The sequence below is a fragment of the Ralstonia sp. 25C genome (assembly GCF_051904805.1).
GTDB lineage: Bacteria > Pseudomonadota > Gammaproteobacteria > Burkholderiales > Burkholderiaceae > Ralstonia.
In genome coordinates this window covers 1,149,249-1,379,934 of sequence record NZ_CP196738.1, presented here as the reverse complement: position 1 = coordinate 1,379,934, position 230,686 = coordinate 1,149,249, and the positions used below count along the sequence as shown (strand labels likewise).

Annotated in this window: 193 protein-coding genes and 5 pseudogenes (2 of these 198 only partly in view); 87 read left to right on the top strand and 111 right to left on the bottom strand. The window is 62.0% G+C overall.

Annotation, left to right across the window (positions count from 1 at the left end; genetic code table 11):
• Positions 1-31 carry the start of a DUF6881 domain-containing protein gene (locus tag ACS7SF_RS24610; protein WP_439893095.1) on the bottom strand. The gene continues 278 nt to the left of window position 1, outside the view, so the window shows 31 of its 309 coding nt (coding positions 1-31); its start codon is at positions 29-31; its stop codon lies beyond the left edge, outside the window.
• 85 nt (positions 32-116) lie between these two features.
• Between ACS7SF_RS24610 and ACS7SF_RS24605 the strand changes: the two genes are divergently transcribed.
• The 4 genes from ACS7SF_RS24605 to ACS7SF_RS24590 all read left to right on the top strand — a co-directional run bounded on the left by ACS7SF_RS24605 (position 117) and on the right by ACS7SF_RS24590 (position 1,985).
• Entirely contained in the window at positions 117-344 is a 228-nt protein-coding gene (locus ACS7SF_RS24605; protein ID WP_439893094.1) for a hypothetical protein, read from the top strand.
• A gap of 94 nt (positions 345-438) precedes the next feature.
• Complete coding sequence (locus ACS7SF_RS24600; RefSeq protein ID WP_439893093.1) at positions 439-978, top strand: hypothetical protein; 540 nt, start codon at positions 439-441, stop codon at positions 976-978.
• Positions 979-1,014: 36 nt separating this feature from the next.
• Positions 1,015-1,569 (top strand): isochorismatase family protein, encoded by a 555-nt coding sequence (locus ACS7SF_RS24595; RefSeq protein WP_439893092.1) that lies wholly within the window; start codon positions 1,015-1,017, stop codon positions 1,567-1,569.
• Between the two features lie 86 nt (positions 1,570-1,655).
• Complete coding sequence (locus ACS7SF_RS24590) at positions 1,656-1,985, top strand: hypothetical protein (protein ID WP_439893091.1); 330 nt, start codon at positions 1,656-1,658, stop codon at positions 1,983-1,985.
• 48 nt (positions 1,986-2,033) lie between these two features.
• Here ACS7SF_RS24590 and ACS7SF_RS24585 read toward each other — a convergent pair whose 3' ends face one another.
• From ACS7SF_RS24585 to ACS7SF_RS24560, 6 genes are all read right to left on the bottom strand, one after another.
• Entirely contained in the window at positions 2,034-3,194 is a 1,161-nt protein-coding gene (locus ACS7SF_RS24585; protein ID WP_439893089.1) for an IS30 family transposase, read from the bottom strand.
• A 114-nt stretch (positions 3,195-3,308) separates the two neighbouring features.
• On the bottom strand, positions 3,309-3,668 hold the full coding sequence (locus ACS7SF_RS24580; protein WP_439893090.1) for a hypothetical protein: 360 nt from the start codon (positions 3,666-3,668) through the stop codon (positions 3,309-3,311).
• A gap of 79 nt (positions 3,669-3,747) precedes the next feature.
• Complete coding sequence (locus tag ACS7SF_RS24575) at positions 3,748-4,086, bottom strand: immunity protein Imm33 domain-containing protein (RefSeq protein ID WP_439894477.1); 339 nt, start codon at positions 4,084-4,086, stop codon at positions 3,748-3,750.
• Positions 4,087-4,156: 70 nt separating this feature from the next.
• Positions 4,157-5,317 carry an IS30 family transposase gene (locus tag ACS7SF_RS24570; RefSeq protein ID WP_439893089.1) on the bottom strand — a complete coding sequence of 387 codons (1,161 nt, stop codon included), beginning with the start codon at positions 5,315-5,317 and terminating at the stop codon, positions 4,157-4,159.
• Positions 5,318-5,485: 168 nt separating this feature from the next.
• Complete coding sequence (gene lspA, locus ACS7SF_RS24565) at positions 5,486-5,995, bottom strand: signal peptidase II (protein WP_439893088.1); 510 nt, start codon at positions 5,993-5,995, stop codon at positions 5,486-5,488.
• 155 nt (positions 5,996-6,150) lie between these two features.
• Positions 6,151-6,576: a hypothetical protein gene (locus tag ACS7SF_RS24560; protein ID WP_439893087.1), complete on the bottom strand. Its 426-nt coding sequence runs from the start codon at positions 6,574-6,576 to the stop codon at positions 6,151-6,153.
• A gap of 401 nt (positions 6,577-6,977) precedes the next feature.
• On the opposite strand from ACS7SF_RS24560, the gene ACS7SF_RS24555 reads away from it, so the two are divergent.
• A complete protein-coding gene (locus tag ACS7SF_RS24555; protein WP_439893086.1) occupies positions 6,978-7,439 on the top strand; it encodes a WapI family immunity protein in 462 nt (153 codons plus the stop codon).
• A 287-nt stretch (positions 7,440-7,726) separates the two neighbouring features.
• Here ACS7SF_RS24555 and ACS7SF_RS24550 read toward each other — a convergent pair whose 3' ends face one another.
• Positions 7,727-8,359 carry a TetR/AcrR family transcriptional regulator gene (locus ACS7SF_RS24550; RefSeq protein WP_439893085.1) on the bottom strand — a complete coding sequence of 211 codons (633 nt, stop codon included), beginning with the start codon at positions 8,357-8,359 and terminating at the stop codon, positions 7,727-7,729.
• A 146-nt stretch (positions 8,360-8,505) separates the two neighbouring features.
• On the opposite strand from ACS7SF_RS24550, the gene ACS7SF_RS24545 reads away from it, so the two are divergent.
• Positions 8,506-9,399 (top strand): NAD(P)/FAD-dependent oxidoreductase, encoded by an 894-nt coding sequence (locus ACS7SF_RS24545; protein WP_439893084.1) that lies wholly within the window; start codon positions 8,506-8,508, stop codon positions 9,397-9,399.
• A 96-nt stretch (positions 9,400-9,495) separates the two neighbouring features.
• Positions 9,496-10,359, top strand: coding sequence for a class I SAM-dependent methyltransferase (locus ACS7SF_RS24540; protein ID WP_439893083.1), 864 nt, complete (start codon positions 9,496-9,498; stop codon positions 10,357-10,359).
• A gap of 338 nt (positions 10,360-10,697) precedes the next feature.
• Here ACS7SF_RS24540 and ACS7SF_RS24535 read toward each other — a convergent pair whose 3' ends face one another.
• The 5 genes from ACS7SF_RS24535 to ACS7SF_RS24515 form a co-directional block, all read right to left on the bottom strand.
• Positions 10,698-11,699 carry a transketolase family protein gene (locus tag ACS7SF_RS24535; protein ID WP_439893082.1) on the bottom strand — a complete coding sequence of 334 codons (1,002 nt, stop codon included), beginning with the start codon at positions 11,697-11,699 and terminating at the stop codon, positions 10,698-10,700.
• Positions 11,696-12,547, bottom strand: a complete 852-nt coding sequence (locus ACS7SF_RS24530; RefSeq protein WP_439891148.1) for a transketolase — start codon at positions 12,545-12,547, stop codon at positions 11,696-11,698. The genes ACS7SF_RS24535 and ACS7SF_RS24530 overlap by 4 nt, the downstream gene beginning before the upstream one ends.
• 50 nt (positions 12,548-12,597) lie before the next feature.
• On the bottom strand, positions 12,598-13,923 hold the full coding sequence (locus ACS7SF_RS24525; RefSeq protein WP_439893081.1) for an MFS transporter: 1,326 nt from the start codon (positions 13,921-13,923) through the stop codon (positions 12,598-12,600).
• Between the two features lie 97 nt (positions 13,924-14,020).
• Complete coding sequence (locus ACS7SF_RS24520; RefSeq protein ID WP_439893080.1) at positions 14,021-14,770, bottom strand: SDR family NAD(P)-dependent oxidoreductase; 750 nt, start codon at positions 14,768-14,770, stop codon at positions 14,021-14,023.
• A 149-nt stretch (positions 14,771-14,919) separates the two neighbouring features.
• A complete protein-coding gene (locus ACS7SF_RS24515; protein ID WP_439893079.1) occupies positions 14,920-15,813 on the bottom strand; it encodes a LysR substrate-binding domain-containing protein in 894 nt (297 codons plus the stop codon).
• Between the two features lie 364 nt (positions 15,814-16,177).
• Between ACS7SF_RS24515 and ACS7SF_RS24510 the strand changes: the two genes are divergently transcribed.
• The 6 genes and pseudogenes from ACS7SF_RS24510 to ACS7SF_RS24485 all read left to right on the top strand — a co-directional run bounded on the left by ACS7SF_RS24510 (position 16,178) and on the right by ACS7SF_RS24485 (position 26,444).
• Positions 16,178-17,431, top strand: coding sequence for an Hsp70 family protein (locus tag ACS7SF_RS24510; protein WP_439893078.1), 1,254 nt, complete (start codon positions 16,178-16,180; stop codon positions 17,429-17,431).
• 130 nt (positions 17,432-17,561) lie between these two features.
• A pseudogene (locus ACS7SF_RS24505) lies at positions 17,562-17,675 on the top strand (IS30 family transposase); the annotation flags it as partial.
• A gap of 529 nt (positions 17,676-18,204) precedes the next feature.
• Positions 18,205-18,333, top strand: a complete 129-nt coding sequence (locus tag ACS7SF_RS24500; protein WP_439893077.1) for a hypothetical protein — start codon at positions 18,205-18,207, stop codon at positions 18,331-18,333.
• A 72-nt stretch (positions 18,334-18,405) separates the two neighbouring features.
• Positions 18,406-21,912 (top strand): Dyp-type peroxidase, encoded by a 3,507-nt coding sequence (locus ACS7SF_RS24495; protein ID WP_439893076.1) that lies wholly within the window; start codon positions 18,406-18,408, stop codon positions 21,910-21,912.
• A gap of 95 nt (positions 21,913-22,007) precedes the next feature.
• Complete coding sequence (locus tag ACS7SF_RS24490; protein ID WP_439893075.1) at positions 22,008-24,152, top strand: multicopper oxidase family protein; 2,145 nt, start codon at positions 22,008-22,010, stop codon at positions 24,150-24,152.
• A gap of 492 nt (positions 24,153-24,644) precedes the next feature.
• Positions 24,645-26,444: a hypothetical protein gene (locus ACS7SF_RS24485; RefSeq protein ID WP_439893074.1), complete on the top strand. Its 1,800-nt coding sequence runs from the start codon at positions 24,645-24,647 to the stop codon at positions 26,442-26,444.
• A gap of 117 nt (positions 26,445-26,561) precedes the next feature.
• Here ACS7SF_RS24485 and ACS7SF_RS24480 read toward each other — a convergent pair whose 3' ends face one another.
• The 15 genes from ACS7SF_RS24480 to ACS7SF_RS24410 all read right to left on the bottom strand — a co-directional run bounded on the left by ACS7SF_RS24480 (position 26,562) and on the right by ACS7SF_RS24410 (position 49,130).
• Positions 26,562-27,488 carry a carbohydrate kinase family protein gene (locus ACS7SF_RS24480; protein ID WP_439893073.1) on the bottom strand — a complete coding sequence of 309 codons (927 nt, stop codon included), beginning with the start codon at positions 27,486-27,488 and terminating at the stop codon, positions 26,562-26,564.
• Positions 27,489-27,492: 4 nt separating this feature from the next.
• Entirely contained in the window at positions 27,493-28,440 is a 948-nt protein-coding gene (locus ACS7SF_RS24475) for an ABC transporter substrate-binding protein (RefSeq protein WP_439893072.1), read from the bottom strand.
• 88 nt (positions 28,441-28,528) lie between these two features.
• Entirely contained in the window at positions 28,529-29,563 is a 1,035-nt protein-coding gene (locus tag ACS7SF_RS24470) for an ABC transporter permease subunit (RefSeq protein ID WP_439893071.1), read from the bottom strand.
• 40 nt (positions 29,564-29,603) lie between these two features.
• Entirely contained in the window at positions 29,604-31,157 is a 1,554-nt protein-coding gene (locus tag ACS7SF_RS24465; RefSeq protein WP_439893070.1) for a sugar ABC transporter ATP-binding protein, read from the bottom strand.
• Complete coding sequence (locus tag ACS7SF_RS24460) at positions 31,144-32,394, bottom strand: ROK family protein (protein ID WP_439893069.1); 1,251 nt, start codon at positions 32,392-32,394, stop codon at positions 31,144-31,146. Before ACS7SF_RS24460 ends, ACS7SF_RS24465 begins: the two co-directional genes overlap by 14 nt.
• Positions 32,395-32,577: 183 nt before the next feature.
• A complete protein-coding gene (locus tag ACS7SF_RS24455; RefSeq protein WP_439893068.1) occupies positions 32,578-33,486 on the bottom strand; it encodes a carbohydrate kinase family protein in 909 nt (302 codons plus the stop codon).
• A 24-nt stretch (positions 33,487-33,510) separates the two neighbouring features.
• The gene (gene pgi, locus ACS7SF_RS24450; RefSeq protein WP_439894476.1) at positions 33,511-35,109 is read right to left on the bottom strand and encodes a glucose-6-phosphate isomerase; all 1,599 of its coding nucleotides are present in this window, start codon (positions 35,107-35,109) and stop codon (positions 33,511-33,513) included.
• A 40-nt stretch (positions 35,110-35,149) separates the two neighbouring features.
• Positions 35,150-36,625 (bottom strand): glucose-6-phosphate dehydrogenase, encoded by a 1,476-nt coding sequence (zwf, locus tag ACS7SF_RS24445; protein ID WP_439893067.1) that lies wholly within the window; start codon positions 36,623-36,625, stop codon positions 35,150-35,152.
• Positions 36,626-36,660: 35 nt separating this feature from the next.
• Positions 36,661-39,222 carry a phosphoenolpyruvate--protein phosphotransferase gene (gene ptsP, locus ACS7SF_RS24440; protein ID WP_439893066.1) on the bottom strand — a complete coding sequence of 854 codons (2,562 nt, stop codon included), beginning with the start codon at positions 39,220-39,222 and terminating at the stop codon, positions 36,661-36,663.
• An 85-nt stretch (positions 39,223-39,307) separates the two neighbouring features.
• The gene (locus ACS7SF_RS24435; protein ID WP_439893065.1) at positions 39,308-40,555 is read right to left on the bottom strand and encodes a carbohydrate porin; all 1,248 of its coding nucleotides are present in this window, start codon (positions 40,553-40,555) and stop codon (positions 39,308-39,310) included.
• 58 nt (positions 40,556-40,613) lie between these two features.
• On the bottom strand, positions 40,614-42,044 hold the full coding sequence (locus ACS7SF_RS24430) for a glycoside hydrolase family 32 protein (RefSeq protein ID WP_439893064.1): 1,431 nt from the start codon (positions 42,042-42,044) through the stop codon (positions 40,614-40,616).
• A complete protein-coding gene (locus ACS7SF_RS24425) occupies positions 42,037-43,443 on the bottom strand; it encodes a sucrose-specific PTS transporter subunit IIBC (RefSeq protein ID WP_439893063.1) in 1,407 nt (468 codons plus the stop codon). The genes ACS7SF_RS24430 and ACS7SF_RS24425 overlap by 8 nt, the downstream gene beginning before the upstream one ends.
• Before the next feature lie 113 nt (positions 43,444-43,556).
• Positions 43,557-44,576: a LacI family DNA-binding transcriptional regulator gene (locus ACS7SF_RS24420; RefSeq protein WP_439893062.1), complete on the bottom strand. Its 1,020-nt coding sequence runs from the start codon at positions 44,574-44,576 to the stop codon at positions 43,557-43,559.
• A 262-nt stretch (positions 44,577-44,838) separates the two neighbouring features.
• Positions 44,839-45,615 carry a hypothetical protein gene (locus ACS7SF_RS24415; protein ID WP_439893061.1) on the bottom strand — a complete coding sequence of 259 codons (777 nt, stop codon included), beginning with the start codon at positions 45,613-45,615 and terminating at the stop codon, positions 44,839-44,841.
• A gap of 434 nt (positions 45,616-46,049) precedes the next feature.
• Complete coding sequence (locus tag ACS7SF_RS24410; protein WP_439893060.1) at positions 46,050-49,130, bottom strand: autotransporter outer membrane beta-barrel domain-containing protein; 3,081 nt, start codon at positions 49,128-49,130, stop codon at positions 46,050-46,052.
• Positions 49,131-49,675: 545 nt separating this feature from the next.
• Here ACS7SF_RS24410 and ACS7SF_RS24405 point away from each other — a divergent pair.
• Together ACS7SF_RS24405 and ACS7SF_RS24400 are read left to right on the top strand one after the other, a co-directional pair.
• Positions 49,676-50,857 (top strand): glycosyltransferase, encoded by a 1,182-nt coding sequence (locus ACS7SF_RS24405; protein ID WP_439893059.1) that lies wholly within the window; start codon positions 49,676-49,678, stop codon positions 50,855-50,857.
• Positions 50,858-50,999: 142 nt separating this feature from the next.
• Positions 51,000-52,061 (top strand): AraC family transcriptional regulator, encoded by a 1,062-nt coding sequence (locus ACS7SF_RS24400; RefSeq protein WP_439893058.1) that lies wholly within the window; start codon positions 51,000-51,002, stop codon positions 52,059-52,061.
• Between the two features lie 23 nt (positions 52,062-52,084).
• Here ACS7SF_RS24400 and ACS7SF_RS24395 read toward each other — a convergent pair whose 3' ends face one another.
• From ACS7SF_RS24395 to ACS7SF_RS24370, 6 genes are all read right to left on the bottom strand, one after another.
• Positions 52,085-53,374 carry an MFS transporter gene (locus ACS7SF_RS24395; protein WP_439893057.1) on the bottom strand — a complete coding sequence of 430 codons (1,290 nt, stop codon included), beginning with the start codon at positions 53,372-53,374 and terminating at the stop codon, positions 52,085-52,087.
• 569 nt (positions 53,375-53,943) lie between these two features.
• Positions 53,944-54,669: an OmpW/AlkL family protein gene (locus ACS7SF_RS24390; RefSeq protein ID WP_439893056.1), complete on the bottom strand. Its 726-nt coding sequence runs from the start codon at positions 54,667-54,669 to the stop codon at positions 53,944-53,946.
• A 149-nt stretch (positions 54,670-54,818) separates the two neighbouring features.
• Complete coding sequence (locus ACS7SF_RS24385; RefSeq protein WP_439893055.1) at positions 54,819-56,759, bottom strand: acyl-CoA synthetase; 1,941 nt, start codon at positions 56,757-56,759, stop codon at positions 54,819-54,821.
• 5 nt (positions 56,760-56,764) lie between these two features.
• Positions 56,765-57,718, bottom strand: a complete 954-nt coding sequence (locus ACS7SF_RS24380; protein WP_439893054.1) for a fumarylacetoacetate hydrolase family protein — start codon at positions 57,716-57,718, stop codon at positions 56,765-56,767.
• A gap of 48 nt (positions 57,719-57,766) precedes the next feature.
• Positions 57,767-58,837 carry a VOC family protein gene (locus ACS7SF_RS24375; protein ID WP_439893053.1) on the bottom strand — a complete coding sequence of 357 codons (1,071 nt, stop codon included), beginning with the start codon at positions 58,835-58,837 and terminating at the stop codon, positions 57,767-57,769.
• Between the two features lie 10 nt (positions 58,838-58,847).
• Positions 58,848-60,536: a bifunctional 3-(3-hydroxy-phenyl)propionate/3-hydroxycinnamic acid hydroxylase gene (locus tag ACS7SF_RS24370; RefSeq protein ID WP_439893052.1), complete on the bottom strand. Its 1,689-nt coding sequence runs from the start codon at positions 60,534-60,536 to the stop codon at positions 58,848-58,850.
• 135 nt (positions 60,537-60,671) lie between these two features.
• Here ACS7SF_RS24370 and ACS7SF_RS24365 point away from each other — a divergent pair, with 135 nt between their 5' ends.
• Positions 60,672-61,427, top strand: a complete 756-nt coding sequence (locus ACS7SF_RS24365) for a TetR/AcrR family transcriptional regulator (RefSeq protein WP_439893051.1) — start codon at positions 60,672-60,674, stop codon at positions 61,425-61,427.
• A 40-nt stretch (positions 61,428-61,467) separates the two neighbouring features.
• On the opposite strand, the gene ACS7SF_RS24360 is transcribed toward ACS7SF_RS24365, so the two are convergent.
• The 6 genes from ACS7SF_RS24360 to ACS7SF_RS24335 all read right to left on the bottom strand — a co-directional run bounded on the left by ACS7SF_RS24360 (position 61,468) and on the right by ACS7SF_RS24335 (position 70,946).
• Positions 61,468-62,118 carry a PqiC family protein gene (locus ACS7SF_RS24360; RefSeq protein ID WP_439893050.1) on the bottom strand — a complete coding sequence of 217 codons (651 nt, stop codon included), beginning with the start codon at positions 62,116-62,118 and terminating at the stop codon, positions 61,468-61,470.
• Between the two features lie 2 nt (positions 62,119-62,120).
• Positions 62,121-63,716: an intermembrane transport protein PqiB gene (locus ACS7SF_RS24355; RefSeq protein WP_439893049.1), complete on the bottom strand. Its 1,596-nt coding sequence runs from the start codon at positions 63,714-63,716 to the stop codon at positions 62,121-62,123.
• Positions 63,717-63,763: 47 nt separating this feature from the next.
• Positions 63,764-65,062, bottom strand: a complete 1,299-nt coding sequence (locus tag ACS7SF_RS24350) for a paraquat-inducible protein A (RefSeq protein WP_439893048.1) — start codon at positions 65,060-65,062, stop codon at positions 63,764-63,766.
• A gap of 87 nt (positions 65,063-65,149) precedes the next feature.
• The gene (locus ACS7SF_RS24345) at positions 65,150-66,613 is read right to left on the bottom strand and encodes an efflux transporter outer membrane subunit (protein WP_439893047.1); all 1,464 of its coding nucleotides are present in this window, start codon (positions 66,611-66,613) and stop codon (positions 65,150-65,152) included.
• A gap of 2 nt (positions 66,614-66,615) precedes the next feature.
• Positions 66,616-69,783, bottom strand: coding sequence for an efflux RND transporter permease subunit (locus ACS7SF_RS24340; protein ID WP_439893046.1), 3,168 nt, complete (start codon positions 69,781-69,783; stop codon positions 66,616-66,618).
• Positions 69,780-70,946, bottom strand: coding sequence for an efflux RND transporter periplasmic adaptor subunit (locus tag ACS7SF_RS24335; RefSeq protein ID WP_439893045.1), 1,167 nt, complete (start codon positions 70,944-70,946; stop codon positions 69,780-69,782). The genes ACS7SF_RS24340 and ACS7SF_RS24335 overlap by 4 nt, the downstream gene beginning before the upstream one ends.
• A 361-nt stretch (positions 70,947-71,307) precedes the next feature.
• Between ACS7SF_RS24335 and ACS7SF_RS24330 the strand changes: the two genes are divergently transcribed.
• The gene (locus tag ACS7SF_RS24330) at positions 71,308-72,018 is read left to right on the top strand and encodes a TetR/AcrR family transcriptional regulator (RefSeq protein ID WP_439893044.1); all 711 of its coding nucleotides are present in this window, start codon (positions 71,308-71,310) and stop codon (positions 72,016-72,018) included.
• Positions 72,019-72,051: 33 nt separating this feature from the next.
• On the opposite strand, the gene ACS7SF_RS24325 is transcribed toward ACS7SF_RS24330, so the two are convergent.
• Positions 72,052-73,110: an AI-2E family transporter gene (locus ACS7SF_RS24325; RefSeq protein WP_439893043.1), complete on the bottom strand. Its 1,059-nt coding sequence runs from the start codon at positions 73,108-73,110 to the stop codon at positions 72,052-72,054.
• Positions 73,111-73,204: 94 nt separating this feature from the next.
• Entirely contained in the window at positions 73,205-74,101 is an 897-nt protein-coding gene (locus ACS7SF_RS24320) for a LysR family transcriptional regulator (protein WP_439893042.1), read from the bottom strand.
• 477 nt (positions 74,102-74,578) lie between these two features.
• Here ACS7SF_RS24320 and ACS7SF_RS24315 point away from each other — a divergent pair.
• Positions 74,579-78,744, top strand: a pseudogene (locus tag ACS7SF_RS24315) (CheR family methyltransferase).
• Between the two features lie 232 nt (positions 78,745-78,976).
• Complete coding sequence (locus ACS7SF_RS24310; protein ID WP_439893041.1) at positions 78,977-79,966, top strand: chemotaxis protein CheB; 990 nt, start codon at positions 78,977-78,979, stop codon at positions 79,964-79,966.
• A 68-nt stretch (positions 79,967-80,034) separates the two neighbouring features.
• Here the strand turns inward: ACS7SF_RS24310 and amaB are convergent, their stop codons facing one another.
• The 8 genes from amaB to ACS7SF_RS24270 all read right to left on the bottom strand — a co-directional run bounded on the left by amaB (position 80,035) and on the right by ACS7SF_RS24270 (position 88,309).
• A complete protein-coding gene (gene amaB / locus ACS7SF_RS24305) occupies positions 80,035-81,549 on the bottom strand; it encodes an L-piperidine-6-carboxylate dehydrogenase (RefSeq protein ID WP_439894475.1) in 1,515 nt (504 codons plus the stop codon).
• Between the two features lie 68 nt (positions 81,550-81,617).
• Positions 81,618-82,685: an extracellular solute-binding protein gene (locus ACS7SF_RS24300; RefSeq protein ID WP_439893040.1), complete on the bottom strand. Its 1,068-nt coding sequence runs from the start codon at positions 82,683-82,685 to the stop codon at positions 81,618-81,620.
• 11 nt (positions 82,686-82,696) lie between these two features.
• Entirely contained in the window at positions 82,697-83,857 is a 1,161-nt protein-coding gene (locus ACS7SF_RS24295; protein ID WP_439893039.1) for an NAD(P)/FAD-dependent oxidoreductase, read from the bottom strand.
• The gene (locus ACS7SF_RS24290) at positions 83,854-85,230 is read right to left on the bottom strand and encodes an FAD-dependent oxidoreductase (RefSeq protein ID WP_439893038.1); all 1,377 of its coding nucleotides are present in this window, start codon (positions 85,228-85,230) and stop codon (positions 83,854-83,856) included. The genes ACS7SF_RS24295 and ACS7SF_RS24290 overlap by 4 nt, the downstream gene beginning before the upstream one ends.
• Entirely contained in the window at positions 85,227-85,550 is a 324-nt protein-coding gene (locus tag ACS7SF_RS24285) for a (2Fe-2S)-binding protein (RefSeq protein WP_439893037.1), read from the bottom strand. Before ACS7SF_RS24285 ends, ACS7SF_RS24290 begins: the two co-directional genes overlap by 4 nt.
• Positions 85,547-86,341, bottom strand: a complete 795-nt coding sequence (locus ACS7SF_RS24280; protein WP_439893036.1) for an ABC transporter permease — start codon at positions 86,339-86,341, stop codon at positions 85,547-85,549. The genes ACS7SF_RS24285 and ACS7SF_RS24280 overlap by 4 nt, the downstream gene beginning before the upstream one ends.
• Before the next feature lie 10 nt (positions 86,342-86,351).
• The gene (locus ACS7SF_RS24275; protein WP_439893035.1) at positions 86,352-87,218 is read right to left on the bottom strand and encodes an ABC transporter permease; all 867 of its coding nucleotides are present in this window, start codon (positions 87,216-87,218) and stop codon (positions 86,352-86,354) included.
• A complete protein-coding gene (locus tag ACS7SF_RS24270) occupies positions 87,215-88,309 on the bottom strand; it encodes an ABC transporter ATP-binding protein (protein WP_439893034.1) in 1,095 nt (364 codons plus the stop codon). The genes ACS7SF_RS24275 and ACS7SF_RS24270 overlap by 4 nt, the downstream gene beginning before the upstream one ends.
• A 318-nt stretch (positions 88,310-88,627) precedes the next feature.
• Between ACS7SF_RS24270 and ACS7SF_RS24265 the strand changes: the two genes are divergently transcribed.
• Positions 88,628-89,440 (top strand): IclR family transcriptional regulator, encoded by an 813-nt coding sequence (locus ACS7SF_RS24265; protein ID WP_439893033.1) that lies wholly within the window; start codon positions 88,628-88,630, stop codon positions 89,438-89,440.
• 16 nt (positions 89,441-89,456) lie between these two features.
• Here ACS7SF_RS24265 and ACS7SF_RS24260 read toward each other — a convergent pair whose 3' ends face one another.
• From ACS7SF_RS24260 to ACS7SF_RS24245, 4 genes are all read right to left on the bottom strand, one after another.
• Complete coding sequence (locus ACS7SF_RS24260) at positions 89,457-90,053, bottom strand: nucleotidyltransferase family protein (RefSeq protein ID WP_439893032.1); 597 nt, start codon at positions 90,051-90,053, stop codon at positions 89,457-89,459.
• Positions 90,053-90,487: an organic hydroperoxide resistance protein gene (locus tag ACS7SF_RS24255; protein ID WP_439893031.1), complete on the bottom strand. Its 435-nt coding sequence runs from the start codon at positions 90,485-90,487 to the stop codon at positions 90,053-90,055. The genes ACS7SF_RS24260 and ACS7SF_RS24255 overlap by 1 nt, the downstream gene beginning before the upstream one ends.
• 134 nt (positions 90,488-90,621) lie before the next feature.
• The gene (locus ACS7SF_RS24250; protein ID WP_439893030.1) at positions 90,622-92,865 is read right to left on the bottom strand and encodes a molybdopterin cofactor-binding domain-containing protein; all 2,244 of its coding nucleotides are present in this window, start codon (positions 92,863-92,865) and stop codon (positions 90,622-90,624) included.
• 20 nt (positions 92,866-92,885) lie between these two features.
• Positions 92,886-93,344 carry a (2Fe-2S)-binding protein gene (locus tag ACS7SF_RS24245; protein ID WP_366170553.1) on the bottom strand — a complete coding sequence of 153 codons (459 nt, stop codon included), beginning with the start codon at positions 93,342-93,344 and terminating at the stop codon, positions 92,886-92,888.
• 579 nt (positions 93,345-93,923) lie between these two features.
• Between ACS7SF_RS24245 and leuA the strand changes: the two genes are divergently transcribed.
• From leuA to ACS7SF_RS24225, 4 genes are all read left to right on the top strand, one after another.
• Complete coding sequence (gene leuA / locus ACS7SF_RS24240) at positions 93,924-95,636, top strand: 2-isopropylmalate synthase (RefSeq protein WP_439893029.1); 1,713 nt, start codon at positions 93,924-93,926, stop codon at positions 95,634-95,636.
• A gap of 137 nt (positions 95,637-95,773) precedes the next feature.
• Entirely contained in the window at positions 95,774-96,160 is a 387-nt protein-coding gene (locus tag ACS7SF_RS24235; protein ID WP_439893028.1) for a four-helix bundle copper-binding protein, read from the top strand.
• Positions 96,161-96,176: 16 nt separating this feature from the next.
• Positions 96,177-96,653, top strand: coding sequence for a Cd(II)/Pb(II)-responsive transcriptional regulator (gene cadR / locus ACS7SF_RS24230; RefSeq protein WP_439893027.1), 477 nt, complete (start codon positions 96,177-96,179; stop codon positions 96,651-96,653).
• A gap of 116 nt (positions 96,654-96,769) precedes the next feature.
• Entirely contained in the window at positions 96,770-98,374 is a 1,605-nt protein-coding gene (locus ACS7SF_RS24225; protein WP_439893026.1) for a DUF4139 domain-containing protein, read from the top strand.
• Positions 98,375-98,405: 31 nt separating this feature from the next.
• On the opposite strand, the gene ACS7SF_RS24220 is transcribed toward ACS7SF_RS24225, so the two are convergent.
• Positions 98,406-100,766: a heavy metal translocating P-type ATPase gene (locus ACS7SF_RS24220; protein WP_439893025.1), complete on the bottom strand. Its 2,361-nt coding sequence runs from the start codon at positions 100,764-100,766 to the stop codon at positions 98,406-98,408.
• A 187-nt stretch (positions 100,767-100,953) separates the two neighbouring features.
• Here ACS7SF_RS24220 and ACS7SF_RS24215 point away from each other — a divergent pair, with 187 nt between their 5' ends.
• The 8 genes from ACS7SF_RS24215 (at position 100,954) to ACS7SF_RS24180 (ending at position 107,483) form a co-directional block, all read left to right on the top strand.
• Positions 100,954-102,252, top strand: coding sequence for a CitMHS family transporter (locus ACS7SF_RS24215; RefSeq protein WP_439893024.1), 1,299 nt, complete (start codon positions 100,954-100,956; stop codon positions 102,250-102,252).
• Between the two features lie 16 nt (positions 102,253-102,268).
• Positions 102,269-103,624 (top strand): acyclic terpene utilization AtuA family protein, encoded by a 1,356-nt coding sequence (locus ACS7SF_RS24210; protein WP_439894474.1) that lies wholly within the window; start codon positions 102,269-102,271, stop codon positions 103,622-103,624.
• Between the two features lies 1 nt (position 103,625).
• Complete coding sequence (locus ACS7SF_RS24205) at positions 103,626-103,946, top strand: AtuA-related protein (protein WP_439893023.1); 321 nt, start codon at positions 103,626-103,628, stop codon at positions 103,944-103,946.
• A 30-nt stretch (positions 103,947-103,976) separates the two neighbouring features.
• Positions 103,977-104,366 (top strand): VOC family protein, encoded by a 390-nt coding sequence (locus ACS7SF_RS24200; protein WP_439893022.1) that lies wholly within the window; start codon positions 103,977-103,979, stop codon positions 104,364-104,366.
• Between the two features lie 24 nt (positions 104,367-104,390).
• Entirely contained in the window at positions 104,391-105,284 is an 894-nt protein-coding gene (locus ACS7SF_RS24195; protein WP_439893021.1) for a LysR family transcriptional regulator, read from the top strand.
• A 114-nt stretch (positions 105,285-105,398) separates the two neighbouring features.
• Positions 105,399-105,866: a universal stress protein gene (locus ACS7SF_RS24190; protein WP_439893020.1), complete on the top strand. Its 468-nt coding sequence runs from the start codon at positions 105,399-105,401 to the stop codon at positions 105,864-105,866.
• Positions 105,867-105,978: 112 nt separating this feature from the next.
• Positions 105,979-106,422 (top strand): nuclear transport factor 2 family protein, encoded by a 444-nt coding sequence (locus ACS7SF_RS24185; RefSeq protein WP_439893019.1) that lies wholly within the window; start codon positions 105,979-105,981, stop codon positions 106,420-106,422.
• Between the two features lie 56 nt (positions 106,423-106,478).
• Positions 106,479-107,483 (top strand): NAD(P)H-dependent flavin oxidoreductase, encoded by a 1,005-nt coding sequence (locus ACS7SF_RS24180; RefSeq protein ID WP_439893018.1) that lies wholly within the window; start codon positions 106,479-106,481, stop codon positions 107,481-107,483.
• Between the two features lie 13 nt (positions 107,484-107,496).
• Here the strand turns inward: ACS7SF_RS24180 and ACS7SF_RS24175 are convergent, their stop codons facing one another.
• Positions 107,497-108,033, bottom strand: a complete 537-nt coding sequence (locus ACS7SF_RS24175; RefSeq protein WP_439893017.1) for a PadR family transcriptional regulator — start codon at positions 108,031-108,033, stop codon at positions 107,497-107,499.
• 91 nt (positions 108,034-108,124) lie between these two features.
• Positions 108,125-109,387 carry a serine hydrolase domain-containing protein gene (locus ACS7SF_RS24170; protein WP_439893016.1) on the bottom strand — a complete coding sequence of 421 codons (1,263 nt, stop codon included), beginning with the start codon at positions 109,385-109,387 and terminating at the stop codon, positions 108,125-108,127.
• A 170-nt stretch (positions 109,388-109,557) separates the two neighbouring features.
• Between ACS7SF_RS24170 and ACS7SF_RS24165 the strand changes: the two genes are divergently transcribed.
• A complete protein-coding gene (locus tag ACS7SF_RS24165; protein ID WP_439893015.1) occupies positions 109,558-110,475 on the top strand; it encodes a LysR family transcriptional regulator in 918 nt (305 codons plus the stop codon).
• Between the two features lie 134 nt (positions 110,476-110,609).
• On the opposite strand, the gene ACS7SF_RS24160 is transcribed toward ACS7SF_RS24165, so the two are convergent.
• Positions 110,610-111,680, bottom strand: coding sequence for an NAD(P)H-dependent flavin oxidoreductase (locus ACS7SF_RS24160; protein WP_439893014.1), 1,071 nt, complete (start codon positions 111,678-111,680; stop codon positions 110,610-110,612).
• A 147-nt stretch (positions 111,681-111,827) separates the two neighbouring features.
• On the opposite strand from ACS7SF_RS24160, the gene ACS7SF_RS24155 reads away from it, so the two are divergent.
• Both ACS7SF_RS24155 and ACS7SF_RS24150 read left to right on the top strand, forming a co-directional pair.
• Positions 111,828-112,397 (top strand): CGNR zinc finger domain-containing protein, encoded by a 570-nt coding sequence (locus ACS7SF_RS24155; protein ID WP_439893013.1) that lies wholly within the window; start codon positions 111,828-111,830, stop codon positions 112,395-112,397.
• Between the two features lie 123 nt (positions 112,398-112,520).
• On the top strand, positions 112,521-113,285 hold the full coding sequence (locus ACS7SF_RS24150) for an SDR family NAD(P)-dependent oxidoreductase (protein ID WP_439893012.1): 765 nt from the start codon (positions 112,521-112,523) through the stop codon (positions 113,283-113,285).
• Positions 113,286-113,724: 439 nt separating this feature from the next.
• Here the strand turns inward: ACS7SF_RS24150 and ACS7SF_RS24145 are convergent, their stop codons facing one another.
• The 6 genes from ACS7SF_RS24145 to ACS7SF_RS24120 form a co-directional block, all read right to left on the bottom strand.
• The gene (locus tag ACS7SF_RS24145) at positions 113,725-115,161 is read right to left on the bottom strand and encodes a M20/M25/M40 family metallo-hydrolase (protein WP_439893011.1); all 1,437 of its coding nucleotides are present in this window, start codon (positions 115,159-115,161) and stop codon (positions 113,725-113,727) included.
• A 127-nt stretch (positions 115,162-115,288) separates the two neighbouring features.
• On the bottom strand, positions 115,289-116,833 hold the full coding sequence (locus ACS7SF_RS24140) for a methyl-accepting chemotaxis protein (RefSeq protein WP_439893010.1): 1,545 nt from the start codon (positions 116,831-116,833) through the stop codon (positions 115,289-115,291).
• 142 nt (positions 116,834-116,975) lie between these two features.
• Positions 116,976-117,443, bottom strand: a complete 468-nt coding sequence (locus ACS7SF_RS24135; RefSeq protein ID WP_439894473.1) for a GNAT family N-acetyltransferase — start codon at positions 117,441-117,443, stop codon at positions 116,976-116,978.
• A gap of 23 nt (positions 117,444-117,466) precedes the next feature.
• On the bottom strand, positions 117,467-117,805 hold the full coding sequence (locus tag ACS7SF_RS24130; protein WP_439894472.1) for a hypothetical protein: 339 nt from the start codon (positions 117,803-117,805) through the stop codon (positions 117,467-117,469).
• A 182-nt stretch (positions 117,806-117,987) separates the two neighbouring features.
• On the bottom strand, positions 117,988-119,289 hold the full coding sequence (locus tag ACS7SF_RS24125; protein ID WP_439893009.1) for an alkaline phosphatase family protein: 1,302 nt from the start codon (positions 119,287-119,289) through the stop codon (positions 117,988-117,990).
• Positions 119,290-119,370: 81 nt separating this feature from the next.
• Positions 119,371-120,630, bottom strand: coding sequence for an MFS transporter (locus ACS7SF_RS24120; protein WP_439893008.1), 1,260 nt, complete (start codon positions 120,628-120,630; stop codon positions 119,371-119,373).
• An 89-nt stretch (positions 120,631-120,719) separates the two neighbouring features.
• On the opposite strand from ACS7SF_RS24120, the gene ACS7SF_RS24115 reads away from it, so the two are divergent.
• From ACS7SF_RS24115 to ACS7SF_RS24105, 3 genes are all read left to right on the top strand, one after another.
• Entirely contained in the window at positions 120,720-121,682 is a 963-nt protein-coding gene (locus ACS7SF_RS24115) for a GlxA family transcriptional regulator (RefSeq protein ID WP_439893007.1), read from the top strand.
• A gap of 68 nt (positions 121,683-121,750) precedes the next feature.
• Positions 121,751-122,416: a glutathione S-transferase gene (locus ACS7SF_RS24110; protein ID WP_439893006.1), complete on the top strand. Its 666-nt coding sequence runs from the start codon at positions 121,751-121,753 to the stop codon at positions 122,414-122,416.
• A 15-nt stretch (positions 122,417-122,431) separates the two neighbouring features.
• On the top strand, positions 122,432-123,292 hold the full coding sequence (locus ACS7SF_RS24105) for a class I SAM-dependent methyltransferase (protein ID WP_439893005.1): 861 nt from the start codon (positions 122,432-122,434) through the stop codon (positions 123,290-123,292).
• A 30-nt stretch (positions 123,293-123,322) separates the two neighbouring features.
• Here ACS7SF_RS24105 and ACS7SF_RS24100 read toward each other — a convergent pair whose 3' ends face one another.
• The 3 genes from ACS7SF_RS24100 to ACS7SF_RS24090 form a co-directional block, all read right to left on the bottom strand.
• Positions 123,323-124,753: a HEAT repeat domain-containing protein gene (locus ACS7SF_RS24100; RefSeq protein ID WP_439893004.1), complete on the bottom strand. Its 1,431-nt coding sequence runs from the start codon at positions 124,751-124,753 to the stop codon at positions 123,323-123,325.
• Between the two features lie 5 nt (positions 124,754-124,758).
• Positions 124,759-125,133, bottom strand: coding sequence for a hypothetical protein (locus ACS7SF_RS24095; protein WP_439893003.1), 375 nt, complete (start codon positions 125,131-125,133; stop codon positions 124,759-124,761).
• Positions 125,134-125,354: 221 nt separating this feature from the next.
• Positions 125,355-125,687, bottom strand: a complete 333-nt coding sequence (locus tag ACS7SF_RS24090; protein WP_426399225.1) for a hypothetical protein — start codon at positions 125,685-125,687, stop codon at positions 125,355-125,357.
• 143 nt (positions 125,688-125,830) lie between these two features.
• On the opposite strand from ACS7SF_RS24090, the gene ACS7SF_RS24085 reads away from it, so the two are divergent.
• On the top strand, positions 125,831-126,223 hold the full coding sequence (locus ACS7SF_RS24085) for a DUF1801 domain-containing protein (protein ID WP_439893002.1): 393 nt from the start codon (positions 125,831-125,833) through the stop codon (positions 126,221-126,223).
• 66 nt (positions 126,224-126,289) lie between these two features.
• On the top strand, positions 126,290-126,622 hold the full coding sequence (locus tag ACS7SF_RS24080; RefSeq protein WP_439893001.1) for a DUF2322 family protein: 333 nt from the start codon (positions 126,290-126,292) through the stop codon (positions 126,620-126,622).
• A gap of 106 nt (positions 126,623-126,728) precedes the next feature.
• Here ACS7SF_RS24080 and ACS7SF_RS24075 read toward each other — a convergent pair whose 3' ends face one another.
• Together ACS7SF_RS24075 and ACS7SF_RS24070 are read right to left on the bottom strand one after the other, a co-directional pair.
• Entirely contained in the window at positions 126,729-127,277 is a 549-nt protein-coding gene (locus ACS7SF_RS24075; RefSeq protein ID WP_439893000.1) for a GNAT family N-acetyltransferase, read from the bottom strand.
• Between the two features lie 109 nt (positions 127,278-127,386).
• Positions 127,387-128,622, bottom strand: a complete 1,236-nt coding sequence (locus tag ACS7SF_RS24070; protein ID WP_439892999.1) for an NADH:flavin oxidoreductase/NADH oxidase family protein — start codon at positions 128,620-128,622, stop codon at positions 127,387-127,389.
• 77 nt (positions 128,623-128,699) lie between these two features.
• On the opposite strand from ACS7SF_RS24070, the gene ACS7SF_RS24065 reads away from it, so the two are divergent.
• Complete coding sequence (locus tag ACS7SF_RS24065; protein WP_439892998.1) at positions 128,700-129,158, top strand: MerR family transcriptional regulator; 459 nt, start codon at positions 128,700-128,702, stop codon at positions 129,156-129,158.
• 89 nt (positions 129,159-129,247) lie between these two features.
• Entirely contained in the window at positions 129,248-134,173 is a 4,926-nt protein-coding gene (locus ACS7SF_RS24060; protein ID WP_439892997.1) for an NAD-glutamate dehydrogenase, read from the top strand.
• Between the two features lie 14 nt (positions 134,174-134,187).
• Here the strand turns inward: ACS7SF_RS24060 and ACS7SF_RS24055 are convergent, their stop codons facing one another.
• Together ACS7SF_RS24055 and ACS7SF_RS24050 are read right to left on the bottom strand one after the other, a co-directional pair.
• Complete coding sequence (locus tag ACS7SF_RS24055) at positions 134,188-135,438, bottom strand: phosphatidylserine decarboxylase family protein (RefSeq protein ID WP_439892996.1); 1,251 nt, start codon at positions 135,436-135,438, stop codon at positions 134,188-134,190.
• A gap of 43 nt (positions 135,439-135,481) precedes the next feature.
• Entirely contained in the window at positions 135,482-136,444 is a 963-nt protein-coding gene (locus tag ACS7SF_RS24050) for an SDR family oxidoreductase (protein ID WP_439894471.1), read from the bottom strand.
• A gap of 175 nt (positions 136,445-136,619) precedes the next feature.
• Here ACS7SF_RS24050 and ACS7SF_RS24045 point away from each other — a divergent pair, with 175 nt between their 5' ends.
• Positions 136,620-136,799, top strand: a complete 180-nt coding sequence (locus ACS7SF_RS24045) for a hypothetical protein (RefSeq protein ID WP_439892995.1) — start codon at positions 136,620-136,622, stop codon at positions 136,797-136,799.
• 101 nt (positions 136,800-136,900) lie between these two features.
• Complete coding sequence (locus tag ACS7SF_RS24040; RefSeq protein ID WP_439892994.1) at positions 136,901-137,212, top strand: hypothetical protein; 312 nt, start codon at positions 136,901-136,903, stop codon at positions 137,210-137,212.
• Positions 137,213-137,447: 235 nt separating this feature from the next.
• Here ACS7SF_RS24040 and ACS7SF_RS24035 read toward each other — a convergent pair whose 3' ends face one another.
• The 9 genes from ACS7SF_RS24035 to kbl all read right to left on the bottom strand — a co-directional run bounded on the left by ACS7SF_RS24035 (position 137,448) and on the right by kbl (position 149,242).
• Positions 137,448-137,678 (bottom strand): hypothetical protein, encoded by a 231-nt coding sequence (locus ACS7SF_RS24035; RefSeq protein ID WP_426399235.1) that lies wholly within the window; start codon positions 137,676-137,678, stop codon positions 137,448-137,450.
• A 424-nt stretch (positions 137,679-138,102) separates the two neighbouring features.
• Entirely contained in the window at positions 138,103-139,092 is a 990-nt protein-coding gene (locus ACS7SF_RS24030) for a poly-beta-1,6-N-acetyl-D-glucosamine biosynthesis protein PgaD (RefSeq protein ID WP_439892993.1), read from the bottom strand.
• Complete coding sequence (pgaC, locus tag ACS7SF_RS24025; protein ID WP_439892992.1) at positions 139,089-140,366, bottom strand: poly-beta-1,6-N-acetyl-D-glucosamine synthase; 1,278 nt, start codon at positions 140,364-140,366, stop codon at positions 139,089-139,091. The genes ACS7SF_RS24030 and pgaC overlap by 4 nt, the downstream gene beginning before the upstream one ends.
• Before the next feature lies 1 nt (position 140,367).
• Positions 140,368-142,536 carry a poly-beta-1,6-N-acetyl-D-glucosamine N-deacetylase PgaB gene (gene pgaB, locus ACS7SF_RS24020; RefSeq protein ID WP_439894470.1) on the bottom strand — a complete coding sequence of 723 codons (2,169 nt, stop codon included), beginning with the start codon at positions 142,534-142,536 and terminating at the stop codon, positions 140,368-140,370.
• A 50-nt stretch (positions 142,537-142,586) separates the two neighbouring features.
• Positions 142,587-145,040, bottom strand: a complete 2,454-nt coding sequence (pgaA, locus tag ACS7SF_RS24015) for a poly-beta-1,6 N-acetyl-D-glucosamine export porin PgaA (protein WP_439892991.1) — start codon at positions 145,038-145,040, stop codon at positions 142,587-142,589.
• 72 nt (positions 145,041-145,112) lie between these two features.
• Positions 145,113-146,048, bottom strand: a complete 936-nt coding sequence (locus ACS7SF_RS24010) for a LuxR C-terminal-related transcriptional regulator (RefSeq protein ID WP_439892990.1) — start codon at positions 146,046-146,048, stop codon at positions 145,113-145,115.
• 580 nt (positions 146,049-146,628) lie between these two features.
• Positions 146,629-146,922, bottom strand: coding sequence for a hypothetical protein (locus tag ACS7SF_RS24005; protein WP_439892989.1), 294 nt, complete (start codon positions 146,920-146,922; stop codon positions 146,629-146,631).
• Between the two features lie 101 nt (positions 146,923-147,023).
• A complete protein-coding gene (locus tag ACS7SF_RS24000; protein WP_439892988.1) occupies positions 147,024-148,025 on the bottom strand; it encodes an NAD-dependent epimerase/dehydratase family protein in 1,002 nt (333 codons plus the stop codon).
• Positions 148,022-149,242, bottom strand: coding sequence for a glycine C-acetyltransferase (kbl, locus tag ACS7SF_RS23995; RefSeq protein ID WP_439892987.1), 1,221 nt, complete (start codon positions 149,240-149,242; stop codon positions 148,022-148,024). Before kbl ends, ACS7SF_RS24000 begins: the two co-directional genes overlap by 4 nt.
• Before the next feature lie 87 nt (positions 149,243-149,329).
• Between kbl and ACS7SF_RS23990 the strand changes: the two genes are divergently transcribed.
• Positions 149,330-149,938, top strand: a complete 609-nt coding sequence (locus ACS7SF_RS23990; protein WP_439892986.1) for a helix-turn-helix domain-containing protein — start codon at positions 149,330-149,332, stop codon at positions 149,936-149,938.
• A gap of 6 nt (positions 149,939-149,944) precedes the next feature.
• Here the strand turns inward: ACS7SF_RS23990 and ACS7SF_RS23985 are convergent, their stop codons facing one another.
• The gene (locus ACS7SF_RS23985) at positions 149,945-151,300 is read right to left on the bottom strand and encodes an MATE family efflux transporter (RefSeq protein WP_439892985.1); all 1,356 of its coding nucleotides are present in this window, start codon (positions 151,298-151,300) and stop codon (positions 149,945-149,947) included.
• Between the two features lie 362 nt (positions 151,301-151,662).
• Between ACS7SF_RS23985 and ACS7SF_RS23980 the strand changes: the two genes are divergently transcribed.
• The 4 genes from ACS7SF_RS23980 (at position 151,663) to ACS7SF_RS23965 (ending at position 156,227) form a co-directional block, all read left to right on the top strand.
• The gene (locus ACS7SF_RS23980; protein WP_439892984.1) at positions 151,663-153,306 is read left to right on the top strand and encodes an APC family permease; all 1,644 of its coding nucleotides are present in this window, start codon (positions 151,663-151,665) and stop codon (positions 153,304-153,306) included.
• 142 nt (positions 153,307-153,448) lie between these two features.
• On the top strand, positions 153,449-154,282 hold the full coding sequence (locus ACS7SF_RS23975) for a DUF4349 domain-containing protein (protein WP_439892983.1): 834 nt from the start codon (positions 153,449-153,451) through the stop codon (positions 154,280-154,282).
• Positions 154,283-154,421: 139 nt separating this feature from the next.
• A complete protein-coding gene (locus tag ACS7SF_RS23970) occupies positions 154,422-155,387 on the top strand; it encodes a dienelactone hydrolase family protein (RefSeq protein ID WP_439892982.1) in 966 nt (321 codons plus the stop codon).
• Positions 155,388-155,441: 54 nt separating this feature from the next.
• Positions 155,442-156,227 carry an alpha/beta fold hydrolase gene (locus tag ACS7SF_RS23965; protein WP_439892981.1) on the top strand — a complete coding sequence of 262 codons (786 nt, stop codon included), beginning with the start codon at positions 155,442-155,444 and terminating at the stop codon, positions 156,225-156,227.
• A gap of 114 nt (positions 156,228-156,341) precedes the next feature.
• On the opposite strand, the gene ACS7SF_RS23960 is transcribed toward ACS7SF_RS23965, so the two are convergent.
• The 5 genes from ACS7SF_RS23960 to ACS7SF_RS23940 form a co-directional block, all read right to left on the bottom strand.
• A complete protein-coding gene (locus ACS7SF_RS23960) occupies positions 156,342-156,986 on the bottom strand; it encodes a hypothetical protein (protein WP_439892980.1) in 645 nt (214 codons plus the stop codon).
• An 86-nt stretch (positions 156,987-157,072) separates the two neighbouring features.
• Entirely contained in the window at positions 157,073-157,411 is a 339-nt protein-coding gene (locus ACS7SF_RS23955; RefSeq protein ID WP_439892979.1) for a TetR family transcriptional regulator, read from the bottom strand.
• A 79-nt stretch (positions 157,412-157,490) separates the two neighbouring features.
• Positions 157,491-159,368: a tyrosine-type recombinase/integrase gene (locus ACS7SF_RS23950; RefSeq protein ID WP_439892978.1), complete on the bottom strand. Its 1,878-nt coding sequence runs from the start codon at positions 159,366-159,368 to the stop codon at positions 157,491-157,493.
• Positions 159,361-160,980, bottom strand: coding sequence for a hypothetical protein (locus ACS7SF_RS23945; RefSeq protein WP_439892977.1), 1,620 nt, complete (start codon positions 160,978-160,980; stop codon positions 159,361-159,363). Before ACS7SF_RS23945 ends, ACS7SF_RS23950 begins: the two co-directional genes overlap by 8 nt.
• The gene (locus ACS7SF_RS23940; RefSeq protein ID WP_439892976.1) at positions 160,977-162,146 is read right to left on the bottom strand and encodes a tyrosine-type recombinase/integrase; all 1,170 of its coding nucleotides are present in this window, start codon (positions 162,144-162,146) and stop codon (positions 160,977-160,979) included. The genes ACS7SF_RS23945 and ACS7SF_RS23940 overlap by 4 nt, the downstream gene beginning before the upstream one ends.
• A gap of 751 nt (positions 162,147-162,897) precedes the next feature.
• On the opposite strand from ACS7SF_RS23940, the gene ACS7SF_RS23935 reads away from it, so the two are divergent.
• Together ACS7SF_RS23935 and ACS7SF_RS23930 are read left to right on the top strand one after the other, a co-directional pair.
• Complete coding sequence (locus ACS7SF_RS23935) at positions 162,898-163,482, top strand: hypothetical protein (RefSeq protein WP_439892975.1); 585 nt, start codon at positions 162,898-162,900, stop codon at positions 163,480-163,482.
• A complete protein-coding gene (locus ACS7SF_RS23930) occupies positions 163,460-163,768 on the top strand; it encodes a hypothetical protein (RefSeq protein WP_439892974.1) in 309 nt (102 codons plus the stop codon). Before ACS7SF_RS23935 ends, ACS7SF_RS23930 begins: the two co-directional genes overlap by 23 nt.
• Before the next feature lie 44 nt (positions 163,769-163,812).
• Here ACS7SF_RS23930 and ACS7SF_RS23925 read toward each other — a convergent pair whose 3' ends face one another.
• Together ACS7SF_RS23925 and ACS7SF_RS23920 are read right to left on the bottom strand one after the other, a co-directional pair.
• On the bottom strand, positions 163,813-165,234 hold the full coding sequence (locus ACS7SF_RS23925) for a hypothetical protein (protein WP_439892973.1): 1,422 nt from the start codon (positions 165,232-165,234) through the stop codon (positions 163,813-163,815).
• A 289-nt stretch (positions 165,235-165,523) separates the two neighbouring features.
• On the bottom strand, positions 165,524-166,864 hold the full coding sequence (locus ACS7SF_RS23920; RefSeq protein ID WP_439892972.1) for a DnaB-like helicase C-terminal domain-containing protein: 1,341 nt from the start codon (positions 166,862-166,864) through the stop codon (positions 165,524-165,526).
• Positions 166,865-167,158: 294 nt separating this feature from the next.
• Between ACS7SF_RS23920 and ACS7SF_RS23915 the strand changes: the two genes are divergently transcribed.
• Both ACS7SF_RS23915 and ACS7SF_RS23910 read left to right on the top strand, forming a co-directional pair.
• Positions 167,159-168,547 (top strand): pentapeptide repeat-containing protein, encoded by a 1,389-nt coding sequence (locus ACS7SF_RS23915; protein ID WP_439892971.1) that lies wholly within the window; start codon positions 167,159-167,161, stop codon positions 168,545-168,547.
• Positions 168,548-168,649: 102 nt separating this feature from the next.
• Positions 168,650-169,471 (top strand): hypothetical protein, encoded by an 822-nt coding sequence (locus tag ACS7SF_RS23910; RefSeq protein ID WP_439892970.1) that lies wholly within the window; start codon positions 168,650-168,652, stop codon positions 169,469-169,471.
• Between the two features lie 147 nt (positions 169,472-169,618).
• Here the strand turns inward: ACS7SF_RS23910 and ACS7SF_RS23905 are convergent, their stop codons facing one another.
• Positions 169,619-170,008 carry a hypothetical protein gene (locus tag ACS7SF_RS23905; RefSeq protein ID WP_439892969.1) on the bottom strand — a complete coding sequence of 130 codons (390 nt, stop codon included), beginning with the start codon at positions 170,006-170,008 and terminating at the stop codon, positions 169,619-169,621.
• Positions 170,009-170,560: 552 nt separating this feature from the next.
• Positions 170,561-172,309 (bottom strand): biosynthetic-type acetolactate synthase large subunit, encoded by a 1,749-nt coding sequence (gene ilvB, locus ACS7SF_RS23900; protein WP_439894469.1) that lies wholly within the window; start codon positions 172,307-172,309, stop codon positions 170,561-170,563.
• 460 nt (positions 172,310-172,769) lie between these two features.
• Here ilvB and ACS7SF_RS23895 point away from each other — a divergent pair, with 460 nt between their 5' ends.
• On the top strand, positions 172,770-174,248 hold the full coding sequence (locus ACS7SF_RS23895; protein ID WP_439892968.1) for a hypothetical protein: 1,479 nt from the start codon (positions 172,770-172,772) through the stop codon (positions 174,246-174,248).
• A 267-nt stretch (positions 174,249-174,515) separates the two neighbouring features.
• Here ACS7SF_RS23895 and ACS7SF_RS23890 read toward each other — a convergent pair whose 3' ends face one another.
• The 4 genes from ACS7SF_RS23890 to ACS7SF_RS23875 all read right to left on the bottom strand — a co-directional run bounded on the left by ACS7SF_RS23890 (position 174,516) and on the right by ACS7SF_RS23875 (position 177,913).
• A complete protein-coding gene (locus ACS7SF_RS23890; protein ID WP_439892967.1) occupies positions 174,516-175,208 on the bottom strand; it encodes a helix-turn-helix transcriptional regulator in 693 nt (230 codons plus the stop codon).
• Between the two features lie 111 nt (positions 175,209-175,319).
• Complete coding sequence (locus ACS7SF_RS23885; protein ID WP_439892966.1) at positions 175,320-176,429, bottom strand: epoxide hydrolase family protein; 1,110 nt, start codon at positions 176,427-176,429, stop codon at positions 175,320-175,322.
• 391 nt (positions 176,430-176,820) lie between these two features.
• The gene (locus tag ACS7SF_RS23880; RefSeq protein ID WP_439892965.1) at positions 176,821-177,444 is read right to left on the bottom strand and encodes a YbhB/YbcL family Raf kinase inhibitor-like protein; all 624 of its coding nucleotides are present in this window, start codon (positions 177,442-177,444) and stop codon (positions 176,821-176,823) included.
• 145 nt (positions 177,445-177,589) lie between these two features.
• A complete protein-coding gene (locus ACS7SF_RS23875) occupies positions 177,590-177,913 on the bottom strand; it encodes a putative quinol monooxygenase (RefSeq protein WP_439892964.1) in 324 nt (107 codons plus the stop codon).
• 113 nt (positions 177,914-178,026) lie between these two features.
• Here ACS7SF_RS23875 and ACS7SF_RS23870 point away from each other — a divergent pair, with 113 nt between their 5' ends.
• Positions 178,027-179,016, top strand: a complete 990-nt coding sequence (locus tag ACS7SF_RS23870) for a GlxA family transcriptional regulator (protein WP_439892963.1) — start codon at positions 178,027-178,029, stop codon at positions 179,014-179,016.
• Positions 179,017-179,165: 149 nt separating this feature from the next.
• On the opposite strand, the gene ACS7SF_RS23865 is transcribed toward ACS7SF_RS23870, so the two are convergent.
• Complete coding sequence (locus ACS7SF_RS23865) at positions 179,166-179,897, bottom strand: SDR family NAD(P)-dependent oxidoreductase (RefSeq protein WP_439892962.1); 732 nt, start codon at positions 179,895-179,897, stop codon at positions 179,166-179,168.
• A gap of 20 nt (positions 179,898-179,917) precedes the next feature.
• The gene (locus ACS7SF_RS23860; protein WP_439892961.1) at positions 179,918-180,271 is read right to left on the bottom strand and encodes a putative quinol monooxygenase; all 354 of its coding nucleotides are present in this window, start codon (positions 180,269-180,271) and stop codon (positions 179,918-179,920) included.
• Between the two features lie 193 nt (positions 180,272-180,464).
• Here ACS7SF_RS23860 and ACS7SF_RS23855 point away from each other — a divergent pair, with 193 nt between their 5' ends.
• Both ACS7SF_RS23855 and ACS7SF_RS23850 read left to right on the top strand, forming a co-directional pair.
• Entirely contained in the window at positions 180,465-181,676 is a 1,212-nt protein-coding gene (locus ACS7SF_RS23855; RefSeq protein WP_439892960.1) for an MFS transporter, read from the top strand.
• A gap of 232 nt (positions 181,677-181,908) precedes the next feature.
• A complete protein-coding gene (locus tag ACS7SF_RS23850; protein WP_439892959.1) occupies positions 181,909-182,439 on the top strand; it encodes a TetR/AcrR family transcriptional regulator in 531 nt (176 codons plus the stop codon).
• 129 nt (positions 182,440-182,568) lie between these two features.
• On the opposite strand, the gene ACS7SF_RS23845 is transcribed toward ACS7SF_RS23850, so the two are convergent.
• A complete protein-coding gene (locus ACS7SF_RS23845) occupies positions 182,569-183,936 on the bottom strand; it encodes a sigma-54 interaction domain-containing protein (RefSeq protein ID WP_439892958.1) in 1,368 nt (455 codons plus the stop codon).
• Positions 183,937-184,188: 252 nt separating this feature from the next.
• Here ACS7SF_RS23845 and ACS7SF_RS23840 point away from each other — a divergent pair, with 252 nt between their 5' ends.
• From ACS7SF_RS23840 to ACS7SF_RS23775, 14 genes are all read left to right on the top strand, one after another.
• Positions 184,189-184,980 (top strand): alpha/beta fold hydrolase, encoded by a 792-nt coding sequence (locus tag ACS7SF_RS23840; protein WP_439892957.1) that lies wholly within the window; start codon positions 184,189-184,191, stop codon positions 184,978-184,980.
• Between the two features lie 27 nt (positions 184,981-185,007).
• On the top strand, positions 185,008-186,630 hold the full coding sequence (locus ACS7SF_RS23835) for an MFS transporter (RefSeq protein WP_439892956.1): 1,623 nt from the start codon (positions 185,008-185,010) through the stop codon (positions 186,628-186,630).
• Between the two features lie 40 nt (positions 186,631-186,670).
• The gene (locus ACS7SF_RS23830) at positions 186,671-187,672 is read left to right on the top strand and encodes a CobW family GTP-binding protein (RefSeq protein WP_439892955.1); all 1,002 of its coding nucleotides are present in this window, start codon (positions 186,671-186,673) and stop codon (positions 187,670-187,672) included.
• A gap of 23 nt (positions 187,673-187,695) precedes the next feature.
• Positions 187,696-188,448 (top strand): nitrile hydratase subunit beta, encoded by a 753-nt coding sequence (gene nthB, locus ACS7SF_RS23825; protein ID WP_439892954.1) that lies wholly within the window; start codon positions 187,696-187,698, stop codon positions 188,446-188,448.
• Positions 188,448-189,086: a nitrile hydratase subunit alpha gene (gene nthA / locus ACS7SF_RS23820; protein ID WP_439892953.1), complete on the top strand. Its 639-nt coding sequence runs from the start codon at positions 188,448-188,450 to the stop codon at positions 189,084-189,086. The genes nthB and nthA overlap by 1 nt, the downstream gene beginning before the upstream one ends.
• 9 nt (positions 189,087-189,095) lie before the next feature.
• Positions 189,096-189,416: a nitrile hydratase accessory protein gene (locus tag ACS7SF_RS23815; RefSeq protein WP_439892952.1), complete on the top strand. Its 321-nt coding sequence runs from the start codon at positions 189,096-189,098 to the stop codon at positions 189,414-189,416.
• Complete coding sequence (locus tag ACS7SF_RS23810; protein WP_439892951.1) at positions 189,391-190,995, top strand: methyl-accepting chemotaxis protein; 1,605 nt, start codon at positions 189,391-189,393, stop codon at positions 190,993-190,995. The genes ACS7SF_RS23815 and ACS7SF_RS23810 overlap by 26 nt, the downstream gene beginning before the upstream one ends.
• Before the next feature lie 34 nt (positions 190,996-191,029).
• Entirely contained in the window at positions 191,030-192,091 is a 1,062-nt protein-coding gene (locus ACS7SF_RS23805; protein ID WP_439894468.1) for a HoxN/HupN/NixA family nickel/cobalt transporter, read from the top strand.
• Positions 192,092-192,588: 497 nt separating this feature from the next.
• The gene (locus ACS7SF_RS23800) at positions 192,589-193,605 is read left to right on the top strand and encodes an amino acid ABC transporter substrate-binding protein (protein ID WP_439892950.1); all 1,017 of its coding nucleotides are present in this window, start codon (positions 192,589-192,591) and stop codon (positions 193,603-193,605) included.
• An 82-nt stretch (positions 193,606-193,687) separates the two neighbouring features.
• Positions 193,688-194,860: an amino acid ABC transporter permease gene (locus ACS7SF_RS23795; protein WP_439894467.1), complete on the top strand. Its 1,173-nt coding sequence runs from the start codon at positions 193,688-193,690 to the stop codon at positions 194,858-194,860.
• A 2-nt stretch (positions 194,861-194,862) separates the two neighbouring features.
• Positions 194,863-195,978: an amino acid ABC transporter permease gene (locus ACS7SF_RS23790; RefSeq protein WP_439892949.1), complete on the top strand. Its 1,116-nt coding sequence runs from the start codon at positions 194,863-194,865 to the stop codon at positions 195,976-195,978.
• A gap of 36 nt (positions 195,979-196,014) precedes the next feature.
• Positions 196,015-196,755 (top strand): amino acid ABC transporter ATP-binding protein, encoded by a 741-nt coding sequence (locus tag ACS7SF_RS23785; protein ID WP_439892948.1) that lies wholly within the window; start codon positions 196,015-196,017, stop codon positions 196,753-196,755.
• 60 nt (positions 196,756-196,815) lie between these two features.
• On the top strand, positions 196,816-198,021 hold the full coding sequence (locus ACS7SF_RS23780) for a trans-sulfuration enzyme family protein (RefSeq protein WP_439892947.1): 1,206 nt from the start codon (positions 196,816-196,818) through the stop codon (positions 198,019-198,021).
• A 46-nt stretch (positions 198,022-198,067) separates the two neighbouring features.
• The gene (locus ACS7SF_RS23775) at positions 198,068-199,873 is read left to right on the top strand and encodes a methyl-accepting chemotaxis protein (protein ID WP_439892946.1); all 1,806 of its coding nucleotides are present in this window, start codon (positions 198,068-198,070) and stop codon (positions 199,871-199,873) included.
• 3 nt (positions 199,874-199,876) lie between these two features.
• On the opposite strand, the gene ACS7SF_RS23770 is transcribed toward ACS7SF_RS23775, so the two are convergent.
• Positions 199,877-200,815, bottom strand: coding sequence for a LysR family transcriptional regulator (locus ACS7SF_RS23770; RefSeq protein ID WP_439892945.1), 939 nt, complete (start codon positions 200,813-200,815; stop codon positions 199,877-199,879).
• Positions 200,816-200,999: 184 nt separating this feature from the next.
• Here ACS7SF_RS23770 and ACS7SF_RS23765 point away from each other — a divergent pair, with 184 nt between their 5' ends.
• The 6 genes from ACS7SF_RS23765 (at position 201,000) to ACS7SF_RS23740 (ending at position 205,901) form a co-directional block, all read left to right on the top strand.
• Positions 201,000-201,476 (top strand): Lrp/AsnC family transcriptional regulator, encoded by a 477-nt coding sequence (locus tag ACS7SF_RS23765; protein ID WP_439892944.1) that lies wholly within the window; start codon positions 201,000-201,002, stop codon positions 201,474-201,476.
• A 154-nt stretch (positions 201,477-201,630) separates the two neighbouring features.
• Positions 201,631-202,191 (top strand): helix-turn-helix domain-containing protein, encoded by a 561-nt coding sequence (locus tag ACS7SF_RS23760; protein WP_439892943.1) that lies wholly within the window; start codon positions 201,631-201,633, stop codon positions 202,189-202,191.
• Between the two features lie 289 nt (positions 202,192-202,480).
• The gene (locus tag ACS7SF_RS23755; RefSeq protein ID WP_439892942.1) at positions 202,481-203,260 is read left to right on the top strand and encodes an aldolase; all 780 of its coding nucleotides are present in this window, start codon (positions 202,481-202,483) and stop codon (positions 203,258-203,260) included.
• 38 nt (positions 203,261-203,298) lie between these two features.
• Positions 203,299-204,624, top strand: a complete 1,326-nt coding sequence (locus tag ACS7SF_RS23750) for an MFS transporter (RefSeq protein ID WP_439892941.1) — start codon at positions 203,299-203,301, stop codon at positions 204,622-204,624.
• Positions 204,621-205,223: a 2-hydroxychromene-2-carboxylate isomerase gene (locus tag ACS7SF_RS23745; protein WP_439892940.1), complete on the top strand. Its 603-nt coding sequence runs from the start codon at positions 204,621-204,623 to the stop codon at positions 205,221-205,223. The genes ACS7SF_RS23750 and ACS7SF_RS23745 overlap by 4 nt, the downstream gene beginning before the upstream one ends.
• A gap of 246 nt (positions 205,224-205,469) precedes the next feature.
• Positions 205,470-205,901 carry a hypothetical protein gene (locus tag ACS7SF_RS23740; protein ID WP_439892939.1) on the top strand — a complete coding sequence of 144 codons (432 nt, stop codon included), beginning with the start codon at positions 205,470-205,472 and terminating at the stop codon, positions 205,899-205,901.
• A gap of 254 nt (positions 205,902-206,155) precedes the next feature.
• Here ACS7SF_RS23740 and lpdA read toward each other — a convergent pair whose 3' ends face one another.
• The 4 genes and pseudogenes from lpdA to ACS7SF_RS23720 form a co-directional block, all read right to left on the bottom strand.
• Positions 206,156-207,913 (bottom strand): dihydrolipoyl dehydrogenase, encoded by a 1,758-nt coding sequence (gene lpdA, locus ACS7SF_RS23735; RefSeq protein WP_439892938.1) that lies wholly within the window; start codon positions 207,911-207,913, stop codon positions 206,156-206,158.
• 9 nt (positions 207,914-207,922) lie between these two features.
• The gene (gene aceF / locus ACS7SF_RS23730; protein WP_439892937.1) at positions 207,923-209,236 is read right to left on the bottom strand and encodes a dihydrolipoyllysine-residue acetyltransferase; all 1,314 of its coding nucleotides are present in this window, start codon (positions 209,234-209,236) and stop codon (positions 207,923-207,925) included.
• A gap of 99 nt (positions 209,237-209,335) precedes the next feature.
• Positions 209,336-212,032: an alpha-ketoglutarate dehydrogenase gene (gene mdeB, locus ACS7SF_RS23725; protein ID WP_439892936.1), complete on the bottom strand. Its 2,697-nt coding sequence runs from the start codon at positions 212,030-212,032 to the stop codon at positions 209,336-209,338.
• Between the two features lie 235 nt (positions 212,033-212,267).
• Positions 212,268-212,393: pseudogene (locus ACS7SF_RS23720) on the bottom strand (LysR family transcriptional regulator); the annotation flags it as partial.
• Between the two features lie 104 nt (positions 212,394-212,497).
• Between ACS7SF_RS23720 and ACS7SF_RS23715 the strand changes: the two are divergent.
• The 4 genes and pseudogenes from ACS7SF_RS23715 to ACS7SF_RS23700 all read left to right on the top strand — a co-directional run bounded on the left by ACS7SF_RS23715 (position 212,498) and on the right by ACS7SF_RS23700 (position 214,838).
• A pseudogene (locus ACS7SF_RS23715) lies at positions 212,498-213,071 on the top strand (LysE/ArgO family amino acid transporter).
• 15 nt (positions 213,072-213,086) lie between these two features.
• Entirely contained in the window at positions 213,087-213,782 is a 696-nt protein-coding gene (locus ACS7SF_RS23710; protein ID WP_439892935.1) for a B3/B4 domain-containing protein, read from the top strand.
• Between the two features lie 46 nt (positions 213,783-213,828).
• Entirely contained in the window at positions 213,829-214,470 is a 642-nt protein-coding gene (locus ACS7SF_RS23705) for a glutathione S-transferase family protein (RefSeq protein ID WP_439894466.1), read from the top strand.
• A gap of 41 nt (positions 214,471-214,511) precedes the next feature.
• On the top strand, positions 214,512-214,838 hold the full coding sequence (locus ACS7SF_RS23700) for an antibiotic biosynthesis monooxygenase family protein (protein ID WP_439892934.1): 327 nt from the start codon (positions 214,512-214,514) through the stop codon (positions 214,836-214,838).
• A 47-nt stretch (positions 214,839-214,885) separates the two neighbouring features.
• On the opposite strand, the gene ACS7SF_RS23695 is transcribed toward ACS7SF_RS23700, so the two are convergent.
• Positions 214,886-215,506 carry a LysE family translocator gene (locus ACS7SF_RS23695; RefSeq protein WP_439892933.1) on the bottom strand — a complete coding sequence of 207 codons (621 nt, stop codon included), beginning with the start codon at positions 215,504-215,506 and terminating at the stop codon, positions 214,886-214,888.
• Positions 215,507-215,635: 129 nt separating this feature from the next.
• On the opposite strand from ACS7SF_RS23695, the gene ACS7SF_RS23690 reads away from it, so the two are divergent.
• Positions 215,636-216,586, top strand: a complete 951-nt coding sequence (locus ACS7SF_RS23690; RefSeq protein WP_439892932.1) for a LysR family transcriptional regulator — start codon at positions 215,636-215,638, stop codon at positions 216,584-216,586.
• A 61-nt stretch (positions 216,587-216,647) separates the two neighbouring features.
• Here the strand turns inward: ACS7SF_RS23690 and ACS7SF_RS23685 are convergent, their stop codons facing one another.
• A complete protein-coding gene (locus tag ACS7SF_RS23685) occupies positions 216,648-217,439 on the bottom strand; it encodes an aldolase (RefSeq protein WP_439892931.1) in 792 nt (263 codons plus the stop codon).
• Positions 217,440-218,158: 719 nt separating this feature from the next.
• Positions 218,159-218,662 (bottom strand): HAD domain-containing protein, encoded by a 504-nt coding sequence (locus ACS7SF_RS23680; protein WP_439892930.1) that lies wholly within the window; start codon positions 218,660-218,662, stop codon positions 218,159-218,161.
• Between the two features lie 455 nt (positions 218,663-219,117).
• Between ACS7SF_RS23680 and ACS7SF_RS23675 the strand changes: the two genes are divergently transcribed.
• Positions 219,118-219,378 carry a helix-turn-helix domain-containing protein gene (locus ACS7SF_RS23675; protein ID WP_439892929.1) on the top strand — a complete coding sequence of 87 codons (261 nt, stop codon included), beginning with the start codon at positions 219,118-219,120 and terminating at the stop codon, positions 219,376-219,378.
• Between the two features lie 386 nt (positions 219,379-219,764).
• Here ACS7SF_RS23675 and ACS7SF_RS23670 read toward each other — a convergent pair.
• Positions 219,765-220,148 (bottom strand): annotated as a pseudogene (locus ACS7SF_RS23670) (MerR family transcriptional regulator); the annotation flags it as partial.
• 217 nt (positions 220,149-220,365) lie between these two features.
• On the opposite strand from ACS7SF_RS23670, the gene ACS7SF_RS23665 reads away from it, so the two are divergent.
• The gene (locus tag ACS7SF_RS23665) at positions 220,366-222,174 is read left to right on the top strand and encodes an EAL domain-containing protein (RefSeq protein WP_439892928.1); all 1,809 of its coding nucleotides are present in this window, start codon (positions 220,366-220,368) and stop codon (positions 222,172-222,174) included.
• Between the two features lie 7 nt (positions 222,175-222,181).
• On the opposite strand, the gene ACS7SF_RS23660 is transcribed toward ACS7SF_RS23665, so the two are convergent.
• Positions 222,182-222,934: an autoinducer binding domain-containing protein gene (locus ACS7SF_RS23660; protein ID WP_439892927.1), complete on the bottom strand. Its 753-nt coding sequence runs from the start codon at positions 222,932-222,934 to the stop codon at positions 222,182-222,184.
• A 951-nt stretch (positions 222,935-223,885) separates the two neighbouring features.
• Between ACS7SF_RS23660 and ACS7SF_RS23655 the strand changes: the two genes are divergently transcribed.
• Positions 223,886-225,316: a discoidin domain-containing protein gene (locus tag ACS7SF_RS23655; RefSeq protein ID WP_439892926.1), complete on the top strand. Its 1,431-nt coding sequence runs from the start codon at positions 223,886-223,888 to the stop codon at positions 225,314-225,316.
• 102 nt (positions 225,317-225,418) lie between these two features.
• Here ACS7SF_RS23655 and ACS7SF_RS23650 read toward each other — a convergent pair whose 3' ends face one another.
• On the bottom strand, positions 225,419-226,870 hold the full coding sequence (locus tag ACS7SF_RS23650) for a sensor domain-containing diguanylate cyclase (protein ID WP_439892925.1): 1,452 nt from the start codon (positions 226,868-226,870) through the stop codon (positions 225,419-225,421).
• 232 nt (positions 226,871-227,102) lie between these two features.
• On the opposite strand from ACS7SF_RS23650, the gene ACS7SF_RS23645 reads away from it, so the two are divergent.
• Together ACS7SF_RS23645 and ACS7SF_RS23640 are read left to right on the top strand one after the other, a co-directional pair.
• Positions 227,103-228,122 (top strand): 2-dehydropantoate 2-reductase, encoded by a 1,020-nt coding sequence (locus ACS7SF_RS23645; RefSeq protein ID WP_439892924.1) that lies wholly within the window; start codon positions 227,103-227,105, stop codon positions 228,120-228,122.
• Between the two features lie 104 nt (positions 228,123-228,226).
• The gene (locus tag ACS7SF_RS23640) at positions 228,227-228,940 is read left to right on the top strand and encodes a tetratricopeptide repeat protein (RefSeq protein ID WP_439892923.1); all 714 of its coding nucleotides are present in this window, start codon (positions 228,227-228,229) and stop codon (positions 228,938-228,940) included.
• A gap of 27 nt (positions 228,941-228,967) precedes the next feature.
• Here the strand turns inward: ACS7SF_RS23640 and ACS7SF_RS23635 are convergent, their stop codons facing one another.
• The 3 genes in view from ACS7SF_RS23635 to treA are tightly spaced (at most 48 nt apart) and all read right to left on the bottom strand, a layout consistent with a single transcriptional unit that may run on beyond the window.
• Positions 228,968-229,342: a 2OG-Fe(II) oxygenase gene (locus tag ACS7SF_RS23635; RefSeq protein WP_439892922.1), complete on the bottom strand. Its 375-nt coding sequence runs from the start codon at positions 229,340-229,342 to the stop codon at positions 228,968-228,970.
• A gap of 48 nt (positions 229,343-229,390) precedes the next feature.
• Complete coding sequence (locus tag ACS7SF_RS23630) at positions 229,391-229,654, bottom strand: DUF2164 domain-containing protein (protein WP_439892921.1); 264 nt, start codon at positions 229,652-229,654, stop codon at positions 229,391-229,393.
• 35 nt (positions 229,655-229,689) lie between these two features.
• A protein-coding gene (gene treA, locus ACS7SF_RS23625) for an alpha,alpha-trehalase TreA (protein ID WP_439892920.1) crosses the window boundary here: on the bottom strand, positions 229,690-230,686 show its 3' portion. Its footprint extends 617 nt past the window's final position; only the last 997 of its 1,614 coding nucleotides appear in the window; the start codon falls outside the window, past its right edge; the stop codon is at positions 229,690-229,692.

Sequence of the window (230,686 nt, the reverse complement as noted above, 5' to 3'; positions counted from 1 at the left end):
GCCATTGAACGTCAATGTATTCGGGCCGCATAGCAGTCTGTGTAGGTAATCGTCGGGGCTGCAGAGCTCGGAGCCTTATCATAGGGCAAATCGATACGGTGAACCGAGGGGAGAAGATGAGGCAATACCATCGGCTCATGCGGCGGCGGAGTGCGAACGACTATACAGACCGCGAGCAGGCCGAGCTCTTTCAGCTCCTGGAATCAGCCCCGGGCATACGCGACGTCGAGATCATCGAAAAGCACCCGAAAGGTGGCTATCGAACTCGCTTCGATCTCGCGCCGGACGTCGTCGACGACTTCTTAGCCTATTTGGGAGACTACGACTGGATGTCGGTAATGTAGCGGCCTGAGGGCGCGTTCATGGCCGAACACAGCCGTTGGAACTCGTCGCAATCCTGCTGCCTTTCAGCAATACCCGTCCGCCTGAACACACGAAATGCTTGCGCGACACAAAGCAATCCTGGGCCTGTCCCTGCTGTTCCTTTTGTTGCTGTCTATCTACCCGGCGTTCTTCTTTGCGCGCGATTGCTACGCTCCGTCCCTGTTTCCAAGGTTCTATATCGCCTTGGCCGGAGGTGTGATTGTCGCAACGCTGTTCGCCGTACTCGATTTTCCAACGACGGACACCTCGTCAAAGCGCAAGATCGGGCCAGTGGGGCAATTTGTTTGCTTTGCGCTGTACGGGGCCTTCACGACGTGGACCTGGGCAACTGCAATTCCCCGCTTCACTGCAGATCGCGTGGCCACCAGCCAAGCTGCATTTGAGAAAGTCCGGGCCACAAAAAGCTGCCACAGCGCCGTCCAGTTTGTCGACCCTGGCGGCGCCGGCACCATCAAGACGTGCGCATCCCTGTGGAACCTACCGTCTCTGCCGGAACGCGGCGCGATCAGCGTTACCGAAAAGGTAAGCGCGCTAGGGGTCTACCTGATCAAGATTGAACTCGTCGCTCCACCGGCTTCAACGGAGCGCCAATAGGCATAACATGCCGCTTTCCTCGAGAGAAATTTTCCTATGACAACGCTGGCCGACCGTCCCAACACTGCGCTTCTGGTTATCGACCTCCAGAACGACGTCGTAGCTGGCGCGTATCAACGTGATGAAATACTCGCCGTCGTCAGCACGCTGATCATGCGGGCGCGCGGTGCCCGCGTGCCGGTCGTGTGGGTTCGGCATTCCGATGAATCGCTAAAAGCTGGAAGCGAAGCGTGGCAGATCGTTGCTGAACTGACACCGGCGCCCGAAGAGATCATTGTCGAAAAATGCTATCGCGATGCATTCGAGGACACCAACCTGGAGCAGGTGTTATCGAGCCTGCGCGTTGGCAAACTCATCGTCACAGGCGCCCAGACGGACATGTGCATTCGATCGACGCTGCATGGCGCCTTGGTGCGCGGCTATGATGCGACGCTGGTCGGCGATGCGCATACGACAGAGGACCGGACTAGCATCGGCGCACCACCACCGGATGCCGTGATACGGCACACCAACATGTACTGGGCCAATCAAAGGGCGCCCAGCCGTTGGGGCGGCATCGTCAAGAGTGGCGACGTCGATTTTTCGCTCTAGCCACGCACTGTGAAGAACGCGTACGTTTGAGCTGCAAGACGGTGATGAGGCTCGGCCTGGGCTGATCGACTATTCCAAGGTTGCACGTGAATCGCGCTGAAACACAATTCGCACTACAACGCTTCTTTGATCGCGTCGCATGCGCGACTGTTGCAGATGTCACGCTGGCCGAATCATACGTTGAGGCACTTCGTGGCTATCTGAGTAAGCTGGAGGCAGATTTTGAGCCGATTGATCCTTGGTCTGTCGGCGAGTACGAACGCGTTCGCGAATTCGTCAAAAATAACTTTGAATGGATTGCCAACCCCTCTTTTGCATCCGGGGCGCTGGCCGACGCGAACGAGCTTTTGAATGCGCACAAAGCCTTCTTGGAAGCGAATGGCCTTTTGCCAGCCTACTTGATGCAAAGGCCCTAGCCTTCAATCCGACGGGCGGTTACCGAAGGACCGCTTCTGGCTGCGGATTCAACCGGTCGATGCAACGTATTGATGGAATCGTTCCGCTGGCGTGTCGAAGTTTAGAGTCTTGCGCGGACGCTCGTTGAGCCGTCTGGCGACAGCATTGAGCTTAGCCTGTGAATGCACGGAGAGATCAGTCCCTTTCGGGAAGTACTGTCTCAGGAGGCCATTCGTGTTCTCGTTCGAGCCGCGTTGCCAGGGATGATGAGGATCACAGAAGTAGACCTTGATGTCCGTAGCAACGGTGAAGCGCTTGTGTTGTGCCATCTCTGGCCCGCGATCCCAGGTGAGCGATTTATAGAGTTCCTGCGGCAGTTTGCGCGCATGCTTTACGAGCGCGTTGACGACTGTCGCGCTGTCCTTGCTGTCGATCTTGACCAGCATGAGATAGCGCGTTTGGCGTTCCACAAGGGTCACGATCTGGGTGCCGCCGCTACCACACAGCATGTCGCCCTCCCAATGACCGGGCACCGCACGGTCGTCCGCCGTAGCAGGCCGCTCGCTGATCGGCAGCGTGTCGCAGATCCGACCATGGTCGTCCGTCTTCTGCGTATGGTGCCGCGAACGACGCATGGCTCTTTCACGCCGCAGGTGTTCGAGCAGCTCCTTCTTAAGCGCACCGCGGGCCTGTATGTACAGGCTGCGATAGATCGTCTCGTGTGACACCAGGTAGTCCTTGTTGACGGCATATGCGTGCTTGAGCCAGCCGGCAATTTGCTCAGGGGACCACTGTAGCCGCAGCTTGGCTGCCACGACCTGAGCCAGCGTCCGGTTTCTGACGAGCTTACATGTCTTGGGTCGGCGTGCTCGAGCCCAGGCAAGCTCGTCGGCCTGATTCGCACGATAGCTATGGCTTCCGCCATTTCGCCGGAGTTCGCGGCTAATTGTGGACGGAGCTCGCCCTAGCCGGAAGGCGATCGAACGTATCGAGAGCCCCGCCACAACCGAGCGGGAGATTTCTTCTCGCTCGGCAAGCGTCAACGCTAGTCTGGAGCGGTGTCGTTGCGCTGGCTGGATACCACCAGTCTGCGCGAGAATCCGTTGTACAGAAGAATGGTTCCGATCGAACAGTTGGGCAATGTGCTGGAGAGAGTCGCCCTTACGCCAGCGCTCCCACATGAGTGCCTTCTGACTCTCGGTGTAGTAGATCCGGCGCCGTTGTTTCATTTGCAACACCTCCACTGCTCACGCAGTCTCTAGTGTGTTGCATCGACCGGTTGAATCCGCAGCCGATAGCGGTCGTCCAGCTTGCCTAGCTACATCACGAGGCAGGCCAGATTGCTAGTTCCAGAGCTTCCAAAATGGCTTACGCGGCGGGGTAGCTACGGTGGCTGGCTTCGGATACTTGAAGCTCGCGCTGAATTTCCATCTCCCCTCGACTCGCCGGAAATCGATTTCTGATTCTAGCCAAGCCTCACCGTTCTTCATGAAGGCTCCCCAGTATTCTTCACACAGCCGGGCGAGCTCGTTTGAGATGACCGCCTTATCTTTTGCTTCCACATTTTTGAGCCTGTAGTCGATGCGGTGGCCATCACACTGAATTGTCAATCGACCGGCCTCCCACGATTCAGGCGAGCACCGAATGGCTTCGTTGACCAGCGCAGTCAGCGCTTCGTTGTAGCCATCGAATTTGTCAGTCATTTGCAGGTGCGTATGCGTTCAGTTGTGTTGCGCCATTCTATCGGCGGAACGGCCGTTGTTGGCCGGAAGCGGACGGCGGCTATGGGGTCTGGAGCAAAGATGGGGCCGCCCATACATCCTCGTACCGTTCAGAGACAAGGAACCGCCACCCTGGCGGCAGCCCTAAATATGGGATGGCCAGCGGAGCCCAATCCAGCAAATGCGAAACATGTAGAGGCCCGAAGAAATCGGGGGACTCAGAGAATTGCTCTCCCGCCCAGATGTACCAGCCCGACGTTTCGCCCTCTGGCTTTAGCCGCAAGCCGTTTAGGGGGCGCAGTCCCTCCCTGACGTTGCGCGAGATGCCGACCTTCAGCATCTGGTCGCATCCGAAATACTGGGTATGGAAACGCTGGCAGACCGCCAATTGCGCATTCACGTAATCTGCATCCACTATTGCCTCGTAGAAATCGGTCGGGGTATCGGAATGCCCGCTATTGGCTGCGGATTCAACCGGTCGATGCAACGTATTGATGGAATCGTTCCGCTGGCGTGTCGAAGTTTAGAGTCTTGCGCGGACGCTCGTTGAGCCGTCTGGCGACAGCATTGAGCTTAGCCTGTGAATGCACGGAGAGATCAGTCCCTTTCGGGAAGTACTGTCTCAGGAGGCCATTCGTGTTCTCGTTCGAGCCGCGTTGCCAGGGATGATGAGGATCACAGAAGTAGACCTTGATGTCCGTAGCAACGGTGAAGCGCTTGTGTTGTGCCATCTCTGGCCCGCGATCCCAGGTGAGCGATTTATAGAGTTCCTGCGGCAGTTTGCGCGCATGCTTTACGAGCGCGTTGACGACTGTCGCGCTGTCCTTGCTGTCGATCTTGACCAGCATGAGATAGCGCGTTTGGCGTTCCACAAGGGTCACGATCTGGGTGCCGCCGCTACCACACAGCATGTCGCCCTCCCAATGACCGGGCACCGCACGGTCGTCCGCCGTAGCAGGCCGCTCGCTGATCGGCAGCGTGTCGCAGATCCGACCATGGTCGTCCGTCTTCTGCGTATGGTGCCGCGAACGACGCATGGCTCTTTCACGCCGCAGGTGTTCGAGCAGCTCCTTCTTAAGCGCACCGCGGGCCTGTATGTACAGGCTGCGATAGATCGTCTCGTGTGACACCAGGTAGTCCTTGTTGACGGCATATGCGTGCTTGAGCCAGCCGGCAATTTGCTCAGGGGACCACTGTAGCCGCAGCTTGGCTGCCACGACCTGAGCCAGCGTCCGGTTTCTGACGAGCTTACATGTCTTGGGTCGGCGTGCTCGAGCCCAGGCAAGCTCGTCGGCCTGATTCGCACGATAGCTATGGCTTCCGCCATTTCGCCGGAGTTCGCGGCTAATTGTGGACGGAGCTCGCCCTAGCCGGAAGGCGATCGAACGTATCGAGAGCCCCGCCACAACCGAGCGGGAGATTTCTTCTCGCTCGGCAAGCGTCAACGCTAGTCTGGAGCGGTGTCGTTGCGCTGGCTGGATACCACCAGTCTGCGCGAGAATCCGTTGTACAGAAGAATGGTTCCGATCGAACAGTTGGGCAATGTGCTGGAGAGAGTCGCCCTTACGCCAGCGCTCCCACATGAGTGCCTTCTGACTCTCGGTGTAGTAGATCCGGCGCCGTTGTTTCATTTGCAACACCTCCACTGCTCACGCAGTCTCTAGTGTGTTGCATCGACCGGTTGAATCCGCAGCCGGGAGCGGCCTCTCGCGAGCAAATGGCAACGGCCGCTTCCACCCCCAGTCGGACTACCGACAGCATCCAAGGAAGTCATCAGCCATGCTCAGGGCTTTCATTCCTCAGGCCGCCGAGGACCCAGGCAACGTGGATCCGCGTTTTACACCACGCAAGAGAATGAGCGCCACGCCGAGCATAATTCCAACGTCTGCCACGTTGAATACACCCGTTCGCAACTGCCCGATGCCTATGTTCAGAAAATCAAAAACCCTACCGTCGTAGACACAACGATCGAAAAGGTTGCTGAGCCCCCCACCCAGAATGCTGGATATTGCAATGACCTCGGTACGGCCGAGCTTGGGCGACCGCAGCAGCCAACCGAACAGGCAGACCAGAATCGCCAGGACGCCATATATGAAAACGATATTGCGAGTCGCATCAGACATTTCCGCCCCGAGGCTTAGGAACGCACCGTGGTTATAGGTGGGAAGAACCAGAAGGCTTCCTGAAAGAAATGACACGACTTCGCCGGACGTCAATATTTGTTTGAATAAAGCCTTCGTCGACTGGTCGATGATGATCCAGGCGAGCGCGCCAAGCAGCGCAGTGGCAACTCTTTGTTTCGTCGTCATTCGAGAGGTCATCCTTAGGTAGGATCACATTCTAGCCAGGGGTAGATTCCAGGAACGGGTGCCGGGCATTGTCAACGACTGAACTGACGATATCGACCGGCCGTTACTGGTCGAACGCGGTCGCTCAGTCGTTGGCTCGCGGAGAAGAATTGGCGCTAGTTGAGCCACCATGTCGAGGTCGCTCGCTCGATGGTCTTCCTGTCAGTTACTACTCCGTGAACAACGGTAACGAGTTCGTATCGCATGAGCATGAACTCCTCACCGAGATGCCAACCACTGTTCCTTTTAACCAAAGGAATCGTGAGCTTGCCAGAAAACCAGTATGCCCTTTGAGGCGAGGAAGCACCGGGGATTACCGCCTCCAGGGGCGCCTCGCTCGGCTCATGGCATCGCGAGCCAAGCTTGACCAAGTACAGTGCGCCGTCACGTATCTGCCACGTCCCAATGTAACCTCGCCAATTGGCGGTTGAACACCAACCATCCAGAGCGGCGCGGAGATTGTCGGAAATCTTCTTCTGTTCCAGCAACGGCGCAAGTGGTTCTGCCAACGGCGCGGTCGGCTCGTCGTTGACGGTGATCACCTCCGCCACCTGGGGCGTGCGGATTCAACCGGTCGCTACCTGCCTCATCTGCAGCGACATTCTTCCGGCCCCCTGCCGTGCATCCCTCGCGTCAACTCCTCACGGATAACATATTCCATCACCCCACGCTTGCCGACGGCCACGCAGTTGCTAATGCACGCCTCTTTGGGGCTAGGGAAGCGGCTACAGATGTATGCGGCAATGAGACTCACGCCAATGAAGGCCGCGAAGGCTGCTGCAACAATCAACCTAACGGGGATGTTGCGTTTGTTCGTAGTCATCACTACTGCCCTCCGCTTGAGGCACTGGTCCAGCTTTTCACAGCAAGGCGCAGTGCCACAGACTAGCCTATATGATTCGCACCGGCACCATGTTCACCCGCAACAACCGAATCCGATTAAATGTCCGAGCAACCTCACGTGAATTTGGATGAACCCAGCCTGCAGATTGGGGGGTTGAAACTCTGGGTCCACGGTCGTCAATTTCCATTGGCGCAAGATTACTGGGATGGAAACTGGCTGCAAGTGACCGCGCGATGCGACTCCGCTAGGTCAACCGTTTCGACGGCCGGCCCCATTGTGCACCTGAGTGAGTTGGTGAAACTCCTCGATGAATGCGAGCGTCTCTACGAGTCCCTATCGGGCGCTGCGAAGCTTGACTGCGTGGAGCCAAACCTCGGCGTCACCTTGACGGCCAAGACAAGCGGGCACATCGATGTGCGGATTCACATCACGCCCAACAACATATTGGAGACGCATGAGTTCAATGAATCGTTTGACCAGACGTTCTTACCGTCAATCATCTCGCAGTGCCGCGAGATTCTCATAGAATACCCGCTGCGCAAGCCGAAAAACGGGAACTGATTAAGTCAAACCGATTCACGTGCTGGCGCGAACCGGTGCCGCCAACCTAGCGCCCCGCTCGAAAGCGGCCCCTTGTGAACGTCCACGATTGGCCGATAGCGGTCGTTGATGCCTTACCTATGAACGTCCGCTTTCGTGTGTAAAGCGGCCTCTGCCTGCCCGCTCGGGCGGCTTTTGCGCTCGTGCAATGGCCACGCCCATCAGTCGTCCACGCATCATCCATAGGTTGCTCAGCGAACAGCGCATGCAATCGCTGCGTGTTCTTCATCGGCCGTAATAGCGCACCTTTAGATGCCACCGTGCGCGGCGATGAACATAGCGACGGCCGACCGGCAATAGGATTCGATTTCGTTGTCGTCCTCTGCTCTCGCCTCATCGAAGCGCGCGATCAGCAGGAGATCGGCCCCTTTGAAAAGGGCGGCAAACAAGCGGGCGGACAGGTGCGCATCGGTTACGTTCAGCATCCCTTTCTCGTGCAACTGACGCAACACGGCCTCGATGTGGGCGATGACATGGGCCGGCCCGGCTTCGTAATGAAGCTTGCTTAACGACTTTTGATTCGTCTTGTCGGCCAACACCATGGCTTCGACACTGCGGACGTCCGGGCTCAACAGCGTGCGAAGCAGGGAGGACCCGACCGCCACGAGCTGGTCTTCGGCCGAACCGTCGCCCCCTTCAGAAAGGGCCTGCGGTGCAAATTGATCGCAGCGGGCCACCATGGCCGCGCTGAACAGCGCCTCCTTGTTCTCGAAGTGCCGATAGATGCTCAGCTTGGATATCTTCGCCCGCTGCGCGACCTTGTCCATGGTCGTCGCTTGAAAACCCAATTCCACAAAGAGTTCGCAGGCGGCGTCGACGATCGTTTGGCGAAGCGCCTCGTTGGCGGGCCGGCCGCGCCGGCCCTGACTGTTTTCGCTCACGGCAATTCCGGTACTTGACAGTATTAAAATTGATTAATACGATACCACTCAGTATCGCAATATGCAAGCCAAGGGCAGGTTTCAACCGGTTGTGCAGATCAGGTGTCCCCGGCCCACCCCTCATCCACAACACGGAGCCCATCACCATGAATGACGTCATCATCATCGGCGGCAGCTTTGCCGGCCTCGCCGCCGCCCTGCAGCTTGGCCGTGCCCGCCGCAAGGTCACCGTTCTCGATACCGGCCGGCCGCGCAACCGCTTTGCCGGCCACTCGCATGGCCTGCTCGGCCATGATCACAAGCCGCCGTTGGACATCCTGGTCGAGGCGCGGCAGCAGCTCGCGCGCTATCCAACGATCAGCCTCGTCAACGCCCGGGCCGAGAGCGTGTCTGGCGCCATCGACGATTTCTGCGTCGTCACTGACGATCACGAAAGCCTGAGGGCGCGCCGCCTGATCCTGAGCTATGGCGTCGCCGATCAGATGCCTGATGTGCCGGGCTTTGCCGAAAGCTGGGGCACGTCCATCGTGCCCTGCCCCTATTGCGACGGCTTTGAAGTCGCTGGCCAGCATTGGGGCCTCGTCTGGTCCAGCCCGCAGTCGTACCAGTCTGCCAGGTTGTTCCGCGATTGGACTGACAAGTTGACTGTCTTCGCCGATGGTCATGAGATTGCGCCCGACACCCAGGCTGATCTGGCGCGCCGCAATATACCTGTCGTCGATGGCCGGATCGTCGAGATCGCCCATCACAAGGGCCGTATCGCCACCGTCAATCTCGATACCGGCCGCAACGTCGCGGTCTACATCCTGTTCGCCAATCCGCGTAACAAGCCGTCCGCAAGCCTGCATGAATCACTGGACCTCGCCACGCTCGATACGCCCACCGGCATGGTCCTCAACGTCGACGACCGCCGCCAAACCAGCATGCCCGGCATCTACGCCGCTGGCGACCTCGCCACGCCCTTCTTGCCCTCGGTCACCCAGGCATCCTCGCAGGGCGCAATGGCCGGCATCTTCGCCCAGCAGTCGATGGTGGTTTGAGAGCACAGATTCCCCTCTCTCGTTGCGTCGTCGCCTTCGAAAAGGTTGGCGTAGATCGGCGCGGTGAGAGGCGGATCGTCGAGTCAAGGAGATGACATGGCAAAGCAAAGTGCGGATCAGGTGGGTGACTGGAATGGTCAAAGCGGGGAGCGCTGGGTCGCCAACCAGGCCCGGCTCGACGCTCTGGTGGCGGTGTTCGGCCAGGCCGCGATAGAAGCCGCCGCGCCCGCGACGGGCGAGCGCGTGCTGGACATCGGCTGCGGCGCTGGCGCATCGAGCCTGGCTTTGGCTGCCCGCGTCGGCGCCGGGGGCCAAGTGCTGGGCGTGGACATATCCGAACCGCTGATCGAGCGAGCGCGCGCGCTTGCGCGACCGGATACGCCGGCCCTGTTTCAGGTGGCCGACGCCAGCAGCGCCGAGCTGCCCGAGGGCGCGTTCGACATCCTGTTCTCGCGTTTCGGGGTGATGTTCTTCGACGATCCGACAGCGGCGTTCACCCATATGCGACGGGCACTCCGGCCGGGCGGCCGGGTCGCTTTCGTCTGCTGGCGCGGTGCGGCCGAGAATGATTGGATGCGCCTGCCGGTGGGCGCGCTCAAGGGCATTCTCCCCCCGAGCGCGCTGCCCGATCCCGAAGCGCCCGGCCCGTTTTCGTTCGGCGACCGGGAGCGCGTGGCACGCATCCTGACAGCGGCCGGCTTTACCGATATCGCTATCGCGCCCTTCGACGCGGCCGTGCCGTTCGGCGAGGGCGAAACGCGGGATGCCGCGCTCGACGACGCAGTGAAGATGACGCTTGAGGTCGGCCCGCTGTCGCGTGTGCTCGCTGATCAGCCCGACGACATCCGCGCCCGCGCCTCGGCCGCCGTTCGTGCCGCCTTCGCGAGCCTCCCCGGCGAACGGTCGGTGATGATCAACGGCGCGGCGTGGATCGTCATGGCACGCAACCCGGCAAGCTGACAGGGATTAACTGAGGAGACGCCCCTGCTTGCTGGAGCGTGGCGTCTTAGGGCGATCTCATCGATGTCCCTTCTGGCTTGGAAGCCGCCACTAGTGAGCCAGAAGTTTTGATGGCGGGGCAATGCGTTTGCACGGCAGTCGAAAACGCTGGTGCACGTGCTTAGGGAACTTATCGCCTTTGCACCAGATCTCCCGCTCGGCAACAAGCGGGAGATTGGGTTGATCAACGCGGCTACCCTCAGCATCATTCGACGGTGGCAGGCCGCGAATCAGTCGACACTGCCTCACCCCAGAGAGCCTGAATGTGTCTCTGCCGCTGAAGCCAGAGGGACACTCTTTCAATCCAGCCAACCGCGAAGGGTCGATGCCATGACGTTCGTGGAAATCCCATAGCGATCGTGCAGGGTGGGAAGTGCGCCGGCATCGAGAAATGCGTCCGGTAGCCCGACCTGGCGGAACGGCACACCGACGCCGGCACGCATCAGGGTACCGGCAACGGCCTCGCCCAAACCGCCGATCACGGTGTGGTTCTCTGCCACCACTACGAGCCGGCCCGAGCGTCGTGCCTCACGCAGGATCGTCTCGGTATCGAGCGGCTTGATCGTCGGCACGTGCAGCACGCCCACGCCAATGCCATCGCCTTCCAACGCCTTGGCCACTTCCAGCGCGCGCATCGTCATGATCCCGGACGAAATGACGAGCACCTCGGCGCCGTCGCGCAGCAGCTTGGCCTTGCCCAGCTCGAACTGGTAGCCGTATTCGTCGAGCACCACCGGCACGTTGCCGCGCAGCAGGCGCGCATAGACGGGGCCGGCATGGGCGGCAATAGCCGGCACCATCTGCTCGATCTCCAGCGCGTCGCACGGATCGATGACGGTCATGTTCGGCATTGCACGCATCAGCGCCAAGTCTTCTGCAGCCTGGTGGCTCGGCCCGTAGCCGGTGGTCAGGCCGGGCAGTGCGCAGACGATCTTCACGTCGAGGTTGTCTTCAGCAATCGTCTGATGCATGAAGTCGTAGGCGCGACGCGTCGCGAAAACGGCATAGGTCGTCACGAAGGGCTGCGCACCCTCGTTGGCCAGCCCGGCGGCAGCGCCCATGAGCAATTGCTCGGCCATACCCATCTGGTAGTAGCGGTCGGGAAATTCCTTCGCGAAGATGTGCAGATCGGTGTACTTGCCCAGGTCTGCTGTCATGCCGACGACGTTCTGCTTCACGCGTGCCAACTCGGCCAGCGCGTGGCCGAACGGCGCGGGGCGGGTTGCCTGGCCCTCGCCCGCGATAGAGGCGATCATCGCCGAGGTCTTCAGCTTGGGCTTGTTGATGACGGTGCTGCTCATGCGGTCCTCCCGGCTTCCAGTGCTTGCAGCGCGAGCTGCCATTCGTGCGCGTCAACGCGGATGAAGTGATTCTTTTCGCGCTGCTCCAAGAACGGAACACCGCAACCCATGCGGGTATCGCAGATGATCATGCGCGGCTGCGCGCCCTTGTGCGTGCGTGCTGCGTCAAACGCCGCCTTAACTGCATCGATGTCGTTGCCGTCCACGCGCTGCGTGAACCAGCCGAACGCTTCGAGCTTGGGCAGCAGGGGCTCGAACGCCATGATCTGCGTCGACGGGCCGTCGGCCTGCTGATTGTTCACGTCAACCACGGCGATGAGGTTGTCCAGCTTCCAGTGCGCAGCGGACAGCAGCCCCTCCCACACGGCGCCTTCGTCCAGCTCGCCATCTGAGAACAGCGTGTAGACGAACGCGTCGGAGCCCTTGCGTTTGAGGCCGAGGCAGCGGCCGACGGCAATCGTGAGCCCCTGGCCGAGCGAGCCGCCGGACATCTCCATGCCGGGCGTATAGCTGGCCATGCCCGACATGGGCAAGCGACTGTCGTCACTGCCGTACGTCTCCAGTTCCTCGGCGGGCAGGATGCCGGCTTCGAGCAACGCGGCGTAGAGCGCGATCGCATAGTGGCCGTTGGAGAGCAGGAAGCGGTCACGGCCTTCCCAGTTGGGGTCTTCGGGCCGATAGCGCATCGCGCCGAAGTAGGCGACGGCCAGCACGTCGGCAATGTCGAGCGCCTGCCCGATATAGCCCTGGCCCTGCACTTCGCCCATCAGCAGGGCGTTGCGGCGGATTCGGTAAGCGCGCTCGGCCAGGGGCACAGCGTCGGTTGGGGGCAATGATGTGGAAGTCATGATGGTTCCTGTGATGAAGCGGGAAGCACGGGGCAGAGACAGTCACCGACTCAACGGTTGACGGTCTTCGCTGGCACGAAGAACACCAGCACGGCACCAAGCACGATGGCCGAGGAGATGAAGATCAGGCCAGCCGTTGATTTACCCGTCAGGTCGTTAAGCCACCCGACGATGGCCGGCGAAAAGAACCCAGCAAGATTGGCGAAGCAGTTGACCGCAGCAATGCCCGCAGCGGCCGACATGCCGCCCAGCATGGCCGTGGGCAACGACCAGAACTGCGACGACGAAGACAGGATCCCGGCGGCAGCAATGCTCAGGCATACCAGCGCAGCGCCCACGTTGCCAATCAGCGGCAGCGCAGCGAACCCGGCCGCAGCCACCAGCATCGGCACGGCAAGATGTAGGCGGCGCTCGCGGCGGCGGTCTGCGCTCATGCCGATCAGCGGCAGCGCGACGATGGCGCAGATGTACGGCACCGCGGTGAACACGCCAACCCAAAGCGGATCGGCCACGCCGGCCTTTCGAATCAAGGTAGGCAGCCAGAACGTCAGCCCGTATTGGCCGAGCACGACACAGAAGTAGATGGCAGCCAGCAGCCACAGGCGGCGGTCTGCGAGGAACGCACCCACGGAGCCATGCGCGGTCTTCTGCGCGTTGTCACCGGCGACGTTGCGCTCAAGCAGAGCCTTTTCTGCGTCGCTCAGCCACTTGGCCTGGGCGATCCCGTTATCCAGGTAGAACAGGATGGCGATACCCAGCACCAGCGACGGCAAGGCTTCGATCAGGAACAGCCACTTCCACCCAGCCAACCCCGCCACATCGTGAAAGGTGTGCAGGATGTAGCCCGACAGCGGCCCGCCGACGATGCCTGCTAGCGGAATCGCCATGAAGAACATCGACAGTGCCTTGGCCCGGCGCTGCGACGGGAACCAGTACGTCATGTACAGGATGACGCCGGGCGCGAAGCCGGCTTCGGCCACCCCGAGCAGAAAGCGCAGCACGTAGAACGACGTCGGTGTGCTCACGAAGGCAAAGCCTGCCGAGATGACGGCCCAAGTCAGCATGATGCGTGCGAGCCAGTTGCGCGCGCCGACCTTGTGCAGGATCACATTGCTCGGCACTTCAAACAGGAAGTAGCCGAGAAAGAAGACGCCGGCACCTAGGCCATACACCGTCTCGCTGAAACGCAGGTCGTTCAGCATCTGTAGCTTGGCGAAGCCCACATTGACGCGGTCCAGGTAGGCGCCCAGATAGCAGATCATCAGGAATGGAATGAGCCGGCGCGCGACCTTGGCGTAGGTGCGGGACTCGAACGTGGCCGCATCGGCGCGCGCCACCTCATCGCCCGGCAAGGGCGAAGCAAGCTTCGTGGTCATGGTGTCTCCTACCATGTGCCCCGGGTGGGCCCGGATGCATGTGTCTCGAAGAAGTCCACGGCCGGTGTGTGTGCCGTGGTGGTGCAGGTTGGATCGTTCAGTGAATCAGCATGCCGCCGTTCACGTCGAGCGTGATGCCTGTCATGTAAGCAGACAGATCACTCACCAGGAACAGGCACGCGTTGGCAACGTCGGCCGCATCGCCGAGCCGGCCAAGCGGGATGCCCTTGATGATCTCGGCGCGCATGTCGGGCGTGAGCTTGTCACCGGTGATGTCCGTTTGGATGAGCCCTGGCGTGATGGAATTGACGCGGACATTGTCGCCGCCAAATTCTCGTGCCATGGCCTTGGCAAGGCCCAGCACGCCCGCTTTTGCAGCGCTGTAGTGCGGACCACCGAAGATGCCGCCGCCGCGCTGTGCGGACACGGACGACATGCAGACGATACTTCCGCCCTTGTGCGCCTTCATGTGCGGCAACACGGCTTGCGACATGTACAGCGTGCCGCGCAGGTTCACGTCCAGCACCGCATCGAAATTGCCCGCTTGAATGTCGAGCGTGCGAAGCGGCTGCGTGATACCGGCGTTATTGATGAGACCGTCAATTCGGTCATATTTAGTGAGAACTGCCTGTACAGCGGCATCGCACGCGCTGCGATCGGTCACATCGCAAGCGAGGCCGAGGTGTCCTTCACCCAGATCACGTGCAGCTTGCTCCGCATCTTCAAGCCGCAGATCCAGCACCACGACCCGTGCACCGTGTGCGGCAAGCGCCTTTGCCGTCGCCTTGCCAATACCGCGCGGCGAAGCCGCACCGGTCACGATCACCACCTTGTTCTCGAGCAACATCGTTGTCTCCTGCCTGTTGAAATCTTGTTGGCTGCAGTGTTGTTCCAGCAGGCAATTCGATCAACGCAGTTGGATTCAACTATGGCTGAGAAATTTTCAGATGAGGCGGGGTATGCCGCTGGTGCGGTGCACCATGCTGCCCTGGCAAGCTAGGCGCGCGGTGTTGCTTTGAGCTGCCGGTCAACCCAGGCAAGAAAGCGCGCCACGCGCGGCAGTTCGGCGTTCTGGGGCGGGAACACGATATGGTGGCCCGCCACCTCCAGCGCGTGGTCCTTGCCCAATACCGGCACGAGCCGGCCCTGGTCGATCAGGACCGATGCGAGCAGCGTGCTCTCCAGCGCCACGCCCAGGCCGAGCGCCGCGGTCTCGAGCGACATGTACGAACGGTCGAAGGCGAAGTCGAACGACACGTGCATGTGCTCGACGCCAACGCGTGCAAACCACTGCTGCCACTGCACGATCGGCGTCTCCGACCGAATGAGCCGATGCGCGAGCAAGTCTTGCGGCGACTGCACCGGGTGCCGTTCGAGGTATGCCGGTGAAGCCAGCGGAGCGATGTGCTCGGTGCGCAGCGTCCTGATCTGCACGTCGCGCCAATGCGCGTGTCCGTAACGGATGTCGAGGTCGTAGAAGCCGCTGGTGAACGACACGTCTTCATACGAACACGAGACGTTCAACCGAATGTCGCTGTGATCTTCCTGGAAAGCCGCGAGCCGGGGCAACAGCCACATCAGGCCGAAGCTGGGGCTGGAGTGCACGCGAAGGATCTCGACATCGGTACGGCTGGAGGCACGTTCAGTGGCGCGATTGAGGTCCGCCAGCGCTCCCGTCACCTCGCGCAGGTATTGCTCACCAACCGGCGTCAGGACCAGACCGCGGCCTTGCCGGAAAAAGAGCGGCTGGCCGATCGCCGCCTCCAGGTTGCTGATCTGATGGCTGACAGCCGAGGCCGTTAGCCCCAGCTCTTCGGAAGCGCGGTTCACGCTCTTGGTCCGCGCGACGGACTCGAACGCGATGATCGCCTTCATTGGGGGAATACGCATTTCTCGCGTGGCCGATGTCGGCGGGCAGGTAGGAACCTTCGGAGCCTACCCCCTTTTTTTGCATGGCAAGGAAAGACTAACCTTCTTCACATACCAACGTCGTGCTTGCCCCTAGCCTTTCACTTAGGAACGCGGAGCCCAGCATCGAGCTGAGCTCTGCTTTTCATTTCGCGGTCCTGCCTCTCTTTGCCCCACTGGCATCACAGGTCGCGAGCCCGCTGACGCATGACGGCGCGTAACAGCGGCCACCGTGAGGGATCCGTCGCACAAAGCCACTACAATAGCGGCCCTTCGCCGGTGGCGCCCGCTCCTGATATCCCGTGCAGGCGCGTGCCTCCCGCTGCACTCAAGAAGCCACACTCCTATGATGTCAAACGCTTGCGGCGTCGATTTCGGCACGTCCAACTCCACCGTCGGCTGGCTAAGATCGGACGCACCCACCCTGCTGCCGCTCGAAGACGGCAAGGTTACGCTGCCCTCCGTCATCTTCTTTCACGCAGAAGACCCGCTGGTCAGCTACGGCCGTGCCGCGCTGGCCGACTATCTTGCCGGCTACGAGGGCCGCCTGATGCGCTCGCTCAAGAGCCTGCTCGGCACGTCGATGATGGACGACAGCACCGAGGTCATGGGCCAGGCCATGCCCTTCCGCAAGCTGCTGGCGCATTTCATCGGCGAACTCAAGAGCCGCGCCGAGCGCGCCGCCGGCCATGAATTCCGCCGCGCCGTGCTGGGCCGCCCGGTGTTCTTCATCGACGAAGATCCCAAGGCCGACCAGCTCGCCGAAGACACGCTGTCGGAAATCGCGCGCGACGCCGGCTTCGACGAGATCGCCTTCCAGTACGAGCCCATCGCCGCCGCGTTCGACTACGAGGCGGGCATCAGCGGTGAAGAACTTGTGCTGGTGGCGGACATTGGCGGCGGTACGTCGGACTTCTCGCTGGTGCGCCTGTCGCCCGACCGCGCGAAACGCCTTGACCGCCGCGAGGACATCCTCGCCAACGGCGGCGTTCACATCGGTGGCACCGACTTCGACCGCGCCCTGAGCCTAGCCAGCGTGATGCCGCTACTGGGCCTGAACAGCACGCTGCGCAACGGTAAGGCGATGCCGTCCGGCCAGTATTTCGACCTGGCAAGCTGGCACACCATCAACCACGTGTACACGCGCAAGGCGTGGGCGATGGTGATGGACAACTACCGGGATGTCGCCGACACCGAAAAACTCGACCGCCTAATCCGCCTGATCCGCGAGCGCGCCGGCCACTGGCTGGCCATCCAGGTGGAAGCCGCGAAGATCACGCTGTCGGACGTCCCGGTGGCGGAGATCGACCTGCACCGCATCGCGCCCGAGTTGAAGCAGCCCGTCACGCGCGAGGACTTCGACCAGTCGATTGGGAAGCTGGTCGGCAAGACGGTCTCGACGGTGCAGGCGATGTTGAAGACGGCGGGCGTCGCAGCGGAAGCGGTCGATACCATTCTCTTCGCCGGCGGCTCCAGCGGGGTGCCGTTGCTGCGCGAGCAACTGGCGCAAGTGCTGCCGTCGGCGCGGCGCGTCGAGGGCGACCTGTTCGGCGGGATCGGTTCTGGCCTGGCGCGCGATGCGGCGCGCAAGTTTGGCTGACGGTCTGAAAGGCTAAGGGGCGGCGGGACGTTTCGAGCGTATCGAACCATCCGGGCTGGGATATTGCTGTCGTCGGAGACGAGGACCACGCCATGCTAGAGGCGATCCAACTCAAAGCGACGGACCCAGTTCGCAGGCTCAGCTCAATGCCGTCGCCGGACGGCTCAACGAACGTCCGCGCAAGACTCTAAACTTCGATACGCCAGCGGAACGATTCCATCAATACGTTGCATCGACCGGTTGAATCCGTAGCCGAAAGCCGACGCTGCCTTGCCTCTGACAAATAAAGGCAGCGGTCGTCGCCATGCAAACCTTCGACCGCATCGCCGCGCACTAGCCACGTAGCGCGAGCTCTGTCACCTCTGCGCCGACTGTAGCTGGCCCGCTGGGAACACCTCTCGAACACCTCCAATGGGCTCGATCACGCTCCCCCGAGACCGCCATCTCGCTGCTGCGGCACCATCACCGGCAGTGATCCAGTCGTGCATGCACCGAACAATCCGGAACATCAGATTTCGATATTTTTCATCGAGATTCGCAAAGAATTCCCGATAGCATGTCTGGCAATTAAAAGCATGCAGCCGGTCTCTAGATAACCTCGTCCCACGAGGCTTCCGACAACGCCTTCCGACCTTTTTAGAACCTGCTTCGGCGAAGCGGCTTAAAGCGCTGTTGTCCGTTCAAGATGCATCGCATCACCCTGCAGATCAACAGAACCAATAGAACGAGAAGGCGCAGCACAACCCAATGCGCAAACAGGAGGAGACGCGAGTATGGATCACCAACTCGACGCCATCGAGCACGTCGTGGTGCTCATGCTCGAAAACCGCTCGTTCGACCCTGTGCTGGGCTTCTGTACACCGCCCGGCCGCCGAGCGACGGGCAGCCATTCGATGGCCTGACCGGTCACGAATTCAACGTGGATAGCCGTGGTCAACAGATCAAGGTGTCGTGGTACTCGCGAGGAACCCCAAATGTTTGCTGATATCGTCAAAGGCGCGCAGCGTGGCTTGCTGCTGCGGCCGCTGTTCGGTCTGATGACCACGCTGGAGTTACGCAACCACGATGCCGACACGCAGCGCGCGGTGTTGGCGCTGGTGCGCACCCTGAACCAGGCCGTGGAAAATGCGCCGCAACCCAGCGGACTCGTCGCGGCGTTCTCGCCCGAACTATGGGGCCGCTGGCACAACCGGGAGATCCCGGTGAGCCGCCGCGTGCTGGAGCATTCGCCCAAGCTGCGCAACACCGGTGGTGATGTGTTCCTCTTCCTGAAAACGCCGGATGCGCAGACCGCCGAACAATTGATGAGCGATTTCCGCGCCGAGCTGACCGCGCTTTCCAGCCGGATGGATGAGGTTCCGGTAGGCAAGCGCACAGACGGGCGCGTGATCGGCGGGCGTTATCTCGACGGCATCACCAACCCCAATGATCCGGTCAGCCTAGCGGAAGACATTCTGGTGGATGGCCCTTACGCGGGCGCGGCATTCGGTTTCACTCAGAAGTTCTTGTTCGACTGGACGGGCATCGCCGCCATGGCGCCCGATACCGAAGACGCGATGATCGGTCGGGATACGACGGGCGCCATCCTGCCGCAGAACGCCACCGATGCCCACATCCACCGCGCCCACGCCCTCGATGCCAACGGCGACAACCGCAAGCTGCTACGCCAAGCATTGCCTTTCGGCGAACAGGCCGGCCACGCGGCGCGCGAGGAAGGATTGATGTTCGTGGCGTTCTGCAACGAGCAGGAACGCTTCGAGACCATCTTGCACCGCCTGATGGGCGACATGCCCGACCGACCGGCCGACCGTCTCATGAGCGTGGTACAGGGTGTGGCTGGCGCTTACTGGTATGTGCCAGCCGCAGCGGAACTGGGCGTGCCCAGCGTGGCAAGTCTGTCGGAAGCCGCCGAAGATCCCCACTGGCAGGTGCGCAGCAGCAACGGATATCTGTTCTACAACTCGCAGGACTATCTGCACCAAATGGCCGAAGGCCGCTATGCACCCGGCGACCCGCCAAGCCCACGCTTGCTGGCCTTGCTGGGGCGGACGTTCTCCCACTGGAGCGATGGGTGGCTGCGTCGCAAGCCGTTCCCGCGCTTGCCGCATCTCTCCACGCTGGTGACGCCACAAGACGCCGATGTGATGCAGCGCTCGGCACAACTGCGCAAGGGGCTGGCCAACAAGAAGACGTTGGCTGACCTGCTATCCGCGCCAGCGTCGCCGATTGCGCGGGATACCCAACTGCTGCGCATCTATCCGGAAGAGCTGATCGTCGGCGTGATACCCGACTTCACGCTGGGGCGTGGCAAGGAGGTCGTACCGTATCTGAGCGAAGACGAAACGGTTGCAGCCTGGCTCAAAGGCGAACTGAACGAGTGGTCTGCCATGGGCCACGTGGTGCCGGATTACCAAACGCTCGTGGCGCAGGGGATCGGTAACTTGCTGACGGATCTCCGCCACCAGCAGGCGCAAACGGGACTGTCTGCCCAACAGGCCGATTTCTTTCAGTCGGCAATCTGGTCGCTTGAAGGCGTGCAGGCTTATCTGCAGAACTGGGCCATCCTGGCCGACCAGGCTGCCGCCCGCGCGCAGCAGCCAGACGACGCACGGAACATGCGGGATGTGGCGGCTCGCTTGCGGCGCCTGACCACGGACAAGCCGGCAGACTTCCACGATGGCGTGCAACTGATCTATTCGTTCCACTGTTGCCTGCACCTCGTGGGCGAGTTGACTTCGTTTGGCCGGCTCGATCAGATTCTGTGGCCGCTCTTGCAGCAAGCACCCATCGATGACGCGCGCGCGCAGGACATCATCGACTGCCTGTGGCTCAAGATCGGCGAGAACGCCTTCGTCAACCGCGCCAACATCACCGACTACGTCAACTACGGCACCACCGCCGTCTGCGGCTTGGGCGGCAACTTCCCCCAAGGCGGCGGCATCAACCAGTGGGTCCAGCAGATCACGGTGGGCGGCTACCTGGCCAATGACGATGCCACGCCCACAGGCGGCGTGAACCCCGTCACCATGCTGTGTCTCAAGGCCGCGCGTCGGATTCCCGTCAACGCCCCGACGTTGTCGCTGCGCGTGTACAAAGACATGCCGCAGGCCGTGCTCGATGCAGCGGTGCAGTCGCTGCTCGCCGGCGGGGCGCATCCCATCCTGTATCAGGACGACAAGCTGTGTGAGGCGCTTCATCGTTCGGGCAGCGCGGTCCCTCTGCGCTGGGCGCGCGACTATGCCGCCGATGGCTGCTATGAGCCGATGTTCGCCGGTGCCACGGAGTTTGCGTTTGCCAACGTCACGCCGATGCTGGCGCTCGAGCAGGCGCTGAACCAGGGCGCAACCTATGGCGCGGCGGGACCCGTCTATCTGCGCGGGCTCAAGCAAACCTTCCGGTCCCCGCCCGTGCGGGAGATCGATAGTTTCGAGAAGCTGCAAGCGCAGTTCCTGCACCAGCTCGAATGGTTGGTGATCCAGACCTACAACGTCATCCTTGGCGCTTACGGCAACCTCGCCGGCATCTGCCCGAGCCCGCTGCTGTCGGTGCTGATCGATGGCTGCGCAGCGTCAGGGCGTGACCTGACGAGCGCCGGCGCACGCTTTCACGTCATCGCACCGCTCTGCGTGGGTGTGTCGAACACCATCGACTCGCTCTATGCCATCAAGAAGCTCGTGTTCGAGCGCGACAGCGCCATCGCCACCTTGCCTGAGCTGGTGGACTGCCTGATCAACGACTGGGGTGCCAACCTGGTCGAGCCCTATCAGAACAGCTTGATGGGCCCAGCGGCGGCCGGCGAACGCACACGCCGCTACCAGGAGTGGCGCGAAGCCGCATTGCGACTGCCCAAATGGGGCAGCGGCCACGCCGAAGTGGACGCGCTGGGTGCCTGGTTGATGGACCATCTGGTGCGGCTGTGCGTGGACGTCGTCCGGCGGCCACACCCGGCACTGCAGCCCGCGCTCGACAACATCACCAAGACGTACGGTGCGTTCGAATTCGTCGTCACGCCGGGTATCGGGACCTTCGAAGGTTATGTCGGCGACGGCCAAGGTTGCGGTGCATCGGCAGACGGCCGGCGCAACGGCATGCCGATCGCATCCGACCTGTCGCCAGCGCCAGCACCACAGGATCTGCCGGCCAGCCCGGCTTTCCGCAACATCTACCAGTCGCTCAACAGCTGGAAGGTGGATGCCATCGACTACGGCTTGTCGAATGCGTCGCCGGTGGACATGAACATCCCGGAGAGCTTTGCGCTCGACGATCTCAAGCGCTTCCTGCGCGTCTATGCGGACGGCGGGACCGGCTCGAACCTGATCACGCTCACCTGCGCGGATCTCGCTACCTATCAGGCGGCCAGCAACGATCCGGAACGCTATGACCTGCTGCGGGTACGCATGGGCGGGTGGACGGAGTTTTACGCCGTCATGTTCCCGATGCATCAGGAACAGCACCAACGGCGCCAGTACTTTACGCCGTAGGCGTCTGCGCGCATCAGCATCAACCGGAGGGGTGGTACGGGACCGCTACAGGTCGCCTTGCAGCAAATCGCCATAGACAAAAAAGGGGGTGGACGATGCAATGCAGCACACCGGAAGTCGACCAAGGCCAGGCAAGCCGCCCGGCGAATCCAGCGGGCCGAACTGCTGGCGGCAAGACGTTGCGCACCGCCGCGCTGGGTGCCTTTTTTCTGAGCGGGTTGGCATGGCAGCCCGCAGTTGCGCAGGCGGTGGACAACCTCTTCGCCAACCCGCCGTCCTTGCCGCAAGTGGCGCCCGCCCAGGAGGCCCTTACCACGCCGGGCGTGCCGCGTGCCATGTCGGCACTCAGTCTGGCCACCACGGCACAGCCGCACGCCGGCAGGGAGCGTGCCTTCGATCTGCATATCGACTACAAGGACGGGACGCTGTATGACCCCGGCCAGCAGCGCTACCAGAAGGTGAGGCTACGCGGCTATATCGGGACCGGCGTGACGTCGGACGCGTTCGTCGCCCCGCAGATCGACGTGACGCCGGGCGATACCGTCCGCATCACCCTGCACAACGACCTGAAGGGCAACGACGGCTGTACTGGCGACACTGCTCCAGACAAGCCGCACTGCTTCAACGGCACCAACCTGCATTCGCATGGCCTGTGGGTCAGTCCGACCGGCAATAGCGACAACGTGCTGCTGTCGCTCAACCCGCAGACCAGCTTCCAGTACGAGTACAACATCCCGGCCGACCATCCGGCCGGGACTTTCTGGTATCACCCGCACCGCCACGGCTCGACGGCGCTGCAGGTAGCCAGCGGCATGTCGGGTGCCCTGGTCATCCACGGCGACCGTAAGCCCACGCCCAGAGTTAATGGCGACCTGGACACCCTGCTCGTGGATGGGAACGGTCAGCCGTTCAAGGATCGCACGCTACTGCTTCAGCAGATCCAGTACTACTGCCTCGACGGCACGCAGCAGACGTGGGACTGCAAGCCCAACCAGACCGGCATCATCGAGTCTTATGACTACATGGGACCCGACACCTGGGCCGATTCGGGCCGCTGGACGAGCATCAACGGCAAGGTCATGCCAACCTTCGCCGATGCGCGGGCGGGCCAGGTGGAGCGCTGGCGCCTCATCCATGCCGGCATCCGCGAAACCATCACGGTGCAATTCCGCAAGATGGCGAGTACCGCGACGTCCAACGCGCGTCCAACAAAAGCTGGCATGGCGCAATTTCTGGATAGCGTCTGCACGGGGCCTGTCGTGCCCTACCAGGTCGTGGCCGCCGATGGCCTGACCATGGGCAACACGCTGACCAGCGATACCGTGACGCTGCAGCCGGGCTACCGCTATGACCTGCTGGTCGTCTTCCCGGAAGCGGGCAACTACTGCGTCACCGAAGTGACAAAATCCGGCGCCGCCACCGTCAGCCGAGCGGCGACGCCGCCCGGCATGCTGGGTGTGGTGACCGTGCGCGGCGGGACGCCCACGCACGACCCGACCGGCACGCTGGTCCACCAGTTGGTCGATTCAGCACGCCGCCACATGCCGGCCGACGTGCGTGACGCCATCATCCGTGACCTGATGGCGAAGGACAGCGCCGGCAAGCGGGCCGTGCGCCTGACCCGCTTCGTGCCGCATCCGACCATCACCGACCAGGAGATCGGAAACACCCCGCAGCAGGAGATGGTGTTCTACCTGGGTACCGGTATCGATCCGCAGCCTGCCGCGTTCAAGTTCACTGTGGGCAACAGCTTCGAGGTTGTGCAAGGCTCCACCGGCCAATGGGTACCGAAGGGCGCATCGGCCTACGACCCCGCCCGTGTCAACCGGCCCCTGATCCTCGGCAAGGCCCAGCAATGGGAACTGCGGTCATACAGTGTCAGCCACCCTTTCCACATCCACGTCAATCCGTTCCAGATCGTTGCCGTGCTGGACCCGAAGGGCAACGACGTCAGCGTGCCGGGTTATGTCGAGGCGGATGGCGACAACCAGTTCGCCGGGCTCAAGGGCGTATGGAAGGATACGCTGTGGGTCAAGACCGATCTGAGGCCCACCGACAAGCTCACCAACCCGCCGCAGAAGAAGTACTACCGCCTGATCGTGCGCACGCGCTATGAGCGCTACATCGGTGAGTTTGTACTGCACTGCCACATCCTTGACCACGAGGACCAGGGCATGATGCAAAACGTGGCGATCGGTCTGAGCGATGGCGCGGGCGGCCTGGCGCACGCGCATCACTGATCGAAGCCGCAGCGGGACATGCGGGAGCAGGCAAACCCCGCTGCCTCATGGTCCCGCTTCTTCCGAGTCTTGCGTGACCACCATGAGTGCGTCGACTGCTGATCGGAAGCACGCAAAGCCGCCATCTGGCGGCTTCATCAAGACGCCGACTCAATCAATACCGGCGCATTGGATCCGCTTATACAGATCGCCAATGACGCAATGATGGTGAAGCTGTCTAGAAGGGGCGCCATATCGCGCTGACTCCCGTCTGCATTCGTGCCTTGCCGGTATATCAGATAGAGAAAAATTTCATTGGCAGGATGCGCATGGCCGACCAAACCTTCTGATTGGGATCCGGCTGCGTAATAGGCATCGCGATCACTGGCTTGCGAAGTTCCAGTGTGAAGCGGTCACGGCTGGTTGCGTGCGTAGTCCGTCAGACGATATTGCCCGCGAGCCAATGAAGCAGGCATATCCATTCAAACAATGACAACAACGGGAGACATCAGGATGACCACGCCCATTGCGACCACCCGGGTGGTCCGTGAGAGGTTCTTCGGTGCGGTGGTTCGCATCGGCCGTCGCGGCACGCTGGCTTGGTTTCGGCTGGCTCTGGCGGTGGCGTTAGCCGCCTTCGCGCTCGTACTTGCGTCCACTGCGCCCGCGCAGACGAAAAAGCCAAACGGAATTGATTATTCGATGTACTACGTGGCGGACGTGCGTGATAACGAGCACTGCAAAATGACCGTCGACAAAAACGGCAAGTGGTCTGTCGATGAGCGCATCAGCAATCCCGCGATGACTTGCCCCGACATGACGTCTTGGCGGCTGTTCGCCACGGCGGTGCGTGACCGCTTCTGGCGCGATTGGGCCGACGAAGACCAGAACTGGCCGCAACAGCCGTGGCCACTCTGCACGGCCACCACCGGCCACAACTGCTGCGACCCCCATTCTTCAAAGAACGACCCGCAGCACTGTCCGATCTTCCCCGGCGATATGCGCGAGCACGGTGCGATGTTGCTGAAGTCAGGCGCCCCCGCGCTCCGGATCGGCCGCCCTGCCATCACGCAGCACCTGCAGGAAATGGCCACGCCGGTCGATCTGGACAAGACCGTGACAGAGTTCAACACGATACGGGCGCTAAGCGCCCAGGCGCCCGACATGCCGCAGTGCTCAGACTCGGTGGTGGACAAGCTGGTGCCCAAGAGCTACGAAAGCATCGGTCGGGTGATTCGCCAGACCAATTCCGAAGTCACCATCCGCAACCGGGCTTTCCACAACTACCTGTTTGAAAACAATCTCTACAACAGTAACGGGGTGGCCGCCGTATTTGCGGCGAACGATGAGAACCAGCGGAAAAACGCGCCATATGCGCTGGACAGTCGTTCTGCAAGCCAAGGCCAAGCCGCGAAGCTGGGCAAAATCGACTTCCCGCCAGATGCCATCATGATCAAGAGCAACTGGTTGTATGAGGGCATCGCCAAGAAGCTCGGCATCGCCAACACGCGCGAGAAGCCTTTCATCACCCAGAAAATGACCACGGTGGTCAAGTACAACGAGGGCACCACGTCCGTGAGCTGCAAGCTGACCGGTGTGCACTACCTGATGGCGTTCCACGTTTCATCCAAGGACGTCCCCAACTGGGTCTGGACGACATTCGAGCACATTGCCATGCCCGGTCGATGCGACTTCATCGGTTGCAACGACGCTTACGGCTACAAGTCCACCGACCCGCTGCCCAGTGGCGTGGCCCGCAACTACATGGCGCCGCACGTCAAGTCAGACGGGCTCGTGATGTCACCATCTACCGTCTTCGATCACGACAAGCTGTATCCGGTGGAAGCGATCAACGCCGGGCTCGACCAAGTCTTTAAGAACCTTGGCATCGGCACGGCCATGAGCACGAACAGCGAGCAGGCTTCGATCTCCGACCTGGGCTGGCGCAGTTATCGGCTGAAGGGTTCCCAGGTCGAGTTCACGAACTCCATGGGCCGCAAGACCGTGCTGGGCAATTCCATCACAGAGGCTGGCTTCATGAACAATTCAAGCTGCATGACCTGCCACGCCCGAGCCGGCATCCATGTGGAACGCGACAAGGCAAACTTCTTCCGGTTGAGTGTGTTCAACAAGGATCAGTCCGATTACGGCTACGCATTGAGCTATCACGGCATCCCGAATCCCGCGTGGTTCCACAACGACAACAACAGCGGCACGCTCGACGTGATGCAGGTCGACTTCGTTTGGGGCTTCCTTAACGCCAACGCTGTGGCTGCTCCGACAGCGAGGGAAGGTGGTCCACGGGCACCTTGAGCCTGTCCCGAGCATCTGATTGGGTGAACGCCCGGCGGTGATCTCGCCGGGCATTTTTTTGTTCGCGCCCGAGAATCGACGATTCACCGCAAAGGACGAAGCTGACAGCGTTGCGCCTCACTCGACACATCGCTCGTATCGCCCAGGGAGCAGTGACGCCACCTCGGCAGCAGTGGGCGCGTATGCGCCGGGATGCCCGCAGACGACCGCCGCGCACGCGGCCGCGTAGCGCAGATGGTCGACCGCAGGAGCCTCCGGGTGCGTAAGCAGACTCGCCATCCAGCCGCCGACGCTTGCGTCGCCGCAGCCCACCGTGTCGGCAACCACGGTCTGAAATGCCGGCTGGAACAGCACGTTGCCGCCTTCAAAAAGCGTCATGCCCGACGCGCCGCACGTCAGAAGTACGGCTGCATCCGGCGCCCATTCGCGGAGTTGCGCGAGCGCGGCAGCTTCGTCGAGGTCGGGAAAGAGGCCACCCAGATCCTCGTCCGAAACCTTGATGTAGCTGGCTAGGCCAGCCATGCGCCGTAGCGTGGTGCGATACGCCGGCTCGGCCATTGGTGCGCGGAAGTTCGGGTCGAAGGAGATCCGCTTGCCTGCCGCACGCGCGCTCTGCGCAACCTCGATCAGGCGTGAGGCAAGCGGCTCGCGCACCAGGCCGAGCGAGCCGAAGTGCACGATTTCGGCCGCATTGAGCGCGCCTGCAGGCAGCTCGGACGGATCGAACACCAGGTCGGCACTGTGTTCGCCGATAAAGAAATACCGGGGCGGCTGCTTCGACACCACCATTGCGAGAAGCGGTGGGCGGTTGACCTGCCGCATGAAGCGCAGGTCGAGGCCGGCCTCGGCGCTCTTTTGCATCAGTTCATCACCGAACACGTCGTCGCTCACGGTCCCGGCAAAGCCGGTGGGCACGCCGAGCCGCGCGCCCACGCGCGCGACGTTCCAGCACGAGCCGCCGGCAAGGCTGCGCCAATGATTGGCGTCGTCGCGGATAAAGTCGGTCAGCGCTTCGCCGAAGACGAGCAGTCGGGGCAGGTTCATTGACTTAGTGCGCGCTCCAGCCCTTGTAGCTCTTCACGTTGTCGCGCGTGACCAGCTGCGGATCCAGCAGGACCATCGGGTCGGCAGGCTTCTTGCCGTTCATGACGCCGTAGCCGATCTCAACGGCCTTCTGCGCCATGGCCCACGGATCCTGGCTCGCCGAGGCCTGCACGAGCGTATTGCTTTGCAGCGCGGTCTCGATGTCCGGCGCACCGTCGACCGACGTGATGACGATGTTGCTGCGGTTGAGCTGCTTGGCGGCGAGATCGCTGCCAATGGCCTGCGGATCGTTGATCGTGAATACGCCATCCAGCTTGGGGAAGCGTGTCAGATAGCCCTGCATTGCGCTCATGCCACCTTCGCGCGAGCCCTTGCCGTCCTGGTCGGAGGACAAGATCTTGATGCCCGGGTTCTTGGCAAGCACCGTCTTGCAGCCGTTCACTCGATCAATCACGGCGGACACCTGCGGGCCGTTCTCGATGATCACGTTGCCCTTGCCGCCGAGCTTCTTCGCCAGGTAGTCGCACGCCAGCTCGCCGGCCTTCACGTTATTCGTCTGCACGGTCGCGTCGGCACCGGCGGCCGCCACGTCGACCGCGATGACCGGGATGCCCGCTGCCTGCGCCTTCTTGAGCGCCGGCTCGATCGCCTTCGCATCGGCTGCGTTCAATAGGATCAGGTCGACGTGTGCGGAAATGAAGTTGTCGATCTGCGTGAACTGCTTGTTCAAATCGTAGTCCGCAGAGACGGCGGTGACTTTCGCGTTCGGGTTGATTGCCTTCGCACGCGCCTCGGCGCCCTTGACCACGGTGACGAAGTACGGGTTGCCGAGCGAGCCGACCGTTACGCCGATCGATTTCAGCGGCTTGTCTGCCGCATGCGCGGCGATCCCCGCAAACGCCATCGCGCATGCCATGCCGGCTTGCATCGCCTTGATCTTGAATGTGTGCATATCGTCGTCTCCAGATGGCCCATGACTAAGACGCGCACGTGGACCTGCGTGTGCGCCGGTATTGAGGTATTGAATAGATTGGGATAGGTCAGGTGCGGGCCGATTCGCGCCGACGGTAGCGGTCCAGCGTGACGGCGCCAATGATGACCAGGCCCTTGATGATGTATTGCCAGATGTCGGATACACCCAGCAGCACCAAGCCGTTCGAAAGCACTGCGATGATCAGAGCGCCGACCAGCGTGCCCACAATCGAGCCAACACCGCCGACGAAGCTCGTGCCGCCGAGGATCACTGCAGCGATCGCATCGAGCTCATACGACTGGCCGAGCTGCAGGCCGTTTGCCGCATAGAGGCGCGCAGCCGACATCAGCGCACCGAGTCCGGCGAGCAGACCTGACGTCGCGTAGACGAAGAGTTCGATCGCCCGCACGTTGATGCCCGCCAGGCGCGCTGCTTCCGGGTTGCCGCCCACCGAGTAGATGCGCATGCCCAGCACGGTGCGGCGCAGGATGAACCACGAGCCCGCAACCACCGCGATGGCGATCACGACAAGCCACGGCACACCCAGAATCGAGCCATTGCCAATGAACGCGAACGGCAGCTGCGGGTTAAAGAGGGTTGTGTCGTTGCCCATCAGACGGGCGATGCCGCGTACGGCGGTCAACGCGCCAAGGGTGACGATGAACGGCGGCAGACGCAGGAACGCAACCAGCGCGCCGTTGACGAGCCCGAACCCGAGTCCGACGAGCAGCGCAGCCGGCACCCCAAGGCCGCCCCAACCGGGGATGTTCGACGCGATGAGCGCAGCAACCGCCGCGGCGGAGAGAACCGAACCGACGGAGAGGTCGATGCCGCCCGTCAGGATCACAAACGTCATGCCAGCGGCAAGCACGATATTGATCGACGCCTGCTGCGTGACGATCGACAGGTTCTGCACCGTGAAGAATCCATCCGTCATAACGCCGAAGCCGATGCAGAGAAGCATCAGCACAGGCAGCATGCCGGCCGTTCGCATCAGTGACTGCATGCGAGCCCGATGACTGACAAGGCGCGCTTGCAACGCACGGTGGGGGGCCACAGAGGCTTGCGCGGACGCGAGGTCGCGCTGCTTGATCTGATTCATATCGTTCACCTGTAGGTGGAATAGCGCTTCGCGGCGCAACTCAGTGCGCTTGCGCCAACGCTGTTTGCGAGCCGGTGGCGAGTGCGATGATGGCCTCTTGCGTGATCGGCTGGCCGGTATCGCCACCGAGTTCGCCGGCAATCGTGCCTTCACGCATCACGAGCACGCGATCGGCGATGCCGATCAACTCGGGCAACTCGCTGGAGATCACGATCACGCCGACCCCGCTGCGCGCGAGTTCGTTGATGATTCGATAGATTTCCGATTTGGCGCCAATGTCCACGCCGCGCGTCGGCTCATCAAGGATCAGCACGCGCGGCTTGGTTTCCAGCAAGCGCGACAGCAGCACCTTTTGCTGATTGCCGCCTGACAACGCGCCAGCGTTCACATTCGCATGCGGTACACGGATCGACAGTGAGGAGATCGCGTCGCGTGCACGCTTTGCCCCGCGCACGAGGTCGAGTACGCCGCCTTGCGCATCGCGGTTGGCAACGGAAATATTGATGTTGTCGCGCACACTCATATCGAGGAACAGGCCCTGCCGCTTGCGGTCTTCCGTCAAGTAAGCGAGGCCCGCATCGATTGCATCGCGTGGCGAATGTGCACCGAACGCTCTGTCGCCTAGCGTCACCTCGCCGCGCGTGCGCGGTTGCGCGCCGAAGATCAGGTGCGCAAGCTCCGTACGGCCCGCGCCGACCAGGCCCGCGATGCCCAGCACCTCGCCGGCATGCAAGTCGAGGCTACAACCACGCACGCGGGCGCCGTCGGCAACGTCGCGCACGGAAAGCAGCAGGTGACCGCGATCGTACGGCGCGTGTTCCTTCTTGTAGAAGCCGGAGATGTCGCGGCCGACCATCATGGAAACGAGCCGCTCGGCCGACAGCGACGCGCGGTCCAGCGAGCCAACGTAGGCGCCGTCGCGCAGCACCGACACGCGGTCGGATAACGCGTAGATCTCATCCATCCGATGGCTGATGTAGATGATGGCGAGGCCTTCGGCACGCAATTGACGGATGAGTGCGAACAGGTGCTCCGTCTCGCGCGACGATAGCGGCGTCGTGGGCTCGTCCATCACCAGCACACGCGCCTTTGTGTGCACCGCGCGCGCGATCTCGACCAACTGCTGCTCGGCGATCGACAGCGTACCGACCAGCGTTTCGGGCCCGAAGCTCGCACCCAGGCGTTTGAGTACATCCACGCAGCCACGCGCCATTGCGGGGCGGTCGATCATGCCCCAACGGCGGTTGCCGCGACGCAGTTCGCGGCCAACATAGATGTTCTCCGCCACGGTGAGGTTCGGTGCGAGGCAGAGCTCCTGGTAAATCACCGCGATACCAGCGTCGCGCGCGGCGAGCGGGCTGTCGACGACGAGCCGCTTGCCGTCGATCATGATTTCGCCACCCGGATCCGCTTGGTAGGCGCCCGAGAGGATCTTCATCAGGGTCGACTTGCCGGCGCCGTTCTCGCCCATCAGCGAATGCACTTCACCGGGGTAGACCGCCAAGCTGACGTTGTTGAGTGCGCGTACGCCGGGGAACGTCTTGCTGATTCTCTGCATTTCGAGCAGCGGACGCGACGTCTCAGAACGCAACATAGCTGACCTCCTGCGTTCGCACGCTGGCACCTTTGAGGATGCCGGTGCGCGGCGAGAAGTTGAAGAACATCGGCAGCGTTGCGGCGCCAATTGCGCCGGCGTCCGGGCCGAACGAACCGCGCACGAACGTCGGCAAGCCGCGCGCCTCCGGCGTGATCTCGGCAAGCGCGTTGGACAGGCGCCGTATCAGCGTATCGATCAGGCCCGCGTCGGTGTCGGCATCAAACACGATGGCCGACGCATCCAGCACCGACAGCACCGAGCGCAGTGCGGGGGCCAGCGCGTCAACGCAGTCGTCGACCCATTCGTCGACAGCCCGCGTGCCACGCGCAATGCACGCTTCCAGATCCGCGCGCGTCTCGACGGTCTCGCCGCAATAGCGCAAATGGCGGATCAGCGCGCTCAGCGAGGTGCGGGTGAGCAGGATGTCCCATGCGCCGGTTGGCGCGGGAGCGGATGGCAGGCGGCTCGGCAGCACGGGCATCACCGCAAAGTCCCCGGCGTTGCCGGTGCGTCCGCGCAGGCAATCGCCGTCGACCGCAATGCCGCCGCCGATGACTGGCCCAAGGAACAGATAGACGAAGTTGTCGTGCTGGCGCCCGCAACCGTAGAACAGCTCCGCGATCGCGGCGGCATTGCAGTCGTTCTCGCTGAACACTGGCAACGCAATCGCGCGGCCAAGCTCGGCGGCAAAGTCGACCTCGGCCCAAGCGCGAAACGCGTCGGCCGGCAGGCCGATCTCGCGCAGCCAGCTGCCCAGGTTGTACGGCTGCCCGACACCGACGCCAGCGAGCCGCTGGCGCTCGCTAGCGGACAGCAGTTGCTGTATGGCGTCGATGTCCTGCCGCACGATTTCGAGCACGGCGGCGGGCGGCGGGAGCAGCGTATCGTGCGAGCGGCGCCCGAGCACTTCGCCCACGAAGTTGACAAGAACCGTCTCGATCCGCATCCGGTCCAGCCGGACACCGATGCCAAACGCGCCGCGCGGATCAAGGCGGATCAGCGACGCAGGCTGGCCGCGCTGGCCTTCGACGCGGCGGCCGGTGAATTCGATGAGCTTCGCGTCAGCCAGTGACGTGATGATGCTGCCGACCGCAGTCCCGGTGAGGTTGGCGAGGCGCGCGAGTTCGGCCTTCGACGCGCTGCCCGCGCGCCGCAGTGCCTTGAGGAGTAGGCGCTCGTTGTAGCGGCGCACGTTGGCCGAATTGCTGCCCTGGCCGATGTGCGGACTTCTCATGTTGTCTCCGGGCCGCGCCGTTTTCCGGCGTCATTAATTAAATCAACGTGATTTAGTTAATAACATGTCGTCACAGATGTCAGCCTAGGGAAATCCCGGTGTCGTCTCGGCGTCGGCCTAGGTGAGAAAACTCTGAAGTAGCGAGGGCGACTGGAAGATGTCGGGCGCGGTGGTGGTAAGGCACTATCGACGCTCGACGAGCGCCGAGACTTCCGCCATCGTCGGCGCATACGCCCCGCGATGTGTGCAGACCACCGCCGCGCACGCCGCTGCATGGCGCACATGCTCGATCGCGGATGCGTCGGGACGGGCAAGCAAGCTTGCCATCCAGCCGCCGACGCTCGCATCGCCACAGCCGACGGCATCGACCACCGCGGCCGGAAACGCCGGCTGCTCGAACACGTCATCACCGTGCAGCAGTCGCATGCCGAAGGCGCCGCGCGTCACCAGCACGGCGGCCGTGGGCGCCCACGCACGCAACTGCGCGAGTGCCGCGGCCTCGTCGAGATCAGGAAATAAACCGCACAGGTCTTCGTCAGACACCTTGATGTAGTTGGCCAGGCCCGCCATTTTGCGCAGCGTCACACGGTATGACGAATCGGCCATTGGCGCACGGAAGTTCGGATCGAATGAAATGCGTTTGCCTGCATCGCGCACGGCCTGCGCAACCTCGATCAGGCGCGAAGCCAGCGGTTCGCGCACCATCCCGAGCGAACCCACATGGACAATCTCCACGGCATCAAGCCAGCCGTCTGGCAAGCTGGCCGGATCGAATGCGAGATCGGCGCTGTTCTCGCCAACAAAAAAGTACTGCGGCGGCTGTTTCGACACGACCATCGCCAGCAACGGCGCGCGGTCGACTTGCCGCATGAAGCGCATGTCGAGCCCGGCCTCCGCACTCAGGGCCATCAACTCGTCACCCAACATGTCACGGCTCACCGTGCCGGCAAAACCGGTTGGCACGCCGAGCCGTGCGGCGACACGCGCGACGTTCCAGCATGAGCCGCCTGCAACGCTGCGCCAGTGGCCCGCGTCCTCGCGAATGAAATCCGTCAGCGCTTCACCAAATACGACCAGTCGTGGGAGGTTCATCGTCTTCTCGCGTGTTCGCATGCGTCAGGCGGCCACGCCACGCCGCGCTTTGTATCGGCCAATCAATTGGTTGGTGGAACCGTCGTGCGACGGCTCGGCATCCGGCGCGGCAAGCTGCGCTTCGATGACGACGGCAAGCCGCTTTCCGAACTCGACACCCCATTGGTCAAAGGAGTTGATGCCCCACACCACGCCCTGCACGAATACCTTGTGCTCGTAGAGTGCAATCAGCGCGCCAAGCGATGCCGGGTCGAGCGTGTCCAGACAAATCGTGGTGGTGGGGCGGTTACCGTCGAAATTGCGGTGCGGCGCATCGGCATTACACCAGCCGTTCATCAAGGCTTCAGATTGCGCGAAACAATTGGCGACGAGGATGTCATGATGCTCAGCATGCCCGTGATGCGGCCGCATGCAGACGATCATGTCCGCTGGGATCGTAGCCGTGCCTTGATGCAGCAACTGGAAGAACGCGTGTTGGCCGTTGGTGCCGGGCTCACCCCAGATCACGGGACCGGTCGCATAGCCGACGCGCTGGCCGTCCAGCGTGACCGACTTGCCATTGCTCTCCATGTCGAGTTGCTGCAGATACGCGGGCAAACGATGCAGCCGATTGTCATACGGCGCGATCAATTGGCTCGTCGTACCGCGAAAATTCCGATGCCAGATACCGATCAGCGCGAGCAACACGGGCAGGTTGCACGCAAGCGGCGCCTCGGCAAAGTGTCGGTCCATCGCGTAAGCGCCGCCGAGCAACGCCTCGAACGCGTCCATGCCGGCCATGAGCGCAATCGGCAACCCGATCGCCGACCATAGCGAATAGCGTCCACCGACCCAGTCCCAAAATTCGAACATGTTCGCTGGGTCGATGCCAAATGCGGCCACCGCATCCGCATGGGTGGAAACCGCAACGAAATGCTTCGCGACCGCCGATTCCGCCGCACCGCTTGCCAGCAGCCATGCGCGCGCGGTACGGGCATTGACGAGTGTTTCGCGCGTCGTGAATGTCTTGGATGACACCACGAACAGCGTCGTTTCCGGCACGACCCGACTGAGCACCTCGGCAATGTCTGCGCCGTCGACATTCGATACGAAGTGCATCGACAGCCGTTCATGCGCGTATGGCTTGAGCGCTTCGCAAACCATGTTCGGCCCCAGGTCCGACCCGCCGATGCCGATATTGACAATGTCGGTGATCGGCAGGCCCGTATGGCCGCGCCAGGCCCCTTCTCGAACGGCATGGCTGAAGCGGCGCATCTTGTCGAACACCGCTGCAACTTGTGTCGTCACATCCGTGCCATCGACCCAGCGCGGCTTGCCTGATCGATCACGCAGCGCGACGTGCAGCACGGGGCGGTTCTCGGTGCGGTTGATCCGCTCGCCCGCGAACATCGCATCCCGCCGCGCCTCGACCTCCGTGGCCTGCGCAAGCGCCACAAGTCGATCGCGTGTTGCTTCGGTGACAGGATGCTTCGAGAAATCGACGAAGAGTCCCGCCGCTTCCAACGAGAACCGCGCCGCGCGTTCGGCATCGCGCGCGAACAGATCGCGGATCGATACATCGGTCATCGCATCGCGATGGGCGATCAATGCGCGCCACGCAGGTGTCTGGGTTAAACAGGTCATCATCAGGTCGTCGATCAATGGCAGCCCGTGCGCTGCAAACTCAAGCCTCTTCGGCCCACAGCATGCCTTCGCGCGCCATGAGCGCCGAAGATGCTGCCGGACCATAGGTCCCTGCGGTGTAGCTGCGCGGCTTGTCACCCAGCGCCTTCCATCCGTCGAGGATCGGCTCGACCCACGTCCAGGCGGCTTCGAGTTCGTCACAGCGCATGAAATGCGTCAAGCGTCCACGAATCACATCGACCAGCAGACGCTCGTAAGCCTCGGCTCGGCGCCCTGCAATCGCCTGCTTCAAATCGAGATTCAGGCTCACTGGCTGCACGTGCAGTCCGCTGCCGGGCTCCTTCGCCAGCATCTGCAACTGAATCGACTCTTCCGGCTGAAGCTGGATCACGAGCCGGTTGGCGCTGTTGTGCGGCCCGTTTGGAATAATCGAGAACGGCATGTCCGCAAACTCGATGACGATCTCCGAGCGCCGCCGGTGCATACGCTTGCCCGTGCGCAGAAAGAACGGCACGTTCGCCCAGCGCCAGTTGTTGATCTGCGCGCGTAGCGCCACAAAGGTTTCGGTACCGCTGCCGTTGGGCACATCGGTTTCGTCCAGATAGCCCCTGACCGGCTCTCCGTCTACCGCGCCGGCGGCGTATTGGCCTCGAACCGTGTCGCGGGCGATCATCTCCCTGGACATCGGACGCAGGGAGCGCAACACCTTCAGCTTTTCATCGCGCACCGCATCGGGATCCAGCGACACCGGCGGCTCCATGGCGACGATGCACAGCAGTTGCAGCAAATGATTCTGAATCATGTCGCGCATCGCACCGGTATGGTCATAAAAGCCCGCGCGGCTACCGACCCCAACCGACTCCGCAACCGTGATCTGCACGCTCTTGATGTACGGCGCTTGCCACAACGTCCCGAAAATCGCATTGCGCAAGCGCAGCACCATCAGGTTCTGCACCGTTTCCTTACCGAGATAGTGGTCGATCCGGTAAATCCGCTCTTCTGGAAAATGGCGTCCGACCGAGGCGTTGATCTCCTTGGCAGAAGCAAGGTCGTGGCCCAGCGGCTTCTCCAGCACGACACGCGCGTGGCTGTCGACCAACCCGCATGCCGCCAGGTTGCTGCAGATGGTGCTGAACAGATTCGGCGAGGTCGCGAGATAGAACACGCGCAACGCGTCGCCACAGGTTTTTTCGGCCAGATGGGCGTAGTCATCTGGCGCACCAAAATCGACGCAGGCGTAGTCCAACAGCGCAAGAAACCGCTCCCAGGCGCCGGCATCTAGCGCATGTGCGTCGACAAATGGCCGCGAGAGCTCTTCCACGAAGGCCAGATATTGCTCACGCGACCACGCACTGCGACCCACCGCGATGATGCGCGTTTGCCGGGGCAGGCTGCCATGCAGATGTGCCATGTAAAGCGCGGGCAGCAGCTTGCGTACGGACAGATCGCCTGCCCCGCCGAAGATCACCATGTCGAGTGACTGGTCGGTCGGGCTTGAGGGTACGTGCGTCGTCATGATTGTGGGATGCGTGGTCGTGGCGAGATCAGGGGTTATTGGCCGGCGGCAATCGCCTGGCGCACCTGCGCGGCGCTGCCCAGCTTGATCACGCGCTGCGCCAGTGCCCGGCAGGCTTCGAAATCGAGCGAGGCCAGTTCGGCCTTGATCGCAGCGATGGCCGGCACACTCACCGACAACTCATCGACGCCAAGCCCCACCAGAATCGCCGTCGCCGCCGGATCGGAGGCCATCGCACCACACACCCCCACCCATTTGCCGTGCGCATGCGCGCCGGCCACCGTCAGTTCGATCATCTTGAGCACGGCCGGATGCAGCGCATCGACTTGCGCGGCAAGCCTTGCGTGACCGCGATCGATCGCCAGTGTGTATTGCGCGAGATCATTGGTGCCGATCGAGAAGAAGTCGACCTCCTTGGCAAGCGCTTCGGCCATCGCGACGGCGGCGGGCACCTCGATCATCAGGCCAATCTTGACCGGATGCGGATAGCGCTCCTGCGCTTCACGCACCATGCGCTTGGCCGCCAGCACCTCGTCCAGGCTGCTGACCATCGGGAACATGATGTGCAGGTCACCGTGCGGTGCCGCGCGCAGCATCGCGTGCAATTGCGTACGGAACAAATCCGGATAGGCGAGGCTGACGCGAATGCCGCGCAGGCCGAGGAACGGGTTATCCTCCTTGGGCAGTGGCAGGTAGCGCAGCGGCTTGTCGCCACCGACGTCGAGTGTGCGCACGATCAGCTTTCGGGCCGCTCCCAACTCGGTCGCCACGGCCTGATACGCAGCCGCCTGCTCATCCTCGCTGGGCGCATCCACGCGATCCTCGAAAAGAAATTCCGAACGCAGCAGCCCAACGCCTTCGGCCCCCGAGGCGATGGCCTCTTGCGCGTCGGCCGCGTCCCGCACGTTGGCGACCACCTCCACGCGATGGCCGTCACGCGTGCAGCCAAGCCGATGTGCGACTTGCGCATTTGCCCGCCGCTGGGCGGCCGCGGCCTCCATGCGGCGTGTCACGTCGGCCAGCAGTTCGGCATTCGGGTCGATACGCAGCAGGCCCGCCGAGCCGTCGAGTACCGCAGGCGTACCGTCGCCAAGAGACAGCGCGGCGGGATCCATGCCGCAGATCGCGGGAATCCCCATCGATCTGGCGATGATGGCCACGTGGCTGGTGGGTCCGCCCGACACCGTGCACAAGCCGGCGACCTTGCTGCGATCGAGCGACACCGTGTCCGACGGCGTCAGATCTTCGGCCAGGACGATGGATCGCTCGGCCAGTACCGGCGTTGCGCGCCGCACCCCCGTCAGCAGAGACAGCACACGCGTGCCGATATCGCGCACGTCGGTGGAACGTTCGCGAAGTTGCGGGCTGGGATGCTGCGCCAAGCGCTGCGCCACTGACTGACAGGCGCGGTGCCACGCAGTCGGTGCACTGGTGCCTGTGCGCAGGCTCGCCTCCGCTGCCTCAGTCAATGCCGGATCTTCGAGTAGCGCCAGATGCGCTTCCATGATGTCGGCCTGGCAACCACCCTCGCCGCCGGCAACCGACAACGACTGGATCTGCTCACCCGCGATCCGCAGCGCGTTGGACAGACGGCCACGCTCTTCGTCGTAGGCACCGCCAAATTCATCGAATTGGAATTCGACACCCTGCCATTGCACGATCTGGCCAATCGCAAGCCCTGGCGACGCGCAAACGCCAGCGAACGCGCCGGACAGTGCCGTGTCGCTTGCCACGCCATTTGCCACGCCGTTTGCCATGTTGGCAGCCGACGGCATGGCATGGGCGAGCCCGGCCACATGGGCACGGTCAACACGTTCACCACATCCTTCACGCAGCAGGCGCTCCAGGTGCTCCAGCGCCTGCGCAGCATCGGCACCGCATCCGCTCAAGCGCACGCGATCGCCCTGGCGCGTCGCCAATGCCATGATGTCGACCACCGATTTGGCATCCGCGTCGAGGGCACCACACGACAGACCGATGCGCGCGGAAAACTGGCGCGCTGCCTTGGCCAGCATCGCGGCAGGCCGCGCATGCAGGCCCGCCGGGTTCGGCAGCTCGATGAACGGCGAATGCAGCCATTCGCCGTCGGACTCCGTGGACAGCGCAATACCGTGCGCGGTCTGCACAGCAAGATGCAGCGTGAGCAGCACGCTCTTGCCCGCTTCGACGGTGCCCGAGGCCTTGTCCATCTGCACGAGGCATTCGCCATTGACGACCACGATCTCGGTCAACACGCTGGCAGCATTCGCGGCCACGTGCACGAGGTCAAAGCGCAGCAGCGGCTGCCCGGCACGCACCGTATCGCCCTTCTTGACCAGCGCGTCGAAACCCTTGCCATCGAGCATGACGGTGTCGATGCCGACGTGCACCATGATCCGAACGCCCGATGGTGCCTCGATCACGACCGCGTGCCGCGAAGCGTGCAAGTCGATCACCTGGCCGTCGATCGGCGCCAGCACGAGATTGGTTGCCGGATCGATTGACAAACCATCGCCCACCATCTTCTGGGCGAACGCCGGATCCGGCACGTCTTCGATGGGGACAATGCGCCCCGATAACGGGGCCAGCACGTTCACTGGAGATTGCTTGGCCAACATGTGGGTGGCTCCTGAAAACCGGCACGAGAACCGGAGGATTGGAAACGATGGGATGCGAATTGAGGGCGGCCAAGGCCGCTGGGCGTCACCACCAGCTCTCAAGCTGGGCGCCGATCATATTGGTGGAGCGGCGACCGGCCGACCACGCGCCCCATCCTGCGCCCTGGGCGTCGAGCGCCGCCTGGTTCCACGCCACGTGCGTGGCGTACAAGCGCAGTTCGGGGCGTGCCAGGAGTTCCGGCCCCTTGCTGAAGGCAATGGCCGCGGTGTATTTGTCTAGCCGCTGCAGCGGGCCGCCGTTGGCACGCAAGCGCGTCCAACCACATTCGGTCAGCAGCTTGACGTTGTGAGTCAGACCGTATGAGAGACGGCCGCCGAACGAGTTGCCGGTGCTGCTGCCGCCGCCCTGCTCGTCCTTATTACGCTGGTAGACCGCCAGCGCCTGACCGCCAAAGCGGCCAGCCTGCCAATTCACCGAATCGATCAGGCGCACACTGCGCGTGCCGGTTGGGCTGTTAAGCGGGCCGAACCCGGTTTCGAGCGAAGAATAGCCGGTGCTGGTCTGCAACCAAACCGAGTTGGTGACGTTCGGCAGCAGGAAATTGGCCTGATCGTATTTGAATGTCAGGGCCTTGCCACCGTCACCACCCTTGAAATCGCCGAACACCATGGAGCCGATCACGCGCAGCTTGCCGCCTTCGGTGACGGGAATGTCGTACAAATCGACGCTGGCGCGAGTGGCATCCTTCCTGCCGTCGGTCGGGTTGAAACGCTGCTGGCTGCGTAGTATGGCGAGCCCCAGCTTGGCGGATTCTGCGACCGGGATATTGTTCGCACCGGCGCCCAGGTCGATCGTCGGTCCCCCAACGCTATAGAAGTAGTGGTCGACGATATGCACGTCTTCGCGCTCGACATAGCGCTTGCCCGCCCAGAACACGGTGGATGGCGAGAACGCGTAGCCGGTGGTGGTGACATAGGCTTCCTTGGCGGCGTAGGCGCCATCGCTACCCAAGCCCCGCAGGTTGGCCAGACCGTTCCAGTAGGTGCCGGTATAGGCGGCGGTCCAGCTCACGCCGCTATCAAGATGGAATGTTTTCTTGAGCCCAAGCTCGGCGTAGGTATCGCCCTCGTTGCCCAGACGGAAGAGCTCTGCGCCGTTGCCCAGCGCGTATTTGTTGGCGCCGCCCTTGTCGGTCTGGTGTTCGGATACCACGCCAGCACGGATATAGCCGACCACTTCCCAACCGTCGCCAAGATCCATGGCCATGGCTTGCACGCCCGTACAGAACAAGGCTGCCGCCACCAGGGGTTTTAGTTTGCCCTTCAATTGCATGTCTCCTCTACTGCTTTTTTTGTTGTGCTCGAAGTTCTCGAGTTGGGAAATGCCGCAGCTACCTGGGCTGCGGTTGTAATGGCCATAGACGGAGATCGCGCAGCACCAGCGGGTGCGTAGTGACCCAGCGCGGCGGCATCGGCTCGGATGCGGGGTAGCAGCGCGTGGTGAAGACCTCCGCGCCGTCATTGACAAAGATCTCAACCGAGCTGCGGTCGACGAACACCTGCACGCGCGTGACGGCGGTGTCGATTTCGCAATCCTTGCGCTCATCGAACTGCCCGGCTGCCGGACAGTTGCGGATCAGCGCAAGCCGGCCGTGGCTGCCTTCGCAGACCAAGCGCAGCGACTGCTCGCGGCTGTCGAACAGGTGCAGCACCCAATCGGCGCAATCGGCGCCAGCGGGCGCATCGATCAAGACGTCCAGCTCCCACGCCCCACCGGGCACCTGCGGCAACGAAACAGCTGCCCCCGCTTGCAGCGCGGTATCGGGCATCCGGATCACCTCGCCGCGCAAGCGCGCGAGTTCGCGCAATGGCCGTTGCAGCAGACGGCCGTCTTCCAGGGCCAACTCGCGCGGCATCGTCAAACAATGCGTCCAGCCGGATGCAACGGTGGGGGTCTCCGGCTGCGTCGGCAGCCCCATCCAACCAATCAGCAGCCGGCGGCCGCTAGCGTCGAGCAGCGTCTGTGGTGCGTAGAAATCGAAGCCACGATCGAGCGGACGGAAGCCCGTATGCGCGAGGCGGGCAGCCACCAAGTTGACCTCGCCCACCAGATAGCCGGCGGTGTCTGCGCGGCGGATGCCATCGGCACGGACCTCTGCCGTTTGCTGGCAGCAAATCAGCACCGCGTGCTCATCCAGCCTGAACAGGTCGGGACATTCGACCATGTAGGAAAACGGCGCCGGCTCGATCAGCTCGCCAATCAGTTGCCACGCAACCAGGTCCGGGCTTTTCGCAAGCACCACCGTTCCAGCCAGATCGTCGCGCTGCGCCCCAATGACGGCGTACCACGCCTGTCCTTCCCGCCAGACCTTCGGATCACGGAAATGACCGGTGTAGCCCTCGGGCGCGCCATCAATGACCGGGCCAAGCTTCTCAAAACGCACGCCATCGCGCGAACGTGCAAGGCACTGGTAACTCGAACGGCCACCCACCGCATCACGCACGTTGCCCGTGTACATCAGAAACAGTTGGCCATCGACGTCCATCGCGCAGCCCGAATAGCAGCCCTGCGCGTCGTAGGGCCGATCGGGCGCCAGGGCGAAGGGAAGCCACTCCCAGTGCAGCAGGTCCGTGCTGCGCACATGCGCCCAATGCTTGTTCTGGTGATCGCAGCCGCTCGGGTTCCATTGGTAGAAGACGTGGTAGGCCCCCTGCCAGAAGATCAGCCCATTGGGGTCGTTGATCAGGCCATGTGGGGGGCACAGATGAAACGTTTGCCGCCACGAATCGACAATCACGTCCAGCGCGCTCAGGTCAGACACCCGTGGCCTCCCCATACGGCGTCTTGACCTTCAGATAGCGCAACCAGGTGCCAGCAAACGCGACCGAGAACGCAATCACACCGCCAATCAGATAGTTGAGCAGGCTGTCAGGCCGCACGATGGCCAGCCCCGGCAAACCGGTCAGGCCGATGCCCGTCATGCCGACATGCGTGGCCACCACCCAGCCGCCCGCCACGGCACCGCCAACCGCCGCAGAGACGAACGGCCAGAAGAAGCGCAGGTTCACACCAAACAACGCCGCTTCAGTAATGCCCATCAGGCAGGACAATGCCGCCGGCAGCGCGATCTGCCGGGTCTTCTCGTCACGCGACATGAAGAACACGGCCAGCGCCGAGCCGCCCTGCGCAATGTTTGCCATCGACCAGATCGGCAGCAGAAAGTTGACGCCGATAGCGGGATTGGCAAGCAGCCCCGCTTCAATGGCGTGGAAGCTGTGATGGATGCCCGTGACGACGATCAGCGAATAGAGGCCGCCGAACACCAGGCCGGCCAGCTCGCCACCCGTGTGGTAAATCGCTTGCAGGCCGAACGACAACCCATCGCCGAGCGCGCGCCCGATGGGGCCCACCACGGCCAGCGCGATCGCGCCCGAGATCAGCAGCGTCAAGAACGGGGTGAAGATCAGATCGACCGCATTCGGCATGAAGCGCTTCACGCCGCGCTCGATCCAAGACATCATCCAAACGGCAAGCAGAATCGGCAGCACGGTGCCTTGATAACCGACCTTCGCGACCTGCAGGCCGAACAGGTTCCAGTATTCGTGAACACCGCCGCCGAGCGTCCATGCGTTCTGCAACGCGGGGTGGATCATGATTCCGGCCAGCGCTGCTGCCAGAAATGGCGAGACCTTGAAATCGCGGGCCGCCGAAAACGCAATCAGGATCGGCAGGAACACGAACGCGGTGCTGGAGAACACATCCAGGATCTGGAACACGGCGCTATTGCCGCTCGTCCAGCCCAGGCTCTTGAGCATGCCCAGCAGCCCCATCAGCAGGCCGGATGCCACGATCACAGGAATGATCGGCACGAAGATGTTCGACAGCGTGCGCGCCAGCCTCTGTGCCGCGTTCTGCCGCGAGACCACCTCTTCCTTCACTTCGTCCAGCGAGCCGGCGGCCGAATTGCCGGAATCGCCGAGCTGCGCCTCCATCGCGTCGTGGACGTGGTTGACGATCCCCGGGCCGATGATGATCTGCACCTGCCCCGCGCCACTGAACGACCCCTTGACGAGATCGAGCGCGCCAATCGCGGCATGATCGACTTTCGACTCATCGTGTACGACGAGCCGCAGGCGGGTCGCGCAATGGGCCAGCCGAGCGATGTTTTTGGGGCCGCCAACGAGGGGCAGCAGCGCTTTCGCGGTGTCACTTTCCGTCATGTTCTCCTCAATTCTTTTGGATATGGTATCGATACCACATTGAAATCTTTGACGATTACTTGTGCTTCACTTGCTACATCAATCCGTTGCGACGGCCGCGTCCGTACTCGGTGTCAGGTACTGCGACGCAGCGCCAGCCGATAAGGCATCACTGTGCGCGAGGTGGCGCCATCCTTAGACTCCCGAATGGCCAACATCAGGCGAGCGGCCTCCGCTCCTGTCTCGGCGTAGTCATAGTGCACGGTCAACAATGCCGGCCGCACCATCCAGGCCATGTCGCTGTCTCCCATGCCGGCCACCGCCATTTCGTCGGGCACGCGAATGCCGTGGTCATGCAGGCACGCCATCACCCCAACCGCCAAGCGATCGGTCACCGCCAGGATCGCCGTACACCGTGCGCTGCCCGTGGCGCGTAGCAGCTGTTCAGCGGCCTCCTCGCCCGCGCCAGCCCGGAAACTCGCGCGCACGATCAGCGCCGGATCGACCGCCAAACCACGCGCCTGCAACGCTTCAACGTAGCCAGCCGTTCTTTCTCCGCCGACCTGGATGTCCTCTTCGCCGACCGTCACCAAGCCGATCCGCGAGTGTCCGCGGCTGAGTAGATGCTCGGTCAATTGGCGCGCCGCGGCGCGCTCGTTCTGGATCACGCTCGTCACACCCAGATGGCTGGCGTCCTGACCAATCATGACCACCGGCAGACCCGCTTCCCGGATCGCGCTAATGAGGTTGTCGTTCACGGTCGTTGCCGAGTGCAACACGCCCGCGACCCGCTGCCTGCGAAACAAATCGTAGGCGGCCTCCTCTTCGGCAACCGAATTCGCGGTGTTCGCCAGCAGCATCTGGTAACCCAGCGGCTCCAGCGTCGATGAAATGCCCGCCACGATCTCGCTTGTCGTATACGAGTTGATCTTCGGGATGATGACCCCGATGAGCCCCGACCGATGCGACTTCAACTGCTTTGCCAGTTCCGACGGCGTGTAATGTGTTTCCGAAATGACCGCTTCGATTCGCTCCCGCACCTCGACCTTCACATAGCCGGAGTTGTTGAGCACGCGCGACACAGTCGATGTCGACACCCCCGCCAAGGCGGCAATGTCCCGAATCGTGATGCGTTTTTGTGGAATCGATACCATGCCCGGAACGATAAGCACCTCAAGCCCCCCTGTAAACAAGGGGAAACACGGAGAAATGCCACGTCAGACCGGGTTAGCCCTGAGATGAGGCCAGAAGATCACATTCCCTCCGGGCGCTTAGAGCCCGAAACCGGGCCCGGAGAACGGCGTCGGGGCGACGTCCATAGCGTAGGTCCATGGCGCAGTGTCAAGCCTCCGCTTCTGGCCGCGAACGGACATCCATGAGCGCTGCCCCACAGATTCCGAACAAACCTCTGCTCGGTTAGCCCGACCGATCTTCTTCTTGGATCATGGACTCCAGCAGCAAGTCGAATGGGGCGCTGGACACCTTGAAGAGGCCTTGATACGGATGGGTCAATTCCAGTATCAGAAAATTGGCGCTCGCGATGGCGACGGCGCCCAATAGCAGAAAGAATATTCCAATGATATTGCCGCCGCTAAGACTTCCGTAAAGGAAGAACAAAAGACAGGCCCAGCCAAACACAATGACAAGAAGTAGTGCCGGCACCTGGCTTGAAAGACTCCTGACGATATTCGACTGAATGGCAATAAAGTTGCTGGAGAATTGGCGGATAGCGTTAAGATCGTCGCGAGTGATTTTCTCAATCCCCTCGGAGATCTTGTTGATTTCCAGCACTGTCTCGACATCTTCGGAAAGTTGGCCGTAACTGACCTCGCTACCCTGTTTCTTACCCTGGACGGGCCAATATCGTCGCAGCAAGCGAACGACCATCCGCCGCAGCATCAGTCTTGGTCTATCAGACACGTCAGGGAATTGCTTCAGCAGGAGATCGATATTAGCGACTGCGTTGATCAGCGAATTAAAATCGGCCTGATGACTGTTGAATGTGGTGTAAGAGGAAGAGACAAGCAAACCTAGAACGATGGCAAAGAGCGTGCCGATCAAACCGGAGACGGATCTGATGATATCTGCCGATAGATTGAGGTCATTGTGGAACAACTTGTGCACATAGACACCGGCAATTGCACAAGCAAAAGTAGCAATGAAAATTGCAATGCAGCGACCAAGTATGCTCATTCAGGATGTCCGGCAAAGTTGGCTTCACGAAGTCCGCGTCCGCCACGCCTCAGAGGTGCGTTTTCACTGTCGCGACAACAAAGTCCCCCTGCAGCTACGCGGGCTGAGAGGGATTGCTCTTTACGCAAACAATTCATATCGTCAATACTGACAATTGTATCAGATATGACCAATGTTGAGACGCTTCGCCTCTGCAGGATGCCGCCCGCCTGACGGGCCGTTGTGCCCGTTCCCGCAAGAGTGAAAGCGGTCATCGAACGGACGCTGAGTTCTTTGAGGCATGTGGAGTGGATGGACGGGCGTTTCCCCCGGAAGCTAGGTGCATCCATCGCGACAAACTTTGGGCGGCGCCTCTACCCCCCTATCAAGCAATAAGCGCGCTCTCTCTTTCGGGAGGCGCGCTCATCGGTCCATCACTTCAAGTTGCTAGAACGTTAGAACAGCTGACGCAGTTGCAGGCTGCCGGCATGTGACACGTATCCGCTACCCACTTGCAGCGAGTAGCGCGCGCTGATGCTCAGGTTGTTCGCACGCAGCAACTTGACACCGGCAGAGAGCACCGCCAAATCCGTCACCGGGCTGGCACCCAACGACGTGAAGCTGGTCTGGCCCGTCGGGTCTGCCGCAAAGCTGGCCTGCGTTTGCGTGCGCGTGTTGTTGTACTCATGGCGCCATGCCACCTGCAGTTCCGGCACGAGCGTGCCGTACGAGGTTGCGAGCTCGCGCGAGAACTTCACGCCAAGGTCGCTGGTGACCGACGTCGTGTGCGACGCGCCCACCGACAGCGCTGCACCATTGCCGCCCGACTCGGTATAGCCGTTCTGGTGCAGGTAGCCATACGTCAGGCTTGCCAGCGGCGTGACCGTGGCCACGGCCGTGGCGAACGGGTAGCCGGCTTCGGCGCGGGCCACGTACTGCGTGCCGCTGAAGCTACCGTCGGCATTGCCCGAGAAGCCGGCAAAGTTGACAGCGCGGGTGGTGTCGTAGTGCTGCTGCACGGCACCTGCCGACAGGTTTGCGTACCACGGGCTGCCCGTGTAGCTGGCGTAGCCCATCAGGCCGAACGAGTTCACCCGCGTCGAGTTGCCGTCGGTGTCGCCCGTGTTGCTGATCTTGGCGTTGCTGTAGCTGAACACACCGCCTGCGCGCCATGCATCGCTGACCGCGTGATCGACGCCGAACAGCAGGCCGCCGAAGTTGGCGCTGTAGCCGTCCACCTGATCGCGCTGGCCCTGATGTGCGTGGCCGCCAAATGCCTGGCCCCACACGCCCCATGCCGGACCGGCTTCACCGGTCGAGACACCGCTCAGGCCACCGGCCTGGGCAAGGCGCACATTGTCGGCATGCGTGGAGATGATGTTGAGCACATCCAGCGTCGGTGCCAGCGCTGCCTGAGCCGTTGACCCCTGCGACACCGGGTTCAGCTGCTTGCCGGCGTGGTTGGCGGCGTCGCTGCCGCCTAGGTTCAGCGCCATCGAGGCGTTGTACAGGTTCAGCAGGCCCGGATCGCTGATGCCCGTGTACTGCGACAGACCCGTGAGCGCCGCTTGAGCGTTCGGTACGGTCGCCGGGTTGGGGACCGGTGCAGGCGCGGGAGCCGGTGCCGGGGTGGGTGCCGGCGTGGGGCTCGTGGTCGGGATGAGATCTGCGCTGACCACGGTCACCACCAGATCGCTGCGGCCGTTGGCCGTAACGTTGGCGCCGGTCAGGACGCTGTTGTAGCCGCGAATCCCATACCGCAGCGTGCCTTCGTTGTAGTTGGTGCCGGTGCTCGACGCATCGACGATCACATAACGCTGGCCTGCCGCAAACGGATACGGGTTGACCTGCGCAAACGAAACGGCCGAGCCCGCAGCAAGGTTCACTGCACCCGACACCACCAGTCGGCCGTAGCCGCTGTCGCCGGTGAGCGAGCCGTTGGTCACCGCACCGGTGTTCACGCCAATCTGCAGCGTACCGGCGGCACTCTGGTTGTAAGTGCCGAAGATGTTGATCGCGTTGTTGACTTGCAGGACTGCGCCCGTGTTGCTCACTGCCACCGCGCCGGTGGGGGACGGGGCAGCAGAGGCAATGCGAACGCTGGCCAGGTTAAGGGGGGGCACCGCGACACCAATGTTGTCGTTCAGCACCAGGTTGCCCGCGCCGAATACGACGCCCGCGTTGGGGCTGACAATGGTGCCGATCGTTCCGCCAAAGCCGGTCAACGCACCGAACGTCGTGCCCGTTCCGCCATTGATGGTCAGGGCTTGAGTGGCCCCGTTCGTAATGTTGCCGGCGATCACACCTGAATTGGTGATCGGGCCGATCGACCCGGTGCTGTTGATGGCACTGCCAGCGCCGGTGATGGTGCCGCTGTTATCCAGCGCGCCGATCGTTCCGAGGTTGAGAATGCCGGCCACAAAGGGCATCGTGCCCACGGTGCCGCCGCTGATCGTTCCGCGGTTGACGAGCGTGCCGATCGTGCTGGTGTTGTAGAGACCTGGAACGCGGCCGCTGATCACACCGCTGTTGGTCAGCGAGTTGATCGTTCCCTGGTTGGTGATACCGACGCCGCCGCCACTGATGCTGCCGCTATTGGTGAGCGTGCCGATCGAGCTGCCATTGAAAACGCCGGCATTCTGCGGACCGGTGCCCGAGGGCAGGCCAAGGATGGTGCCGCTGTTGCTCAGCGTCTGGATCCCGCCTAGGTTGTTGATACCTGCGACGCTACCTTGGATGGTGCCGCTCGCAGCGTTATTCAGCGTGGTGATCGCGCCGCTGTTGGTGATACCAAAGCCCACAATGCTGCCCGAGCCGCTGCCACCGAATCCGCTGATGGTGCCGGTGTTGCTGAGCGAGACGATGGTCCCTTGGTTCTGAATGCCGATGCCGTTGCCGCCTTGACCCTGGGTTCCGGCCACGCTGCCGGCGCCGCCAGCGCCACCGTTGCCACCCTGGCCAAGGATGGTGCCGCCGTTGTTCAGCGCGGTGATCAACGCGGGGTTGAGCAGGCCAACGCCGTTGCCGCCCGCGCCGCCAGCGCCTCCCGACATGCCCCCGAAACCCGCGCCGCCGTTACCGCCGTTGCCACCAATGCCAGTGATCGCGCCATTGTTGTTCAGCGTCGTGATGCTGCTTGCCTCCATGCCAAACACTCTGTCGCCCGCACCCCCTGCCATGGCGGGGAGGACCACTGGAAACAGCCCCGGCATCAGGATGCCATTCGCACCGTTGGGCCCCGCGTGGCCAATAGCACCGATGATGCCGCCGGCCGCGTTGTTCAGCGTATCGATTGAGCCGCCGTAAGAGCCGATCCCGAAATAGCGCCCGGTGATCGTGCCGCTGTTGGAGAGCGTGCCGACGGTGCCCTGGGTCATCAGCGCCGTGTTGGAAGTGGCGATGGTTCCAGTGCTGGTCACCGTGTAGTTGCCATTGCTCCAGAACTGCTGGGTGGTGAGCGCGGTGCTGACAGTCGTATCGGCCCCAGCGATGGCCGGGACCATGCTGGACAGCGCTGCCGCGATTGCCAGCGTCAAGGTGCTCTGTTTAGGAAGCTGATTGCGTTGAGCCATTGTTTTTGTACCTGAGATAGGCGGTTGAAGGGCCATTCCGAGCGGCGCCCCGGCACACGTGTTGAGGCTCAAGGTCTGCCTGTCGGCTTCCCCCGAGCCTCAACACCGCGCGGTTTGCTTGCGTCGAACGACTTCCCCGTTTCGCAATCCGGTACGTTCCCGGCAAATGGCGCTGTTATGTTCTGCGCGCCTCTGCAAGCTACGTTCTTGGATCAGGCAAACCTGCCGGCTGGCTCTGTTTTGATGCGGCACCGAATGCCGCAAGCGAGCGTTTGACCGACAGCCCTGAGCCGCTACCGACTCCCCCCGGACTGCTGACACATGTGTGTCGGGCCCGATAGTGACGATGTTTTTTGGGGCCGTCTTGACCGTGCGTCTCAGTTTTTGGAAAGTTCCGCGCGAAGAGGAAATTTCTATAAGATCCGTGCGCTACCTCAACACCACACGCTGCACCCAGGAATGCTTCGCACGCGCCATCGGGCTGACCACACCGCGCACCAGGACCGTGCATGAGCCGAATCGTTTTTGCGTGGGAGCTAGGTGAGAACCACGGGCATCTGTGGCGCCTGCTGCCGATTGCCCTGGCACTGCAAGCGCGTGGCCACGAGGTGGTGTTCGGGTTGAGATCGATGGCCTCGGCCCAGCGCTATCTGGCACCTCACGGCATCCGCTGGGTTGCCTGCCCAACGCCGACAAACGTCACAGCGCTGGGCCGCGAGATTGCGACCTACGCCGACATCCTCGCCACCTATGGCGCCACGCAGCCCGATCTGCTGGGGGGCATGGTGCAAGCTTGGCAGCATCTGTATGCCGCGCTCCAACCGGATCTCGTCGTGATCGACCACGCACCGCTTGCGCTCTTGGCCGCCAAGCGCGCGGGCGTCGGCACGGTCCAGGTCGGCACCGGCTTTACCATCCCGCCCACGCTCTCTCCGGCACCGTGCTTTCGCCCGTGGGAAGCACACGACGCCGAGGCACGCGCGCAAACGCAGGCCGCGGTCGAGCGCAACATCCAGGCGTTGTTCGATTCATCGCAACCGCTCACGACGTTACTCGCCGCCGATCACACCCGGCTATTGACGCTGCCGGAGCTGGACCACTACGCGCCGTTGCGGCCGCCCGGCACCCTCTTTCTGGGCCCGGTGCCCGAGCCTGACACCGGTCAAATCGTGCCATGGCAGCAACCCGATAAGCCGCACGTCTTCGTGTATCTGCAAGCGCAGCCCTGGCTGGATGCCGTGCTGACAACGCTAGAAGCCTCCGGCGCCGAAGTGATTGCGGTCATCCCCGACCTCAGTGAGGAGACGGCAAACCGCCACCGCGGCCTGCGGCTCTATCGGCAGCCCGTACGGCTGCGCCCCTTGCTGCCCGGCTGCACCCTGGCCATCACCCATGCGGGCCACGGCACGGCGTTGAACTGCTTGCTGGCCGGCGTGCCGATGCTGCTGCTGCCGCAGCATATCGAGCAACTCATGGTCACCGAGCGGGTAGCCGCCATGGGCGCGGGCCTCGGCATCCTGCCGGCGTATGTGGAGAGCGGATTCCGCGCGGTGCTCCACGACCTGTTGGGCAATCCAAGATACCGTGACGCGGCACGCACCATTGCGGGGCACTACCACGGCTTACCGCGCGATCGTGCTCTGGAACAGGTCACCGGGCTGATCGAGGCAGCGCTGAAGCAACGCCGTTAGGTGCTGCGAAGTGTTGGTCCCGTGCCTCACCCTGTGGTGGGGGGCGCCGCGCTTCACGCGGTTTCTTCGATACAGTCCCGGCTATAAGAAGCCGTATATAAAAGCAGCACCACAGAATACTCACGGGGCGGAATTCTCTTGCATGGAACAGTGCACGTTCACAGCTGGCGTTCGCTCGCCGGGTGAACCTTCCATCGTTCACAGCCACTTCGACGTGCGAACGCAAACGCATCAGCAGCCACTGCTGGCGTGGCGAGAGCGGGTCGGCCACATCATCGATGTCCTGCCGTCGCGCGCCGATCTGGAGAGGCCGTTTCACGCTGCCATTGATCGCTACAAGGTCGACGATCTGATGTTCACCGACTGCCGGGCCGATGCCATGGCGCTGGACCGTTCGCTCGCGCGCATCTCGACCGACCCGATCCGCGACTACGCCTTCCACGTGTTTCTGGAGGGTGGTGTCACGGATGTCGCCGTGCGTTCGTCTTCGTCACGCAACAACACGCCGGCTGCCGGCAGCATCCTCGCACTGCACATGGGCCAGCCTGTGCGCATGCAGCGCAGCGCTTGCCGGGTCGCCACCATCTTTGTGCCGGGCGCACTGGTCGGAGAGACCTTCCCCGACCCCGAAGCCATCCACGGTCGCTTGATCGCGAACACGACACCGCTCACGCAGTTGATCGTCGAACAGGTGACCGCGCTCGGCCAGGACATTGCAGAGATGAGTGCACACGCGGCGGGCAGCGCCATTCGCGCGAGCACGCAACTCATGGTCTCTGCGTTCGGCAAGCAAGCCCAGCTGAGCGGCAACGCGCGCGCAGCGGCGCGGGCTGCCATGTTCGGCCGCGTGCGGCGCTACATTCAAGCCCATCTGCGTCAGGAAGACCTTTCGCCAGAGAGCGTGCTGCAGGCGCTACAACTGCCTCGCCAGACGTTGTATCGCCTGTTTCAGCACGAGGGCGGACTGGGCGCCTACATCCGCCACCTGCGTCTGCGCGCGGCGGCAGACGAACTGGTTCGGCACCCCAACCAGACCGTGACAGACATTGCGTTCGGGCTGGGCTTCAAGAGTTCTTCCGATTTCACGCGGGCGTTCCGCCGTGCATACGACATGGCACCGCAAGACTTTCGGGCGCTGTCCAGCAAAACGTCTGGCGCGCGGCCAAAGGCTTTGCGCAACGAGCCGATTGCAATCGGCGCATAGGCAGCGGGTTCAGGCCAGTGGTTTCAGGCGACTGTGCGGTGCTCCTTGAACGCGAGCACGGCAACGAAGCTCACCAGGCATGCGGGTGCCACGTACCAGGCAGCGGATACCGGGTCGCCCGTCCACTTGATCAGCCCGGTGATGATGAATTGCGCGGTGCCGCCAAACAGCGTAATACCCAGGGCATGCGAAATTGCAAAGCCGCTGGCACGTACCCGCGCCGGAAACGCTTCAAGAACAAGCAACGCGCCGATACTGGTGCCAAGCGCCAGCAAGACGCTGATCACCGCGGACCCGAGCACGACGGCAAGCGGGCTCTGTGTACGCGTCATCATCGCGAAGACGGGGTACACCAGAACCGCCGTCGTGCCCGCTGTCATGAGCACCATGGGCTTGCGGCGCGGCAACCGGTCTGCCAGCAGGCCAGACAGCGGCGACACCACCACCAGCAGCAACGTCGATAACGTCGACGACATGAACCCGATGATGGGCGGCATGTGCAACACCCGCGTCACGTAGCTGGGCATATACGTAATGACCGCGTAGACCGGCACCGTGCTCCAGATTTTCCCCAATGTGGCCAGCACCAGCGTGCCGCCGTGCTCCCGGCACAGTTCGACGAACGGGATGGACGTGCTGCGATCGGAGGCGCCACGCACCGGGCCATCGACCAGCCGACGACGCATGTATAGGCCCGCCGGCACGATCGACAGCCCGACCAGGAAAGGGATGCGCCAACCCCACTGCGTCAGGCTTGCCGGCGACAGTGTGCTGGTCAGCAGCATGCCGAACACTGCCCCCAGCAATGCGGCCGCCGCCTGACTGGCATATTGCGAACTGACCAGTATTCCGCGTTGCGGGGGTGGCGCGGCTTCCATCGCGAAAGTCACTGCCGCCCCCACCTCGCCGCCGGCAGCGAAGCCTTGCAGCAAACGACCGACGATGATGATGACCGGCGCCGCCAAGCTAATAACGGCAAATGGCGGACATAGGGCAATCGCGGCCGTGCCGGCTGCGGTCAGCCAGATGGTGATCGTCATGGCGGCTCGGCGGCCGACCCGGTCGGCGTAAGCGCCGATCACCATGGCGCCCAACGGCCGCATGAAGAAGCCCACACCAAACGTGCCGACTGCCAGCAACAGCGACGTCATCGGATCCGTGGCCGGAAAGAACTGGTCTCCGATCATCACCGCGAAGTAGCTGAACACCGTGAAGTCGAACAGCTCAAGACACGTGACCAGCGACGTCGCAATGACAACCTTGAGCATCTCGCGGCGGGAGTTAGCGTGTATGGCGCGCAGATCGCGTGTCATGGGTGGAAGGCGCCATCCATATGGTTGTTCTCGGTTCCGCTCGCGCGAGACGTTTTGCTGGCGCGTTGGGCTCCACCGGTCGAGTTCACCGCGGCAGGGAGCACGCTTCGATCTCACGAGGCTGGGGGCGACCTCGCTGTTCCGCTGGCAACGCGCACTTCTAGGACACCGTTGTCAGTTGTTGAGATTCAACGCGAGTCACGCCATCACCAGAGAACCACATATCACCGCAGATTCGCAAAGAGTGCTGCCCCCTACACGTAGGGAAGTGTTTACCTTACGCCGCCCGCAGGACGACCGACGCGCCAAAGGGGCCGATGTTGCAAGCCCCCCGGCAGCTCTGCCCGCAAACCGGAGACAACCTTGAAACGCAGTGAGGCAGCACATCCGGAAACGTCTTCAAGTGCCTCAAAAAGCATCCTGGTGGCCACCGTATCCGAGACGAATCCATACCTTACACGCCACCACTGCAGACGCAAAGCATCCATTCTCTGGCCCTGTCGAGGTAACGCTGCGCAACGTCCAAAGCCACTGGACAGGCCAGTATGCGGAACGATCGAACGCCCTAGCTAGAACTGATAGCCCACTGACAGAAAGCTCGCCAACGGGTTGATCCGCACCTTCGATGTCGTTGTCACGGTGCCAACCGGGGCCTGCGTCGTCAGCGTCGCCGTGGTGGATAGCCACATGTACGACACCGACACACCAATCGACCAATGGGCGTCAATGTTGTACGTCAGGCCTGCATTGACAATCGGCGCCCATGACTTGCTGAGCGATGCCGTGGTCGGGCCGACCAACATGGAGCCGGTGGTTGGCGAGGCAAGAATCTGCCCGGTTGCCAGCGGCCGGCTCAACTCAATATCGCGATACCAGACATAGGCCAGCCCGGCGCCGAGATACGGTCTGACTCGCGCGGTCGGCTCGCCAAAGTGGTACTGCACTTGCGCAGCCGGACTCCATGCCCGCGCGGTGCCCATCTCCCCGACGGAGGCCAGCGATCCGGTCCCGCTCAGGTGCAGCTTGGGTGGAACGCCGAGCACGGTTTCGAGGGCCACATGGTCAGTGACGAAATACCGTGTGGTGAGCGCAAAGGTATTGGCGTTGGCCAGCGTTGATCCGCTGCCGGGCACCACGGTGGATTGCCCGAGTGCATTCACCGTCAGCGGTTGGCTGGAATCTTGAGGGGCGAGATGCATCCAGCCTGCGTTGACGACCCACTGCCCTGCTGACTGCGCATGGGCGAGCGAGGTCGCCGCGATCGACAAGAGCATTGCCGCGCGTGTGGTCTTCATGTTGTCTCCGATTTTTCTAATGTAGGAACTGCAACTGCAGGAATGCGCCGTGATGCGGCGCGGGGCACTTCGCCCGCTCACGCGGTGGTGGGCAGGCGAGGAATTCCTCCTTCGATCGGGGGCGTCAGAACGCTCGACTCACCCGCGTTTCAATTGACGGAAAAGGGAAATGGAAAGCGGCCAAGCACTTCACGCGCGGCGGCAATCGATGCGGACGCGTCGAGCTTGACCGACGCGACGAGGCCTCTGCTCTTGTCATCGGCAACCTCCAGCGCATCAAACGCGATACCTGCATCGCTGAGTGCCGCAGACAGGGCTTCACGCGTTTCACGGTGCTTGAGTGCGGGCTTGAAGATCTTGCCCACCGCAGTCAGGGGCATCGTTTCGATGATGTTGACCTGCTTCGGCAGCGCCGCGCGTTCGGCAATCTCCGCCTTCAGGAAGGCCAGCAAATCGGCTTCCGTGGCGGACGCTCCGGCACGCAGTTGCACGTACGCGACCGGCAGCTCGCCCGCATGCACGTCCGGACGCCCGACGGCAGCAGCAATCTGCACTGCCGGGTGACGATGCAGCGGCGCTTCGATGGTGAGCGGATCGATGTTGTGGCCGCCCCGGATGATCAGCTCCTTCTTGCGGCCTGTAAGCCAGAAGTAGCCTTGTTCGTCCTGCCGAGCCAGATCACCGGTATTGAGCCACCGCTGGCCATCGCCCGTATCGACCCAGAGCCCCTCGTTCTGCTCTGCCTGGCGGTAGCCCGCAAAGACATTCGGCCCTGACACCACGAGCACGCCGACTTCCTCTGCAACGCAATCCCGCAGGTACTCGCCGCCCTCGCCCAACACGACGGCCTTCATCTGCTGCGTGGGAACGCGCAGGCCGATGGAGCCAAGACGGCGCTCGCCCATTGGCGGGTTGACGCTGCTCACGCACGTCGCCTCGGTGAGCCCATAGCCCTCGAGGATCTTGATACCTGTCTGCTCCTGAAAGCGGCGGAACACTTCGATGGGCATCGGCGCGGCGCCGCATAGACCGTATTCGAGCGAGCCCACATCCCGCCCGCCAACGGGCACCTGAAGCAGGGAGGCGTAGAGCGTCGGCACGCCGCTGAAGAAGTTCACGCGATGATGCTCGACGATCTCCCAGAAGCGCTGGATCACGCCGTCACCGCGATAGCCCTGCGGCGTGCCAAGCACGACATGCGCGCCTTTGGAGAACGGCAGCAACCCCGTCACCAACACACCATTGACGTGGAACAACGGCAAGCCGCAAAACACCACCTTGCCGGGGCCGATGCCGTCGCCCAGCACCTGCGCCGTGCTCCACGCGTTAGCCACTTCATTGCCGTGGGTGCGCATCGCGATCTTCGGCAAGCCGGTGGTGCCGCCCGTACAGAAGTACGAAGACGCATCTTGCGCAGCAATGCGCCGCCGGCTGTTCAAACCGTCCGCATTTTGTGCCTGCACCGCGCTGTTGAAATCGTGGATGCGCACAGACATCGGGACTGCGCCATGCACGCCCTGCGGACCGAGCAGCCGCAGCACTTCGTTCTTTTGCACTTGCGCCGCACACTGCATCGCGCCATGCACGCGGTCAGCCAGATTCACCAGCACCAAGTGCTGCAGGCTCTTGATGGCCGGCAAATGCGGCTGCAGCTTGGCCCAGGTATCGGTGCCCGGAAACGGTGCCAGCGTGACCAACACCGATGCCCCCGCGGCATTGAGCAACTCGGCAAGCGCGGGCCCTTCGAGCAACGGATTGAACGCCGCGACGATGCCCGCCGCCTGCCCACCCCAGATCACGAAATGCGTTTCCGGGAGGTTGGGCAGCACAAACGCAATCACGCTGTCTTTCTTGACCCCAATGCTGTCGAAGAAATTGGCCGTCTGCGTGATGCGCGCAAGAAGCTCCGCGTAGCTCCACGTCTGCGGGGTGCGGTGGTCATTGACGCTCAAAAAGAAGGTCAATGCCGGCGCCTTCGGGTTCAGGCTGGCGCCACGGCGAATCATCTCGTATGTGCTCTGCGGAAGATCGGGCGGAAGACCGTGCGCCTCTGCGGCTTCCACATCCTGCAGGCTGGAAAAACCAGACATGGCGCTTACTCCTCGGCAACGATGCGATTGCGCTGCGTGCCCAGATCGATCCGCCCGTCGGACGAGTGGATCCGTGCCTCCACCACATCGCCCGGCTTCAGGTATTGAGGGCGTGCAGCCTGCACTTTCAGGAACATCTCCCACTTCGCCTTCTCGGGCAGCATCGCGGCCATCTTCTGCTTGGTGGGTGAAGGGATCGACAACGCACAGCCAGCGGGCGTGCCCGTAGCCAGCAAATCGCCCGGCTCAAGGTCGTGCACGCGAGACAGCTCGCTCAGCGTCTCGGCCGGGCCGTAGACGAGGTTGGCCGTCGTGTCGTTCTGCCGGAGCTTGTCGTTGACGGTCAGCTTGAGTTGCAGGCTTCTGAGCACCGAAAAATCGCGCGGCTCCAACAGCGTGAGCCACGGGCCCACCGGCCCGAACGTGCGGAACGACTTGCCCTTGTAGAACTGCATCTGCGGGATCTGGACGTCGCGCGCGGAATAGTCGTTCACGATCACGGCGCCCGCCACGTATTCGTGCAGGTTGTCTTCCGTGACGTTGACTGGCCCTTGAATCGCCTTGCGCATCACCAACCCAAGCTCGATCTCGTAATCGAGAAACTGCACGCGCTTCGGTTTGATCACGTCGCTGTCGGCCGGGACGATGCAGCTCGATGCCTTGGTGAAGATCATGTTGTAGGTCTTCACGTCCGGGTCCATGCCGGACTCGATCATGTGCTGCCGATAGTTGGCCCCCTGGCAGATGAACTGCTGATTACGTGTGACCGGAGACAGCAGCTTCACGGCGGACACCGCGAGCGTTTCACCGTCCAGCGCGGCAAGCTGGGCCAGCGTTGTATTACGGACGAAGTCGCCCGTCGTGGCATAGGTGCCTGGCACGGGCGTGATACGTGTGTCGCGGATCACGCCCCACTGGAGCTGACCCTGATATTCAAAGCGAACGATATTGATCGACATGGCAAAAGATGCGTTGGGTAAATGACGGCAGACGGCGCTTGCGCTGCCTCAGGCAAAGATCCGAGCGAGCGTTACCAGCTTGCGAAACGTCAGGTCGGGGCTGCGGCGTAGGTTGCGAATAAGCGCCGCAATGGCGGCCGGTGTCAGCTTCGGCTTGGTGAACGTGGGGGGCATCGACTGGCCCCACTGCGACATGGCCTCGCGGCTGACCGGGTGGACGCCGGTGGGTTGATCGACGGTGAACAGGTCGCCGTCGCAGTAGTGCTCGTGCTTGTCGCCCCACGGGTCTTGCCAGTAGTCGAAGATCTGGCTGCCGAGGATGTGCCGGCCCAGCCCCCAGGCGTGCTTCCACCCCTGCTCGCGCAGCATGCGATGCCCCATGCCGACGGCATCGGCATCGATCAGCTCGAAGGCGCTGTGGCTGTACTTCGACACAAAACCCTGAGCGAGCGCGAGCGTGTGGTGATCGGCCGGCGTGTCGCCCAAATCCAGCCGCATGAAGGCAACCGCAGGCGAGCCATCCGGCAGCACCTGGACATCGCTTGGAATGAACCCGAAGTGCTGCGTGTACCAGGCACACGTCGCCTGAAAATCGGCAAGCTCCAACACGACATGCCCGAGGCGAATCACCTCCGGCGCACCCACGGGTGGTCGTTGGGTTTCGTTGATGCGCAAGGGGGCATCCGCTGAGTTCAGCGGCAACGGTGCGCGGTGCGGCAACTCGGCTGTCGGCGCCTGATCAGCAATGGCATCGACGCGGAACCCCGACGGATCGACAAGACGCACGCGATAGCCACCACCCGGCCACCCCGACGATTCCACGGTCGATGCCCCAGGCAGTTTCGCCAAGGCATCCAACGCTGCACGGCCAGCGACCTGCAAACCGAAGCCGGCAAACGCGGCCTTTGGCGCCTTGCGCACGACATAGCAAAACGGCGCCGCACCCGTTCCGCGCAAGAGCAATGTCGCCTCGTCGCGCTGAACCGTCACGAGACCAAAGTCGTTGAGGAACCGCTCGGCCTGTTCAAGATCGGGCCGATCGAACATCAGGTAGGCAAGCGCCAACGCCTTCGTCGTCGGCTGCGGATGGCGTGCGGGCTGTGCTGTGGTGAGTTTCATGGCAGGACACTCAAGCGGATTGAACAGCGGCGGCAGCGGCGGGGACTGGCTCAGGTTCGCTACCCAGCAGCGCCAGGCTTTCGCGAACGAGGCGGTCTGCCTCGGCGGCCGGCCCGTCGTGGACCACCGTGCGATCTGGGCGCACGACGGCCGCCCAGCCAACGGGTACCGCATCGGGAAGAAACGTGCCGTTGATGTCTTCCCAGACGCTGGACACGTCGTGATGCAGACGCTGCCCCCGATGCGCGATCTGGACGAACGCACCGCCCAGACGCTCAAACGCGGCTGCCGTTGCAGGTTGGAGCGCCGTGCTGGCGTCACCGCCAAAACTGACGAGCGTGTAGCCGTGGCCGAGCACGTCGTCGCTCAGGCACGTGCGCCCTTCCGCGTTCCTGATCCAGCCCTGTGGGATCACGCCGCCGCGCGTCAGCTTGGTCGACGAGCAGCCTTTGACGAACAGTCCGGTCTTGAACGCGTTTTTCGGCTTGATGCGCAGCTCTTCAAACTGCGACCGCAGGCCAGGCACGAGCCGGGTCAAGCGCATCAGGCCGTGCGTCAACAGCGCGATCGGGGCACTGCGCGGCATCACCAGCTTGCCCATGAACCGCGCGAGATTGATCATGGCTTTCGCATGCGGGCGGCGTTCCTCGTCGTAGCTGTCGAGAATCCGCGCATCTGCCCGCCCTTGCAGCACCCAGGCGAGCTTCCAGCTCAAGTTGGCAGCATCTCGCAGCCCCGCGACCAGCCCTTGGCCGACAAACGGCGGCGTAATGTGCGCGGCGTCCCCGACAAGAAACACGCGGCCCACGCTGAACCGGTCGACGGTTCGGGCATGAAAGCGATAGACCGCCTTGCGCTCGATCGTGATGCTGTCAACGTCCGTCCACGGTGCCAGCAACGCGCGGATACGGCTGTCCGACTCCATGTCTTCGCGGCGCTCGCCCGGCTGGAGCATGAACTCCCAACGTTCGCGCGCGCCTGGCGCGACCATGTGCGGCGTGGGACGCCGGTGATCGCAGAGAAACTCAACATGGTCGATCGGCTTGGGAACATGACACGCATCGACGATAAGCCAGTCCTCCGCGTACGTCGTACCGCGGAATTCCTGGCCGATCAGGTGGCGCACGAGCGAACTTGCGCCGTCAGCCCCCACCACGTAGCGCGCGCGGACCCGGTGTACCTGACCTTGCCCGACATCGAGTGAGGCCAACACGCAATCCGGCAGATTGGTGACGCTGAGCAGCGTGGTGCCCAGCGCGATATGTACGCCCTCGTGCGCTGCCAGGCGTGCCCGCAGGCAGCGCTCCAGATCGGGTTGATAGAACGTGACGAGCTTCGGATGGCCATCCAGGCTGCCCAGCGTATTGACCCGACCGAACTCGCCGAGCCAGGGCGAATGCATGCGGACATGCGGAATGGCCACCGTTTCGAAATCGCCCTCGCCGATCCCTGCCTGTTGCAGGATGCGCAGGGCTTCGTTATCCAGCGCAATGGCACGCGGGGCTAGGTAGATGTCGGGCGCCTTGTCGATCGCCATCACGCTCACGCCATGACGCGCCAGCAGATTGGCCACCATGGCGCCAACGGGGCCAAGCCCCACAACAAGGATGTCTATTTGAGATGGCAACTCACCGGCCCCGTGGGGGCGTGCGCCATCCCCGACGCGTGAACTGGCACGCGCATATGCATTTGTCTCCACCGCTACTCCGTGTCTTTGTCTACGTCTTTACCAGGCTTCGCTCGCCTTTTTTGACATTAAAGTCATCACTGATGATTTTGTCAATATCGACATTCGAATCTATAATTCCAGCCACAACAAGGACTGCAGACCACCATGGCCACCACCGAGACTCGCCGAACCCCGAAGCGCGCCACAACAAAGACGCCCACGCCTCCGGCACCCGCCGTTGAGGAACGCGAACCCCGTGGTGCACGGCGCAAGCGGGAAACACGCGCACGGCTGCTGGATGCCGCACTCCGGCTCATGGCCGATCGCGGCATGGAAGGTGTGGCCATCAACGAAATTACCGAGGCGGCGGACGTCGGTTTCGGCTCGTTCTACAACCACTTCGAATCGAAGGAAGCCATCTACGCCGCGCTGGTGAGCTCGGTGTTTGAAGAGTTCGCCGATTCGCTCGACAAGGTGACGGAGGGACTCGCCGACCCGGCGGAAATCATTTCCGTGTCGGTACGGCATACGCTGGTTCGGGCGCGGCGCGAGCCGGTGTGGGGGCGGTTTCTCATCCGTGAGGGCTTCTCGGCGCGCGTGCTGACGCACGGCCTCGGCCAGCGCTTGCGGCGCGATATCGAGCGCGGTATCGCGGCGAAACGGTTTGTCGTGGCGGATCCGCTCATCGGCTTCCTATCGGTCGGCGGCACGGTGCTCACCGCCATCTCGGCAGAGCTCAACTTTCTAGCGCCCGGTGCGCCGGCTGCCGACGTCCTCAAGGAGCTGGGTTTCACGGGGGAGCATTTCCCCGAGCGCACGGCAGCGGTGCTGCTCCAAACGCTGGGGCTCAAGCGCGCCGAGGCCGAGAAGGTGGCCGCCCGGCCGCTGCCCGTTGTGGAGATTGCAGACAGCGCAAGCTGATCGGATCAGCGGCGCTGCGGCGCCCGCTGATCGACCCACCTCACTTGGCCAACATACTGGCTGACGAATTCACGCAACTTGGCATCGGCCGCACCGGCTCTGACGGTGCGGCAGCGTAAGCCAGTAGAGGCTCCGCTATCTGCGAAGCCAGCGCGTTCACGGCGCGCCGCTGGCCCTGCACCACGCCGTCAATGCCTGCGACCACGTCTTCGCGAACGACACTGCGGCACGTCAGCATTGGGCGATCTTCGGCCGTGCGAATCGTCCAGACGGCGTCGATCAAGACATACGAGCCGGGCCACGCATCAAACCGTTGTACATCCACGGCCACGCGGTATACCGGGCGCTTTCCACCATAGGGAAGGCCGTGCAGGTCCATCGCGCCGGTCCGCAACGCCAGCCCCGACGACAGCGCCGCACGAATCTCATCGGCCAAGGGCGACGCCCAGCGGTCCATCTCCAGCACGTCGACCTGGCCTGAACTGCGCTGCACTACCAACCGCCTGCCCGCTACCGACGGCGGAACACGAACTGGCAGCACGTCAACAAGCAACGCCGATACGGGTGCTGCCACCGCAACCTCATCGTCCGCAGCCAAGCGATGGAAACGCGCCGGAGGCGAGCTACACGCCGCCAGCGTGACACCGGCAACGACGCCGGCAAGTACGCGGCAAATTGGGAACCAGGACACACTCACCGCGCATCTCCTTTCTTGCCGAACAGCAGCGATTCCGGATGGCGCTCCAGATAGTCCGTCAGCGCATTGAGCGATTGAAGCGTGCGCGTCAGCTCCTGCATCGCCTCGTGCACATCCGACTGGAGCGGCGAGTCCTGTCGCAAGGTCGCCTGTGCAGCGTTGAAGGTCTGCTGTGCGGATGCCAGCGTGTCCCGCGCCTGCGGCACCACTTCCGTATCCAGATGGCCGAATAGGCGGTTTGCATTGTCGAGCGCGCCGTTCAGGTTGTTGCCGATCTTGTCGAAGGGCACCTGGTTGAGCTTCTTCGCGATGTCGGCAAGCTGCACCTGCAATTCGTCCAGCGAATTCGGAACGGTCGGCAACTCCACCGGAGAGCGATGGACATCAACCGTTGCATGCGGCGCCTTGGGGAACATGTCGAGCGCCACGTACAGCTGGCCCGTCAGCAGGTTGCCCATGCGAAGCTGCCCGCGCAGCCCCTGCATGACCAAGTGCTGCAGCAGTTCATGCCCGCCCGGCGTATCAGGTGCCGGAAGCGATGTGTTGCTGCGCCGGCTGAGCCGCGACGGATACAGCGCCATCATGACCCGCATGCTGAATGTTTTGCCCGTCTCGTCGTATTCGATGCCGATGTCGGTGACGTTGCCCAGCGCAATGCCGCGCAAATCCACCGGCGCGCCGACAGACAACCCACGCAGCGACTGGTTGAATCGCATGACCACCGTCAGCGGCGCACCGTCGGGCTCGCGCATGGCGTCGGCTTCATCGGATGCCAACTGGAACACGGTGCTATCGGGCGGCGGAGGCCCATCAGCCTGGCCCTGCGGCGACTGAAACGCCAGGCCGCCGACGATGACGGTGGCAAGCGACTGCGTATTCAGCTTCAACCCGCTGGAATCGAGCCGCAGATCCACCCCGCTGGCGTGCCACCACCGCGTATTGGTGCCGACGTACTTGTCGTAGGGCGCATTCACGAACACCTTCACCTGCACGCCCCCGCCTTGCCTGTCCAACGCAAAGCCCACCACCTGCCCCACTTGCAGATGGCGATAGAAAACGGGCGCACCAATATCGACGGACCCGAGCGAATCGCCGTGCAGCGAGAACTGACGCCCTTGCTGATCAGTGGTGACAGAGGGCGGGCTCTCCAGCCCCACGAACTGGGTCTGGCTGTCTTTTGAACGACCGATATCCACGCCGATGTACGCACCCGAAAGCAACGTGCCCAGCCCGGAAATGCCGCTCGCGCCCACACGTGGCCGGACCACCCAGAACCGGGTGTCCTTGGTCGCAAAACGTTCGGCTTCGCGCGCCAGCTGGATTTTCACCATCACGCGCTTGAGATCCGGGGTCAGTGAGATGGCTTGAATCGTGCCGATCTCGACGTCCTTGTACTTCACCTTCGTCTTGCCGGCCTCAAGGCCTTCGGCATTGGCAAAGGTGACGGTCACGGCCGGGCCTTTCTCGGCGATGGTCTTGGCGACCAGCGCGAGCCCGATCAAGGCCGCAATCAGCGGTACCAGCCAGACCATGGAGGGAAGCCAGCGCCGCCGGGGCGTGATCTCGGGAAGGGGTAGATCGATAGGACGCATTGCGTGAAAAGAGAATGTGGCGGACGAGTGTTGTGCGCGGAATCCGTTCAGGAATCGTCTTGCGCGGATTCGGCGTCGTCGGGGATGGAGTCCCAGATCAGCCGGGGGTCAAACTGCATGGAGGCGATCATGGTGAGGATCACCACAGCGCCAAAGGCCAGTGCGCCCGGGCCAGCGGTGATGACGGCGAAGGAGCCGAAGTGCACCAGGGCAACCGTGAGCGCCACCACGAACACATCGAGCATCGACCACCGGCCGATGCGCTCGACCAGGCGATAGAGCCGTGTCCTTTCGTGCGGGCGCCAGGCGGAGCGCCGATGTGCCGCGAATACCAGCAGCGCCAGAATGGCAAGCTTGAGCATCGGCACCACCACGCTGGCAATAAAGACGACGGCAGCGAGGCCCCAATCGCCCGAGGTCCAGAAGTACGCCACCCCGCTCAGGATGGTGTCGTCTTCTGAACGGCCGAGTGAAGTGCTGTGCATCACCGGCAACAGATTGGCGGGGATGTAAAGCAGCGCGGCAGCCAGAAGCAACGCGGCTGTCCGCGAAACGCTGGCCGGACGGCGTTCGTGCAGGACCGTATGGCAACGACTGCACCTTTGGTGTGCTTCGCCATCGTGAAGCGGTTGCACGCTGCCGCAGGTGTGGCAGACAACCAGCCCGGCCTGTTTTGCGGAGACGGCCTTCACTGCGTCCGCTCGCAATTCGGCAGATGGCGTCGCACCGTCCGGTGCCTCGATCTCGTCGCAGGCGTGCCAGAGCCTGTGCGGATCGAACCGCGAAACCAGCGCAAGCAGCACCGTCAATGCGCCGAATGCAAACAGGCCGGCGCCAGGAATCACCCGCGCCAAGCTGACCATCTTTACCGTCGTGACGAGCACACCGAGCATGAAGACTTCGATCATTCCCCAAGGCCGAAGCCATTGAAGAAACCGGATGACGTGGCGAAAGCCTGGAGGCACACTGCCCGCGCGCAAGGGAAGCAACACGTAAAGCAACGCGAGCAATTCCATCGTTGGGAACAGCGTGGTCGTAAAGAACACGACCGCAGCCACGATATGCATCTGCCCTGCCCATAGGGAAGACACCGCGTCAAGCAACGTGGCTTGCGACGCCATGCCCTGCGCTTTGAGCGCAATGATCGGGAAGCATTGCGCGATCGCCAGCGCAATGAGCGCCGCAACCGCCATGGCGCAGGTGAAGTCGAGTGTCGGGCGGGCGTGATGGGCACCGCTCAGGTCGTTCGCACAGCGCGAGCATCGAACATGCAAGCCATCCGACAGTGGCGGCCGCCGAAACACGCGGTCGCATTCATGACAGGCAATCAGGTGGGCGGATTCCATAGGAGTGGCCTAAGCCAATCGGCATTGCAGGCGAAGCGCGGCTCCCCACGCTTGTGGCGTAGGAGCCGAGCCCGTGCAAAGGCAATGTCAGTCTTTGGCGATCGTCTGATCGGTGTTGGCGGGCAGTTCACCCATGGCCTGCAGCAACGCAGCCGTGTCGCTCATGCGCCGGCTGGTCGCGCGCACGGTGTCGAGCTGCGCATTCAGATATTGCTGCTCGCTCGATTGCTCAGCGGATGCGGGCAAGGCGCCCAAGCGGTGGCGCGATGCGGTCTCCTTGAACGCTGTACGCGCTGCCGTCGATGCCACTTCTGCGGAAGCAAGCGTCTGCGCATCGTTCTCCAGTGCGGCGAGCGTATCGGCAACGTTTTCAAATGCCGACAGGACGGCCGACTTGTACTGCAGCACCGTTGCGTCATACAGCTCGAGCGTGGCCCGGCGGTGCGCCATCAATGCGCCACCGTGGAAGATCGGCTGCGACAGCCCCGCGCCCACGGCCCACAACCCGCCCGCACCTGAGAGCAATGCCGGCCAGCTCAACCCGCCACGACCGAGCGAGGCCGTGAGCGACAGGCTCGGAAAGAGCTGTGCGGTGGCCTCGCCCGCATCTGCTGACGCCGCCTTGACCGCAGCGGCAGCGGCGCGGATATCCGGGCGAGCACGCAGCAGATCCGACGGCACGGCGACAGGCACCTGGCTCGGCAGCGACAGGCTGCTGAACTCCGGCACTGCTGGCGCTGCATCCGGGGTGCGGCCCAGCAACACCGCCAGTGCGTGGATGGACACCGCACGCTGTTGACGCAACTGCGGCAGCGTCGCCGCCAGCGATGCGGCGCTTTGCGTCGAAGCCAGCGCCTGCGCATGCGACAGCGCCCCCAGCTCATACCGCCGCTGGCTATCGCGCGCCGTCGCGTCTGCCACCACAACGAGGCGTTCCGTCAGTGCGATCTGCTGATCCAGCGCTGCTGCGTTGATCACAGTGCCGACAATATTCGCGGCGAGCGCACGCCGTGCCGCCTCCAGTTCGCAGCCGCGCACGTCCACCCGCGCCGCGCTCGCGGCATTGGCATAGCGCGTCGCACCAAACAGGTCGAACGTGTAATGCGCCTGCAATTGCCCAACGAACACGTTGTAACGCAGCGCCTCGGGCCCCACGCCCGTCAGGTTTGGCGTGCGTTGGCGCGCGACCTGCGCCCCGGCATCGAGGGACGGCAGCGTCGATGCACCTACCTGTGCACGCAGTTCCTCCTGCGCGGCGGATAGGGTCTTTTGCGTTGCGGCCAGCGTGGGGTTGTTGCGCAGCCCCTCCTCCACCAACGCGTTCAATGCATCGGAACGATAGAGCTTCCACCATTGCGGCACAGGCGCAGCCCCCACATCAAACTGCTGGGCAACGCCTGCCGCTTCCACCGTCTTTGCAGGCGGCGTGACCAGGCCATAGTGCTCCGGCGAGGGCACCGCAGGCGGCGTGCTGGTAGGCGCCAAGGAGCATGCCGTGAGTGCGAGCACCGACGTAGCGGCAAGTGCGCACGTCATACGAGAGAGTTTCATGATCAATGCTCCAGGGCTGCAGTGCCGGCCGCAGGCAGTTCCCGTTCGTCGGGGCGGACCTTGAAGCACGCGGCATACAGCGCCGGCAGGAAGAAGATGGTCAGGACCGTGGCGATGGTGATACCGCCCATCAGCGCGGTGGCCATTGGCCCGAAGAAGCCCGAGCGCAGCAGTGGAATCAGCGCCAGCACGGCGGCAGCAGCGGTCAGCATGATGGGGCGGAAGCGCCGTACCGTCGCGCCGATGATGGCGTCGAAGCGTTTTTGGCCCGCCGCGATGTCCTGGTCGATCTGGTCCACCAGAATCACGGAGTTGCGCATGATGATCCCGAACATGGCAATCACCCCGAGCAGCGCCACGAACCCGAACGGCTTGCCGAACAGCAGCAGTGCAGTCACCACGCCAATCAGCCCCAGCGGTGCGGTCAACACGACAATGAACGTGCGCGAGAAGCTCTTGAGCTGGATCATCAGCAGCGTCAACACGGCAATGATCATCAGCGGCATCTCGGCATTGATCGACGTCTGGCCCTTCACGCTCTCTTCCACCGCCCCGCCGATCTGGATGCGATAGCCCACCGGCAGCTTGGCGCGTTCAGCGGCCAGCGCCTGATCGATGTCACGCGTCACGCCAATGCCTTGCGCGTTGCCGCGCACGTCGGCCTGCACCGTGATGGTGGGCTGGCGATCGCGTTCCCAGATCACGCCGTACTCGAGCTTGTTCTGCACATGCCCAAGCGCGCCGAGCGGAACCGGGCCATTGGGCGTGGGCATTGCCAGGCCAGCGAGCTTTGCGGGGTCGACGCGTTCCGTCTTCGGTGCGCGCAGATCGACGTTGATGAGCTTGTCGCGCTCGCGATACTGCGTGACCGTGTAGCCGGACAGCGTCATGGCCAGGAAGTTGGAGACATCCTCCGACGTCACGCCGAGTTGGCGCGCCTTGATCTGGTCGATCTCGAACGACATCGAACGTTCGGCCGGTTCATCCCAATCGAACTGCACGTTCTGCGTGCGGGCATCGGCACGCACCTTCTCGGCCACCTTGTCGGCGATGTTGCGTACGGTCGCAATGTCGTCGCCGCTCACACGGAACTTGATCGGGAAGCCAACGGGCGGACCGTTCTCAAGCTGAGCCACACGGGTGCGGACACCGGAGAAATCCTTCTCCAGCGTGGCGTTAAGCCAGCGCGAGAGCGCATCGCGTTCTTCCACGTTCTTGGCCGTGATCACGAACTGTGCGAAGTTCGGCTGTTGGAGTTGCTGGTCCAGCGGCAGATAGAAGCGCGGGGCACCGGTGCCGACGTAGTCGACAAAGTGTTCGATCTCTTTTCGGCCATCCAGCGCTTTCTCCAGACGCTTTGCCTCGCGCAGCGTGGCATCAAACGAAGCGCCTTCCGGCAAGCGAATATCCACCAGCAACTCGGGCCGCTCGGAATTCGGGAAGAACTGTTGCGGCACACGGGTGAACGCTGCCATGCCCAGTGCGAATAGCACAGCCGTCACACCCAGAATCACCCAGCGACGCTCGATGCAGAACGAGATCCAGCCGGACAGACGCTGATAGAAGCCGGTGTTGTAGATATCGTGCTCATGACCATGTTCCGAGACGCCGTTCTTGTGCTCCGGCAGCATGTGATAGCCCAGCAGCGGCACCAGGACCACGGCGGCAAACCACGACACGATCAGCGAGATGGCGGACACCTCAAAGATCGAGCGCGTGTACTCGCCCGTGCTCGACTTGGCCAGCGCGATCGGCAGGAAGCCGGACACCGTCACCAGCGTCCCGGTCAGCATCGGGAATGCCGTGCTGGAGTACGCAAAGGCGGCGGCGCGCATGCGGCTCCATCCCTGCTCCAGCTTCACAGCCATCATCTCGACGGCAATGATGGCGTCATCCACCAGCAGCCCGAGCGCCAGCACCAGCGTACCCAGTGAAACCTTGTCCAGCCCGATGCCGAACATGTGCATGCACAACGCCGTGATGGCCAGCACGATCGGGATGGAGATCACGACCACCATGCCGGTGCGCAAGCCCAGCGATACCAGGCTCACCACCAGCACAATCGCCACGGCTTCGCCGACCGAGCGTACAAACTCGTCCACAGAGTGCTTGACGGCATGCGGCATGCTCGAAATCGCAGACAGCTTCAGCCCTGCCGGCAGCGTCGCCTGCAGTTCGCCCGCCGTGGCGTCGAGCGCCTTGCCGAGGTCGATCACATCACCGCCCTTCTGCATCGTCACGCCGATGCCCAGCACGGCATGGCCGTTCGTGCGCATCTGCGTGACGGGCGGATCGTCGTAGCCGCGCGTGATCTTGGCGATATCGCCCAACCGGAACGAACGCTTGTTCACGGTGATCAGCATGTCGGCCAGCGCCTGCACATCCTTGAACGCGCCGGTGGGCCGCACGAACACGCGGTCATCGGCAGTCGTGATCGTGCCGACCGGCGCCACGGTGTTCTGTGCGTCGATGGCCTGCGCGATCTGCTGCGGTGTGATGGCGAGCCGCGTCAGCTGCGCGTTGGAAATTTCGATGAAGACGTGTTCAGCCGGATCACCAAAGTAGTCCACCTTCGCAACGCCGGGCACGCGCAGCAGCACAGTACGCAGCTTGTCCGCATAGTCGTGCAGTTGCGCTGGCGAGAAGCCGTCACCTTCCAGGGCGTAGATGTTCGTATAGACGTCACCGAACTCGTCATTGAAGAACGGCCCGACCGTGCCCTTGGGCAAGTTCGCGCGGATGTCGCCCACTTTCTTTCGCACCTGATACCAGGTCTCCGGCACGTCCTTGACGGGGGCGGAATCCTTCATGGCGAAGAAGATCATCGACTCGCCAGGGCGCGAGTAGCTCTTGATGTTATCGACATACGGCGCGGCCTGGAGCTGGCGCCCGATGCGGTCGGTGATCTGCTCCTGCACTTCGCGCGCGGTGGCGCCCGGCCAGTACGTCTGGATCACCATCGTCCGGAATGTGAACGGCGGATCTTCTGACTGCGCAAGATGCGTGTAGCCAATGACGCCAAACAGCGTCGCCAGCCCGATCAGGAAGATCACCAGTTGCTGGTGGCGCAGGGCCCATGCCGACAGGTTGAAGCCGCCTTCGTCCGCCGGGGATGCAGGCGTCGCCACCTGCTCGGTGCCCTGCACGATTTCGCGATCACCCGCACTCATGATGCAAAGTCCTCAGGGTGCAGGGGCGCAACCACTTGCACGTGTTGCCCGGCATTGACGGCATGCACGCCCTGCATCACCACGCGGTCACCGTCGCGCAAGCCGGAAGCGACCAGCACGCTGCGTTCGTCGTAACGCGCGATGGTGACCGGGCGCAGCTCCAAGATATCTGTGTTCGCGCGCACCACCCAGACCGCAGGCTCTTCGCCGCGGTGGAACAGTGCGGTGACCGGCAGCTTGAACGGATGCGCAGCCACCGCGTCGCCCTTGGCGTCGAAAGCGATATTGGCAGTCATGCCCATGCGCACCGCGGCGTTCGGCGCCGCGAGCGACAGCTTGACGCGCCACGTACGGCTCTGCGGATCGGCCGCGGGCGATACCTCACGCACGCGCGCCTCAAAGGTTTGCGAGGGCACAGCCGGCAGGCTTACGTGCGCCGTGCTTCCGACGGTCAGGGAGGACAGCGCGCGCTCCGGTGCATCGCAAACGATGTTGACGTCGCCCGTCCAATCGAGGTGATAGATCGATTGGCCAGCCTGGACGTTCTGGCCGGTGTCGGCATCCTCTGACGTGATGACGCCGTCGTGGTCTGCCACCAGCGTCGCGTAGCGCAGGCGGTCGCCAACCAGGGTGGCTTGCGCACGAGCGGAATCGCGTTGCGCTAGCGCGGAGGCGTAGGCGTCCTGCGTCTGCTCCATCTGCGCCGGCGCAATCAGGTTCGCCTGCGACTGCGCACGGTCACGGTCAAGCTGTTGCTTGGCATAGACCAGCCGATGTTCTGCGGCTTCCAGTTGCGCGCGGGCATTGGCCAGATCGTTGCGCAGATCTGCCTGATCCAGCATCGCCAGCACCTGCCCTTCCTTGACGGTATCGCCGATGCGCACGCGGCGCTCGACCACTTTGCCGCCAACACGGAACGACAGCGGCGTCGAGTACCGCGCCTGCACCTGCCCGGGCAATGTATTCGCGACGGCGTTGCCGTCCGGATGCAGCGTCAGCGCAACGACCGGCTTGGGTGCTGCGACCAGGGTTTCACTGTGGTGACAGCCCGCCAGCAACACAGCGCAGCAGGCGGCAATGACAACAGGCGCGCGTTTGGAACGCCCGACGACGGACAGTTGGGGGCGCGCTGTCGTTCGCGCTTGACGACCGGGATATTTCACGATGTTTCCAAGCAAGTGATGGCCTAACGAACAATGGGTCACGCGCATTCCGGAGCCGCGCCTCTTCTGCGCGATCAGCCCTCGGGTAACACGTAACGGAACTCGGATGTCGGGTACGCGAGTCGCCTGTCTCCACGGCGTTCAGGAACCACTTCTCGGCAAATGGGCTGCATTCAGCTGGCACGCCATGGCGGACGGCTCTCTGGCCTTTGTCGCCGGGCGCTTGCCCCATCACCGCGTCCTACTCAGGGCAATTCACCCTGATCGACCCTACGAACGACATTAAACTCATAACTGATGATATTGTCAACTATGACGCAAGCCACTATCATCACCATTGAAAAAACCAATCCAGATCCCTATGCGCAACCTCATGAATCGCGTGACCGAAGGCCGCCACCAGCGGCGCGGTGCGCGGCGCAAACAAGAAACACGGGCGCGCCTGCTTCACGCGGCGTTAGCGCTGCTGTCGGAAAAAAGCATCGAGTGCGTCTCGATCAGCGAGATCACCGAAGCCGCCGATGTGGGCTTCGGCTCGTTCTATAACCACTTCGAATCGAAGGAAGGGCTCTTCGCCGCCCTCATCGACTGGGCGTTTGAAGACTTCGCCGACCGGTTGGATGGGGTTGCGTATGGTTTGACGGATCCGGCCGAGATCATCGCCATCTCGGTCCGTCACACCTTGCTGCGGGCGCAGCGCGAACCGGTTTGGGGCCGGCTGCTGATGCGGGAGGGCATCTCTACACGTGCCCTGACGCGCGGCCTCGGCTTGCGCCTGCTACGCGACAGCAAACGTGGGCTTGCCACCAAGCGCTTTGTGGTGGCGGACCCGCTGACAAGCGTGCTTTCCGTGATTGGGACCGTGCTTGCCGGCGTTGCCGCGGAGCTGCACTTTTCAACAGCCGCGGCCGCTGCAGGGCGCGGCCACCCAGCGGCGGCGGTTCGGGTGGAGCGTCTGGCAGAGCGTGCGGCCGTCTTTGTACTTCAGGCGCTGGGAGTGAAAGGAGCGGAAGCGGAACGCATTGCACAACTGCCGCTGCCAACGGTCACGGACGTCAGCACCCCAGCCTAAGCCCTCGCGGCACACGGCGAGGGTGTGCATCAATCAGGCTTGATAGAGTTCGCTTGCGAGATAGCGGTGACGCAACGCCCGTAGCGCCGCCGCAAGAATGGCGCTGGCAGGCAACGCCAGCAGCACCCCAAAGAATCCGAACAGGTGGCCAAATGCCAGCAGCGCAAAGATCACGGCCAACGGGTGCAAGCCAATGCGCTCGCCAATCAGGCGCGGCGTAAGGAAGACGTTCTCAAGGATCTGACCCAGGCCATACACCACAGCAACAGCGCCAATGCCATACAGATCGCCAAACTGCAGCACGGCGGCCAACATGGCGAGCGCCAGGCCGGCGGCAAATCCCACATAAGGGATGAACACCGCCAAGCCAGTGAACAAGCCCAGCGGCAAGGCAATGTCGAAGCCAGCCAGCGTCAAGGCGATGGGGTAGAACGCGGCCAGCACAACCATCACCAGAAGCTGCCCGCGCAGGTACTGCGACAGCATCCGGTCAATGTCGATGACGAACGCCCGCGTCCTGGCAAGCCACCGCCGAGGGACCAGGCTTTCCATGCGCTGAAACATCTGGTGCCGGTCGTAGAGCAGATAGAACAGCACCAGCGGCACCAGCACCACGTTACCCACCACGGTCAACATCGCGTTGCCGCTGGTGCGCAGGTATTGCCAGACGGCGAGGACAGCGTTGCCATCGCCACCAGAGTGCGGCGCGGACAGCAGATCGCGCAGATGCGCCAAATCCAGGTCGACGCCAAGCCCCAGAATGGCAAGCTTTGGCTGCAACCAGGCATTCAGGTTGGCAAGCAGCACGGGAATTTTTTCCTGGAGTTGCGGCCCTTCGGTCTGGACGACGGCGAACATGAGCGTGACGAGCAGCGCCGCCAGCGCCGCAAAGCAGAGGATCATCGCCAGCGCAGCGAGCCAGCGAGGCACGCGGTGCCGCGCCAGCCACTCCACCCCCGGCTGCAGCATGTAGGCGATGAGTGCGCCCAGGAGGAACGGCGTCAGCACCGGCCGCAGCGCCCACATGAGTCCACCGATTGCCAGCGCAACAAGTCCCCATAGCCAGGCCTGGCGGCGTATCAGGGTGGACATCAGCGTTTTCGAACCGCGCGCGCTACCTTGATGATGGACATTGCACCGTTCGCAATCGGCAATGGTGCTCGCCCGAGAAGACGGTCCCCGCATCTCACCGCTCCTCGAAGTACGCGACGGCATGGTCAATGAAAGCCCTGACTTTGGCGGGCACCAGCGTTCGGCTCATGTAGGCGAGGCGAACCTCCGCTGCGGTATCCAGGATGTCGTGTTCACCCACCAACCGGACGAGGCGCCCTTCGCGCAGATCGTCTTCCACCAGTGCCAAGGGCAGCAGCCCCATGCCAAGTCCAGCCAGTACGACTTCACGATTGAATGCGGCGTTGTTCGAGGCAATTTCGTACCGCAGCGGAACGACCAGCGGCGCCCCATCCGTGCGGAACGTCACGATGGGCTTGTGCACGGAAGGCGGTACGGTAACGAACACATGGTCAGCCAGATCGGCCGGGTGACACGGGCGCCCACGCGCGTCCAGGTAGTGCGGTGTCGCCACGACCGCCAATGGCAAGCGATGCAGCAGCCGCGTCACAGCCAAGTCGGTGGCCAGCATGAAGGGCAATACCAGGCCGATGTCGTAGCCCTCGGTTGCCAGATCGACGGTGCCCTCCACCAAGGTCACCTCAACCATGACGTTCGGGTTCTTGCGCTTGAACGACGCCACCAGTGGCGCAAGCCAGCCCGACGTTGCGGTCGTATGCGCAACGAGCCGCAAGACGCCAACCGGCAGATGCCCCTGGCTGCGCGCATCGGATTCCAGGCAATCCAGATCGTCGAGCACACGGCAGCATCCGTCGTAGAAGCGGTGCGCCGCGTCCGTCAACGAGAACTGCTTGGTGGATCGGTGGAAGAGGCGCGCGCCGAGCCGCTCTTCCAAAGACGTCATCGCCCGCGATACGACTGACGGCGATACCCCGAACATCTGCCCCGCGCGCCTGAAGTTTTTGACTTCGACGATCGTACGAAAGAGCCGCAAGCTCTCGAAATGGTCCATAAGCACCTCAAACAAGGCCCGCAGGTGCAGTCGCAGATTGACGCGGCAACTAAACCGCGCGCGATCCGCCTTTTTTGACTGCGTAGCAACAGCCCGTTGTTGGTGCCAGTTCCGCCGCGAGCAAGCGGAATTTAGTCATAACTGATATCTTTGTCAACTATGACAAACACAATTCAAAACGAAGTGATGCTCGCGAGGACTGTGTGGCTAGAAAATGGATGACATGAAGGTCGCTCTCCCCACCCACAGGTGCTTCGCGATGGAAGCCATGGGGTCGTCCCTGCTATCACCGGCATTGGATCGCCCATGCAAGCGCGATGATTGGCATGCCTTTTGTTGCGCCATAACTGCGTTGGAAGACGGGTGACCCGTGACCCTACAATACGCACTTCAACGGGTCGATAGAACGTCCCTCAAGCGGGAGCTCGCGAAAGGCCGTCGGTGCCTGTTCGCGCAAACAAGACGAGGAGCAATGCAATGTCACGGCAGAAGTCCGTAGCCCCGGAAGTGACCGGTTCCAATCCCACGGTAAAAAGCGACCTGCACTTTCCGGTGGTTGGGATCGGCGCATCGGCTGGCGGCGTCACCGCTCTGAAGACGTTTTTCGAGAACGCTCCCACCTCCATGGAAATGGCGTTTGTGGTGATCGTGCATCTGGCCCCAGAGCACGCAAGTCACTTCGGCGACATTCTGCAGCGCACGACCGGCATGCCGGTGCACCAAGTAACGGGCACGGTGCCGATTCAGAAGAACCACATTTACGTGATCGCGCCCGGCAAGCGGCTGGAAATGTCCGATGGCTGCCTACGTGCGCCCGAACAGGAATTGCCGTCGGGCCAGGCGTTCCCCATCGATCATTTTTTCCGCACGCTTGCCGACGCACACGAGCGGTATGCCATTGGTATCGTGCTCTCCGGCGCCGGGTCCGACGGCGCGGCCGGACTGAGCCGCATCAAAGAGGCGGGCGGCATCACACTGGCCCAGACCCCCTCTGATGCCGAACACACGGAGATGCCGCAGCATGCGATCGCCACGAACCAGGTCGACATTGTCCTGCCGGCCGCAGAAATGCCGCAGCGGCTTCTGGAGCTCTGGAGCAACGCGCAGCGCATCCAGATGGACGATATCGAGGCAACGGAAGCGCCCCAGGACACGGCAAAAGTGCTCGCCAACGACCCGGAACGGGCGCTGTCCGACATCCTCATGCACCTCCGTGTGCGCACTGGCCACGACTTCCGGCTATACAAGCGGGCCACGATCCTCCGGCGCATTGAACGTCGCATGCAGGTCAACGGCCAGCGTGATCTGATCGGCTACCGCGATTTCCTGCGCGCAACGCCCGACGAGGCGCATGCCTTGCTCAGCGACATGCTGATCGGTGTCACCCAGTTCTTCCGGGATCCGGACGCGTTTGACTATCTCGGCCGCGAAGTCATTACGACGTTGTTTTCTGAACAGCCCTCGGACGCGCAGGTGCGCGTGTGGGTTGCCGGCTGTGCGACTGGCGAAGAAGCCTATTCCATCTCGCTGCAATTGGCGCAGGCGCGCGACAAGGCTGGGGCCGGCCGGCCGATTCAGGTGTTCGCCACCGATATCGACGAAGCGGCGATCGGCCGCGCGCGTACCGGGTCGTATCCGCTCTCCATCGCAAGCGATGTACCCGCTCCGCTGCTGCAGCGCTATTTCATGCGGGAGGGTGCACATTATCAGGTGGCCAAGGCTGTGCGCGAGCGCATTCTGTTTGCGCCGCACAGCCTGCTGCGCGATCCGCCGTTCTCGCATCTCGACCTGGTTTCATGCCGCAACGTTTTGATCTATCTGGAGCGCTCGGTACAGCGGCAGATTCTCGAACTGTTCCACTTCGCGCTGCGCCCCAACGGATACCTGTTCCTGGGCACGGCGGAGTCGGCGGATGCAGCAGACGATCTCTTTGCCGTGGTGGACAAGAAGTGGCGCATCTACCGTGCGCGAGTGGTGACGCATCGGGCCAAGCCTGCGATGGGCTTCCCGCCGCTGCTCCAGGGAGAGCCGACCGGCACTGATGAGCGGACAGCTCCCCCGCTTCTGCGGCCGCCCGCCAGTCCGGCACAGCGCAATTTCTCCTATTCGGAGCTTCATCAGCGCGCGCTCGAAACGTATTCGCCGCCGAGCGTGATCATCGACCGCGAATCGAATGTCGTGCATCTGTCCGACAACGCGGGACGCTTCCTGCGTCACGTCGGCGGCGAGCTCTCCAGCAACATCATGACGCTGGTGCTGCCCGACCTCAGGCTCGACTTGCGCACCGCGATTTTCCGCGCGCTGCAAACGGGCACGAGCGTCGAATCGCGCCGGGTCAAATGGGTGCACGAAGGCCGCGTCTCGTGGATCAACATGACCGTGCGGCCGTTTCACGACACCGTGGCAAGTGCTGAATTCCTCCTGATCGTGTTCGACGAAGTTGCCGGTCACATGACCGACGAAGAGCAGGCCGAAGCCACGGGCCAGGATCCGGTACTCGCCCAGCTTGAACAGGAGTTGCAGCACAGCCGCGAGCAACTGGCGACGATCATCGAACAGTACGAGACGTCGGTAGAAGAGCTGAAGGCCTCGAATGAAGAGCTGCAAGCCATTAACGAAGAACTACGCTCCACCAGCGAAGAACTCGAAAGCAGCAAGGAAGAGCTGCAGTCGGTCAACGAAGAGCTGACTACCGCCAACGCGGAAATGCAGGCGCGGATCGAAGACACGGCCAAGGCTAACGACGATCTGCACAACATCATCGCATCGAGCGAGATCGCCACGGTCTTCGTCGACAAGGAAATCCGCGTCAAGCGCTTCACGCCCAACGCGACGGCCATCTTCAACCTGATCGACTCGGACCTCGGTCGCTCGCTCTTTCACATCACGCACTCGCTGCGCTACCCGACGCTTGCCGACGACGTACGGCAGTCGTTCCAGTCGCTCCGGCTGACCGAGCGTGAGATCCAGAGCGAGGCCGGGCGCTGGTATCTGATGCGGCTGTTGCCCTATCGCACCGCCGACGATCACATCGATGGCGCAGTCATCACCTTGATCGACATCACGGACCGCCACGAGGCCGAAGAAAAGGCGCGGGCGGGCGAACGGCGCTTGCGCCTTGTCGCGCAGTCCACCAAGGACTACGCGATCGTCATCCAGGATTCCACCGGTTCGATCGTGAGCTGGAACGCCGGTGCGGAACGCATCTTCGGCTACTCCGAGGCGGAAGTGCTAGGCCAGAACATCGAGCTGATCTACGAGCACAACGACCGGCAAGCGCTGGTGCCTGCACATGAGCGCGACGCGGCGGCCAAGGAAGGCCGTGCCGACGACGAGCGCTGGCACCGTACCAAAGATGGACGGCGAATCTTCTGCAGCGGTGTGGTCACACCGATTACCGATACGTCGTTCAACGGCTTCGCCAAGATCCTGCGAGACCTGACGGCCCGCAAGCAACGCGAGGATGCCAGCCGCGAAGCGCTTGCCCGCGAGCAGGCCGCACGTGAGCAGGCCCTTAGCGCGAACCAGCTGAAGGACGAGTTCATCGCCGTGCTGTCGCACGAGCTGAAGCACCCGCTCAACCTGATCGGTGTGAAAGCGGAGATGCTGCCCCGCCTGCCGGAGGTGCGCCATGTCGCTGCGGTCCGGGAAGCGGCGGCGGCGATCCGGCATGCGGTGCGCAGCCAAGCGCAAATCATTGACGACCTGCTCGACCTCTCGCGCATCCAGACCGGCAAGCTCGCGCTCGAAGTCTCGCGTGTCGATCTGGCGGCCATGCTCACTAGCATTGCCGACACCTGTGAGGAGGACGCGCACGCCCGGCGCATCCCCTGCGGATCGAGGTGCCGGATACGCCCGCGATAACGCTGGCCGATCCCGTCCGTTGTGAGCAGATCCTCTGGAACCTGATCTCGAACGCACTGAAGTTCACGGATTCCGGCGGGCATATCGTGGTTCGTCTATCGCGCGACGGCCGGATGCTGCGCCTGGAGGTGAACGACGACGGCCAGGGCATCGACGCGGCAACCTTGCCGTATATCTTCGATATGTTCCATCAGGCACCGCGTAGCCGCGCCCGGGGTGGTCTCGGCATCGGCCTCGCGCTTGTCAGGCAACTCGTCGAGATGCACGGCGGCCGGATCCGCGCGGAATCGGGCGGACCGGGCCATGGCGCCCGCATGACGGTGTGGCTCCCGGCGGTGGAGGACGAGAGCAGCCCATTGCAGGACACCACGGGAAAGAGCCGGACAATTGCCGGCGTGCGCGTCCTACTGGTGGAAGATCATGCGGAAACGGCGGCTTCATTGACCGTGCTGCTCGAACTCGAAGGCGCCCGCGTCAAAGCTGCCGGCGACGGCCGGACCGCACTTCAGATGCTGGCAGCCGAACCGTTCGATGCCGTCGTGTCGGACATCGGCATGCCGTCCATGGATGGCCATGAGCTGATGCGCACAATCCGCGCCAACCCTGCCTTGCGCGGCGTTCGCGCAATCGCCCTGACCGGACAGAGCCGGCAGGAGGAGATTCAGGCAACGCACGACGCCGGGTTCGATGCACATCTGGCCAAGCCGCTCGACTTCCAGCGATTGCTACACGAACTGAGCGCGCTGACGCCGGAGGAGCGAGCCAAAGCCAAGACCTGACGCTCATCAGATCCACCGGTGATGCCGCAACCGCTTTGCGCGGTCAGCGGCGCCCGGCAAGTCACACTGAGCCGGTGGCTGGTGGCGCCATTGGCTCAGCTCCTTTCCGCCTGCCTCTCCGCTTGTTCGCGTAACCGCACATCACCGGCTTTCCTGACGCGCTCGGTGCCTTCCTCGGCCGGTGAGTACGCGGCGGGCGTGCAACTTGCGCGCCTACTCAGCAGGAGGCCATATGGGACATCGCGACATTGTTGTGATCGGGGCATCGCGCGGCGCGTTCACGGTGCTCAGAAAACTGGTGGCAGGTCTTGCCCCGGATCTCGATGCAACCGTTTGCATCGTCCTGCACATCGGCCGGCATCGCAGCATGCTGCCCGAGCTGCTTTCGCGCTGGGGACCGCTCAAGGCGAGCTATCCAGCGCATGGAGAGCGCATCCAGCGCGGCCGGATTTACGTGGCGCCGCCGGATCAACACCTGGTGCTGCGTAGCGGCAGCTTGCGGCTACTCGATACGGCGCCGGAGAATTTTGCACGGCCGGCCGCCGACCCGCTTTTCCGCTCTGCCGCCGCGGAATATCAGAAACGCGTGGTGGGCGTGGTACTCAGCGGCGATCTGGACGACGGCGCGGCCGGGCTTGCCGCAATTCGTGCACGCGGCGGATACGCGGTAGTACAAGACCCCGACGACTGTGAAGCCCCTTCGATGCCGCGAAGCGCGATGGCCGCGGCGGGCGCCGACGCGGTTGCCAAGCAGGAGGAACTGTCCCACACCGTTCATGCTGCCGTCCTCGGAGCGGCACGGCGCGAGGCGCCTCCCATCACAAATCGGCCTGATCTCGATCGAGAGGCGCAGCTCGCGGAAAATGGGCTCGTGGGGCCCGAAGTGCTCGACGAGATCGGTGAGCGTTCAGCGTTGACGTGCCCGACTTGTCACGGCGCCCTCTGGCGACTGCACGACGACCGGCCTCTGCGCTACCGATGCCACACGGGACACGCGTTTTCATCACGCTCTCTGGAAGAAGCGAGCGAGGAGAGCGTGGGCGAGGCGGTCTGGAGCGCCCTGCGCGCCGTGCATGAACGCATCATCTTTGCGCGAGAGCGACGGCGCTGGGCCGAACACGCAGGCAATGGAGCCGACATGGCCCTTGAGCAGGCGCGCATCGACGAGAACGAGAAACTGGCCGAGATCCTGTTTTCAGCGGCTCGGATGAAGGCGTCGTAACAGCGATTCCATGCCCGACCTGTGTACCGATCCCAATCTGCAATATGACGAATGGGGAACCCCAATGGTCACACGTCAAACCGCACGCCCTGGGCAAGCTGCAGCGTGTTGCTGTAGTTGATCGTGTTGGTGGCGCGGCGCATGTAGCCCTTCCACGCATCCGAGCCGGATTCACGCCCGCCGCCGGTCTCTTTCTCGCCGCCGAAGGCGCCACCGATCTCCGCGCCAGAGGTGCCAATATTGACGTTCGCAATGCCGCAGTCGCTGCCCGCTGCACTGAGGAAGGTTTCCGCCTCCTGCAGGTCACGCGTGAAGATGGCGGACGACAAGCCTTGCGGCACGCCGTTCTGTAGCGCAACCGCCTCGTCAAAATTCCGATAGGTCAGCACATACAGGATGGGGGCGAACGTCTCGTGCTGCATGACGGCAGTCTGCGCTGGCATGCGCACCAGCGCCGGGGTAACGTAGAACGCCTGATCGCCCAATTCCCCTCGCACGCGTGTACCCCCGAAGACCTCGCCACCTTCGACACGTGCCTGGGCCAACGCCGATTGCATCGCTTCAAAAGCCGCACCGTCGATAAGCGGCCCGACCAGCGTATCGGCTTCCAGCGGGTTCCCGACCGCAACCGATGCATAGATGCGTTGCAGGCGGTCCACCAGTGTGTCCGCCACGCTCTCGTGCACGATCAAGCGACGCAGCGTCGTGCAGCGCTGGCCTGCGGTGCCCACGGCGGCAAAGGTGATGGCGCGCACCGCGAGTTCCAGATCGGCGCTAGGCGCGACGATCATGGCGTTGTTGCCACCCAGCTCCAGGATGGCGCGGCCAAAGCGGCCGGCCACCAGTTGGCCGACTGTACGGCCCATGCGCGTGCTGCCCGTGGCGCTGACCACCGGCACTTTCTCAGAACGGGCCAAGATCTCGCCAACCTCACGGCCTCCGATCAGCAGCTCATGCAAACCCGCTGGCGCCACACCAGGGTGCGTGCGCTCGAACGCTGCAATGGCCTGCTGCAGCAGCGCATGGCACGCCATGGCCGTCAGCGGCGTCTTTTCCGACGGCTTCCAGATCACGCTGTCGCCGCACACCAGCGCCAGCGCGCTGTTCCACGCCCACACCGCCACCGGAAAGTTGAATGCAGAGATCACCCCCACCGGGCCAGCCGGATGCCACGTCTCCATCATGCGGTGGCCAGCGCGCTCCGAGGCGATGGTCAAACCGTACAGCTGGCGCGACAGCCCGACCGCAAAGTCGCAGATGTCGATCATCTCCTGCACCTCACCCAGCCCCTCCGAGAGGATCTTGCCCGCCTCCAACGTAACGAGCCGCCCAAGCGTCTCCTTGTGCTCGCGCAACTGCACGCCCAGCAGGCGCACCAGCTCACCGCGTACGGGCGCCGGCACCATACGCCATTTGAGGAACGCCGCATGGGCCCGGTCGATGGCGGCAGTGGCGTCATGCTCGCTGACAAACGCCACGGTTCCGATCACCGAACCGTCGATCGGCGAGGTGACCGCATGGCCTTGCGCCACGTTGGCCCGTGCATGGATGGAAAGCGAAGTGAGCAGGTCGGAAGTGTTCATGATGCCGATGAGGTGGTTGCAGCTCGCCCACATCAACGCGGCGAGCCGGAGTTTCCAGCGTAGTGGATTCAGCGCTCGACCGTCTTGTTCCAGCGCGTACTCCATGCCGGGCGCTGCGCGTTGATGACGTCCCAATCCATGACCACCGCCGTACGCGCGTAGTCGACTGCGCGCTTGATCAGCGCATCGGTGTCAGCGGGCAACGGCGTCTTGGGGTTGGCGGGGATGCTGGCGCCGCCTTGCAACGCCTTGGCCTGCGCAGCCGGTGACAGCAGGAAGGCCGCCAGCTTCTGCGCGAGTGCCGGTTCGTCATTCTTGGCGATCACGCATTCCATGGTGTTCAACGCCACGGCGCCTTCCTTGGGCTGGGCGTATTCCACTGGCAGGCCCTTGCCCTTGAGCACCATCACCTGCGTGGGGGTGGACGGGAACAGCCCCGCCTCGCCGGTCTGCACCATCTCCGAGAGCTTGGCGGAGTTGGCCACGTACTCACCAACGTTCGCCCCCACGCCGGTCTTCCACGCCTTGAAGCCCGGTTCCACATTGCTTTCGGTACCGCCATTGAGCCGGTTCACCATCAGGAACGCGTGTAGCCCGAACGTGGACGACGGCAGCGACTGGAAGATGACCTTGCCCTTGAACTTGGGGTCGGCCAGGTCTTGCCACGACGTCGGCGCGGCCCAGCCCTTCTCCTTGAACATCTTCGTGTTGTAGGCCAGGCCCGTCATGCCGATGCTGACGGCCGCAGCCATGTTGCCCCGGATGCGCGCGTTGGCAGGAATGTCTTTCAGCTCCGGGCCGTCGGCCAGCTTGTCGCACAGGCCCATGCCGATGGCGCGGTACATCACGCCGTCATCCAGGAAGATAAGGTGCATCTGCGGCTTGTCCTTGGTGGCCCGCACCTTGGCCAGGATGTCGGACGACGTGCCGGGCACCACCACCACCTTCACGTTGTTCTCTTTCTCGAAGGCCGGAAAGACGTGGTCAACGTAGGTGCGCTCCATCACGCCGCCGTTCATGCCGACGTACAAGGTCTTGCTCTGCGCAGCGGCATTGGGCAGATACATCAATACGCCCAGTGCAATGCCGCAGCCCGCTGCCACCTTCATCATGCCGATGCGGTTTCCCTGTTTCATGCGCCATTCTCCTAAGAGTCGTGAAAAGAGGGCTCGGCGTGCGTAGCACCAAGCCTGGTTTGTTGAAAACGTGCAATGGAAAACGCATCGATTGGCGTGGAGGTTGCGCCGTCGCGCACCAGTTCTGCCAGCACCTCGCCGACGGCTGGGCCAATCTGAAAGCCCGCCCCGGCAAAGCCGAATGCATGGATCAGGCCGGGCGTGGTCTGGCTGGGCCCCAGCACAGGTTCGCGGTCTGGTAGATAGCCTTCGGTGCCACTCCACGTGCGGATGATGTGGGCGTTGCGCAGTGCCGGAAACAACGCCACCGCCTGTTCCAGCACCGAGAAGATCGCGCTGCGGCCCGAACGTGCACGCGTGTCGTCCAGCGCATAGCCGCGCGCACCGCCGATGACACAGTTGCCCCGCCGTACCTGTCGGCCGTACAGCCCGCCACCCTCCACCCCAACGTTGACGTTCATGAACAGCGGTAGCGGTTCGGTGACTGTCATGGCCGGATGGGCGCTGATCATGGGCACTTCCTCGCCGAACATGCGGGCGATGTCATTGGCCCAGGCACCCGCGCAGTTCAGCAGCACGCGCGAGCGCACCTCAAGACCACTGCGCGTGCGCAGCCAGAAGCCGCGGTCGTCGCGGGCGAGTTCGTCTACCTGTTCACCTTCGATGATCTGCGCACCTTCCAGGCGGGCCGCCCGCGCAAATGCCGGGGACACCAGCCGCGGATTGGCGTGTCCATCGTCGGGGCACAGCGAGGCCCCCACCGCGATGTCGCCGAGCCACGGATACGCGCTGCGCAATTGCGCACGGCTGAGCAGTTGCAGGCCCAGGTCGAAGTCGCGCGTGCGATCTCGATAGGCTTCGAGCGACGCCATGTCCTGTTCGCTGCGCGCGACCTTGAGGTGCCCGGAGCGCTCGTATTCACCGTCGATGCCAATGGTCTGCTGCAACTGCCCCCAGATGCGATGTGCGCGCTGCGACAGCGGCAGTTGCACCAGTGACCGCCCCTGCCGACGCACGCCGCCGTAGTTCACGCCACTGGAGCGCGAGCCGCAGGTGTCGCGCTCCAGCAGCGTCACGGCAATCCCCATGCGCGTGAGCGCCAGCGCCGCCGATGCCCCCACGATGCCGCCGCCCGCAATCGCGACGGTGGTGTCCAGCTTGACCCCGCTCATGATTGCGTCGCCTCCTCCGGTTGCAGAAAGGCGATCGGCTTGATGGGCGCCTGCGCACGCAGCCGGCCCACCTCGGCGATGTCCTTCGACACGGCATGCGCAAGGATCTCGCACGCGGCGGCACCGCACATGCGCCCCTGGCACCGGCCCATGCCCACGCGCGTGAAGGCCTTGGCCCGGTTGATCTCGCTCAGGCCATTGCGCTGGATCTCTGCACGGAATTCGCCGACGGTAATCTCCTCGCAGCGGCACAGCAGCAACGTGTCGTCGCAAGTGCCGGCCCAGTCTTCGGGAAACGGAAACGCCTGCTCCAGCGCCACCCGAAAGCGCGCAATGCGGGCGAGTGCGTTTTCCAAGATCGCCACACGATCCGCCGCCACCGCCTTGCCGCAGTCTTCGAGAACGGCCAGCGCCGCCCGCTCGCCAGACAACTCCGCTGCATCGGCCCCCATGATGCCGGCGCCGTCTCCGGCCAAGTAGACGCCGGCCATGCTGCTGCGCCGTGCTGCGTCCACCTGGGGGACGTAGGCACGGTTGAGCGGATCAAACACGAATGCGCAGCCAAGCAAATCGGCGAGTTGGCTTTCCGGGCGCAATGCATAGCCAAAGCCCACGGCATCGCAAGCGAGGCTGTGCTGTGCCTCGCCCTCTTTCCAGTGGATGCGTTCGACGCGGTCCACACCTTCCACTGCAGCGATGCGGATGCCTGTGCGGATGGGTATGCCAGCCAGGCGCAAGCGCGCGTGGTAGTAGACGCCCTTGGCCAGCAGCGCCGGCAAGCGCAGCATCTGCGGAGCCGCCTTCGCTTGCTGGCGCAGCGGCGTAGTATCGAGCACGGCTGCCACATGCGCGCCGGCTTTCATGTACTGATAGGCCACGAGGTAGAGCAGCGGCCCGGTGCCTGCAAGCACCACACGCTCACCAATCGCACAGGCTTGGTACTTCAGCGCAATCTGTGCGGCACCCAGCGTGAAGACGCCGGGTGTCGTCCAGCCTGGAAACGGCAGAACGCGATCGGTGGCGCCCGTGGCGACAATCAGGTGCGTGTACGGCACCCGCTCCGGCTGCCCATCGCGGATGGCATCGACCACGCCGCTCTCGGCGTTCCAGACCAGCCGGCCTGGGCGATAGTCGATCTGACCGAGGATGTCGCGCATGGCTGCGTGCACACCCGTCGCGCGCTTCGCTTCAAAGCCATAGAGCGTGGCTGGCGAACGTGTGAACCCCGGCGGTTGCTGGCGGTAGATCTGCCCGCCCCAGGCCGGCGCCTCATCCAGCACGGTTGGCCGCAGGCCATGGGCCACCAGCGTCTGCGCCGCACGGATACCGGCCGGGCCTGCCCCGATGATGACCACTTGCGGTGTCGCCGTCATGCGCACTCGCTCCCGTCGGTAACGATGCGCATGCCTTCCTGCGCCCGGGTGGAACACGCGCGCAGGCGCTCACCGGATTCCGTGCTGACCCAGCAGTCCTGGCAGGCGCCCATCAGGCAAAAGCCGGCGCGCGGGGCGGATGAAAAATCCGCGTGCCTGAGCACGCTGCGCTGGGTAAGCACGGCGGTCAGCACGGTATCGCCTTCCAATGCGCGGGCCGGTACACCGTCGATCGTGAACGCGATTGCGCGGCGGCCGGTTTCCGCGACTCGGCAGAGCAATGCACCGGGAGCCTTTTTCGGAGGTGTCTCTATGGTCATTTGCTGCCCACCAACACTTTGTCCAGGCCGTAGATGCGATCGATCAACAGCATGCCGACGCTGGTGATCAGGATCATCAGCGCAGAGACCGCGGCCATCATCGGGTCGATCGATTCGGTGGCGTACATGTAGATGCGCACAGGCAGCGTCACCGTGGAAGGGGCGGTCACGAACACCGACATAGTCACTTCATCAAAGCTGTTGATGAAGGCCAGCAGCCAGCCGCCCGCCACCCCGGGCAGGATGAGTGGCAAGGTCACGCGCAGGAACACCACCGTATTGGATGCCCCGAGCGACTGGGCGGCGTGTTCCGCGCTGAAGTCCATGCCCTCCACCGAGGCAATCACCAGCCGCAGGATGTACGGCGTGATCACCACCACATGCGCCAGCACCAGCCAGGCAAAACTGCCCGTGGCACCCATCAGCGCAAACAGGCGCAGCAGGGCGATCCCCAACACCAGATGCGGAATGATGACGGGCGAAAGCAGCATGCCGTTGATGAAGTCCCGCCCGCGAAACCGGTAGCGCGTGAGCGCGATGCCAGCCGGCAAGGCCAGCGCCGTGGCAATGGAGGCCGAGAGCAACGCAAGCTGCACGCTGTTGTAGAAGGCCTGCATGAAATCCGGATGCGCAAAGACCGCCTTGAACCAACGCAGCGAAAACGCGGTGGTGGGAATCTGCATGGTGTTCTCCGGCGTAAACGCCACCAGGCAGACAATCACCAGCGGCGCCAGCATGAAGGCCACCACCAGGGTGTGAAACACGAGGGCAATCGGTCCGTTCTTCTGCATGGCTGTGCCCCTAACCCAGGGTCTTCTTGTACCGGCGCTCCACCAGCCGGTTGTACGACATCATGATGATGAGGTTGGCCGCCAGCAGCGTGAGCGCAATCGCGGCGCCCAGCGGCCAGTTCAGCTCGCTCAAAAATTCGTCGTAGACCAGCGTGGCCACCATCTTGAGGCGCCGCCCACCCAGCAGGCCAGGAATGGCGAACGAGCTTGCGCTCAGGCCAAACACGATCAGGCTGCCGGAGAGCACCCCCGGCAAGATCTGCGGCAGCACGATGCGCCGCATGACCGTGGCCTGCGAGGCACCAAGCGACATGGCAGCCTGCTGCGTGGAAGGGTCCAGCTTCTGCAGCGACGTCCAGGCTGGTATCACCATAAACGGCAGCATCACGTGCACCAGCCCGACCACGATGGCCGTCTGCGTGTAGAGCAGCTTTACCGGTTCAAAGCCCAGCCGGACGATTGCCTGGTTGACCAGCCCTTCTGGTCCCAACAGCAAGCTCCAGCCGAATGCGCGCACGACCACCGACACCAGCAAGGGCGCCAGAATCACTAGCAGGAAAATCGAACGCCACGGCGCGCGCATGCGGCTGAGCACATAGGCTTCCGGCACGCCGATCAACGCGCACAGCACCGTTGTCACCAACGCCAGCCAGAAGGTGCGCAGGAAGATGCCGGCGTAGTAGTCGTCCGTAAAGATGGAGGCGTAGTGCACGACGGTGGCGCTGGGCTGGATACCCGTCGCCGGGTCAAAGCCCTGGAACGACAGCACCGTCACCAGCAGCAGCGGCAACAACAGCAGCAGTGCGAACAACGCGCTGACCGGCGTGGCGAGCAGGATGGGCGTGCCGGCCCACCGGCGCACGGGGCGCGGGTTCATGCCACAGCCTCCGCGGGTTGCGCGGTGGCGGCGCAGGCATCGTCACCCACCAGGCGCAATTGCTCGTCGGCCCACAGCAGCCCGACCACATCGCCTTCTGCGGGCATGGCGGCGCCGTTGTTGGGCTGGACGACATTCAGCGTGCCAATGCTCGTATCGATGGTGAACAGCCACTGGCTGCCGAGAAAGAAGCGCGCATTCACCGTGCCGCTGAGTCGGCCCGCCTCGTGCGGCGCCAAGGCGATCTTCTCTGGGCGCAGGCACACACGCACCTCGGCGCCCACCTTATGGCTGGCTGTGGCGAAGTGGAACTTCAGCGGCCCCACGGACACGAACGCGCCGGCGCCGTTCAATGCCTCCACACGGCCATCCAGCACATTGGCCTTGCCGACAAACTTGGAGATGAACTCCGAGCGCGGATATTCGTACAGGCGATAGGGCGCGCCCGCCTGCGTGATACGCCCGCCTTCCATCACCACCACGCGATCGCTGATCGACATCGCTTCCGCCTGGTCGTGCGTGACCATGATGGTGGTGATGCCGAGATGCCGCTGGATGGAACGGATTTCAAACTGCATGTCCTCGCGCAGCTTGGCGTCGAGGTTGGAGAGCGGCTCGTCCAGCAGCAGCACGGAGGGGCGAATCACCAGCGCGCGCGCCAGCGCCACACGCTGGCGCTGCCCGCCCGACAATTCACGCGGATAGCGCTGCGCATGCTCATGCAGTTTCACGAGGGCCAGCGCTTCGTCCACGCGCTGCGCAATCTCGCCCTTTGGCACCTTGCGCATCTCCAGACCAAAGGCCACGTTCTGCGCCACGGTCATATGCGGAAACAGCGCGTACGTCTGGAACACGATGCCAAGGCCACGGCGGCTGGGCGCCATGTGCGTGATGTCCTTGCCGGCCAGCAGGATGGTGCCCTTCGTCACCTCGGCAAAGCCGGCAATCATCTGCAAGGTCGTCGTCTTGCCGCAGCCGGAGGGGCCGAGCAGCGAGACAAATTCGCCCTGCTCGATGCTGAGGTCAATGTCGGAGACCACGGAGAGCTTGCCGTAGGTTTTGGTAATGCCTCTTAGCTGCAGGAACGACATGCGCTCTCCTTACAACAATCGACTCTGAGAAACCCCTGGCGCTGGCAGGCAATGGCACCGGCTCGCCGTTGACGGTTCAGTCTACTACACTGAATTCCGCCAGCCAAACCAAAAGACCGTATAAATTCCTTTCAATGGTATTCAGTCAACATATAATTCCATTGAGCGGAATATCACTGATCAGCACGGTGAGTCGATTCCGGATACCGGAATGAATCTGATGACCGCGCGGGTATGTCCTGATACAGCTGCGGGCAGCCTCCAGCGCACGGAATACCGACACATCCATTCAACATTTCCTTCGCCATGCAGAACCCCATGACGCCCATCGACGACAGCAAGGCCAGCGTGCTCGACAAGGTGTTTGCACTGATGCGCGCCCTGGCCCGCGCGCCGGCCGAGGGCACCAAGATCACGCAGCTCGCGCAGGACACGGGCCTGAGCCAAGGCACGGCGCACCGCCTGATGCGCGCGCTGGTGGAGCAACGCGTGGTGGAGCAGGACAACGCATCCAAGCGATACCGGCTGGGGCTGGAACTCTTTCGGATGGCCAGCACCGCCGGCAGCGCCGCCACGCTGCGCGACATCTTCCGGCCCGCGCTGCTGCGCCTCTCGGGCACGCTCAAAGACACCATCTTCCTGCTCGTGCGCAGCAACTACGACGCCGTGTGCATCGATCGCAGCGACGGGCCCTACCCGATTCGCTCGTTCACCGGCGACATTGGCGGCAGCATTGCGCTGGGCGTTGGCCAGGGCAGCCTGGCGATCCTTGCATCGCTGCCGCCGGCCGAGCAGGACGAGGTCATCCGCTTCAACCTGCCGAGGTTGAAGGAATATCGCCCGATCGATGAAGTCTTCTTGCGTACCGAAATTGCCCGTGCGCGCGAGCTCGGCTATGTGGCCACGCAAACCGGCTTGATTGAAGGCATGGCCGGCCTGGCTGTGCCGGTATTCGATGCGAGCCGACGGCCCGTGGCCGCCCTGAGCGTCGGCACCATTGCGGACCGACTGACGCCCGAACGGCTGCCCGTGGTGGCAGCCATGTTGAAGAAAGAAGCGGATGCGTTGGGGCCGTTGATCAACCCGTTTGATCCGACCGTGCGGCGCCCCGCGAATTCATTTATCAGCTAGGCGCAGCGCTGTTAGATCAGCCCGCCAAATCCGCCGGTGTATCGACATCTCGCAGAACGCCGGCATCGTCCACGTTGATGCGGACGAGCGCAGCCGGATCGATCAAGCGCCGGGCGCCTTCGTCGCCGTCGAGCGCCGTCAGGCCAGCAAAGTAGTCGGCACCAAAGCCGATCGGGTGTCCGCGCTGCCCCGCGTGAAAGGGCGCAACGCAATGGTCGGCATCCACGGCTTGCGCAACCTGTTCGATGGTCTGGGGTGTAATCCACGGCATGTCGGCCAACGCGATGATCCAGCCGCCCGCATCCGGGCGCGCCGCAACACCCGCCGCCAGGCTCGCACCCATGCCGCGCGCAGCGCCCGGGCAGCGGAGCACTTCGCAGCCAGTTTCCGCCAGCAATGCCGCTAGCTGATCGACCTGTGCGCCATGTGTGCCAGCGGCGGGCACCACGGCCACCACATCGGCCAATGCTTGCTTCAAATGCCGCGCGGCCTGCACGGCCACGGGTGTTCCATCCGCCAACCGCACCAGCAGCTTGTTGGCCGCGCCGGCCGGGTCGAATCGGCTACCGCAGCCGGCGGCCAGCAACACCCCCACCACCGGCCGCTGCGCCATCAAACCACCTCGGTCTTGAGGGTGACTTCCACGTTATTGCGCGTGGCGTTCGAATAGGGGCACACCTCATGCGCCTTGGCGACCAGCGTTTCCGCATCGCTCTGCGACAAGCCGCTGATGCGCGCCGTCAGCCCCACCTTCAGGCCGAAGCCGCCTTCCGGACGCGTGCCGATGCCGACGTCGCAGTGGATCTCGATATTGCTCGGATTGAGCTTGAGCATGCTCTTGGCGACAAAGTCGCACGCCGAGCCAAAGCACGCGGCATAGCCGGCGGCGAACAGGTCTTCCGGCGTGGTGGTGTTGGGCTTGCCGGGGCCGCCCATGGATTTCGGCACCGACAATTCGTGCGAGACCTGCCCGTCTTCCGTCTGCGTGTGGCCGTTGCGGCCGCCCGTGGCTTTGGCGTGGGCGGTGTAGAGGATGTTCAATGCCATGACGTGCTCCTTCAGTAGGTAAACAACGCATTCGCGGACGCAAGATTCAGTCCGCTGAACTTCGATCCGCTGAACAACAAGGCCGGCACACATTGCTGCATGCCGGCCTGCATCTCATCACGCAATCGTGACAACTACACCGTATCGAACGGCAGCTTGCGCAAGCGCTTGCCGGTGAGCGCAAACACCGCGTTGGCCACGGCCGGCGCAATCGGCGGCGTGCCGGGTTCGCCCAAGCCGGTGGGGTTGTCCTCCGACGGCACGAAGAACACGTTCACCGGCGGCGCGTCCGGCATGCGCACGGGCGGGAAGTCGGTGAAATTGCTGTTCTTGGTGGCACCGTTTTCGATGTCGATGGCAAAGCCGGGCTGGATCATCGCCAGGCCAAACACGCACGCACCTTGAATCTGCGCTTCGGCACCCATCGGGTTGACCACGCGGTTGGCATGCACGCCCGCTGTCACGCGATGCACGCGAGGCTTGCCCTGATCGACGGACACCTCCACCACATACGCCACCACCGAGTCGAACGACTCATGCACGGCCACACCCCAGGCCTGCCCCTTGGGCAGCTTGCGCTTGCCGTAGCCCGACTTGTCGACAGCCAGTTGCAGCGCCGCGCGATGGCGCGCGTGCTCCTTGCCGGTAAAGCGCGCCAGACGGAAGGCCACCGGGTCTTGCTTGGCGGCGTGCGCCACCTCGTCAACCATCGTTTCCATCACGTAGGCCGTATGCGTATGGCCCACGGAGCGCCACCACAGTACTGGCACATTCACGTCCGGATGGTGCACCGTCAGCTGCATCGGGAAACCATAGTGGTTCTCGCTCACGCCCTCGACCATGGTCTCGTCCACCCCGTTCTTGACCAGGAAGCCCTCGAACGGCGTGCCCTTGATGATCGACTGGCCAACGATCACGTGGTCCCAGCCGACGACCTTGCCGCTGGCATCCACCCCGACGTTGACGCGGTGCAGATGCATCGGGCGGTAGTAGCCCCCTCGGATGTCGTCTTCACGGCTCCAGATCACCTTGACGGGGCCGTTGTGGCCGGCCGCCGCGTACGCTTTCGCCACGTTGGCGGCTTCCGTCAGATAGTCCGACGTGGGCACCGCGCGACGGCCAAAACCGCCACCGGCCATCATGGTGTTCAGTTCGATCTTCTCGGGCGAAACGCCCAGCACCTTGGCGATGGCGCCTTGGTCGATGGTCTGAAACTGCGAGCCCACCCATACCTTCGCACCACTGACCTTGCCGCCGTCCTTCTGCACATCGATCGTGCAGTTCAGCGGTTCCATCGGCGCGTGCGCGAGGTAGGGGAATTCGTAGTCGGCCTGGATACGCGTGGCGGCAGATTGAATCGCGCTCACGTCAGCGGCCTTGGCCACCGTGCCGGGCTGGCCGGCGAGCTTCTTGTATTCCGCCATCAGCGCGGGGGTGGACACGGTCGAGCCCGCGTCTTCCCACGTGACCTGCAGCGCGTCGCGGCCCATCTTGGCAGGCCAGTAGCCATCGGCGATGACAGCCACACCCGTGCCGCCACGATCGGTCGGGATCTGCAGCACATCAACCACGCCCTTCACAGCCTTGGCCGCTGCCGTGTCGTACTTGGCCACCTTGCCGCCAAAGCGCGGCGGGCGCGCCAGCACGGCCACCTTCATGTTCGGCAGGCGCGTGTCGAGACCAAACTTGAGCGAGCTGTCGAGCTTCGCGCGTGCATCCAGACGAGGCGTGGGCTTGCCGACAATGCGGAACTGCGACGGATTCTTCAGCGTGACCTGCGCCGGCACCGGCAGTGCCATCGCGGCCTGTGCGAGTTCACCATACGTGGCGCGGTGGCTGCCCGACGTGACCACGCCGTTGGCGGTGTGGCACGTTGACGGATCGACCTTCCAGCGCTCGGCCGCGGCCGAGACCAACATCGCACGCGCCCGTGCACCCAGTTCACGGTATTGCTGGAACGAGTGGTTCAACGCGGTTGAGCCGCCCGTCATCTGAATGCCGAAGCCCGGGTCCTTGTACGGATCAGCCGCCGGCGCCAGCACGCCGCGTACGTTGCGCCAATCCACATCGAGCTCTTCAGCCAGCGCCATCGGCAGCGCCGTGTGCACGCCTTGACCGAACTCGAGCCGGTTCACTGCCACAGTCACGGTGTTGTCCGGCGCAATGATGATGAAGGCTTGCGGTGGCGAAGGCGGCTTGGCCTTCGAGTCCTGCGCACCGGCCAGCGCCGGTGCAATGCCCAGTGCCAGCCCGCCGCCTGCCAGCGTGGTGAGTTTCAGAAAGCTGCGGCGATCCAGCGTCGCTGCACCCGTGTCAGCCGACGCCGGCTGATGTTGCGCGCCGCCACCGGCCAGCGCTTCAAGATTTCGAATACGCATCGTGAGTTCTCCGGTAGGGCTCAGGCCAACGTTTTCGCGGCATCGTGAATCGCCGCGCGAATCCGTTGATAGGTCGCGCAACGGCACAGGTTGCCGGCCATCGCGGCGTCGATGTCTGCATCCGTCGGCTTCTTTTTGGTGCGCAGCAGACCCACCGCGCTCATCATCTGGCCGCTTTGGCAGTAACCGCATTGCGCAACGTCGTGCTTGACCCACGCATCAAGCACCGCCTTGCCGACCTTGTCGTCGGCGATATGTTCGGAGGTCGTGATCTGCTGGCCGGCCACCGCGGAGATCGGCAGCACGCAGCTGCGCGTGGGCTGGCCGTTCAAGTGCACCGTGCAGGCACCGCATGATGCAACGCCGCAGCCGAATTTGGTGCCGGTCAAACCGAGGTTGTCGCGCAGCGCCCAGAGCAGTGGCGTCGACGGATCAGCATCAACTTCCACCGGTTTGCCGTTGATGTTCAACGTGACCATTGTGGGGTTCTCCTTGTGGGGCGTGAGAGGGGTCTTACCGTTATGAAGCCTCTGATATAGCGGGCCGGCGGTATGGACGGGGTGTATTAAAGCAGGTTCGTGTGGGTTTTGCTGGCGGCGGCTTCACATGGCGCGCTGCGCCAGAACCGTCCGAATTCGACCAAGGCGGCTTGACAACGTCCGCCATCCCCCAGCATCATCGACAAATGCACTCCCAGCAGACCACCCTTCTCACCGCTCCTGCCCGCACCCTCTCGTGCGTGCGCGGTCTGCTATCCGCTTCTCTACTACGCGTGTAAACGCGTAGATCTCTCTTTCCCCTCGTTCCGGTGTTTGATCGGTCCGTGCCCTGAGCGGCGACGGGCCTTGTATGTGGCGCAGTCCGTGCGCCGAATCGTTGGAGCCATCCATGCCCACCTCGACCCTGCTTTCGCTACGACTACCGTCCGGTTGCCAGACCACGCGCCCGTGGCTGTCTGGCCGCCACACCCGCACCGCTCACCCGGCCACGCCGGACGCCGCCCGCGCGGCAGTCCTCGACGTAACCCACCGATCTCGATCTAACAGGACGCTCACACCATGTTGAAGAACCCCGCCACCAAGTACCGCCCCTTCCCCGCCATCGCCCTCACCGATCGCACCTGGCCCAACAAGACCATCACCCGTGCCCCGATCTGGATGAGCACGGACCTGCGCGATGGCAACCAGGCCCTGTTCGAGCCCATGAACGCCGAGCGCAAGATGCGCATGTTCAAGATGCTCGTGCAGATCGGCTTCAAGGAAATCGAAGCCGCTTTCCCCGCCGCGTCCCAAACCGATTTTGATTTCGTGCGCGAACTGATCGAGGGTGGACACATCCCCGACGGCGTGGCCATCGAAGTGCTCACGCAAGCGCGTGAAGACCTGATCCGCCGCACGATGGAATCGCTGCGCGGTGCCAAGAAAGCCATCATCCACGTCTACAACGCGACGGCGCCGGTGTTCCGCCGCACGGTGTTCAACACCGACCGCGAAGGCGTCAAGCGCATTGCCGTGCAAAGCGCCAAGCTGATCCGCGAGATTGCGGAGTCGATGCCCGAAACGCAGTGGACGTATCAGTACAGCCCGGAAGTCTTCAGCGGCACCGAGCTGGATTTCGCGCTCGAAGTCTGCAATGCCGTGACCGAAGTCTGGGAGCCCACGCCCGAGCACAAGATCATCTTCAACCTGCCGGCCACGGTGGAGATGGCCACGCCCAACATCTACGCCGACCAGATCGAGTGGATGCACCGCAACCTGGCGCGCCGCGATTCGATCATCCTCTCCGTGCATCCGCACAATGACCGCGGCACCGCCGTGGCCGCCGCTGAGCTGGCCGTGATGGCCGGCGCCGACCGCGTGGAAGGCTGCCTGTTCGGCAACGGCGAGCGCACTGGCAACGTGGACCTCGTCACGCTTGCGCTGAACCTGTACTCGCAGGGTGTGGATCCGGAACTGGATTTCTCGCACATCAATGACGTGGCACGTACCTGCGAAGACTGCACGCAACTGCCCGTGCATCCGCGCCATCCGTATGTGGGCGACTTGGTGTTCACGGCGTTCTCGGGCTCGCACCAGGATGCAATCAAGAAGGGCTTTGCAGTGCAGCAACCCAACGCGCTGTGGGAGATGCCCTACCTGCCGATCGACCCGGCCGACGTGGGCCGCACGTACGACTCGATCATTCGCGTGAACAGCCAGTCGGGTAAAGGCGGCATCGCGTATCTGCTGGAATCCGGCTATGGCGTAGCGATGCCGCGCCGGCTGCAAGTGGAGTTCAGCAGCACCGTGCAGCAGTTGACGGACGAAAGCGGCCGCGAAGCCACCGGCGCAGACATCTGGGCGCTGTTCCAGCAGACGTATCTGCGTGCGGATGGCGCGATCGGCTACGTGTCGCACCGCCTGACCGAACGTGATGACGGCAGCCAGCACATCCGCCTGGTGGTCAACATCGATGACCACGAGCACATCTGCGAAGGCACCGGCAACGGGCCGCTGGATGCGCTGGTGCATGCGCTGTCGCACGTGCTGACGGCCCCGGTGTCGGTCCATCACTACGAAGAGCGCGCGCTCGGCCAGGGTGCCAATGCTGACGCCATTGCCTTTGCAGAAATGGCGGCACCCGGCGTGGCAGGCAGCGTGTTTGGCGTGGGCGTGGATGCCAACCTGACGACAGCGTCGATCCGTGCGGTGGTGGGTGGCGTGAACCGCCTGATCGCACGTGCCGGCAAGGGCATGCTGCGTCGCGGGAATGCCGGGGCAGCGGTCGCCTGAGGTCAGAAATCCGCACAGGTTCACCTCACGCAGCGGAGCGCCAGTTGCTAAATTGAATGGATGCGGCCCGGGAAGCGCTCGGGCCCATTCCTTCCGAAACGCAACCGCGTGCCATCCACTGCCACAGGAGAACCGACATGACCACTCGTCCGACCGCGAAAGACAATGCCAAGCGTTTTGCCAGTGTGATCCAGGCGTTGCAGGCTTGCGAGAACGCTTGCAATCATTGCGCGACGGAAAGCAGTAAGAACGGCCACGCGACAGCCATGACGCGCTGCATCAACGTGTGTACGGACTGCGCGCAGTACTGCGGGGTCACACGTGCCTTTCTGGAGCGCAACAGCGAATTTGCCGAGTTGCTGCTGGAAGACTGCGCCGAGATCTGCAACCAATGCGCGGAAGAATGCGATCATCATGGCCAAGGCCATTGCAGTGCTTGTGCAACAGCGTGCCGTGCCTGCATGGACGCCTGCCTGAAGGTCGCTGGTGTTGAAGCCGTCACGGCCGAACCGACCGTCTTCTGACCCTTCTCCAACGCGTATGAAAATTGGCGAGCTCGCCCAGCGCACGGGCATCAGCATTGAAACCATCCGCTTCTATGAAGCGCAGGGCCTGCTGCCCCCGCCGGCGCGCGCCGCCAACAACTACCGCGTCTACACGCCCGAGCATGCCGAGCAACTGGCCTTCATTGCGAAGTGCCGGTCGCTCGACATGGCCCACACCGAGATCCGACGACTGCTCGAACTACAGGCCAACCCCCAGGCCTCGTGCGAAGAGATCAACAGGCTACTGGACGAACACCTGCGCCACGTTGAGGCGCGCATTGCCGAATTGACCGATCTCCGGCAACAGATCGAGGCCATCGGCCAACGCTGCACCACAGCCGCTTCCGTGGCCGAATGCGGCGTGCTGCAATCGCTGCATGAAGAGCCAGCACCGGGCTCCAGCCACACGCATAACCACGACCACGGGGACGCCGAACACGCACACCGGCATATTCGTGGCGTGCATCGCTAACAGCCTTCATTCGTCTCTATCCCCAGCCGGACACGTCACTTTGACATGCGCTTTGACGTGCGATACTCGCCGCATTTCACAACACGTGGGTGGGGCGGATGAAGACGAAACCGGCAATGTATTTTCTGCATCGGCAACGCGCGGCGCTCGGCGCCGCTGCGCTGGCAACGACGGCTGCCGCGCATGCGGCCACGCCTTCGCGCATCAGCGAGGTCACGCTGTTTCCGGATAGCGCGACGGTTGTGCGCACGGCCAGCGTTGCGGCGGGGGCGCGCAGCATCGAGGTGACTTGCCTGCCGATGACGTTCGACGCAGACAGCCTGCGCGTGGAGGCGGACAGCAGCATTCGCGTGGGCGATATCCGCGTGGAAACCGTGCCCAGCGAAGGCAGCGGCTGCGCAAAGACCGCCCTGGAAACGCAGATCAAAACCCTTCAAGACCAACGTGCGGCGCTGGACGTTCAACTTCAGGCCAATGCCCTGTCGGCGAGCTACCTGAAGGCGGTGAGTGAAAACACCGGTGGCAACGGTCATGCGCCCATCACGGATTTCTCCAAGCTCGGCCGTGCCACCGATGCCCTGGCGCGCAATGCGCAGGAAGTCTTCACGCGCCAGGAGCAATTGAAAAAACGCGACGCCGAATTGAAGGCGCAACTGGACGCGCTGCAGCAGACGCATGGTGCCGGTGCGACGACATTGCGCACAGCACGGATTGCCGTGTCAGCACCGCGCGGCGGCGAGTTGCGCATCAGCTACCAGACCTCGCGCGCGGGTTGGCGGCCGGCGTATCAGGCGAGCGTGGATTCCGTACGTTCGAACGTCATCGTTGAGCGACAGGCCACCCTTGCGCAATCGACCGGCGAGGATTGGCGCGGCGTGCGGCTGCGCCTGTCGACGGGTCAACCGCGCACTGCGCCGCGTGGGCCTGAGCCATATGCATGGCAACTGGACATCCAACCTCCGCCCCAAGCGCCCAAGCCTTACCCCGCTGCCCCTATGGCGGCGGCACCCGTGGCCGCGCCCATGCTCGCCCGCGAGAAACGCGCACAGGCTGACGAAGCCTATGAAGCACCGCTATTCGACGTCACCGCCGTCCAGACCGCCTTCGCCACCGAGTTCGAGCTGCCGGGGAACGTCGCGCTGCCGTCCGACGCGCAGAAGGTGACATACACCCTGGCCACCGAAACGCTGCCCGCCAAGCTGGCCGCGCGCAGCACACCACGCATGGATACGGCGGCTTATCTGATCGCCACGGTGGATCGACCACAAGGCATCTGGCCGGCAGGCAACATGCAGTTGCGCCGCGATGGTGCTGTGGTCGGCACCGCGCATTGGAATCCGGCAGGGGCCGATCAGAAGGTCACGCTGCCCTTTGGCCGCGATGATCTCGTCACCGTGGTGGTGGAAACACCCAAGACCTTCCAGCGCAGCGTGGGCCTGCTCGACAACCGCAACGAACGCCAGCTCGCGGCGCTATACACCGTGCGCAACCGGCATCGCGATGCCATTGACGTGCAGGTCCTGGAAGCCACGCCCGTCAGCCAGTCCGACGACATCAAGGTGCGTACCACCTTCTCGCCAGAACCCGCCAAGCGCGACTGGGAACACCGCGCAGGCGTGATTGCGTGGGAGCAGACGATTCCGGCTGGCGAGAGCGCCCGCTTTTCCGCCGACTACCTCATTACCTATCCGAAGGACGCGCGCGTCAGCGGCTTGCGCTGAGCGCGCCTCGCACGCGCGCTGACGTTGACCTTCAACCGCGCGTGCGCATCACCCGCAGCCCGTTGAAGACCACCAACAGGCTCGCACCTACATCGGCAAAGATGGCCATCCAGAGCGTGGCGTCGCCCATCACGGCCAGCGCGAGGAACACCACCTTGATGCCCAGCGCCAGCACGATGTTCTGACGCAGCACCGCCACCGTGCGCCGGCTGATGCAGATGAAGCTGGCGAGCTTGCGCGGGTCGTCGTCCATGATCGCGACATCGGCGGCTTCCAGTGCAGTGGCGGTGCCGGCGGCGCCCATGGCGAAACCGATGTCGGCACGTGCCAGGGCCGGGGCATCGTTGATGCCATCGCCGACCATCCCGACAAAGCCGTGTTGTGCAGCCAGTGCCCCCACCACGCGCTGCTTGTCGGCGGGGAGTTGTTCGGCGTGCACGTTGTCGATGCCGACAGTCTTGGCGATGGCCTGCGCGGCACGGCGATCATCACCGGTAATCATGACCGGCTGCACGCCCAGCGCGCGCAGGTCAGCAATGGCTTGCGCGCTTTCCGCACGCTCGCGGTCGCGTACGCCGAAGAGCGCCACGGCGCCATTCGCGTCGCACAGCGTGACGGCGGACATGCCCTCGGCTTGCAGCGATTCGGCAGCGGCACGCCAGGCTGGGGTATCGAAGCCACGTTCTGCGACGAGCGCTGCATTGCCCAGGTGCCAGCGCACGCCGTTGAGGCTGCCCGCCACACCGCGGCCAGGCAGCACCGAAAGCTCCTCCACCGCACCGGCATCGACCGCGCCGTGCGCCGCAGCCGCCTGCACGATAGCCACGGCAATCGGGTGCGTGGTATTGGCGTCCAGCGCCGCAGCCACAGCGAGTGGACGCAGGAAGACAGCATCCGTCGCCGCATTCAGGTCGGACACCGCGCGGCGCGTACCATCCGGCAGCGCTAAGGCATCCAGCACCGGGCGACCCGCCGTCAGCGTGCCGGTCTTGTCTAGCGCCAGCGCACGCAGTCGGCGCCCGCTTTCCAGATAGACACCACCCTTGACGACGATGCCGCGCCGCGCGGCTGCGGCCAGGCCACTCACCACCGTGACGGGCGTGGAAATCACCAGCGCACACGGGCAGGCGATCACCAGCAGCACCAGTGCACGATACGTCCATGCAAGCCAGCCATCGGCCGTGACCAGTGGCCCGATGAGGGCCACTGCCAGCGCCAGCAACATCATCGCGGGCGTGTAGATGGACGAGAACTTGTCGACGAAACGCTGCGTGGGCGCGCGCTGCGACTGCGCCTCCTGGATAGCTCCGGCGATGCGTGCGAGCGTGCTGTCCGCCGCCAAAGCGGTCGCCTCGGCTTCCACGACGCCGTCGGTGACGATGGTGCCGGCGAGGATGGTGTCGCCGGTGACCTTCTCCACCGGCAGGCTCTCGCCAGTGACGGGCGATTCATCAAGCGCGGCGCGGCCGCTGACGATGCGCGCATCCACCGGCACGCGGCTACCCGTGCGCACACGCAGGCGCGCGCCAACGGCGACGCTCTCGACCGCCACATCACGCCAACCGCCGGCGCCGTCGGCCAACTCGGCGGTATCGGGCGCGATGGCGGTGAGCGCACGCACGGCATCGCGGGCACGCACCAAGGCGCGCGCTTCGATGGCCTCGGCCACGGCAAACAGGAAGATCACCATGGCCGCTTCGGCCCACTTGCCGATCAGCAGTGCGCCAATCACGGCCACCGCCATCAGAAAGTTGATGTTGAACGTGAACGCACGTAGGGCGATCCAGCCCTTGCGCAACGTCGGCCCGCCGGCCAATGCAATGGACGCAAGTGCCAACGCCAACACCGGCAGGGCATGATCCCCGAGCGACCACGCGATGGCCTCGGCGCCGAACGCAGCCACGCCACCGACGCCCAGCAGCCACGTGCGGCGCGACATACCGGTGGGCGCCGGAGCCGCCGCGGCCGAACGATCGCGTTCCTCCAGCACCTCGCCGTCCATGCCGATGGCGCGCAGGGCCTCCAGGAACGGTGTGACGTCATCCACGGTGTGGTGGATGGTGAGGTGGCGTTCCAGCAGGTTGAAATCGAGTGCGACCACACCGTCGGCATTGCCCAGCTTGGCGCGAATCATGCGCTCTTCGGTCGGGCAATCCATCTGCTCGATGCGGACCTTGGTGCGCCCCTTGGCGCGGGCCAGCGTCGCGGCATCAACAGGCGCAGCAGCTTCATGTTCATGGCCGTGATCGTGATCGTGACCATGGTCATGCGCGTCGTGGTGGGTGTCCTTCGCAGCCGGGTGACTGTGGCCGCAGCAACCGCCACAACCGGAGGTTTCCGGCTTGGCGGCATGATCGTGGACAGGCAGGGTGGAAGCGAGATCAGGTTTCATGCCTCCATTCAAAACCCTGAAGAAGCTTCAGGGTCAAGCCCACACGGCAGGTGCGGCTTAGGCGCCTCTTATCCAATTAGCCGAATAATCGATCCAAATATTCTGTTTTACAGGCAGATCGCGGCCTCCTACAGTCAGCGGTAAATCCCGCAAACAGGGATTCCGAATCCAAAACTCGGAGGAGACCATGCTCGCACTGCTCGGGCTGCTGACCATCGTTGCGCTGTTTGTCGTCATCCTGACGAAGCGCATGTCGCCGCTGGTTGCGCTCATCGCCATTCCCGTCATCGCCGCGCTTGTGGGCGGCTTCGGGCTCAATACCAGCAAATTCATCATCGGCGGCATCAAGGATGTCGCGCCGGTGGCGGGCATGTTCATCTTCGCGATCCTGTACTTCGGCATCGTCACGGACGCCGGCATGCTCGACCCGATCATCGACCGCATCCTGCGCACCGTGGGCAGCCGGCCGCCGCGCATCGTGGTGGGCTCCGCGCTGCTGGCGCTGTTGATTCACCTGGATGGCTCGGGCGCGGTGGCGTTCCTCATCACCATTCCGGCCATGCTGCCGCTGTACGACCGGCTCGGCATGGACCGCCGCATCCTGGCGTGCGTAACGTCAATGGCGTGCGGCGTGAACTTCCTGCCGTGGACGGGGCCGATGATTCGCGCCTCGGCCTCGCTGCATATGCCGGTGACGGACATCTTCAATCCGCTGATCCCGGTGCAGATTGCGGGGCTCATCTTCGTGTTCGCATGCGCGTGGCTGCTGGGCAAGCGTGAAGAGAAACGCCTGGGCCTCGCTAACCACGATGGCGCCACGCAGGTCGTCGCGCGCCCGCTCACGGATGCGGAACAGGCGCTGCGCCGCCCGCGCAATTTCTGGATCAACCTCATCCTCACCGTTGTCGTGATGGGCGTGATGGTGAGTGGCAAGGTCGACCCAGTAGTGATGTTTATGCTGGGCGTGGTAGCTGCGCTGCTGATCAACTATCCGAACGTCGATCAGCAACGCCAGCGCGTGGATGCCCACGCCAAGGCCGCGCTGATGATGGCGAGCATCCTGCTGGCGGCAGGCGTCTTCACCGGCATCATGAGCAAGTCCGGCATGCTCACGGCGATGGCCAAGACAGCAGTCGACTTCATCCCGCCCGCGATGGCCCACCACATTCCGGTGGTGCTGGGCGTGCTATCGATGCCGCTGTCGCTGTTGTTCGATCCCGATTCGTTCTACTTTGGCGTGCTGCCGGTGGTTGCCGAAGCATCGAAGATGCTGGGCGTGGCGCCGGTGCATGTGGCGCAGGCCGCCGTGCTCGGCCAGATGACGACCGGCTTCCCCGTCAGCCCGCTCACACCCGCGACCTTCCTTGTGGTCGGCCTGTGCGGCATCGAGCTGGCCGACCACCAGAAATTCTCGATCCCCTTCCTGTTCGGTGCCTCGCTGCTGATGACTGCGGTGGCGGTGGTGCTGGGCGTGCTTCCGTGGTGATGGCATGAAGAACGCGTTGAAGACCGAGTTGAAAACATTACGCATCGGCGGCGGCGCCGGTTATTCGGGTGACCGCATCGAACCAGCGCTCGAACTCGCAGAGCACGGCGACATCGACGTGCTGATGTTCGAATGCCTGGCCGAGCGCACCATCGCGCTCGCGCAGCAGGTGCGTCGCAAAGACCCGTTGCATGGCTACGACCCGCTGCTCGAAGCACGCATGCGTGCCGTGCTGTCGGCCTGCGCAGTGCGGGGCATCCGCATCGTCACCAACATGGGCGCAGCCAACCCGCAAGCCGCAGCCGAACGCACGCGTGACATCGCCCGCGAACTTGGCCTCAAGCTGCGCGTGGCGGCCGTTACCGGCGACGATGTGTTCGACCTGCTGCAAGCGCGCGGCAATGACTTCACCTTGATGGATGGCGGCGCCCCCGTCGGCTCGCTCGGCGCGCGCATGGTGTCGGCCAACGCGTACCTCGGCGCGCAGGGCATCGTCGATGCGTTGGCGCAAGGCGCGGATGTGGTCATCACCGGGCGCGTGGCGGATCCGGCGCTGGCGCTCGGGCCGCTCATCCACGCCTTCGGCTGGCGCATGGACGACTGGCACCGCTTGGGCTGCGGCACGCTCGCCGGGCACCTGCTCGAATGCGCGGGTCAGATCACGGGCGGCTATTTTGCCGACCCGGGCGTGAAAGACGTCCCCGACCTCGCACGCCTGGGCTTTCCCATCGGCGAAGTGGGGGAAGACGGTTCGGTACTGATCACGAAGGTGGCCGCGGCCGGCGGCATCGTCACCGAGGCGACGTGCAAGGAGCAATTGCTGTATGAAATCCACGACCCGTCACGCTACCTCACGCCCGATGTCGTGGCCGATTTTTCCAACGTGCGCATGCGCGGCGAGGGGAAGGATCGCGTCGTCATCGAAGGTGCGACGGGCGCGCCGTGCACGGAGCAGTTGAAGGTCTCGATCGGCTATCTCGACAGCTACATCGGCGAAGGCCAGATCAGCTACGCCGGGCCCAACGCAGTCGCGCGCGGCAAGCTGGCGCTCGACATCGTGCGTGAACGGCTGGCGCTCACAGGCGTGCAGATGACGGAAACGCGCTTCGAGCTGATCGGCGTGGATGCGCTACATGGCGCTACCCTCTCCCGCACCGATGCTGAGCCGTATGAAGTGCGCGCGCGCGTGGCCGCCCGCACTGAATCGATGGCCGAAGCCATCCGCATCGGCAACGAGGTCGAAACGCTGCTGACCTGCGGCCCTTCCGGCGGCGGCGGCGCCACCAAGAGCGCGCGGGAAGTCATCGCCGTGGCGTCGACATTGATCCCCGCTGAACTGGCTCCGCACGCCGTGCACATTCTGGAGAGCTGACATGACACGCACACTCCGCGACCTTGCCCACACCCGCGCCGGCGACAAGGGCGACATCTCGTGCATCTCCGTGATCGCGCTTCGTCCGCAATGTGCGGAAGACTTTGCCGTGCTGGAGCAACACGTCACGGCCGAGCGCGTGCGCGCGCATTTCGCTGAACTCGTCACCGGCCATGTCGAGCGCTATGTGCTGCCGCAACTGGGCGCGCTGAACTTCGTGCTGCACGGCGCATTGGCCGGCGGCGTGACGCGCTCGCTGGCGCTGGATGCGCACGGAAAATCGCTGTCGAGCGCACTGCTGACACTAAGCATTCCGGACTAAGATGCGCCCATCGCTACACAGGAGACGCAGATGAAGTTCGGATACACCATCGTGTATGTGCCAGACGTTCCAGCGTCGCTGGCATTCTTCGAAACCGCATTTGAGTTTGAGCGCCGCTTTCTAGCAGAAACAAACGACTACGGCGAACTCGAAACCGGCGCAACAACACTTGCCTTTGCCGCGCGAGAACTTGCCGAGTCGCATTCGCCTGCCGGTTTTGTCTACGCCAGCCAATCGGAAAAGCCGCTGGGCATCGAACTCGCGTTCGTCACGCCGGAGGTGGATGCCGCCCATCGGCATGCCATCCAAAGCGGGGCGACTGAGATCGCGGCACCGCAAGTCAAGCCGTGGGGCCAGACGGTGTCGTACGTGCGCTGCCCGGACGGCACGCTGGTGGAACTCTGCACTCCCATCGGTTGAGCACCGCGGGCAACGCCGCCTGGTATGAATCTCTCAGTCAAACAACTCCGCGCCTTTGCCGCACTACGCGAGCATAAGAACTTCACGCAGGCGGCGCAGACCTGTCACCTATCGCAATCGGCCTTCAGTGCGCTGATCCAGAACCTGGAAGCCGACGCAGGCGTGCGCCTGTTCGACCGCAACACACGCCATGTCGAACTCACGCCCGAAGGCGAAGCCTTTGCTGAGTCAGCCCTGCGCCTGCTGGCCGATTTCGAGGCGACGTTTGTAGAGTTGCGCGACCGTGCCGCTGCACGCACCGGCCGCGTGACGGTGGCCGCGCTGCCCTCGATTGCCGCGGGCATCTTGCCGGGCGTGCTGGCGGCGTTCTCCACGCAGCACCCAGGTATTCAGCTTGCATTGCACGACCAGTTGTCCGACCCGTGCATCGACATGGTCCGGCGCGGCGCCGCGGACTTTGCCATCGCCGCCCTGGGCGCAGACATGGCGGGGCTCAGTGCCCAGCCGTTCTGCGCGGACGATTTCCACCTCGTCTGCCACCGCGCGCATCCGCTGGCAAATCAGCCGTCGGTCGATGTCAGCGATCTGGTGGACGTGCCGTTCATCCACCTCGCGCGCAACACGAGCATCCGGCAATACCTCGACGCGGCGCTGCACCCCACCAAGTTGCGCAGCGGGATGGAGGTGGAGCATCTGGCCACGGCGGCCGCGCTGGTCGCTGCGAACCTCGGCATCAGCGTGATTCCCACGCTGGCGTTGTTTCAGTTTCAATTACCGGAGCTTGTGGTGCGGCCGCTGCCGTTGCCGGGGCTGGTGCGGACGCTGTATGTGATCCGGCGCGATGGGCGCAGCCTGTCGGTTGCAGCGCAAACGTTGCTCGACCTACTGCTTGCACACCCCGCGCATACGGGCGTGTAACCGGTCCGACACGGCGCGGTTTGACACGGCGCAACCCGGCATCATCCCGGGTGCAGCATGCCCGACCCGCGCTGCTACAGTGAGGCCATCCCATTCCGATCTTGTGGAGCGCCCATGCATCAACGCATTCTTGCCGCCTTTGACGGCACCCACGAAGCCCACCTAGCGGTAGAAGAAGCCGCCGCGCTTGCGCGCGCATTCCACGGCAGCGTGCGCGTGGTCTGGGCGATCGGCTCGCCGGCCATGCCGGAGTCGCGCGAAATCTACAGCGTAGACAAACTGCGCGAAGACGCCCACCGGACCGCCAGCGCCTCGCTGGTCGAACTGCAACGCCAACTCGACGCCAGCGGCACCACCGCCGAAACCGGCATCCTCATGCTCGACGCCACCGACGACGACATCGGGAGTGCCCTCGAACACGAGGCCGTGCGCTGGCAGGCAGACACCATCGTCGTCGGCTCGCAGGGCAAGCATGGGCTCGCCCGCATCCTGCTGGGCAGCGTGGCCGAGCGCACGGTCAAGCTGTCGCACCGCACCGTCATCGTGGTACGTGCACCGCACCCGGAATACGCGGCCGGCTGACCCTCCGGAAGTCGAGCCCCTCCACTATGCAACTTGTTGCATAGATTCGAACGGCTGTGCTATGTTGCCCCCACGTTAATGCAATGCGTTGCATTTCTGCTCAGGAGCCAGCATGTCGCAGCCGATTCCCAAGACTTTGACCGCCGCCGCACAAGCCACGCTCGATGCCTGGCACGCCATGCTCGAGAGCGGCAACATGGACGATCTCGACCGGCTCTTCGCCGACGAAGTGGTCTTCCGTTCGCCTGTGGCGCACACGCCCTATCCGGGCCGGGCCGCCACCACGCTGGTGCTGCGCACCGTCAACACCGTCTTTGAAGACTTCCAATACCACCGCAGCTTCGCCAGCGACGATGGCGCGAACGTGGTGCTCGAATTCAGCGCCAACGTGAGCGGCAAAGCCCTCAAGGGCATCGACATGATCCGCTTCAACGCCGACGGCAAGATCGTGGAGTTCGAAGTCATGGTCCGCCCCGCCACCGGCCTGCAAGCACTCGGCGCCGCCATGGGCGCCAAGCTGGGCGACAAGATCGGTTTGCTCAAGGCCGGCGCCTAAGCCTCGCTCGCCCATTTCCCTTTTCTGATTCCCAAACAATTCCAACGGAGACCGCCATGTCGCTGCCGCCGATCCTGCAAAACCGCCTGTCCGTGCCCGTGGTGGGCTCGCCGCTGTTCATCATCTCCAACCCCGACCTCGTGATCGCACAGTGCAAGGCGGGCGTGGTCGGTTCGTTTCCAGCGCTCAATGCGCGCCCGGCCGAACTGCTGGAAACCTGGCTCCAGCGCATCACCACGGAGCTGGCCGAATACGACGCGCAGCACCCAGACAAGCCGTCGGCGCCGTTTGCCGTCAACCAGATCGTGCACAAGTCGAACGACCGCCTGGAGCACGACCTGGCGCTGTGCGTGAAGTACAAGGTGCCCATCGTCATCACCTCGCTGGGTGCGCGTGAAGACGTGAACCAGGCGGTGCACAGCTACGGCGGCATCGTGCTGCACGACGTGATCAACAATAAGTTTGCCAAGAAGGCGATCGAGAAAGGCGCGGATGGCCTGATCGCGGTGGCGGCCGGTGCGGGTGGCCACGCAGGCACGACCTCGCCGTTTGCGCTGATCCACGAGATTCGTGAGTGGTTTGACGGCCCGCTGCTGCTGTCGGGCGCGATTGCCAATGGCAATGCCATCCTGGCGGCGCTGGCGGCCGGCGCAGACTTGGCCTATGTCGGGTCGGCCTTCATCGCCACCGAAGAAGCCAACGCGATCGAGGGCTACAAGCAAGCCATCGTGGAATCCACCGCCAGCGACATCGTCTATACGAACCTGTTCACCGGCGTGCACGGCAACTACCTGCGCAAGAGCATCGAGGGCGCGGGCCTGGACCCGGAAGCCCTGCCGGAATCGGACCCGAGCAAGATGAACTTCGGCTCGGGTGGCGGCGCCAAGGCCAAGGCGTGGAAAGACATCTGGGGCGCCGGCCAGGGTGTGGGTGCAGTCAAGCGCGTGGTGCCGGCAGCAGAACTCGTCAAGCGCTTTGCCGAAGAGTTCGAGGTGGCGCGTCGTCGCCTGAACAGTATCGAGGCACTACGTGCCCCGGCGGGTGACAAGGCGACGGCCTAAGTCATATTGCGTCTTAAGCCGTCACCGAGGCTGGCTCCAACAACGGCAGCACATCGTCTGCCCACGCGAGCCAGCCTTCTTCGTAAACGATGCCGCGTTGAAGCACGGCGTGCTGCAGCCGCTGCGCACGCGTGAGTTCGGCACCGGAAAAATCGCGCAGCTCGATCTCGCGGAAAGTGTTCAGGCGCGTGCGGTGCTGTTCGATCAGGCGCTGCATCTCGTCGGCAAAACCGAGTGGGCCGATCACCGCTTCGGCGCGCAGCTTTACCAGTACTTCTTCGCGATTGTCCGACGACACGGTCGGCTCCAGCACCCAGCGCGCGAGTTCTTCGCGGCCCTGCGGCAGCACGGTGTAGGTCTTCTTGCGGCCGTCTTCCTCTTCTTCCACGCTCACCCAGCCGGCTTCGGCCATGCGACCCAGCTCGCGGTAGATCTGCTGGTGCGTGGCGCTCCAGAAATAGCCCATGGACTTGTCAAAGCGGCGGGCGAGTTCATAGCCCGATGAGGGCTTTTCAAGCAGGGAAGTCAGAAGCGCGTGCTGGATCGACATAAGCAGGAAGTGACGTAGGCATTGGCTTGCCATCATACCGAGCAATCACCCGGTCATGAGGCGAAGCTCGGGTCTCGGATCGATCCTGGAGTCAGGGCTGGGCCGCACCCACCTCGGTGATCGCGCTATAGACCAGCGTGCGCAACTGCCGGCGCACCGGGTACGCAGAGGACGGCAAGACCTGTGTGAAGAACAGCCCGATCAGGTCTTCCTTCGGGTCCACCCAGAAGAACGTGCCAGCCGCACCGCCCCAGAAAAAGTCGCCGGTGCTGCCAGGGATGAGCGTGGCGGCTTGCGCGATGGTGGTGGCAAAGCCGAGCCCGAACCCGACGCCGTCGTAGGCCGCCTCGCTGAACATCGAGCGCGGCGACAGGGTCGATATGTCGACCCCACCCGGCAGATGGTTGGCCGTCATCAGCGCCAGCGTCTTGGGGCCGAGCAGGCGCACACCATCCAGCTCGCCGCCTTGGAGCAGCATGCGCGCAAAGCGCAGGTAGTCCGCCGCAGTGGAGACCAGCCCGCCGCCGCCCGAAACAAAGCTGGGGGGCTTCAGGTAGGCGCTGGTACGCGGGTCATCTTGCAAGACCGGTTGATCCGACACCGCCGTCGAGCCGAGCGCGCCAACGGCGTAGCAGGCGCACAAGCGCGAGGCCTTGTCTTCCGGCACGTAGAACGCCGTGTTGACCATCCCCAGCGGATCCAAGATCCGTTCCTTCAGAAAGGTCTCGAACGGCACGCCGCTGATCTTGCCGACGAGGTAGCCAAGTACATCGGTGGAAACCGAGTAGTTCCACGCCTCGCCCGGGGAGAACTCCAGCGGCAGGCCGGCCAGCTTTTCGACCATCCCGTCCAGCGTTCCGTTGAGGTCGGCACCGCCCAGCTTCAGTTGCCGATACGCCGCGTTGACATTCGTATTCTGGTGAAAGCCGTACGTCAGGCCGGAGGTGTGACGCAGCAGGTCGACCATACGCATCGGCCGCGTGGTCGGGCGCGTCTGGAAGCCGGCCATGAAACCACCGGTGAACACGCCCAGGTTCTGCCATGCGGGGATGTATTTGCTGACCGGATCATCCAGCGCGACCTTGCATTCCTCCACCAGCATCATGAACGCCACCGAGGTGATGGGCTTGGTCATCGAGTAGATGCGGAAGATCGAATCTTCGGCCAGCGGCACCTGGCGCTCGCGGTCAGCCCAGCCCTGCACGGCGTTCACCACCCGCTCGCCGCGCCGCCACACCTGCGTGAGCGCGCCGGGCAGCTTGCCGGTCGCAACATAGGCGTCATGGATGAAACGATCGACCCGTTGGAGCCGTTCGCGAGACATGCCTTGCGTTTGACTACCGTGCTGTTCCATGCCTGCTCCTTACCTTCACGACTCTTCGATCTGGTGTGCGGCACGCCGACCACGCCTGCCGCTCTTGCGACATTGTGGCAGGTACCACCGACCGTGCAAACCGGCGCAAACCACGCGCTGATGCGCCGTGACTGTGCTTCAATGCAGTTCGCCTGCAACACCGCCTCAACATGAAGCGCTTCGACGATCTCTACCTCTTCACGCGCGTGGTGGAAGCCGGTGGCTTTTCTGCCGCCGAGCGTGCCACGGGTATCCCCAAATCCCGCCTGAGCCGACGCATTGCCGAGCTGGAGACGCAACTCGGCACGCGTCTGCTGCAACGCTCGAGCCATCGCGTGTCCGTCACGCCCGTGGGCGAGGCGGTGTATCGGCATGCGCGCGACATGGCCGATGCATCTGCAGCGATTGAAGCGCTGGCCGGCGCCGCGCGCAGTGAGCCGGCGGGGGTGCTGCGGGTGGGCACCTCGCCCTTGCTGGCGGAAACGCTGATCGCCGGCTGGCTGGCGGAATTTGCCGACGCCCACCCCAAGCTGCGCATCGAGCTGGACCTATCCAACAACTATGTCGACCTGATCGAACAGCGCATTGATGTGGCCATCCGCGCCGCCACGGGGCCACTGCCGTCGCGGGATGTGGTGGCACGCCCGCTGGCCGTATCGCCACGCGTGTTGGTGGGCAGCCCCACGTTGATCGCGCGCGTGGGGGAGCCCGCTACGCCGGCAGCACTCGAAGAGCTGCCGTGCCTAGGCCAGGGCACGCTCACCCGCAGCCGCGACTGGGTGTTGCACGACCGGCACGGCCACCGGCTCGCGCTGCCGATTCGCCCGCGCTTTGCCACCGACAACATCCTCGCCTTGCGCGAAGCGGCCATCGCCGGTTTGGGCTTTGCCGTGTTGCCGCGGCATTGCTGCCATGCGGCGCTGCTCGATGGCCGCTTGCGCGCCGCGTTGCCCGGCTGGATGCCCGAGCCCGCAGACCTGCACGCGCTATACCCGTCGCGCACCGGTGTGCCGCCCTCCGTCAAAGCGCTCATCGCGTTCCTGCGCGAGCGCTTTACGCAAGAACCGGCCATGAAGGCGCTCGACTGACTCACACAGCGAAACCGGCAAAATCCCGCTAATGCAGTTACATGAAATTTTTCCATTGCATGCATCCCGATTCGTCATGCAAAACGGGCACGCCGTCTGACGTGCCCGTGTGGGAATGATGCTGCGGCAAGCGCTCAGGCCAGTCGCGCAAGCGCCTGTGCAGCGATACGGCGGGTGATGGCTTCAGCGGAATCTTCCGTCGCCAGTTGACCGGCCTGGCCGGACCATAGGTTGATGAAGTCGCCGGAGCCCGTCGGCTCCGTCTTGGCGCGCAACGGGGCGAGCGCGCCGCCCGCCGTTGGGAAAGCCGGGGCGAACGCGCTCATCGGGCCGATCTCGCGCATCAGGCGGTTGACGATGCCGCGCGCCGGGCGGCCGGTGAACAGGTTCGTGAGCGCGGTATCGGCATCGGTTGCGCGCTTGAGTGCCGCGCGGTGGATGGCGGAAGTCTTTGCCTCAGGCGAGAGCATGTAGGCGGTGCCGATCTGCACAGCCGATGCACCCAGCGCCAGCGCCGCCACCAAGCCTCGTGCATCGCCAATACCACCCGCTGCGATGATCGGCACGCGCACCGCATCCGCCACCTGCGGCACCAGTGCAAACGTACCGACCTGCGATTCAATCGTCTTGGCGAGGAACATGCCGCGATGGCCGCCCGCCTCGTTGCCCATGGCGATGATGGCGTCCACGCCACGTGCCTCCAGCCAGCGCGCTTCTTCCACCGTGGTGGCGGCAGAGATGATCTTCGCGCCCGTGGCCTTCACCCGCGCCTGCAGTTCGGGCACCGGCAAACCAAAGTGAAAGCTCACCACCTCGGGCTTGAGTTCTTCTACCAGCGCGCAGGTGGCTTCATCAAACGGCGTGCGGTTGGCAGCCGGTGCCTGCGCATTCGGGTCGATGCCGAATTCTGCGTAGTACGGTGCCAGATGCGCGCGCCATTTGGCCTCCCGTTCCGGGTCAGGCCGCGGCGGCGTGTGGCAGAAAAAGTTCAGGTTGATGGGGCCACGCACGGCAGCCCGAAACTGTTCGACCTGCTGGCGGATCTGCTCGGCATTGAGCATCGCGCACGGCAGAGACCCAAGGCCGCCGCCGCGCGCCACGGCAATCGCCAACTCCACACCCGCCACGCCGGCCATCGGCCCCAGCACGATGGGCACGTCGATGTTGAACAGCTCCAGCACGCGGGCATCAGGCCATGCGCTCATGATCGTCTCCAGCCAAGTCGGGATGCGCTCATGGTAATGCGGCGCACTACGCGCAAGATTTCCGGGCAGAAGATGGGGGGTTGCTCGTAACCTGTATAGCGACTTACAACCATTACAATCGACGCATTGCCGTTGTCCCACGCCGCCATGTCACTGCCCGATACGCCTGCACTGATTGCCGATCATCCCGTGCTCGACATGCTCAATACCGTGGACAACGTGGACGGCCAGCCATGGGACCTTTGGCAGACTGATGAGGATGTTTCCGACTGGCTGATACGCGCCGGCTGGTGGGCGCAACCCCTGGCGGGGTGCTATCCGCCCGGCGTGTTGCTGGCGGTGGCGCGACACCTGCGCGAGGTCATCCGCGTGTTGGTGGAGGCGCGCAAAGCCAGCCGCACCGCCAACACCGATGCGCTGAACGTGTTCCTCCGCCAAGCGCCCAGCCACCCGGTTCTGGTGTGGCGCGACGGCACACCACGCGTGGAACGTCTGCGCCCGACCGACTCCGTGGAGCAGTGCCTCGCCCCGCTGGCCGAAGCGGCTGCGCTGTTGCTGGCCGAAGGCAATTTCGCGTTGATCCGCATGTGCGAGCACCCCGATTGCACACGCTGGTTTTACGACCGTACCAAGTCGCACAAGCGCCGATGGTGCAGCATGGCGCTCTGCGGCAATCGACATAAGGTGGCGGAGTACCGCAAGCGCCAGCAGCACTGAGGGGGTATCCACATGCCGCGTTCCATCATTGGAACGCGGCGTCGCAGTGAAGGCCGCTGCGCGCACTGCGTTGGGTTCGTAACCTGTTCTCCCGAAACATTGCATCCCTTCAGGAGAACAAGCATGTCGCAAATCCAATCCAACACGCCGGCCCGCCTGGCAGGCCGCAACGCCATCGTCACCGGCGGCTCGCGCGGCATTGGCGCCGCTGTGGCGCGCCGACTGGCCGCAGACGGCGCACGCGTCGCCGTGGTCTACCGTAGCAACCGCGACGAGGCCGAGGCCGTCGTCAGCGCCGTCCGCGCAAGCGGCGCAGAAGCGATCGCCGTGCAAGCCGACGTGGCAGACGCAACATCCGTCAACGCCATGGTCAGCACCGTGCGCGAAGCCTTCGGCGCCATTGACATCGTCATCAACAACGCAGGCATTCTAGAAGGCCAGCCGGTCGGCAACATCGACGCCGCCTCGTTTGATGCGCAATTCCGCACCAACGCGCTGTCGGTCATCCTCGTCACGCAAGCCGTGCTGCCGCATGTGCCCGCACGCGGCGGCCACATCGTCAACGTATCGTCGAGCCTCGTGTATCGCCCACGCGCAGGGCTGTCGGTGTATGCGGCCAGCAAAGCCGCCGTGGGCGCATTGACCCACGCGTTTGCCGTAGAACTGGGCCCGCGCAACATCACCGTCAACGCAGTGGCACCGGCGCTCACACGCACCGACATGACCGCCCCCATCCCCGACGAGGTCAAAGCCCGCATGCGTGAAACCACCCCGCTGGGCCGCCTGGGCGAACCCGAAGACATCGCCGACGCCATCGCCTTCCTGGCGTCGGACGAAGCCCGCTGGATCACCGGCCGCACCCTAATGACCGACGGCGGCTTCATCTAAGAACGTGTTCACGATCCTACTGCGCGGCCCTGCTCGGGGCTCATGCGCTGCTCGGAATCCTCATGTACTTGAGTACATTCCGGTTCCTGCGCTGCTCTTCACCTCGCTGAGGGCCGCTCGCTACGGATCGTGAACACGTTCTAAGCCAACCACCAAGACGGCCACACCACCCACGCCCGCACCCAGACGGACGTTCCTGCCCTAGATGGCGCCTTGAATTTCTGTCAGCGGGCGGAAAAAAGACGGGGAACTGTCTGAGCGCAGCGAGTTTTCCCCGTCTCCGCCCGGTGACATAAATTCAAGGAGTCTTTCGCCATCTCGGGCGCGCCTCTCTTTGCTTACTTTCTCTGGCAAGACAGAGAAAGTGAGTCGCCCCCGGCAGGGGGTGAAACAAGGGATGCACCACCAGCATCCACAAAGAAAGCAAGCAACAACACGCCTACTCCGCCACCTGCTTCACCAACCGATAAAGAAACTCCCTCCCGTCATACAACCGAGCAATCTCAATCCGCTCATCCAACCCATGCGTACGCAAGTCCGCAGGCTCGGTAAACAACCCCGACACCCCATACATCGGAATCCCCGCATTGCGCATGAAGCGGCTATCCGTCGCCCCCGTGCTCATGGCCGGAATCACCGGCACACCCCACGTCTGCTGCGTCAGCGCCTCGATCGTCTTCACCAAGTCACCATTGAGCGGTGAAGCCGGGCTCGCCAGCGGCTTGTTGATGTACCGCACGCTGATCTTGTCGTTGGCAAGCACCTGCTTGAGCTGACGATCAATATCCGCCGGATCATCGTGCGGCAAGATCCGGCAATTGACCGTGGCCTTGGCCGACTGCGGCAGCGCGTTCTCGGCATGGCCGGCATTGACCATGGTCGCCACGCAGGTCGTCCGCAACTGCGCGTTGTAGAACGGATTGGCAGACAGCCGATCAATGGCCGCTTGGTCCGGCTTGCCGGTGCCGACCGCGCGCATGTCTTCCGCCAACTGCCCTGTCGCCAGCGGCGCGCTGCGCGCAAAGTAGGTCTGCGTCACGTCCGCCAGCTTGACAGGAAACCGATATGACCCGAGCCGGTCCAGCGCCGCCGACAGCGCATAGATCGGGTTCGTCTTGGTCGGCACCGAGCTGTGGCCACCCACGTCGCGCACTTCCAGCTCGTACGTGGTGTACATCTTCTCGGCCACCTGAATGCGATGGAGCACCGGCTTGCCATTGCGCAGCTCACCACCACCGCCTTCGTTGATGCCGAACTCGGCCTTCACCAGCTCGGGCTTGTTGTTGACGATCCAGTACGCACCGTTGCTCGGCACGTCACCACGTTCTTCGTCGGTGGTGAGTGCGAGGATGATGTCGCGCGAGGGCTTGAAGCCTTCCTGCTTGAGCTGCCCCAACACCGACACGAATGCCGAGGCCATCGCCTTGTCGTCAATCGCGCCGCGTGCGGTGAAGTAGCCATCGGTCTCCTGCAGCTTGAACGGGTCGGTCTTCCAGTCTTCGCGCTTGGCTTCCACCACATCGATATGCGCGAGCAGCAAGACGGGTTTCTTGGCGCCCGTGCCCTTCCAGCGCAGCACCAGGTTGCCCTTCTTCGGGAAGGGCTCGATCACCTGCATGTCAGCGGCGGCAAAGCCCGCCTCGCGCAGGCGCTTCTCCATGGCTTGCGCAGCCTTGGTGGTGTCACCGGCCGAATGCGTCGTGTTGATCTCGACCAGCTCTTTGTAGATGTCGTGATAGCGCTGCTGCTCGGGCGTGAGCGTCGTGGGTGCAGGCTTGCTGGCGGGGATGGACTGAGCGAAGACTCCGGCACTGCATACAAGAACAGCCGCAGACACCAAGGCGCGAACGGGAACACGACGACACTGGAAACGCATGACACCTCCGGATAATCGTTATGAGGGCACCGCATAAAACAAAGCGGGGCCAGTCCAAAGACTGACCCCGCAGTGTAGCCCCGCGGCAGCCACTTCGCTGCCGGGGCAATCCATCCGGAACCGTGCGTTACATCGCCACCTGGAACACCGCCACAGCGCGGCGCAGCTCGTCCGCCTGCTCTTCCAGTGCTTGCGCAGCCGCCGCGGCTTCTTCCACCAGCGCGGCGTTCTGCTGCGTCACATCGTCCATCTGCGTCACGGCTTCGTTGATCTGCTCGATGCCGCTGCTCTGCTCAGCGGAGCCCGCGCTGATCTCGCCCATGATGTCGGTCACGCGCTTCACCGCCACGACGATTTCTTCCATCGTCTTGCCGGCACGCGCCACCAGGTTCGAGCCCGATTCCACACGCGTGGCGGAGTCTTCGATCAGCGATTTGATTTCCTTGGCGGCACCCGCGCTGCGTTGCGCCAGCGTGCGCACTTCACCAGCCACCACCGCAAAACCGCGGCCCTGTTCACCGGCACGTGCAGCTTCCACGGCGGCATTCAGTGCCAGGATGTTGGTCTGGAACGCGATGCCTTCGATCACGGCGATGATGTCGGTGATTTTGCGCGACGATTCGCTGATCTCGCCCATGGTCGTCACCACGTCCTTCACCACATCACCACCCTGCACGGCGATCTCCGATGCATTAACGGCCAGCGTGCTCGCCTGACGTGCGTTGTCGGCGTTCTGCTTCACGATGCTCGTGAGCTCTTCCATGCTCGATGCGGTTTCTTCCAGCGAGCTGGCTTGCTCTTCCGTACGCTGCGACAGGTTGGTGTTGCCTGCGGCGATCTGCTGCGTGGCCGAGGCGATCGACTCGCTGCCACGGCGCACCGTCACCACGGTTTCCTTCAGCTTGGCCTGCATCTGCTGCAGACCTTCCATCAGCACGCCCATCTCGTCACGCGAGTGGATACGCACAGTCGTGGTGAGGTTGCCGCCGGCAATCTCGCGGAAGTGCACGAGCATCTCTTCCAGCGGGCGCGAGATCGCACGCGACAGCACGACGTAGCAACCGGCCGCCAGCGCCAAGCCAATGGCAATGACGATGCCGAACGTCCACAGCAGGCCGTTGAAGAAGGATTGCGATCCCGCGTAGGCGGCGCCGGACACCTCTTCTTGAATCGTGTTCAGACGGTCGGACTGTTCTGCGTACGCACGGTACTGCCCGGGAATCTTGTCCGCCACGAGTGCGCGGGCAGCTTCCTTGTCGCCACGCTTGAGGGCCTCGATGGCCGAGGCCATGCTTTCCTTGATCACCGTGCGCTGCTTGCCGGCCTCACCGGCCACGCGCTCTTCTTCCGGCGTGGAAAACGGCAGCGCGAGGTAACCCTTCCACCCTTGCTCGCTTGCATCCACATTTTTGCCAACCGAGCTGATAGCGTCAGCCGTCTTGCCAGGATCCGTGTCGAGAATGGCGCGATCCAGCGAGGTGCGGGCCTGCGCCAGCTTGGATTCCGCCCGGCCCAGCATGCGCGTGGACGGCAGGTTGTTGGAGAAGGTTTCCTTGAGCGCCGCGTTCGAGCGCAGATTACCGACCAGCCCCAGCGCACCAACGCCCGCCAGGAATACAGCCAGAACAAACAGCACCAGCGCCAGCCGTGCCTTGATGGAGAGCGTTTTCATATCCGTCGCTAGAAATTTTGTGGGGCGTAAACCGATGCCTCTGAGGGAACCGAGTTCAACAAAATTAACGACAGATGCTCACCAAACTTTAACTACATTCCGAGGGTTTCCCCGAAGAACGAAGCCCCGCACGCGTCTTGGCTCAGGCCTGCATGCGCACCATCAGCGCGTTATCGAGCGGCACGCCGCGCACCGTTACGGTCTGGCGTGCCATGACCGCAAACCCGTTGCGGGCGAAAAAAGGCTCCGCGCTCAAACTCACGTGGGCCTGCACCCGCGTTATCCGGCGTTGCGCGGCCAGGTTGAGGACGTGGTTCATCAGGCTCTGGCCGACGCCCTGCCGCGCATGCGTGGCCGCCACAAAGAAGTGGTCGATATAGCCGGTGGCCTGCAGGTCGGCGTAGCCCACGGGCTGGCCGTCGATCTCCGCCACAAAAGGCTGTATGCGGCGGATGCGCTCGGCCCATTGTTCAGCGTCGTAGTCGGTGGGCGCCCACGCGTCGAGTTGCTCGGGGCGATAGCGGCTAACGGCGATGCCGTGAACCGAGGAATGGAAGATGGCGTGGAGCGCGGGTTCTTCGCCGGCTCGAAAAGGACGAATTAACACAATGCTATTAGCAACGACTCAACCGATTAAACCGAAAGCGTGATGCCGGACATGAACAACTTGCCCGCCAACCACAAACCCGTGGCAGAAATCACCACAAGAAAAAAAGCACCTAGAAACGAGCTGTCCAAGACGTATTTGAAAACCGCCATGCAGACAAGCGGCGCCACAATAATCGCGACCGACCCGGCGACAAACAAGGATGCATAACACGCCACCAAAGCAAGCACCAATGCCAGTGCGGAGCGGGGCAATGTCGCCCGATCTGCGCCCACGGCCTGCGCGCCGAACCAAACCGGCACAGTAGCCACGGCCACAAACCCTGCCGCCCAAACCAATGCCGGAAAACCGGAAACCTGAGCCATCGCCACGTAACCCCCTTTTTATAGATGAATAGGCGTGGCGATTATGCCTGCGTTATCGTGAAAATATAAATCTGCCCTTATTGCCCCGCATACGGTAAATCCATCGAAGCCAGCACGTCCTTAATGTGCTGCGCCGCCTGCTGGGCATTCTGCGCGGCGGGCACAGCGGGCTGCTGATCCGTTCACAGATTGCGCACGTGGTCATCAATGCTGATGCCGGTGCCCAGCGGCGCCAGCATCGCGGCGGATTCGTGCATGGCCCATTGGAAGTCGTTGAGCGGCGCGTTGCGCGCGGCTTGCAGGCCTGCGGGGTTCGCTGCCATGGCGCGGGCGGCGACGGGGTCACGGTTGTCGTCGGGGGCCTTCAGTTCCAGCACTTGGCTGAGGTCGGGCGCGCTGGCATCGCGGGCGGTGAGCGGCGTCTGGATGTTGTAGCGCACGCGCAGCGTCTTGATGATGGCGGTGTGGTCGTACGGCTGGGCCACGGTCGAGCGGAAGATCGTGCCCTTGGGAATCCACGGCGACACCACCACCGCCGGCACGCGCACCCCCAGTCGGTCGAACGCGAAGAGTTGCCCCGGCTGCGGCGGGCTGGGCGGCACCACGGCGGGCGGCGGCACGTGGTCGAAGCAGCCTCCGTGCTCATCAAAGGTGATGACGAGCATCGTCTGATGCCACTGCGGCGAGTTGCGCAGCGCGTTGTACACCTGTGCGACCAGCGCATCGCCGTAACCGATGTCGTGCGGCGGATGCATGTCGTTGGGCCAGTCGAGGTCGGCAAAGTAGCGCGGCTCGATAAAGCTGTACGAGGGCAGCTTGCCGTTGGCCGCGTCGTCCAGAAAATCGTCGAACAGGTGAAAGTGGTCCAGATGCAGCCACAGCCGCGTGAGCGTGAGCGCCTGCGCGAAGTCGTGGTAGTAGACGCCCCAATCGTCGGGCGCCACGCCGTCGAGCGCGTTGAACAGCGTCGGCATCAAATACGGAAAATGCACCGGCGAATTATTCGGATAGCCATGCGCGGTGCCGGTGTGCACGAAGAACCGGTTGGGCCACGTCTGGCACGGCGCGGAGGCAAACCACGCATCGCACACGGCGTAGTTGCGCGCCAAGGTGCTGAGCGCCGGCACTTGGTCCGACGTGAAGAAATGCATGATGTCGCGCGGGTTGCCACCGTTCTTGGCGTAGTTGGTGGTGAAGCCCTGCATGGTGGGCGCCTGCCCCAGCGGCATCTGCTGGCCGAAGAGCTGCTGGTTGATGTCGGTAAAGAGCTCGCCCGGGTCGGGGTTGGGCAGCGTCATCACGTTGGGCGGCACCGGCGTCGTCCACACGCGGATGGGGTCGCCACCGCCATCGGGATTGGTCTCGGTGCCGGAGAGGCCGTCAAACTCGGCGCTCTTCGGGTACAGCGTGCCGAACAGGTTGTCGAACGACCGGTTCTCCAACATCAGCACGACCACGTGCTGGATTGCGTTCAAGCCTGCCATGGCGGCCCCCTCGTGTCTGGTTGTGCCGGTCACTATAGGAAGAAACGAAGGGGACTGGCGCCGCGCTGCCCATTGAGCTGATCAACGTACCGCCGGCAGCACACGCCACGCAATCAACGCGCTGCCTGCCGCCACCAGCCACACCACTGGCCAAGACGACCACGCCAGCACATACGGCAGGCCCAACGAGGTCACGCCAAGCGCAGTGAAGGCGCCCGTGTTGCCCAGCCCCAGGGCCGTGCCGGCACGCTGTGCACCGGCCAGCGTGGCCATTTCGGTGTAGCCCACGCCATGCCAAGCCGACACGCAGATGCCGCCCGCCACGATGGCCGCCACCAGTGCGACGCGCATGACGGCCAGATCGATCGACAGCGCCGACGTCATCCACGCCACCCCCGCCAGCACGACGAACAGCGCAACACTCAACCGAGCGCACATCCGCAGATACGCGCGGCGATTGCCGTGGCGGTCGGTCCAGCGGCCGCTCCATACCCGCATAACGGCCGCGCCGCCCTGCACCGCCGCCATGGTCAGGCTGAGCGTAAGCACATTGGCATGCGCAAAGTCGCGCAGGAACACTGTGGCGAACGCGACGACCGCCCCCTGCGGCACGCACAGCAGGCCGATGGCCAGGGCCATGCGCCACAGCATTGGGTCTCGCAGTGGACCGGGGCCAGCCGGTGCGGTCGTCTTAGCAGAGGCAGCACTCACGATGTCGGGCGCGTCATGCACCCACAGCCACGTCAGCACCGCCGTCAGCAGACACGCCGCCGCCAGCGCCCCATACACCGCGGCAAACCCGGCATGCGCGGCCAGGCTGGGCAGCACCAGCGCGCCGATGCCGCCACCCAACGGCACGGCAGTCTGGCGAATGCTCATGGCCAGCCCGCGTTCGCCTTCACGAAACCAGCCCATGACCGCGCGGCCGCTCGATCCATTCACGCTGCCGCCCAGCAGGCCGACACTCAGCATGCCGGCCACCAGCCACGCCAGCGGCGGCACATTGCCATGCAGGGGTGCCACGCAGCATGCCATCACAAACAACGCCAACCCCGTCAGCCCCAGCCCCGCCAGCAGCACCGCGCGATCGCCCCAGCGGTCGGTGAGCAAACCCCACGGCAACTCGCTGATGGCGATCCCGAGCCCCAGCGCCCCAATCGCCACGCCCAGCTCAGCATTGCCCAGGTGGTACGCCGAGCGGATGAACACGGCCGTCGTCGGAATGCCCGAAAACGCTGCCGAAAAACTCGCGTTGGCCGCGACGCCCACGCCCAACACCTTCCAGCGGTGATGGCGTGACAGGGACGCTGCAGCGGCCGGTAAGCACACGGCTGTCGTCATGATGGTCTCTCCAGAAATGCGTTTGACAGTCGCAGTCTGGCGGAGCACCATCAGGCCTAAATGACGTTAATCCCTCATTTCAAGACATCATGCGCAGAATCGGCTTTCTGGTGTTTCCTGGCTGCAGCCTGCTGGATTTCACCGGCCCGCTGACGGCCTTTGACGTAGCCAACCGGCTAGCACCGCAGCCGGCTTATCGGATCGACGTGTTGTCCGAGGGCGGCACGTTGGTGCAGAGCGCCCCCGGTCTCGTCATGCAGACGCAGGCGCTGGACGACCCGGCCTTCGACACGCTCGTCATCTCCGGCGGCAACGGCCCGCGCGAGGATGCGTTCTCGCCCCGGTTGATCGCCTTCGTGCAGGAAGCGGCACAGCACTCGCGGCGCATGACCAGCGTGTGTTCCGGTGCGTTTGCGCTGGCGGCGGCCGGGCTGCTCGATGGCCGCCGCGCCACCACGCACTGGCGCATGGCGGCACTGCTGCAGCGGCGCTATCCGCACGTGCAGGTGCAGAGCGACCACATCTTCATCCACGACGGGCCGGTGTGGACGTCGGCCGGCATTTCTTCAGGCATCGACCTTGCGCTGGCGTTGATCGAAGACGACCTGGGCGTCGACATCTCGCGCGCGGTGGCGCGGGAGCTGGTGGTGTATCACCGGCGGCCGGGCGGGCAGTCGCAATTCTCGGCGCTGCTGGAGCTGGACCCGGCATCGAGCCGCATCGCCCGGGCGCTGAGCTACGCGCGCGAGCATCTGCATGAGGCGCTGGATGTCGACCGGCTGGCCGACGTCGCACACCTGAGCCGCCGCCAGTTCGATCGCGCCTTCGTGGCGGAGACCGGCCAGACGCCCGCCAAGGCCATCGAAAAGCTGCGCGCCGAAGCCGCCCGCCCGCGCGTGGAAGCCGGTGATGAATCGCTGGAACAAGTCGCCCGTGCCGTGGGCTTTGCGGATCCGGAACGCATGCGGCGCGCGTTCATCCGCGTGTTCGGGCAGCCGCCGCAATCGGTGCGGCGCTCGGGACGATCAGGACACGCGCGCCTGGTTGCGTGAGGCACACCGATCCCGCAAATCCATTACCCTGACGCGCTCGAAATCCGCACCTCTCGCATTCCGCACTGATGTCCACCAACGACGCCCTGCCCCTGCTCTACAGCTATCGCCGCTGCCCGTATGCCATGCGCGCTCGCCTGGCGATGCTGCAAGCCCAGCGGCGCTTCCAGACCTACGAAATCGTCATGCGCGACAAGCCGGCGGAGATGCTCGCCCTGTCGCCCAAGGGCACCGTGCCCGTGTTGCGCCTGCCCGATGGCACCGTGCTGGAGGAGAGTCTCGACATCATGCGCTGGGCACTCGAACAGCCGGATACAGATGGCTGGTGGCGCCGCGCCCAATCTGACGACAACCTCGCCCTGCTGCGCACGAACGATGGCGATTTCAAGCGCCATCTGGATCGCTACAAATATCCGGATCGCTATCCGCAAGAGGCTGTGCAGCGCGAGGCTGCCCGTGGCCAGGCGGTTGAAACCCTGCTGAACCCGCTGGAATCCCGTTTGCTAAGTCAGCGCTATCTTGGCGGCGCGACACCGTGTGCGACGGACCTGGCGATCTTCCCGTTCGCGCGGCAATTCGCAGCGGTGGAACCCGATTGGTTTGCCAGCCAGCCGCTGCCCGCGCTGCAAGCCTGGCTGGCCGGATGGCTGGGCAGCCGGCTGTTTGCGGTCTGCATGACCAAGCAACCGGTGCAGGCCGTTGCCACATTTCCCGAGTATCCGCCCCCCAACTGATGGAGGCATGTCGCCATGAACACCACACCGGATGCCGCACCCGACAGCACTGCCGCACGCGTAGCCTTGTGGCGCGCCCTGCACGTGCAAGTCGATGCGCCGCCGCATGTGCTGGAAGACACGATCGGTCTGCAATTGCTCGCACCCCCTGCCGACTGGCAACAGCGCGGTGACATGGACCCGCGGTTCACGCGGCCGTTTCGAGCGTCGATCGTGGCGCGTGCGCGCTTCATTGAAGATCTCGTCATCGAACAGGCGGCACAAGGGCTGAGCCAGTACGTGATTCTCGGTGCGGGCCTGGACAGCTTCGCGCAGCGCCGGCCGGATGTGGCGTCGCGCATGACCGTGTTCGAGGTCGACCCGCCCACCCCGCAGGCATGGAAGCGCCAACGTTTGGCGGAGCTCGACTTAGGCATACCGGACTGGCTACGCTTCGTGCCGGTCGATTTTGAAGCGCGTGAGTCATGGCAAGACGCGCTTGTCGCCGCCGGTTTTGACACCGGTAAGCCGGCCGTGGTCGTGTCCACGGGCGTGAGCATGTATCTGACCAAGGAAGCGAACGCCGCCACACTGCGGCAAGTGGCATCGCTGGCGCCCGGGTCCATGTTTGCCATGACGTTTCTGCTGCCGCTGGAAATGGCCGCACCGGAAGTCCGCCCCGGCCTTGAGATGGCCGAGAAAGGCGCACGCGCCAGCGGCACGCCCTTCATCAGCTTCTTTACCCCGCCCGACATGCTGGCGCTGGCACGCGAAAATGGCTTTCGAGACGCGCAGCACATCTCGGCCGACGCCCTGACGCAGCGCTACTTTGCCGGCCGCGCCGATGGCTTGCGTCCACCCGCCAATGCGGAGGAATTGCTGATTGCGACCGTGTAGGTCATTGTCGGCACCTGGGCGCGCAACTGCTTACTCGTACTGCACAGTGCCACGACCAAAGGGTCTGGCTGCGGCTGCGGCGGCCTCTTCTTCGCGCGCCGCCATCGCGCGCTGTAGTGCGTGCTTGGCAACAACATCGTGCTCGGACAAACCGGACAACACCGCATGCAGCGTGGGCAACGCATACATGTCCGTGAATGCTTGCGCGGATTGTTCCCGCACGTTGTCATCCACATCTCGCAGGGCCTCCACCAGCGCAGGCAACATCGCCGGCCAAGCGTGTTCGGCATCGGCACGCAAGTCTTTCTGCAACATGGCGATTGACTCGATGGCCCGTGCACGGAACTCCGCATCGGGGTCGCGCAGTGCCGCAAGCAGTGTCGGCATTGCGGCGACATCACGGTTTTCACCCAGCGCCCACAGCGCCATCCACTGCACCTGGTGCCCCAACGTAGGCGTCTGGTACGCGTGGATGAGGTGTTGCGTGGCACGCGCGTCCCGCAATTCGCCAAGCGCGCTGGCAGCGTAGTAGCGCACGTCTTCATCCGCCTCCTCAAACACGCGCGCAGCGATCAGGTCGAGCGACTCCGCATCCCGCCGCATGCCCAGTGCGATGACGACTTCCAGCCGCACACGGGGTTCCGGGTCATTGGCAAGTGCCCGCAATGCCGGCAGCGCCTGCGGTGGCCGAAAGCGCATGCCCTGTGCCGCTCGCCGACGGACCTCCGGCGCGGGATCAGACACCGCGGCCAGCAGCAGGTCATGCAACGTGGTGTCTTCCGGATCAGCGGATTCGCACAGCGCATCCAATGCAGCGGCCCGCACGCGACCGTCAGGATCACCCGAGGCCGCAAACAGATCGGGAATCGCATCCGCCGTGCCGCACCTGCCCAGTGCGTAGGCCGCCCAGACGCGTACATCGACATCGGTATCCAGACGCAATCGTGCGCGCAATGCGGCAACCGCCGGCTTGGACGGCCAATACCCCAGCACGTGCACCGCCTCGCGGCGGACCTCGGCACTCGGATCGTTGACGGCCTGCAGGCATGCAGGCAAGTGCGCGTGTGCGACAGTCTCTGACTGCCTACCCAGTGCCTGCACAGCAGCAGCGCGGACGCCTGCCTCCGTGTCGTGCTTCAAGGCATGCAGCACGGCGGATTCTGCGTGTGGATACTGGCCCAGGTCGTAGTGCGCCAGCGCATGCACCGCACTCGCGCGGAAATAGGCGTCCGTGTCGCGCGTGGTCGCCACCAACGGCGCTACGAACGCATCGTCCTCGCCCAGATCGGTCAGGCTGACGTTCTCGCCACGGCGCGCGTCGGGTGATTGTTGCCGCAGTTGGTCGATGAGCGCCTCGATCTCGGCGGCGCTGCGCGCTTCGACATCATCGATCGCGGGATTTGATTCTGCTCTCCCGGCCAGCGCGTCCTTGATGCGCGCGATCCATTGTTTCAAGCGCATACGGTTCAACGCGCCCCACGTCGCGAAGCCTTGAGCGTCAACGCCCAGGCCACCGTGCCGACAATCGCCCCGAGCAGGAACGGATACGACCACAGAATCCTCGGACCCCACTCGAGAAACGACCACGCCAGGCCCACGGCTGCGAGCATCAGGCTCCACTGCGCTGGTTTTCCCATCAGGTGGCGGACCACGCCGCTGTAGAGCAGCACGCACGCCAGCAATGAGATCAGCACGGTCAGCAATGACATCGCGCCCATGCTAATCATGTCCCAATAGTCGGACGCGTAGGTCGCGGTAAAGCCCGCTTGCAGCAAGGTTGCAATGGCAAGCGGTGCTCGCGTCGAATCGGTGGTCTGCTGTGCGGGTGTGGATTCCATCATCCCCTCGTCTCGGTGTTCTTGTGGGCGTTTCCACGTCGACCATGGGTGCAAATGCGACGCCCGGATCGCGTGGGGTGCGCAGCATAGCATCCGACCAGCGCATGGAATCGCCGCGAGACTTCGCGCCCCGCTACATCGAGTTGAACGGCTGACGATTTTGCCGGGTGTGGAGAGTACAGAACTTGGTGATGGGTGCCCCTCGACCAAGATCAAGCTATGACCTAGCGCTCACGCACCGGGCCGGGCAGCGCCTTCAGCCCAATCCACAGCACACCGATGACCATATTGATAGGCACGCTCAGCGCGCTCGGCACATAGAACAATGCCGACAGGCACGGCGTCTTGAGCGCCAGTTCCGCCGCCCCACCCAGCGCGTAGAAGACCACGCCGCACCAGAGCCACCGCCACATGTATGCGAGCAGCCAGTGCGCATGCGCCTGGTTGAAGCGCCACGCGGCGGAGCGCTCAAACAGGTTGCCGTGACTGGCATCCTTGTACAGCCAGCCAAAGAAGAAATAGCGATACAGCAACGTACGAAAGGCGAGCTCTTGCATGATGGCTCCCTCATCCAAGCCAGCTTCAGGCAAGCAAGTTTGGCTCCAAAATTGGCCGGGCGCCATGGCCGGCGCGCGCAAGTCGACGATGGCGCACGCACGCAGTTGAGCCTATCCTCGTCAATCCATCACGGAGGCAACGCATGAAGAAAAACGCACGGGACAACACCCCCGCCGCCGAGCGCATCGACGCCCGCATCGCCGAGCTGAACGACTGGCGCGGTGAGATGCTCGCCCGCTTGCGCGCCGTCATCCTGGCAGCCGACCCTGACGTGGTCGAGGAATGGAAATGGAACGTACCGGTGTGGTCGCACCACGGCATCCTCTGCACCGGGGAGGCCTACAAGCAGACGGTGAAGATGACGTTTGCCAAGGGCGCGTCCGTGCCGGACCCTGCCGGGCTGTTCAATTCCAGCCTGGATGGCAACGTCCGCCGCGCGATCGATTTTCGCGAAGGCGACACGGTGAACGAGAAAGCGCTGAAGGCGCTCATCCAGGCGGCCATTGCCGTGAACAAGTCCAGCGCAAAACGCTGAGCCGCGCGGGTGTGGCGCCAAGCAGCTAACATACGGCCCGCCTGAACAACCCACGGAGCCACTTCAGTGATTCAACCGACCCCCATCTTCAAGGACAACCTCGCCCAACTGCCCGCCATTGACGGCGTCGAGCGCATCGACCTGGTGGACGGCCAGGGCGCCGTGGTCGCCGACATCGAAAACAAGCCGGGCAAGCAAGGTTCGCTGGCGGTGTACCACTACCTGCAGCAGGCGTTCGGCCAGCTCGATGCCAAGGCCGCCGAGCACGGCCTAGTGGTGTTTGCCGAGCACACCGTCGACGCACGCAACCGCCCGGGCGCGCATCCGAATGTCGACCGTCTGCTCGCCATCGCGGCGGGGGCGGAAGCACTGCGCATCAACGTCGTGGCCAAGGGCTGACGGCGCTGTTGGCGATGCAATGAAAAAGGCCGGTATCACGCCGGCCTTTTTCTATGGCGCCGCACCATCGCGGCATCCGTTGCGACATCGTCAATCAATCCCCCTATCAACCATCCACAGGGTGCGCAGGCGTCTCAAGGTTGAGCTGATAGAACGCGGCATCCAGCCAGCGGCCGAACTTGAAGCCGGCCTCCTTGATGGTGCCCGCGTGCACGAACCCGAGCCGGGTATGCAGGGCGACGCTGCCGCCGTTGGCCGCGTCGATGCAGCCGACCAGCACATGCACCTGCGCCGCCTGCGCGCGCCGGATCAGCTCACGCAGCAGGCGTTCGCCCAGCCCGCGCCCACGGCAGGTGTGGTGGACGTACACGCTGTGCTCCACCGTGTACTTGTAGGCGGGAAACGCGCGGAACGTGCCCCAGCTCGCAAAGCCCAGCAGCCGGCCCGAGGCGTCCACCGCACCCACCACCGGAAACCCACCGGCACGCTTGGCGGCAAACCACGTCTGCATGGCCTGCGGCGGCCGGGGAACGTAGTCATACAGCGCCGTGGAGTTGACGATCGCCTCGTTGAGGATGTCGAGGATGGCCTGGGCGTGCTCGGTCTCGGTGCAGTCGATCAGGCGGATGTCGTCGTTCGGCTTGGGGGCGGGCATGCGGGGCTCCAAAAGGTAGGCGGATTCGCGGCGGGCGCGAATTCCATCTTAATGGATATATTTTCCAGAAAACTGGATGCCGCCGCAACCGCGCCATCACCGCCGCCGGCTAGCGCAACGCCCGTTGTGCCAGCCATCGCTTGTAGCGCCGCGTCTGGCAGGCCGTGGCCAGCTGTTGCAACACCAGCGCCCGCAGCGGCGAGACGCGAGGGTGCGTACCACGCCCCTGGCTCAGGCGCTTGAGCTGGAACTTGACGACCGCCATGTTGGCGAGCGAGCCCAGCACCTTGTTCTTCCACGTAATGGACTGGAGCACCGGCGCGCTGTCCTTGCCGGCATGCCAATCGCGCGGCAGGTTCGGATCAATCGACAGCGCCGTCGCGATGCCCACCATGGCAATGCCGCTGTCCACCACCTGCTCCGCGACCGCACGGCGGCGGATGCCGCCCGTCACCATCAACGGCATGCGCGCCACGGCCGCAATGTCGCGGGCAAATTCCAGGAAGTAGGCCTCGCGCGCCAGCGTGCGGCCATCGCGCGCGTGGCCCTGCATGGCCGGCGCCTCATAGCTGCCGCCCGACAGTTCCACCAAGTCCACACCCAGCGGATTGAGCATCTCCACCACGCGCTTGGCATCTTCCGGGCTGAAGCCGCCGCGCTGGAAATCCGCCGAATTGAGCTTGACCGCCACCACAAACTGCGCCGACACCGCGCCGCGCACGCTGCGCACGATGTCCAGCAGCAGACGCGCGCGGTGCTCGATCGGGCCGCCCCACGCGTCCTGCCGCTTGTTGGTGATGGGCGAAAGAAACTGGCTCAGCAGATAGCCGTGCGCGGCGTGGATCTCCACGCCGGTAAAACCGCTCTGCTCGGCCAGCACCGCGGCCCGCACGAAGCGCTGCTGGACCTCGGCGATATTGGCCTCGGTCATCGCCCTGGGCACCGGAAATTGCTTGGACAAGGCCCCCAGATCCATCGGCACGACGGAGGGCGCCAAGGTGGGCTGCCCCAACGCCGCCGGCATCTGGCGACCGGGGTGGTTGAGCTGCATCCACACATGCGCGCCATTGGCCCGCGCGATCTGCGCCCAGCGCCGGAAGCGGTCGAGATGCGCATCGTCTTCCAGCACCACGCCGTTGGCGCCGGTCATGGCGCGGTCGTCCACCATGACATTGCCCGTGATGATCAGCCCGGCCTTGCCCTTGGCCCAGGCCTCGTACAGGCGCAGCAGCGCATCGGATGGCGCGTGGTCCGCATCGGCCATGTTCTCTTCCATGGCGGCTTTGGCCAGGCGGTTGGGGATGACCGCGCCGTTCGGCAGCGTGAGCGGGGTGAAGAGCTTCATGGCGTTTCCTGGTTTGACGACGCTTCCACGTTAAGCTTAAAGTCAACTTTAATGTCAAGCCCATCGGAGCCGTCTGCATGAAGATCGGAGAACTCGCCCTACAGAGTGGCGTTGCCGCCTCGCGCATCCGGTTTTACGAGGCCAGCGGCCTGCTGCAGCCCGCGCAGCGCCAGGCCAATGGCTACCGCGAATACGCGCCCGATACGTTGCGGCGCCTGGAGATCATCCTGTGCGCGCAGGGGGCGGGGTTCTCGCTGGACGAAATCCGCACGCTGCTGCCGCCCGATCTGGGCAACTGGCAACACGAAGAATTGCTCGCTGCGCTGCGGCGCAAGATTGCCGAGATCGAACTGCTGGAGCAGCGGCTCGCGCAAAACAAACACCAGTTGTTAGCGCTCGCCTACGAGATCGAGCACAAGGATGAAGCCGAAGATTGCGCGGTTCGTGCCAGGCGCCTGCTCGACAAGGTACACAAGGATGCCGCGCAGCAACCCCGCGCCGAACCACCAACGCAGCGCACAAAAAAACGCGCCTAAGCCTGCGCGTTCAGGCGCCCGTTGTCCTCCCGATTGCCAGCCATGAGCACGCGGCGTAGCATGGGCTGGCCCTTTTTCGGGAGGCATCCATGTCTGCCCAGCACGAAGACAAGGTCCGCCAACACATGGCGGATGCGGTGGCCCTCGCACGCGAACGCGCACCCGATATTGCCGCGCTGTTCGAGCCCTTTCTGCGGCACTACTACGGCCTGGCCGACCCCGAAGACGTGACCTCGCGCAGCGTGGCCGACCTGTACGGCGCGGCCATGGCGCACTGGCAGTTGGGGCAGAAGTTCGTGTCCGGCCAGCCGCGCGTACGCGTCTACAACCCCACCCTGGAACAGCACGGCTGGTACTGCGGCCACACAGTGGTCGAGATCGTCAACGACGACATGCCGTTCCTGTTCGACTCCGTGACCATGGAGATCAACCGGCAGGGGTTGGCACTGCATTCCGCCTTCCACCCGGTCTATCGCGTGCAACGCGATGCGGCGGGCATGCGCGTGGCGGTGGCTGCCGGTGGAGGCGTCCAACGCCCCACGGCCCTGGCCGGCGACATGCCTGACACACCCAGCGACGCCGACCGCGAAACCCACGGCACCGCACGCTTCGAGTCCACCATCCACATCGAGGTCGATCGCTTCTCCGAGCCCGAGCGCATGCAGGCGTTGCACGACGGCCTGGTACGCGTGCTGGGCGATGTACGTGCCACGGTCGACGACTGGAAACCCATGCAGGCCGCCGCACAAGCCGCCATCGAGGCGCTGGCGGTGCGTGCTGCGCAGCCCTCTACCGGTGATGTGGAGCGGGCCGAGATTGCCGAAACGCAAGCCTTCCTATCGTGGATGCTGGATCGGCATTTCACCTTCCTCGGCTATCGCGACTACGAGCTCATCACGCAAGACGATGGCCACTACCTGCGCGGCATCCCCGGTACAGGTCTGGGCGTGCTGCGTGAAGCGCTGCGCGATACCTCCACGCCAGACACCACGCGCCTGGCACCGGGTGCCGCCAAGTTCATCGACGCGCCCGAGCCCATCTTCCTCACCAAGGCCAACTCGCGCGCAACCGTCCACCGCCCCGGGTATCTCGATTACGTCGGCATCAAGCTGTTCGACGCGGAAGGCCGCGTGTGTGGGCAGCGGCGGTTCCTGGGCATGTACACGTCGAACGTCTACATGGTGCCGGCCGAAGACATTCCGCTGGTGCGGCGCAAGGTGGCCGACGTGATCCGGCGCACGGGCTTTCTGCCAAACGGGCACTTGGCCAAGACGCTAGTCACGATCCTGGAGCAATACCCGCGCGACGAGCTGTTCCAGATGGATAGCGAAGCGCTACACGACATCGCGCTGGGCATCCTGCGGTTGCAGGAACGCCAGCGCACGCGCCTGTTTGTGCGGCGTGACCCGTTTGACCGCTTCGTGTCGTGCCTCGTGTTCGTGCCGCGCGAGAAGTTCAACACCGACCTGCGCGTGCGCATTCAGAAACTGCTGCTGGACGCCTACCACGGCACCGCCGTGGAGTTCACGCCGCAGTTGTCGGAATCGATGCTCGCGCGCATTCACATCACCGTGCGCACGCAGCCCGGCGACGTGCCCGACGTGGATGTGACCGAACTGGAAGCGCGCATCGTGCAGGCGGCGCGGCGCTGGCAGGACGATCTGTCCGACGCACTGCTGGCGCGCGGCGGCGAGGAGCGCGGCAACCGTCTGCTGCGCCGTTACGCCGATGCCTTTCCCGCCGGCTTTCGCGAGGACTACCCCGCGCGCCTGGCCGTGCGCGACATCGAGCTGATGGAGCCGCTGCTGGACCAGAACGCCGGCACCAACCTGCTCACCATGCAGTTGTACCGGCCGCTCGAAGCACCGCCCGGCGCGCTGCGCTTCAAGATCTACCGCGCGGGGCAGCCGACCTCGCTCTCGCACAGTCTGCCGATGCTTGAACACCTGGGTGTGCGCGTCAACGAAGAGCGCCCCTATTGCATCGAACCCGCCGACGCCGCGCCCATCTGGATGCACGACTTCGGCATGGAAACCGTCGACGGCAGCGAGGTGGACCTCGACGAAGCCCGTGCGCGTTTTGAAGAAGCCTTTGCGCGCATCTGGAGCGGCGAGCTGGAGAACGACGACCTCAACCGCCTCGTGCTGCAGGCCGGCCTGACCTGGCGCGAGGTGCGCATCCTGCGGGCGTATGCGCGCTATATCCGCCAGATCGGCTCGACCTTCAGCAATGCGTATATGGAGAGCGCGCTGAACGGCAATCCGTCAATCGCGCGGGCGCTGGTGCATCTGTTCCTGGTGCGCTTCGACCCGGCATTGGACGCAGCCGAACGCACGCGCCGCAGCGACACGCTGCGCAAGCAAATCGACGAAGCGCTGGAAGACGTGCCCAACCTGGATGAAGACCGCATCCTGCGTCAGTTCCTCGGCGTGCTGGAGGCGACGCTGCGCACGAACTACTTCCAGAGCGCCGCGCAAGACGGGCAACCCAAGCCGTATCTGTCCTTCAAGTTTGACCCTGCGCGCGTGCCGGGCTTGCCCGAGCCGAAGCCGATGTTCGAGATCTGGGTGTATTCGCCACGCGTGGAAGGCGTGCACCTGCGCGGCGGCAAGGTGGCGCGCGGCGGCCTGCGCTGGTCGGATCGGCGCGAAGACTTCCGCACCGAAGTGCTGGGGCTGGTGAAGGCGCAGATGGTGAAGAACACCGTCATCGTGCCGGTGGGGTCCAAGGGCGGGTTTGTCGTCAAGCAACCGCCACCCGCCACCGACCGTGATGCCTATCTGGCCGAAGGCGTGGCGTGCTACCAGACCTTCCTGCGCGGCTTGCTGGACCTGACCGACAACTACGTCGACGGCCGCCTCGTACCCCCGCGCGACGTGGTGCGCTACGACGAAGACGACCCCTACCTGGTGGTGGCCGCCGACAAGGGCACTGCCACGTTCTCGGACTACGCCAACGCCATCTCCGCTGAATACGGTTTCTGGCTGGGCGACGCGTTCGCCTCGGGTGGGTCCGTCGGTTACGACCACAAGAAGATGGCCATCACCGCGCGGGGCGCATGGGAATCGGTCAAGCGCCACTTCAGCGAGATGGGTGTCGATACGCAGACACAGGACTTCACTGTGGTGGGCGTGGGCGACATGTCGGGCGATGTGTTCGGCAATGGCATGCTGCTCTCGCGACATATCCGGCTGCTGGCAGCGTTCGACCATCGGCATGTGTTTCTGGACCCCTCACCCGATGCGGCCACGAGCTTTGCCGAGCGCGAGCGGTTGTTCAATCTGCCGCGCTCCAGCTGGGCGGACTACGACCGGGCGCTGATCAGCCCCGGTGGCGGCGTGTTCCCGCGCACGGCCAAGGCGATTCCGCTCTCGCCCGAAGTGCGCGCCATGCTGGATGTATCGGCCACCGAGATGGCGCCGAACGACCTGCTGCACGCCATCCTGAAGGCGCCGGTGGATCTGCTCTACAACGGCGGCATCGGCACGTACATCAAGGCCAGCACCGAGACGCACGCGCAGGTGGGCGACCGCGCTAACGACGGCCTGCGCGTGAACGGTGCGGAGCTGCGCTGCAAGGTGGTGGCCGAGGGCGGCAACCTGGGCTGCACGCAACTCGGCCGCATCGAATACGCGCAGCGCGGCGGGCGCATCAACACCGATGCCATCGACAACTCGGCTGGCGTCGATTGCTCCGACCACGAGGTCAACATCAAGATCCTGCTGGGCCTGGTGGTGGCCGACGGCGAGATGACGCTCAAGCAGCGCAACACGCTGCTGGCCGAGATGACCGACGAGGTGGGCACGCTCGTCTTGCACGACAACTACTTCCAGACGCAGGCGTTGTCGCTGGCACGCACCCGCACCGCGCAGTGGCTGGAACCCGAGGCGCGCCTGATGCGGCATCTGGAGCGCAACGGGCGCCTGAACCGGCCGATCGAATTCCTGCCCGCCGATGAAGAGATCGACGCCCGGCGCGCGGCCGGCGGCGGCCTGACCACGCCCGAGCGTGCCGTGCTGATGGCCTACAGCAAGATGTGGCTGTACGACGTGCTGCTCGGCAGTGAACTGCCAGACCAACCGTTTATTGCTGATGGCCTGCCGGGGTACTTTCCGCAGCCGCTGCATACGCGCTGTGCAACGGCGATCCCGCGGCACCCGCTGCGGCGCGAGATTCTGGCGACGATGCATGCCAATGCGCTCGTCAACCGTGCCGGCGTGACCTTCGTGCATCGGCTGGCCGAGGAAACCGGCGCCGAGCCGCTGGCCGTCGTGTGGGCCAGTCTGGTAGCGCGCGCCGTCTACCGGCTCGATGCGCTCTGGCAAGCGGTGGACGCGCTGGACGCGCAGGTGCCACACGACACGCAAACCGCGCTATTCGCCGCGCTGGCGCAACTGCACGAACGTGCCACGCTGTGGTTCTTGCGGCGGCGCACGTCGAACGTGCTGGACGTACCCGCCACGGTGGAGCACTTCCGCACGGCGGTCGATGCGCTGGCCTCGGACATCGACTCGCTGCAGACGGAAGCCTCCATGCAGGCCGCTGCGCAACAGCAGCAGGCGCTGGTCGACGCCGGTGTGCCGGATGCGCTGGCGCGCGTGGCAACCGGCATACCGGCGCGCGTGTCGCTGCTCGACATTGCTGAAGTCGCCAGTGCGTGTAACTGCGACGCCAAGCTCGCGGCGCGCGTGTATTTCGCGCTGGATCAGCCATTGAACTACGGCTGGCTGCAAGGCGGCGTTCTCGGGCTGCCCGCGCAAACCCACTGGCAGATGCTGGCACGTGCCACGCTGCTGGAAGAACTCGGGCAACTGCGCCGCCGATTGACGGCGTCCGTATTGCGCGACGCACCTTCGGGCGCCAGCGCGGACGCGTTGGTGGAGACTTGGCAAACCAGCCGGCAGGACGCACTGGCGCGCTACAACCGCGTGCTCGCCGACCAGATGGCAGCGGGCCCTGCCGACTTGGCAATGTTGTCGGTTGGCCTGAGAGCGCTGGCGGAAGTGGAGGCCTGATCCGTGAAGCAGCGCTAGCGGGCCCGCGCCAGCGCTGCGTTGACTTTGACGGGCGCGGTATCGTGCGAGAACGGCGGCTGCACCGTAAGCGCATCGACCACGCCCGGCGAAAAGAACAGGCAGTACGTCGATCCACCGTACTGAAAGAAGCCAAGCTCTTCGCCCTTGCACACGTGCTGCCCCGGTGTCACGTCGATCACGCACGACGACACCTCGGCCATGCCAACGAACACGCAGCCAATGGTGCCCATGGCCGGGTCATCGCAGGCAATGGTGATGACCGCGCGGGCGGCCATCGCGGTGCTGTAGCCCTGCGAATCGTTGAGCCCTTCTGGGTCCGCACCTTCCGCCTCCACACAGGAGTAGTAGGTGCCGTCCAGGTGGTAGGCATCGACAATCGTGCCACCCACCGGGGCATGCCAGCGGTGGTAGTTATAGGCGCTCAAGAACGCTTGATACACGCAGCCCTCCACAAACTGCTGCGCAATTTCCAACTTGCCGGGCCCGAAGACGTCACGCAACGAATACGGCTGGGCCTTGATCCAGAATGCGTCTTCCAGGCGCGTGCCATAGCGGATGTTGTAGGGCGCAGCTTCGCAGGCACTCACGATCAGCTTGGGGTCGTCTTCACCTGCGACCGGCCGTGCGCCTGCACGAAAGCGGTGCGTAAAGAAATCGTTCCACGAAGCGAAACCCCAATACGGTTGTGTGGCGTCGCACACGAACTGATCCATGCCGATGCGCTTGACGGCCTCCGTGCAGAACCAACCATCCGGCGACTGCGTGTTCAGATACGCGCGCGAATGCGGGCCGCTCAAGAAGCTGCCCCACCCCAGCAACACCGCCTTCAGCGCGGCATTGAAGCGGGCATCGCGAAACAGTGCATACCCCGACGGCATGCACATCAGCCAGTCGAGCAGCGCATTGAGCGGGCACACCACCAGGCTCGATTCACTGAAGCGCGGTGCGCAGGTGACAACGTGGTCGATGGCCAGCAGCAGTCCCGCCGGGTTGCCGTAACCGAGCTCGTATCCGTTGGCCTGCGCTTCTTCAATCGCGCGCGTCAAATGCATACGCAAGATCGGATCGGTGTCGATCAGCTGCGCCAGTGCCTGCACGGTGGCCGCGCCCGGGGCGCTACGTTGGCGCGCCAGCGCCTGCGCCACCAGTTCCTGACGAAACGCGCCGAGCTTGGCTTCCGGCTCGGGCAGCCATCCGCCCAGGCGGCGGCGCCCCTCCAATGGCACGGTCGATGGGGGTTTCAAATGCCGCTCCTTCTACGTCAGTCCAAACAATGCAACCCTGCTCTCATGGCTGACCCGCGCCTCCGGATGCGCCATACACCTGGCCGGTGACATAGCTCGACTCGGCACTGGCCAATTGCACGTACAACGGGGCGATCTCTGCGGGCTGGCCGGGACGGCCCATCGGCGTCTGTTCGCCAAAGCTCTTGAGGTTGGCCTGTGTCTGCCCGCCGCTGACTTGTAGCGGTGTCCAGAACGGACCCGGCGCGACCGCATTCACCCGGATGCCCCGTTTGGCCATCTGCTTGGCCAGCCCCTTTGTAAAGTTGGCGATGGCCGCCTTGGTACACGCGTAGTCGAGCAAATTGATGGACGGGTCGTAGGCGTTGACCGACGCTGTGTTGATGATGGCCGCACCCGCCGGCATGTGCGGAATGGCCGCCTTGGTGATCCAGAACAACGCATAGACGTTGGTCTTGAGCGTCCAGTCCAACTCGTCCGTGGTGATGTCGAGAATGGAGTCGTGGCTGTGCTGGCGGGCCGCGTTGTTGACGAGGATGTCGAGCCCGCCCAGTGCGTCTGCCGCCTTGTCGACCAGCGTTTTGCAGAACGCCTCGTCCCGGATGTCGCCGGGCAGTGCCACGCCCTTGCGCCCCGCCGAGCGGATGAGTTGGATGACCTCGCGCGCGTCTTCCTCTTCTTGCGGGAGGTAGTTGATCGCCACATCCGCCCCTTCACGCGCGAAGGCGATGGCGGCAGCACGCCCGATGCCCGAGTCGCCGCCCGTGACCAATGCGCGCCTGCCGGCGAGACGGCCGCTGCCACGATAGCTGCGTTCACCGTGATCGGGCCGGGGTGTCATGCGCGACGCCAATCCGGGCCACGGTTGTGATTGCTCCGGAAACGGTGGATGCGGATACAGCGGGCGCGGGTCCCGCACGCCGGCCTCGCCCGCTGATGGTGCCGTGGTTTGTGACAACGCGGGTGCGGCCACCGCCGCAAACAGCCCGGCTGTCGCACCCTGCATCACCTTGCGGCGTGTATCAGAAAAATCGTCGTCGGCCACGGTTCGCTCTCCTAGATTTTTTTGCAGATGGCCGAGGAGCAAGCAAGCGCAATTCCCACGGTGTGGCACACCGCGGTCGGCATGATTTCTGCGCCTCACTGGTCTCCAGAAACGATTGCGAACGCAGGGGTGTGCGATGAACCACAGCGAACCGAATTCCACCCAACCCGCCCCCGGCGATGAAGCCGAACCGGACACCACCGGCACTGGTGAGGCGGTGTGCCCGGACTGCAATGGCACAGGGCAACGCAACGGCAACCCCTGCCCCACGTGCGAGGGCACTGGCAAGGTCATTCAGGGTATCGGGGGTGGTTAACTAGGTAGGCGCGGGCGAAAGATATCGCCTCGAACGAGGCCGGCGCGGCCCGCGCGACATCGTGCGCGGGCCCATGGCGAAGTTCGGCAGCATGGGACTCAATGCGGCTCAATCCGCTCACGTTGTTCGTGCCGTTCGTGTTCCTCGTGTTCTTCGTGCGCGCGCCGCTTGATGGCCTCGCGATCGTGGTGCAGCTCACGGCGTGCGTGCTCGAGTTCGCGGTGTTCGCGATGCTCGTCGTGGCGTTGCTCCATGCGCTCGGCGTGTTCCATGCGCTCGGCGCGTTCGGCGCCTTCATGGTCGCGGTCCATATCCGGGCGCGGTGGTGGCATGGGTTGGGCGAATACGGTGCCCGCAACAGCCAACAGGGCAGCAACGAGTGTGGCTTGGGTTTTCATGGTGGCTCCTCTTGAGTTGTCTTTGGATGCCAGCCTCGAGTGTGCAAGCGATCGCCAACGCAATCGCGTTCAAACCCGGAGGTGACATCTGCAACTCAGCAAAAACCTCGCCCCATGCAGCGTGCGGGACAGGCTTGGGCCACTTGCCGTGTGTTTCCGTTTGTATCGGCGCACGCGCGCATCACCCATTGCCTGGGCGACGTGCCCAGACGATGCGGACGGCGTGCGGGAGAAACGGTAGGAAGGAAGTTCAGTGCGGCACCGCAGCCACGCGGCGCACGGCTGTGCGCACGTGTCCGGAAGCCTTGAGGAACACGTAGCCCTGCAGCGTCACCCGGGCATAGCAGTGGTCGGGGCCACGGCGTTCCAGTGTGACGAGCTGACGCTCGATCAATGCCTCAACATCGGCGCGGTCCAAGTCCGCGGCTTCGGCACCCTCGTTGACCAAGAGCAAAACGGCAAATTCATGGGGACTCAGCACAGTTGTCTCCAGCTTTGATTGTGTGTCGCGTGCGGCGCTTGCGACGGGGGCTTGGTTCACTGACAGCATGAGCACTGCAAGGGGAAAGAGAGAGAGCCATGGACTCGCTTGCAGGAGAACCCAGCATAGGCAGGCGCGCGTCGGCAATCAAGAGGGCTCCGCGCCAGTTTGCGCAACAGCGCGATGCGCGCGCCGGACATGGCTGCCCAACAAGCGTTTGCTGTGCCGTGACGCGCACTGGCGGCAACGATTGCGCACCGCATCAAGACGTTCCCTTAATCCTTATGCGTTAGCGCTGCGGAATGGTGCAACGGCTTGCAATCGCGCAGACAAAAAAACGCCCCGGTGACGCGCACACCGGGGCCCAGGGGGGCATCGGGTCATATCGGCCCCTTCTTATTCTCTGCGGTCGCTTAACTGACGCTCAATGGTCGCTGGCGACGATGTTGGCGCGCCGCCCGAAGCCGTGCAGCGGGTCGATGCGCTCGGTGCGCTCCAGTGCGGCGTAGGGGTCTTCGAGCTGGGCGTGTGCGCCAAAGGCGTGGAGGCTCCGGCGGCGTTCCGTGGACCGGTCCGCCACTTGTACGGCAGCGCGGCCATGCACGACTGCACTCACGCCGCCATAGTGGCGCGCCATGCCGGGGCGCATGGCAAAGGACTGCGTGGGCGCGGGCGGTTCCACCCAATCGTTGCGGCCAAGACGGCCGCGATAGCCAAAGCGGTGAAAGCCTGCGGCCTCTGCCGTCACCTCGTCCACCGCCTGGGCCACGCGGTGGGGCTGTGGCGGCTGTGGCGTCGGCGACTCGACTTGGGCCAGCGACGGCTCGGCACGGTCGATGCGCTCCAGCACAACGACTTCGCTAGCGGCAAGCACCGGTTCCTCAGGGTCGTACTCTGGGCTGCGAACGAACGGCGTGGGCGGCGTGGCAGTGCCCTCGGGCGCGGCGCGGCCGGTCCACTCTTGCCATGAGCGCACATGGGTGATGTCGCCGTCGTCATCGTGGTCGACCACCAGCAGGCGCGTATTGCGCGGGCGTTGCCAGGCCGGCTTGCGCGCTTGCAAGGCCGCGCGCGACGCTGCTGCCATTGGCGTCAGTGTCGGTGCCTTGGTACTGGCCATCTTGCGGCGGATGGCGCGATCCATCCGTGACAGCACCATCCACACCACCAGCACCCCACCCATGCCGGCAATGATGTTGCCGTACATGCGCAGTTGTTCGAACGGCAAGCCGCTCGGGCCCACGCTGCTGATCGAGTAGCCCACATACAACCCCAGCAGCCCCCAGATCGAGATCACCAGGATGGGCCGGAAGATGCGGAACCACAGCACGTGGTGCAGCGTACCGACAATGCCCTTGTCGGAAAACGACTGTCGGATTGAATTGCGTGAAACGTCAATGACAAGCATGGTCATGGCGAATTCCCCTGTTGTTGTACGCCCCGGTCGGGGCTCGTCCAGCGAGCACGCGCGCGCGTGCGTTGAAAGGCGACAGCCGGAAAACCGACCACCGTGGTGATGAGGTTGAGAATCCAGAACGCCACCGGGTACCAGACGGTGTCGATGAAGTAGCGCAGGATGCCGTCGTCGTAGCGGCGGTCGATAAAGCAGCCGATCAGCAACTGCAGCACGCACGTGATGAACAACAGCGTGCCGTGCCAGCGCGGGAACGCCTCCATGCGCCATTCCGGCGGCATGTCGATAAAGAAACCCGCCACCGACCATGTAATGACGAACAGCATGTTGTACGCCCACACAACCGACAGTGCGTATTCAAAGAAGATCGGCCACATCATCGATTGCCGGATGGACAGCATGGCCGGCGCGTACTTGATGAGCGCCTGGATGCCGCCCTTGGCCCAGCGCAGGCGCTGCTTGTAGAGGCCGCGGAAGGTTTCCGGCATCAGGATCCACGACAGTGCGCGCGGCTCGTAGCGGATGATCCAGCCACCCACCTGCAGCTTCCAGCTGATGTCGATGTCTTCCGTGAGCATGTCGTTGCTCCAGTAGCCCACGTCTTCAATGGCGTGCTTGCGGAACATCACCACCACGCCAGACACCGTCAGCAAGCGGCCATACACCTGCTGCGTCCGCTTGATCAGCCCCACGATCGACGAGAACTCGCCCACCTGCATGCGCCCCAGCAACGTGGAGCGCGTGCGGATGCGCGGGTTGCCCGTGACGGCGCCGATGGTCGGATTCTCCATCAGGTGGCGGATCATCCAGGCAATGGCATCCACGTCGAGGATCGAATCGCCGTCGATGCACATCAGGTACTCGGCGTCCGTCACCTGTGCAGCAGTGGTGAGGCCGATCGCCTTGCCCTGATTGGACGACTGGTGGATCACCAGCAGCTGCGGATACTGCGCGGCCAGCTCGTTCAGGCGCTCGCCGGTACGGTCGGAGCTGCCGTCGTTCACGGCGATGATGTCGTAGTTGGGATACCGCATGCGCGCCAGGTGGCTGATCACCTCCTGCACGTTGGCCTCCTCGTTGTAGCAGGGCACGATGATCGATACCTTGGGGTAGCTCTTCACGCCCAGCAGCGCCAGCGGATGCTGGATATGGCTGGTGCCGCGCTCCAGCAGGAAGTAATGCAGCAGCCCCCCGATCATCCAGAAATACGACATGAAGAACGGGTAGTAGAAAACGAAGCCGGAGATCCAGCGTTTGACCAACAACGGGTCCATGTCAGCCTCCGGCCTTGTTGGTGGCGCTGTTGCCGGCTCTAGGCGGCGTGGCCGCTTCGGTCACGGGCTTGTGCTCCGCTTCCGCATGGGTCGGCTGGTCTGGTGCGGGCACAGAAGAGCTGTTGAGCTTCTCGACACTGCCTGTGTTGCCGCCCGGCGGCTTGCGCGTCTCGATGTACGTCTTGAGCGACATCACCTCACGCAGCACTTCGGTATCCGGCCGGCCTGCGATGAAGTCATCGGGGTAGTAGCCGTAGTTGAGGGCGCCCGCCGAGCGCAGCGCGCGCATCTGGTCGCGCAGCTCGGTGGTCGGGATCGGCTTGTCGTTGTTGCGCCAGTCCACGGCCTGCAGCTCGAAGATGGTCTTCTTCAGGCCATCCTTGTGCTTGGCCACGGCGGCCGTCAGCTTCTTCATCCAGTCCTTCGGGTCCTTGGCCTCTTCCATGTACGGCATGGCTTCGAGCGCCACATAGTCGTACGCCTCCAGGAAGTCGTCATAGTTCTGCGCCGTCCAGGTTTCGGCCTTGGGGTCGAGCACCGGGCCCGCGAAGATGTTGCGCGCGGTCAGCATGTCGCGGCCGTTCTGGTAGCCCTGCGCCACATCGATCAGCTCCTTCGAGAACGAGATCAGCGCTGCGGTCTTGGCACGCGACCACTTCTGCATCAGCTCGGGCGACTGGCGGATCTGGTTGATATCGCCCGGCAAGCCCATGGCCTGGTAGGCCTTGAGTGCGGCAGGGCTGGCGTCTTCGTAGTCGTCGAGCACGCCATCGTCGTGGAACAGGATGCCGTCGATGGTCGCGTTCTTGGCCAGGTCTTCATAGATGTCGCGAATCATCTGGCGCGCCTGCGGATCAAACGGCGACAGTCGCGGTGGCTTGACCGTACCCGGCTTCTGCGGCGCGCCCGGCAAGGACTGCACCAGGTGTGTCGCAGCGGGGTTCTTGTCCGGCAGCTTGTACGACAGCATCGGCAGCCACGCGTACACCTCCACCTTGGCACGCGTCTTCAACTGCCACGACACCCGCGAGAAGAGGTCGGCACGCATCGGCATGTGGCGGTTCGGGAAGTACACCGCATCCACCGCGCCGTTGCCCTTCGCATCGGCAAAGGCCTGCAGATAGACCACGCGCGGCGCCAGGTCCTTGATGCGGTCGATCAGCTTGCCGAGGTTGGCTTCCTGTTGCTTTGGGTCTGGGTCGTAGATGTAGTCCATGTCGACATGCACCACACGCTGCACGGGGTTGATCATGCCGTGGTGCGTCACGGGCTCGCGCAGCGAGCGCTCGAGGTCGCCCGTGTTGGTGTCATAGCCCATCAGACTGCGGCGGATGGCGGTGAGCGGCACATCCGGCGTGTTCGGACCCGGCTCCAGCGTGAGCATGTACTTCAGGCCCACGTTGGCGGCCTCCTGGTCAGCCAACAGGTTGTGGGCGCCATACGGCCACACCACGGTCTGCACCTTGGCGCCGACGTTCTTCTGGATGATGTCGATGCTGCGCTGCAGGTCGGTCCGCACGCGCTTGCGGTATTCGTCGTCGGTTTCATACCGGCCGAGATTGCGCAGATATTCATGCGTGGTCGCGGTCGGCATCTCGTTGCCCTGCGGGTTGCCCAGGGTGCCGTGGTGCATGTCGTGCGTATGCGTGGCGAACTCCGCCAGGCCGGAAGCCTGCATCTCTCGGATCTGCTGCCAGTTCATGAAGAAGTCGCGGTCGACGACCTGCGTGTTCGACAGCTTGATCTTTGCTCCCTTGGGCGCGTTGGTCCATTCCGTCACCAGCCCGAACACTGCGGGGAAGCGGAACTGCTTGAGCAGCGGAAACACCTTCGAATAATGGCTCTCATAGCCATCATCGAAGGTCAGCAGGATGGGCCGCTTGGGCAGCGGCTTGCCGCCTCGGCGCGCCTCGTCAATCTGCGCCAGCGTGACGGGGTGATAGCCGTTAGCCTGGATCCAGCTGAACATGTTCGTCAGCATCTTGGTATCGACGGCAAACGCATCGGGCAGCGTCTCGAAGCTGGCGCGCAGGTTGTCGCGAATATCGTGAAAACACAGCACGCGGAACGTCTTGCCGTCTTCGGGATCCGGCTTGGGCAGGAAGTCCACCTGAACGGCGGCGGCCGGGCCCACTGCGGCCACGAGGGCCAGCGCCAAGGTCACGGCCATCCAGGCGAAGAATCGTCGCAATGACGGTTGTCGGGATAGTTGCATGGGCATCACAGCGGAATATTGAGGTTCAGGTACAGGAACTTGCGGTTCTCAGGCTGGCCGTCGTAACGATGGCGGCCATAGCCGATGCCGTAGGAGACCTGCGTCTTGCGGTTGATCTGCCAAACGTGCTCCAGCCGCGCTTCGTACATTGGGCTGTTGCCGAACGACTGCTGGTTGTACATGCCGCCGGTCAGGTACACGCGCTGGGTGAACGACTTTTCGGCATAGCGCCAAGGCGTCCACGACCAGATGGCGGTGGCCTGCCCGCTGTAGTCGCGCGAGGGGCTGAAGTAGTTCAGGCCCGTCATGGTGTTGCGGCTCGTATCGGCACCCAGCAGCACGCCCACCGTATGCCTTGGCGACACGAACAGCTGCTGATAGAAGTTGGCGCCCCAGCGCTGGCGGAAGTTGTCGTCGGTGTAGCGCGATACGCCGTACGTGAGCGATGCGTAGCGCGTTTCGTCCCACGTGTAGCGCACGTTGCCGCTAATGGTCTTGCCCGTCACGCCCACCTGGTACGCCTTGTAGGGCACCTCCAGGTCGTCGTTGGTGACCATGCCCGAGACCTTCCAGTGGTCGCTCGGTATCCAGGTGGCATCGAGCGTGCCGCCGGTCTTGCCGGCGGAGCCGACGGACTGGTGCACTTCGCCGTTCACCTCGACACCGGTGTTGAACCACTGCACGCCCGCGCCATTGCGCACGCGGCTCTGCGATGCGCCGTCAAACTGGCCACGGCCCGCAAAGTTGTGGAAGAACAGGCGGTAGTGATCAGCAAACGGGCTGCTGTAGACCTTGGTGTCCACGCCGAATTCGTTGTTGGCAAACACCGAATTGCCCTTGTCCGCCGTCGATTGGATGATGAGTTGCGGGCTCTGGTATTCGTCCAGATCCTTGTTCAGCGCACGGACCGAACCGTTCTCGGGAAAGCGCTCGCTCGTCCCATTGGCGACATCCTTGGCGGTCTTCAGATCGTCCACGGCCAGCGATGCGCGGCCATAGCCCGCCAGCACACTCAAGTCATCTGGATGTTCGGCCAGCGCTGTCTTGTACATCTCGCGCGAGCGGTATGGCTCGGCCTGCACCATGGCGCCATCAGCACGCGCGCTCACCAGCGATGCGGCGAACGGTGCCTCGTGCCGCCACTTGTCCATCTCGGCAATGCCCTGGTGCGTCCGCCCTGTCAGCACCAGGTACTGGGCTTCCAGGCGTTTGACGCGCGAGAAATCCGGGTTGGGTGTACCGGCTTCGGGTGCCAGGCGCACGTATTCCGGGTTGTCGGCCTTCATCTTGTCGAGCAGCGCGCGCGCGTCTTCAAAGCGGCCGGTGTCGAGGTAGGCATAGAACAGGCCTTCCTGCACATCGCCGGTTTCGATCTCGCCGGGGCCGGCATCTTTCAGTGCCTGCGCGTAGGCGGCAGCGGCCTTGTCGGGCGTGTCGAGATACGCATACGCGTCGCCCGCCGCCACGCGGGTGTAGGCGGGCACCTTGCCCGATTGCGACATCGCCTCATAACGCTTGACGGCATCCTTCATACGCCCGCGCGAGGCCAGCGCCACCACCTCGTCCGCGACGATTTCCTGGCGGAATTCTGCGTTCTCGGGCGTGTCAGGCACCTTCTTGAGCAGGGCTTCGATCTCGGCCACAGCCTGATCGATGATGACGAAGCGCTCCGGCCCGTTGATGACCTTCAATTGCTGACGCCCCCAGCGGATGCGCTGTGCAGCGGCGGCATGATCGACGTGCCACGACTCACTTTCCTTGAACCAGTCGGGGTGGTCGCGCAGGTGCTCTTGTGCCAGCGTGGCCGCGCCCTCGCGTGCTTCGCGCATGACTTCGTCGTGGAAGGCGGCGCGGTCGGTCGGCATGGGGCCGGCAGGCGCGTTCTCGGGCGGATTGCCGGCAGCGTGCGTGGCGGCGGCGTTGGCTGCCTCCGGCGACACTTGCAGCGGCTCCAGCGCGCCCGGCCCCTGCGCCGTCGGGCCAGACGGGCCAGACGGGCCGGGGCTTGGCGACATGGCAGGCGCCGGCACGGCAGCATCCGGAGACGGCGCGCCCGGCGGCAAGATGACCGTCGGGGACGGCGCCGGTGCAGGCGGCGCCGAGGGTGCGGCGTCGGCAGGCATTGGCGTGGGTGTGGGGGTATCAACTACCGCCGGCACCGGTTGCTGCGCAATCAACAACGTGCTGGCCGGTGATGCAGGCAGGCCATCATTGCTTGCGCTCGCTACGGTGCCGGGCGCGTTGAGTTGCGCGTCGATCAGGTGCCTGGTGGTGGCGTCGGAGGCGGCGTTGGAGGCATCATCCGAGGCGGCATGCGCCAGCATGGGAGCGGTGCCGACCACCACCACGGTAGCGGCGGCAATCGCGCAGCGGCGCGGATGCCGGCGGGGTTCCCAGCCTGCGGGCGCGCAAACGCGCTCCGCCGGCAGGGTCCGGAAGGTTGGCTCGTGGGCTGTCATTGTTGTCGTGTCCAGTGAGCGGCGCGTGCGAGTGCACACCAGCCGCATTGCATCGAAGCGGCCTGAGGCGGGTCAGCCCAGGCGAGCGGTGCCGTTAGCGGTACGCACTGGCGTGCGCAGCGACTGGGCGGGGGCCACGCTGCCAAACGCACGCGTCATGGCGGCCCAGCGCGACTCGGCGCCAAGCTCGGCTGCCGCCACCACGTTTGGCGCGGCCGCCGCCCTGGACGGTGCCATCACCGCATCTGCAACCGTGGCATCGGCGCGCGGCGCGGCATCGGCCATCTCGACAAACACGTCGGCCTCCTCAGCCGTCTCCACCGTTGCGGCCAGGGTGGCAGCCGTGCCCCCTTGCAGCTCTAGCGGAATCCCCAACCGCATCGCGGCATACACCGCTTCGCTCTTGTTGCGCACGTTCAGGCGGCGATACAGCGTGCATGCGTGCGTCTTGACGGTGGCTTCCGAAATGCCCAGCAAACGCCCCACGCCCTTGACCGAATGCCCGCGTGAGAGCAACACCAGCACCTCGTACTGCCGCAGCGACACATTGAGCCGCTGCGCCGCTTCCGCAGCGTTGAGCGCCAGCATCGGGACTGCGGCACCCGTCGTGCGCGGCGCCAGCGGGGGATACGACTGGCCCCCGGCCAGCACCAGCTGCAGCGTTGCCAGCAACACCTCGGGCGACTGGCTCTTGGCCACGTAGGCGTCTACACCGCACGTCATGGCGACGTGCGCTTCTTCGAGTGAGAGGGACGCTGCCAGCAACACCACGTGGCGCGCCTGGCTGCTGGCAATGGCATCGCGCAGCTGAGCGGCATCAACGGGGGCATCGGCTTCGTCCAAACCGACGACGAGCAAATCCGCACGCACGTCAGCCGGTTGCAGTTCGCCTGGCTCGCCCGCTGGCAATGCGGGTGCAGTAACGTCCAGGCCCAGGGAGGGATGCGCGAGCAAAGCGCTAAGTCCGGCTCGCAGCAACGGATGATTCTCCAGCAGGACTGCTTTCATGGTTTCCTCGTTTTCTTGTGAAGCGATTCCGATCACGCGCGCAAGGGCCCACCGCGGCAGGCACACATGCGCGCAATGACCGTCGAAACCCCGGGACCATCCGAGAAAAGCGCCGTGTCACCCGCGCAGCAGACACAACCGGCGGCGGGGACGAGCGAAGTGCGAATGCCGTGGGAACAAGCCGGATTCGCTTATAGGAAGAACATTGTTCTGCGCGTGGCGCGAGGTGACTTACTCACCTTGCTCACGCAGAGTGACCGCAGGACATAGAGCAAGCATCGGGCCAGGACCGTGCAATGCAACATCTGCTTACACTCACGGCACAAAAATGGCCACGCTGAAAGTGCTGAAGAGCCGCCGCCGCAAAGGATTGCGGGGCTGCGAGAACGTTTGCTGCGCTGCCGCATAATCACCCCGTTCTGTAACGATTCTGTTACGAAGACGAGACGATGCGACGGCCGGCCCGATCATGCGATCGGCCGTCGTCTGAACGTTTTTACAACCTGTTTTAAAACTTACCGAGCGGGGGATCGCCGGAGCCTATAGAAGTGCCTTCATGCGCACCGGGGTGCGCGCACCGTCACGGCTTGCGACGCATGGCGAAGAGAAAAAGGCTGTCGATGGCGCCCACCATGAATAGCAAGCCCGCTGCCGTGTGCAGCATCCAGGCACCTCCTGCAAACGGCAGCGCAATCGGCGTGTGGGGAATGGCCGCCACCACGCCGGCCAGCGCCGACATGCGGACGACCGGCACCCACCACGTGCGTTGCGTGGGCGCAGGGTCGTCGCGATGGCGCGGCGCCGGGTCAGGCGACGCGGAACGGTCTTCGGGCGTCGGACAGGGCATGCGGCGGGGGCGGAAAGTGGCGGTCATGCTGCATTGTTGGACACAACCCATCCAACCGATACCGCAAGCAGGCGGGGGGATTGGCCGTATTTGGTCGCATTGCTTGCCGCCAATCGCATCCCCGCAGGTCAATGTGCGTCGTGCGTCTCGCTCGGCACGGCTAGGTGCGCAAGGTTCTTCAACATGTTGACCGTCATTTCCGCGACGCCATATTCCGGCTGCCAACCCCAGTCGCGCCGCGCAACGGAATCGTCAATGGAGTTGGGCCAGCTCGCGGCAATCGCCTGGCGGAAGTCCGGCGCGTACGTCACTTCAAACGTCGGGCGATGCCGGCGGATTTCCGCAGCCAGCTCCGCCGGCGTAAAGCTCACGCCGGCAAGGTTGTAACTGCCGCGCTCGGTAATGCGCTCGGCCGGCGCTTCCATCAGCTCGATGGTGGCGCGCACGGCGTCGGGCATGTACATCATCGGCAGGGCCTCGTCGCTGTTCAGGAAGCACGCGTAGCGTTCCCCCTTCACGGCCGAGTGGAAGATGTCGATGGCGTAGTCCGTGGTGCCGCCGCCGGGGGCGGTCTTGTACGAGATCAGCCCCGGGTAGCGCAGGCTGCGCACGTCGATGCCGTGGTGCTCGAAATACCAGCGGCACCAGCCCTCGCCCGCCAGCTTGGAGATCCCATAGACCGTCTTGGGCTCCATGATCGTGCTCTGCGGCGTGTTGTCGGGCGGTGTGGTCGGCCCAAACGCGGCAATCGAACTGGGCCAGAAAATGCGCTCAAGGTTGTGGTTGCGCGCGGCTTCCAGCACGTTGAGCAGGCCATTCATATTGAGCTGCCAGCCCCAGGTGGGCGACTGCTCCGCCGCCGCGGACAACGCCGCAGCGAGGTGATAGATCTGCGTAATGCCGTGGCGCTCGATGATCTCGCGCAACTGGCCGCGGTCCGTCACATCCAGCATCTCGTGGCGAATTTGCGGGTGGCGGCCCTTGGGGACCATGTCGCTGGTCACCACGTTGTTGTTGCCGTAGCGCTCGGCCAGCGCGGCGGCCAGTTCGGTGCCCAATTGGCCGTTGGCGCCGATGATGAGGATGCGCGGTGCCGCCGTTCCAAAATTAGCGCTGGTACCGGTGCTCATCGGATGATCCCCAGTTCCTTGCCAGCCGTCTCGAACGCCTTGAGCGCCGCGTCCAGTTGCGCACGTTCATGCACCGCGCTGATCTGCACGCGGATGCGCGCCTGCCCCTTGGGCACCACCGGGTAGAAGAAGCCGATCACATACACACCCAACTCCAGCAGGCGCTTGGACAGGGCCTGCGCCTTGTTCGCGTCGTACACCATGATCGGCACGATGGGGTGCTCGCCCGGCTTGATGTCGAACCCCAGTTCGACGATCTTGCGGCGGAAGTACAGCGCGCTGTCTTCCAGCTTGTCACGCAGCGCGGTGTCGGCTTCCAGCAAATCGAGCACCTTGATCGACGCCCCCACGATGGACGGGGCCACCGTATTCGAGAACAGATACGGCCGCGAGCGCTGACGCAGCAGCGCCACCACTTCCTTGCGCGCGCTGGTAAAGCCGCCCGAGGCCCCGCCCAGGCCCTTGCCCAGCGTGCCGGTGATGATGTCGATCTTGCCGAACACGCCGCGGTGCTCGTGCGAGCCGCGCCCGCGCTTGCCCAGGAAACCCGTGGCATGGCATTCATCAATGCCCAGCAGCGCGCCGAATTCGTCGCAGATGGCGCGGATTTCATCCAGCCGCGCAATCGTGCCGTCCATCGAGAACACGCCGTCCGTGAAGACCAGCTTGAAGCGGGCGCCGGCCGCATCGGCCGCCTCCAGTTGCGCGCGCAGGTCTTCCAGATCGTTGTGCTTGTAGCGATAGCGCTGCGCCTTGCACAGGCGGATGCCATCGATGATGGAAGCGTGGTTCAGCTCATCGCTGATGACGGCGTCTTCGGCGCTGAGCAGTGTCTCGAACAGGCCACCGTTGGCATCGAACGCCGATCCATACAGGATGGTGTCTTCCGTGCCGAGAAACTTGGCCAGGCGCGCTTCCAGCGTCTTGTGCAAGTCTTGCGTGCCGCAGATGAAGCGCACGGAGCTCAGCCCAAAACCGTGTGTGTCGAGCGCCTCATGCGCCGCCTCGAGCACCTCGGGGTGCGACGACAAACCCAGGTAGTTGTTGGCGCAAAGGTTGATGACCTCCTTGCCATCGTCTGTGCGGATCACGCTGCCCTGCGGCGACGTGATGATGCGCTCGGTCTTGTAGAGACCGGCTTCCTCGATGGCTTCCAGCTCGCGGCGGATGTGCGCGTAGAAAGCGTCGGTGGAAGCGACGGCTTGCGTTGTCCCCATGGTGCTCCTCCTGTAGACTGCGTTGATCGATAAATCGAACAAGTTCGATATATCGAATAATTCGTTCAATTTACAAGAACCTAACCGATGGCACAAGCCCCCGCCACCGTCCCCCTTACCCAACCGCTGGCCGATGGCCCCCCGGCTGTTGGCGCCAAGCTGCAGGCGCTGCGCCAGGCCCGCAAGTTGTCGCTCGATGAACTGTCGCGCCGCGCCGGCGTGTCCAAATCGATGCTCTCGCAGGTCGAGCGCAACCTCGCCAACCCAACGGTTGCTGTGCTGTGGCGCCTGGCCACGGCACTTGGCGTGGGGCTGGCGGATTTCCTCTCGCCCGAAGCCGCCGCGGATGCCGCGCCGGCCGTGACGGTTATCCCTGCACACTCCATCCCAGTCATCAAAAGCCCAGATGGCAAGTGCGAATTGAAGATTCTTGGCCCCGTGGAGCTGGCGGCGCGGTTTGAGTGGTATGAGCTGGCGATTCAGCCGGGCGGCGTGCTGGCGTCCGAGCCGCATGAGGCGGGCACGAAGGAGCACCTATCGGTGCTGAGCGGCACCGTGACCGTGCAGTCCGGCCCGAGTGAGAAGAAAGTGCGACACGGGGAATCGGCGCGCTACCCAGGTGATGTGCAGCACGCGATTTCAAACGCCGGCAAGACGGTGGCGACGGCGTTGTTGGTGGTGGAGTCTGCGCAATAGGGTGGCCTAGGCCGGCTGCAGCTGCGGGGCCCGCCACACTCTTGGCAACAACGCCCCCAGCATTCCCCCGCGCAGCCCCATGAACCCCAGCATGGCCAGCCATAACCCGTGGTTGCCCCACAGCGGCTGCAACGTAACCGACAACCCCCAGAACGCTGCCGCCGCCACGACCATCGTCACCAGCAGCTCACGCGTGCGTGTGGCGCCGATGAACACGCCGTCAAACTGAAAGCCCCACACCGAGACCACCGGCAGCAGCGCCGCCCAGATCAGGTAGTGGCGCGCGGCTTCGCGCACCGCTGGCTGATCGGTCAGCACGCCAATGATGGCGGAGCCCGCCAGCGCGTAGACGGCCGAAAACACCGCCGCGCCCAGCACTGACCAGAACGTCGACACGCGAATCGCCATGCGCAGCGCCTGCCGATCGCGCGCGCCCAGGGCTGAGCCCACCAGCGCTTCAGCCGCATGCGCAAAACCATCCAGCCCGTACGCCATGAAGGTCAGGAAGTTGAGCAGGAGCGCGTTGGCGGCCAGCACCACGTCGCCCTGTTGCGCGCCCACGTGGGCAAACCAGCCGAAGGCGCCGAGCAGGCACAAGGTGCGCAGGAAGATATCGGTGTTCAGTCCCATCAGCCGGCGCCAGGCGTCTCGCGCCAGCAATTCGGCGCGCGTCAGCGGCAGCAAATCGTGCGGCCGCTGCAGCCATAGCAGCAGCATGCCGAGCGCAAAGCCCGCCATATCCGCCAACGCCGTCGCCGAGCCAATGCCACCGACGCCCAGGCCAGCACCCAGCACGAGGCCCAATACCGCCGCCATGTTCACGGTGTTGATGAACACCTGCAGCAGCAGCGCCCGCCGCACCTGCTGACGCCCGAGCAGCGTACCGAGCACGACGTAGTTCGCCAGCGCAAATGGCGCGGACCAGATACGCGCGTGGCAATACACCTCGGCCATGCGCGTCACGGACTCGCTGGCCCCCAGCAGCGCCAGGGTGATGCGGATGGCCGGCCCCTGCACCACTAGCAGCGCCGCCCCGATGGCCAACGCCAGCAGCAGCGCGCGGACCACGCTGGCCCGCAATGCGCGCGCATCGCCCGCCCCATGCGCCTGCGACACCAGCCCCGTGGTGCCCATGCGCAAAAAGCCGAAGCCCCAGAACACGAAATTGAAGAACACCCCGCCCAGCGCCACCCCGCCGATGTATTCCGGCCCCGGCAAATGCCCCGCCACGGCGGTATCGACGGCCGACAGAATCGGCTGCGTCAGGTTGGCCAGCACGATGGGAAACGCCAGCGTCAGCACACGCCGATGCCACTGTGCGGATGATGTCGGTGCAACCGAAGGGATGAGGGAGGAATCCATTGGCGCAAAAACTTAGGGGGAACCATGAAAAAAAGAAGGTGCAACCGCCACCGATTTCGCTATCATTGCGCCCCATTGCGAGCTCCGGCAATCAGGCGGCAAGTGCGGCACCCCGCACAATGTCGTCGGTGACTATACGCGACCCCCCCGGAGAGCAGGCATCGCGCCCTGCCCTTCATCGCGACCGGACTGGTGAGGTTGACACAACGTGTCACCCACACCCGCATGTCCTGCCTGGCGACACCCGCCGTGCGGGATGGTGGGCGATGCCAAAACCGCGTCGCCTCGGTAGAACTAAGCGGATTGGTTAACACACCGCAATACCCTGTCGAGCTTCCAACTCGCCGGGGTGGAGACTCCACTTGGAAAAACACGTACAACGCAACCTTGGCGCCTGGGCATTGATGCTCACCGGTCTGGGCTCGATCATTGGTTCGGGCTGGCTGTTCGGTGCCGGCCATGCCGCGCAAGTGGCGGGCCCCGCCGCCATCTTTACCTGGGTCATTGGTGCCGTGGTCATTCTGGCCATCGCCCTGACGTACGCCGAACTGGGCGCGATGTTCCCGGAATCGGGCGGCATGGTGCGCTACGCGCGCTACTCGCACGGCTCGCTGGTGGGGTTCGTGGCCGCTTGGGCCAACTGGATCGCCATCGTCACCGTCATCCCCATCGAGGCCGAAGCCTCCATCCAGTACATGAGCTCGTGGCCGTGGCCGTGGGCGCAGGGGCTGTTCCAGAACGGTGAGCTGACTCCGGTCGGCCTGGTGCTCTCGGCCGTGCTGGTGATCGTGTACTTCCTGGTGAACTACTGGGGCGTGAAGGCGTTTGCCAAGGCCAACAGCGCCATCACCATCTTCAAGTTTGTGATTCCGCTGGCAACCGCCGTGGCGCTGATCGCCGCGGGCTTCCACCCGGGCAACTTCGGCATGGCCGAAGGCGCGAGCACGGCAGGCGGCTTTGCCCCGTATGGCTGGTCGGCGGTGCTGTCGGCCATTGCCACCAGCGGCATTGTGTTTGCCTTTAACGGCTTCCAAAGCCCGATCAACCTCGCGGGCGAGGCGCGCAACCCGGGCCGCAACGTGCCCATTGCGGTGATCGGCTCCATCCTGCTGGCCGCTGTGATCTACGTGGCCCTGCAGATTGCCTTTCTGGGTGCAGTGCCGCCGGCATCGCTCGCGGGCGGCTGGCATGGCATCGACTTCCACTCGCCGTTTGCTCAATTGGCGATTGCGCTCAACCTGAACTGGCTGGCCATCGTGCTGTATCTGGATGCGTTCGTGAGCCCCTCGGGCACCGGCGCCACCTACATGGCCACCACCACGCGCATGATCTACGCGATGGAGCGCAACAACACCCTGCCGGCCATCTTCGGCCGCGTGCACCCGATCTATGGCGTGTCGCGTTCGGCCATGTGGTTCAACTTGGCGGTGTCGTTCATCTTCCTGTTCTTCTTCCGTGGTTGGGGTGCGCTGGCAGCGGTCATTTCGGTGGCAACCGTCATCTCGTACCTGACGGGCCCGATCAGCGTGATGTCGCTGCGCAAGACCTCGCCGGGCCTGCACCGCCCGCTGCGCCTGGCTGGCCTGTCGCTGATCGCACCGTTTGCCTTCGTATGCGCATCGCTGATCCTGTACTGGGCCAAGTGGCCGCTGACCGGCGAGATCATCGTTCTGATGCTGGTGGCACTGCCCGTGTACTTCTACTACCAGGCCAAGGCCGGCTGGCCCGACTTCAAGACGGAGCTCAAGGGCGCCTGGTGGATGATCGCCTACCTGCCGACCATCGCTGCGATGTCGTACTTCGGCAGCAAGGAATTCGGCGGCCTGGGCCTGATCCCCTACGGTTGGGACATGGTCGTCGTGGCGGTTGTGTCGCTGGGCTTCTACCAGTGGGGCGTGGCCAGCGGCTGGCACACCCGTTATCTGGACGAAGTCGAGCACGTGCATGAAGACGCACCGGCTCAAAGCGGCAAGCGCGCACCGCGCGGCGTACCGCAAGGCGTCTGATACCAGCTCGCCATCCTCAGAAAAAACGCCCGTCCGGTTCGCCGACGGGCGTTTTTTCATGCCCATCCGCCACCATGGCGTCCTAAGCCGCGTGCGCTAGACTGCGCGGCATTTCCGTATACCCCTCCTACACCCCGTGTCTATGACCCGATTCCTCGGCTTGCTTCTGATCGCGCTGTCCCTGAGTGCTTGCGGCAAGAAGCACGATTCCGAACCCGGCGGCGCATCGCCCGCGGCGCTGTCCGCCGCTGCGCCAGAAGAACGCGCCAAGATGGCCGACCGTGCCGAGCAGAAATTCCTTGCGTACGAGCATCGTGTCTCGCTGGAAGTTGAACCGCCGCAACTGGAACCGCTCTACCGCAGCCTGCAAGACGCCTGCGCCAAAGAAGCGACCTGGCACTGCACGGTCATGGACGCAAGCATCCAGGTGGAACGCGACCAGCGCGACGGCACCGCCCACCTGAACCTGCGCGCCACGCCCGAGGGTGTACGCGCATTGCGGGCGCGGCTGGCCGATAGCGGCGGCATCGTCAGCCAGGGCACCCATGTCGACGACCTGGCCCAACCGGTGGCCGAAGTCGGCAAGCGCCTGGAGATGCTGCAGAACTACCGCAAGAGCCTGCTGGAGCTGCAGCGCAAAGCCAGCAAGGTGGAAGACTTGATCCTGATTGCAGAAAAGCTGGCGGAAACGCAATCCGAGCTGGAAGCCGCCACGGGGCAGAACGCACACCTGATGGACCGCGTGAACCGCGAGGTGCTTTCCATCGACATGACCACCCGCCAGACTGGCGCGCGCAGCCTGTGGGCGCCCATCGGCAATGCCGTGCGTGAGTTCATCCCCTCGTTGGTGAGTGCCAGTGCGGGTGTGATCCAGGCGGTGGCTTATCTGGTGCCCTGGGCAATCATGCTGGCGATCGCGTGGACGCTGATTGCACGGCTGCGACGCAAATGGCGGCAGCGCAAAGCTGCCAACTGATGGCCCAAGCGCCTGCCTGAACGGCAGGCGCATTTTTTTTGCCCTACGCTGCCTGCTGCAGCCAGCCCGCAACCGGGTGGAGAGCACCGATGGCAGACCGTTTTATCAAAACCGAAGGCTGACGCCAGGAGGATAGGCAATGAAGTGGTTGACTGGTTTCGCCCTTGCCCTGTGCTGCTGGGCCACCGCGTCGCAAGCAGAAAGCAGTGATATCGCGGCGCATGTCGAAGTGCACGCGATTCCCTCGCTCACGCTGTCGGACAGTCAGGTCTTGACCGGCAGCAGAGACGGAAAGCCGGCGGTGGTAGGCGGCGTGCTGCGCCTCGCCCAGACGACTGGGCGCCAACCCGCGGTGGTGCTCATTCACGGTTCCAGCGGCATGGGCCCGAACATCGAAATGTGGGAGCGCATATTTAACGCGATGGGCATCGCCACGTTCGCCATCGACGGCTTCACGGGGCGAGGCATCGTTTCGACGAGTCGCGACCAAAGTCAACTGGGTCGGCTGAATCTCATCATCGATGCATATGGAGCACTGTCCGTGCTCGCTCATCATCCACGAATCGATCCGCAAAGGATTGTTCTGATGGGATTCTCGCGCGGTGGGCAGGCCACGCTGTATGCGGCGATGCGCCGGCTTCATCGGCTCTGGAATACGAGCGGTGCACGCTTCCAGGCATACATTCCGTTGTATCCGGATTGCATGACGCGCTATCGCGACGATACCGACGTAGATGCCCCCATCCGCGAGTTCCATGGCGCTGCGGATGACTATGATCCGCCCCAAAAGTGCGCCGAGTATGTAGACCGCCTGCGCAAGGCCGGTAACGACGTTGTGATGACGGTGTACCCCGGGGCACCTCATGCATTTGATCTGCCGTTCGACATGCCACCCACCGTTGCCAAGGGTTCGCAAACCGTGCGGGCTTGCGAGATCGCCGAGGACGAGAAGGGGACGTTGATCAACCTTGCGACGCGATCCGAATTCAGCTTCAAGGATGCATGCGTTCAATTGGACCCGCATGTTGGGGCCAACGGCCATGCGCGAGAATCGGCCATCCGAGACGTTCGAGCGTACCTCGGCAAGCTTTTCTCACAGCATTAGATTCACAAGATCCGATCCGACTTTTTTCCTTCATACAACGTGCGAGAGCGAATCATGAAAGTCTCCCGGAGCCGGTGGCTCAACTCTGCTGCAATCTTCGTCGGGCTCATGGTGGGCCTCTTCACCCTGACAAGCGAGGCAAAGGCAGTGCGTAACCCGATCCGAAATATCGTCCTGGTGCATGGCGCTTTTGCCGATGGCTCCAGTTGGACAGAGGTCATCGCAGCTTTGCAGCGCAAGGGCTATCACGTGACCGCCGTTCAAAACCCGCTCACCTCTCTGGCGGACGACGTGGCAGCCACCCGCCGTGTTCTGGCGCGGCAGTCGGGCGATGTCATTCTCGTGGGGCACTCCTATGCGGGCGCCGTGGTGACTGAAGCGGGGAACGCAGACAACGTCAAGGGCATTGTTTACCTCTCTGCGCTTGTACCGGACAGCGGAGAGTCCGTGTCCGATCTGCTCACGCGTCTGAAGGCGCCCATGGATGGGCTGAAGCCCGATGGGGAAGGCCTGATCTGGCTCGACGATCCAGTCGCCTTTCGCCAAGTGATGGCTGGCGATGTGGCTGAGCCCCGTGCACGCGTTCTTGCGGCTACGCAGGTGCCCATTTCCGTATCCGCGTTTGAAGGCAAGGTCTCTCATGCGGCATGGCACGACAAGCCAACGTGGTATCTCGTTACCGAAGAGGACCATGCGCTCAAGACGCCCGTGCAGCGCGAGTTGGCCCAACAGATCAAGGCTCGCGTGACGACGGTGAAATCGAGCCACATGTCGTTGGTCTCACACCCGGCCGTGGTGGCTAACCTGATCGATCGCGCAGCTAAAGACGCGCAACATTGAGCCTCTGCGGGGCTGCTCGCAAGCTTGCTGGCTCGGGGTACGGGGGGCCTGCTCGGCCATGGCGGGATCCATATCTGCGCCGCCGTGCCCCCCGATGGCGGACGAACAGACCGCCTACGCCGCCTGCAACCCCGCCATGGCTTCACGCACATAGCCGATCAAATCCGACCCCATCCACGGGCTGGCGGATAGCTCAGGCTCCCGCTCCATCGCCAGACGGATCTTGGCCTGCGTTTGCGGATCATCGCCGGCATAGGAGCGGAACAGCTCAACCCACTGCCGGGCCAGCAGTTGCATCTCCGGAGCATGCGGCGGCGTGCCCTTGGCCAGATGCTGGCGCACTTGCGCAATCAAAGTAGGCCACTCGTTGGCGCGCTTACCGAAGTTCTCGCGCATGTATTGCAGTTCTTGCGGCGACAGGTACTTCGCATAGATCGTCAGCTTGGTTTCGTTTGCCGCCTCCATGATGAAGTCGAGCATCGCTAGGCTGATGCCGGTGCGGTCCTGCAAAGCCGGCTCGTTGATGTGCATCGTGTGCAGCTTGGCCGTGAGGATCGGGTCCAACGCGGCATCCTGAGCGAGCAGCGCCATCCATTGCTTGGCCAACGCCTGCGCCTCGCTGCTGCGGGAGGCTACCTGGCGCGTCATAGCATCCTGCACGGTCGACACCAACGCTGCCCACCGCTCATGACGGGCCGTATCGGCATCCATGCGTTCGGCGCGGGCGCGTTCTTCCTGCGAAAGATATTTGTCGTACATGCTTTAAGATTGGTGCGTAAATTTACTTCGCACCTAAGCGACTGAATGCAAAGAGATTTCTTCTAAGTAAAGAATTTCTGACCCTGCTAGCGCTTCCGTCCGAAATCCCCTTTTGTCACCTTGTTTTCTGCGATGGCTTTGCACAACGACATCTCGATGCGCATGGCTTCATTGACTGAGGCAAGCCTTGTAATTTCCACAAGTTGGCTGTCGATCAGCTCTCGGAGCTTGCGGTTTTTCTCCCGCTCTTGGGTCAAGAGATCGGCCTTCTTGTTGCGTTGTTGTCGGACCGACATACCGATGATCGCCCGCACCTGTTCGGCGAAGTCAGGGTAGCGATTGTTCAGCAAGGGGGCCGAAACCCCAGCCTCGTCCGCCACGGCTTTGAGCGTGATTTTTTCGCCGTTGCGTTGCAATCGCGACAAGGCTTGGTTCAGTTCCTCAAGCGTACGCTTGCGATTTCTCGTTCTAGGCGGTGCATCCGAAGCGTCTAAAGTTGATGCCTTAGCCGTGCGCGGTCGTAGCATCCTTACCATCCTCGTCAATCTCAAGCCCCAAGTCCCTCAAGATCTTCGCAGCTTGCACGAGATCCCTCTCAACTCGCTTGACCGCCCCCGGCCCGAGCTGTGCCGCATCCGTTCTGAGACTCTGAAGGTGGCTGTAGGCTTCCTTCCAAATCGGCAGGAAGCGACGGTCGATCACACCATTTCCACAGTCGCCGCAGTTTCCCTTTTCGTAGATGCCGGAACCGCCACAACCCTCGTCTTGTGCAAGACACCATGAATGACCAGTCGAGCGAATGCTGACTCGCATCGAGGCCTCTGTCAGTAGCTCTTTGCGGCCAGGGAAGTCATTGGCCCGCATCCCCTTAATCTTGCGGGCTGCACCACCGGCCAACGGCTCATCCTTCTCGAGCCACTGCGCCACCACTCCAGCCTTGTAGATCGTCAACTCACTCAAGAGGTCGTCATACAGCGCTGCGTCCTGCCGTGGATTCGCAGCATACAGTTGCGTCATGTCGAGACTCGCGTGCTTGAACTGCTCCTTAAGGAAAAGCATATCCCCCAGGCGATGCCGCACAAAGGTGTAGGCGTATAGACGTCGCATTTGATGGGAAGCGAGTTGCCAATCGGTACCTGCTGCTCCCGCGAATCGTTTGAGTGCGCGACCCGCTGCGGGAGTAGACAGCGCTGTAATCCTAGAGAGCGGCCTAAAGGCTTTTGCAAAGAACAGCAACTTCACGTTGCAGCGAGCCAAATGAAGCCATTCGAGCTCCTCTCGCGTATGTCGTGCACGCTTGGCCGAACAAGCGGCAATCTCCTCGGACAACCGCTGCCTATAAGGTTCCGACCAACGCTCCAAGATGCGCAGGATGTCGTGCCCCATGGCTGGCATCAGATATTCCACACGACCTTTCTTGGTTTTGTACTCTGTGGCAGAGAGCCAGTGGAAAGTGATTCCATTTTTCACCTCAGTCCGTCCAGCCCCGCACTCTATGCTCGACAGCTCGCTGCAACGCATGCCGGTGAGTACACCGATCAGGTAAAAACCTGCGTCCCGGATAGCGAGAATCTCCGGATCCTCGAACAAAGGGCGAAGCCCTTGATCGCGAGCATCCAGCAGCTCCTCCGCGCGGTTTAGGATGGACTTGGCATGTCGAAACAATACCCGTGCGACATCCGGCGGTATCAGTGGGGTCAGCCCTACCTTGGGGCCGTTACTCTGTTGTCCCGCATGCCCACCAACTTCCCTAGCGCTGGAGCCAGGCCAGGGGTGTATCTGCAGGGTGCATGCATGCTCATCGCGAAACACGTACAGCAGTTCGAGGGCTAAAAAGCCGGCAGCCAATGAGCCTGATTTAAGTCCCTTCGCTTTCTGGATACGAACGTAGTTTGCGATGTGCAGGGGCTGAACATCGCCGAACGATACGAGGCCGAGCGAGGCGACATAGTTGCAAAAGAGCCGCAGGGGTCGCAGAACACTATGTAGGGTACCAACAGCTCGTGTAGGCCCCATTCGGCCGACTTTCCAGTAGGCGTAAAGCACATTTTGGCAGGCCTCGCGATACGCCTCTGGGATCTTGCTCCAGTCCAGACGCGTTTCACTACGAACGACATTTTTTGCCTTCACGAAAGGCCACATCTCCCACACAAGATCACCGACACGCGCCACTACGACAGTGTTGCCGACATCATCAAGCACCGCACTAATGACCACACTGCTTCGCACGTCAGGCGCTAGCCCGGCCAAGGTTACCGGTTGATTGGCCAATAGCTCGTGGGCCATATCGATGGCCTGGCGTGCGAAGTGTCTCCTCTTCGCCTTGTTTGGAGCTTCTTCTACGATGGCGGCCGTCGCGGCAGCTTTTCGTGGTCTAGTCATCCGTAGTCTCCACGTCGTTCAAACGATACGCTGCCCAGAACGGTAGAGGCTCAGACTTGGCGCGAGCCTTCGCCGCTGCTACTACGCCGACATCGAACTTGTCGGCAGTGAAGCGGTCGATCAGATTCATGGTGTTGCGGAACTCTGCTTGCCAGTCCGCAGTTCGAGCGCGCGTTATCTCTTGGTCCAAGAACCAGTAGAAGGAAAAGAGACGATGCAGATCGTCGGGCGAGCCGACGATCGTGTAGCTGGTGCAAGCAAAGCAAGACAGGAAGTCGTCGCAAGGCCTACCGTTCTTGGGCGCCCTGTCGCCGCTGTAGGGATCTTTGCAGCGCCCTGTCGGCGACTTGCCAGGCAAGACGGAGGACGCGCCGGCATCGCTCGGACCTTTCTCGTAGATCTCAGCTAGCGCCTCTCCAACAAACGTGGCGTTTTCGCGGATTTTCTCCGTGCAAGCGAGGTAGTGGTTGTCTGCCACCGTTGGATGGTGACCCATCAGCGCCGCAGTAGCGATCAAGTCGCCACCAGAGAGCGCCCACAAACGTTGCTCCAATGTCTTGCGCAAGCGGGAGAGGTTAAGGCGAAGCGGTTCGCCATCATCCCCACGCAGGTCGCGGCGCGCGATCAAGGTGGAGATGCCGAGCGCCAATCTTTGCCCAGTCAACGCAACAACGCGGCCAAAATTTCTCCCAGCTTCTGCTCTGTATAGCCACAGCCTGTCCTGACGCTCGACCTTGGCCTCAGCCACTAGCGATTCGGAAGCGTCTCTTACGCTGCGAATCAGCGCAACTCCATCCATTGGAATTGCCAGAGAATTGGCCTCTTCCCGGGAGTAGCGTAGATTCACGAGCTTTGTGGCGTTGCCTCTCCGCTTGAATAGTTCCAATAGCATCAAGTTTGGTAAGAAAGGATGCCTCCGAAGACAGTCCCGCCTAGCCTCGAGAAGAGGAGTGGGATTGGCTCCGGTACGGATGGCTACCGCAAGAACCATCACAACTAGTGCGGCGCTCTCTGAGCCTTCGAAACGCTTCTCGCGGATCGCGACCAATTCGTCGCGCAAGACATGCGCCAGACGCGACCGCTCTGAGTGAGACAGTGCCGTGGCTCCGTTCATTTGACTGCGGCTGTTTGGGAAGGGATTGGCGGGGAAGAGGCCCTTTTGATCAGTGATGGCCCCGCGCCTGACCAGAGCTTCTAGTACCGATTTTGTGAAGACGTAGTGATTCCTCTGGTTGCCGTAGGCCCAGTCTTTCTGCTTGAGCCAGCCGACATAGAGACGTAGGTGGCGCGGGTCCATGTCCTGCGGTCGGATTGGCTCTCCGGATTCCATGATGAACTCGAATAGGTACCTCAGCCCGCCCGCCGCATAATGAAAGATGGTGAGAGGTGAGAGTTCTCGACCAGCTATAAACGCGCGTAATTGGTCAGCGCAGGCTGTAACCCAGGCATCGATGCCTTTTCCCAACCAGCGCCTTAGATCGATGTTTCGGTAGCCGTATGGGTTGTCCGGTAGTCTGATGAGCGCACTGGCAACTGGGTCGGCTGACCTGTCCTCTGGAGTGAGAACAATGGCTGTGGGTGGCGGAGCGTTGAATTGCTTCCTCTTTCTCATTCCAGACCTTCTGATGACGAGTCAAGCAAGAACAGCTGATCGATCTCGTCCTCATGAGCCAGTATGAGATGCCCCTCCAGTGAGTTGACGAGGTGAAGATAGTCAGCGGTAGTCGATACGTTGGCGTGCCCTAAGCGATCCCTCACATAGAGCAGAGGCTCGCCCTCGAATGTCTCGCTCTTGCGCAAACTCCATAGCAAGTAGGTGGCATAGCTGTGTCGTAGCATGTGCGCCGTGACCCGGAAGCCCACTCGTTTGGACAAAGCTCGAAAGATCCCTGCGATGCTGTCCTTTTTATAGGGTGCCCCCTCCTCAGTTAGGAATAGGTGAGGAATCTCTCGCCTTTCGTCATCGGCATCAGCGCGGCGCTGTCGATGTCGCAACGAATACGCCCAGAGCTTTTCCATCAAGTCATACGGGACGTCAACGCCCCTGGGCACGGAGTTCTTGATCTCCATCGCCCTTGGATCGAGGTAAACACGAATCTTCTGGCCGGGCAGAAGGTCTTTGCGTCTCGATGGATCGAACACGTAAGCGTCAGGGAAGGTGCGGCATTCACTCTGCCGCATTCCAGTCCTTACCATCAGTTCGAACATCATGCGATGTGTGGTGTTCGAAAGCGATTGGTGGCACTCAACGATCTGCTCGGTGGTCAAGAACCGAATCATTCGACGCTTCTCTCTGAGCATGACCTTCGGACTCGCCAGCATGCTGTCTGTGGCGTCGGCCTCAGCACGGAATCGCGGCGAGCGGGTGTTCTGGAGCGCATCATGGTCGAACGGAAGACGATCGATGTGTCCCCTCTCGACGGCCCACTTATAGAATCGGACAACGACGCGTATACGTTGATTGATAGTGCTGGCGTCTAACTCCAACGTTCCTCTCGACCACTCTCGCCATGCATCTATTGCACTCGGCATGCCTGACGGCGGGGCAAGCGACCATTCATGGCTGTTGTTCATGGAGAACGCAAAAAAGTCGTAGATTGCTCGACCATAGTTCTCCCAAGTCCTCTTGCTGGAGATGCGGCCGGCCGTCGCAAGCAAATCCCATAACCAATCTTGAGCTGGCTGTATTGAGGCACCGTCATCACCTATGAGCAAAGGGAAGCCCGTATAGGTACGACCTGCCGCCACCAAGTTGTCGTCTGCCAGTACGAACCTCATCGCAGGCCTTTTGTGAAGCGCGTGTCGAGGAATAGGCATCCTTGTCAACCCGCACTTGCAAGCGACAATGGATGTTTAACGTGGCTGATTATAGGAAACACCCACTTATCAGACGAAGAACTAGAAAGAGAGGAAAATCAATCAAATTAATAATAAAAAGAATATTTTTTTGATCGAAAAATCAAAAACTCTGCCACCAACTTGGTTTTCAATGTTGATTTCACTAATTTTTTATGATGGGGGAAGTAAATTTCCGTAGGGGCCGAAGTGACGGCTCGGGAAAATGTGCGCCTTTCTGCACCAAGCTTTTTTTAATCGAGCCTGATTTCGCACGTTAAGTGCCGGGACGCTCAACAGTTAACCCGCATTCAAGCTGCACCTGGTGGGGCCCGCCAGTAGCCCAAAGACGCCGAGTCGGTTCCTTAGAAACTCCACCTCGTCCTTTCTGCGATCGACTAGTATCCAAGGACACCGGTGCGCATTTGGGCGGAGCACGTCATGTCCTGGGAACACAACCACTATCAAGCGGTCTGTCGTGCCTGCGGACACCAAGGGGAGTGCATCCGGTCGTCAGATGATTGGAATCGCTCCAAGACCACCTATTCCGGCTTTATCACTGTCGCCCCGGGCGTCACCGAGGTAGGCCGAAAGCGAGCCGCACCGGGCGATCAGCAGCCGCGCTGCCCGCGATGTGACAGCGCGGACATCGAGGTGGGTGCGTATATCAAAACGACGTAGGAGTGAGCGCAGGATGGCACCGGCCACACGTTCCGAACTTATGGCGACGCAGCCAAGCCTGCACTCTATCCAGTCCGTGCTGCGCGAACGCATCGTCGAACATGTCTTTGTGGGCGAAGCGCTACGACGCCTTTGGCAGCGCGGCGTCACGGATGTGGAGGTACTGCGTTCGGAGTTCGACGCCGGCGGATATGACCTGGTGCTGAGTCGCGGCAAAGGGGTTCGTCATCTGCAGCTCAAGTCCATCGTGGAGGGCGGCAAAGCAGTCAGCGTCGTGGTCAATCTGAAGCTTGCGCAAAAACCCAGCGGTTGCGTCCTTTGGATCGTGGTCGACAACGCTTTGAACTTGCGCTCCTATCGCTGGTTTGGCGCCAAACCAGGAGAGCAGCTTCCAGACTTGATGGACAGCCCACTGGCCCGGCATACGCGCGCAACGGCCACCGGCGTCAAGCAGCCGAGAGCTGAGCATCGGGTGGTCCATCGGCGCAGGTTCGAAGTCCTCGACAACCTTGATACGGTCTTGGAGCGCCTGTTTGGAGCACTGCCCACCAGGCCGGCCGACGATCGGAACACCGATGACATTGCCGCTGTGCAGTAACGCCGAGTCCTTCGGGCGCGCGCTGTGTCGGGCCCGCGCACGATTAGTCACTGCGCGGCGCAACCGGAGCGACAGTGACTTCGATGATCATTTCGAACTGATACTCGCAAAGATCGATGCCTTGCTCGACATGACGCAGTCCGGCGCCGCGGAATCTGAGTGGCAACAATGCGCCTTGGATCTCAACAACGTCATCCTTGCCAGTCGGATCGTCGACCCCGATCGCGAGACCCAAGACTGCCTAGACTCGACTCGTAACGCGCTGCACCATGTCGGCCTCCTTTGAGGCGCCAACCAAACGCCGAAGTCCACCCACCATCCCCCGAGGCGTCAGGGAACGTTGAGTGCAAAGACTGGTACGCAAGCCGCTCCGGTTGGACCTATACCTGTACTAATTCGCTGCAACAGTCCATCCGGGGTCTGGGACATGCCGTTATCCAAATAGAACTCCTGACCCGTTACAAGTTTCCCATTAAAGCGATATGCGCACGCTGCGTTATCGGCGCTTAGTGCGATGGCATTCAACTTCCCAAAGGCTAGATCGACGGGTCGGATCGGGCGCTCTATGACGATAGGTTTCAACGTTTGATAGTCGACGTAATACGTCACTGTCGTCGAGTCCGCACCGTCGAGGTGGCGATAGACCACCACCTTGCGCCCACCTTCCAATATATCGAAATCTGCGGCATAGCCACCTTGTCGCAGCGCGTAACTCCACCCACATTGTCCCGAGCATGCATAGCGAACACCGACGACCCGTTGGTCATTCGCCAAATTGATCTCCCGACTCCAATCGCAAGGACTGTGCGTCCGGCAGCCTGCGGTGGTCACAGAGACGGAGGTCGTTTGGATGGTGCCATCGGGTGCTTGCCCACGGATGATCTCTACCCCCTCAAGCTTGCCAGGCTTCTTTGGGAGAAGCGTGACCTTGAGCGGCCAGGACGAGGTCTGGCTATGACGGCAATTGAAGAGCAACCAACAGCGTTCTGACAGTGATGCGTTGACCGTCACTACGAGGTCGGCGGTCTTCACCTTGTGATCATCAAACGCCCCGTTCAACATTGCCGCGGGTACACGCACGTTTAGAGTGTACGGAGGCACGCGTACGACGTTCTGATCATCGAGTTGCCTACCGTCAACAGAAACGCTGACGCGATATTCATTGCCAGTGGTGTCCTGGCCGAATCCTAGGCCGGTGAAAGAGAACTGGAAATCGCTACCAAAGAACGGCTGTGTTAGACCCTTTGCCGAGTTCATATAGGCATAGGTCTTATGGGTCAAAGGCAGTCGATTGGTTAGATCAATCAGGTTGAGGTTAGCAACTTCAAGCACAGTCACAGCCCGGTCAATTGGCCCCGACGCGCTGCGCACCATCGTATTGAGTTGGGTAAAGAATTCGCGCTGGCTGTTGTCTAGATTGTCAAACAGCATGTCCTGCTGACCGCTGAGCATGATGTCAGCATTCCGGATGGAAACACGGACCTGGTTTCCCATCGCGACAACGAGTGCGTTGCCACTATTTTCGCCCGTCTGAATGAGCCGTGTGGCCGTCTCCTCGAACTGATCGACAATCTTTCCAACAGTCACACCAGCAAGTAAGACTTCTGCCACCTGCGCTCGCGCTGCGGTGGGCAGCAGCAATGCAATGGTGCATGCCAGCATGCCAGCTGCAATTTGCGCACGACGCCAGAGCGGGACAGAGGTCAGTTCACCAGAGCACGTGTCTAGCCTGCAAACGAACGGTGTTGCCATGACCCCCCCCTGTGGTGTTTTCGTATGCCGAAATGTAGTTCTTGCGCGTTGGAGGTACAAGGTTCTCGCAGGGGGGATCGAGTCCTACTTGTGGATGTGAACATCTAATGTGCCGAGCACATTGGATGTTTCTCGGTATAGGCAGGTACCTCGGACGGTTCTCGGTTGCCCGCATGCCCCCAAGCACCGTGGACCGATTTTTACGCTGTCGTTAGATCTGGCTCAGGGTCGAGGTCCGGCACCTCGGAGATTTGGGTGGGATCGCGGCAGTAGCCAACTTGGGCCAATCTCACCCCATTTCACCAACGAAGTTGCGAAACGCTCCCGTCGCTGAATCTCTGGAGACACGTACTGTGGCAATCGGACCGTGGTTGTTCCGAGCCACGATGATTTCTGCTGTGCCCTTGGCCTCGCCGTCCGGGTTGTAGAACTCATCTACATAGAGAAACAAAAGGACATCTGACTCTTCGGCAAACTCGGCCCACTCGGCGAGATCGGACAGAAACGGTCTTTTATTGGGCCGCTGCTCTGCTGTACGACTCACCGAGGTAGTTACCAAGATGCAGCAATCTAGGTCGCGCGCCAACCGCTTCAAGAACCGGGCAACAGGCCCGGATCGCGGCTGCGCGGTACCCTCATGCTCAATGAAATGTAGCGAATCAATGACGAGCAGTGCTAGCGCGCCATACTTTTCACGAGCGTTTCGACAACTCCTTTCAAGAGCCTCCAGCGATAAGCGAGTCGTGTCGTCCAGCAGCAATGTACTCTCGGACAACTTCTGTACCGCGTGCACGAGTGCCGGCCAATCGGAATCGCTCAGGGATCCACTTGCCAGCCTCATGAAATTCAGCTTACCGCCGACCGTAAGCAAACGCTCCGTAATTTCGCGCTTCGAAGTTTTTGTACTGAAAATAGCAACCGGCAAGCTGATCCCCGCGACCGCGCTCGCTATTGTCAGAGCGAGATTTGTCTTTCCCATCGCTGGCCGCGAGGCAAGCGTGATCAACTGTCCTCCACGGAGGCCGCCGGTTAGCCTGTCCAGATCAGTGAGCTGAGTAGGTATTCCCTGCAGCTCAAGATCGGACTGATAGAACCGATCGATTCCCTCTACATACTCCGTAAGTGATTCTTGCAGCGAGGTTAGTTCAGCGGGTTCGTCTCGGCGGCGCTTCCTGCCTCGCAACTGCTCCGCGACGGCACGAATTCCCTTGGTAACGTCAAGCCATGCCAAGTCTTGATTCGGCCAAATCGAGACTGGTTCTGCGTCTTTTGGCAACCCCTGGATAGCCATGAACGGTAATCCATTGACGTCTGCTGGACGCACGAAAATCGGGATCAGCACGGCGGATTCGTCTTGGTGCCGATCCAACGCAATAGCCAGTTCTTGCTCCATACAATAGTTTGATGAGGTGAAGCTCGGGCTCACCAGCAGTAAAACGATGTCGGCCGTCCGGATGTTCTTGTCAATTTCCTCCGCCCAGCGATCTCCTGGGAGGATCCGCCGATCCGTCCAACTCGCTATAACCCCATTCCGCCGAAGCGTTGACAAATGTTCTTCGAGTGCCTCGCGAAAGCTCTCATCCTTGTGCGAGTAGCTGATGAAGACGCTGATCGGGTTTTCTGATTTCATGGTAAGCGCCGCATTGAGGTCCGATGAAGGACTGCGCCAGAGTGCAAAATGTCCAGACTAAAAGATGATAGCGTCCGAACGTGGGCGAATTTCGGTAGCAACAATTTAGCTTCAGTTGCGGAACAGAGTGGGGCTGTGCCATCGAAGGACAGGCTCAAAGAGCTAATGGACTCCCAGTGAGATGCAACACTCAAAGGCTCTGCCTCGGCGTTGATGTGCCTGGCGTAAGGCAAACGCTTTGCACAACGCTGGGCCAGTTTTGCATGAGTAAAGCGAGCGCTGCATCATCAGGTTATGGAGGCGTTGCCCAAGACCAATCGCGCACACCTCGCAATCATCTTCTTACATGTGAACCTCATAGACCTGCCGCTCAAGATGAACGAAATCCTCGTGTCTGCGATCCCGCTCCTGGTACCCGCGGTCTTCTTCGGAATCTTTTTATACGTTCTTTCATTGGGCCCTGCACAGAATATTCCAGGCGTCGACAAGCGCGCCGCCAAGCGGCTTTATCGGGCTGGTGTGAGGTGGCACACGCCGGAGGAGTTGGCGATCCAGTATCTACCGAATAAACACCTGTGGTCCGTCGTTGACCGAGGATATACGGACGGCAGAGGCGCGCAGCTTGCACAGGTTCTTCGCTGGCATACGCCAGCAGGAGCAGCGGCGCGGCAAGCCGTCACCAACGCCATCTTGACCGCATCACAAATGGCTCGCGCGCAGTGTCACGCAAAAATCCAGGCGGGCAACCACAACGTGCATGTTGCGGTCGACCTTCAGACCGTTTCCTTCGTCCACAACGGGACGACCCAGTTGGTTCACGATCTTCAGACCTTGATCCCGACCGGTCAGCAGCTCAGCGGACAAGCCAATCTAATCGGTATTCCACTGACCGAGCTGACCGCGGATCTCGTGATTTTAGGCAATGCGTGCTTTGCTCAAGCCACCTTTCGCCGCTGCAATCTTGGTCAAGTGGTCTTTCAGAACTGCAGCTTTGTTAGAGCCACGTTCGATTCCTGCCGCCTTGGTCAAGTGCGATTTGTAAACGCTTCGGTTAGCGGCGTGGATTTCGCGAATTCGCGCATGAACGCGATGCAGTTCGATGATGTGTCGGTGCCCGGTGCGATCAAATTCAACGCCATAACGTACGCCCAAGTCGTGAAGTTCGTATGGGAATGCATCCGGTACAAGGATGGTCGCTATTTCGCACCGACAAGTTGGTTCGATCCCATTTCCGTGGATGTCCATGGGCTAACCCGTCATGACAACGCTCCATTTCGCGACTACGTCCGCTGGTGTGAGGTCAACCTGGGGAGATTCCGATCGGATACGAATATTGAGAAGAAGGTGCCGATCTTTCCGGTCATTGCTGCCGTCACCACGAAATTCTGGTCGTCGTTTTCTGCGTTGTTCTTGACGATCGCCATTACGATCTCACTGTTCTCCGCGCTCTTCATCACACTCAACGAGCAATTCGGCATCGGCGAAAAAGCCACTGCCTGTGCGATCTTTGATCTGATCGAGTTCAGCTTCAAGACGTTCGTCAATTCCGGTTTTAGCGATGTCAAGCCGCTACGACCGCTGGCACGGGTTCTGACAATGGCCGAGGCCATGCTCGGCTATCTGAGCCTGGGTGCCTTGATCTTCCTGCTCAACAAACGCATTGAATCGATGCGCTCAAGCTAGCTCCCAAGAGACATACAAGTCCAACACCGCTGCGAACATGCACCCGCTCCTGCCCGCGTGCGAGAATTGCCGCCACTGGACACCACGCGGGGGAGTGCTTGGATGGGTAAGCAGCGAGAGCTGTACAAAAGTTGGAAGCGAGCACGTCAGCAGCTAGACGAAATATTCCAATACGCAGAACATTCAGTCCTGATCCACTATTCCTGCGAGAGCTTCTACGACCGAACCGACCCACATTCGCCACGTGTAACGTCAATCGCCATCCGCAATCTGGAAAACGGCCAGACAAAATCGTTCTCGATTCACCTGGTCGCGGACCGCAAAGGCTTGCTCGATAGCATCGAGCAACACTATGACGTTCTCGAACGGGTGATGTTGGAAGACTTCTTCCAGTCCGTGCGGGAACGACAGCACTGCCGTTGGGTACATTGGAACATGCGAGATGCCAACTACGGCTTCGAAGCTCTGGAAAACCGCCTTCGTGCACTGGGTGGTGAGCCGGCAGCCACTGTCCCAGAGCTCAAACGAATTGATCTTTCTCGACTCTTCGTAAGCCTGTACGGCACGAGCTACATCAACCATCCGCGCCTGCAAAGCCTGATGCTCAAAAACAGCATCACGCCGAAGGACTTCTTGAGTGGGCCTGAGGAAGCTGAGGCGTTCGAACGAAAAGAATTCTTGCGACTCCATCAGTCAACCTTGAGAAAGATCGATGTCTTGGCAAATCTCGCTGGACGCGCCCACGCCGACGACTTGAAGACACTTTCTTCTTGGTGGGAGCGCAATGGCCGCTCAATAAAGGCATTCGGCGAATTGATTCGAGAGCACTGGCTTATCGGAGGGGTAGTCGTCCTCCTCGGGTTGGCTGGTTCGGTCACACGAGCTTGGACATGGATTGGGCCTCTCATCGGAATCACGAGTTGACGTCGAGACGCTCCAATGCAGCTGCAAACGTCGCTCGCACTCTCCGTAAGATGCGTACTCGCGAGCAGTCCCGCCCAGTTGACGAGCTCATGAGGTCAGTGCCGCCTCCCCGCAGTTAGCGAGCATCGATCCTTGGCGCGTGGTCGCTCAGACACCTTGAATACTAAGGGCAGCGACGCCGGCACCAAAGCAGAACGCGATCAAACTCACACCGCAAGCGCCCATGGTCACCCGGATTAGGCGCAAGTGGTCGCCGACTGGCGCACGTCCTAGCGCCTCGTTATACAAGACGTTCTGGGTCCAGTACGAGAAGATCATCGCGAATGCGTCGAACAGCAGACCAACAATGAAACATGCAATGGCTGTACGCAGCGCATGGACGGGAAGAATCCTCACCATCTTGTCGGCTGCAGCAAGCATACCGGCTGCAGCACCTCCATTGAGGAGGGCCAGGTACTTGTAGACCTCCATCGAAATGGTGACCATCGACTTGTACGTCTCAATCTTGTGCTCGCGCTCGAATTCTGGGTCAACCATGTGAGTACCTCGGAATCACATTCGTAGATCGAAGAAAAAGCGAAATCGACTCGCCTCCGCCGGCCAGGGTGAATGACCTTTGGCTCTTGTTTTCTCAGAGACGCAGCTGCAGGCTCATCACGTCCCCTGCCCGCGCCGGGGCACTTTCGCGTACAGCAGCAAGGATGCATCGATCGGCGCCTTGTGGCCTGGAATTCAGGGCTATCCGGCCGAATTCCGATATTCGGCCTTCATTCAAAAAGAGGAAGGTCGGACGCATTTTTCCACCATAAACCGGCTTGTCACTGAACCTCCTCCAAGAATCTGACTACCCCCTATCCACCTTCTCGGTAGCCAGTCCGAACTCGGCCTTGAATGTGCTGACACGACTCTTGCAGCTGCTCTGCGGGAGTCGTCACTGATTGATCCTCTCATGTGGGCTGTGCAACGTCAGACGTAAACGATGAGCCACTTCGGGCACACCTAGGTGACTGCCGATAGATGCAGAGTTTCTTCTATTGGTGTCTATAAGCAAGTTGGCCTTGACCAACCCTATCGACCGATCCCATAGCCCTATAGGTCGCTGAGCAGCATCATGTCGAGACCGTGGCCTCCTCGAATCATAGGCCACACGTTCTCATCCGGATCGACTTGAATATCGAGAAACACTGTTCGCTTCTTCTCCGCGAGAGCCTCTCGCAGCGCCGGTTCAACGTCTGCTTCCTTGTGCACAGTCAGCCCAACATGCCCATAGGCTTTCGCAAGGGCGGCGAAATCAGGTAACGCCTCCATATAGGACTGGCTGTACCGCCGCTCGTACTCGACATGCTGTAACTGCCGCACCATCCCCAGGTAGCCGTTGTTCAGTGAGACGATCTTTACCGGAAGGTCATACTGCTTGCAGGTGGATAGCTCCTGAATACACATTTGGATCGAGCCATCGCCCGTGATTGTGATGACCTCCCGACCGGGGAAAGCATGCTTCGCACCCATGGCATAGGGAAGCCCCACGCCCATGGTGCCGAGCCCTCCGGAATTGAGCCATTGGCGTGGCTGCCCAAATCGGTAGTGTTGCGCCGCCCACATCTGATGCTGACCGACATCCGAGCAAATAAGCGCGTCGTCCGGCGCGATTCGGCAAAGTGTCTCAATGACGTATTGCGGCTTGATGGTGACACCGTCCCGGGTATACGCCAAACAACGCCTGGCCCGCCAGTCGGCGATGGTCTTCCACCAGCCCGCCTTATCGCTATATGGAACTTCGTCTTCCTCCAGCACCTGAATGAGTCGCCTCAACACGCGACCCGCATCTCCAACAATCGGCACTGTTGGTTTGACGCGCTTTCCGATGCTCGTCGGATCAATATCAATGTGGATGATTTTCCTTGGCGTTGCACAGAAGTCTGAGACGTTGCCGATGACGCGATCATCGAACCGAGCGCCAATAGCAAGGAGCACATCACACTCTTGCATGGCACGGTTCGCCTCGTACGTACCGTGCATCCCCAACATGCCAAGGTATCGAGCATCGTTACCCGGGAACGCGCCCAGTGCCATGAGGGTCGTGGTTACCGGAGCGTCGACTATCGACGCTAGCGCCCTCACCTCATTGCTTGCTCGTGCTGACACTACGCCGCCTCCGACATACAGATAGGGGCGATTGGCGGCCTTGAGCATGCGTGCGGCATGACGGATCTGCCCTTCGTGCCCATCGACTGCCGGCCGATACGAGCGAATCTCGACGCGATTTGGATACTGAAATGTCCCTACGCTGAGCGCCACATCTTTCGGGATATCAACAAGCACCGGACCTGGCCTCCCTGTGCTCGCAAGGTGAAACGCCTTCTTCAATGTTTGAGGAAGACTCGCCACGTCGGTGACCAAGAAGTTGTGCTTGACGATGGGGCGTGTAATGCCGACCGCATCGCACTCCTGAAAGGCGTCCTCTCCGATCATGGAAGTCGGAACGTTCCCTGACAGGATAACAAGGGGGATGGAATCGAAGTACGCAGTAGCAATACCAGTGACCGCGTTAGTGACACCAGGGCCAGAAGTTACGAGCGCCACTCCGACCTTCCCGGTTGCGCGAGCATAACCGTCGGCAGCGTGTACCGCGGCTTGCTCATGACGCACGAGCAAATGCTGAAGCTTGGATTGCTGCGCGATGGCATCGTAAATGGGAAGAACGGCGCCGCCAGGATAGCCCCAAACACTCTGCACGCCCTCCGCCAACAGCGCTTCAACAATCATCTCTGCGCCGCGAATCTGATGGGATGGCGTTGAGACCTGGTTTGGGTCGAAATCAGGAGCGGGACGGTTCATAGCAGAGAAGGGTTTCTTTATTTCAGATGTCCAGAGCGCGACAAAGCTCAGCTCGGCAATTCTAGGTTGCGCCCTGCCGCATTGGCCGCTGAATTTGGTAGCCGTCATGTCGCATCTCAGCAGTTCATGCCGCGATATCTTCATGAGGAAGTGAAAAGTGCCGACGCTGTCGGCCCGGCAACTCCAACCCGCCACGCGCATACCTTCTATTACTTAGGAAGCATGGTCGTGCGCAGAGAGCTTCGTCACACTTGGCCCTCGCGCAAGTGAGCGGTTCAACTTCCAGTCGCCCCTCTCCACCAAGAGGCCCTGCGGTTTATCGCAGTTCGCTCTGCGCCAGGAACGCTCCACTTTCCTCACAGATTCAGCAAGAGACCCAGTGGTGAATCACCAACCACCACACCTCAGCCGCACATACCTCACCCTTCGAAAGGGTTAGCCAAAAACGTCGGAACGTTTTATGGAATTCCTCATCTGGACTCTTCCCACACTGGTGGTAGCCGGCGCGATCGGCAGTGGTCGCCTCAGCGTTACGGTCGCCTCGATACTGGGCCTCTTAACAGCCATTCCGGTCGCCCTGCTTACCGGTACGGCGGCGTTCGGCGTCCACGAGTTGATCCACTCGCTGGCCCGTGGTGCGTGGATTGGTTCGCTTATTGCGCCGTACATCCTCGGGGGACTGCTGTTCTGGCAGGTGGCATCAGGCGGCTCATCGGTGGGACGTTCGCACAGTGAAACTGCCGGGAATTCTTACCCCTCAAGAAGCCCGGTAGAGCGGCGCCGACTCCTGTTCTTTGCGTGTTTCCTCGTTGGACCTTTTGCTGAGTCGGCAACAGGCTTCGGTGCCGGCATGCTTGGCACCGTCACCCTGATCCAAGGCATGGGTTTCGCGCCACGCCACCTCATGCTATTTGCCCTTCTGAGCCAAACCGTCATTCCATGGGGTGCCATGGCTAGTGGAACGCTATTGGCGGCCGCCTATGTACGTATATCGCCAGCTACGCTCGGTCTCTATGCTGTCGCCCCAGTCGCTCTGCTTACGTCGATATGGCTGCCGCTGTTCTGGCGCACCGCCCGTGATGCAGGTGCATACAGTTCTATGTCAGAGCACGTGCGCGAGGTGTGCTGGATCGCAGTCGCCATGCTGCTACTGGCAACCATGACGGCAGTTGCGGGCCCAGAGAGCGCATTGCTCGGGGCCTACGGGGTGCTCATCGTCATTTTCTACTTGCTGACATTCCACCCCAATCTCCGGCAGTTTCTTGCGACGGCACGCAAGGCTCTCCCTTATGTAATTCTGGTCGGAGGCTTAGCAGCAGCCCGGTTGGTACCTGGCCTGAGGCATGTTCTGACATCAACCTCAAGGGTTGCTCCGTTCGAGGGGCTTCCAGCCTTTTCACCGCTTCTCCACGCGGGCATCTGGTTTATGGCTGGGGCGCTCGTAACGGCGATGACTTACCGGCAAGTCAGTCACTTGAAACGGGAGGCGAGCATCGCATGGAGAACTGGGAAGCAAGCGCTGCTGACGGTTTTCTTCTTTGCAATGATGGCCGAGGTTCTCACCGGAGCCGGCATCGCTGGGGAGTTCGCCAGTAGTCTATTCTCTGTTCTGAAGGAGAAGACAGTGTTGATAACACCGCTGCTATCCGGAGCCTTTGGCATTCTCACCAACAGCGGGAATGCTCCGAACAGCTTGTTCTTACCTTCATTGAACGCCCTAGCCATTCAGGCAGGACTGAGCGTCCCGGCCGTCGCAGCAGTGCAGCACGTATCTGGAATGTCTTTGGGATTTTTCTCGCCAGTCCGCATGTCTATCGCTGCTCGATTAGCCAAGGGTGAAGGGCTGGAGCGATCAACCTACGTATTCTTGCTTCCCTACGCTATCGTCGGCTTTTCCCTGATGATCATCATGGCCCTCTGTGTCATATGGAAATGGTGAGGGCGGTTTGCCTGGGGAAGAAATGCGCAGCATGCTGACCGATTCACCGAGCGTTGGATGCGGATGGATGGTCTTGCCGATGTCTTGCGCGTCCGCACCTATCTCGACCGCTAGGCACGATGATGCCGATATCGCCATAGCACGAGTTCCCGTCCTGGGTCGGGCCGTAGAAGATCGCTAGGCGCTTGCCGCCCAACGACACGCTGGTTCACCATCTGCTCGGCTTCGGTCTTCAGTCCGGCACGGACGTAGAACAGCCAGCATCAGCTATGAGCTGAGATCGCTTTTCTCGACTCGGGAACGCCACTTATTGACCAAGTCTCTTCGACGCCCAGGGTAGAGATCAACCAGACTCTCTGCTTGCTCGATGCGATCAACGCGAAACGTTCGGAAATCCTGCCGAAGCTCGCACCAAGCCGCCACATAGCGTTGAGTTTCAATAAAACCTAGCGAGATCGGCCAGATGATTCGCTCTGTTGCCACTTCGTTGAAGTCTCGATAGGAAACGAGGACCTTCCGTTGTTCGCGGGCGGCCCTTCTCAGTATCGCCAAGTCAACACTTGGCGATGGTTGTTGCCGTGGTTCAACATAGAAAGGGGTATCGTCGAGTCTTCGCCGAAGTCCGTCCGGGAGCACTGCGCCGATCTTGGCAAGCGCGTTTTGTGCTGCGATCGCAAGGCTTTCGTCTGTTTGTCCATGAACCCACTGAGCGCCAAGCATGAGCGCCTGGATCTCTTCTTCTGAGAACATCAATGGCGGCAATAGAAAGCCTGGGCCAAGAACATAGCCCACCCCTGGCTCACCTTCGATATCGGCACCCATGGACTGCAAGCTTGCGATGTCACGTCGAATTGTCCGCAGGGAAACTCCGGCCTCGCGAGCTAGTTCGAGCCCCGCCACTGGCTTCCGATGTCGGCGCAGTATCTGTAGTAGATCAAAGAGGCGATAACTTTTGGACATCTCGAAACTCGCCAGTAGATGCAGCGAAGCTAGGGTAGTACCACTGCGGAACTGCTATGCGGATTACCGCAAGCCACTGCCCGATCTGGAGTAAGGAAAGGACTGGGACGCCTATTGAACGCCGTCAGTGACACGATGGGCAAATGCGCCCAAATCACGTGCAAATAGTTCGGGCTCCTCCCAGGCACCAAAGTGTCCGCCACTCGTCGCTTCAGTCCAATGGACGATGTCGAACCAGCGCTCGCCCCAGGCACGCGGCGCTGGCAGGATGTCATTCGGAAATACGAGCACGCCGACGGGTACGGTGCCGCGCTCGGGCGGACGATGACTCTCCGGATCGGAAAATGTCTCGGCATAGAGCTGGATAGATGAGCCAATTGTCTCGGTTGCCCAATAAAGCGTGAGATTGGCGCACAGATCATCGAACCCGTAGACCTGCTCTATGTCCCCGCCACTCCAGCTCTGGAACTTCTCGATAATCCAGGCAGCGAGTCCCGCCGGGCTGTCGTTGAGGCCATAGCTCAGCGTTTGGGGCTTTGTTCCCTGAATCAGGTAATAAGCGCCTTCGGCAAACTGCCAACCCTGTGCCCGGCTTAGATAAGCCTGCTCGTCGACCGCGAGGTCATCGGGGCGTGGATAGCCCCAGTGCACGTTGCTGAAGTGAACACCAAAGAGTCGGTCCGCGTGATGGCGCCGTAGTCGGTCAACCACGAGAGCACCCCAGTCGCTTCCATGCGCGACAAACCGATCATAGCCAAGCGTGCCCATCAGCTCGGCAAACAGCTTTGCAATGCGGGTTCCGTTCATACCGGGCTCGCCTGGGTGGTCGGAAAGGCCATACCCCGGCAGGGTGGGCGCAATCACATTGAAGCCGGCGGCGGTCAGGTGTGGGATCACGTTGAGGTACTCAAAAATCGAACTGGGCCAGCCGTTGATCAGCAGCAATGGCACACCGTCTGGTTTCTTCGAGCGTGCGTGCACGAAATGTATGCCGATGCCGTCAATCGAGCCTCGAAACTGAGGCAGCGCGTTGAGACGCGCCTCTTGCGCACGCCAGTCGAAAGTTTCTGACCAGTGCTCGCAAAGTCGCTGAAGGAAGCTCAACTCAGTCCCCCGACGCCATTCCTGTCCTTTGACCTGATCAGGCCAGCGTGTACGTTGCAGTCGCGAGCAAAGATCATTGATCACATCATCAGGTACTGAGACCTGGATTGCCTGCATGGCAGGGCTTCCCGACTCTACCCGAAGCATTCGTTGCAAGATCGCTCTACCCGTCATCACATACTCCGTTTGCGGTTGGTGATGATTGGAAAATAGCGCAACATAGGGACAGAACCTGTCACCATGATGATCCCTAAGTTGAGGTGCCTCTACGGGACCAACGTGCTGTCGGCGGTTGGCTAGGCTGTTTCCACAGCAGCGACCGTACTACTTGTTAGGTTGTACCTACATGGTGGAGTTGCAGATGCAAGCCCGCACCGTCTTATCCCGAACTTCGGTGCGACCATATCCGCACTCACGGAGTAGATTGTTTTGGCCCGAAGCCGAGGAGCGCCAACGCTCCCACACCAAACAAGTGCGGAAGCGTTGTGCTCATGATGTCGGCAATCGACTATCGGCCGTAGCGGGCTGTGAACGACGCCTTGCCCAGGACCTTGTCACCCAGTGCCTTATTCAAGGCAAAGCCGTGAAGCGCGGCAGTGCCAGTCTTCGGGATGCCAGCTGCTGCATACAGATCGTCCACAGCCAGCGCATACAGTGTGAAGACATAGCGATGCGGCTTGTCGCCCTGGGGCGGGCAAGGGCCGCCGTAATTGCCATTGGCACCGGCGGCACCCGAGTCTTGGAAATCGTTCATGCCTCCATTTGCGCCTGCTGGCAGGCTGGACGCCGAGTTCCCGGCACCCTGCTGTAGCTGTGTTGTGGACGCAGGAATGTTGTAAACAGTCCAATGCCAGAAGCCGCTACCAGTCGGCGCGTCCGGATCGTAAACCCGCAGCGCGAACGATTTCGTACCTGCTGGTGCACCCTTCCAAACGAGAGCGGGCGACACGTTCTCCCCCTTGCAGCCGAAGCCATTCAGCACGAACTTTTCGGCAATCTTGCCGCCCGCAGCGATGTCTGGACTGGACAGAGTGAAGTTTTCAGCCGACTGCGCGAACGCAGGGAGCAGCATCAGTGCAGACGCGCCAGCAAGAAGGAGCGCCTTTGCCGAGAGACGGTATTGGTGATTCATCATTGGTTTCCTTTTGGGATCGGTAGCAAAACAATCGCGGTGTAGGCCGCTGGTGTCCAGAGAGTCCCGGTAGCCGCCTCGACCTACGATGCGAGTACCTTGAAATTTCCCTCGACCTGACAAACTGACACGGACAAGTTCCGCGTCAATCAACAAGACGCACGGTCACACCCTTGGCAGCAACAAGCTCCATGGGGCTGATCTTCACGGGTTCTGCGAGATGCGGGGGCACGGTGGCGAGGATTTGCGCGGCAGTGGCATCGCGCAGATGATTTTCGCGCCCGCTCTTATCGACAAAGACATCAACGATATGAACGATGTCTGGCTCCTCCTCAGAACGCAGTACCAGCCAGAGCGGCATCGGGTTTTCGTTCAGAGCCTGTGGCAAGGCTGCGGCAACCAAGCGTGCTACTTCACTGCCCTTTCCGGGTTGCGACTTGAAGGTTACGACTGCGGCGACTTCGGTCATGCGAGTTCTCCTGGGTTGGTGAGGAGAGTCTGCATGTTCTGGTAATTCTCGAAGAGTGGCGAATTTGCCAAGCAACAGGCATAATCCGCCACGTGTCTGCAGGAGCAACCACAATGCGTATCGTTGTTTTGGGGATGGACGGCACCCTTCCTTCCGGCGTTGCCGGTCTGTGTGATGTGTTCTGGCTGGCGAACGAGGCCATCCGGCAAAGAGCGGGGTCCCCATCATCTGGTGCAACGGCTAAGCAATTTGAATTGGTCACCGCCAGCCCGCGTGGCCGCTCTTTCTTGGACGGGCGTGGCGCGAGGGTCCGAGTAGACGCCGGTCTTTTCGACCTTGGCCGCTGCGACGCGGTATTGATTCCGGGCATCGTGCAACTAGGCAAAGCGCTGCAATGGAGTGGCCCAGTCATGCAGGAGATTGGGCAATGGCTACGCAAGCAGCATGCGCACGGCACCATCGTCGCTGGTGCCTGCAAGGGGGTATTCGTACTAGGTGAAGCGGGGTTGTTGAACGAACGTCGCTGTACCACGACATGGTGGCTGCACGATGAACTTCTGCAACGCTATCCTCGTGCGCATGCCATCTGGGGATCCGCCCTCATTGATGAGGGGAGGGTTGTGACCTCTGGCGGTCCACTATCATGGGTTGATTCCGCTCTGCATGTGATCCGCATGTTGGCGGGTGACGAAGCAGCGCGCCTCGCGGCGGATTTCGCCGTCGTCGACAATATCCCTCCGGCCCAAACGATCTACATGCCGGCCGGATACGCTCAATCTCGTGACCCGTGGCTGATCGACGCAGAGCGAACGGTACGGCAACTGGGTTATAAGCTGAATGTCGCAGATTTGGCGGTAAAGCTCGCCACGAGCGAACGCACGCTGCACCGTCGGATGAGACAGCTTATCCATGAATCGCCAAAAGCATTCATTGATCGCATCAGACTTGAGGACGCGCGAACTTTGCTTGAGAACGGCGCCATCAGCGTGAAGCGCGTAGCCCAACAAACGGGTTACGCGGACGAAGGCAGTTTCCGTCGAGCCTTTACTCGTTTCACCGGCATGACGCCAAGCGCATACCGTCAGTGGTCGCGTAAGCGTTAGCGCCGATTCGCTTGCGAAATGCATGCTCGTTTCTCGGGAAAACGGCTTGAGCACTCAGGCCGTGGCAGGTGGGGTATCGTCAGTAAGAAGGCGGAGACACAGCCTCTGGCACGTGTACGCTACCGTATTGCTCAGCAGGCACAATGCCGTCAGCTCATATACCAACCGCCATTCACATTGATCGTCTGGCCCGTCATGTAGCCGTTGCGGGCGAGTAGTAGAGCCACATCTGCCACTTCCTCCGGCTCACCAAACCGGCCGACCGGGATGAGTTCCTTTCGGATGTTTGGATTACCACTCAGCATTCTCGTCTCGATCAGTGCCGGCGCGATTGCGTTAACGCTGACGCCGGTTTTTGCCAGTACCGAGGCGTACCCATGCGCTAGACCGATGAGTCCCGCCTTGGACGCTGCGTAGTGTGGTCCAACCACCCCGCCGAGCTGCGCCGCGACTGACGAAAGGATGATGATCCGCCCCCATTTGCGACTGACCATCTCGGGCACTACTTCTTTGGTGGCCAGAAACGCCGACGTCAAGTTCGTCGTCATAACGGTGTTCCAGTCTTCCAGCGTCAACTCAGCCCATGGCCTGGCCATGGTGACACCTGCGTTGTTCACGAGGATATCGACCTGACCGAAGGCATCACGCGTTGCCTCGACCATTGCCGGGATTGCCGCTTGTTGCGACACATCCGCCTGAATCGCCACGGCATTTGATCCGCCTGCCTCGATCTTGCCGACAACCTCGTCCGCCGCCGACTTGTCACGCACGTAGGTCAGCGCAACCTTGATGCCCTGTGCGCCATACGCAAGCGCGATAGCGCGGCCGATCCCCTTGCTGCCGCCTGTGACCAGCGCAACTTTTCCTGCGAGTGTTTCCATGGTTTGAATCTCCAATCGCCTCAATGCTCGGCAATCCCATCTGGCCCCACTGCCGCACTGCCCATATCACGGGGCTCGACTGTCAGCGGTGCTTCGGTCCAGAACTCGAAGTTGAGTACGGCACCACTGTTCTCGATCCATTCAACGAACGCTTTTGTATGCGCGTACTGCAAGTGCGCATCGAACGCCGCTTGATCACGGAACGTCTCATACACCGCAAACCGATTGGCTATTTTGGGATGCTGATGGACCGTGAAGGAGATGCAGCCGGGCTCCTTGCGGGTCGCCGGCACCAGATTCGCAAACTGCGCCAATAACTCGCTCTCCTTGCCTGGCGGAGAAATCGGGAAGGCAATGATGGTGATCGGCTTCATGTTTTACCTCTGCATGGATGGTCGGATTGCGCTGTCGCGGCTACGATCTCGACATATTTTGCACTGCACTGTACAGTGCAATTTAACATCAAAGATTATCCACCGCAAATCTGTAGACCGCCACTTTGTCGACAGGCTGTCGCTTACCGCGTACCGACTCATCAAAACGCACACAGCCTTGGCGGGAACATCTATGCCAGAGAACAAGCCGCAAACCACCCCACGCGCTGCCATTCCGATGATGGCTGCGGCATGTGGTATCACCGTTGCAAACGTGTATCTGTGCCAGCCATTGCTCTCGGCCATGGCGCAAAGTCTTGACGCGTCGCCCTCATCGGCGGGCCTGGTCGCTTCTGCGGCACAAGTCGGCTATGCCCTCGGCATTTTTGCCATCGTTCCATTGGCGGACTGCGCGGACCCGAGAAAACTCGTTCGCATCCTGCTCTGCCTGACCTGTCTTGCCCTGATCGGTGCCATGCTGAGTAGGTCGATGCCGTGGCTGGTATTGATGTCGCTGCTCGTGAGCACGGTGACTGTTGTCCCGCAGGCCTTGATTCCCATTGCGGTTTCTATTGCGCCGCCTGGACGCTCAGGGCGTGTAGTCGGGACCATGCAGACCGGTCTGATTCTGGGAATTCTCCTCTCACGTACGGTGTCGGGAGCCATCAGCGAGTTCAGCGGCTCCTGGCGCGCTTCGTACTTAGTGGCGGCAATCCTTACTGGTTTGTTGGTATGGGTGTTGCCACGGTTCATGCCAACGCACAAAAGTCGCCCGCAAGCCGGGGCGCCAACGTATGTAGCGCTGATCCGCTCGCTGCCCGGCCTCTTCCTGAAATGGTGCGACCTTCGATTCTCGGCATGCCTGGGCGCCATGACGTTTGGCGCGTTCTCAGCGTTCTGGGCAACGCTGTCCTTTCATCTTGCCCAAGCGCCGTTCCACTACGGCCCCGCGCAAGCAGGCCTTTTCGGGCTTTGGGGCGCGGCCGGTGCACTGATTGCACCGCAATGCGGTCGCATATCAGATCGATTTGGTCCGACGATCGTCAACCTCATGTCTCTGGCGGCGGCCAACCTTGCTTTCGTAGCATTTCTTTTTGCAGGCGATGCGTCAGCGCTGGCCATCGTTCTGGCAGTAAACCTGCTGGACTTTGGCAACCAGGCTGGACAGATCGCCAATCAGGCGCGCATCTTTCGGCTGGACCCTGCAGCTCGTGCGCGCCTCAATACCGTGTATATGGTGTGCACGTTCGCGGGCGGCGCCGCCGGTTCTGCCATCGGGGCGGCAGCATGGGGCGTGGCCGCGTGGCAAGGTGTCTGCATTGCCGGTTTCGCGCTGCTGGCGGTGGTCGGCGGACTTTTGGCTTCCCGTACGATTGGTGCCGTACGCATGCCGCGCAGCAGCTAGCGATACGGTTGGCAACGTACAATCGGGGGTCACCTCAATCTCCACGCCGATCATTGTGAGAAGGGCCACCACTCCCATACACCAAGAGACGACCGACAAGCCTGCGTCCAACGCAGCGGCGCCCAATCGTGGCAGCACACGCAAGGACCGAGGCAGCGTATCCACCAAGCGGGACCAGATACTGGATGCCGCAACACGTGTCTTCCTTCAGCACGGCTACGAGGGCACGAGCATGGACCGGGTCGCCGCTGAATCCGGCGCCGCACGCCGCACGCTGTACAACCAGTTTGAGAGCAAGGAGGCCTTGTTTGAAGCGATGACGGCGCGCATTTGGGCAAGCTTCCCGGTGTTCGATATCACCCGCGATGAAGCGTCGCTGCGCGACCCGAAGCTCGGGCTGATGCGCCTCGGGCGCGCTGTTTCGGATTTCTGGATACCGGCAGAAGCTGTCGCGTTCCTGCGAATGGTCATTGCGGAGGGGCCTCGCTTTCCTGCACTGACCAAGACATTCTTTGAAAAAGGCAAGGCGCCTGCGATGGGCGCAGTGGCCGACTACCTAGAGGCGCTTGCCAAGCGCAAGCTCATCACTGTCAAAAACCCGACCCTGGCTGCACGACAGTTTCTGGGGCTCATCGATGAACCGCTTCTTTGGGTGCGCGTTGTTGGCGCCGATGAGCACTTCACAAAGCAGGAGCGCGATCTCGTCGTACAGAATGCCGTCGACATGTTTCTGGGCTTCTACCGTGCACAGCCGCGCTCCTGAACCTCGCACCTCGCTTGCGCACTGCGACATGCGCCCAGAGCGCTAACGATGCGCTAATCAGGCCCAACCTGCCACGGAACTCCATCGCCACCGCCGTGCTGCATGGCATTTTGAGGGGGAGCACCGACTCTAGGCCGCGGTTTGAAGCTCTCGATAGAGAGACGCTCTGCTGATGCCTAGCAGCTTGGCCGCCTGCGCACGGTCTTGGCTGCAGTGCGCCAACGCTTGTTTGATCAGGCGCTGCTTCTCCTGCGCAAGGTGTTCGCCCAGGTTCAGGTTGCCTTGAGGTTGACCCGACTCAGCGTTAGGCACATCTGCAAGATCAACAATCGGCTCCGGCAACGTGAGCTTGCCGGTCAAAAGCAACCGCAGCAATACACCTTCGAGTTGACGCACATTGCCGGGCCACGTGTGGGTGGCTAGCGCGCTGCTCTGGGCTCGTGTCAGCGCCCTGGATTGCAACCCGTGCTGCGATGCGAGTTTCGCCAGGAGTTGCTCAATGAAAATGGGGAGATCGTTGCGCTCCCGCAGCGACGGCATGGCGACAGAGAACATCGCCAGCCGGTAGTAGAGATCCTCTCGAAACCGGCCTTCCCGCACTGCCCCACCCAGCCGACGGTTGGTTGCTGCAATAACACGCGCATTGATACGGATGGGCGACGTGCCGCCGACTCTCACGATGCTCTGGCTTTGCAAGGCACGCAGCAGACTTGCCTGGAGTGACAACGGCATGTCGCCGATCTCATCGAGGAAGATCGTGCCGCCAGCAGCCAGTTCGAACTTACCGGGTTTCCCTCTTGCCGAAGCACCTGTAAACGCGCCAGCTTCATAGCCGAACAACTCAGCATCGATGAGCTGCTCTGGAATCGACGCGCAATTGATCCACACAAACGGGCCGCCTGCACGATCCGACGCGTTGTGGATAGCCTGCGCGGCCAACTCCTTTCCTGTTCCCGTTTCTCCTTCTATAAGCGTGGGCAAACTATGACTGGCAGCAAGCGCCAACTCTGCGCGCAGGGCTTCCATCGTTGAGCCGGTACCGAGGATGTCGGCCATCTTGTAATCCGCAGCCCAGCCAGAGCGGCTGTTCTCCAGCGCGATACTGGAGCTAAACGCCATCGAGTACGTCTTTTTCAACTGCTCGTAGTTGGAGAACAGCGCCAGACCAACAGCGCCGACGATCTTCCCCTCCTTGAACACCGGAACCTGCCGCGCGATCAGCTTGCACCCTCGAACCTCCAACGGAACAGCGGCAGCAACTGGTTCCACTCCACTCGCGACGCGATGCAAATGCGTATGCGGAGAGACGACGTCCGTGATGTGCCGGCCAATGAAATCTTCAGGCGTCCCCCCCAGCAGCTTGCAGTAGGGGGCGTTGATCAAAACGATCAACCCGTCGGTGTCCACAGCCACAAGACAGTCTGAAACATGGTCGAGAACCAGCTCCAGAAATGTCGCCGCATCGACGGTGGAGCCGGTGAGTTCAGGGAAAGGCATCTCGGTTCTCAATTTTGAGACATATTCGTCTCGATTTTGAGATTGTAGGACGCCCCCACGTGCATCACAAGGTGATTGGCAGGTACGCGCGAAGAAAAATCTTCTTTTCTTTCAGTTACTTATAAAAATCACCCCGCTCCTTTGAGCGCTGGCATACCCATTGCACTACTCCAAGCGGAGACATTCGGCACCTAGATGTGCCGAGGTTGTTCATAAGCGCGCCAAGCGGCGCCACAACGAGGTGCAATGAAGATGAGCAGCAAGAAACTGATCGCCGTGGGCGATACACGGGTGTGGGTGTGGAACGAAGGAGCATCCCGCACACCGCTGGTTTTCTGTCATGGGTTCACGACCACCAGTGAGTTCTGGCGCGAGCAGGTGGAGGTCTTTGCAAAGGACTTTTTGGTGGTTGCCGTCAACCTGCCCGGCCATGGCGTGTCACCGGCACCAGTGCTGCGGCCGTACACAATGGACGCATTCGTCGACGATCTACATGGTGTGTTTACGGCGTTGCAACTGCAGGATGCGGTTCTCGTGGGGCTATCCATGGGCGGGACCATCTCACAGCGCTTCGCGTTACATCATGGAGATCTGCTGCAAAAGCTGGTGCTAGTGGGCGCCACGCCGCATGGGCTTGGCGCAGACGTGGATGCAAGCAATGTGCTGGATGCGATTGCCATCCATGGCGTTGAAAAAGCCAGCCAGAACGTCATTGACCGATCCTTTGCATCGTCGGCCAGCGCTTCACTACTTCAATTTGCGCGACAGGAAGTCGCACAGACGCCGGAGCATGTGGCACGCGCAGCGATCGTCTCACTCAACAAATCCGACACGCGGCAACACCTGGCGGACATCAAGCTCCCGACGTTGGTGGTGTGCGGCGAAGAGGATGTGATTACACCGCCGAGTGAATCCCGCATCCTCGCACAAGGCATACCGAACGCCTCACTGCTGCTGGTGCCCGACGCTGGGCATTTCCCCATGCTCGAAAAGCCCGCGGCGTTCAACACGGCGCTGCGCGCATTTCTCGATTCTCAGGCCTAAGGCCAGCATCACGCTACGGAGCTTGCTATGTCTACTGGATCCACTGGAGTCATCGCGGGTCAGCCAGTCGAGGCCAAGGCCCAAGGCATCCGCCAAGTTGTTTTGGCTGCGGCACTGGGTACCGTGTTCGAGTGGTACGACTTCTTCATCTACGGCAGTCTTGCGGTCTTCTTCGGGAGCCTCTTCTTCCCAAAAGGCAACGAGTCCGCCGCAATTCTCGCGTCGCTGGCGACGTTCGGCGCCGGATTCGTGTTGCGTCCATTCGGGGCCATCGTGTTCGGCAAGCTAGGCGACACGATTGGTCGCAAGTACACCTTCTTGGTGACGATGCTCATCATGGGGCTATCGACGGCCGCTGTCGGCCTGCTGCCAACCTACGAGACGATCGGATGGATTGCGCCGATCATTCTCGTGGTCCTGCGCCTGTTGCAGGGGTTGGCTGTCGGCGGCGAGTTCGGCGGCGCCGTAACGTACATCGCGGAGCATGCGCAGACCCACAACCGCGGCTTCATGACAAGCTGGCTGCAGATCACGGGCACGATCGGCCTACTGCTGTCTCTGCTCGTCATCATGGCGCTACGCTCGTTGATGCCGGAAGCGGCGTTTGCCTCATGGGGATGGCGCATCCCGTTCGTGCTGTCGATGGTGCTGCTGGTGCTCTCGCTCTACATCCGCCTCAAACTTGGCGAGTCACCCGTATTTGCCGAAATGAAAGCGCACGGGCGGCAATCCAAGAATCCGATCCGCGACACCTTCGGTGATCCGAAAACGCTCAAGCTCGTGCTGGTGGCGATCTTCGGCGTGGTCTCGGGGCAAGCCGTCATCTGGTACACGGGCCATTTCTACAGCCTGTATTTCTTGACGGCCACGCTCAAGCTCGACTATCAGTCGGCCTATCTCTATTTGACCATCGCGCTGGTTCTGGGCACGCCGTTCTTCGTGATCTTCGGCACCCTGTCGGACCGTATCGGACGCAAGTGGGTGATGCTCGCGGGCTGTCTGCTGTCTGCCCTGCTGATCGGACCGATCTTCCGCGGCCTCGCCACCTACGGGAACCCGGCATTGGCCGAGTTCCGAGAACATGCATCGGTGGTGATCGAGGGGGGCGATTGTAAGGAGACGCAATCCCTGATGGGCCAGATGTTTAGCCCCAAAGCCACGAAACCCTGCGAACGCGCGAAATCGCTGCTGTCTGCCAATGCGGTGCCTTACACCATGGCACGGGGCGGCAGCGACATGACCATCGTAGTCAACGGAGCACGCCTACCAGGTTTTGACGAGGCCCAACTGAAAGCCGCGCTCGTCAAGGAGGGCTTGCCAACCAAGGCAGATCCCACACGAGTCAACGGCCCCGCCATGGTTGGCTTGCTATTCGCCCTGGTGGTGCTCGCCACCATGGTCTACGGCCCCCTTGGGGCGTTCCTGGTTGAACTCTTCCCCACGCATGTTCGCTACAGCGGTGTGTCGGTAGCGCTGCAATTCGGCAATGGCTGGATTGGTGGTTTTGCACCGTTCATCGCGACGGCAGTCGTGCTGAGAACGGGCGACATCTTTGCCGGGCTGCTCTACACCGCAGGCGTTGCTGCCTCTGCCTTCGTGATTGGCGCGCTTGTACTTCGGGAGACGCGCGGTCGGGACATGAAGAGCTAACTGCGTCCACGAGCCGCGTCGTCAGTTTCAGGAGAACTCAATGTCTTTAGAAAAAATCCCGGTCACGATCGTTTCGGGCTATCTCGGCGCCGGAAAAACCACGTTGGTTAACCGGCTGATCGCTGATAACCCGCACACTGCCATCGGCATTGTCGTCAACGAGTTTGGCGACATCGGGATCGACGGTGATCTGATCGAGGCCGACCTGGAAGCCGTCATTGAGATCACCAATGGGTGCATCTGCTGTACCGTCCGGACGGACTTGGTCGACAGTGTTTTGAAGCTGATAGACGCGGCGCCCCGTCCACTGGAGCGCATCGTAGTCGAAACATCGGGGCTGGCTGACCCTGCGCCGGTCGTCCAGAGTTTTCTGGCCGATCCGTCGTTGCGCGAGCGCGTGAGACTGGAGTCTGTCGTAACAGTGGTCGACGCTGCTCACGCGGCGCTGCAGCGGGGAGATGCAGTCGCAGATGAGCAGATCGCGTTTGCCGACTTGCTCCTTCTCAGCAAAACCGACCTGATCGAAGACGCTGCGATCACTGAACTTCAGCACGCTATCCGATCGATCAACCCCTCGAGTTTGGTGTCGACATTGGCCATGGGGACACCAAACGTTCCAGTATTCGGCGCTGACCGCTTTAACCTCGTCAACCTACTGGAATTGGAACCCAATCTACTCAACAACGAGGCCGACCATGATCACGAGCATGATCAAACCATCGAAGCCTTTGGTGTCGAATCAACGGATGCTCTCGACCCCGCGCGTGTGGGGAAATGGCTCAGTTCGATCGTTCAAATGTATGGCAACGATCTACTCCGTATGAAGGGCGTTCTGCACCTCAAGGGGGAACGCCGCCGCTTCCATGTCCATAGCGTGCACATGCTTCTGGAGTCGACACCTGGCGCGCGCTGGGGTGATAACGAAGCGCGAACCAGCAAGCTCGTCTTTATCGGACGCCATCTGGATAAGGCAGCCCTGCTGGAGCACTGGCGCACCTGCGCAGCAACGCCGGATGAAACCCGCGCACGGCTGGGCGTTTGAGTTCCAATGGAAAGGAGTCGGTCATGAAGCTGCAGCATCACCTCGGCGGCCTGGAGAATCTCGGTCCCGTGAATCTTGATACACGCGTCTTCGTGCAGGCGTGGGAAAAACGCATCTTCGGTATCCACACCGTCATGATGGCGGAGAGCGCCCATCTAGCGGACGCACTGCCCCAATACCCCCTAGCATCGCTGCCGACTGCGTTTCGCGAAGACTGGTCCTGGGCATCTTTACGCACCGGGGCAGAAGGCATGCAGCCCTTCGAGTACTTCAAGTACCGGTACTACGAGAAGTGGCTCATGGGCATTTCGCAGTTCTTCATGGATCGGGGCTACGTGACGCCCGCCGAACTGGAAAGCCGCACCGCTCACTATCGGAGCGCGCCAGAAGCGCCCTTGCCGGATGCACCGAACGCCGCGCTTAGCAGCCAAATCGTCCGCTATCTGGAACAAGGGGATTCCCCGCTCAGGCCGTCAATCAAAACCACTCGCTTCGCCGTTGGCGACAGCGTACGCGTGCAAGACCCGGAAGCCGTGGATCACACACGGCTGCCCGGCTATCTACGGAATAAAGCCGGCAAGGTGGTCGAGGTGTATCCAGGCGCGTACGGCTATTTCGTCAATACAGGGCGCGATGGTATCGGGGATGCGATGCCGGTCTACCGTGTAGCGTTCGATGGCTGCGTCCTTTGGGGCGAGGGCAAAGGTGAAGCAAACGTCGTGGTCTATGCAGACCTGTTCGACGCGTATCTGTGCAGCTCCGTGGGGAATGACTGATGAACGAACTCTTCTCGTACGACGATGATCGTGAGGAAAAAAACGCAGCCAGGGTGCGCGCACTTGAATCGCTGTTGATCGAGAAAGGTTTGATCGGCAGCGACTCTGTTGACGCCGTCCTAGCTCATTTCGAAACGGTTGCTGGGCCCTTCAATGGCGCGAAGCTGGTGGCCCACGCTTGGGTAGACGATGCATTCAAGGCCCGCCTGATCGCAGATACACCCGCCGCAATTGCGGAGATGGGGTTTCCGCAAGGCATGACGGGTGCAGAAGGCGAGCACATGAAAGCCGTCGCCAACGAGCCCGGCATTCACAACCTCATCATTTGCACGCTTTGCTCGTGCTACCCGTGGCCTATCCTGGGGCTTCCGCCGTACTGGTACAAAGACCCGGTGTTTCGCGCGCGCGGCGTCCGTGAGCCGCGCGCCGTTCTGCGCGAATTCGGCGTGCAGGTCGGCGACGACACTGAGGTGCGGGTATGGGACAGCAGCGCGCAGATTCGTTGGTTTGTGGTGCCCGAGCGCCCTGCCGGCACCGACGGATGGACCGAAGCACAACTGGCGGAGTTGGTCACGCCCGAATCGATGATGGGCGTCGCGCTGGCGGGAAGCGGAACGGCCACGCTTGGCCGGCGCTGAGAGGACGCCATGTTCACCAACTTCGAGGAGCATGCGGCTAACAGCATGTTGGGGCAACCCGACTCACCGCCGCGCAGCGATGGTCGCTTGTATTTCTCGCACGATTGGGAGCGCACGCTCTACGGCTTGGCGTTGGCAATGGCTAAGGAAGGGCATTTCGAGTGGGAAGCATTCCGACAACGGTTGATTCAAATAATCGCCGAATGGGAACAAGGCCCATGCGATGGCCAGCCGAGCTGGCAGTACTACGAGTGCTACCTGCTCGCCTTTGAAAAGGTGCTCGCCGAGCACGGAATTCTGAACCGTGCGGACCCTGCCGTTTCAGCGTAACAGCCAACGACCCTTCTCCCTATTTATGTTCAGAGATCTCAGCATTCGCATCCGGTTGGCAATAGTCATCGCCTTTCTAGGTGGGCTGCTGATACTCGGTGGCGTCATGGGCATCGTCGGCGTGCTTGCAAGCAATGATGATGTGAAAGAACTGTACTCCGGTCGTCTCGCCTCTTCGACGGCGCTTGGGCAAGCCAACGTGGCGCTATCGCGAAGCCGCCTTTGGCTATATCGCATCGCGCTCGAGCCGACCAGCCCAGACCTGTCCAAGGCTACGCAGACGGCTCGGGACCTACTTACAGTGGCACGAAAGGCGTGGGATGCCTATCGAGCATTACCGTTCTCAAGCCCCAAGGAGGCAAGCCTGGCAGCCGACGTAAATACAAAGCTTGACGCCCTCGTCGTGAAAGGCCTTGAACCCATGTTCAGTGCCATTGCCACGCGCGATACGCAGAAGATCCCGGACGTCTGGCTGCACATCCCGCTGCCGCTATTCATCGACGTATCCACCGGCATGGACGCGCTGAGCCAGATGCAAATCAGCGCTGCAAAAGCGCGATTTGATGCCTCCCAGTCTCGTTTCCGCAGCTTCGTTGGAATCACCATTGCAGGCGTTCTCCTGGCGCTCGGGGCGGCGGCCTTGGCATGGTGGTCGCTGCAGCGGGCGATCAGCAAGCCGCTGACCCAGGCAATCCGCCACTTTCAAGCCATCGCAGACGGCGATCTGACCACTCAGGTCGAGGTTGATTCAAGCAACGAGATGGGCCAACTGCTGCGCGGATTGAAGACGATGCAGGTTCAACTCGCACAGACAATCGGCGCTGTGCGAGCCAGCTCTCGATCAATAGACAACGCAACGCAGGAGATCGCCGCAGGCAACTTGGACTTATCGCAGCGGACCGAGGAACAGGCCGCATCGTTGGAGGAAACGGCGTCGTCCATGGAGGAGTTCACGTCTTCTGTTCGACAGAACGCTGACAACGCTAAGCAAGCCGATCAGATGGTAAGTAGTACAGCGCGGCTGGCCGAACAGGGTAACCAGGCAACGCAGGAAGTCGCGCAGACCATGCGCGGCTTGTCCGACCTGTCAGGCAAGATCGCGGAGATCATCGGCGTCATTGAAGGTATTGCCTTCCAGACGAATATCCTGGCGCTGAACGCCGCCGTGGAAGCTGCTCGGGCAAGCGAGCAAGGCCGTGGGTTCGCAGTCGTTGCTGGTGAAGTCCGTTCGTTAGCGCAACGCAGCGCTGCGGCGTCCAGAGAGATCAAAGGACTCATCTCGGATTCGCTGGGCCGGGTTGAAACCGGTGCGCATCAGGTCAATCAGGCGACGCAGTCGATGGCCGAAATTCTCACCTCCGTGCGAAAAGTCAGCAGCTTGATGGCGGAAATCGCCGCGGCTTCGGAAGAGCAATCGAAAGGCATCGAACAGGTCAATGTCGCGGTCGCAGAGATGGACCAGGCAACCCAGCAGAACGCGGCACTTGTCGAGCAAGCCGCGGCGGCAACGCTGTCGCTCAGGGAGCAGGCCAGCCAGCTGGAGACTGCCGTTTCCGTTTTTCGTGTCCAGACGGCCTGATGAGCTTGCACGCCATCTCACCCGGGAAGCCATGATGCGCGATCGGCTCAACCAGATATCTGACCATGCGGACGCCAGTGTCCGAAGCCGACTGCTCTTCATCTACGGCATGTTGACGCTCATGAATGTCCTGGCCTGGGCGTGGGCAATTGCCGCATTCCGTTCACACCCCGTACTTCTGGGCACCGCGTTCCTGGCCTATGGCTTCGGCATGCGCCACGCCGTCGATGCGGACCACATTGCGGCCATCGACAACGTCACGCGCAAGCTGATGCAGGAAAGGAGACGGCCGGTCTCCTTGGGCTTGTTCTTCTCACTGGGTCACTCCAGCGTTGTCGTGCTCGCATCGGTGGCAATTGCATTCACAACCGTGGCCATTCAGAGCCGCTTCGAGCATTTCAGGGAATGGGGCGGTATTGCCAGCACCGTGGTGTCTGCTTCTTTTTTGTTCGCGCTCGCGCTGATGAATCTTTTGATACTGCGGGGCATCTATCGCGCATGGTGTCACGTGCGCAACGGCGGCGCCTATGTCGACGATGATTTCGACATCCTGCTCGCGAACCGGGGCTTTCTTGCCAAACTGTTCCGCCCGCTTTTTCGTGTCGTAACGCGCAGCTGGCACATGTACCCGATGGGTTTCCTGTTCGGCCTGGGCTTCGAGACAGCAACCGAAATCGGGCTTCTCGGTATTGCCGCTACGCAGGCCACCAAAGGCTTATCGCCTTGGGCCATCATGGTTTTTCCCGCACTGTTTAGCGCCGGCATGTCTCTGGTCGATACGTTGGACGGCCATCTGATGCTGGGCGCCTATGGCTGGGCGTACCAGAAGCCACTGCGCAAGATCTACTACAACATGACCATCACGCTCGTGTCGATCCTTGTCGCTGTCGTGATTGGCGGCATAGAAATACTTGGCCTGTTCGCAAGCAGGTTCAACCTCAAAGGGCCCGTGTGGAATGCCGTCAGTACGCTCAATGACAACTTCGGCGTTCTTGGATACATCATCATCGGCATCTTCGCGTTCAGTTGGATCGTTTCGATCGCAATCTATCGAGCGAAGCGTTATGACGATGCCAAGGCGGGAGCCTCCGCCTGAGCTGCCACTCATGCGGGCAGCTCATCGCACATCGTGTCTGTCGCCATGACAAGTCGCTGCCCCAGCGACAACACTTACCCGACTAGGGTAATCCCTACTCACAGCTGAGCGTGACACGCAACCGCCAGGCTCATTGAGTAGCGGTGGCCCCTTAATTGGGTGCTCAAGAAATCAAAGCTGAGCCGAGTCCCGGCTCTCATAACTGCTATGCCCCCCGGTGCATGGCATTCCCAGCGTGCGGTCAGGATACTTTGTGTCATCGATTTGACGATGGCGCGAGTGCACTCCTCACTCGAAGTATCAAGCCCGCACCAAAGCCAAATCTTGAAATACCAATGTGGCAATCACGGGAGTGAATGCCAGCAGCAATAGCAGTGACCTAAGCGGCGCCGCCCGCCTCCTCGCAGGACGCACCACAAGAAGTGCGCCGCCCTCTTACCGATTCGACACATCGCGTTGCGCATCGGATTCATAGATAAATCAAGGAGAAGACAACCATGCGAATCACCCGCTTTGCGGCCACAGTGCTACTGGGGCTATGCACCGCCGGTCTTGCCCACGCCGGCACCCTGGATACAGTCAAGAAACGCGGTTTTGTGCAGTGCGGCGTCTCTACCAACCTTCCAGGCTTTGCGTTCACCGACAGCAAGGGACAGTGGCAAGGCATCGATGTGGACACCTGCCGATCCATCGCAGCAGCCGTGTTCAGCAATGCCACAAAATTCAAGGTGATTCCGCTGACAACGCAGGCGCGCTTTACCGCTCTGCAATCCGGCGAGGTCGACGTGCTGACGCGTAACACGACGCAAACTATGTCTCGCGACACCACGCTGGGGTTGATTGGTGTCGGCGTGAACTACTACGACAGCCAAGGCATCATGGTGACCAAGGATGCGAAAGTCACCAGCGCAAAGGACTTAGGTGGCGCCACCATCTGCGTCCTTCCCGGCACCACCAACGAGCTGAATCTCACAGACTGGTTCCGCAATCTCAAAAAGCCCTTCAAGCCCGTATTGCTCGATACGGTCGACGAGATTAAACGCGCGTTCTCGTCGGGCCGTTGCGATGGCATCTCGATGGACAAGTCTCAGCTGGCCCTGGCTCGCATCAATTTCGGAAACACCGACAAGTACATCATCCTGCCCGAGCCACTCTCCAAAGAGCCGCTGGGCCCCATGGTTCGTCAAGGCGACGACACGTGGTTCAACGTCGTTCGGTGGTCGCTCAACGCAATGATTGAGGCGGAGGAATACAACCTGACTTCGAAGAACGTTGACGATGCCGTCAAGAACAACACGGCACCAAACATTCAGCGCATTCTCGGAACAACCCCTGGCATGGGTAAGGGTCTCGGCTTGGATGACAAGTGGGCCTACAACATCATCAAGCAAGTCGGTAACTACGGTGAAGTCTTCGATCGGAGCCTGGGCGCGGGTAGTCCGATGAAGCTCGACCGCGGCATTAACGCCCTATATACGAAGGGTGGCTTGATGTACGGCTGGCCGATCCGCTAACCGCCAAGCAGTTGAGAGTGGGCTGAGGCAAGGCTTGCCTCAGCACCACGACTGCATCGCAGAAACGATTCGTCGCTATACCATGAGTTCACATCATCGCGCCCCGTTCAAATTTTCCTGGCAGCACCCAGAGTTCCGGGCCTTGCTGTACCAAGTCATTGTGGTGGGCCTCGTTTGCCTTGTCGCTTGGTATCTCGTTACCAATACCCTGCATAACCTAGCCAGCCGCAACATCGCCACAGGCTTTGCGTTCCTGGATCGCCAAGCCGGATTCTCGATTGGAGAATCCGTCATTGACTATTCCCCGTCCGACACCTATGGACGTGCCATCCTGGTCGGCTTGGTCAATACCTTGCGCGTTTCGGTCGTCGCCCTGGTGCTATCGACAGTCCTAGGCGTGATGATTGGCATCGGCCGACTGTCCACCAACTGGCTGATCTCTCGCATCTCTACGGCGTATGTAGAGCTCATCCGCAACGTGCCAATCCTGCTGCAGTTGCTGATGTGGTACGCCTTCATCGGGGAAGTCTTGCCGGGGCCGCGTGCAGCGCTTAACCCGCTACCAGGCATCTACCTGTCCAATCGAGGTCTGTTGCTGCCTGCACTCGAAGGCCCCGCCCTCACCGCGATCATCATCGGACTGGGAATTGCACTGTTGCTCGTCGTAGTCGTTGCCTTGTTGCAGCGGGCGAGGCAGCGGCGCACAGGCGCGCAATCTAGGTTGTGGCCGTGGGCTGTCGCATTGTTTGCTGCCGTGCCCCTACTAGGCTGGCTAGTGGGCGGCCAAGAAATTCACCTCAGCATTCCGCATCGCAGCGGCTTCAATTTCGAAGGCGGCTGGGCCTTCTCCCCTGAACTATTTGCACTGTCTATCGGTTTAGTCCTCTACACCGCCGCCTTCATTGCCGAAATTGTTCGAGCTGGCATTCAGTCGGTCAGGCAAGGCCAGTGGGAAGCAGCGCAATCAATTGGACTCCCGAGGGGACGAGTCCTTCGGCTGGTCATTTTGCCTCAGGCCCTACGAGTGATCGTGCCCCCGGTTACCAGCCAGTATCTAAACCTCATCAAACACAGCTCGCTTGCGGTCGCGATCGGCTACCCCGACCTCGTCTCTGTCGTCGACACCACGCTGAACCAAACCGGGCAGGCTATTGAAGGCATCCTGATCATCATCTGTGCCTTCATGACTGTGAGCCTGGCAGTCTCGCTGTTGATGAACGTTTACAACAAGCACATTGCATTGGTAGAGCGGTAGACATGGACGACACAACCTCCTCTGTTACGACCGTTGTCGCGAAACCGGCAATGCCGAGTTCAACACCCTGGAGCTGGGCTCGCAAGAAGCTCTTTTACTCCCCGGGCAGCACGCTTTGCAGCCTCCTGACAATCTGGTTGCTATTCGCCATCGTGCCTCCCCTGCTGGAATGGTTGGTTCTCAAAGCGACCTTCCAGACCACCAACCCGCAGTCCTGCCACGATGGGGGTGGTGCATGCTGGGCGTTCATCGGTGAGAAGTACAGGCTCATCTTGTTTGGAACCTACCCCTACGACGAACAATGGCGCCCACTGGCCACGACGGCCTTGCTCATCGCCACTGTCATCGCCACAGCAACGCGACGTTTGCAAGGCCAAGGTCTGGCGGCATTGTGGACTTTCACACTCATTGCCGTTGCAGTTCTGATGTGGGGCGGCGTACTCGGGCTGACCTTTGTTGAGAACACGCGGTGGGGTGGGCTTCCCTTGACCTTGATGTTATCGACGTTTGGCATCGCCTTTGCCTTCCCGATTGGCATCGTCCTCGCACTGGGAAGGCGCTCGCACATGCCGGCCATCAAGGCGCTCTGTGTCGGCTATATCGAGATGATTCGAGGCGTACCGCTGATCAGCCTTCTTTTCATGTCGTCCGTAATGCTGCCGCTGTTCCTTCCGGAAGGGTTCAGCATCGACAAGCTGCTGCGTGCACAGATCGCAATCATCATGTTCACCGCGGCCTACATTGCAGAGGTGGTGCGTGGCGGCCTGCAGTCGATTCCGAAGGGACAGTACGAAGGCGCGGAATCTCTTGGTCTCACGTACTGGCAGCAAATGCGCAAGATCGCGCTGCCGCAAGCCCTGAAAGTCGTGATCCCCCCGCTGGTCAGCACATTCATTGCACTGCTGAAGGACACATCGCTGGTCGTCATCATTGGCATCTTCGATCTGACCCAAGCGGCCAAAGCCGCGCTCGCAGATCCAGCCTGGAACGGCTTCGGTGTTGAAGCCTATCTGTTCATCGGAGCCGTCTACTTCATCTTGTGCTCCACGATCTCGGGGTATAGCCGGCGTCTGGAGCGTCAACTGGCGCAGCGACAGAATGCAACGGCCATTCAGTAAGTAGTGCGATCTATCAGCAGCAGAAAAGGATTCAACATGAGAGACGCTATCGTCAGCCTTCAAAAAGTCAACAAGTGGTATGGGGACTTTCACGTCCTGCGGGACATTGACCTGAATGTCCGCAAGGGCGAGCGCATCGTTATTTGTGGTCCCTCAGGGTCCGGAAAATCGACCATGATTCGTTGTATCAACCGACTCGAAGAGCATCAGGCGGGAAGCATCACAGTCGATGGCACCGAACTGATCAACGACCTCAAGCGCATTGAGGCGATCCGGAAAGACGTCGGCATGGTTTTCCAGCACTTCAACCTGTTCCCCCACCTCACCGTGCTGGAGAACCTCACGCTTGGGCCGACTTGGGTGCTCAAGAAGCCGCAAGCTGAGGCTGAGGCACTTGCGATGAAGTATCTGGAGCGGGTCCGGATTCCGGATCAGGCGCACAAGTATCCAGGACAGTTGTCGGGCGGGCAGCAGCAGCGCGTTGCCATCGCGCGGTCGCTCTGCATGGCGCCCAAGATCATGCTGTTTGATGAACCGACCTCAGCGCTCGATCCCGAGATGGTCAAGGAAGTGCTCGACGTCATGATCAGTCTTGCCGAAGAGACCAAGATGACCATGCTGTGTGTGACGCACGAGATGGGATTCGCCAGAAAGGTGGCGGATCGCGTCATCTTCATGGATCGCGGAGAAATCGTTGAGCAGAACGATCCGGAACGCTTCTTTGACGATCCTCAGACAGACCGCGCCCGAAAGTTCCTCAACCAGATCGTTCACTAACGGCGTGGCGCTGCTACGCCAAGCCCCAACAACATCCTGCCACCCGAAAAGGACCCAAAGATGCAAGACGAATCGCACGAACTCGGATTCCAGACTCGAGCATTGCACCATGGCCACGACCACTCCGACCCTTACGGTGCAGTGTCCCCGCCGGTCTACATGACGTTGACGTTTGCGTTTGAGAACACGGCGGATGCAGCGGCACCATTTTCGGGTGAAAGTGATCGGTACGTTTATGGCCGTCAGCACAACCCTACCCAACATCTTCTCGAGACCCGCCTAGCCTCTCTCGAAGGCGCGGAAGCCGCGCTGGTAACGGGTTCCGGTATGGGTGCCATCTGCTCAACGTTGTTGACTCTGCTGAACGCAGGCGACGAGCTCATCGTTCACCACACGATGTACTCCACGGCTACATCGTTTGTCGACGACGGCCTGCCGCGTTTCGGCGTCAAAGTTACGAAAATCGATCTGACGAACCCGGTGAATCTACGGAACGCGCTCTCCGACAAGACTCGGATCGTCTACTTCGAGACCCCGATCAACCCTACGGCGCAGCTTCTGAACATTCGGGCACTCTCCGACATAGCACACGAGCGCAAAGGGGTTCGCGTGTTGGTAGATTCGACCTTTGGCTCGCCCGCATTGCAGCGACCGCTGGAGCACGGCGCAGACCTCGTCATTCACTCGATGACGAAGTACATCAACGGGCACGGAGACCTCCTCGCTGGCACCGTGCTAGGGGATCTCGCCACGATCAAGAAGATTCGGTCGATTGGACTCAAGTACATGACGGGGGCCACGCTGTCCCCGCTGCTTTGTTTCCTTGTCACGCGAGGACTGAAGACGCTGACTTTGCGCATGCGCCAACATAGTGAGAGCGCATTGAAGGTGGCCCAGATGCTGCAATCACATCCAGCCGTAAAACAGGTGCGCTACGGCTTCTTGCAAGACAGTCCCGATCACACGCTGGCCCGCGCTCAGATGACCCATGGTGGTGGGATGCTGTCGTTCGACCTCCACTCGGGCCTGGACGGCGCAATCAAGATGATCGATCGCCTGAAACTGGTGTCCCGTGCAATCAGCTTGGGCGATACAGAGTCTCTGATCACCCATCCAGGCACGCTGATTCGTGCACGCCAGAAGGTAGAACCTACGGCTCAGCTCAGCGCAGGTGTCACGATGGACCTGATCCGTCTGTCCGTTGGATTGGAGGATGCAGACGACATCATCGCTGACCTGCAGCAAGCGCTCGATTCGTTGCAGTAACAGCATTACCGCCGGCCGAATTCGACACCTCTTAGGACATAACGCTGTGTTCACTTCCATCCGAACCCGCATTCTGCTGACCTGCGTCACTATCGTGGTCGGCGCACTCGCTTTGGCCGGCGGGCTCAACTACCTCGTGACCCGTTCGCACAACGACGAATCGATCCGCCAGAACTTGCAATCCGTCACGCGCGGCCACATCGCGGGCATCGATGATTGGGTTGCGTCCAAAACACAGATGATCGCCTCGCTACAGGAGATCGCTCTGTCGGCCGACCCCGTCTCGGCGCTCAAGACTGTTCAGGATGCGGGAGGATTCATCAAGGTCTACGTCGGCTATCCCGATAAGTCGTACAAATTCTCGGACTCGAGCGGCATTCCCCCCACCTACGATCCGACTGCGCGCCCTTGGTATAAGCAAGCCGTAGAAGCAGGCAAACCGGTGCTAACTACGCCGTATATCGGCGTAGCTACAGGCAAGCTTCTCGTGACCTTTGCAATCCCCATTCTCCAGGGCGGCAACCTCAAGGGCGTAATCGGTGGTGATGTGGCGTTGGACAGCGTGATCGCGAATGTGAACGCCATTCGCCCGACACCCGCCAGCTTCGGCTTCCTTGTGAACGCGGCCGGCAGCATCGTTGCGCACCCGGATAGCAAGCTCACACTCAAGCCCGCGACAGAGCTGTCGGCGGGCCTCAACGAAGCCACACTGGCATTGCTGGTGCAAGCAGAGAAGCCGGTGGAGGTGACCGTAGATGGGGCCGCCAAGCTGCTCTACCGCCAAGGCGTAAAGGGCACCGATTGGGGCCTCATCGTGGCACTGGACAAGTCTGACGCCACTGTGGGCATGCGTTCGCTGGTAATGACTTCAGCGGGCGCTCTGGTGGGCGTGGCCTTCGTGGCTGCGCTCATTGTCAGTGCGACTACCTCGCGCGCGTTCCGTCACCTGTCTATGATTCGCGATGTGATGGACGACATCGGCTCGGGCAGCGGTGACCTCACCAAGCGCCTGCCGTCGGACGGTGAAGACGAAGTCGCGCAGATCGCCCGCTCGTTCAACACCTTTGCGGACAAGCTCACCGCCGTGATGCAGCAGATCCGTCTGGGCAGCGATTCGGTGCGCTCCGCAGCGCAAGAGATTGCCGCCGGCAATGCGGACCTCTCGCAGCGCACTGAAGAGCAAGCCAGCTCGCTAGAAGAGACTGCGTCGAGCATGGAAGAACTGACGAGCATCGTTAAGCAGAACGCCGACAACGCGCGGCAGGCGGGTCAGCTCGCCGTCACTGCGTCAGACGTTGCCACCCGCGGCGGCGATGTGGTTGGCCAGGTTGTGCAGACCATGGGCGGCATCAACGAAAGCAGCACGAAGATCGCCGACATCATCGGCGTGATCGAGAGCATCGCGTTCCAGACCAACATCCTGGCGCTGAACGCCGCGGTGGAAGCCGCACGTGCCGGAGAACAAGGCCGGGGCTTTGCCGTGGTGGCGAGCGAAGTGCGCAGCCTCGCGCAGCGCTCAGCCAGTGCCGCCAAGGAAATCAAGGCGCTGATCAGCGACTCAGTGGATCGTGTTTCCAACGGCACGGCGCTGGTCGATCAGGCCGGCGTAACGATGGCTGAGATTGTCGATGCAGTGAAGCGCGTGACCGACATCATGGGCGAGATCTCTGCTGCATCGGAGGAGCAGAGCAGCGGCATCGAGCAGGTCAACCAGGCCGTCAACCAGATGGATCAGGTGACGCAGCAGAACGCCGCACTGGTTGAGCAGGCCGCTGCCGCAGCGGAATCGTTGGAAGAACAGGCAAACAGTCTCAACGAGGCAGTGTCTGCCTTCAAGCTCACCAACCAATGAACATCAGTCCGCCACTCGAAATGCGTCGTTCGTCGTCATACCAGCCAAACGTGCCACCTCGACCGACGTCAGCATGAGTTGCTTCATCACGGCCAATTCATGCCGATCCGTACGTTCAATTGCGACGACTCTACGGGACATGCACGGATTGGCAATTTGGACTTTGCGCAAATGGTATTGATTCAGAACGCGATCGGGTATCCGCTTGGGGAGGATGCACACCCCAACACCAGACGCAACCATCTCAAGCATGACGTCTACGGTCTCCGCCTCCACCATGAAATGTGGATTCAACCCACTGCTGTGGATCATTCGCCTGAGCGCGTAATGTGGTGGAAATCCGATCAGCTTCGGCATGTCCGTGGTCAGATCAACCCCGTCCGCCGTTGCGCAATCCGGCCCAACGACAAGGCACATCTCGTCGTCGAAAAGCGGCGTCGATACAAGCTTGTCCGACGCCACAGCCGTATCGTAGACGAACCCGACATCGGCCTTCCCGCTTTCAACCAGATCAACCACCTCGGGCGAACTGCGGCCCATGACCGAGAGGTTGATTCCGGTGTGTCGTTCAGAAAACGCTTTGACCAGGTCACTGACGAAGTAGTAGCTGAGGGTATGCACACTCACGAGCTTCAGCGTACCCCGCAGTTCGTGCCGATCGCGCAGTGTGCTAATCGCTGCATCTATGTTGGCGAACGCCGGACGGACCTCTTCAAGTACCCGACGCCCGCAGTCCGTCAGGTCCATGCCTCTGCCTGTTCGAACGAACAACGTACAACCCAAGTGCGCTTCGAGGGAAGCCAGTTGCCTGCTAAGTGCGGGTTGCGTGCAGTCAAGGTCGTCCGCTGCTCGCGACAACGACTTCACCTCAGCAATCTTGATGAAGTAGCGCAGCTGCTTATCGAAGGTTTCCACTATCTTTGCCTCCTGAACGATCGCCAAGTACGTCTGCTTGGGCGGCGCGCACCGTTATTGTTGTCGTATTCCAGCCCATCGGTGCGCGTGGGGATGGATCTTCTATGTCGATACTTTACGCCGACAGCAGTGGCATTAGGTACTGCTCACATAGTCTAGATTCCGCACATTCGGCACAGTATGCCGTGCACCTCAGTACATTCGGTAGATCATGCATCTCGATAGCACAGACCTGCGCATTCTGGACGAGCTCCAGCGCGATGGCTCCCTTTCCAATGTCGAGCTTTCACGACGGGTACACCTCTCACCCTCACCATGCCTGACACGCGTACGAGCGTTGGAGGCCTCTGGCGTACTCGATCGATATGTAGGGCTGGTCAATGCCCAGGCATTAGGTTTGGGGCTGAATGTCTTTATCTCCATCAGCTTGGCTTCCCAATCCAAAGAGGCATTGGCCGAATTTGAAAGACACATCGCAGAGCATGAGGAAGTGATGGAGTGCTATTTGATGAGCGGGGACAGTGACTATCTCATTCGTGTCGCCCTGACCGACGTTGCAGCACTGGAGCGCTTCATCTTGAATCAGCTTACGCCCATCCCCGGCATCGAAAAAATCCGTTCAAGCTTCGCCCTCAAACAGGTCCGTTACAAGACGGCGCTACCACTGCCATTACCACGAGCCCCCTAAACCAGACGAGGCGATTCAATCGTCGCAGTACTTGCCTAGGCCATCCGATCCAGGCCTTCGCAGGATAGGTATCCGCTAGTTGGTAGGTCCGTTACACGCGGCGCGAAATGTGCCGACACGATCTCCTTCTCCCTTCATTTGATTCCCAGGCCTGATGGCCTCTTTGCCGGCGTTGGCGATCAATCTCAAACTTCTACGTGTCCAGCATGGACTCACGCTCGAGCAAGTTGCGCAGAGTACAGGGCTGACCAAGAGCAATCTTTCAAAAGTGGAGCGAGGTCTTTCCAGCCCCTCCATTGAATCCGCTCTAGCCATTGCCAAAGCGGTGGGTGTCACAGTAGACCGCCTCTTCGGGCGGCCCAGCGAGGGAGACCCCATTACGATTATTCGGCCTGATCGTGCCGAGGCTGCAGATTCACCCGACGCGATGTCATTGGTTGCTGGTTTGAGTTCCAACCGAGTCATGCGTGCATTTGTGATTCACCCAAGTCATCAAGCCCCGCGCGGCCGCCTCATGAGCCACCACGAAGGCGAGGAAATTCTTTACGTCCTTGAGGGAGAGGTAGAACTACACATCGCGCGTCGCAAAGAGAATCTCACCAAAGGTGCATGTGTACATTTCGAGTCGGCAACCCCACATAGGTTAATCGCCGTAGGGAAAAAACACAGTTCGGTCCTCGTCGTTGTCGCCTCCACGAAGCAGCCACAGAACTAGTGCTCTACGACCTCTGACACAAGGCTTCTCAAGCCCTTCAGTATCTCGGCTGACGTTCCGCTGAACGCTGCGCTTTCCTCTGCCTCTCTCCAGTCACACCTCGTACACGTCGCTGCGCTGGGTGCATCCAGTATCGGCCTTGCGATTGACCACGCATGTCGTGACCTAGTCGAATGGAATAGCAGCTATGAGCCGCAATTCATGGCTCACATGGATATACCGCAACACAATTGGGGAACCAGTTGCTGGCAAACCAGCCTGCAGCGAACAAGTACATGGAGACGTACCCGTGAATACCCCATTGAGAGAGAAAGCCTACTTCGACCAACGTGCAACGCAGGACATGGCGAAGCATCTTCGCGTCCAGCAACGCAGCATGCAAGAGACCATGGCTTACGCTTGTCGCATCCTTGCGATGACCGAGCAGGAAGCGGGTCTCGCCGGGCAAATCAGCGTTCGATCCGAGCGACCGGGTGCCTACTGGACACTGCGCTTTGGTCTCGGTTTCGATGAAGCCACGCCACGGGACTTCATTGAGGTGGACCGCGACCTCAATACGCTCACTGGCGAAGGAATGGCTAACCCCGCCACGCGCTTCCATCTGTGGGTGTATGACGCCCGCCCCGACGTCAACTCGATCATTCATACGCATTCGCCTTGGGCGTCGGCGCTAGCAGCTGCCCGCCAAAATCTGGTGATCGCGCAAATGGATATGACCCCGCTGCACAATGATTGCGCGTTCCTTGGGGAATGGCCGGGCGTACCCATTGCTGACCAGGAAGGCGTCATCATCTCGGAAGCGCTGGGCAACAAGCGAGCCATCATCCTCGCTCACCACGGATATCTGACCGCAGGAAAGACCTGCGAAGAGGCGACCTACCTGTCGGTTTATCTGGAGCGCGCTGCACGTATGCAGATTCGCGCTCAAGTCTTTGGTCAGCTAACCCCAGTTGACGACGCCCTCGCGGCTGAGGCACACGACTACCTGCTCAAGCCATCAATCGTGAATGCCACCTTCAACTATTGGGCACGGCAAACGCACGGCATTCCTCCGCTGGAGGTCAAGTAATCCGCTGACTCTTCCACACCAGACAGAAGGAGGTCGCAATGCCGACGCCACAATCCGAAGGTGCTCATTCTAGGCACCAATACATCACGGCCGGCTTGGCCAGCATGATGGGCACCACCATCGAGTGGTACGACTTCTTTCTCTATGGAACAGCGGCAGCACTGATCTTCAACAAGATCTTCTTCCCCGCGTTCGACCCTCTAACGGGTACGCTTGCAGCTTTCGCGACGTACTCGGTCGGCTTCTTTGCGCGGCCGCTAGGCGGCATTATCTTTGGCCATTTTGGTGACAGGACCGGGCGCAAATCAATGCTGCTCGTTACGCTGTTTTTGATGGGCATTCCGACCATCCTCATTGGCTTGATCCCCTCCTACGACAGCATCGGCTACTGGGCAGCTTTGCTGCTTGTGCTGTTGCGGTTCCTACAAGGTATTGCGGTCGGCGGCGAATGGGGTGGCGCTGTTCTGATGGCTGTCGAACACGCTCCGCATGGCAAGAAGGGATTCTTTGGCAGCTTGCCCCAGGCTGGTGTTGGGCCGGGCTTGATCCTATCGTCGCTGGCAATGGGAGGTGTTGCGGCGCTCCCCGAACACGACATGCTGACTTGGGGATGGCGACTGCCATTCGTGGCAAGTGTCGTGCTTCTTCTCATTGGCTGGTTCATCCGCATCAAGGTAAAAGAGTCCCCAGACTTTGAACGAATGGAATCAAAGGGCGACAAGGTACAAGTCCCCGCCATGGTGGTTCTTCGTCAGTATCCGAAGGAAGTTCTAGTAGTTGTCGGCGCTCGTTTAGCTGAAGTGACCTGGTTCTATACGGTCGTGACGTTTTCGCTGGCCTACGCCACCGGCACACTTGGCATTGCGCGAACCGTGATGCTTGAAGCCACAGTGTGGGGAGCCCTATTGGCACTTTTCACCATGCCCCTATTCGGGGTGCTGGGCGACAAGGTCGGCTTCAAGTGGGTATTCATGGTTGGCTCGATGAGCATCTTGGTATTCGCGCCTGTCTTCTTCACGATGCTGCAATCGCTTGAATCGCACAAAATTACGCTGGCTGTAGTGATTGCAGTCGGCGTGGTCTATGCCTGTCTTTACGGTCCGGAAGGCAGTCTGTTCTCCGCACAGTTTCCGCCCGAAGTGCGGTACAGCGGAATCTCCATTGCCGTGCAAATTTCCGGCGCCGTTGGTGGTGGCCTTGCACCAATCATTGCGACATCGCTGCTAGCGCATGGTAGTGGCAATCCCGGATACATCGTGTGGTACCTGAGCGCCCTCGGCATCGTTGCTGTTGTCAGTTCACTATTCATGCACGCCCCGTCCCGTTTCGCCTCGTCCTCCCTGAGCCACGGAGCCCCCCAATGACATCTCGCCACATCGATTACTACTTCTGGATGAACTCGGATTGGGCCTATCTCGGCGCAGACCGCCTGGAAGCCATCGCCGCAACGCATGGCGTTGAGATCCGATACAAGCCCGTCGATCTTCCTAATGTGTACTCACGCACTGGCGGTGTACTACTGGGGCAGCGCGCCCCGGAGCGACAGGCCTACCGCATCATCGAGCTGAAGCGTTGGTGTGAGAAGTTGGGTATTCATGTGAACCCTCTGCCTGCCCACATGTGCCCCAACGCAGATCTGGCTTCACGTATTGTCATCGCAGCCGGTGAGGCCGGAATCCCAGTCGTCGGTCTGTACAAGGCAATTCTCCGTGCGGAGTGGTGTGAGGAGCGAGATATTTCCTCAGAGCAGACGTTGCGCGAGATATTGCAGGAGCAACGCCTTGATGACGAGCTGCTGCTTCGACAAGCCAGCACGCCGGAGATAGAGCAGCAGTACCGCCGCTATACCGACGAAGCGGTCCAGACCGGAGTCTTTGGTTCTCCTTCCTACGTCTTCCGGGGCGAGCTGTTCTGGGGCCAAGATCGGCTAGACATGCTTAACGAATGCATTGCCAAGGGTTGACGACCATACGCGCCAGACGGTATTTCAAGCAGTTGCCCTTAGTACTAATTCTGCGCAGTAGGAACATATCGCAGCGAATCCGCCAATGCGATTCGAGAATCTAGCAAACAACGACGTGCCATCAGAATGACCAGTTTTTCTTAGGGACAACATGACAGCATCGGCGCCATCCAGGGCGGCGGCGCCGAGAACATCATCCCCGACAGCGTGCTGCCACGTGGAACGATCCGCTCGTACAAGCCGGCGGTGCGACAGAAGATTTTTGACGGCATCTGTCGCACGGCAAAGGCGGTTGCAGACATGTCGGACGGGCCTGAGGCCCACGTCAAGATCATCGAAGGCGCCACCGCTGTGAACAACGATCCAACGGTAGTGGCACGTACCGAGGCAATATTCAAAACCGCCTTCGGCAACGACCGCGTGCTGCGCGTGCTTCCCTCTACAGCTAGCGAAGATTTCTCGGTGTTCGTTGACGCCGGCATTCCATCGATGTTGTTCTTCATCGGCGTTTATGACCCGCAGCAGTTCTCCGCTTCGCTCAAGCCGGGCGCAAGGCCACTGCCGTCCAATCATTCCCCCGTTCGTGCCATTGCCGGAACCAACTATCAAGACGGGGGCACGGCGATGTCGCTGGCAGTGCTTAACGCTTTGCAATGGAGCAAACCATCGGGCCAGTGAGGGTGACCGAGCAACCGTGCTAGTTCGAGGCGAAGATCGCAAACAACAGGCCAGTAGCAAGACGGTTTTGTGCAACACGGCCCCGCTCACACGCATTGAAACAGGGCCATCAAAGCGGTGGCCTGTGTCACATCACGCCGACCTGGCTGCAATGGCCCCGCCCCTCTCTGTACCAATGAAACCTGAGCAAACGTCGTGCTGGATTCACGACGCCCCCTCACCTTTGCCACCATCATGCTGTAAGAGGAGGCGTGCTAGCGAGCACGGCGTTGGGCTGGGATATCGGTGCAGGTACCGTGTGCAACCTCACCGGCTAGCCCGATTGACTCGCAGAGAGTCGGATGAGGATGGATAGTCTTACCGATATCCACAGCATCACACCCCATCTCCAGCGCCAGACATACCTCACCAATCAGATCACCTGCGTGTGAGCCAACGATGCCACCGCCCACCAATCGATGCGTTTGTGCGTCGAAAACGAGCTTAGTGAATCCTTCGTCGCACCCGTTTGCAATGGCACGGCCCGACGCGGCCCAAGGGAACACGGCCTTCTCGACTTCAATACCTCGTTTCCGGGCTTCATCCTCCGTCAGCCCAGTCCAGGCGACTTCCGGCTCCGTATAGGCAACGCCTGGAATCTGCATTGCATCGAACGTGGTCTTGTGCCCCGCAGCAGCCTCCGCCGCCACATGCCCCTCATGCACCGCCTTGTGAGCAAGCATCGGCTGACCGACAACGTCGCCGATTGCGAAGATATGCGGCACGTTTGTCCGCATCTGGCTGTCCACCGAGATATAGCCTCGCTCATCAACAGCCACCCCCGCTCGTTCCGCGCTGATCTTGTTGCCGTTCGGGCTGCGACCTACGGCTACCAAAACAAGGTCATAGCACTGCGGGTCCTCCGGAGCCTTCTCGCCTTCAAACGTCACCACGATGCCTTGCGCACTGACATCCGCCTTGACGGTCTTAGTGTTCAACATGACGTTGTCGAATCGGTGAAGGTTCTTTTTCTCCCACACCTTGACCAGATCACGATCTGGACCTTGCATCAAACTGTCCGCCGTCTCCACAACATCGATGCGGACTCCGAGCGAGGAATAGACCGTAGCCATCTCCAAACCAATAATGCCGCCGCCGATCACCAGCATGCGCTTTGGCACTGCCTCTAGCTCGAGGGCACCCGTCGAATCGACTATACGAGGATCGTCCGGCATGAACGGCAGCCTCACCGCTTGAGATCCTGCGGCGATAACGCAGTGCTTAAACTTCACCACGGTTTTCTCGCCCGTCTTGCTTTGACCAGTGCCGGTAGTCAGCCCAACTTCGAGGTGGTGAGGGTCAAGGAAAGTGCCATATCCACGCAACACATCTACCTTACGCCCCTTCGCCATACCGGCTAGGCCACTCGTGAGTTTTCCTACGACTTTCGCCTTATGGCCACGCAGCTTTTCAAGTTTCACCGTGGGCGTCGAGAATTCGATCCCAAGGTCCGCAAAGTGAGCAACCTCGTTCATGACGCCGGTAACGTGGAGCAGCGCCTTTGAGGGAATGCAGCCAACGTTCAGGCAAACGCCGCCGAGCGTCGCGTACCGCTCTACCAGCACCGTCTTCATACCAAGATCGGCCGCGCGAAAGGCAGCCGAGTACCCTCCCGGCCCCGCGCCAAGAACCAACATGTCGTATTCGATGTCAGCACTACCGGTGTCAGTTGCCAACGCCGCGACTTTGGCTACCGCTCCCGGTGAGGCAACTGGTGAAGCAACGCCAACCTCTGCCACCTCAAGCTTGAGCAGCGCACTACCTTCGCCCACTCTGTCACCCAACTTCACCAACACTTCTGTCACTGTACCGGCGACCGAGCAAGGCACGTCCATGGTCGCCTTGTCGGACTCCAGAGCACAGATGGCATCGTTGATCTCAAGCGTGTGGCCCGGCTTCGCAAAGATCTCGATGATTGGGACATCGGAGAAATCGCCGATGTTCGGGACTTTCACTTCCACAATTTGAGTCATCTTTGGTCCTTAGAGCATGACCCGACGAAAGTCGGCCAGAAGCCCCGTCAAGTGCACTAGGAAGCGTGCAGCAGCAGCACCATCGACTACACGGTGATCCCAGGACAACGACATAGGCAAGATCAGCCTTGGCGTGAAGCCCTGACCGTCCCACATTGGCTTCATCTGCGAGCGGGTAACGCCGAGAATGGCAACCTCCGGCGCGTTGATAATGGGGGTGAAACCTGTACCGCCAATGCCACCGAGGCTCGACACAGTAAAGGTGCCCCCAGTCATATCGGCAGGCCCGAGCTTGCCGTCACGCGCTTTCCTTGCCAGCTCACCACATTCGGCCGCAATCTCGCGGATGCCTTTCTTGTCCGCGTCACGAACCACTGGCACCACTAAACCGTTAGGCGTGTCCGCTGCGAAACCGATGTGGTAATACTGTTTGAGAACCAAGGACTGCTTTCCATCCTCAAGGCTCAGCGAGCTATTGAAGTGTGGGAACGCCTTGAGAGTTGCTACCGCTGCCTTGATCAGGAAGGCGAGCATCGTCACTTTCGATCCATCCTTCCCAGCCTCTTGATTGAGCCGAACACGGAAAGCCTCAAGCTCCGTGATGTCAGCTTCATCGAAATTGGTAACGTGGGGAATCATCACCCAGTTGCGAGCGAGGTTCTCACCCGAGATCTTCTTGATGCGAGATAGCCCCACACTCTCAATCGGACCAAACTTGCTAAAGTCGATCGACGGCCACGGGAGCAGGTTTAGGCCGGCGCCGGCCGCGCCACTCCGTGCACTACCGCCGATCGTAGTCTGACGGTCCCCCGCAAGCTGAGTTAGCGTCTCTTTGACGAACCGCTGCACGTCATCCTGCAAAATTCGGCCGCCCTTGCCGCTCGCACTCACTTTCGTAATATCCACACCCAACTCACGCGCGTAACGACGCACTGAAGGGCTAGCATGCGGTTTGGTAGACGGCTCTTTGGAGATCGGCGCCGCGGGAGGTGGCGTAGCCGGTGCCGGGGCTTTCGCTGGTGCCGCGAGTGGGGGTGTAGGCTTAGGCCTGGTTGCCGGCATCGCGGCCAGAGCATCGGTTTCAGCAATGCGCAAACTTAAGATGGCGCTGCCCTGCGATATGCGGTCTCCCACCACTACCTTCAGTGAGTCCACAATGCCAGACACCGGACTCGGAACGTCCATAGTCGCCTTGTCTGACTCCAAGACCATAAGCGCCTCGTCCGCTCGAACGTGATCGCCTGGCTTAACCAAAATCTCGATGACCGGTACGTCCTTGAAATCCCCAATGTCGGGGACGTGAATCTCCCTGATTTCACTCATGGATTGTTATCGTCCGTGGGAAGGCTCCGGTCCGCGAATGCGGACCGGATATAGCGCACTCGTGCGTGCGGGATAGGCAAGAGAAAAAGAGTGCGTCTGCTATGACAGCCAGGGAGCTGGCCGGCTACGATCGATACCGTAGCGCTCGCTTGCTTCAGCAAGCACGCTCCGCGGAAGGTCACCATCACGTACAAGCCCGTGCAGAGCCGCGAGCACAACTTGGTGACGATCGACCTCAAAGAATTGCCGCAGTGCCGACCGCGTGTCGCTACGACCGAAGCCATCGGTACCCAAAGCGATGAAGCGAGCATCGACATAGGACGAAATCAGTTGCGGCCAAGCCCGAACATAGTCAGAAGCCGCAACGATCGGAGCACCCCCGGAAAGGGATGCCTCAAGGTGGCTGATGCGATCACTCTCGCCTGAGTTCAGGCGATTCCAGCGCTCAGTTTCCCTTGCCTCACGTGCCAGCTCACTGAAGCTCGTGACGCTCCACACTTCGCTCGATACATGCCAGTCCGTCGACAGCAACTCGGCGGCTGCGATCACTTCGCGCAGGATCGTTCCGGAGCCGAGCAACCGCACGTGGCCTTTCGCCTTGGCCACTTCCGTCTGCGAATAGCGATACATGCCACGAACAATCTGCTCTTCAACTCCTGACGGCAACGAGGGTTGGGCATAGTTCTCGTTCATCACGGTGACGTAGTAGAACTCGTCAACGCCGCGCTCCATCATCTGCCGCATGCCGTGATCGACGATCACTGCAAGTTCGCCGGCAAAGGCCGGATCGTAGGCTCGGCAGTTGGGAATGGTGGCGGCGATCACGTGGCTGGTCCCATCCTGGTGCTGCAGCCCTTCTCCGCCCAGCGTTGTACGACCTGCTGTTGCGCCAAGAAGGAAGCCGCGCGCACGTTGGTCAGCCGCTGCCCAGATGAGATCTCCCACACGCTGGAAGCCGAACATCGAGTAGTAGATATAGAACGGCAGCATCGGCTTGCCATGCACACTATAGGAAGTTGCGGCCGCAACCCAAGAGGACAACGCACCAGCTTCGGTGATGCCTTCTTCCAGAAGTTGACCATCGCGTGCTTCGCGGTAGTACAGCATAGAACCCGCGTCTTCCGGCTCATACAGCTGTCCCGCCGGCGAGTAGATGCCGATCTGACGGAACAGGTTCGCCATACCAAAGGTGCGCGCCTCATCGGCAACGATGGGGACAATTCGGGAGCCGAGCTTCTCGTCCTTCAGAAGCCCCCCAAGCATACGAACCACCGCCATGGTGGTCGACATCTCCTTGCCGTCAGACTCCAGCGCAAAGCGGGCGTAGTCTGCGATCGACGGCACCGCGATGGTTTCAGCTTCGCGCACTCGCACCGGCATGTACCCGCCCAGCGCCGAGCGGCGCTCACGCAGGTAGCGCATCTCGCGGCTGTCCTCGGCCGGACGATAGAACTTCAACTCAGCCACGTCCTCGTCCGACAGCGGCAAAGAAAGACGATCTCGGAACGCCTTCAGTGCGTCGATATCCAGCTTCTTCGCCTGGTGCGCCGTCATGCGCGACTCACCCGCCCCTCCCATGCCGTAGCCCTTCTTTGTCTTCGCCAGAATCACGGTTGGCCGGCCCTTGTGTGCCTTGGCCGCCGCGAAAGCCGCGTAGAGCTTGCGGAAATCGTGACCCCCTCGCTTCAGAGCGTCGATGTCTGCGTCCGACATGTGCGACACCAGCGCCTGCACCTCAGGATCCTGCTGGAAGAAATGCACCAGGTTGTAGGCACCATCCTTTGCACCCAGGGTCTGGTACTGGCCATCCACAGTCTGTGCAAACCGGTGCAACAGTGCATGGTTCGTGTCGCGGGCGAACAGCGGATCCCAATCTGAGCCCCAGATCACCTTGATCACATTCCAGCCGGCACCTGTGAACAGGGACTCAAGCTCCTGAATGATTTGGCCGTTACCACGCACCGGCCCATCCAACCGCTGCAGATTGCAGTTGATGATGAACGTAACGTTGTCGAGATTCTCACGAGCAGCGAGCGTCAACCCTGCAATCGATTCCGGCTCGTCCATCTCGCCGTCACCGAACACGCCCCACACATGGCGGTCTGCCGTATCGGCAACGCCGCGGTTGGCAAGGTAGCGCATAAAGCGCGCCTGATAGATTGCACTGAGCGGCCCGAGCCCCATCGACCCTGTCGGGAACTGCCAGAAGTCCGGCATGAGCCAGGGATGTGGGTACGAGCACAGACCTTGCCCGCCGACTTCCTGACGATAGTTGGCAAGGTGACTCTCCGTCAGGCGGCCTTCGAGGAAGGCGCGTGCATACACACCGGGTGCCGAGTGCGGTTGATAGAAAACCAAATCGCCGCCGTGCGCGTCATCGCGCGCACGGAAGAAGTGATTGAAGCCCACTTCGAAGATTTCAGCAGCCGAGGCGTAGCTTGCAATATGGCCACCAAGCTCACCATAGGCTTGATTCGCACGCACCACCATCGCCAGCGCATTCCAACGCATGATGGAGGTGATCCGCTCCTCCATCGCAAGGTCCCCCGGGTATGGCTTCTCGCGATCGAGCGGTATCGTGTTTCGATACGCCGAATACGGCTGCGCATTCGCAATGATGCCTAACGTGCGGGCCTGCTCTTCCAGTTGCCGGAGCAGATACACGCCGCGCTCTGGACCAGCTTCGCGCACGACCGCTTCAAGGGCATCAGTCCACTCCCGCGTTTCTTCGCGGTCGATATCAGGCGTCGCCGCTGCAGCGAACCCATTGGTAATACTGTCTTCTCGGCCACCCATGCTTCTCTCCTTTCGATGAAAGGGAGCTTACCAACGAAGACGCGGAACGTGCTTCCGTATTCCGCGTTCGGCTGAGCGCGATTCAAAACAGTCTGCCGCAAAATCCCACGCCCTGACGCAGAAAATGCCGAGAGGGTTGCATAGGACGATAGATTGGCGACAGCAGCAAAGACGAATCTGCCGGTCCACTCAAGTTAGTGGTGACGCAAACGCCTTACTCACATGTGGCGGCCGAATCTAGTGTCTTAATGCGCTGCGATACAGCGGAGGGCGTGATAGAGAGACAGCGCGCTGCAGCTTCGAAGCTAGCTTCTTCCAGCACGGCGGCTAACGCGGCGAGTTGCGGGTGAATCAGGTCCATGGACTTGCTTGGAAATTAATTTCTCTTCATCGCATCAAGAAAAAATAAGTTTCCTTACTTCGAGCACTACGACAACATTCCCCATTTCGTGCTTGGCTTTCTTCATGTTCCTTGCCACAACGTCCGCCGGCTTCATGACCGGCGTAGGCCTCATTTTCTCTATTTGGGCACAGAACGCATTCGTGTTGCGACAAGGGCTGCAGCGTAACCATATAGCGTCAGTGGTCTCCATCTGCTCCCTCGCTGACATAGTTCTGATCATCTGCGATCTTGCCGGCATTGGGAGGTTGGTACACGAATGGTCTGGGCTACTGAAACCTTGCGCTATGGTGGCGCCGCGTTTGTCGGGCTATATGGTTAGCACGCGACACCAGTTGCTGTCCTCCCTCTTGGTTGGCACCAATGCTCCTTACCCTCACCTTCCTCAACCCACACGTCTATCTCGACACGATGGTATTGGTGGGCAGCTTGTCCACCCGCTACCCGGGCATGGCGCAATGGGCATTCGGCCTCGGGGCATGTGCTGCGAGCCTAGTTAGGTTCTCGCCCCTCGACTACGGTTCGCGCCTGCTACCGCCGATCTTTCGCGACCCACAAGCCTGGCGCGTGCTTCACACACTGGTTGCAGCTTTCATGCTGGTGCTTTGTGCACTGCTGCTTCCGCATCCACTCACATAAGTCGGAGATTTTCTGATGCCATCTGTATTGCCTGTCATCGATTCCGCCATCGCAGAGTTGGCCCCTGGGTTCAGAGCACTGAGCGTCACGGTTGAGGCAACGAGCATTGCCGACCCAAGCATTGCGGCGGTTGCACTGACCCGCGCCTACCAATCGTTGGCCGCAGGGCAAGCGACCTGGGCGGATGCACATCTCTCGGCTTGGGCGGACGCCTTCAGAAGATTTGGCGCAAAGCCTCAGCGCACCCCCTGCTCCGCTGAAGCCTTGCGTAAGCGAGTGCAGCGTGATGGAAACCTGCCAACCATCGACCCAATTGTCGACGTCTACAACGCAATCAGTATCCAGTATGCCGTTCCCGTCGGGGGCGAGAACCTTGCTGCCTACGTCGGAGGCCCAAGATTGACGATCGCCGATGGAACGGAACTGTTCGACACCATGAAAGATGGTGTCCCGGCCAGCGAATCTCCAGAGGCAGGAGAAGTGATATGGCGTGACGACAAGGGAGTGACATGTCGGCGCTGGAACTGGCGCCAAGGTGTCAGAACGCGGCTGGGTGCAGAGGCTCGTCAAATGTGGTTCATCCTGGAGAGCCTGCCAGCCATGCCTCTGGATGCGTTACACGAAGCCGGCGACCAACTGACTGAACTTCTGCAGACCATGATGCCTGGCGCGAAGATCGACCGACAGCTTGTCGGCTTCGGCCACCACTAACCTCTCTTCCGCTCCGACGATCATCATCACTGCCGCACAGATCCATATGCCTGCCTTCAAGTTGCACTGCTTTGCCGAGTCAGGCAATGCATACAAAATTGCCCTAATGCTCACCGCCGCAGGCGCAGACTGGGAGCCCGTCCACGTCGATTTCTTTAGTGGGGTCACCAAAACTGAAGCGTGGCGGCAGGAATTCAACGAGATGGGCGAGGTCCCCGTTCTTGAGTTTGGTGATGAGAAACTGACCCAAACAGGAGTCATCCTCCCGTACCTCTCCGAGGTTCTGAACGCATTTGGCGGCAAGGACACTGCTGAGAAATGGGAGATCGCACGCTGGATATTGTTCGACAACCACAAGTTCTCGAGCTATTTCGCTACGCATCGCTGGTTACAAACATTTGCTGGTGCTACACCTCATCCCGCAGTGATGGAGTTTCTGCGTGCCCGGATTGATGGCGCCTTTGATATTGTGGAAAAGCACCTGTCGGAGAATCCATTCATGGTGGGTGATCAACTCACGATCGCGGATTTTTCTCTGGCGGGATATCTTTACTATCCCCCCGAAGAAACCGGCTACCTGCTACAAGACACGCACCCCAACCTTGCCTCATGGTTGGAGCGAATAGCACGCGTGCCCGGCTGGAAAGCACCGTACGCCCTGCTAACCCTCGGTACCGGCAAGGAATAGGGTCGTGGCCGACGACACCTAAACCACATCCGTCTGTGTCTATGTATTCATCAACCTTCATCTTCCGAGCTAGGCAATACGACGAAGAGTTTCATCGCCTCGACCAACAAATCGCCGAGGCAGCCAGATCCATACCGGGATATGTTGGGGAAGAAACCTGGGAAAGGCCTGAGGCTGGCTTGATCCAGAATGTCTACTATTGGAAATCGGAGCAAGCGCTTCAGCAGTTGATCCATCACCCTGCGCACCTAGAAGCCAAGGTCAAGCAGTCTCGCTGGCTTGATGGCTATCGCGTCGTGATCGCGCGAGTGATATACCAGTACGGTGATGGCGGTGTAGCTCCCCTCGAGGGATTGCACTCCATCTGACCTAATGGGTAAACCGCCCCAGAAGTCGCCTACACCGCGGGCGCCCATCAGCTCTTTGTGCCCAGTAGCAGGCCACCAAACAGAATGAAGATGGAACCGGTCAGGCGATTGAATTGCCGGCGCAGTCGAGGGTTGCCCAGCAGTTGCCTCACATGCCCACTGCCTACCCCATAAACGCAATACCAGAACAGCTCAGAGAGCACGAAGCCCAGAATAATCATGGCGTACTGCGAAACAGGCTCCGAGTGGGCATCCACAAACTGCGGCATAAACGCGACACCGAAGAGCATGAGCTTTGGATTCGTGAGCCCAATCATGCAGGCACGCCAGAACATTCTCGACACGTTCTCGATGGTGGCTCGTTGCGTCGATTCAGATGCCAAATCCTTACTCCGCCATGCTTGCACGCCCAAGTACACCAGGTAGCTCACTCCGACATAGCGAACCAGTTCGAAATAGCCGGTGGATGCACGCATCAGAGCGCCGAGGCCAGCCGCCGAAGCGGTAAGGATAAGCATCAAGCCTGTGATGCACCCCGCCATTGCAGGCAGGCTCTGCCGGACGCCAAAATGGACACAACGCGTCAGTACGTGAAGCATGTTTGGTCCCGGGGTGGAGCAGATGAGAAAGGCGGAAAGCCAAGCCGCAAGAATCATTTGGGTCGTCATCTATGTCTCTCTATAGCAAACACGCTTCGTGCGAAGCCGGACTGAGGCGATTCAGCGTGTTCGTGAAAGTTTGCGAAAGCCGAAGCCCGCACAGCAAAGGTACAGCGAGATGGGCAGCGAGGAAAAACGATGCTTTCTGACGATATCGGTGAGTTGAGATCACACAATGGCCGCAGAGGTATTCCCTCACTGCTCGCGCTACGCTGCTTTGAAGCAGCCGCCCGGGAAGAGAGCTTCACACGCGCCGCCGATGCGCTAAGCCTTACTCATGGCGCAGTCAGTCGCGCCGTGCGACTGCTGGAGGACGACATCGGTGTTGAGTTGTTTGAACGACGCAACCGCCGCGTATTTCTCACGCAGCACGGACGCAAGCTGGCCGATGCTGTTGCACACGGATTCAAGCTCATTGAAGTGGCCTGCAACGAGCTGAGGGAACTAGCGAATGGCTCTTCGTTGACCTTGGCGTGTGAGCCCACCTTGTTGATGCGTTGGCTAATTCCAAACTTGGCTGCGCTGCAGAGAGCTCAGCCCAATTTGAAGCTTCAGCTTGTCGCGGCATCCGGGCCGGCGTTAGGGCAAGGCGCTGACATGGCCATTCGGCGGAACGATATTGAGTGGCCAGAGGAAACAGAAGCTACGATGCTTTTCAACGAACGCATCGGCCCCGTTTGTCGCCGTGAATCGGCCCATCACTATATAGGGAACCACAACGGCCTGCCCTGCATAAAGAACTCTGCGCCGCTGCTTCATACGAAGACGCGTCCTGATGCATGGAAGACATGGAGTGCCTTGACGAAGACGAACCTGCCGAACCGCAACGAGAAAGTATTCGAGCACTTCTACTTCAGCCTTCAAGCGGCGACCGCAGGTTTGGGCGTGGCCGTCGGACCGTGGCACCTCGTTCGCGACGACATCGAAAACGGGTTGCTTGACGCACCGTTAGGCTTTGTCGAGGACGGCTCTGCGTACTTCTTGGTATCGTCTCGACCAACTGCTTCCAGCCCGTCAAGAGCGGCAGTTCGAGATTGGCTACTGCGGTTGGCTGGAAAAAATCCTAGCCGGCCCCATCGCGAAGCGTGACCTCGCAGTCCACAACGCTTCGCAGACGCAAAGTCAGCGCCTTATCCCTTGTACATTATTGCTACAAGCAGTCGGCGTGAAATGGCAAAGCGCGGCGCGCATAGTATGAGAATGCGGCCATATTTCGCTTGGGGCGGTTGATCCAGTCTCGCGCTTCACGTCCGAGTGATGGATCAATCGGTCGAATCTGACCAGCCGCCATAGCAATGAGTTGCATTTTTGCAGCCCTCTCAACAGCCATTGAAAGCACACATGCCTCCTCCACTGTTCTCGCAGCCACGAGCAAACCATGGTGAGAAAGCAGAAGCGCATGTTTGTTGCCCAATGCAGCCGTGATGAACTCCCCTTCTTCGTTACCCACGGGAACACCCGGCCAGTCGGAAGCAAATGCCACATCATCGTAGATGACGCAGTTGTCCATGTGTGCCACCTCGAGCGGAACTTCCAACATGCTCAGTGTCGAAGTATGGACCGCATGGGTGTGAACGATGCATTGAACGTCCGGACGTGCCCGGTATACCCAGGAATGAAATCTGTTTGCGGGGTTAGCCATGCCTTCGCCACGCAGAACATTCAGGTCCTCGTCGACCAAAAGCAAGTTCTTCGCAGAGATCTCATTGAAGCCCAGACCTAAGCGCTGCGTGTAGTAGGTCGCCGGTTCTTCCGCTATAGCGGTGATCTGGCCCGACAGACCAGAGTCGTGACCAGCGTCGTACAGAATTCGGCAAGTCAGCGCGAGCTTCTGCTCCAGTGTGTAGTCGCTATCCTTGAGCAGTTGGTCCATCTGCGCCGTCGAGCGCCTTACCAACTCATCTTTTTCCAAAGCAAAGGTGTTGCTCGCAGGATTTTCCATGTTCGAACGATGAGGCGGAGTGTTCAGAAGATCGCTGCCATTTCACATTCCGAGATAAGAAACCCGTGAGGTACCGAAGGTCTACGTCAGAGGCGTGGATAGCAGCTTCCTGGGAGTATTGGCCAACAGAAAGCCTTGTGGCCATGATGTAGAACTCATACGAGATATAACGGAAGCTAACCGTTGGCGATCAAATGAGAGCGGCTTAGCCGACCCATCGATACGTCTCACTCCCATGGGACCACCACAAGCTGCAAACAGTCGACATACTGATATTGAACACGTCGATACCGGTGCGCGGAATCAACTGCCGCTAGAACCACTGGGGCTAGCAAGATCGCCCTAGCCTTCCGTGCATCATCGATAGATGCCGCCGCATCGAGAGCACGTCTCGCCGATAATCGAACGGTCTATGGTTGGTTTTGACGATGGGCGTCAAATGCGGAGATATGCTGTTAAAGATGCGCTCATCATCGATCTTACCGACGATCTGGCCATTTGAGTCGTGATGGCTTCGCCCCCGCTGTGGCCGTCTTCTTGAGGTTGTGATCGCCGTCACATTCCTCTGATAGCCGGCAATGACGAGTCGCGCCTCGACCGAGGCTATCAGGAGGGATGGGTTTTAGCTGCAGGCCAACAGAGGAGCACATCGGTAGGCGGCTGACTAGGCTCACGTGCCGGCACTTGATTCGAGTCCGTTCGTCTGCAACGGCGAACTTCTATTGATGGAGTTTCGCCTCAAGCTCAAGCAGTGACTCATCGCTCGAAAGGCCAGTGCAACTGCTTGTTCTCACCAGATGACGCCGATCTGACTCATCCCACCCCTCATCATCGTCATCTATGGCGATCCATTCCACCGCAGCATCAGATGAGGTCTTGGAAAGGTATCTCTTGATCTGCTCGTAGCGCGATGCCCTCACAAACCAGTTGTCGTCTAGTCGATGATGTCCCTCGTGGTGACGCCCCATTGCGGAATGCCAAGTCGCACCGATAACCCTTCGTCGCAGTGAATCGGGAAGAAAGTCACGCGCCCTGCTGAATCCCAAGACACGAACCCAAGACGTCGATAACACAATCTGCAAATCGGGGCGCCGCTCCAAAATCGCCGTGAGTGTAGGCGCCCACATGAAGAGCTCGCCGTCGGCCCGCAAGACTGGCCGCCCATGGATCAAGTATACGGCGTCTGGATGCAGGACTCCGTCATAGTCCAGGAATAGGATCAACTTGGAATCTCCGTCGCTTGCGGCCCTCGGAAGCTAGCGCAAATCATCCCAAGCGCAGTACCGTGCTCCGTCTCTTGACTGATACAAAAACTCGCCATCCCTTTCCTCGGGTAAGAGTCGGACAGCAAGAATCATTGCGTCATCCAAAGAGCACTGAAGAGTTATCACGCTCCCACGCAGCAGGGAGATCTCCAAGCTCTCTGTCTCTTCGACAAAGATGGCTCCGACCACATCTGACTGCTCAAGCTTTAAGTCGAAACCAAGCGTGGGCATGCGAAAGCAAACTTGATCAGCAGCGGTGGCAATTCGCAATTCTGCTTGGGTGGGTCTACTTCCATTCTGTACAGCGTTGCGCCCTTTGCGACGAGTGCTCATATCGAATAAGTAGGTCACAGAATCTCCATTGTGACTCAAAACCCACTGACATCAAAGTGTGGCGTTAGCACTATGCGGGCATGTCGATCCACCCGCCTCGCCTCGTCAGACCGGACCCTCGCCAGGTGTTGGCTGACAACATGCGGCGACTGCGGGCGGAACGCGGTTGGTCACAAGAAGAGCTGTCTTTTCGATCTGGACTGGACCGTTCTTTTTTGGCGCATGTAGAGCGATGCGCGCGTAACGCCTCGCTAGACAGCATTGAACGCATAGCTGCTGCGTTTGAGCTTCCAATCGCTGCTCTCTTTGACGAGGACGCGTCGCGGCCGAGTGGCTCCTAGCCCCGCTGGTTGCCCTCTCTTAGATTGTGCCCACTTCCTGACGCGTGACCATGCGTCGAACGCCATTGGCGATGGCAGCCCTTTCCAGGTCGCGAAAGGCTTACCGGAGTTGATCGTTTACGTATCCAACTCCATGCGGCGACCTGTTGCTCATCGTAGGTGTCGCACCATGATCTGCAGCTACGGCTGACGCTTTAACTCTGGGATGACGAAACCTCCACGCGGCCTCAATAGCGGGCGGGCACATCGCTCGGACCATTGGCCGTTAGAACACCCCACCCGCTACAGGTTCTTTTCCCAAGGATTACCAATTGATGTTGGAACACCCCAACGTCAGTCAGCGGTGTGGCGACAGGTCTGTAAGTAAACAACCCAACACCGCTCTTCATGGTCATCCATTCCAAGGTTGTGAGCCATTCAGCAAGCTCGGGCTCCTCCTTGCGCACAAGCTGGTCGTGCAGACGGGTCAGCCGATCGCGCAGCACGCTGGCCTGCGTGATCTGCTGATCGAGCATCGCGATCTGCCGTTCCATGATCGTGGTCAGGGGAACGTCCGGGTTTGCCAGGAAAGCCCCGATGTCAGCCAGCGACATACCGAAGCGCCGCAACGCCTGGATCTGATGCAGCCGGGCGATGTCAGCCTTGTCGTAGAGCCGGTAGCCGCTATCGGAGCGGGCCGAAGGCACGAGCAAACCGATGCTGTCGTAGTGATGCAGCATGCGGACGGTCAGTCCGCAGCGTTTGGCGAGATCGCCCACTTTCAACAGCATGGCTGGCTCCTGTTTTCTGGCTTGGTCACAGGCTAGGACCTCACACAATGTGAGGGTCAAGCGCGGCGTGCATGGATGACGCGCCATGAAGACGCAGGCGCACGCAGCATTTTGGCCTAAGCCCCTCTGTGGTGGGGACTGTCATCCGCCAACCCGCGCCGCACCGTGCGTCACAAAAAGTTCATTTAACTCTGTGTTCAGTGGGCCGTTAGGCGGAATGTCCGAGCTTGCGTCCAACGCCATGACTTCCTCACCGCTTCCCCTGCCGGCGGGCATTGCGCCCGAGATGCTGCGTACGGTGTTTCAGCCGATCTTCCGCCTATCCACCGCAGAAGTGCTCGGCTACGAAGCCTTGCTGCGCGGGCCGGTCGGCTCGGTGATGGAATCGCCCGCCGCGCTGTTTGCCGCCGCCACCAGCACGGCGGACGCGATTGCACTGGAGACCACCGCCGCACGTCTGGCGATCGAACGCTTCTCGGCCATGCGCCTGCCGGGCAAGCTGTTCCTGAACTTCAGCGCCTTTGGTGTGCGCCAGGTGCTGCAAGATCATGCCCGCCTGCTGCATGGGATTGCCGCCCACGACCTCCACCCCTCGCGCATCGTCATCGAGCTGACGGAGCAGACCCCCATTGACGACCTTGCCAGCTTTGCCGAGGCGCTATCCGTGGCGCGCGACTTTGGCATTCAATGCGCGCTGGACGATTTCGGCACCGGCAATGCCAACCTGAACCTGCTGATCGAACTCACACCCGATTTCATCAAGCTCGACAAGTACTTCCTGCGCGACATCGCCAAGCACCCGGCCAAGCTGGACATGGCGCGCACGCTGCAACAAACGCTCAAGGGCAGCGCCACCAGCATCATTGCCGAAGGGCTGGAGACCGAAGACGAACTGGGCGTGGTGCGCGATCTGGGCATCCGGTTTGGGCAAGGCTTCTTTCTGGCCCACCCGCACGACACCCCCGCGAGCGACATGTCGATCCACGCGGCGCGCGTGCTGCAGTCCTCGCAGATTGCGGTGTTTCCGCAGGCCGTACGTGTGGGCTGGCGCGCCATCACGGCCAGCAAACTGCTGCGCGTGGCACCCACCCTGCCTCTCCGTAGCAGCAACGACGAGGTGCTGCACCTGTTCAACCGCCACCCCGATCTGCACGCGGTGGCGCTGCTCGATGAAGACGAACGGCCGCTCGCGCTCATCGCGCGCCGCGCCTTCATCGATCGGTATGCGATGCCATATCACCGTGAGCTGTACGGCAAAAAACCCGCGCTGGCGTTTGCCAACCGGCAACCGGTGCTGGTGGAAAAATCCGCCTCGCTGGAAGACATGTCGGCGCTGCTGATGAGCGAAGACCAGCGCTACCTCACCGACGGTTTCATCATCACCGAGCACGACCGCTACCTGGGTCTGGGTACGGGCGAAGAGCTGGTGCGCACCGTCACGGAGATCCGCATCGAGGCGGCGCGCTATGCCAACCCGCTCACCTTCCTGCCAGGCAACATCCCTTTGAACCTGCACATTGAACGTTTGCTGGAAGCGCGCGCCGAGTTCTACGCCTGCTATGTCGATCTGAACCACTTCAAGCCCTTCAACGATCAGTACGGCTACTGGCAGGGCGACGAGATGCTCAAGATGGCGGCCGCCGTGCTGACCACGGCATGTGAGCCCACGCGTGATTTTCTCGGCCACGTGGGCGGCGATGATTTTCTGATCCTCTTTCAGAGCGCGGACTGGCGCGAGCGCGTCGAGCACGCCATGGCCGCCTTCAACGCCAACGCGCTCGCCATGTATACACCCGCAGACCGCGCCGCCGGCGGCATCCACGCCGAGGACCGCAAAGGGGTGCCGGCGTTCTTCCGCTTCGTGACGATGGCGGTGGGAGCCCTGCATGTCTGCCCCGGGGCTGCCCGCAACAGTGATGACATCGGCACTGCAGCGGCGCTGGCCAAGCGACGGGCGAAGCAGAGCGACAGCGGCTTCTACCTGGAAGCCATGCGCCCCGCCCAGCCCACGTGTGCCACCGCCTGAAGCACCGCTACAACATCGCCGGAATCAACCCGAGCAGCGCGGCCTTCACTACCGCGTGCGTCTTGTTGGCGGCGTTGAGCTTGGTGATGGCGTTGCGGATGTGGAAGTTCACGTTGCGCTCGGTCATCTCCAGGATGGCCGCGACTTCGGCAGCCGTCTTGCCTTCGGCCGTCCAGTGCAGCGTCTGGCGCTCCACGTCTTTCAGGCGCGCGGCGGCATCCGGCAACAACGTGTTGGCCATCAACGCGCTGATGCTGGCGTGCGTGCGCTGGCTCAGCCAGATCATCTCCGGCTCGCTGGCGGCCAGTTCGTCGTCGGTGATGGGCATGGCGCTGCGCACGAGGCTGAAGGTGCCGAAGATGCCCGTGTGATCTCGAATGGTGTGCGACCACCCGTGATTGAGCCCGTGCTGGCGGGCCTCCACCCAGAACGGCACATCTGCCATAGCGATGCCGGACCACAGCACCGGTTTGACGCTGCGCTGTCCGAACTGCAGCACCGGATCAATGACCGCATAGCCGCGTGTGCGATAGCGTTCACACCAGCGCTCGGGGTAGGTGCTCCAGCAGATGGTGTTGAAGCGCGTAATGGGAATGGCCGCACGCAGAGCGTAGGCGTAATAGTCAAAACCCAGTTGGCGCACCGCCGGTTGCAGGCAACGAAATACCGCATCGGCATCGCGCAAGGTGTTCAGCTCGTGCAGCAATGCCGCACGCCATGACGCTGCGCCGCCGTGCGCCAGTTGATTGTGAGCGCCCATTCCAATCAGCCTCCAGAACCCACGCTGAATCGCCCAGAAACGTCGCGCCCACATTCGCACTGTTTGCTTTGCACATTTTGGGTGCGCGGAAAGCGTGATCAGTCTTGCGTTTTACTGAGGGCAATCGTTGGCGTGCACGAACTATACATAATCCAAATCGAATTGCGTGATATGCATAGCGGCTGTGTTTAGTAGGTTTTCTCGAATATGGGGATTGCGTAATACAGCGATAAACCGATTGATAACCGGATAGCCTTACGCAAAATCCATCTCGTTATTTGCACATGACGTTCTTGTTTGTGGTGTCTATGTCAAATGTGCTTTGCAATTTTCCAGCCAGGCAATCCGTTTACAACCCTCTGCGTAGGCGACATTCGCATCGCCGGCTTCCGATCCAAGTTGTTGATGCGGTGGAGGTGGCCTTCCGTGCGCATTGTTCTCGCCCGGTGCCGAGACCGCCGCAGAGCGTGCTCTGGCGCCGACATTGGGCGATGCGGCAGTGCAACGACCAGCAAAGATTGCACCTCAATCACGCGACAAAGTGTCGCAGTAAAAATAACAATAACGACGGTGCACGTGCTGGCTGATCAACGTTTCAAAAAATTGATATGTCAGATTTACACACGCATGTGGCGGCTCGCTCCCACGACGATGAATTAAGGCAAGAACGGCTTTCTTATTAGGGTTTCGGATCGTCAGCGAAACCCTTACAGTCTGGCCCGCGACTCGCCTTCTCGATGTAGTCGAGACCCCGACAAGAAGCACGACGGTACGAAGCAAAGGGTTTCTGGCGCGTTTCATCCCTCGTCACTCCCCCCGGTTGTGTGGCGCTTTTTCAACTTGGTCGACTACCGAGTTTGGCGAAGCTTTGCCCAAATTCCACGAAGTGACGCGGACTTAATACGGCGGTTGCCACCGCCACTGGCCCACTTGCATAGGAAGTCCTGTTTCATGCGCACCCAATTGTTTTCTTTCGGCCGTCTTGGCCTGCTTGCCGGCGCGGCGTTTGCCCTGTTTTCCGCCCCCAGCCAAGCCACCTGCGTAGCCAATCCGCCCACGCAAGCCAACAGCACCTTTCCGGCCAGCCTGACCGGCAAGCTCGCGTACCACAGCTACGTGAGCTATGGCGACGGCACCAGCCAGATCTTCATTTACGACTTCTCGGCACGCACGCTCACGCAAGTGTCGAAGGCCGCCTGGGGCATCCAGGACCCGATGAACGCCGTGTTCAGCCCCGACGGCAAATGGCTCGCCTTCATGGGCATCCAGAACAACGCGTGGAACGTGTACTTCTGGCAGGTCGGCTCGAGCAACATGCCGATCAACCTGACCAACAGCACGGGCCAGACACGCAATGAAGACCCGAAGTTCAGCACCGACGGCAAGTCGCTGCTCTTCAAGCAGAACGGCGACGTGATGCAGGCCGCGCTGTCGTACACGAGCTCGGGCCCCGTGTTCACCTCGGTCACCAACCTGACGCGCACCGCACCGACGCTGGAAAACTCGATGCCGTTTGCCACGCCGGATGGCACGGCCGTGTACTACACCACAGGCACGGGTTCGGGCATGGGCCTGTACAAGCAGACGGTGGGCAGCACCAGCAAAGTCGCGTTCGACACGCCGGCAGGCCTGGCCACGTACTACCCGATCGTGCGTGCGGACGGCACGGTGTTCTATGCGCGCTGGCACGACGCCACCAGCCAGGCCGACCAGATCTACACCAAGGTCAACCCGAGCGATACGCCCAACCAGCTCTCGCTCAACGACTGCAACAGCAACAACTCCGACCCCTCGCCCGTGAACAACACGAACTACGTGTTCTTCTCGTCGACCAGCGCCGGCGGCTACCAGCTTTACCTCGGCGATGTGACCACCGGCCAGCGCTGGAGCCTGTCGCAGTTTGGCGTGAACTCCGATACCACCAAGGCCAAGCTGGGCTCGAACTACTACGCCGGCGGCAACACGGTGGCCGCCGCTCAGGCCAGCACACTGCTGTCGCAAGGCAAGCCAGCCAGCGCATCGTCGAGCTACAGCGCCAGCCTCGGCCCGGCCTACGCGTTTGACGGCAACACCACCAACACCCGCTGGGATTCGGTGGAAGGCGTAGCAGGCACGCAGTGGCTCATGGTAGATCTGGGCTCCACCCGCACCATCACCGGCGTCGACCTGTACTGGGACGCTGGCGCCAAGGTGTATTCCATTCAGACGTCGAACGACGCCGTGAACTGGACCAACATCTACTCGACCTCGAACGGCGCATCGTGGGGCCACGTGTCCCTCGCCAACCTCAAGGGCAGCGGCCGCTACGTGCGCATGTACGGCACGCAGCGCGCGACGCAGTGGGGCTACTCGCTGGACGAAATGCAGGTGTGGGGCTACTGATTGCGCTGATCGCACCCTGGGCCCACCAGCCCATCGCCTGACATGACAACGCCCCGGTGGTTTCGGCCATCGGGGCGTTTGTCTTGTGGCGGAGTGACGCGCTCAGGAGTGCAAGGTGGACGGAATCGGCGGCGCAGGCACCGGGGGCGCTGAACGGCTCGCCAGCGGCATCGACATCACGCGGTTGCGACCTCCCATCTTTGCGGCATAGAGCGCGCGATCCGCTGTTTCCGTCAGCCATGACGGCTGCGCACCGGGCTCGCACACGAACGTCGCCACCCCAACGCTGACCGTCACATACGGCGCCACTGTCGATTTGACATGTGCAATGCCGAGCGCGACCACGGTATCGCAAACCGATTGCCCCGCCTGCGCTGCGGCAACCGCATCCAGATCGGGCAGCAAGACATAGAACTCCTCGCCGCCGCAACGCGCCACCAAGTCGCCACTGCGGCGCGCATTTTTGCTCAGGCACGCAGACACGGCGGTCAGGCAGTGATCTCCATCCGCATGGCCATAGGCATCGTTGAAGGCCTTGAAGCAGTCCACGTCGATCATCAGCAGCGAGAGTGGCGTACCCGTGCGCGTGCTATGCCGCCAGGCGTTCGCCAGCGCCGCTTCAAAACCACGCCGGTTGGCAACACCCGTGAGCGGGTCAGTGATGGCCAACCGCTTGAGCTCCGCCAGCGCGGCACGCAGGCGCGCGTACAACACGCCCTGCTCGATCAGCAGCAACAGCAGCACAAAGCTTGCCGCCAGCAACCCGTAGATGCGCCCCGCATAGAAGCCCAGATCGAACCGGCCCGCGTTGAACACGGCGCTCAACGCTACATCGCACACCCACACGCACAGCACCACCATCAACCAGATGTCGATGGTGGCGTGAGGCTTGCGCTGCCACAGCACCCACAGCGCCGCCACGCAGAGGCTCCATGTCGTACCGGCCACCCAGAGCATCACCGGCGTGTAGTGGTTGGCCGCCATGATGGCCGGCAACCAACGCGCTTCGGCCGTGGCCAGCACCATGCACGCAGACGCCACAGCCAGCGTTGTACCGATCACCAGCCCGATCATCCGCAAGGACACCCGCTGCTGCTGCGCGGCGCCTGCGCGATCCCGAAGAAACGCATAGGCCAGCACCGACAGCGGAAACCCGGCATGCCAGAACATGTAGATCCAGGCAGTGCTCTGCTGACCGGCACCCAACAGCCCCTGCGCAGCAAACAGCCCCGGAAACGTCAGCATGTGCCCGACCGTGAGCAGGGCGGTGAACAGGTAGCCGCACGCCAGCACCAGCAGCGCCCGCGAACGCGTAATGACGACCTGCCCGAGCAGTAGCCCTGCGGTAAACAGATCGTTGAGGATGAGTGCCGATTCGTAGATCGGCACGAACGCCGGCACCGGCATCAACGGCACGCGCGCAAACGGCACCAGACAAACAAACACCAGCAGCGACAGCACCGCCACCGTGCGCGCCGTCCGCTTGACGCGGCGGCCCGGCGGCGTGTTCAACTCGAAACCGGACACCTCGCCGGCACGTTCGGAAGCCAACATAATTCCACCCGAAGCAGCCTAGGCTGCTTTGCTCTATTTGATCTAAACCGAACGTAGTGTCACACGGCGCGGGGGCGGGTGGCAGCGGGAAATTCCCTCAAGCGTGGCGCTCAAGCCGCAATGCCAGCACTGGCGCGGTTTCCAGAGAAGCCCCCAAATTGTAAAAAGCCAGACATTCCACCACGGTGCCAACAGGCAGGATGGCGCATTCCGTTCCGGGGGCATGGAGGACATGGCGAAGATCTGCATCATGGGGGCCGGCTCGATCGGCTGTTACATCGGTGGCCGGCTGCGCGCCGCGGGCGCTGATGTGACCCTGGTCGGCCGCGCCCACATTGGCGACGCGCTGCGCGCGCACGGCCTGACGTTGACGGACTACCGCAACGGCCGCTGGCACGTGCCGCCAGCGGCCGTGCAGTACGTGACCGGCCCAGACGCGGCGGCCGTTGCCGACCTCGTTCTGGTGACGGTCAAATCCGCCGCCACCCAAGCCATCGCAGAAGAGCTCGCGCCCATCCTGCGTGCCGGCACAACCGTCATCAGCTTCCAGAACGGCCTGCACAATGCTGACGCGCTGCGCGCCGCCCTTCCCAATCAAACCGTACTGGCCGGCATGGTGCCGTTCAATGTCATGCAGCCCAGGCCCGGCACCTTCCATCAAGGTACGGGCGGGGAACTGGAGGTGGCAGCATCGTCGGCACTGCAACCGTTTCTCGACCCGTTCCGTCGTGCCGGACTACCGCTCATGCAGCGTACCGACATGGCAGCCGCGCAATGGGCCAAGCTGCTGCTCAACCTGAACAACGCCATCAACGCACTGGCCAATCGGCCGCTGAAGGAAGAGCTGTCGCAGCGCGCCTACCGGCGCTGCCTCGCGCTCGCACAACGCGAAGCACTGCGGTTGTTGGCGCGCGCAGGCATCCGGCCCGCCAAACTGACGCCCGTGCCGCCCGCGTGGATTCCGCATCTGTTGACCACACCCGATGCGGTGTTTGCGCGGTTGGGCGGCAAGATGCTCGCCATCGATCCGCTCGCGCGCTCGTCCATGTCCGACGATCTGGCTGCCGGCCGCACCACCGAGGTCGACTGGATCAACGGCGAGGTGGTGCAATTGGCGGAACGGCTCGGCCTGCGCGCGCCAATCAACGCGCAATTGTGTGCGCTGGTGCATGCCGCCGAAGCGGCCTCTACGCGCCCGAACTGGTCTGGTGGCGATCTGCTGACCGCGCTACAGGCGACGCTCCATCGTTAGCAAAGCGGCCACCCGTTGCAGGTGGCCGACATACCCCTCTTCCCGATCCACCGGCCGTCAAACCGTTCTGCTACCGTCGCTCGAACTTTTGATCAGGGGTTTCCATGCCGTCTCTGCGTGTGTTTGTTGTCGTTGCCGCGCTACTCGCCAGCCTGTCTGTGTGGGCGCAAAACCCATCATCCATCAACCCGGACGACGCTCGCAACGCGCAGCTCGTGCAAGAGGGGGCACAGCTCGCGAAAGCCCACAGGCCCGCGGAGGCCATCGACACATTCGACAAAGTCACGGGCTTCTACGAAAGCGCTTACCGCAACGAAACAGGCCGGCTTTATAGCGCACGCACCCAGCCGGAAGCGCTGATGTATCTACTGGAAGCCGCCAATGCCAAGACGAGCGCAAAAATTGTGTCGTCCAACTGGGCCTATGCCTACTATCTCAAGGCCTACGCCATGATCGAACTGAACCGCATGGACGAAGCCAAGGTGACCCTGCAACGGGCCATCGACATGTCGCCGCACAACGCGCAATTCCGCACGGAGATGGGCGGCGTCTATCAGCGCGAGAAGAACTGGCCCATGGCGATCACCAGCTTCGAAACCGCCGAACGCGACGCACGCGAATTCTCAGCGCCGAACATCAAGAACACAGAGCTCGCACGCGCCTGGCGCGGTCTGGCCTACGTGTATGTCGAGCAGAACCGGCTGGACGAGGCGGAGGCGTTGTATCGAAAGTGCCTGGAGCTGGACGCCAACGACACACGCGCCGCCTCGGAACTGCGTTACCTGCAGGCGCAGCGCGCTAAGGCGGGCAATCCGTAGGTTTGGCAACGCAAATGCGCCGCAAACCTAGGTGCGGCCTCGCCCCAACACCCACCCCACCGACAACACATACCGGCTGCCGCCCACCACACGCGTCACGCTGTGCTCGCACGCATCGGGCCGGAACAGCTTGATGCGCCGCGTCTGGAAGATCGGGTTCGCGCAAATAAACTCACCGCCCGCGCGCGGCGACTTCAGTACGATGTTCAGCCGATAGTGCCGGCCGTTGGAGACCGGGTCAGTATGCGGCGGGATCTCCGAACCGTCCGGATAGCGGATCAGATAGGTGTCGAACGGGATGGGCCACAGCGCGGTGGCCAGCAGCATCTTGTCGTAGCCCGTGCCCTGGCGGCCTCGCTGCCAGCGGAAGGCGGTGCTGAAGAATGCGCGCAAGGAAGACATGGAAGCGAAGCGGCCCCAGCAGTGGAATCCGCGCATGGTAGCCGGGAACTATCGGCGCTTGTCGAATTTCTTCCAGTATTCGAAGGGCTCCTGGTGGCACTCGTAGTCCAGCTCCGCCACGCGCATGTGCAGGCGTTCCTGCACCTGTTGCACGGCGAGGTTGTAGACCACGGGGCCGATCTCCTCCAGAAAGAAGCTCAGCAGCGCACCGGCCTGGATGTTGCCGATGCGCTCGTCCATGTGCTCGCTGAAATAGCGCTGGATGGATTGAACAGCCTCTTCGCGGACGTCGCGGTCAAGTTCAATGGGCATGCACGGGGCTCGCTGGGGCGGATGAGGCCACCAGCTTACTGCCCGCGACCGTACACATCCAGCAGCTTGAGCGTGACGCCGTTGGTCCAGCCAAAACCATCCTGCAGCGGATACTCGCCACCGCCGCCACCGGTGCCGGTTCCATCGACGATGTATTTCTCGACGAGCTTCTGCTGGCTGGCATAGAGCTGCTCGACGCTGCCGAGAAAGCGCTCGCCAATTGCCTGCGCGAGCGGTTGCCAGCCGTATTTCTGCGCGCCTCGCAACGCAATCCATTGCAGCGGTGCCCAGCCGTTAGGAGCATCCCACTGCTGGCCGGTCTTGAAGGTGGTGGTCGACAATCCACCCACCTGCAGCAGCGCTTGCTGCGTCCATTGCAAGGTCTTCCAGGCACGGTCCGGCCGCGCGGCACCGACGAACAGCGGATACGTCATCGCGGCGGACTTGTTGTCGCGGATGCGGCCGAGCTGCCAGTCGTAGTCGGCGTAGTAGCCGGCGGGGTGCCACAGGTAGCGCTCGATGGCGATAGCGCGTTTGCCGGCACGTACGGAATATTCCACCGTGCAGGCAAAATCCCGCGCCGCCGTGCAGCCGCGCGCGATGGTCTTCTCGAGCTGGAACATCAGGCTGTTCAGGTCAACCGGCACGATGGACGTGGTGCGGATGGTGGCCAACGTAGCGTTGTCGCCAAACCAGCGCGAGCTGAAATCCCAGCCGCTCTCGGCTGCCGCACGCAGGTCGCGCCACACCTCGTTGGCGGGGCGGCCAGGTGTTTGCTGCGCGGTGGTCACGTCTTGCAGATAGGACTCGGGGCGCGGCGTGTCTTGGTCATCCCAGTAGCGATTGAGCACAGTGCCATCCCGCATCACGACGACGTTGCTGCTCGCCTGCCCGGCGGGCGTGGTGGCCGCACCGCGCATCCAGTACGCATATTCCTTGCGCAGTTGCGGCAGGTAGCGCTTGAGCGCGGCGTCACCCTCCTGCTGCGCGGCAAGCTCCACCATCAACGCGAAGAACGGTGGCTGCGATCGG

Bases quoted from the DNA above. Each gene is read 5' to 3' on its own strand.
- ACS7SF_RS24495 (WP_439893076.1), top strand. From the start codon at position 18,406: ATGTTTGCTGATATCGTCAAAGGCGCGCAGCGTGGCTTGCTGCTGCGG.
- ACS7SF_RS24380 (WP_439893054.1), bottom strand. From the start codon at position 57,718: ATGTCGATCAATATCGTTCGCTTTGAATATCAGGGTCAGCTCCAGTGG.
- ACS7SF_RS24555 (WP_439893086.1), top strand. From the start codon at position 6,978: ATGTCCGAGCAACCTCACGTGAATTTGGATGAACCCAGCCTGCAGATT.
- ACS7SF_RS23665 (WP_439892928.1), top strand. From the start codon at position 220,366: ATGTCCGAGCTTGCGTCCAACGCCATGACTTCCTCACCGCTTCCCCTG.
- ACS7SF_RS23760 (WP_439892943.1), top strand. From the start codon at position 201,631: ATGGCCTCTTTGCCGGCGTTGGCGATCAATCTCAAACTTCTACGTGTC.
- mdeB (WP_439892936.1), bottom strand. From the start codon at position 212,032: ATGGGTGGCCGAGAAGACAGTATTACCAATGGGTTCGCTGCAGCGGCG.
- ACS7SF_RS23695 (WP_439892933.1), bottom strand. From the start codon at position 215,506: ATGACGACCCAAATGATTCTTGCGGCTTGGCTTTCCGCCTTTCTCATC.
- ACS7SF_RS24510 (WP_439893078.1), top strand. From the start codon at position 16,178: ATGATGTCAAACGCTTGCGGCGTCGATTTCGGCACGTCCAACTCCACC.
- ACS7SF_RS23850 (WP_439892959.1), top strand. From the start codon at position 181,909: ATGGACCGGGTCGCCGCTGAATCCGGCGCCGCACGCCGCACGCTGTAC.
- ACS7SF_RS23765 (WP_439892944.1), top strand. From the start codon at position 201,000: ATGCATCTCGATAGCACAGACCTGCGCATTCTGGACGAGCTCCAGCGC.
- ACS7SF_RS24330 (WP_439893044.1), top strand. From the start codon at position 71,308: ATGCGCAACCTCATGAATCGCGTGACCGAAGGCCGCCACCAGCGGCGC.
- ACS7SF_RS23960 (WP_439892980.1), bottom strand. From the start codon at position 156,986: ATGTACGACAAATATCTTTCGCAGGAAGAACGCGCCCGCGCCGAACGC.
- ACS7SF_RS23790 (WP_439892949.1), top strand. From the start codon at position 194,863: ATGGACGACACAACCTCCTCTGTTACGACCGTTGTCGCGAAACCGGCA.
- ACS7SF_RS24545 (WP_439893084.1), top strand. From the start codon at position 8,506: ATGAATGACGTCATCATCATCGGCGGCAGCTTTGCCGGCCTCGCCGCC.
- nthB (WP_439892954.1), top strand. From the start codon at position 187,696: ATGAAGCTGCAGCATCACCTCGGCGGCCTGGAGAATCTCGGTCCCGTG.
- ACS7SF_RS23750 (WP_439892941.1), top strand. From the start codon at position 203,299: ATGCCGACGCCACAATCCGAAGGTGCTCATTCTAGGCACCAATACATC.
- nthA (WP_439892953.1), top strand. From the start codon at position 188,448: ATGAACGAACTCTTCTCGTACGACGATGATCGTGAGGAAAAAAACGCA.
- ACS7SF_RS24595 (WP_439893092.1), top strand. From the start codon at position 1,015: ATGACAACGCTGGCCGACCGTCCCAACACTGCGCTTCTGGTTATCGAC.
- ACS7SF_RS23830 (WP_439892955.1), top strand. From the start codon at position 186,671: ATGTCTTTAGAAAAAATCCCGGTCACGATCGTTTCGGGCTATCTCGGC.
- ACS7SF_RS24540 (WP_439893083.1), top strand. From the start codon at position 9,496: ATGGCAAAGCAAAGTGCGGATCAGGTGGGTGACTGGAATGGTCAAAGC.
- ACS7SF_RS24010 (WP_439892990.1), bottom strand. From the start codon at position 146,048: ATGAAAGCAGTCCTGCTGGAGAATCATCCGTTGCTGCGAGCCGGACTT.
- ACS7SF_RS23910 (WP_439892970.1), top strand. From the start codon at position 168,650: ATGGGTAAGCAGCGAGAGCTGTACAAAAGTTGGAAGCGAGCACGTCAG.
- ACS7SF_RS24390 (WP_439893056.1), bottom strand. From the start codon at position 54,669: ATGAAGACCACACGCGCGGCAATGCTCTTGTCGATCGCGGCGACCTCG.
- lpdA (WP_439892938.1), bottom strand. From the start codon at position 207,913: ATGACTCAAATTGTGGAAGTGAAAGTCCCGAACATCGGCGATTTCTCC.
- ACS7SF_RS23975 (WP_439892983.1), top strand. From the start codon at position 153,449: ATGACCCGATTCCTCGGCTTGCTTCTGATCGCGCTGTCCCTGAGTGCT.
- ACS7SF_RS24480 (WP_439893073.1), bottom strand. From the start codon at position 27,488: ATGAACCTGCCCCGACTGCTCGTCTTCGGCGAAGCGCTGACCGACTTT.
- ACS7SF_RS24090 (WP_426399225.1), bottom strand. From the start codon at position 125,687: ATGCAAGAGCTCGCCTTTCGTACGTTGCTGTATCGCTATTTCTTCTTT.
- ACS7SF_RS23990 (WP_439892986.1), top strand. From the start codon at position 149,330: ATGGCACAAGCCCCCGCCACCGTCCCCCTTACCCAACCGCTGGCCGAT.
- ACS7SF_RS24585 (WP_439893089.1), bottom strand. From the start codon at position 3,194: ATGAAACAACGGCGCCGGATCTACTACACCGAGAGTCAGAAGGCACTC.
- ACS7SF_RS24250 (WP_439893030.1), bottom strand. From the start codon at position 92,865: ATGCGTATTCGAAATCTTGAAGCGCTGGCCGGTGGCGGCGCGCAACAT.
- ACS7SF_RS24395 (WP_439893057.1), bottom strand. From the start codon at position 53,374: ATGACACGCGATCTGCGCGCCATACACGCTAACTCCCGCCGCGAGATG.
- ACS7SF_RS23950 (WP_439892978.1), bottom strand. From the start codon at position 159,368: ATGACTAGACCACGAAAAGCTGCCGCGACGGCCGCCATCGTAGAAGAA.
- ACS7SF_RS24455 (WP_439893068.1), bottom strand. From the start codon at position 33,486: ATGAACCTCCCACGACTGGTCGTATTTGGTGAAGCGCTGACGGATTTC.
- ACS7SF_RS23700 (WP_439892934.1), top strand. From the start codon at position 214,512: ATGTATTCATCAACCTTCATCTTCCGAGCTAGGCAATACGACGAAGAG.
- ACS7SF_RS24145 (WP_439893011.1), bottom strand. From the start codon at position 115,161: ATGCGTTTCCAGTGTCGTCGTGTTCCCGTTCGCGCCTTGGTGTCTGCG.
- ACS7SF_RS23655 (WP_439892926.1), top strand. From the start codon at position 223,886: ATGCGCACCCAATTGTTTTCTTTCGGCCGTCTTGGCCTGCTTGCCGGC.
- ACS7SF_RS23675 (WP_439892929.1), top strand. From the start codon at position 219,118: ATGTCGATCCACCCGCCTCGCCTCGTCAGACCGGACCCTCGCCAGGTG.
- ACS7SF_RS24475 (WP_439893072.1), bottom strand. From the start codon at position 28,440: ATGCACACATTCAAGATCAAGGCGATGCAAGCCGGCATGGCATGCGCG.
- ACS7SF_RS24535 (WP_439893082.1), bottom strand. From the start codon at position 11,699: ATGAGCAGCACCGTCATCAACAAGCCCAAGCTGAAGACCTCGGCGATG.
- ACS7SF_RS24570 (WP_439893089.1), bottom strand. From the start codon at position 5,317: ATGAAACAACGGCGCCGGATCTACTACACCGAGAGTCAGAAGGCACTC.
- ACS7SF_RS24425 (WP_439893063.1), bottom strand. From the start codon at position 43,443: ATGACGGAAAGTGACACCGCGAAAGCGCTGCTGCCCCTCGTTGGCGGC.
- ACS7SF_RS24160 (WP_439893014.1), bottom strand. From the start codon at position 111,680: ATGAGCGCATGGCCTGATGCCCGCGTGCTGGAGCTGTTCAACATCGAC.
- ACS7SF_RS24050 (WP_439894471.1), bottom strand. From the start codon at position 136,444: ATGCAGGGTGCGACAGCCGGGCTGTTTGCGGCGGTGGCCGCACCCGCG.
- ACS7SF_RS24235 (WP_439893028.1), top strand. From the start codon at position 95,774: ATGACCACTCGTCCGACCGCGAAAGACAATGCCAAGCGTTTTGCCAGT.
- ACS7SF_RS23870 (WP_439892963.1), top strand. From the start codon at position 178,027: ATGCGTATCGTTGTTTTGGGGATGGACGGCACCCTTCCTTCCGGCGTT.
- ACS7SF_RS23970 (WP_439892982.1), top strand. From the start codon at position 154,422: ATGAAGTGGTTGACTGGTTTCGCCCTTGCCCTGTGCTGCTGGGCCACC.
- ACS7SF_RS24045 (WP_439892995.1), top strand. From the start codon at position 136,620: ATGAACCACAGCGAACCGAATTCCACCCAACCCGCCCCCGGCGATGAA.
- pgaA (WP_439892991.1), bottom strand. From the start codon at position 145,040: ATGACAGCCCACGAGCCAACCTTCCGGACCCTGCCGGCGGAGCGCGTT.
- ACS7SF_RS23860 (WP_439892961.1), bottom strand. From the start codon at position 180,271: ATGAAGCCGATCACCATCATTGCCTTCCCGATTTCTCCGCCAGGCAAG.
- ACS7SF_RS24065 (WP_439892998.1), top strand. From the start codon at position 128,700: ATGAAGATCGGAGAACTCGCCCTACAGAGTGGCGTTGCCGCCTCGCGC.
- ACS7SF_RS24300 (WP_439893040.1), bottom strand. From the start codon at position 82,685: ATGAAACAGGGAAACCGCATCGGCATGATGAAGGTGGCAGCGGGCTGC.
- ACS7SF_RS23895 (WP_439892968.1), top strand. From the start codon at position 172,770: ATGGAATTCCTCATCTGGACTCTTCCCACACTGGTGGTAGCCGGCGCG.
- ACS7SF_RS24150 (WP_439893012.1), top strand. From the start codon at position 112,521: ATGTCGCAAATCCAATCCAACACGCCGGCCCGCCTGGCAGGCCGCAAC.
- ACS7SF_RS24265 (WP_439893033.1), top strand. From the start codon at position 88,628: ATGACGCCCATCGACGACAGCAAGGCCAGCGTGCTCGACAAGGTGTTT.
- ACS7SF_RS24345 (WP_439893047.1), bottom strand. From the start codon at position 66,613: ATGAAACTCTCTCGTATGACGTGCGCACTTGCCGCTACGTCGGTGCTC.
- ACS7SF_RS24470 (WP_439893071.1), bottom strand. From the start codon at position 29,563: ATGAATCAGATCAAGCAGCGCGACCTCGCGTCCGCGCAAGCCTCTGTG.
- ACS7SF_RS23905 (WP_439892969.1), bottom strand. From the start codon at position 170,008: ATGGTTGACCCAGAATTCGAGCGCGAGCACAAGATTGAGACGTACAAG.
- ACS7SF_RS24085 (WP_439893002.1), top strand. From the start codon at position 125,831: ATGAAGAAAAACGCACGGGACAACACCCCCGCCGCCGAGCGCATCGAC.
- ACS7SF_RS23690 (WP_439892932.1), top strand. From the start codon at position 215,636: ATGCTTTCTGACGATATCGGTGAGTTGAGATCACACAATGGCCGCAGA.
- ACS7SF_RS24325 (WP_439893043.1), bottom strand. From the start codon at position 73,110: ATGTCCACCCTGATACGCCGCCAGGCCTGGCTATGGGGACTTGTTGCG.
- ACS7SF_RS24120 (WP_439893008.1), bottom strand. From the start codon at position 120,630: ATGACGACAGCCGTGTGCTTACCGGCCGCTGCAGCGTCCCTGTCACGC.
- ACS7SF_RS23885 (WP_439892966.1), bottom strand. From the start codon at position 176,429: ATGCAGGCAATCCAGGTCTCAGTACCTGATGATGTGATCAATGATCTT.
- ACS7SF_RS24290 (WP_439893038.1), bottom strand. From the start codon at position 85,230: ATGACGGCGACACCGCAAGTGGTCATCATCGGGGCAGGCCCGGCCGGT.
- ACS7SF_RS23685 (WP_439892931.1), bottom strand. From the start codon at position 217,439: ATGGAAAATCCTGCGAGCAACACCTTTGCTTTGGAAAAAGATGAGTTG.
- ACS7SF_RS24375 (WP_439893053.1), bottom strand. From the start codon at position 58,837: ATGAAACTCACCACAGCACAGCCCGCACGCCATCCGCAGCCGACGACG.
- ACS7SF_RS24225 (WP_439893026.1), top strand. From the start codon at position 96,770: ATGTATTTTCTGCATCGGCAACGCGCGGCGCTCGGCGCCGCTGCGCTG.
- ACS7SF_RS24465 (WP_439893070.1), bottom strand. From the start codon at position 31,157: ATGTTGCGTTCTGAGACGTCGCGTCCGCTGCTCGAAATGCAGAGAATC.
- ACS7SF_RS24070 (WP_439892999.1), bottom strand. From the start codon at position 128,622: ATGAAGCTCTTCACCCCGCTCACGCTGCCGAACGGCGCGGTCATCCCC.
- ACS7SF_RS23745 (WP_439892940.1), top strand. From the start codon at position 204,621: ATGACATCTCGCCACATCGATTACTACTTCTGGATGAACTCGGATTGG.
- ACS7SF_RS24485 (WP_439893074.1), top strand. From the start codon at position 24,645: ATGACCACGCCCATTGCGACCACCCGGGTGGTCCGTGAGAGGTTCTTC.
- ptsP (WP_439893066.1), bottom strand. From the start codon at position 39,222: ATGTTGGCCAAGCAATCTCCAGTGAACGTGCTGGCCCCGTTATCGGGG.
- ACS7SF_RS24515 (WP_439893079.1), bottom strand. From the start codon at position 15,813: ATGCGTATTCCCCCAATGAAGGCGATCATCGCGTTCGAGTCCGTCGCG.
- ACS7SF_RS24385 (WP_439893055.1), bottom strand. From the start codon at position 56,759: ATGTCTGGTTTTTCCAGCCTGCAGGATGTGGAAGCCGCAGAGGCGCAC.
- ACS7SF_RS23785 (WP_439892948.1), top strand. From the start codon at position 196,015: ATGAGAGACGCTATCGTCAGCCTTCAAAAAGTCAACAAGTGGTATGGG.
- ACS7SF_RS24060 (WP_439892997.1), top strand. From the start codon at position 129,248: ATGTCTGCCCAGCACGAAGACAAGGTCCGCCAACACATGGCGGATGCG.
- ACS7SF_RS23780 (WP_439892947.1), top strand. From the start codon at position 196,816: ATGCAAGACGAATCGCACGAACTCGGATTCCAGACTCGAGCATTGCAC.
- ACS7SF_RS24350 (WP_439893048.1), bottom strand. From the start codon at position 65,062: ATGGAATCCGCCCACCTGATTGCCTGTCATGAATGCGACCGCGTGTTT.
- ACS7SF_RS24500 (WP_439893077.1), top strand. From the start codon at position 18,205: ATGGATCACCAACTCGACGCCATCGAGCACGTCGTGGTGCTCATGCTC.
- ACS7SF_RS24110 (WP_439893006.1), top strand. From the start codon at position 121,751: ATGTCCACCAACGACGCCCTGCCCCTGCTCTACAGCTATCGCCGCTGC.
- ACS7SF_RS24030 (WP_439892993.1), bottom strand. From the start codon at position 139,092: ATGACCATGCTTGTCATTGACGTTTCACGCAATTCAATCCGACAGTCG.
- ACS7SF_RS23800 (WP_439892950.1), top strand. From the start codon at position 192,589: ATGCGAATCACCCGCTTTGCGGCCACAGTGCTACTGGGGCTATGCACC.
- ACS7SF_RS24530 (WP_439891148.1), bottom strand. From the start codon at position 12,547: ATGACTTCCACATCATTGCCCCCAACCGACGCTGTGCCCCTGGCCGAG.
- ACS7SF_RS24340 (WP_439893046.1), bottom strand. From the start codon at position 69,783: ATGAGTGCGGGTGATCGCGAAATCGTGCAGGGCACCGAGCAGGTGGCG.
- ACS7SF_RS24400 (WP_439893058.1), top strand. From the start codon at position 51,000: ATGGAACAGTGCACGTTCACAGCTGGCGTTCGCTCGCCGGGTGAACCT.
- ACS7SF_RS24260 (WP_439893032.1), bottom strand. From the start codon at position 90,053: ATGGCGCAGCGGCCGGTGGTGGGGGTGTTGCTGGCCGCCGGCTGCGGT.
- ACS7SF_RS24180 (WP_439893018.1), top strand. From the start codon at position 106,479: ATGTCGCTGCCGCCGATCCTGCAAAACCGCCTGTCCGTGCCCGTGGTG.
- ACS7SF_RS24320 (WP_439893042.1), bottom strand. From the start codon at position 74,101: ATGGACCATTTCGAGAGCTTGCGGCTCTTTCGTACGATCGTCGAAGTC.
- ACS7SF_RS23935 (WP_439892975.1), top strand. From the start codon at position 162,898: ATGGCACCGGCCACACGTTCCGAACTTATGGCGACGCAGCCAAGCCTG.
- ACS7SF_RS24280 (WP_439893036.1), bottom strand. From the start codon at position 86,341: ATGCAGAAGAACGGACCGATTGCCCTCGTGTTTCACACCCTGGTGGTG.
- ACS7SF_RS23920 (WP_439892972.1), bottom strand. From the start codon at position 166,864: ATGAAATCAGAAAACCCGATCAGCGTCTTCATCAGCTACTCGCACAAG.
- ACS7SF_RS24100 (WP_439893004.1), bottom strand. From the start codon at position 124,753: ATGCGCTTGAAACAATGGATCGCGCGCATCAAGGACGCGCTGGCCGGG.
- ACS7SF_RS24605 (WP_439893094.1), top strand. From the start codon at position 117: ATGAGGCAATACCATCGGCTCATGCGGCGGCGGAGTGCGAACGACTAT.
- ACS7SF_RS23650 (WP_439892925.1), bottom strand. From the start codon at position 226,870: ATGTTGGCTTCCGAACGTGCCGGCGAGGTGTCCGGTTTCGAGTTGAAC.
- ACS7SF_RS24220 (WP_439893025.1), bottom strand. From the start codon at position 100,766: ATGAAACCTGATCTCGCTTCCACCCTGCCTGTCCACGATCATGCCGCC.
- ACS7SF_RS24200 (WP_439893022.1), top strand. From the start codon at position 103,977: ATGAAGTTCGGATACACCATCGTGTATGTGCCAGACGTTCCAGCGTCG.
- ACS7SF_RS23945 (WP_439892977.1), bottom strand. From the start codon at position 160,980: ATGAGAAAGAGGAAGCAATTCAACGCTCCGCCACCCACAGCCATTGTT.
- leuA (WP_439893029.1), top strand. From the start codon at position 93,924: ATGTTGAAGAACCCCGCCACCAAGTACCGCCCCTTCCCCGCCATCGCC.
- ACS7SF_RS24105 (WP_439893005.1), top strand. From the start codon at position 122,432: ATGAACACCACACCGGATGCCGCACCCGACAGCACTGCCGCACGCGTA.
- ACS7SF_RS23840 (WP_439892957.1), top strand. From the start codon at position 184,189: ATGAGCAGCAAGAAACTGATCGCCGTGGGCGATACACGGGTGTGGGTG.
- ACS7SF_RS24415 (WP_439893061.1), bottom strand. From the start codon at position 45,615: ATGAGCATACTTGGTCGCTGCATTGCAATTTTCATTGCTACTTTTGCT.
- ACS7SF_RS24190 (WP_439893020.1), top strand. From the start codon at position 105,399: ATGCATCAACGCATTCTTGCCGCCTTTGACGGCACCCACGAAGCCCAC.
- ACS7SF_RS24285 (WP_439893037.1), bottom strand. From the start codon at position 85,550: ATGACCATAGAGACACCTCCGAAAAAGGCTCCCGGTGCATTGCTCTGC.
- ACS7SF_RS24170 (WP_439893016.1), bottom strand. From the start codon at position 109,387: ATGGAACAGCACGGTAGTCAAACGCAAGGCATGTCTCGCGAACGGCTC.
- lspA (WP_439893088.1), bottom strand. From the start codon at position 5,995: ATGACGACGAAACAAAGAGTTGCCACTGCGCTGCTTGGCGCGCTCGCC.
- ilvB (WP_439894469.1), bottom strand. From the start codon at position 172,309: ATGAACCGTCCCGCTCCTGATTTCGACCCAAACCAGGTCTCAACGCCA.
- ACS7SF_RS24140 (WP_439893010.1), bottom strand. From the start codon at position 116,833: ATGAAAACGCTCTCCATCAAGGCACGGCTGGCGCTGGTGCTGTTTGTT.
- ACS7SF_RS24175 (WP_439893017.1), bottom strand. From the start codon at position 108,033: ATGTCGATCCAGCACGCGCTTCTGACTTCCCTGCTTGAAAAGCCCTCA.
- ACS7SF_RS23645 (WP_439892924.1), top strand. From the start codon at position 227,103: ATGGCGAAGATCTGCATCATGGGGGCCGGCTCGATCGGCTGTTACATC.
- ACS7SF_RS23845 (WP_439892958.1), bottom strand. From the start codon at position 183,936: ATGCCTTTCCCTGAACTCACCGGCTCCACCGTCGATGCGGCGACATTT.
- ACS7SF_RS24355 (WP_439893049.1), bottom strand. From the start codon at position 63,716: ATGCGTCCTATCGATCTACCCCTTCCCGAGATCACGCCCCGGCGGCGC.
- ACS7SF_RS23805 (WP_439894468.1), top strand. From the start codon at position 191,030: ATGCGCGATCGGCTCAACCAGATATCTGACCATGCGGACGCCAGTGTC.
- ACS7SF_RS24245 (WP_366170553.1), bottom strand. From the start codon at position 93,344: ATGGTCACGTTGAACATCAACGGCAAACCGGTGGAAGTTGATGCTGAT.
- ACS7SF_RS24310 (WP_439893041.1), top strand. From the start codon at position 78,977: ATGGGACATCGCGACATTGTTGTGATCGGGGCATCGCGCGGCGCGTTC.
- ACS7SF_RS24420 (WP_439893062.1), bottom strand. From the start codon at position 44,576: ATGGTATCGATTCCACAAAAACGCATCACGATTCGGGACATTGCCGCC.
- ACS7SF_RS24115 (WP_439893007.1), top strand. From the start codon at position 120,720: ATGCGCAGAATCGGCTTTCTGGTGTTTCCTGGCTGCAGCCTGCTGGAT.
- ACS7SF_RS24255 (WP_439893031.1), bottom strand. From the start codon at position 90,487: ATGGCATTGAACATCCTCTACACCGCCCACGCCAAAGCCACGGGCGGC.
- ACS7SF_RS24295 (WP_439893039.1), bottom strand. From the start codon at position 83,857: ATGAGCGGGGTCAAGCTGGACACCACCGTCGCGATTGCGGGCGGCGGC.
- ACS7SF_RS23640 (WP_439892923.1), top strand. From the start codon at position 228,227: ATGCCGTCTCTGCGTGTGTTTGTTGTCGTTGCCGCGCTACTCGCCAGC.
- ACS7SF_RS24525 (WP_439893081.1), bottom strand. From the start codon at position 13,923: ATGACCACGAAGCTTGCTTCGCCCTTGCCGGGCGATGAGGTGGCGCGC.
- ACS7SF_RS24185 (WP_439893019.1), top strand. From the start codon at position 105,979: ATGTCGCAGCCGATTCCCAAGACTTTGACCGCCGCCGCACAAGCCACG.
- amaB (WP_439894475.1), bottom strand. From the start codon at position 81,549: ATGAACACTTCCGACCTGCTCACTTCGCTTTCCATCCATGCACGGGCC.
- ACS7SF_RS23705 (WP_439894466.1), top strand. From the start codon at position 213,829: ATGCCTGCCTTCAAGTTGCACTGCTTTGCCGAGTCAGGCAATGCATAC.
- pgi (WP_439894476.1), bottom strand. From the start codon at position 35,109: ATGACCTGTTTAACCCAGACACCTGCGTGGCGCGCATTGATCGCCCAT.
- ACS7SF_RS23880 (WP_439892965.1), bottom strand. From the start codon at position 177,444: ATGAATCACCAATACCGTCTCTCGGCAAAGGCGCTCCTTCTTGCTGGC.
- ACS7SF_RS24155 (WP_439893013.1), top strand. From the start codon at position 111,828: ATGTCACTGCCCGATACGCCTGCACTGATTGCCGATCATCCCGTGCTC.
- cadR (WP_439893027.1), top strand. From the start codon at position 96,177: ATGAAAATTGGCGAGCTCGCCCAGCGCACGGGCATCAGCATTGAAACC.
- ACS7SF_RS23815 (WP_439892952.1), top strand. From the start codon at position 189,096: ATGTTCACCAACTTCGAGGAGCATGCGGCTAACAGCATGTTGGGGCAA.
- pgaB (WP_439894470.1), bottom strand. From the start codon at position 142,536: ATGGCCGTGACCTTGGCGCTGGCCCTCGTGGCCGCAGTGGGCCCGGCC.
- ACS7SF_RS23635 (WP_439892922.1), bottom strand. From the start codon at position 229,342: ATGTCTTCCTTGCGCGCATTCTTCAGCACCGCCTTCCGCTGGCAGCGA.
- ACS7SF_RS24490 (WP_439893075.1), top strand. From the start codon at position 22,008: ATGCAATGCAGCACACCGGAAGTCGACCAAGGCCAGGCAAGCCGCCCG.
- ACS7SF_RS23965 (WP_439892981.1), top strand. From the start codon at position 155,442: ATGAAAGTCTCCCGGAGCCGGTGGCTCAACTCTGCTGCAATCTTCGTC.
- ACS7SF_RS24125 (WP_439893009.1), bottom strand. From the start codon at position 119,289: ATGGCAGGCTTGAACGCAATCCAGCACGTGGTCGTGCTGATGTTGGAG.
- ACS7SF_RS24005 (WP_439892989.1), bottom strand. From the start codon at position 146,922: ATGACCGCCACTTTCCGCCCCCGCCGCATGCCCTGTCCGACGCCCGAA.
- ACS7SF_RS24165 (WP_439893015.1), top strand. From the start codon at position 109,558: ATGAAGCGCTTCGACGATCTCTACCTCTTCACGCGCGTGGTGGAAGCC.
- ACS7SF_RS23835 (WP_439892956.1), top strand. From the start codon at position 185,008: ATGTCTACTGGATCCACTGGAGTCATCGCGGGTCAGCCAGTCGAGGCC.
- ACS7SF_RS24195 (WP_439893021.1), top strand. From the start codon at position 104,391: ATGAATCTCTCAGTCAAACAACTCCGCGCCTTTGCCGCACTACGCGAG.
- ACS7SF_RS23795 (WP_439894467.1), top strand. From the start codon at position 193,688: ATGAGTTCACATCATCGCGCCCCGTTCAAATTTTCCTGGCAGCACCCA.
- ACS7SF_RS23875 (WP_439892964.1), bottom strand. From the start codon at position 177,913: ATGACCGAAGTCGCCGCAGTCGTAACCTTCAAGTCGCAACCCGGAAAG.
- ACS7SF_RS24270 (WP_439893034.1), bottom strand. From the start codon at position 88,309: ATGTCGTTCCTGCAGCTAAGAGGCATTACCAAAACCTACGGCAAGCTC.
- ACS7SF_RS24075 (WP_439893000.1), bottom strand. From the start codon at position 127,277: ATGCCCGCCCCCAAGCCGAACGACGACATCCGCCTGATCGACTGCACC.
- ACS7SF_RS24580 (WP_439893090.1), bottom strand. From the start codon at position 3,668: ATGACTGACAAATTCGATGGCTACAACGAAGCGCTGACTGCGCTGGTC.
- ACS7SF_RS23985 (WP_439892985.1), bottom strand. From the start codon at position 151,300: ATGGATTCCTCCCTCATCCCTTCGGTTGCACCGACATCATCCGCACAG.
- ACS7SF_RS23940 (WP_439892976.1), bottom strand. From the start codon at position 162,146: ATGAGGTTCGTACTGGCAGACGACAACTTGGTGGCGGCAGGTCGTACC.
- ACS7SF_RS24205 (WP_439893023.1), top strand. From the start codon at position 103,626: ATGACACGCACACTCCGCGACCTTGCCCACACCCGCGCCGGCGACAAG.
- ACS7SF_RS24000 (WP_439892988.1), bottom strand. From the start codon at position 148,025: ATGAGCACCGGTACCAGCGCTAATTTTGGAACGGCGGCACCGCGCATC.
- ACS7SF_RS24275 (WP_439893035.1), bottom strand. From the start codon at position 87,218: ATGAACCCGCGCCCCGTGCGCCGGTGGGCCGGCACGCCCATCCTGCTC.
- ACS7SF_RS24215 (WP_439893024.1), top strand. From the start codon at position 100,954: ATGCTCGCACTGCTCGGGCTGCTGACCATCGTTGCGCTGTTTGTCGTC.
- ACS7SF_RS24460 (WP_439893069.1), bottom strand. From the start codon at position 32,394: ATGAGAAGTCCGCACATCGGCCAGGGCAGCAATTCGGCCAACGTGCGC.
- ACS7SF_RS24405 (WP_439893059.1), top strand. From the start codon at position 49,676: ATGAGCCGAATCGTTTTTGCGTGGGAGCTAGGTGAGAACCACGGGCAT.
- pgaC (WP_439892992.1), bottom strand. From the start codon at position 140,366: ATGGACCCGTTGTTGGTCAAACGCTGGATCTCCGGCTTCGTTTTCTAC.
- ACS7SF_RS24040 (WP_439892994.1), top strand. From the start codon at position 136,901: ATGCGGCTCAATCCGCTCACGTTGTTCGTGCCGTTCGTGTTCCTCGTG.
- zwf (WP_439893067.1), bottom strand. From the start codon at position 36,625: ATGACGACGCACGTACCCTCAAGCCCGACCGACCAGTCACTCGACATG.
- ACS7SF_RS24520 (WP_439893080.1), bottom strand. From the start codon at position 14,770: ATGTTGCTCGAGAACAAGGTGGTGATCGTGACCGGTGCGGCTTCGCCG.
- kbl (WP_439892987.1), bottom strand. From the start codon at position 149,242: ATGGGGACAACGCAAGCCGTCGCTTCCACCGACGCTTTCTACGCGCAC.
- ACS7SF_RS23890 (WP_439892967.1), bottom strand. From the start codon at position 175,208: ATGTCCAAAAGTTATCGCCTCTTTGATCTACTACAGATACTGCGCCGA.
- ACS7SF_RS23710 (WP_439892935.1), top strand. From the start codon at position 213,087: ATGCCATCTGTATTGCCTGTCATCGATTCCGCCATCGCAGAGTTGGCC.
- ACS7SF_RS23660 (WP_439892927.1), bottom strand. From the start codon at position 222,934: ATGGGCGCTCACAATCAACTGGCGCACGGCGGCGCAGCGTCATGGCGT.
- ACS7SF_RS24435 (WP_439893065.1), bottom strand. From the start codon at position 40,555: ATGCAATTGAAGGGCAAACTAAAACCCCTGGTGGCGGCAGCCTTGTTC.
- aceF (WP_439892937.1), bottom strand. From the start codon at position 209,236: ATGAGTGAAATCAGGGAGATTCACGTCCCCGACATTGGGGATTTCAAG.
- ACS7SF_RS24600 (WP_439893093.1), top strand. From the start codon at position 439: ATGCTTGCGCGACACAAAGCAATCCTGGGCCTGTCCCTGCTGTTCCTT.
- ACS7SF_RS23925 (WP_439892973.1), bottom strand. From the start codon at position 165,234: ATGGCAACACCGTTCGTTTGCAGGCTAGACACGTGCTCTGGTGAACTG.
- ACS7SF_RS23865 (WP_439892962.1), bottom strand. From the start codon at position 179,897: ATGGAAACACTCGCAGGAAAAGTTGCGCTGGTCACAGGCGGCAGCAAG.
- ACS7SF_RS24095 (WP_439893003.1), bottom strand. From the start codon at position 125,133: ATGATGGAATCCACACCCGCACAGCAGACCACCGATTCGACGCGAGCA.
- ACS7SF_RS24365 (WP_439893051.1), top strand. From the start codon at position 60,672: ATGGCCACCACCGAGACTCGCCGAACCCCGAAGCGCGCCACAACAAAG.
- ACS7SF_RS23630 (WP_439892921.1), bottom strand. From the start codon at position 229,654: ATGCCCATTGAACTTGACCGCGACGTCCGCGAAGAGGCTGTTCAATCC.
- ACS7SF_RS23915 (WP_439892971.1), top strand. From the start codon at position 167,159: ATGGAGGCGTTGCCCAAGACCAATCGCGCACACCTCGCAATCATCTTC.
- ACS7SF_RS23930 (WP_439892974.1), top strand. From the start codon at position 163,460: ATGACATTGCCGCTGTGCAGTAACGCCGAGTCCTTCGGGCGCGCGCTG.
- ACS7SF_RS24130 (WP_439894472.1), bottom strand. From the start codon at position 117,805: ATGGCTCAGGTTTCCGGTTTTCCGGCATTGGTTTGGGCGGCAGGGTTT.
- ACS7SF_RS23855 (WP_439892960.1), top strand. From the start codon at position 180,465: ATGCCAGAGAACAAGCCGCAAACCACCCCACGCGCTGCCATTCCGATG.